The following is a 229224-nucleotide window of genomic DNA, read 5'->3' as shown; positions in this document are numbered from 1 at the left end:
AAACCGTGGCGTGATCGAGCAACTTGCCGGTGGAGTCGACCACGGCAACCTTGCAACCAGTGCGCAGGCCCGGGTCGAGGCCCAGGGTTGCACGCGGGCCGGCCGGTGCGGCCAGCAGCAAGTCGTGCAGGTTGTGGGCGAACACGTTGATCGCTTCGGTTTCGGCGCCGTCACGCAGTTCGCCGAGCAGGTCGGTTTCCAGGTGCGTGTAGAGCTTGACCTTCCACGTCCAGCGCACCACTTCGCCGAGCCATTTGTCGGCCGGGCGGTTCTGGTTCTGGATGTTGAATTGCTGGCCGATCATGCCTTCGCACGGGTGCATGGTGCCCGGCAGCTCGTCGCCGACTTTCAAAGCAGAGCTGAGGATGCCTTCGTTGCGGCCACGGAAAATCGCCAGTGCCCGGTGCGATGGCATGCTTTTCAGCGGTTCGTCGTGTTCGAAGTAGTCGCGGAACTTGGCGCCTTCCTCTTCTTTGCCGGCGATAACGCGGGCACTGAGGGTCGCTTCCTGCTTGAGGTAGTTGCGCAATTTTTCCAGCAGGCTGGCGTCTTCGGCGAAGCGCTCCATGAGGATGTACTTGGCGCCTTCCAGTGCGGCCTTCACATCGGCCACGCCTTTTTCGGCATCGACGAAGCGTGCGGCTTCGGTTTCCGGGGTCAGGTTCGGATCGTTGAACAGGCCGTCGGCCAGGTCGCCGAGGCCGGCTTCCAGGGCAATCTGGCCCTTGGTGCGGCGCTTCTGCTTGTACGGCAGGTACAAGTCTTCGAGGCGGGTCTTGGTGTCGGCGAGTTTGATGTCGCGTTCGAGGGCTGGGGTGAGTTTGCCTTGCTCTTCGATGCTGGCGAGGATGCTGATGCGCCGTTCGTCGAGTTCTCGCAGGTAGCGCAGACGCTCTTCCAGATGACGCAACTGGGTGTCATCGAGGCTGCCGGTGACTTCTTTCCGGTAACGGGCGATGAAGGGAACGGTAGAGCCTTCATCGAGTAGCGCGACGGCCGCTTCGACCTGTTGTGGGCGTACGCCGAGTTCCTCGGCAATGCGGCTGTTGATGCTGTCCATAAAACCACCTGACATAGTGTGAAATCAGGCTCGCAGGCACGGAAATAAAGGCCCGGAGTCTGGTTGAGCGGCTAGAAAATTGCCGCTGCCTGGGTCAAAAGGCAGCCCATTGACCCGTGAAATCGAACAATTACTGCGCTCGGCAGGAAAAAAAGCCTGCCACCTGCGGTAACGATTCAGACGTTGCCTGGCACAAAACGCCGCGCATTATAACCAGCGTTCTGTCATTCGGGGGCGTTGCAGTCTGTAGGCATAAACCCCGGTTTTCTGGCAGTGAAGGAAAAATCTGCTAACAATGCACACGGTGCGTATAACGGCAGCTACGCCATAATGCGCGCCGAGCTAAAAGGAGCATCTAATGAGCAGCACTGCACAAACTGCTGAAGGCGAAAAAATTCTCATCGTTGACGACGATCCGGGGCTGAGCAGCCTGCTGGAACGTTTTTTCGTCAGCAAGGGCTACCGTGCCCGCACCGTACCGAACACCGAGCAGATGGATCGTCTGCTGTCGCGTGAGGTCTTCAATCTGGTCGTCCTCGACCTGATGCTGCCCGGCGAAGACGGTCTGACCGCTTGCCGCCGCCTGCGTGGCGCGAACAACCAGATTCCGATCATCATGCTCACCGCCAAGGGCGATGAGTTGAGCCGCATCAAGGGCCTGGAACTGGGCGCCGACGATTATCTGGCCAAGCCGTTCAACCCGGACGAGCTGATGGCCCGGGTCAAAGCCGTCCTGCGTCGTCAGGCCGCTCCGGTACCGGGCGCGCCGGGCAGTGAAGACGAAAACGTCACCTTCGGTGATTACGTGTTGTCGCTGGCCACCCGCGAACTGAAACGCGGCGACGAAGTGCACATGCTCACCACCGGTGAGTTTGCGGTACTCAAGGCGCTGGTGATGAACGCGCGTCAGCCGCTGACCCGCGACAAACTGATGAATCTGGCCCGTGGCCGCGAATGGGATGCACTCGAGCGTTCCATCGATGTGCAGATTTCCCGGCTGCGCCGCATGATCGAGCCTGATCCGTCGAAACCACGTTACATCCAGACTGTCTGGGGCGTGGGCTACGTGTTTGTACCGGATGGCGCCGCCACCAAGTGATCGGCGATTTGTAGGAGCGGGTCTGCAGGTTTTGGTCGAACGGCCATGCCCGCAGACTCGCAATCCGCAATATGCGAGCATTGCTCGCTCCTGCAAGTGTGTAGCGGTTATCGATGAAAACCCCTGTCTGGTTCCCTCAAAGTTTTTTCTCCCGCACCCTTTGGCTGGTGCTTATCGTCGTGCTGTTTTCCAAGGCGCTGACCCTGGTTTATCTGTTGATGAACGAGGACGTGCTGGTGGATCGCCAATACAGCCACGGCGTCGCCCTGACACTGCGAGCCTATTGGGCTGCCGATGAAGAAAATCGCGCGAAGATCGCTGATGCCGCCACCCTGATCCGGGTCGTGGGCGCCGGTGTGCCGGAAGGCGAACAGCACTGGCCGTACAGCGAAATCTATCAGCGGCAGATGCAGGCGGAGTTGGGCGCCGACACCGAAGTACGCTTACGCATGCACTCGCCGCCGGCTTTGTGGGTCCGCGCGCCGAGCCTCGGTGACGGCTGGCTGAAGGTGCCGCTGTATCCGCATCCTTTGCGCGGCCAGAAAATCTGGAACGTGCTCGGCTGGTTCCTCGCCATCGGCTTGTTGTCGACGGCGTCTGCATGGATTTTCGTCAGTCAGCTCAACCAACCCTTGAAGCGTCTGGTCTATGCCGCCCGGCAACTCGGTCAGGGTCGCAGCGTACGTCTGCCGATCAGCGATACGCCGAGCGAAATGACCGAGGTGTATCGCGCTTTTAACCAGATGGCCGAAGACGTCGAGCAGGCCGGACGCGAGCGTGAGTTGATGTTGGCCGGCGTGTCCCACGACTTGCGCACACCGCTGACCCGTTTGCGGCTGTCGCTGGAATTGATGGGCGATCGCAACGACCTGACTGACGACATGGTGCGCGACATTGAAGACATGGACGCGATTCTCGACCAGTTCCTTGCGTTCATCCGCGATGGTCGTGACGAGTCGGTAGAAGAGGTGGATCTGACTGATCTGGTGCGCGAGGTCGCGGCGCCGTACAACCAGAATGAAGAGAAAGTGCGTTTGCGTCTGGAGCCGATCCAGCCGTTTCCGCTGCGTCGGGTATCGATGAAACGCTTGCTGAACAACCTGATCGGCAACGCCTTGAACCATGCTGGCGGTCACGTTGAAGTTGCGGCTTACGTGTCCGGTGACGTCAGTGCGCCGTATGTGGTGCTGAGTGTGATGGACCGTGGTGCGGGGATCGACCCTTCGGAGTTGGAGGCGATCTTCAACCCGTTTACCCGTGGCGATCGTGCCCGCGGCGGCAAGGGTACAGGGTTGGGTTTGGCGATCGTGAAGCGGATTGCTTCGATGCATGGCGGCAATGTTGAACTGCGTAACCGGTCCGGGGGAGGGCTGGAGGCGCGGGTGAGATTGCCGCTGGGGTTGATGTTACCAAGAGACGCCGTCTAACCCCCAAAAACCCCTCACCCCAGCCCTCTCCCGGAGGGAGAGGGAGCTGACCGAGGTGTCTGGGGTCATACGTCGACCTGAAAATCCGAGTCGATTATGGATTCGGCACAGCAAGATCAGGTCGGCGTATCTCTTAATCGTCCCTCAATCTGCTCCCTCTCCCAGAGGGGGCAGACCGAGGTGTCTTGCGTCATACATCGACCTGAAAGACTGGGGCGATTGTGGATTCGGCACAGCAGGATCAGGTCGGCGTAGTTCTCCAATATCCCCCAATCAGTCCCCTCTCCCTTCGGGAGAGGGTTAGGGTGAGGGGCTGTTGCTCTTAGCTCTAGCTCTTCGCTCTAGCCCTTGCCTTTGGTGCGGGTCATATTCGGCCCGCCATTCTTCTCAAGATGCTCAATGATGATCCCCGCCACATTTTTGCCGGTGGTGGTCTCGATCCCTTCCAGCCCTGGCGAGGAGTTCACTTCCATCACCAAGGGCCCGTGATTGGAACGCAGGATATCCACCCCCGCCACCGCCAGGCCCATGACCTTAGCGGCGCGCAACGCGGTCATGCGTTCTTCCGGGGTTATCTTGATCAGGCTGGCGCTGCCGCCGCGATGCAGATTTGAACGGAACTCACCCGGTTTGGCCTGGCGCTTCATTGCCGCGATGACTTTGTCACCGACCACGAAGCAGCGAATATCCGCGCCGCCGGCTTCCTTGATGTATTCCTGAACCATGATGTTCTGCTTCAGGCCCATGAACGCTTCGATCACCGACTCTGCCGCCGTGGCGGTTTCGCACAACACCACGCCGATGCCCTGGGTGCCTTCCAGCACTTTGATCACCAGCGGCGCGCCGTTGACCATGTCGATCAAATCGGGAATGTCGTCCGGCGAGTGAGCAAACCCGGTCACCGGCAAACCGATGCCGCGACGCGACAGCAGTTGCAACGAGCGCAACTTGTCCCGCGAACGGGCGATGGCCACCGATTCGTTGAGCGGAAAAACCCCCATCATTTCGAACTGGCGCAACACGGCACAACCATAAAACGTCACCGACGCGCCGATCCGCGGGATCACCGCATCGAAGCCTTCCAGCGGTTTGCCGCGATAGTGAATCTGCGGCTTGTGGCTGGCGATGTTCATGTAGGCGCGCAAGGTGTCGATCACTACCATTTCATGCCCGCGCTCGGTTCCGGCTTCGACCAGACGACGGGTGGAATACAGACGCGGGTTCCGCGACAGCACAGCGATCTTCATGCAACACCTGTGGAGGAGGTAGATACCGGGAACACCGGCTTGTCTTGTACATATTTGATGCCCGGATTGACCACCAACTGGCCATCGATCAGGGCTTTGGATCCGAGTAACAAGCGATAGCGCATGGACTTGCGGCAGGCGAGGGTGAACTCGACCGGCCACACTCGATCTCCAAGGGCCAGAGTGGTGCTGATCACGTAGCGCACCTGCGCATGGCCGTTGGAGCTTTTGATGGTTTTGCGTGTTACCAGGGGGGCTTCGCAGCGGCGATGACGCAGCTGCACCACCGTGCCCAGGTGCGCGGTGAAACGCACCCACTTTTCACCGTCACGCTCGAACGGTTCGATGTCGGTGGCATGTAGGCTGGAGGTGCTGGCACCGGTGTCGATTTTCGCTCGCAGGCCCGCGACTCCCAAATCCGGAAGCGCCACCCACTCGCGCAGACCGACAACGGTCAAATGGTCAAATGTCTTCAAAAAAATGCTCAACCGTGACAACCGCTTCAGCCCGCACGAGGCCGGATTCGCGGTATTCACGCAGAATAAGGGTTAAAAGGCGACAGATTTCTACAGCCCGGATTTCCGGCCCCTGAAGCAGGCGCCGAAACGCGCGCATTGTAATCCGGGACGCGGTCATTCATGACATGAGTGAAACGGTAGTACAGTTCATCAATATTTCAGAATGAGGAAATGCCATGGCACAAAAAAGCGAAGAGGACGACAAGGTCCGTCTCGACAAGTGGCTGTGGGCCGCGCGTTTTTACAAAACCCGTGCCTTGGCCAAAGCAGCGATCGAGAGTGGCAAGGTGCATTGTCGCGGCGAGCGCTGCAAGCCTGGCAAAGAGCCACGCATTGGCGATGAGTTCGAGATTCGTACCGGGTTTGAAGTGCGTACGGTGAAGGTCGAGGCGTTGTCGATTGTTCGACGGGGCGCTCCCGAAGCGCAGGCGTTGTACGCGGAGACCGAAGTGAGTATTGCCAAACGTGAAGCGGCTGCGGCGATGCGCAAGGCGGGCGCGTTGGGCGTGAGCACCGACGGCAAGCCGAGCAAGAAGCAGCGGCGGGATCTGTTCAAGTTCCGGGGTAGCAGTAACGACGAGTAAGCGCTTTGTTGGTGCTGGCCTCTTCGCGAGCAGGCTCCCACAGGGGATTGCATTCCAATGTGGGAGCGAGCCTGCTCGCGAATCGAGAGCGCAGCCCTCGCTGAAGACAGCTCGGTATCAGGCGCTACGCACCACACTCATCCGCGAAAGCAGCGGCAACTTGCCGAGCAATGCAAAGATCGGCGCCGTTACCCTCAGCCAGAAGTTCGAGGCGTGATAGGCAAACGGCGTGTAGTAACCCCAGCCCAACGCCCATACCGCCAGCAATACACCACCGATGTAATCGTCCTGACCCCAATGCGCACCGGCCACCAGGCGCGGCAGCATGAACAACAGCGCCAGGCCCCAGGTCGTCACGAACTGGCCGGCCGTGCGGCTGAACACGCCCATGAACAGCGCCCAGATCAACAACACCGAAGCGTGGTCACCGGGAAAGCTCTGGCTCGAGCGATCCTTCACTTCCCAGGTTTTTTCCAGATTCGGGAAGTAATCGCTGATGTGCACGGCGCCCTCAAGCATCATCGACGGGCTGCTGTGCTGCCAATCCATATGGTCGGCGAACTTGGAAAACAGTGCGCGAATCACCACCATCAATAGCAGGATCGAAAGAAAACCGAAAAAAGCCCGGCGCACGTCAATCGCCTTGAACACCCAGTCGCCCTTGATCAGCAGCGTCAGCAGGATCAAGCCAACGACGATGTCGAACGGACGCATACTTGCAATTGCCCAGATGTGGAGCCATATGGGGTTGCTGGCCAGCGGTGCATTGAGTGAGCGAAACAGCCACTCGTCGAAAATCACACACAGCGCGTTGCCCGTAGGCCATAACCAGAAAGCCAGTAGCGCCAACGGCACTACGTTGCACAGAACCAGCCGGCCGAGGTTCCACCTAGATTGGAACAAACCCGGATTGTTCATAAAATGCCTCCCATGGCAGAGCAGTCGGCACCAAAAAGAGTGCCAAGAAGTGCAAATTTTCACGTCTTGTAACCATTTTGTCACCACATTCAGATACCCAAAATTATGACCGACCTACCGGATACCGATTTCACCCAACGTTTCATCTTTGATGACAGCGACACACGCGGCGAACTGGTTGCACTTGAGCGCAGCTACGCCGAAGTCCTCGCCAAACATCCGTACCCGGAGCCGGTGGCACAACTGCTCGGCGAATTGATGGCGGCGGCCGCGTTGCTGGTGGGCACCTTGAAGTTCGATGGCTTGCTGATTCTGCAGGCGCGTTCCGAAGGCCCGATCCCGATGCTGATGATCGAGTGCTCCAGCGAGCGTGAGATCCGTGGCCTGGCGCGTTATCACGCCGAGCAGATCGCGGCGGACGCGACCCTCGCCGACCTGATGCCGAACGGCGTTCTGGCCCTGACCGTCGACCCGACTGTCGGCCAGCGTTATCAGGGTATCGTCGACCTCGACGGTGAAACCCTGTCCGACTGTTTCACCAACTATTTCGTCATGTCGCAACAGGTCGGCACTCGCTTCAAGCTATTTGCCGACGGCCGTCGCGCCCGTGGCCTGCTGCTGCAGCAATTGCCGGCTGACCGTCTGAAAGACGAAGAAGATCGCGCCGCCAGCTGGCAGCACATCACCGCGCTGGCCACCACCCTGACCGCCGATGAATTGCTCAGCCTGGACAACGAAACCGTCCTCCATCGCCTCTACCATGAAGAGCAGGTTCGTCTGTTCGATGTGCAGAAACTGCGCTTTCGTTGCAGCTGCTCGCGGGAACGCTCCGGCAATGCGTTGGTCAGTCTCGGTCTGGAAGATGCGCAGCAATTGGTGGTCGAACATGGTGGCAACATCGAGGTTGATTGCCAGTTCTGTAACGAGCGCTACCTGTTCGATGCCACGGATGTTGCTCAATTGTTCGCTGGCGCAGGCGTCGACACGCCGTCAGATACCCGGCACTAAAACGGTTCAGCGCAGGTAAATTCACTGCGTAACGACGGAATATCGCCGTTACGACGGGAGGACCCTACTCTTTTTGGGCTTTTCTGGCATAATCCGGCCCACTTTTTTCGCGGTAGTAGTGCACGACTTTCTACTACAAAACGTTTGGAGCACACTCGGCCACTGGCCGACGGGGAACCTCATGACGCAAGCCAATAACGCCGTGTACACCGATCTGAGTGTTGATGATCTGGTAAAAGAAGCCCTGAACCGCGGTGAGGGCGAGCTTGCCGATACCGGCGCTCTGGTTGTTCGCACTGGTCACCGCACCGGTCGTTCGCCTGTTGACCGTTTCATCGTTGAAGAGCCTTCCACCCAGGCCGCTATTGCCTGGGGCCCGATCAACCGCAAGTTCCCGGCCGACAAGTTCGACGCGCTGTGGGCTCGCGTAGAAGCATTCAACAACGCGCAAGAGCACTTTGTGTCCCACGTGCATGTAGGCGCGGCGGAAGATCACTACCTGGCCGTGAAAATGACCACCCAGACTGCCTGGCAGAATCTCTTCGGTCGTTGCCTGTTCATCAACCCGGCCCAGTACAACCCGGCCGGTCGTGAAGAGTGGCAAGTGCTCAACGTCGCCAACTTCGAGTGCGTGCCTGAGCGTGATGGCACCAACTCCGACGGTTGCGTGATCCTCAACTTCGCACAGAAGAAAGTGCTGATCGCCGGCATGCGTTACGCCGGTGAGATGAAGAAAGCCATGTTCTCCGTGCAGAACTTCCTGCTGCCGGCCGCTGACGTGCTGCCAATGCACTGCGCTGCCAACATCGGCGAAGAAGGCGACGTGACCCTGTTCTTCGGTCTGTCGGGCACCGGTAAAACCACCCTGTCGGCTGATGAAAGCCGTTACCTGATCGGTGACGACGAACACGGCTGGGGTGAAGGCGTGGTGTTCAACATCGAAGGCGGTTGCTATGCCAAGTGCATCGACCTCTCCGAGAAGAACGAGCCGGTTATCTGGAAAGCCATCAAGCACGGCGCTGTGCTGGAAAACGTCGTTATCGACGACGCCAAGCACGCCGACTACGCCGATGTCAGCCTGACCCAGAACAGCCGCGCCGCGTACCCGCTGGAGCACGTTGCCAAGCGCTCCGAGCACAACCTCGGTGGCGAGCCAAACGCGGTGATCTTCCTGACCTGCGACCTGACCGGCGTACTGCCACCAGTGTCGATCCTCAACGAAGAACAAGCGGCCTACCACTTCCTGTCCGGCTACACCGCACTGGTGGGCTCGACTGAAATGGGTTCGGGCAGCGGCATCAAGTCGACCTTCTCCACCTGCTTCGGCGCACCGTTCTTCCCGCGCCCGGCTGGCGAATACGCAGAGCTGCTGATCAAGCGCATCCGCGGTTTCGGTTCCAAGGTTTACCTGGTCAACACCGGCTGGACCGGCGGCGGCTACGGCGTCGGCAAACGCTTCAACATCCCGACCACCCGCGCAGTGATCGCAGCGATCCAGAGCGGCGCACTGATCGGCGCAGCCACCGAACACCTCGACACCATCAACCTCGACGTGCCCCTGGCCGTACCGGGCGTTGAAACCAACCTGCTCAACCCACGCAACACCTGGGCTGACAAGGCTGCGTACGACGAGGCCGCGAAAGCACTGGCCGGTCTGTTCATCGAGAACTTCAAGAAGTTCGAAGTGAGCGACGCGATCAAGGCTGCTGGGCCGAAGTTGTAAGATCTGTCGTCAATGAAGAAGCCGCCCTTTAGGGCGGCTTTTTTTTGGGTGATTAGAAGATACGAAAAGCAGGCGCCATCCTTTCCTGCTCACTTCTGGACATCCCAAGCGCATTAGCGATCTCCGGCCAAAGACGGATCACGTCTTGAATGCGCTCAATGATGTCTGCTGAATCCTCACGGCTAACCCGAAAATAACCAGCGACTTCCCTCGCCAGCTCTAAGTCCAACGCGTTGTCAGAATCAGTGATGTTCAGCTTCAACCCATCCGCATGCGGCACCGGATTCATGTCATACGCTGCCGACAATCGCCATCCCCGACCAGGATCCAGAATAAAACCATGGTTTCGCAGGTGATCGTCGGTGTTGGAAACTAAAATATTGAAGACAATTCGCGACCAAAGCTCACGAAGGTCGGTGTTGGGTTCCGAGCCGTGTTCCATGATTACTTCCGCCAACTCTAGATAGCTGGCGCCGGTTGAGGCGTCGTCGCCGTCGACACGGTTGGTCATGGTCATGGCTGATGCGAAGTGATGTCGGCCGCCGCGTGCGGTTCGGTCGAAACGCTTCACCAGGAAGCAGTGGTGGTCGCTTGCGTAGCGTCGGGTCATGCCGGTCGCAACACGCAGACCACAGTTGACTGCCAAAGCGTTTACTACAAATTCCCAACCACCAACATCGTAGTCATCCCTCGTACTAGGGAATTTAGCGATCCACAGTTGGCCGAACTCGTCGACGACGCTGGCTTTCGGTCTGGCGCCGCCCAGTGAGCCGCCCGGTGCGATGAGCATTCTTAACCATTCGCGGCCCTCGCTGGCTGTGTTGTCCCTATCGTTCTCCAGGGCGAGACTTGCCTGCTCTAAGGCGCGTAGCTCGACAAAGGGTGGGGCGGCAACGCCGTCGCGGTCGTCGAGAAAGTTGCCTTCGTCATTGAGTTTGTAGCGAAGGGCGCCGACACGGAACAGGTCGTGGACGCCAAGCAGGTAATCGGATTCAAACAACTTGCTGTTGCTGGCAACCAAGCCGTCGCGAATGTCCCTTTCCAAGCGGCGTTTCATCAGCAGTTGGCCCCAACGATCAGGGCTTGAGTCTGCAAAGACGCCAAAGCGGCTCTGATGTTCGCCGGGGAATTGGCGGCCTTCGAAGGGGCCGATGCGCGGGTCTAGAGTTATGAAACTCAACTCGGGATCGGCCAGCGCCTTAGGATCGTATTCAAATTCGAACACGTTGGTGTTGCGTGTTTTCCTTGCGTGTAGAAACCCGAGGCGTCTGGCGCCTTTCAAGGATTCCCAGTCTGCATAAACAGCAATCAGCGTCATTCTTCACCTGTCGGGGGGCCGGCCTTTTTCTTCTTGTTCAAAAGGCTGGAGAGTGAGTGTGTGTTGAATGGGAAGTCAGCCGGAATTTTCGTGGTAGTGGCGGCATCGATAACGTTTGAAGTCCCGGCGTGTTTGGATGTGCCCTTTTTTGCCGCAGTGACTGCTCGTACTCGCTGGGGCTTTTTCGCTGCGGATCGTGTTGCAGGCATTAACTGCGCATCCTGCAATTGGCGACCCATTTCATCGGCTGCAGCCAGTTTGTTCAGATCCTTTTCCAGCCCCAGCACTTGCATGACCGACAGGTAGGCCCCGATGGTTACGCCTGATCCACCTGACTCCAGATGGCGCAAGGTTGTTAGCGACATGCCTGACCTTTCGGCGACCTGCTTGGCCGTCAATTTGCGGCGCAGGCGAGCCAGCTTCAGGCGTTCGCCAAAGTCCACCAGAAGTCGAGCAGTGGAGGGCAAAAGCGGTGCTGTTTTCTTGGCCATGATGGCAGTATTCCTTCATTTTTTAACCTTAACTGCCAGAATAATAGCACTTAAGTTGAAGGGTGCAGGGTAGAGCGGATCTGCAGTGTTCAAGTTTTTAACTGGCATTATTCCAACTGTTTTTAGGGTATACAGCCAGAATAATGCCACTTATGGTGGTTGTGATTTCCATTCAGTTTCTGTTTCTACGGTGCTTTTCGAGGGCTGACTCACGTGAAGGAAGTGGCTTGTCATAGCAGGCTTGCTTTTGCTCAAACGACAACGCGGTCTTGTCGTCTGTTTTCGGTGTAGAGGTCGGACTGGAAGAGCCACGCTCCCTGCGTAAGATCTCGTCCATTTCCTGGACGCTTTCCATCAGCTCATCAAAAAATTTGCTCATGGTTACTCCGATGGTTAATTGCCTTATTTACCGCTCTCGACGGTTAGGTGAGAGCGGTGTGATCACTCAAGCTCCGGTCGGAGCTTTCCAATTGAGCATTCGCTGCTGCGCAACCTGCAGCAGATCACAGCCATCCTGCGTCAGCAGATAGAGGGCGTGGGTGATGTGGGGGATGTCTTCGACGTCGGCTTGTTTGAAGTTCAGGCAGTAGAGGGTGCGTAGCAGATCGGCGGAGGCGCGCAGGCGCTGGACGGCGCATTCGAGGATGTCTTGTGGGTTGGCCGTTGTGTCGATGATCAGGGGCTTGGTGTCGGTGAGGTTGGATTCGAGTGGGCGGTAGCGATCGGTGGTGAATTGATTCCATGTCTTCATTATTTTTGCCTCGTTTTTTGCGTCATGAGAATCCGCACCCACCGTGACCAAGCGATAGGTGGCGGACTGCGTTCGGGTTGGTCAACCGATGAGGCATTCACAACCGGCACGCCCGAAGGCGTCCCGAACACAGCCGCCATAAAGCGTGCTGACACAAAAAAGCGCCAGCAGCATACAACGACTGTGAATGCACATCTAATACGGGTGACCAAGCCCGATCCGCTGAATTGGCAGCGACAGCCACGACTATAGAGATCAGCTACACGAAGCCGATAGAAGACAAGGAGTCTGTCTTTGTAGGAACGGGACGTAGATTTGATAGGTCATCGCCGCTGATCGACCTTCTGTTTTAAACGCGCGCGTTTATCAGCCATCAATGCTCTGGATACCTCATCGGGAATGCTGGGGCGAGGATCATCAAGGCTGGCTTGAACCTGTCGGATTAACCAAGCCGTGTAGGCATCCTCGTCACTCGGTGGATCGAACTCATCGTTCGTAACATTCATTGTTGGATTCCTGCCCAAGGAGATATAGCGCTGACCTGGAGTGATCTAGTTGTACGCCGACTGCGCTGGCCTCTGCTTGGCCACTTCCAGCAAGTCGCAGCCATCCTGTATCAGCAAATAAAGCGCATTAACGATGTTGGGGATATCTTTCACATCAGCCTGTTTGAAACATAAGCAGTAGAGCGTTTCCAGCAAATCACCGGCTGCACGCAGACGCTGATCGGCGGCATTGATCAGGTCAGTCTGGCTGGAGTGGCTGTCGATAAGCAGTACCGGGTTTTCGCTGTAGCAAGTCTTGAGTGGGCGATAGCGGTTGATCATGGTGGGGCGAGTCCTGTTCGAAGGCGCTGGGGCGGGCCGGTGCAGTGTATGCAGCCGCGGCGGCCACTATAGAAGGGCGTTTCTCTGTGGGACAAGACAGCCGCAATGGACAGTATTCGTAGGGGTTTTTCCGTGGTTTGAGGAAATGCCCTACGTGTTTTCGCAGCTTTTTCAGGCCAAAACCCTTAGGCGTAATAATTCCTACGTGATTGTCAGGTGATTCGCGGTAAACCGCTGTATCGTGCGCGCCAGAATCTGTAGGGCGTTTCCAAACGTCTGACACGCGCTTAAAGGGAATTAGGTATGCACTGGCTACGAATGGCCGCGATTTTATTGCTCGGGCTGGGCACTTGCCGTTTAACGATGGCCTCAGACGTTGGCAATGCGTGGGTGCTGGATCGTCTTGTTCGCACCGATTGGCCGGAGGCACTCATCAGCCAGGCGAGCATGGACACGGCGTCGCGCGGTGAAGTGTTGATGTTCGCCAAAGCACTTTTGGCCAGTGAAGCGCTGGATGAAGAGGGGCTTGAGCAGCGACTCGGGGTGCCGCACGTGCAACTGAAGTCGATTCGCCATGTACGCGACGGTCTCTGGGAGGGGTTGCTGAGCACCTATCGCAACGCCAGTCAGAACTGTGATGAGCAACTGTTCTGTCCGCGTGTGCGCAGCGTCGCTGATCTGCGTCAGTTGGCGGCGGCATTCACCGGCGATATCAGCCCGGCCCATGCGTTGTGGGCGAGCAAGAGTCAGGGCGTGCATGAGCAGATGCTGAATGAGCAGTTGCGGGTGGCGGTGTTGCGCCCCTGACTTTTTAAATTTTGTGGTGTGGCGGCTGGCCTCTTCGCGAGCAGGCTCGCTCCCACAGGGACCGTGGTGTTCAAGTAATCGCTGTATCATTCCGAATCGATTTGGCCCCGACCTTTTCTCGACTCGCTGCGATCGCCCGCTAGGCTGTTGGCATGGCAGCAGTCAATGGAGTGACAGCGAATGCACAACACCCTGGAACAGGTTTTTGGTTTTCCACAGTTTCGACCCGGGCAAGAAGCCGCGATCAGTGCGGTGCTGGCCGGGCGCTCGGCGGCGGCGATTTTTCCTACCGGTTCCGGCAAGTCGATTTGTTATCAATTGCCGGCGCTGATGCTGCCGCACCTGACGTTGGTGGTGTCACCATTATTGGCGCTGATGCAGGATCAACTGGCCTTTCTGCAACGTCACGGGATCTCGGCCGGCAGCATCGATTCGGCGCAGAGTCGCGATGATGCCAATGACGTGATGGCCCGCGCCCGTTCGGGTGAATTGAAGATTTTGATGATCTCGGTGGAGCGCTTGAAGAACGAGCGTTTCCGCAACTTTCTGCAGCAGGTGCCGATCTCGCTGCTGGTGGTGGACGAGGCGCATTGCATCTCGGAATGGGGCCACAACTTCCGCCCCGATTATCTCAAGCTGCCGGACTATCAGCGCCAGTTCAACATCCCGCAAACCTTGCTGCTGACCGCTACGGCAACACCGCAGGTCATCGCTGACATGCAGGCCAAATTTTCTATTGCTGCCGACGATGTGGTGACTACCGGTTTCTACCGGCCTAACCTCAATCTGTTAGTCGAACCGGTGCGCGGCCAGGACAAGCGTCGGCGTCTGGTGGAGTGGATGGCCGAGCGGCCGGGGCAACCGAGCATCGTCTACGTGACCTTGCAAAAGACCGCTGAGCACATCGCTGAACACCTTGAGCGCAACGGCATTCAGGCCGAGGCGTATCACGCGGGTTTAGCCCACGACAAACGCGAAGCGATCCAGAAACGCTTCATGGTCGGGCAGTCCAATTGCATCGTCGCGACCATCGCGTTCGGCATGGGCATCGACAAGAGTGACATCCGCAATGTCGTGCACTTCGACCTGCCCAAATCCATCGAAAACTACAGTCAGGAAATCGGCCGCGCCGGCCGTGACGGGCAGCCGTCGGACTGCCTGGTATTGGCCAATCGCGACAGCCTCAATGTGCTGGAAAACTTTGTATACGGTGATACGCCGGAGCGTGATGGCATTCGCTATGTACTCGACGAACTGAAGGCCTCGGTGCCGGAAGGGCAGTGGGAGTTTCTGCTCGGGCCATTGGCGGATCAGAGCAATATTCGCTCACTGCCGCTGAAAACATTGCTGGTGCAACTGGAGCTGCGCGGGTTGATCGCGCCGCGCTATGCCTACTACGCCGAATACCGTTTCAAATACCTGCTGGAACCGGAAGCGCTGCTTGAGCGTTTCGACGGTGAGCGCAGGGATTTCGTTGCAGCGATCATTCAGACCTCGGCGCGCGCGCGCACCTGGGCCACGGTGAATTTCGAGGCGATGTATTCGCAATATTCCGCCGAACGCAATCGAGTGGTGAAGGCGCTGGATTACTTTCAGGAAAAGGGCTGGGTCGAGCTGGAAAGCAAGCAGATGACCGAGGTCTACAGCCTGCTGAATAGTGACTTTGACAGTGATGCCCTGAGCGTCGAGTTGCATGAATATTTCACCCGGCATGAGCAGGCCGAAGTGGCGCGCATCCACGCGATGCTTGAGGTTTTTGCCACCGAGCGTTGTCTGGGTTATCGCCTGGCCGAGTATTTCGGGGATCGCAATGCGCCTGAGCGGTGTGGGCATTGCTCGGTGTGTCATGGCCAGGTTGCACGGTTGCCGGCACCACCGGAGTTGCCAGCGCTTGTGGATAAAAACTTCGCGGCGCTGTGTGGTGATTTTATCCACAGGCATGAGCAGCACACCGGGGTGATTCCGTCGGCGGAGCGGGTGACGCGTTTCCTGTGCGGGATCAGCGTGCCGTTGTTCACCAAGCTCAAGGCGCGCGCTATTCCCGGGTTTGCTGCGTTGGAGGAATATCCCTACGCCGAAGTCCGCAGCTGGGCTGATGATCATTTGCTCGGTTGAGCAAGAGCCCTTGTGGGAGCGAGCAGGCTCGCTCCCACAAAAGCAGGGCTGTATCCATCCGCTGAATGTCGATCATCACGGTAATAAACTTCAAAAACCGTCGTTGGCTGACTATGGTTGAGGTCTGTCTTTGGATCGCCAACAAGAGAACAACATGAGCCAGACATCCTTCGATATTCAGCAGGCTGCGGTGATCGGCGCGGGCACCATGGGGCGGGGCATTGTCATGTGCCTGGCCAATGCCGGCGTGACGGTGCAATGGGTGGATAACAATCCACAGATGCTTGAACAGGCACTTACCACCGTGGCCGAGACTTATGCACATAACGTGCGCCAAGGCCGGATTGATCAGGCCGAGGCCGATGCGCGCACCGCTCGAGTCAGTGCGGCGGCGGATTACGCGGCGATTCGCAATGTCGATCTGGTGATCGAGGCGGTGTACGAAAATCTTGAGCTGAAGCAGAAGATCTTTCGTGAACTCGATGGTTTGCTCAAGCCTGAGGCATTGTTGGCGAGCAATACGTCGGCGCTGGATATCGATGCGATTGCCGCTGCGACCCGGCGCCCGGAGCAAGTGCTGGGCCTGCATTTCTTCAGTCCGGCGCACATCATGAAACTGCTGGAAATCGTGCGCGGTGCGCAGACTTCGCCGGCCGTTCTGGAAGCAGCGCTGGCGCTGGGCAAGCGTATGGGCAAGGTCAGTGTGGTGTCGGGCAATTGCCACGGCTTTATCGGCAATCGCATGTTGCACCCGTATGTGCTGGAGGCGCGCAAGATGTTGCTTGAAGGCGCTTATCCACAGCAGGTCGACGCGGCGCTGCAAGGTTTCGGTTTTGCCATGGGGCCGTTTCGCATGTATGACGTGGTCGGCATCGATCTGGAATGGCGTGCGCGCGAACTGGCCGGCAAGGGCCAGGATGCGCCAGAGGTTCAGGTGGACAACCGCTTGTGCGAGCTGGGCCGGTTCGGCCAGAAGTCTGGCAACGGTTATTACCATTACGAGCCGGGCAGTCGTCAGGCTGAGCACGATCCTGAGGTCGATGCGCTGGTATTGCAGGTCAGCGAAGGTCTGGGCTTCCAGCGCCGTGAGATTGGTCCGGAGGAGATTCTGGAGCGCAGTTTGCTGGCGTTGGTCAATGAAGGCGCGAAGATTTTGCAGGAAGGCATTGCCGAGTCTGCGCATGACATCGATCTGGTGTATCTGAATGGCTACGGCTTCCCGGCGGACAAGGGCGGGCCGATGGCCTGGGCGGATCAGCAAGGGCTCGCGGTTATTCATCAGCGTTTACTGGCGCTGGAGACGCGGCAGGGCGATCAGTGGAAACCGGCGCGGTTGATTGGTGAGTTGGCGGCGCAAGGGCAGGGGTTTGCTGATCGTTAAGTCTGGCGGCGGTGCTGACGCCTTCGCGAGCAGGCTCGCTCCCACAGGAGAGCGCATTTCAATTTGGGAGCGACCCTGCTCGCGAAGGGTGCGGCGCGATTTTGAATTAGACTCGCCCATTAACTTCAGGGATTGTTGAGCAATGTCCAACCCGATGCCACAACGCACCGACTACCCCCACTTCCAGCCCATCACCACACGCTGGCACGACAACGACGCCTACGGTCACGTCAACAACGTCACTTACTACAGCTTCTTCGATACGGCGGTGAATACCTACCTGATACAGGTCGGTGGTCTGGATATCCATGACGGTGAGGTGGTGGGATTCGTAGTCAGTTCGGCGTGTGATTACTTTGCCTCGATCGCCTTTCCGGATCTGATCGAGATCGGTCTGCGGGTCGGCAAGTTGGGCAACAGTTCAGTGCAATACGAGCTGGCGGTGTTCAAGGTCGGTGAAAGCGAGGCGCGTGCGGCCGGGCGCTTCGTTCACGTATTCGTCGATCGGGCGAGTAATCAGCCGGTGCCGATTCCTGCCGAACTGCGCCAGGCCTTGGAATACCTAGTGGTGTAAACGGCAAAAAAAATCGCAGCCCTTGGGCTGCGATTTTGCTTTACCGGCCAGCGAGGTGTTTGAGACCTCAGTCGCGATAGTGCTTGTGATGTTTGCGATGGCCGTAAGCGTGGCCGCGGCCCGGGTGACGGTCGCGGTAATAACCACGGTCACGGTCACGACCGCGATCGTAATGACGATCATCGTCATCACTCTTGTTACCCATGTAGTTGCCCAGCGCGCCACCGGCGCCGCCACCTGCTGCGGAGCCGATCAGGCTGCCGGTGGTGCCGCCCATGCTGCGGCCGACCACGTTACCGCCGGCTGCGCCCAGCGCACCACCGATGGCGGCTTCGCCACGGCTGCGTTTGTCGGCGCCGACCGCACTACCACCCGCGCCGCCCAAGGCTGCGCCGATAGTGGAACCTGTATTGCCGCCTAAGGACTGACCGACGACCGAGCCAAGAACCCCGCCCAATGCGCCGCCCACACCTGCTTCGGTGGTGCCGCCTGCGGAAGCAAAACCACTGACCAGGCCAAGGGACAACAAGAGAATCGAGGAGAACTTCATAGATGAGCCTCAAAGGGATGACGGCGCCGATCCTGAGGCTGTGTGACAAGCGTGACAATCGAAATCCGACGAATAACACGACTTGTATACAATTTTGCAAGTTGCTGTTTTTTCACCGGAACTTAACCGTTTTTCGCCGGTCTTTAGCTACTTCGGACAGGCCGTTTTTGTGAAAAAACGGCCTTTTTTGTGGCCGTTTGAAAAGCAGAAGCGAAAAGATCGCAGCCTTCGGCAGCTCCTACAGGAATCGGTGTAGGAGCTGCCGAAGGCTGCGATCTTTTGATTTTGGATTAAGCAGACTTGGCCATGATCAACCCGGTCTCACTCGCCGCTTCCAGCCGAATTGCAATGAACTTCGACGTCGGCGTATGGCTGCCATCCCCAGTGCTCTCCAGCGGCACGAGCGGATTCACTTCCGGGTAATAAGCCGCCGCTTGCCCGGCCGGAATATCAAACGCCAGCAAGGTGAAGCCCTTCACCCGACGCTCACGACCGTCGTCCCATATCGAAACAATGTCAGCCTTCTGCCCCGGACGGAAGCCAAGTCGAATGATGTCCGCCTCATTGGCGAACAACACATCGCGCTGACCTTTCACCCCGCGATAACGGTCGTCGAGACCATAAATCGTCGTGTTGTACTGATCGTGGGAGCGCATCGATTGCAGGATCAGATCCGGCAGTTGTCCGGTGGCGCGGGTGCGCTCGTGCACCAGATCTTTCGGCAGCATGTTGGCGCGGAAGTTGGCGCGGCCCGACGGCGTGTTCCACTTGCGTGCGCCGGCGCTGTTGCCGAGGTAGAAACCGCCCGGGTTCTTGATCTTCTCGTTGAACGCTTTGAAGTTGGGAATGGTGTCGGCGATCAGTTCGCGGATGCGCCCGTAATCGGCCACCAGCCAGTTCCAGTCCACCGGTTTGCTGCCCAGTGTGGCAGCAGCGATACCGGCAATGATCGACGGCTCCGAACGCATCTGGTTCGACAGCGGCTGCAACTGACCGTTGGAGGCGTGAACCATGCTGAACGAGTCTTCCACGGTGACCGCTTGCGGGCCTTCGGTCTGGATGTCGATGTCGGTACGACCAAGGCACGGCAGGATCAGCGCGTCCTTGCCGTGAGCCAGATGGCTGCGGTTGAGCTTGGTGCTGATCTGCACGGTCAGGTCGCAATTGCTCAGTGCGGCGAACGTGCGCGGGCTGTCTGGCGTGGCTTGGGCGAAGTTGCCGCCCAGACCGATAAAGACTTTGGCGCGACCTTCGGCCATCGCGTGGATCGCTTCGACCACGTTGTGGCCGTTGTGGCGTGGCACCTTGAACTGGAAGCGACGTTCCAGCGAATCGAGGAACGCCACCGGCGGACGCTCGTTGATGCCCATCGTGCGGTCGCCCTGCACGTTACTGTGGCCGCGCACCGGGCACAGACCCGCACCCGGTTTGCCGATGTTGCCGCGCAGCAGCATCAGGTTGGCGATTTCCTGGATGGTCGGCACCGAATGGCGGTGCTGGGTGATGCCCATCGCCCAGCACATGATCACGTTCTTGCCTTTGGCATACATGCGCGCGGCTTGTTCGATTTCCACCAACGTCAGGCCGGATTGCTCGACGATCTGCTCCCACGGCGTGTCATCGACCACGCCGAGATACTCGAGGACATTGGCGCTGTGGGCATTGAGGAAGTCGTGATCGAACACGGCAGGTTCGCCAGCCTTCTGCGCGTCGCGCTCCCATTGCAGAAGGAACTTGGCCATGCCGCGCAGCAGCGCCATGTCGCCACCGAGGGCCGGACGGAAATAGGCGGTGTTGGTCGGTTTATCGCCGTTGGTGAGCATTTCGATCGGGTGTTGCGGGTGCTGGAAACGTTCCAGACCGCGTTCCTTCAACGGGTTGATACACACCACTTGCGCACCGCGCTTCACCGCTTCACGCAGCGGTTCGAGCATCCGTGGGTGATTGGTGCCGGGGTTCTGGCCCCAGACGAAAATCGCGTCGGCGTGTTCGAAATCGTCGAAGGTCACGGTGCCTTTACCGACGCCAACGCTTTGCGCCAACGCCACACCGCTGGCCTCGTGGCACATGTTCGAGCAGTCAGGGAAGTTGTTGGTGCCGTAGGCGCGCACGAACAGCTGATACAGATACGCCGCCTCGTTGCTGGCGCGACCCGAGGTGTAGAACTCGGCCAGATCCGGGCTCGGCAGACTCTGCAGGTGCTTGGCGATCAGGGTGTAGGCGTCGTCCCAGCTGATCGGCTTGTAGCGATCGGTTTCGGCGTCGTAGACCATCGGCTCGGTCAGACGGCCCTGATATTCCAGCCAGTAATCGCTCTGCTCCAGCAGCGAAGTGACGCTGTGTTTGGCGAAGAACCTGGCATCGACGCGGCGCTTGGTGGCTTCCCAGTTAACCGCTTTCGCGCCGTTCTCGCAGAACTTGACCATGCCGCTTTCCGGCGAATCGCCCCAGGCGCAACCCGGGCAGTCGAAGCCGCCGTTCTGGTTGGTCTTGAGCATCATGCGCAGGTTTTTCAGGGCGTTGTCGCTGGTCAACCAGGCCTGAGCCACACTGATCAGGGCACCCCAGCCGCCGGCGGCACCTTTGTAAGGCTTGTAGCGCGGGACAGGTTTCTGGTCGGCTTGATGATGTTGGCTCACGCTTGATTCTCCATCGCGGGGCTATACACCCGCGGCGCACTTTTCTGCGGCAGGTGGATGAGATTGAGGTTGTGTCGACGGGCCCATTGCACGGCAAGGCCGGTGGGTGCGGACAGGCTGACCAGGGTCTGGATGCCGGCACGCAAGACTTTCTGGATCAATTCGAGACTGCAACGACTGGTGACAATCGCCAGGCCGCCTGCTGTGGATATCTTCTGGCGGATCAGTCCGCCGATCAGCTTGTCGAGGGCGTTGTGCCGGCCGATGTCTTCGCGCCCGAGCAGCAATTCACCGCTGGCGTTCATGAACACCGCCGCATGCACTGCGCCGCAATGCTGACCCAAAGGCTGAAACGCGCCGATGCGCTGGCGCAAGCCGTCGAGCCATTCGATCGGCGGTAACGCTGCGCCGGCCAGGACTTTGAGATCGGGCAACGCCTGCTCCACCGCTTCCACACCGCACAATCCGCAACCACTGGTACCCGCCATTTGCCGGCGCTGTTGCTTGAGGTTCCAGAACGCGCGATTGGCGATGGTCACTTGCGCGTATTGCGCGGAGCCGGCACCGGTCAGTTGCAGGTCATAGATATCGGTGGCGTCCTCGATGATGCCGCTGCCTAGACTGAAGCCGACGATGAAGTCTTCCAGGTCGGTCGGTGTCACCAGCATCACCGCCTGACTGATGCCGTTGTAGGCGATCGCCAACGCGACTTCCTCAGCCAGCGCAGTGCTGGCCGATGCCTCGCGGGGTAAATCGCTGTAACTGTAGGTCTGGCTGGCGGCAGGCGCGGGCGTTTCAATTGCAGGCGCCGCGCAGGCTGGGCGCTTGGCGTTCATGGCATCACCGACGGTTTGATCAACGTTAAGACTAGGCGCGGCAAGTTGTCGCGTCTAATCGCTAGTGTCGATCTATCGATAGATGCCGTCGATCATGAGGCAATTGGCGATTGCTGATACAGCGCGAAACAGGCCTCGGCCAGCGCGGAACGTGGGGCGCCACGGCGCATGATCAAGCCAAGCGGGGCGAGGGTCTGGGCGTCTTCGATCGATTGCAGGCGCAGGTGGTCGGTGAGTTTTTCCAGGCCGCCGTCGAGCGGCATGATCGCGCAGCAAAAACCGCCGTGTACCGCTTGTAACAATTGATGGACGGCATCGGTTTGCAGCAACGGTTGCGGAGTCAGGCCACGGCTGTGGAAGTTGTGGTCGATGGACTGACGGAAATGCATGCCGCTGGTGAGCATGCCCAGCGGCAGTTTGATCAGCGATTCCCAGCTCAGCGGAGCTTCACCGAAGGTAAAAGTGCGCTGGTCGTACAGCAGGCCCATGCGGGTTTCGTCGAATGCCAGTGATTCGAAACGTTCGTGATCCAGGCGGTCGAGATAAGAAACACCGATGTCGATTCGGTTGTTCGCCAGATGCTCGAGGATCTGCTCAGAACTCAGTGCCGACATTTCAAAGCGCAGATTCGGGTGGGCGCTGTGCAGGCGTTGCATCAACGGCAGTGGATCGAAACTCGACAGCGGCACCACGCCCAGCCGCAACGTGCCGATCAGGTTGCCGCGACACGCCGCTGCTTCCGCGTGCAAACCGTCATAAGCCGCCATCACCGAGCGCGCCCACGCCAGCACCCGCTCGCCCGGCGCGGTGAAACCTTCGAAACGCTGGCCACGGTTGACCAGCGGCAGGTCGAGTTCTTCTTCGAGGCTGCGCAGACGCATCGACAGGGTTGGCTGGGTAATGTGGCAACGCGCGGCGGCCTGGCCGAAGTGGCGGGTTTCGTCGAGGGCGATGAGGAATTTCAGCTGCTTGATGTCCATCTTCGCTCCAGGCGCTGGCAGGGGTGGGGGATTCTACCGCTTGCGCGGCGGCAGGGTCATTGGTCGGCTTGGAACCGGGTTTGTCCGCGGTGGTCTAGGCTTGGACGACTGAACCTTTATTCCATGGAGAGAACCACGATGAGTCTTTTAAGTTTTGTAAAAGAAGCCGGTGAAAAGCTGATCGATCTGCTGACCCCGGGCAACGCCAATGCCAGTGAGCAGTTGAAGGAACACATCAGCAAGGTCGGCCTGGGCAATCCGAATGTGCAGGCGACGGTGGATGGCGACAAAGTGACCGTCACCGGAGAAGTCGCGAGTCAGGAAGAGAAAGAGAAGATTCTGCTGGCGGTGGGCAATATTGCCGGGGTTGGCAGCGTGGATGACCAGATTACTGTGAGTGGCCCGGTTGTCACTGCCGCACAATTTGTCGTGGTCAAGTCGGGTGACACCCTCAGCGCTATTTCTCTGCGTGTGTACGGGGATGCCAACAAGTATCAGAAAATTTTCGATGCCAACAAACCGATGCTCAAGGATGTGAACAAAATCTATCCGGGGCAGACTCTGCGTATTCCTGAGTAACACAAAACACCTGTAGGAGCTGCCTCAGGCTGCGATTTTTTGACTTTGTTTTTTAGAAACCAGATCAAAAGATCGCAGCCTTCGGCAGCTCCTACAAAGATCAAAGCCCTGCGATCAAACTGCGGTAATCCTCAACCGCCGCAAACTCAGCCGTGTCCTTCGGCCCCTTGCGGCTGTCCGGCTCTTTCACCGCCAGCAAATGCGCGACACCAAAGTCCCGCGCACTGCGCAGAATCGGCAAGGTATCGTCGATAAACAGACTGCGCGACGGATCAAAGCCGATGTCTGCCTGCAAGGCATCCCAGAACTGCGGGTTTTCCTTGGGAAAACCGTAATCGTGGGAGCTGATCAGCCGTTCGAAATACGGCGCCAGCTCAATCCGTTCCAGCTTCAGCGACAGTGAATCGCGGTGCGCGTTGGTGATCATGATCACCCGTTTACCGGCACGTTTGATTGCTTCCAGAAAGGTATCGGCATCCGGCCGCAAGGCAATCAGGTGCGCGGTTTCCTGCTTCAATTCCCGCACCGACAACTTCAGTTCGGCACTCCAGAAATCCAGGCAATACCACTGCAACTGGCCAGCGTGGCGTTCGAACAACGGCTGCAATTCCATCTCGGCCATGGCCCGGCTGACCCCGTGCAGTTCGGCGTAGCGCTGCGGCAGGTGTTCCAGCCAGAAGTGATTGTCGAAGTGCAGATCCAGCAGCGTGCCGTCCATGTCGAGCAGAACGGTATCGATGTCGGACCACGGTAATGAAGGCATGGCAACGTCTCGAGCGGTAGAAAGATATCCGACGTAAACAATCGGGAAAGCCGCGTTATAGTAGCGCGTTCACGCCAAGGAGCTTTGCATGCGCCAGAAACCCACCGTACTTGCCCGCGAGATCGTCGCCACCAGTCGTCTGTTTTGCGTCGAAGAACTCAAGCTGCGCTTTTCCAACGGCGTTGAACGCACTTACGAGCGTCTGGTCGGCAAAGGTGCGGGCTACGGCGCGGTGATGATCGTGGCGATGCTGGATGCCGAACATGCAGTGCTGGTCGAGGAATACTGCGGCGGTACCGATGAGTACGAACTGTCCTTGCCTAAAGGTTTGATCGAACCGGGCGAAGACGTATTGGCGGCAGCCGAGCGGGAACTCAAGGAAGAAGCCGGATTTGGCGCGCGACAACTGGAGCATCTGACCGAGCTGTCGTTATCGCCCGGTTACATGAGCCAGAAGATCCAGGTCGTTCTGGCTACCGATTTGTACGAAGAGCGGCTGGAAGGCGACGAGCCCGAACCGATGCGCGTCGATAAGGTGAACCTGCGCGAATTGTCGTCGCTGGCGCTCAATCCGCAATTTTCCGAAGGCCGTGCGTTGGCTGCACTGTATCTGACCCGCGATCTGCTGACCGAGCGCGGGTTCTTTCCAGCATGAGTGAGATATCGATGACGTTTCCCCACCCGTTGATGGCGCCGGTCGTTGAGCTGGCATTGCAGGCCGGCGAGGCGATTTTGCCGTTCTGGCGCTCCGGCGTTGAAGTCACGGCCAAGTCCGATGACTCGCCGGTGACGGCGGCTGATCTGGCCGCGCACCATCTGATCCTTGCCGGGCTGACGGCGCTGGATCCGAGCATTCCGGTGTTGTCGGAAGAAGACGCCAACATCGCCCAGAGCGTACGCGCCGGCTGGCAGCGCTGGTGGTTAGTGGATCCGCTGGATGGCACCAAGGAGTTCATCAGCGGCAGCGAAGAGTTCACTGTGAATATTGCACTGATCGAAAACGGTCGCGTGGTATTTGGCGTGGTGTCGATGCCGACCAACGGTCGCTTTTATGTCGGCGGCGCCGGGCTTGGTGCGTGGCGCTGCGACAAGGGCGGCACGCCGGTTGCGATTCAGGTGCGTGATGTGCCGGGGCCGGGAGAGGCGTTTACCGTGGTGGCCAGCCGTCGGCATTCCAGTCCTGAGCAGGAGCGCTTGCTGGCGGGGTTGAGTGCGAGTCTGGGCGAGTTGCAATTGGCCAATATCGGCAGCTCGCTGAAATTTTGCCTGCTGGCCGAAGGTGCGGCGGATTGCTATCCGCGCCTGGCACCGACTTCGCAGTGGGACACGGCGGCGGCGCAAGGTGTGCTGGAAGGGGCGGGCGGTGAGGTGTTGGATCTGCGCGGGGAAGCGTTCTGTTATCCGGCGCGGGAATCGCTGTTGAACGAGTTCTTTTTGGCGCTGCCGGCGAAGGCGGCGTGGCGTTCCAGGTTGTTGGAGTTGGCTCGGTGTTAAGTGGGCTGATCCGCAATCCCCCTCACCCCAGCCCTCTCCCCTAGGAGAGGGAGCCGACCGAGGGATATTGGAAAGCAGCGCTGACCTGGTCGAGGATTTGCTGAATCCATAATCGCTGCGATCTTCCAGGTCGATGTACAACGCAAGACATCTCGGTCAGTCCCCTCTCCCTTTGGGAGAGGGCTAGGGTGAGGGGCTTTTGATCTTCAGCGGTGCAAAACGTACTGGCCGGTAAACCTCACCGCATCCTCATCGCTACCCGCATTGACGATCCGCGTATCGAGCGCCAACCGCGCCCGCCCATAACGCCGATACATCGCCAGAAACCTCTTCCACGCCTTCGCATCAGGCGCCGGGCAAATTGCTACCGCATCGCCGGTCACGGGCAGTGGATAACGGATCTGTCCCTCCTGAATCACAATGTGCCCGTCGGTGATTCCTTCTTCTTTCAGACGCAAATGCAACCAGCCCCAACCGGCCAGCACCGCGCCGCAGTAAAGGCTGCCGCCGAACATGGTGCTCTTGTGATTGACGTTCGGATCCAGCGGTAAATGCAGACTCAATTGCTGCTCGCGCCAGTCGAGCACTTTGAGGCCCATGTCGCGGGTCAGTGGAATATCGTGATGGAGCACGGACTCCAGATAGTGACTGTCGGTGCTCATTCGTTCTCGTCCCCATGGCTGCTGTCGCCGAAGTTGAGACCATGCTTGCGCAACTTGTCATGCAGAGTCTTGCGCGGAATACCCAAGGCCTCGGCGAGGCTGCGCACCGAACTGTGGGAGCGTGCCAGTTCAGCGGCGATCAGCGACTTCTCGAAATTTTCCACCTGCTCGCTGAGACCCCCATTGATGACCTCGATCGTGGTGCTGCCACCGCCTTCGGCGCCAGCGTTATCCAGCGCCAGTTCCAGGCCGAGGGCGAAACGTTCGGCGGCATTCTGCAGTTCGCGCACGTTGCCCGGCCAGGTGTGGCGCAGCAGCAAGGCGCGTTGTGCCGGCTGCAGTTCATGTGGCGGCAAACCGTGGCGGGTGCTGGCTTCATCGGCGTAATGCTGGAACAGCACCAACGCATCTTCTCCACGTTCGCGTAGCGGTGGAATGCGCAGTGGCGCGACATTGAGCCGGTAATACAAGTCGGCGCGGAAGCGGCCCTGATCAGCGGCCTGACGCAGGTCTTCCTTGGTCGCGGCGATCACGCGGATGTCCAGCGGGATCAGTTGATTGCCGCCCAGACGCTCGACCACGCGCTCCTGCAACATGCGCAGCAACTTGACCTGCACATCCATGCTCATGCTTTCGATTTCATCGAGAAACAGCGTGCCGCCATTGGCAAATTCGAATTTACCGATCCGACGTTTCTGCGCGCCAGTGAAGGCGCCGGGTTCGTGGCCAAACAGTTCGCTTTCCACCACGGACTCGGCCAGTGCGCCAGCGTTGATCGCCACGAACGGGCCATTTCGGCGGCTGGATAAATCGTGCAGCGCACGGGCGACGACTTCCTTGCCGGCGCCGGTTTCGCCGAGGATCAGCACGTCAGCCTTGGTCGCGGCCAGCGCACCGATCTGCTCCCGCAAGCGCAGCATGGGCGTCGAGTGGCCGACCAGTCGCGCGCTCAGTTCGTTGCGGTCGCTGAGGGCCAGGCGCAGGCTACGGTTGTCCAGCACTAGGCGGCGCAGAGCGAGGGCGCGGCGCACGCTGTCGAGCAGCGCATCGCTGGCGAAGGGTTTCTCGAGAAAATCATAAGCGCCGGCACGCATGGCTTGTACCGCCAGCGGCACGTCGCCGTGGCCGGTGATCAACAGCACGGGGAGTTCCGGATCTTGTGCGTGCAGTTCGCTGAGCAATTCCAGGCCATCCATGCCCGGCATGCGGATGTCGCTGACCACCACGCCCGGCCAGTCACGCTCAAGCTGTGCGGCCAGGCCCTTGGCTTCGGACAGTGGCAGAATTTTCAGGCCGGCCAGATCCAGGGTCTGGCCGAGGGCCTGACGCAGGTGCGGATCGTCGTCGATCAACACCACCTGAATGCGATTGTCGATGGTCATGCACTTCGATCCTCGGACGGTTGCAGGCTGACCCCGGGCGCACCGGCGCGCAGCCGCAGGGTAATCAAGGCGCCACCTTGCTTGTGGTTGGCGAACGACAGTTCACCGCCGAAGGCGCGCATCAGCGTTTCACAAATGGCCAGCCCCAGACCAAGGCCCTGAGTGCGGGTCTTGGTGGTGTAAAAGGGTTCGCTGGCGCGGCCAAGGGCTTCCATGCAAAAGCCCGGGCCGTTGTCGCGAATGTACAGATTGACGCCCTCGGCGGTGGATTCGGCACTCAGCCAGAGTTTGCGCGGCGGGCCTTTTTCGGTAAGGGCATCGAGAGCGTTGGCGAGCAGGTTGCCGAGCACTTGGCGCAGACGCGTTTCCCCGGCCTCGACCCATAGGGTGGCGGCGGGCAGGTCGCGGATCAGCTCGACTTCCATGCTCCGGCGCCGTTTGGCCAGCAGCGCCAAGGCATCGTCGAGCGCCGGTTGCAGGGCAACGCTCTCCGGCGCGTGGCGATCACGACGGGCGAAGGCGCGCAGGTGGGCGATGATCGAGGCCATGCGCCCGGTCAGTTCGCTGATCAGTTTGAGGTTGCCGCGAGCGTCGTCGGTGCGCTGATGATCGAGCAACACCTCGGCGTTTTCCGCGTAGCTGCGGATCGCCGCCAGCGGCTGATTGAGTTCGTGGCTGATGCTCGCTGACATGGTCCCCAGCGCCGACAGCTTGCCGGCCTGGACCAGATCATCTTGGGCGCGCACCAGCTCCTGCTGAGCCTGTTCACGCTCCAGCACCTCTTCTTTCAAACGTCGGTTGAGGCCTTCGAGGTCGCTGGTGCGTTCCGCCACACGGCCTTCCAGTTCACGGCGTGCCTTGGCCTCGAACGCGATGCGTTCCAGATAATGCCGACGGCGCTGCATCATCAGACCGAGCAACAGCATCACTACCAGCAGCGTGGCGCCGCCGATTGCAACCACGGTGCGCACCGGACGGTCGATCAGCGTGCGCGGCGCGAGGATGCTCACGCTCCAGCCGGTTTCGGCGATGTCGTGGGTCTGAATCAGCCACGCGCTGGGGCTGAGGTTCAATGGACGTGGCTCGCGGGTCGGGTAGGGCTGGATGGCGGTGATCGCTGAGCGTTCGCCATCGCTCAATTTACGGGTCGAGCGAAAGCGCCATTCCGGACGCGAGGTGAGGATGACCACGCCGTTGTGGTCGGTCACCAGCAGTTGTTCCGGAGTTTTACCCCACAGGCTTTCGGTGTGGTCGAGGTCGACCTTGATCACCAGCACGCCGATGATTTTTTCGCCGTTGCGCACGGCGGCGGCGAAGAAGTAACCGCGCTTGGCCGAGGTGGTACCGAGACCGAAAAAGCGACCGAGGCGTCCGGCCATGGCTTCACTGAAATACGGCCGGAACGAAAAGTTGCGGCCGACAAAGCTGTCGTGCTTGTCCCAGTTCGATGCGGCCAGTGTTTGCCCGCTGGTGTCCATCAGGTACATGACTTCGGCGCCGGTCTGCGCGGCGATGTTCTTCAGCAGGCGATTGGCATTGCCTTGGGTAACGCCGTCGTCCGGCGCGCCGAGGACCGAGCGAAGGGCCGGCAGGTCGCCGAGAATCTGTGGCAACACTTCGTAGCGGTGCAGGGTGCCCAGCAGGTTGGCGACGTACAGGTCGAGGGTCTGACGGTTCTGTCCGGCCAGTTCGCTGCGGTAATAGCGCTCGGCCAGATGTTCCAGCGGCCACAACAGCGGCGCCAGACACAGGGCCAGCAGGGCGAGGCTGCGCCAGCGAGGTCTGCGGGGAAGGGTTGGTTTCATGAGCCAGATGCGCCTGTAGGGACAGGCGCATTATGCCCGGCCTCAGGCGAAGACGTCAGCGTCCTTGAGCAACGCTGCGACCTGATCCTTGGCGGACAGCTTAGGCGCTTCGTCCAACTGCCAGTCGATGCCCAGAGCGGGGTCATCCCAGCGAATGCTGCGCTCGGACGACGGGTCGTAGTAGTTGGTGGTCTTGTAGAGGAATTCGGCGAACTCGCTCAGCACCACGAAACCATGGGCAAAACCTTCCGGCACCCACAGTTGACGATGGTTTTCCGCAGAAAGACGCACCGCTACGGATTTGCCGAAGTGCGGCGAGCTGCGGCGAATATCCACGGCGACATCCAGTACTTCACCAACGGTCACGCGGACCAGTTTGCCCTGAGTGTTTTGCAGTTGGTAATGCAGGCCACGCAATACGCCTTTTTGCGAGCGCGAGTGGTTGTCCTGAACAAATTGCGTGTCCAGACCGGTAGCGTCCTGGAACGCCTTGGCGTTGAAACTCTCGTAGAAGAAACCGCGCTCGTCACCGAACACCTTCGGTTCGATGATCAAGACACCGGGCAGGTCGGTGGTGATTACATTCATGGGGGCTTCCTAGGCAGGTGTGAATGGCCGTCATTCTTGCGCAAAGTGCCGAAGGGTGCGAGTGCTGGAAGACAAATAGCCCGGATGCCTTTACACGGTTGGGGGTTGCGGATAGCGCGCAGCAATGGCGATATAGGCGCCTAATAAAATTTCAGGGGTCGTTTCATGCCGCTCGCCACGTTGATTCATCGCGCCAGTTTGCCCAGCCCGCAGGTTTCTGCAGAGCAGGCCCGGCAATGGCTGGCGGAACATTACGGACTCAGCGGCACGTTGCAGGCCCTTGGCAGCCAGCAGGATCTCAATTTCCGCGTCGACAGCCCGCGCGGTCGGTTCGTGCTGAAAATCTGCCGTGGCGATTACGCCCTGGTGGAGCTGCAAGCCCAGCACGCTGGGCTCAAGTACCTGGCCGAGCAGGCGGCGGTGACGGTGCCGCGGGTGATCGCGGCCAATAACGGCGAGGATCTGCTGTCACTGGAGGTTGGGGGCGAAGCGGTGCACGTGCGTCTGCTCGATTACATCGACGGCCAACCGCTGACACATCTCGATCACCTGGGCCAGGAAGTGGTGGCGGGTTTTGGCCGGCTCTGCGGTGAGATGGATCTGGCGCTGGCCGGGTTCGACCATCCGGGCCTTGAGCGCACATTGCAGTGGGATGCCCGCCACGCCAGTGCACTGATCAGCCATCTGCTGCCGGTGATCAAGGATGAGCAGCAACGCGCATTGATTGCCGATGCGGCAGAACAGGCCGAGCGCCGCTTGCAACCGTTGCAGGGCAAACTGCCGGTGCAGGCGATCCACATGGACATCACCGATGACAACGCTGTCTGGGCGCGCGATGCCCTGCGTCACTGGCAGTTGCAGGGCGTGATCGACTTTGGCGATCTGGTGCGCACCTGGCGCATCAGCGATCTGTCGGTGACCTGTGCGGCGTTGTTGCATCACGCCGATGGTGATCCGTTTATCATCCTGCCGGCGGTGCAGGCCTACCACGCGGTCAACCCGCTGCAACACGAAGAGTTGCAAGCGCTGTGGCCATTGATCGTCGCGCGCGCGGCGGTGCTGGTACTCAGTGGCGAGCAACAGGTCAGCATCGACCCCGCGAATACCTACAGCCGTGACAACCTCAGCCATGAGTGGGAAATCTTCAGGGTGGCGATATCGGTGCCACAGGCGCTGATGGAAGCGGCGATCCTCACTGCCGTCGGTCACGCATTGCCGGTGATCGATAGCGAAGGTTTTGCGCCCTTGCTGCCCGGCCTGGTCGGACGTGAATTTGCCCTGATCGATCTCGGTGTCCTGAGTCCGCATTTCGAGGCAGGCAACTGGGAGCAGGCGGGCATCGACCAGCGCCTGCTGACTGAAGCGGCTGCAGCGCATGGTTTGGCGGCGAGCCGTTATGGTCAGTACCGGCTGTCGCGTACTCGTCCTGACAGTGCCGTTGAACCGGACACCTTCCCGCTGCACGTGGAATTGCGCGTGCCTGATGGCAGCGCCGTGGAGGCGCCGTTCGCTGGCGTCGTGCATCAGGCAGCTGACGGTGCGCTGCAACTGGATGGCCCGCAACTCAGCCTGCGGCTGTGGGGCGTGACACCGTCGCTGCACAGCGGCGCGGCGCTGGTCAAAGGTCAGGTGCTGGGCGCGGTCAGCGGCCCGTTGCGGGTGCAGTTGTGCCGGGGCGCGCAGCTTGATGCACCGTTGTTTTGCACCCCGGCGCATGCAGCGGCTTGGCAGGCGCTGTGCCCATCGCCAGCGGCATTGTTGGGGCTGGCCTGCGATGCCGAGCCGGAGCTGGACGCGAAAACCCTGCTCGAGCGCCGCGATGCCAGTTTCGCCCGCACGCAAAAGCACTACTACGTCGACCCGCCGCGCATCGAACGAGGCTGGCGCAATCACCTGATCGACATGCAGGGCCGTTCCTACCTCGACATGCTCAACAACGTTGCAGTGCTCGGTCACGGCCACCCGCGCATGGCGGCGGTTGCGGCGCGCCAATGGTCGCTGCTCAACACCAACTCGCGATTCAACTATGCGGCGGTTGCCGAATTCTCCGAGCGTCTGCTGAAATTGGCGCCGGAAGGCATGGACCGGGTGTTTCTGGTCAACAGCGGCAGCGAGGCCAATGACCTGGCGATTCGTCTGGCGTGGGCCTACAGCGGCGGGCGCGACATGATCAGCGTGCTTGAGGCCTATCACGGCTGGACGGTCGGCGCCGATGCGGTATCGACGTCAATCGCCGACAACCCGAAAGCGTTGGAAAGCCGCCCGGACTGGGTGCATCCGGTACCTGCGCCAAACACGTATCGCGGTGAATTCCGCGGTCTCGACTCGGCGCCGGATTATGTGCGCAGCGTTGAGCATCACCTGGAAAAGCTCGCCGAGCAGAAGCGCCAATTGGCCGGGTTTATCTGCGAGCCGGTGTATGGCAATGCCGGCGGTATCTCGCTGCCGCCGGGATATTTGAAACAGGTGTACGGGTTGGTACGCGCGCAGGGCGGCGTGTGCATCGCCGACGAAGTGCAGGTCGGGTACGGGCGCATGGGCCATTTCTTCTGGGGCTTCGAAGAGCAGGGCGTGGTGCCGGACATCATCTGCATGGCCAAGGGCATGGGCAACGGTCAACCGCTGGGTGCGGTCATCACGCGGCGGGAAATTGCCGAGGCGCTGGAGGCCGAGGGTTATTTCTTTTCGTCGGCGGGCGGCAGTCCGGTCAGTTGCCAGATTGGCATGGCGGTGCTCGATGTCATGGAAGAAGAAAAGCTCTGGGAGAACGCGCAGGTGGTCGGTGGCCACTTCAAGGCGCGGCTCGAAGCGCTGATCGATAAACATCCGCTGGTGGGCGCGGTGCACGGTTCCGGGTTCTATCTCGGGCTTGAGCTGATCCGCAATCGCGAGACGCTGGAAGCGGCGACCGAGGAGACGGCGTTACTGTGTGATCGCCTGCGTGAGTTGGGGATTTTCATGCAGCCGACCGGTGATGATCTGAACATTCTGAAGATCAAACCGCCGATGGTGACGTCGCGCCAGAGCGTGGATTTCTTTGTCGATATGCTTGATCGAGTCCTCAGCGAAGGTCTGTAAGCACGCACACTGACCCCTGTGGGAGCGAGCCTGCTCGCGAAAGCGGTTTCTCATTCAACCACTGTGTTGATTGATCAATCGCCTTCGCGAGCAGGCTCGCTCCCACATTTGTTTTGGGTTGCTAATTCGATTTTTATCGGCTTTTGTTGGGTATATTTAGACGAAAGGCTATTAATCAGCTTCTAAAGCCGATATTTATCGGCTATAAAGTCGCCATTGCTCCGGCATGGCGATTTCATGTCCGGTGCGCGCGTTTTTCTTTTCGGTCGAATTGTCGACCGTCGAAGCACTTGCCCGGAGATGATTCATGAGCCGTATCGTTACCGTCGCCGCCACTCAGATGGCCTGTTCCTGGGATCTGCAAGCCAACCTCGAAATCGCTGAAAGGCTGGTGCGCGAAGCCGCCGCCAAAGGCGCGCAGATCATCCTGATCCAGGAGCTGTTCGAGGCGCCGTACTTCTGCCAGAAGCCAAACCCGGACTACCTGCAACTGGCGACGACGGTGGAAGAAAACCTCGCGATCAAACATTTCCAGAAGATCGCCAAAGAGCTACAAGTGGTGCTGCCGATCAGCTTCTACGAGCTGGCCGGCCGCGCGCGTTTCAACAGCATCGCGATCATCGATGCCGACGGCAGCAACCTCGGGATTTATCGTAAAAGCCACATCCCGGATGGCCCGGGTTATCACGAGAAGTATTACTTCAACCCGGGCGACACCGGTTTCAAAGTGTGGAGCACCCGTTACGCGAAAATCGGCGTGGGCATCTGCTGGGATCAGTGGTTCCCTGAAGCTGCACGCAGCATGGCGCTGCAAGGTGCAGAAATCCTTTTCTACCCAACCGCCATCGGCAGCGAGCCGCACGACAAGACCATCTCGTCCCGCGATCACTGGCAGCGCGTACAACAGGGCCACGCCGGCGCCAACCTGATGCCGCTGATCGCCAGCAACCGCATCGGCAACGAAGAACAGGACGGCTATGACATCACGTTCTACGGCTCGTCGTTCATCGCCAACCAGTTCGGCGAAAAAGTGCAGGAGCTGAATAAAACCGAAGAAGGTATTCTTGTGCACACTTTCAACCTCGACGAGCTCGAACACATTCGCAGCGCGTGGGGTTCATTCCGTGACCGCCGTCCGAACCTGTACGGTGCGTTGAAAACCCTCGACGGTTCCCTGGAGTCCTGATCCCGATGACCACCTTGAAAAGTACCCCGCGTGCCGACGGCTTTCACATGCCGGCCGAGTGGGCGCCGCAAACGCAGACCTGGATGATCTGGCCCGAGCGCCCGGACAACTGGCGTCTGGGCGGCAAACCGGCGCAAGCCGCACACGCCGCGGTGGCCAAAGCCATCGCGCGTTTTGAACCGGTAACCGTGGCCGTGTCCGCCGGCCAATATGAAAACGCCCGTGCACGCCTCGACGTGCCGAATATCCGCGTGGTCGAAATGTCCAGCGATGACGCCTGGGTACGTGACAGCGGCCCGACCTTCGTCATCAACAACAGCGGCGAAGTGCGCGGTGTGAACTGGGACTTCAACGCCTGGGGCGGTTTCGACGGCGGTCTGTACTCGCCGTGGAACCGTGATTCGCAGGTCGGCGGCAAGATCCTCGAGATCGAGCGCAGCTCGCGTTATCGCACTGAAGGTTTTGTGCTTGAAGGCGGTTCGATTCACGTCGATGGCGAAGGCACGCTGATCACCACCGACGAGTGTTTGCTGAACCGCAATCGCAACCCGCATCTGGGCCGCGAAGAAATCGAAGCGGTGCTCAGCGCCAATCTGGCTGTGGATAAAATCATCTGGCTGCCGGATGGTTTGTTCAACGACGAAACCGACGGCCATGTGGATAACTTCTGCTGCTACGTGCGTCCGGGCGAAGTGTTGTTGGCGTGGACTGACGATCCGCAGGATCCGAACTACCCGCGCTGCCAGGCGGCGATGAAAGTCCTGCAAAGCAGCACCGACGCCAAGGGTCGCCCGTTCACGGTGCACAAAATGCCGATTCCGGGTCCGCTCTACGCGACCGAAGAAGAGTGCGCCGGTGTCGATCCGGTAGACGGCACGCAAGAACGCAATCCGTCTGTGCGCCTGGCCGGTTCCTACGTGAACTTCCTGATCGTCAATGGCGGCATCATCGCGCCGAGCTTCGACGATCCAATGGATGCGCCGGCCAAGGAAATCCTGCAGAAGCTGTTCCCGCAGCACGAAGTGGTGATGGTGCCAGGTCGTGAACTGTTACTGGGTGGCGGCAATATCCACTGCCTTACCCAACAGCAACCCGCGCCGCACAAAGATTGAGTTGAGTCGTAACAGCTTGAGTTGATTAATAAATCAGCCGGGCAATGATTAGCTCACTATGCATGCACAGAAGCCCGCAGCCCGGTTGGACTGCGGGCTTCTTTGTATCCGCTTGTCGACAAATCAGAAACCTTGGCATAGCTCTTGTATTCATCACCCGTGCACTAGGGGGCGTTCTCAATTAGTTTTCACACCGCGCCGGGTCTGCTGTTGTGCAGGGCAAGGCGCGAGAAGCGTGGTTTGGTCATTCCAAATAAGCTTCGAGCAACGCAGCCCTGCACAACAGCAGGCCCGGCCCTTCGGGTTGTGCCTTAAAGCCGGCCAGTCTGCGTTGCAGGCCTTGGAAAGGGAACAACCATTCCCAGCGGCCTGCGCCTTGCCTGGCTGGCTTTAAGGCGACAACGCGGTGTGAAAACTAATTGAGAACGCCCCCTAGGGAGGGGGGAGAACTTCAACAGTTCTGTCATAAACCTTGGATAACTTAGCCGCTCATGAACGGGGAGAGAGCGCTGAAATGAACGCCGAAGTGAACGTAGTCAGCGAGCGGACGTTGCATCCCATGGCCGTAAACGGCGAATCGCTCCAGATTGTCGCGCACTGGTTGAAGTCCAATGGAACGCGTCAGATCAGGCAACCTGATCCGCGCCGGATGATGATCGAGCGTTACCCCGCTGACCTGTTCAGCGAGGCCGAACTGGATGCGTTGTGGGCTGTGATGGAAGGATAAGAAAAACAACAGGGATTGGTAAAAGCGCTGCCGGGATGGCGGCGCTTTTTTATGCACCATACAAAAACCAATGTAGGAGTGAGCCTGCTCGCGATAGCGGTTTGTCAGTTGATATTGATGTCGACTGACACACCGCTATCGCGAGCAGGCTCACTCCTACAGGTTTTGCGTTGAATCAGAAAGAATAGGTGCCGGTCATCACGACGCTACGTGGCGCTCCCGGCTGGATCTGATACTGGCTGGTCGCCGACGCGTAGTACTCACGATCAGTGATGTTGTTCAGCGCTGTGCGCAAATCCCAATCCTTGAAGCGGTAACCGACCAGCGCATCCCAACGGCCATAACCCGGCAACACGGTGGTGTTGGCGTTGTCGGCATAGCGCTGGCCAACCAGGGTCAGACCGGTTTCGCCATACCAGCCCATCTCCGGTTTCCAGGTCAGGAACAGGCTGCCGTTGTGCTTGGCGACGTTGTTGATGCGTTTGCCTTCCAGGCCGTTGTTGTCCTTCTCGATCTTCGCGTCCTGCATACCAACGCCACCGCGCATGTACCAGTTGCCGACAATGTTGCCAGTGGCCGTCAATTCGATCCCGCGCGAACGTTGCAGACCGGACATCACGGTCAAGGTCGGATCGTTTGGATCGGTGGTACGGCGGTTATAGAGTTCCAGGTCATAGATCGCCAGCGTGGTGCTCAAGCGGTCATCGAACCAGTCGCTCTTCACGCCGATCTCTTTCTGCTTGGTCAATTCGGGGCTGAGGTCGTTGGTGTTGCCGGCCGCGCCTGGGGTGATGCCGATCAAGCCGCCGCCCACTGGCGAAAACGTTTTCGACCACGACGCGTAGAACGAATGGTTCTGCAACGGCGTCCAGACCAGGCCGACGCGCGGGCTGGTGCTGTGGCTGTCGCGATCTTCAGAAATGTTGCGCAGCTTGTTGGTCGACTCGATATCGAAGGTGTCGTAGCGCAGACCGGCGAGCACTTGCCATTGATCGTTCAGACGCAACTGATCCTGCACGTACACCGCGCGGCTTTCGACTTCGGTGTGGCTGCTGCTGGAAACCTGCATGGCCCCGGTGTGGCGCAGATCGCGGTTCGGGTTGTACAGGTCGAGCGACGGCACCGGCTGCGCGCCGGGCGTTCTGCCGGTTGCAGCGTTATACAGCTTTGGATCGCGGTGCTGGCTGCCGATCTCGATGCCGGTCAGCAGGCGATGTTCAAGGCCAAAAGTGTCGAATCCGCCCTCAAGTTCAACGTTGTTGTAGACGTTGCGGGTGGTCAGATCCTGCTGCCAGTGCTGACGCGTGACCTTGTTGGTCGCCGGGGTGTAACCGGTGAGGTAGGTGTTGTCGAAATCGCTGTCGAGCTTGAACACGCCGAGGGTCTGGCGCAGTTGCCAGTTGTCGTTGATTTCGTAGCTGAGTTTTGAGCGCAAGGACTGCGACTTGTCATCGATGAAATCGTGATCGTTGCCGTAGGTGGTGTCACGACCGACATCGGCCGGGCGCCCGTTGACGCCGGGGATGCCGCGATCCGGGGTGCGGTTGTAGCGGCTGTATTCGTATTGCACCAGCCAGTGCAGATCCGGCGTCAGTTGCCAGCTCATCGACGGCGCGAACAGTTGGCGATTGCCACTGACGCCATCGCGGAAACTGTTTTCATCCATGTTGCCCATGTTCAGGCGCAGGCTGATGTTTTCGCTCGGGTCGGTGCTGAGATCAGCGTAAAGACTGCGCAAATCTTCGCTGCCACCCTGTGCTTCGATGGTCGAGCGGCGACCGAACTCGGGCATTTTGCTCACGCGGTTGACGATCCCGCCCTGACTGCCTCGGCCGTACAGCACGGCGGCCGGGCCTTTGAGCACTTCGACGCGTTCGATGTTGTGCAGGTCGCGCTTGTATTGGCTGTCGTCGCGGATGCCGTCGAGATAGAAATCGTTGCTGGCATCAAAGCCGCGAATGCGCAGGCTGTCGAAGCGAGTATCGGCGCTGCTGCTGACGTTGGGCATGCCGCTCAAGGCGTCGGCGATGTCATTGGTGCCGTAGTTGGCGACGTTCGAGGTCTTGATCGAATCGATCGCCTGCGGCACATAGCGCACGGGTGTCGAGGTGCGGGTCGCGGTGCTGCTGAGCTTCACGCGCGGGTCATCGACTTGCGCTTCGGCACTGATCGCGGTGGCGGGTAGTTCGGTCGCCGAATAGGCAAAACCACTGGACAGAAAAGCAGAAAGCCCAAGGGTGACGGGCGTAAGACGGAACGGGGCAGACATTGAACAGCGCATCCGAAAGGGTAGAAGAATTCGATCGCGCGAATGGTAATGCTTTGCATTTACTTCCGTTAATTATTCCTTATAAGTTCCCTTGTCTGATTGTTTCAATTTGTGTCCTGTTCCACACAGTCTGACCGGTCGGCCAATTCGACCGATTCGTGAAACAGACTGAAAGCCATTCCAGCGTTTTTCCGCATGAGTGCGGGGACTAACCTGCCGCCATCGATTTTCCTCACTTTTTTGCTGGAGCTTTCCCCATGATTGTTCATTACGTCTACGATCCGTTGTGCGGCTGGTGCTATGGCGCCAAGCCGCTGATTGAAGCCGCACAACAGGTGCTGCCAGTGCTCGCCCATGCCGGGGGCATGATGAGTGGAGCCAACCGCCAGCCGGTTTCCTCGCAGCTGCGCAATTACGTCATGCCCCACGACCGACGCATTGCCGAGTACACCGGCCAGCCTTTCGGCGAGGCGTATTTCGACGGTTTACTGCGCGATCACTCGGCCGTGTTCGATTCAACGCCACCGATTGCGGCGGTCATGGCGGCCGAAGCCATCGACCGAGGCGGTCTGCGCATGTTGGGGCGGTTGCAGACCGCGCACTATGTGGAAGGGCGACGCATTGCCGATTCAGCCGTGCTGTTGGAATTGGCCATGCAGATCGGCTACGCGCAGGAAGATTTCCACCTTGCGTTTGAGTCCGTTGATAGCGAGGGGCATATAAAAGCCAGTCGCCAGTTTTTGGCTCAATTGGGCGGTCAGGGTTTTCCAACGATTGCTCTGGAGCAGAACGGCACGTTCCAGTTGATCGACATCAGCCCCTGGCTGGGCAAGCCGCAGGCATTTGCCGATTGGTTGCAACAGGCAATCGTCCTCGATGAAACCGGTAAAACTTCTGCATTTTGTTCTATCGATGGTTGCGCCTGATACGCGCTGGATTCACTGGCTGTTTGCATTTCCCAGCAAGGAGTCAGCGCAAAATTTACGTTTCTTAGACGATTTTTACCTATTTAAAGACGATTCTTGAAATTGACACATTGTTGAAGGCGCGGCTACGATTCGGCCCAACGCCTGTGGCCAACCGCCATGACTCAAAACAAGGAGCAGGCCCGCCATCACGTTATCGTGGGCGGGCCTTTTTGTTTCGGGGTGAATAAAAGAGTGCAAAAGCGCCGTTTCCGCCGTTCGACACAGCGCGTTTCAACCCGTAATAAGGAAAACAAAATGTTGAACAAGCGAATCAGTCTGATCGCACTGGGGATGTTGAGCGCCACTCAGGCCATGGCTAATGACCAGGCCGAGTCCAAGGGTTTTGTTGAAGACAGCAGCCTCAAAGTGCTGCTGCGCAATGCCTACATCAATCGTGATTATAAAGACGGCAACAAAGACAAGGCCGAGTGGGGCCAAGCGGCCATCGGTACGTTCTCGTCCGGCTTCACCCAAGGCACCGTGGGTGTCGGTGTCGACGCTTTCGGTCTGTACGCACTGCGTCTGGACGGCGGCAAGGGCCGCAGCGGCGCCGGTGGTATCGATTTCTTCAAGCAGGAAAATGACGGCCGCGCGAACCATGACATAGCGAAGGGCGGTGCCGCGGTGAAGTTCCGCTTCTCCAACACCGTGTTGACCTACGGCGACCAGATGCCGGCCCTGCCGGTGCTGAGCTACGACAATGTGCGTCTGCTGCCGGAAAGCTACACCGGTACCCTGATCACTTCCAAAGAGATCAAAGGCCTGGAACTGAACGCCGGTCGTTTCACCGCCGAATCGCGCAAGAGCGATGAAGGCCGTGATAGTGGTGGTCTGAAGTCGATCAACGTTTTGGGCGGTAGCTACCAGTTCACCGAGAACTTCAAAGGTGCGTTGTACGCTTCCGACGTCGAAGACGTATTGAAGAAACAATACGTGAACGCCAACTACGTGTTGCCGTTCAACAAGGATCAGTCGTTGACCCTGGACTTCAACGGCTATCGCACCAAGCTGGACAGCTCGTACGTTCGCGAAAACACCGTTCCGGGCGAAAGCATCGTGACCGGTCGCGACAACAAAATCTGGAGCCTGGCCGCAACATTCGCAACGGGCCCGCACTCGTTCACCGTGGCGCACCAGCGTTCCACCGGCGACAGCAACCTGGGTTACGCCTACGGCGGTTACCAGAAAGATCAAGGTCGTGTCGGTGACGGCGGTAACTCCATCTACCTGGCCAACTCCTACTGGTCCGACTTCAACGCTGAAGACGAACGTAGCTGGCAATTGGGCTACGGCCTCGACTTCGGCGCATTCGGCGTACCGGGCCTGAGCTACAACTTTGCTTACGTGCGTGGCGACAACATCACCACTTCCACCAGCGAAGGCGGCACCGAGCGAGAGATCTTCAACCAGTTCAAATACGTCGTGCAGTCTGGCCCGGCCAAAGACCTGAGCGTGAAACTGCGCAGCTCGATCCTGCGTGTTTCGCAGAAATCCAGCGAGTACAACGTCAGCGGTAACGAACTGCGCGTATTCGTGGATTACCCGATCAACATCTTCTGATGCCTGATCAAGTGTAAGAAACATGAGAAAAACCCCGACTGGTTCGGGGTTTTTTTTCGACGGTTTTTCGATGAAAACCAGAAAAAACCCGTGTTTTTGTCATGTGAAAGTTGTTTTTGAGGCGCTGCAAACTCCGTTTCAAACAGGGCTTTAAATGCCTGAAATTCTTTCTCATGGACGCAAATTCTCCACCTAATAGATTAGGCCGCTCAACGCAGCGGAGAATTTGGTAATGATCGTTTTGAACAGAGAAGTGGGCGAATCGCTACGGCGCGACAAATATGTCAACGTCCAGGGTGGTGACTTCAATCTCTACGGTCATTTTGCCGACTTCGTCAGACTGACCAAAAGTTGGGAAAACATGGAGCCTGACAGCTACTACGGTCAGGCCGAAGCCGGCATGCGTTACCGTCGTTACAGCGACTTTGAGTACAACCCCAAGACGCGTGAGTTGAAGCAGCTCGAGCATCGCGCCTACGTGCAGTCGAAAGAGCACAACGCCTATGTTGGCGGCCTGGTGCGGCACTTTCAGGACTTCTCCGATGAAGTGATTACTTCGCCGGTGATGCGCAGCCTGATCGACACCGATTTCGAAGTGTACAAAAGCGTACTGCCGGAAGAGCTGCACGATGAAATCTGGCAGTGCCAGATCCATCAGATCCGCATCGAGATAAAACCCGGCAAACAACTGGAAATCACCCCTGAAGGCATTCACTGCGACGGTTATCCGTTCAGCGGTGTGCACTTCTGGGGCCGCAATAACGTCGAGGGTGCGGAAAGTCGTTTGTATGACACCCACGAGCATCAACTGGCATCGACCACTTACGAGGAAATTCTCGACACCACCTACTTCCTCGATCGCGACATGCGCCACTACGTAACCCCGGCCCGCAACCCGCACACGCATGCGATGGCGTACCGGCAGATTCTGGCGATTTCCTTCTCGCGGCCCGGGACCGCTTTCGACATTGTTCGCTAATCAGATCACCCCAATCGACGGCGTCGAGTGCTCGACGCCGGTGGTGCTGCGACGCGCCACGGCCAAGGATGCGCAGCGCATGGAGCGCTTCTTCCGCCAGTTCGACGAAGTGTCCTTCTGTGAATGGCAGGACGCCAAGTGCCTGCGCGGCGTGCTGATCCAGAAAACCACCACGGCCTATCTCGCCTTCGACGTCGCCGGCGAAATCGTCGGTGCGGTGCTCGGCGGCATGCTCGGCAGTCGCGGCACCATCAACCATTTGGCCGTGAGCCCGCGCTATCGCAGCCAAGGCGTCGGTCAACGACTGGTTGAAGCGGCGTCGTCCGATATGAAACGGGTCGGGGTGTTACGGATGTTTCTGTTCGTCGACGATGCTAACCTCGCGGGCAAGCGTTTTTGGACTGCCCAGGGTTTTTGCGAGCCCCACGGCGAACGGACATTTGAGAGGGATCTATGAATGAAACGTCCGGCAGTGCGCCGCTGATGGTCAACCATCAGCCGTCGCGCACGTTTGCCGAAGCCAGTCCGGTAATAGCTGGCTACTTCACGGTGTCATTCGTATTCGGACTGATGGCCGTCAACGCCGGCCTGCCGATGTGGCTGCCGGTGGCAATGTGTTTGTTCGTTTACGCCGGCGCTTCGCAATTCGCCGCGCTGGCACTGATCTCCAGCGGCGCCTCGCTGACTACCATTGTGTTGACCACGTTTCTAATCAACGCGCGGCACATGCTGATGTCGGTGTATATGGCCAAGGCCCTGCGCGCCCTCGGCTTGAGCCGCATGGAGCGCTGGGCTTACGCCGGTGGCCTGACGGATGAATCCTTCGCGTTCCACAGCGTTAAACTCGGCACTGGCGCACCGGTTAACGTGCGTTATCTGATCGGCTTCAATCTGTTCTGCCACACCTCGTGGGTGCTTGGCGGTTTGCTCGGCGCAGTGTGCGCGCAGTACGCGGCGCACCTGATCAAATATCAGCTCGACTACGCCCTGACGGCGATGATGCTCTACGTGCTGGTGTCGCTGTGCAACACCCGCAACAAACTCATCGCGGCCGCCGCTGCGGTGTTGTGCATGGGCGCACTGAGCCTGGTCGGCAGTTCGCCATTCAACGTGTTTATCGCCACGTTTGTGGGCTGCGGAGTGGGTGTATGCCTGACCAAACGTTCCTGATTCTGGTGGTCGCGCTGATGATGGCCGTGACCTTTCTGCCGCGCGCCTTGCCCCTGCAAGTGAATACCGAGCACTGGCCGCCGTTTGTCGCGCGGGCGCTGGAGTACTTGCCGGTGGCGATCGTCGCTGCGATCAGTCTGACCCCCTTGTTGATCAAGGATCAGCACATACAGCTCGATCGCCCGGAATTCTATGCCGCGATTCCGACGTTGCTATGTGCGTATTTCAGCAAAAACCTCTTTCTCAGTGTGGCGGTTGGGACGGCTGCGTACATTGCGCTCGGCTCTTTCATGTAGCGGCAGATCGACGACATCATTCAACGCCTGGTTCGACAACTCCGGATTGTTCACCGCCAGGCGCACTTCGAGGAAATCCTCGAACCCGGGGAAAATCGTCAGGCCGTTTTTCTGCGCGGCCTCACGGGAGACCATGCCGACCGCATCCATCTGCGTGATCAGCGACAGCGTCAGGGTCTCGCTGCACGAATAGACCATGCGCTGGCCGTTCTCGTGATTGCCCAGCCCGGCGTCGAGAAAACGCAAAAAGCTGTGGGAATACGGACAATCTTCCGCAGGACGCACCTGAAACTTGTTGCCCAGCAACGTCAGCGGATCGTTCTCCTGCCCGCAATGCGCACCGACGACTTGTACCTGCACATCCGGCAAGACAATGCTCGGCAGACCCGGCCGCTGCGGACCGATCAGTACCGCCAGGTCGAAGTCTTCATTCTTCAGCTTGCTGAGGTTTTCCATCGACTCGGCGTAGCTGAATTCCATCTGATAATCGGGAAACACCTCGATCAGGCGCCCGATCATTCGCCGGTTGAAGTCAGCCGCCAAGGTGTTGTTCAACGCAACCTTCAACGTACGCTGCCCCGGCACTTTCAGTGCCTCGACCTTCTCTTCCATCTGTCGCGTGGCAATCAGCACTTTGTCCATATAAGGCGTCAGCTCAGTGCCTTGCGGCGTCAGCGTCAGGCCTTTGTTGGAACGTCGAAACAAGCGGAAACCGAACTGCTCTTCGACCTTGTTCAACTGCGCTGCCAAGGCCTGCACAGTCAGGCACGAATGCTCGGCTGCGGCCGACAACGAGCCGGTCTGCACGATGCGCATGAGGTTGCGTAAGGTTCTGCTATCCATGGGTAATGCCCTCTGAAGTGGGCTGGGTATTGTTGTTTACGAGACTGCCGGTCAGGCGCCATATGCTGGCTATATTCCTGTACCTGAGCATAGTTGTCGCGGGTTTAGTAGCGAATTGATGTCCTCGCCGATGGCTGGAGGCTGACACAGGATCGGGGTTTTTGGTGACGTGGGGGTGATGGGGGTCAAAAAAAGTGCGTGGTTTTGGTGCGTGAGATGGGTTTTTGTCGACGGTTTCTGGCGAAACTCTCATTCGTTTATGTATTAAAGATTAATTTGTATCCGTATCTGTACTAGGCTCATATTCAGGTACCTAATCAAGGAGGCGGCTAAATGCCCACCTCATCCCCAGCCCTCACCTCACGCGAACAACTCGACGCCCCCGAAGCCGGTCGCGTCGCGCTGAAGTTCTTCTTTAACCTCATGGAGCGTTGGGGCTGCAGCGCTGAGCAGCAACGCACATTGCTGGGCGGTGTCGGTAACACCACGTTCTATAAATACAAACACCTGCCGAACATACGTCTGCCTAACGATACCCTTGAGCGCATCTCTTATCTGATGGGCATTCACAAGGCGTTGAGCATCATCTTCAGCAACAGCCGTGAGCGCGCGTACACATGGGTCAGTAGTCCGAACACGGCGGCGCCGTTCAATGGGCAAACGGCGCTGGATTACATGCTCGCCGGACGCGTGGTCGATATCGCCGATGTGCGTCGTTACCTCGATGGGGTGCGCGGTTGAAGGCGCCAGAGATGGCTGATGTGGCTTGGCCGAGAGCCTATCGGATCGTCAACAGCAGCTTCCCGCCGATTGCGCTGTTCGAAGACGTGCTCGATCCCGAAGACCTGGAAGTTGCCTACGCAATTGAAGCGCTGACCAATGATCGTCTGATCGAGCAGGCCGGGGTTCTCGCCCGCGTGAGACCCGAAGATCGACTTTCCGGTCCCGGCTCGACTCCGGTGATGGCTGCGTTTACCCACATCGGCAAACGCAGTCGTTTCTGCGACGGCACCTTCGGCGTTTACTACGCCGCGAGCAGTCAGGCTGCTGCCATCGCCGAGACCTGTTATCACCAGGAACGATTTCTTGCGGCGACTCAGGAAGCGGATATTGAGTTGACCATGCGGACTTACGTTAATCGGGTGGTTAAACCGCTGCACGATATCCGCCACGATCACCCCGAACTGCACAATCCGGATCCGGAGGCTTACGGGCCGTCTCAGCAATTCGCCCGGCAACTGCGCGAAACCGAGTCGTGGGGGCTGCTTTACAACAGCGTTCGCCTGCCGGGCCATGAATGCATCGCGGCGTTTCGACCACCGGCAGTGTCGATCCCGAAGCAGGGTAAGCATTTGCGCTATGTGTGGAGTGCGAGTCAGCAGAAGATTTCGTTTGTGCTTGAGATCAGTCAGGTCTGAAACGCAAAAGCCCTCGCATCGGCGAGGGCCTGACACCGGTGTTTACATCAACGGCTTGTCCGGCGGCGCATCCATCACTTTCACTACATCATCGATCAGCGCTTTGCTCAATTCCTGCAAATACTGCGAGGCATAAGCGTGAAGATCAGGATCGCGCGAGATTGACGTGTCCGCAGTGAGCAGTCGTGAAATGTGAAGCAAGTGCGAGGCGTGGGAAAGGGCGGCGATTACGGGCACACCACGATTGGTGCGGAACATCGCTTGATTGGAGTGGAAGGAAAAGTGGGTGAGGCCGAGGGTTTTCAGATCTTGAGAATGGGTCATTTCGCTTCACCTTCCGTTCGAGATGGACGGGCGTGAAGTGACCGGTGTGCTGACGGATCAATGCTTTTCATTTGTTAACTCCCTGTATCAAATGAGAGCTGCCATTTCGTTCTCAGGCGAAAAGGTGGCAGCTATGCGCAGGCTGAGAAACCGGAGATACAGGAACCCGGCAGACCCGAAGGTCTCCCACGCACAGCCGCCATTACACGTGGATGCGGGCACAAAAAAGCGCCGGCAATCGTGATTTGGGGCGCTGGTGCGCCTGTATCTTACGCGGGTTCTCAGGCCCGGTCGCTGAATTGGCAGCGACGAACTGAACGGTAGCTTTGCGAGGGGCGAATGAGCAACGGTGGCTAGTAGTGGCTTGTCGTTACAACAGATTTCACAAGGCTTCGCGCCATGCATTTCGTCGATCTGTCCCTATAAACGTTTATGGTATGTTTGTACGGCGTAGCCGTATAGTCAGGTTCATGTATACAATCATCGAAACGGAAATGTTCAAGCGCTATGCAGACGCCATATGGGTCGATGGTGAGCGCCATGAATTCATAAATTGGCTTGCTGCAAATCCTCTGGCTGGTGATGTCGTGCCTGGCAGTGGAGGTTTGCGCAAGGTGCGGTGGACTCGCACCGGCATGGGTAAGCGAGGCGGTACACGTGTCATTTATTACAACACGCTTTCTGAAGGCTCGATTTGGTTGCTCATTGCCTACACCAAGGCAAAGCTCGACAACTTGCCCGTAGCCTTCCTTAAGCAACTGAAGGAGGAAATCAGCGATGGTCGATGAACTGGAGCAATTCCAGCAGGACTTGCTGGAATCTGTACGTCAGATGAAGGCTGGAAAGGCTGCGCGCGTGACTCAAGTGCCGCTCTCTGCGGCAGCAGAAGCGCGTGCCAAAGTGGGCGTTTCTCAAAGTGCGTTTGCCAAACTGATCGGTGTGAGTCTGCGGACTTTGCAGGATTGGGAGCAGGGTCGCCGGCAGCCGACGGGTGCGGCTCAAACTCTCCTTAGGGTCGCCCGCCAGCATCCGGAAGCTTTGCGGGATCTGCATCCTGCTTGATACCACTTAAAACCTTTGGGCAGACTTCTGCTACAGAAAACAACGAAGCCCCTGCATTTCTGCAGAGGCTTCGTTTTGTATGGCGTCGGCACCAAAATCGTAAAAAAGAATTCAGGTTACAACTCTCTATTAATTGAAAAACGTGGTCTGTCTCCAATTCTCCTCAGATGTACCCCATGAGAGGAATCGTGATGTTCGAATATGCGTTGGAAGTTCACGAAGAGCCGGACAGTGTCTGGTTGTCCTGCGCAGAAATTCCAGAGATGCACGCCGTTGGCGACACCCTTGAACAGGCGCTCGACAGTGCTATCGATGCCATCGAGACCGCCCTGTCGATCTACGTCGATGATCGTCGATTGATTCCGACGGGGCAGGCGGGAGAACAGAAAAGTGACGTCGTGTTGCGTCTGCCTGCGCTGACCGCGGCGAAGGTTGCGCTTTGGAATACGCTCTTGGAGTCCGGTGTGAGCAAAGCCGAACTGGCGCGTCGTCTCGGCGTGCAACGGCCGCAGGTAGATCGACTGGTGGATTTTTTGCACCACTCCAAGATCGAGAATGTTGAACGTGCGTTGCAGCAGCTTGGGCGAAGGATTTCGCTTTCGGTTGAAGCAGCGTAGGTTCCGCATTTAACGTTGGGAAACGCCGCAATAGCCTCAGCTTCAGAGAATCTGTTCGGAAAACGAGGTGTCCGGTGTTTTTTACAGCAGACTCATTAATGTTCAATTTGGTAGCTGACCGCTTTTACTTAGGCAAAGTCAGCAACCTGTCCGTAGTCTTCCTTAAGCAATTGAAGGAGGAAATCAGCGATGGTCAATGAAGTCGTCTCGTGTCTCGTCTAGGCTTCGCAGCCCGCTTTCGGCGTCTTCAAAGCTCTTCATGCAGGTTTTGCCATAGGCCGACAAGGCCAATTTGCTGCGTTGGGTGAGTTGAACGTCGGATGTACACAAGTCGATGAATAACGAGAGTGAGTGCCCTGCCTCCTCAAATGCTTCGCGGATTTCCATGGCGTTTTTTCGTTTTGACATCACTTGCTCCGTGGGCGACGTTGTCCGTGGCGAGTTTATGCGTAAATTTCCGCGTCAAAACCAACTTCGCGTATCAACTTGTAACGGATCAGCAAGCTTGAATACTGGCGGTGGGACAGTTCGAGATCTCAACGGCTGACAAGGGACTGAGTGGAGTTTCTTCAGGATTTCGTTGTTGCTCTATGGGCGAGGATTTTTGCAGGATGATGAAGTCAGGCGGTCTTGTGGTGGATTGCCGATCTATTCAAAAGATCTTTTTAGATCTTGAGAGGGGGCACCGCTCACAGGCTGAGGGACAAAGCAGTGACTGCTCGGCTATTGCGCTTCCCTATTCAAACGCCACAAACAACAAAGCCCCTGCATTTCTGCAGGGGCTTCGTTTTGCATGGTGCCGGCACCAGGAGTCGAACCCGGGACCTACTGATTACAAGTCAGTTGCTCTACCAACTGAGCTATACCGGCGTGTGGGCGACGATTATAGCGATTGGATAATTTCTGTAAACCCCTGAATTCAGACTATTTTTGCATCCGGCTGAATCAAGCCCTGCGCAGCACATTTCGCAGCGTTTGCACCGCCTTCAATGTGCGGCTGTTTTGCAGGGCTGCCAGTTGCGCTTCGGCCTGTTCGGCGCGTTGCAGAGCGTTGGTCAGTTGTTGGGCTGTGTCGACTTCGCTGGCGCTGATCGGGTGGGCGAAGGCGTGGCCTTTGCACAGTTGGAAGTTGTCGAGGTTGCACGGTGGAATGTCGAAAGCCGGTTTGAGTTGCATGTATTCGTCGGCGAGGAACCAGGTGTTGAGGCCGTCGAAGAGGATCGCTTGGTAACCGGCGTCGGTGACCAGCGGTTCCCAGGTGTGGTCGCGCTCCCATGGGGTTTCGATGACTATGATCCAAGGACGGAAACGAGTGAAGTCCATGCCGCGCAGGACGCTTTCTTCGTGGCCTTCGACGTCGATTTTCAGAAAGTGGATCGGCCGATCGGCGGCATATTGTTCGCAGATCGACGTCAGCGTACGGGCCTTCACGGTGAGGCTGCGCACGTCCATGCCTTGATCTTTGTGGAACTGGGCGATCGCCGGATCGGCTGTGGACAGGCCTGTGTCGGGGATGGCGTAGAAGGTCATTTCGCCAGGCTGGTCGCTGGCGATGCATTGCCCGGTGGCGTCGCGCGGGCGTTGCTGACAGAGGGCGTCGTGGTAGTTCTGCATCGGTTCGACGTTCACGCCTTGCCAGCCGTGGTCATAAAAGGCTTTGGTGACCGAGTCGTGATGTGGATCGTTGGCACCGACATCGATGTAGAAGCCGTGTTCGACTTGCTTGAGGGCACGCCACAAGCGGACGTCTTCAAAATTCTGCGCATAAGAAATGAACGTCACGGTCGCTTCCTGTCGGTCTGATTGTTCTTGTTTGGAGGTGCGCTAGCGGCACGCTGTGGACTTGTATAGCAAGGCTGGCGATGCGCCGCAATTATTCGCTTCGAACTGGTGAATTTCGGCGGTTATGTCGTTTTGATTGGCGGCTTATGCACAACCGGCTGGCACGAAACCGTGCTTAGGCGGTTATTTGTGGACTCGTTCTCATTTTGTTCGCAAATCGCTGTTTTATTGGTTTTTTATCAATATGAACAAAAAATGACCAGCGCTGTGAAAGGCTCGAAACAGGCATGGATATTGGATCCACGAAGAATTCATCAACAGAGTTATCCACAGGGAGTCGATGATTTATTCGTGTTCGGCCAACAGCAGCAGATTACGTGGTGTGAGGGCTGTTTCGCAGAAGGTGCCGAGGCGTACGACGTAGCCTTGTTCGACGAGGAAAAGCGCTCGATCCAGATTCAGCCAAAGCTCCAGCGGCCGTCGGAACAATCCGCGAAGCAATTCCAGATTGCGAACTTCGGCCAATCGCTGCCAACCGGCTGCTTCGAGTGCGGGCCAATCTGGCGCACCGATTGTGGATAACTCTTTGAGCGTAGCCAGATCTCGACAGTAATCAGCGAACCGTTTTTCCAGCCAGGCGCTGGGTAGGGAGGGCGTCGGCAGGTATTCGTCGACGCCGCGCACTTGCCGTTGCAGTAGGTCAAAGGCCAGACGACGGGCCATCGAAGTGTCGCGCTGACGTCGGACGCGAGCACCGGCGGTGACGGTTTCGCTCATCGGCAGTGCCAGATCTTCCAGCGAGAGTTGTAGGAGCGATGCCAGTCCGGCGTGGGACAACGGCTGATATTCGCTGCGACTGATGCGGTTGTAGCAGCAGGGCGCAATCGCCATTCGTTGGCAACCGGCAGCACTGGCCAGTTGCATCAAGCGCACATGCAGATCGCCACACGCATGCAGGGCGACGGGCGTGTGAGTCGCACTCAATACGGCTGAGGCGTCCGCCGCCAGTACGTCTTGCTCCACATGCAAAGCGTGCAACTGATGACGCTGACTCAACGCCTGCCCGCTGGCGACCAATAAAGGATCAAATTCAACGCAAGTCAGTTGCTGCCCCGAACCCAACAAGCGCCGCCCCAAGTGTCCCTTGCCCGAGCACCAGTCCAGCCAGTGCGTCGGCTGCGAGGCGAAAGACAAACGACTGGCAAACGCCTGGATCTGCTGCCACTTGCGTCCCGGCACATCGACATTCAGTCGATGGCCCGCAACTTCCAGTGCATGCCCCGGCAACTCACCAATAGCACTCAGCTCAGCCGACAACGTCGCCAATGAAGCAAACGGCTCCGGCGCATCGACAAGTTCGGCAGGTTGATTGTGAGCGTTTTCCGCGTCTTCCAGCGACCGTCCGCGTAGCCACAAGGCCAGCTCCGGGTAGGACGCTTCCCAATCAAGCGAAAGATGAGTGAACGGTCGAGGTTTCCATAGCGCCTGATGCTCAATCAAAAAAGCATCAAGCGCCGTGAAGCGGGCGAGTAAGTCCTCACCCGTCAGCACGTAGGAAGTATCAGCGCCCTTGGCAGGCATCGACGCGCAGCCAGCGCTCCAGCAGCTTGAAGCCGCGTACCAGCACGTAAGCCATCAGCAGATAGAACACGCCAGCAGCGAAGAAGATCTCCACCGGCAAGTAGGTGCGGGCAATGATCGTGCGCGCCATGCCGGTCAGTTCCAGCAGAGTCACGGTGCTGGCCAGCGCACTGGCCTTGAGCATCAGGATCACTTCGTTGCTGTAGGCCGGCAGGCCGATGCGCGCGGCACGCGGGAGGATGATGTAGAACATCGCTTTCGGCTTGGACATGCCCAAGGCCCGCGCCGCTTCGATCTCACCCGGCGGAATCGCCTGAATTGCCCCGCGCAGAATCTCGGCGATGTACGCCGCCGTGTGCAGTGTCATGGTCACTGTCGCGCACCAGAACGGATCGCGCAGGTACGGCCACAACGCGCTTTCACGCACCGCGTCGAACTGCGCCAGTCCGTAATAAACCAGGAACAGTTGAACCAGCAACGGCGTGCCACGGAAAAAGAAGATGTAGGCGTAAGGCAGCGAGCGCACGTACCACAGCTTCGAAGAGCGGGCGATGCCCAGCGGAATCGCCAGCAGCAGACCGGCAATCACGGCGATGGCGACCAGTTCCAGCGTGAGGGTCGCGCCCTGCGCCAGTTTCGGCAACCATTTGATAATGACTTCCCAGTTCATTTAAGCGCTCCTCGCAAAGCCGCGAGCGGCGCGTTTTTCCAGGAAGTGCATGCCGGTCATCGCCAGCACGGTCAGGCCCAGGTACATGATCGCGGCGACCATATAGAAGGTGAACGGTTGTTTCGACACGGTTACGCCGATTTGCGCGTGACGCATGATTTCTTCCAGACCGATCACCGAAACCAGCGCTGTGTCTTTCATCAGGATCATGAACAGATTGCCCAGGCCGGGCAGGGCAATGCGCCACATCTGCGGCATGATCAACCGGGTGAAAATCCGCCATTTCGACAGGCCCAGGGCCTGGCCGGCCTCACGGTGGCCTTTGGGAATGGCGAGAATCGCGCCGCGAAACACTTCGGTGGCGTAGGCGCCGAAGCACAGGCCGAGGGCGATCACACCGGCGGCGAAGGCGTTGAGCTGCAGGTCGGGGTTGCCGAAGAACTCACCGAGGGCGCGCATCAGGTTGACCGTACCGAAGTAGATCAACAGCACCCAGAGCAATTCCGGAACGCCACGCACCAAGGTCGAATAAGTGCCGCCAAGCCATTGCAGCGGCTTGTACGGGGAAGTCTTGGCCAAGGCGCCGAGCAGGCCGAGCACCAGTCCCAGGCACAGGGCGGTGAGAGCCAGTTGGACGGTCATCAGCGCGCCGGCAGCGAGGGCCGGGCCGAATCCGTAGAGGTCGATAATCATGGGTTTCTGTTCAAATTGCGGCAGGCAAAGTCGGGAGCCGGCGCCGTTGCATCACGGCGCCAGTCCCACAGGTCAGGATCAGTAGATGCTGAACGGGAAGTACTTGTCGTTGATCTTCTTGTAGGTACCGTCGGCGACGATTTCCTTCAGGGCAGCGTTCAGCTTCTCACGCAGAGGGTCGCCCTTACGCACAGCGATGCCGATCTTGTCGCTTTCTACGACCGGGTCACCTTTGAACTCGTAGTTCTTGCCAGCGTCGCTTTTCAGCCAGTCATAGTTGGCGTACTTGTCGGCGAGAATCGCGTCGACACGACCGGAAGTCAGGTCGAGGTAAGCGTTTTCCTGGGTGTCGTAGAGGCTGACCTTGATGTCATCGGCGTAGGTGTCTTCCAGCCAGGTACCGGCCAGGGTCGCACGCTGGGTACCGATGGTCTTGCCTTTCAGCGAGTCCTTGTCGGTTTTGAAGTCGACGTTTTTCGGGGCGATGAACTGCAGCTTGTTCGAGTAGTACGGGTCGGTGAAATCGACCGCGCCTTTACGCTCGTCGGTGATCGACAGCGAGGAGATCAGGAAGTCGAACTTTTTCGCGTTCAGGGCCGGGATGATGCCGTCCCAGTCGGAAGTGACCACGGTGCACTCGACTTTCATCTTTGCGCACAGAGCGTCGCCGATGTCTTTGTCGAAGCCGACCACGTTGCCGCTGGCGTCTTTGTTGTTGAACGGCGGGTAGGCCGCTTCGATGCCCATCTTCAGGGTTTCAGCCATGGCCCCGGCGCTGAACGCGAGGGTGACGGCGGCGGCCAGGAAGACCTTCTTGAAATTCTGCATGCATGTTGCTCCGTTAGCGGTTGCTGGACATGAATTGTTTGCAGCGCGCCGAAAGCGGGTTTTCGAACACCTGCTGAGGCGATCCTTGCTCTTCTATAAGGCCTTGGTGAAGGAACACCACTTCGCTGGAAACCTGACGGGCAAAGCCCATTTCGTGGGTCACGAGCAGCATGGTGCGGCCTTCTTCGGCCAGTGCGCGGATGACACTAAGTACTTCCTGAACCATTTCCGGGTCAAGCGCCGAGGTCGGTTCGTCGAACAGGATAACCTTCGGTTGCATCGCCAGCGTACGGGCGATTGCCGCTCGCTGTTGCTGGCCGCCGGACAGTTGCGCCGGGTAGGCGTGGCGCTTGTCGGCGATGCCGACCTTGGCCAGGAGCGCTTCGGCGACTTCGATTGCCTCGGCTTTGCTCTGGCCGAGCACGCGCCGCGGTGCCTCGATGATGTTGTCGAGGATGCTCATGTGCGGCCACAGATTAAAGTTTTGAAACACAAAACCAATCTCGGAGCGCAGGCGGTTGATCTGTTTGCCATCGGCGGCAACCAGTTCGCCATTTTTGGCGGCCTTGAGCTTGAGTTCTTCACCGGCCACCAGAATCTGGCCCTGATGCGGGTTTTCCAACAGGTTGATGCAACGCAGGAACGTGGACTTGCCGGAACCGGAGGAACCGAGGATCGAGATCACATCGCCGTCGCGGGCGGTCAGCGAGATGCCTTTGAGCACCTCAAGCTGTCCGTAGCGTTTGTGCAAGTTGCGGATTTCAAGCGCGGGCGTGGCCTCAGCCATGTGCGTTCCTCATATATGTTGCGCTCCAGCTGTTGGATGGCCGTCCTGGCGAGGCGGCCAAGCTAGCATAGCGTTTCAATGGCAGCCAACAGCGCTACGAGCGGTTAACGGGTGGCATGTGGCAGGTTGTCGCATCGGCACAGCAGACTGTCGCCCCATCAACAACCGAACGGGTGTTTGATCGTGCAGACCCGTGGGTGTCGCGTAAAAAAAGGCGCGATGTTGCCAGCTTTGGCGGGGTGTTGGAAGCGCTATCCGGCCGAACGTTCCTGATTCGCCCTTTTATTGTGCATCCCACACTTTTTCAGTGTGTTTCTGGTGCGCGAATTCGTCTTGAAAGTGAGTCGCAGGGTAACGTTCTGGCGAATAGCCATTAATCTCAAGGACTTGCGATGACTGTCCGGTCGCGCGCAAAGCCGCAGTTCAGAAGAGTTTGAAACATTTTGGCGCATTTATTGCGTGCAGAATCCGGAACGCCCTGTTGGTTTCTTTTTACGAGAGAGAAAACACCAGGCAGGACGGACTGGATCGCTTTCCTTGCAAAGGTAGTTTCGATGAGCAGTACTCCAAGCTCCAATGGCCTCGAACAGGGGCTCAAACCGCGTCATGTGACCATGTTGTCGATCGCCGGTGTGATCGGCGCCGGTCTGTTCGTTGGCTCCGGCCACGCCATCGCGGCCGCCGGCCCCGCCGTGCTGCTGGCTTACGCCGCCGCCGGCACGCTGGTGGTGTTGGTGATGCGCATGCTCGGCGAAATGGCTGTTGCCTCGCCGGACACCGGTTCGTTTTCGACTTACGCCGACCGTGCCATCGGGCACTGGGCCGGTTTCACCATCGGCTGGTTGTACTGGTGGTTCTGGGTCTTGGTGATTCCACTGGAAGCCAACGCCGCCGCAACCATCCTCCATGCATGGTTCCCTGATGTCGGCATCTGGGCGTTCGCGCTGGTCATCACCCTGCTGCTGACCGTCACTAATCTGTTCAGCGTGAAGAATTACGGCGAGTTCGAATTCTGGTTCGCGCTGATCAAAGTGCTGGCGATCATCGGCTTCATCATCCTCGGCCTTGCGGCGATCTTCGGTTTCCTGCCGAACAGCCAGGTCAGCGGCGTTTCGCACCTGTTCGACAGCGGCGGCTTCCTGCCTAACGGCATGGGCGCGGTATTGGGCGCGATCCTGACCACCATGTTCTCCTTCATGGGGACCGAAATCGTGACCATCGCGGCCGCGGAATCGAAGAACCCGGGCAAGCAGATCTCCAAGGCCACCAATTCGGTGATCTGGCGGATCGGTCTGTTCTACCTCGTATCGATCTTCATCGTTGTGGCCCTGGTGCCATGGAATGATCCTACGCTGGCGAACCTCGGTTCCTACCAGACTGTGCTCGAGCGCATGGGCATCCCGAACGCCAAGATGATCGTCGACATCGTGGTACTGGTCGCGGTGACCAGTTGCCTGAACTCGGCGCTGTACACCTCGTCGCGCATGCTCTTCTCCCTCGGCAAGCGTGGTGATGCACCGGCCATGTCGACCCGTACCAACAAGAGCGGCACGCCTTACTGGGCGGTCATGCTGTCGACTGGCGCAGCATTCCTGTGCACCTTCGCCAACTACGTGGCCCCGGCGGCGGTGTTCGAATTCCTGCTGGCCAGCTCCGGCGCCATCGCACTGTTGGTGTATCTGGTGATCGCCTTCTCGCAACTGCGTATGCGTAAACAACGCATGGCGCGCGGCGAGAAAATCGTCTTCAGCATGTGGCTGTTCCCGGGCCTGACCTACGCGGTGATCATCTTCATCGTCGCGGCCCTGACCATCATGCTGTTCCAGGAAGCGCACCGCGTGGAGATTCTTGCAACCGGTCTGCTGAGCCTGATGGTGGTGGCTGCCGGTTTGCTGGTGGCGCGTCGTCGCAAGCTGGAAAAACGTGGCGCGGTGGTATTGAACTGATCCGTAACGCGTAATGCAAAACGGCCGCTGTCAGTGATGACTAGCGGCCGTTTTTGTTTACGAGCGTTGTTTATTCGCTCTTGTCTTCCTGGGTGTCCACCGACTTGCCATAAGCATCCAGCGCCACCCCGAAATCGGTGATGAACTGTGGCTCGCTCAGCCAGGCCTGGGCCTCTTCGATCGTTACGCCTTCGGCCCACATGCGGTAGTCGATCAGCATGTCGGCGGCCAGGTGGGTGGCGGCCATGCCTTCGTTGTCGGCGTTTTCCATGTCCAGCAGCTCTGGATGGTCAACGATGACGAACGCCAGTTCGCGCAGCAGGGTCAGCAGCATCTCGTTGCGACTGATGGCTTCGGCGTCGCGCATTTTGCTGAACATCGCCAGGGTGTATTCCGGGATCGGCTCGGCGAGGTGGTCGAGATCTTCGTCCTGCTCCAGCGGCTTGCGGCCGACCATACGGATTTGCTTGGCTTTGGCCTTGGCGCGTTTGGCGCGTTTCTGTTGTTTGTTCAGGGATGCCATGGGAGCTCAGTTCTTCTGTTGGGTTTGCGCGGCGATCGCGTCGGACGCCGCCACATAGTCGGCCTGGAAGGCCGGGGACTCGATCCACGCCAGCGCGCCGGCTTCGTCGGTTTCCTGCGACCACTGGCGATACTCGATCAACGCAGCGAGGATGAAATCCATCGCGCCTTCTTCGCCCTCCTGTTCGTAAACCAGTTCCAGCAACGGGTCTTCGAGGAACGCGCTGCACAGCGCTTGCTGGCTGATCTTCTCGGCGTCGATCATTTTCTTGAACAGCTCGGTCAGGTCCACCGATTCGAAGTCGATGCGATCATCGTTCGGGTCTAGCTCGACCGGCGCTTCGGCGCGTTTGGTGCGGTTCTGCTTGGCCTTGGCTTTGGCTCGGGTGGCGCGTTTCTGCTGCTTGTTGGCGGAGGCCATGATGTGTTCCGTCGTGCGTTGAGAGGGCTCAGCTGCGCGGGACTTGCCGCCCGGGTGTGTCGGGGGCCAGTGCGCCGGTTTGCAGCCAGGTCAGAGCGATGGGCCATAGTGTGGCTTGGTATGCGCTGCGAAAAAAGGCGAAATGTCCGACTTGTTGTTCGCCGATGTCCTGCGGCTCGATGCGCAGGTGGGTTTTTCGGGCATTGCTGAAGTAATCGAGCAGGCGTTCGATGGCCGCAATTGTGCCGTAAGGGTCGTCGCTGATGCTGATGGCTAAGGTCTGCGCGCGAACATTGGAAAAGGGCAGGGTGCCGTTCTTTTTCATCAACGCGCGACCACTGGGGCGCTCTTCGTAACGCGCAGCAGGCGTGCTCCAGTCGCATACAACGCCGGTCGGCGTATCTTCCAGCCAGCCGAGTCGCTTGCCGGGGAAGAAGCCGCAGAACAGCGCCAGTAACGGCATCACCACATGCCATTTGCCGAGCATGCGCCAGCGATGCTCGGGGGCGTAATCGCGCCAGTAGGCGAACTGCGCACCAACGGTGACCAGCCGTCGGATAACCTGCCCGGACTCGCCCAGACCTGCCGCACAACCGCCAAAACTGTGGCCGACCACATCGATGGGTTGGCTGGGAAACTCTCGTTGCGCGCGTTTGAGCATCGCTTCGAAATCCAGTGCGCCCCAATCTGTCCACGAGGCGTTCAAGCCTTTGATCGAAGTGGACCGCGATTCGCCGATGCCGCGGTAGTCGTAGGTCATAACGTCAAAGCCGTTTGCGAACAGATAAGCCGCGAAACGCGAGTAGTGGCGGCAACGTACCGACGTGGCGGCGCTGATGATCACTACTGGGCGTTGGCTATCAGGCAAGAACTGACGCCAGGTGAAACCGCCAAGTGCAAAGCCGTCGGCGGCAGCTTCTTTGAAAGGCTCACCTTGCTCAGCAGTCAAGGTTGGCGACCCTGACTGCATGTCTTGCCTTGCGGGCGTGTCCTGACAGCTCATGACGCTCGACCTGGAAGAATAAGCTGACAACGATAGTCTCAGCGCCGCCCGGCAACAATCCGCACGTTTTACTCGGAGGATTGAGTGAGCATGCGCTCCTCGATCAACGCCTGTTCGCGATTGAGCTCTGCGCGTAACTCGTCTTCACTCGGCAGTATCGTTTTGTAACTGCTGGCGAACAGTTGCTCATTACCCTTGAGCATTGAGTAGCGCGCCACCGAGTCGTTGCTCTCGGCAGACAGGATAATCCCGACTGTCGGCTTGTCGCCCTCGCTGCGCATGAGTTCGTCGTACATGCGCACATACATGTCCATCTGTCCGACATCGCGGGCGCTGAGCTTGCCGCGCTTGAGATCAATGATCACAAAGCATTTGAGCAGGTAGTTGTAGAACACCAGATCGATGTACAGATCGACGCCGTCGGTACTGATGCGTTGTTGGCGGGCGACAAAGGAAAAGCCTTTGCCCAGCTCAAGCAGAAAGCCCTGCAGATGGTCGATCAGAGCTTGTTCGAGACCGCTTTCCCTGACCTTGCCGGCTGAGGGCAGACCGAGAAATTCGAGCATGACGGGATCGCGAATGAATTCACGCGGATTGCATTTCAGCGCTTCGATATTGGTGGTGGCTTCTTCGATGACATCGGCTTTGTCGCGACTCATGAGAAGCCGTTCGTAGTAGAGCGTAAGGATCTGGCGATCGAGGGCGCGGCTCGACCAGTTCAGGTTGGCGCATTCGTCCATGTACCAATGGCGTGCTTTTTCATTGGTCACGCCCAGAAGCCGACGATAGTGGGTCCAGCTCAATTCGGAACGCACTGCGTTCCAAATTGGAAACAACTGATAAAAGCTGCGCATGTATCGCAGATTACGATCATCAAACCCTTTACCAAACTGCGCCGTCAGATCTTTCGCCAACAACCCCAACAACTGTTTTCCATAGCCCGCACGCTGGGCTCCCTCTTGTTCAAACTCGACAATATGCCTGCCGATCTGCCAGCAGGTTTGCACTTGAATCGTGTCCACCGCACGCAGCACTTTTTGCCGCGCCTGGCGAATCAGTTCGCCCAACTCCCCCAGCAACGAATCGATTTTCGGGTCTTGCGTGTCAGCAGGTTTTAGCGGGCTCATCGGCTCTTCCACATCGTTGGAAACAGGCGTCAAAGCATGCCAAGAGTCGTCGCGCGGGTATGTCGGGCGAGACGGTGATGTGGGACGGAAGAAGGGATTGATGTTGCAGGACGTTGCCGCTGAAAGAGGCGTCAGAGGGTAATGGCCTGTAGTCCATTTCGTACATGCGCCAAGTTCCAAACAATCTAAAACCCACCCCGATACGCAAAATCTAAAAGGAGTAACGGTTGGGTTCTACACGAACCCGGGAGTCGTGATCATGAAACGCGTTCTTTCATTCATGCTGCCCATCGCCGCCGTCGCTGCACTGTTGTTTCCGGTGATGTTGCAGGCAGCCAGTCTTGAGCCCATCGACAGTGCCGGGGTGCAAGTTCAGCAGCAACAACAGAACGGCATCGCTTATCTGGCCGGCGGGATTGGTGAGGATGAGGCGAAGGCCATTCAACAGACCGGCGGTTACAACCTGCACATGACGTTCGCTGTGGGCGCACAAGATGAGTACACCGCTGATGTTGATGTGATGATTGAAAAGTCGCCGGGGCAAACCGTACTGACGCTCAACCAGACAGGACCGCTGGTGTATGTGCAATTGCCGCCCGGCAAGTACACGGTGGTGGCCACGCGTAAAGGCGAAACGCGGCATGATGTGACCGACGTTGGCAGCGGCACGGCGCGCAATCTGGTGTTCCACTGGAATGACGCAGGTTAGCGATGGATGTGATTGCAAAGCCAAGGCGCGCGTACAATCCCGCGCCTCATCTTTGTGACGTAAGGAAACGCTGGTTTGAAAGGGATTTTGCGTACGGTTTGTGTTGCTGGCCTCGGGTTGCTGTTGGTCGGCTGCGGAACTTTTATCGGGCGATTGAATGACGGTTTGTCCGATGCCCAGTATTACCGTGGGCTGGATGGCAACCTTCATCTGTTGGGTGTGCGTGGTGGGGGCAGCGATGGCATGCCGGCAGCGATCGTCTGTTACATGATGATTGTCTGCCCGGTCATCACCGTCGTATCTCTGCCAGTGGATGCTGCGCTGGATACGGTTCTGCTGCCGATCGATTACATCAATACGCTTTAGGTTTTCTTTGCGCGGCGCTTGCTTTTCGGCGTGTGCACGGGCTCTTGAACCTTGCGATAGATCCACACGCCGAACACACCCACTGCCAGCAGAAACACTGTGCCAACGCTCTGCCAGACAAATTCGAACCAGAACTGCCGCGGTTGCAGGGCCAGGGTGTAAGTGCTGCGCGGGCCGCGATTATTGGTGGTGATAGAGCCGGTGATCCAACTGTCGACCAGCATCCAGATCGACAACCCGATGGCTAAAGTAATCAGCAGAGCAACGAGAACAGTCACCCAGTAAGTCGCACGACTTGGGCGATAGGGTGGCGGATGGGGCAGAGGGACGCGGGTTTTCCTTTGGTTCATGACACTTGGAACCTGTTTCCGGCATTGATGAACTGCGTTATCTCGTTCGCCAACTCTGCGGCGCGTAGCGGGTTTTCCCTGAGCCATGTCGATACGGCATGGTCGCAGTCTGGCAGGACGATTTTTTTCAACTGATGAGGGGCCAGACTCTTTTCAATGGCCTCGATGACCTCGTGGGGAATGGCGCTATTGATCATGCGCGCGCCCAGTTGCTGCGTCCCGGCAGATGTACCGGCGATCCCGCCAAACGCGGTTGCCCGAAGGCCGTCGTATTCGCCGATCACCAGCAAGACCTCCCCTTCGAACGTGCGCAAGAAATCCAGCGATGGCGAATCGAGAAAACTGTAAGGCACCGAAATGGCGCTTTTGAAGGGTGGCTCGAACGGTTGCTGCCAAGCAGCCTCCGCGTACAGGGCGGGACAGAACAGCACAATGCGTCTGACTGAAGCGCGATGCGCTTGCGCCACCTTGAGCGCCAGTGCACCGCCCAGACTGTGACCGATCACGGTGTTGAGTTCGGCGCCAAGATGACCGGCAAACTGCAAAGCCTCCTGAAGGTTGTGCGTCAGTGAAGTCTTTTCAAGAGCGATGTCGGCGCAGGGGTTGTGACCTGAAAGATTGACACTCAGGCTGGCAACACCCAGCGCCTGCAAGGGATGCAGGATGGCGTTGAGTCGCGAATAGTCAGAGCGGGCGCCGTGGATCGCCAGCACCTTTGGCATTGACACTTCGCCGTCGGAGCCGCTCAGTACTCGAGCTTCCAGTTGGTAGCCCGCAAAGTTCTGCGAAAAGAAAAACTCGGGACCTGGTGGCGCCTCGTCGAACTGCAATCGAGACCGAAGTCGAGACGCGCCGGTCAACGCCAGCCGACTGATCACAGGGCTGCCAGGGTGTGCAGGACAGCAACACGCAATGGATTGGTCTCCACGCTCAGCAGCTTGATCGCCAAGGCACAGCAGACCACGATCAACATGGGTTTGATCAAGCGTGGGCCGACCCGCACGGCGGCTCTGGCGCCGAGTTGTGCGCCAAGAAAGGCTGCCAGCGCCATGGCAATCGCGATCGGCCAGATGATCACGCCTTTGGTGATGAAAACTGACAGCGAACCCAGGTTGCACGAAGCGTTGGCCAGTTTGGTGAAGCTCATGGCCCGCATCATGCCAAGCCCGCAGAGCAGCACGAAACCGACGATAAAGAACGAGCCTACACCCGGACCGAAGATGCCGTCGTAGAAGCCCAGGATCGGCGCCACGGTGAACGAGAACAGTAGAATGCCGATTCTCTTGCGCCGATCCTCATTGGCCAGTTTCGGCGAGAGCGCAAAGTAGATCGCTACCAGAATAAGCATGACGGGCACGCACACTTCCAGATAGCGCTTATCAATAGAACTGACCAAGAGTGCTCCGCTGGCGCCGCCGAGAAATGCGCAGATAACCAGGAAACGTCCTTCGCGCCATTCAATCATGCCTTTGCGAGCGAAAGTGACCGTGGCCGAAATAGTCGCCGACGCGGCCTGGAACTTGTTGGTGGCAATCGCACTGATCGGGTCGACACCGGCTAGAAACAAGGCAGGCAAAGTAATCAATCCACCCCCCCCGGCAATCGCATCAAAAAAACCGGCGCAAAAAGCCACGAGCGCCAACATGCCAATTACATCCCAAGCCATTACATTTTCCCTTTTATAGTTATTGGCCAGTCATCCACATGACTGGCCATTCTGCAGCTTTGACGTGCGGTAAATATCAGCCCTGAATCAGCAGCGGATCGTCTGAAATGACGATCGGCGACGAGAACTTCGACAAGCCGAAGATGCGCACCAGTACACGTCGATTGTCTTTGATGACATCACGACAGTGCAGGGCCCGGACGTTATTGATCACCATGGCCGATTCTTGCGTCAGTGTGTATTGCACCGGTGTTGCTTTACCCACGCTTTGACAAAGCGCGGAATAAGCCTCTTTTACAAAGTCCGAGGCGTTTTCGTTGACCGAAAAACGGTAAGAGTTGAATCGCGCGGCGAATCCGACGTTGTCATCGAACTCCAGAATCGAAACATTACGGCCGTCTTCGCCCTTGCCATTGACGAAAGAGTCGCTGCGGGTGAACTGGAAGCTACCTGTCGTCAGTGCGAGGCATCCAGTGACGCCGATTTCGTCCAGCAGAGGTGGCAGCGGAATCACCGAGGTAGGTTCCAGGCCTGGATTCCACAGCGCCGATAGAATCAACGACGAAGGCGAGGGCGAGTGCCCGTCCTGCGCGTTGACGGCGCACCAGTACGGCGCTTCGGTGTGCGGGCCGAGCGCGAGACCGGAGTGGGAACTCAGCTCTTTGATTTCCGGTTCATCATTGATTTTGGTCAGTCCGCCGCCCTTGAAGTTGGCGACGAGTCGGACCAGTTTGCCTTCGTTGTCCATGTCGTAGGCAAAGGAGCTGTTATCTACCAGTTTCAACAGAATCTGATTACGTGCCGCCAGACACAGTACGTCGTGACGATTCTCCAGAGCGGCCAGCTCGGGAAGTTCATCCGGTGGGCTGGTCTCGGTGAATGTTTGCATCCCCTCAAAAATCAGCAGGGAAACCAGGCCGTCTGAGTACGCGCCAAGCAGTTCGCATTGATCCTTGGAAAACGAAAACTTCAACTCGGTCGCTGCCAGTGAGGCTTTGGACTTGGCGCCGGCGGCTTGTGGCCCGCCCATGGTTGCCAACTCTGCAGAGAATTTATGCAGCAGCTTTGCTTGTTGCGTATCAAAACTGAAAGTTCTGACTTCCTGTTCAACTAAAGACTCAACGGTTTTATTAGTGTGTTGTAGGACTTCGGTCATTGTTTACATCCCTGTCGTATCGGCTCCCTTTGTATTTTTTTGTGGGAGCTGTTGGCTGTTTCGATGATGCAATGCGTGTGGCGCACGCACAGATCCGGACGTGGGCGAGTTGATACAGGTCTGGTTTTTTCGGGAGGGCACAGGGCGCTGTGACGCGACAGTTCAAACAAGTGTTGAATGCCGGGTCAATGTTTGCTGTCGCTTGCCTGACAGTTGAAACAACAGCAGATGACCTGCGCTGAGGTCTTGTCCTCCATGACAACTTTATGAGGGGGCTTGGTTCTGCGAGCGATCCTGCTCGCAGACGCAACTCTCCTGCTGCCTGCTATAACCTCGATAGGTTTCGAGGGTTCGAGGGTTCGAGGGCGCGGAGTGCGTTATTCGGGTAATGCATTAAATGCCGGTCATCAGGACTGAAGTACTCGGCGATTATTTTCGACAGTCAGCAATGACCTGCCGGAAAAAGCTGACGGAGCCTAACATCAAAATAATGGCCAGCAAAAGCACTGGAAGAGGGGATGAAGCGCGGCCTGTTAAATCGCAGGCATAAAAAAACCCTGAATCTTGCGATTCAGGGTTTTCGGTATTTGGTGCCCAGAGACGGAATCGAACCGCCGACACGGGGATTTTCAATCCCCTGCTCTACCGACTGAGCTATCTGGGCAACGGGGCGCATTAAAAGGGTTTTTCGGATTTACGTCAACGACTTTTTTAAAATTTCTTAAATTAATTCCGTCGCTTACGATCCGACCCCCGATTTTGCAGGGTTTACTCTGCAGGCGGAACGTAGCCTTCGGCCTTGGCGTATTCCTCGCCGGAGAAGTACTTGTCCATTTCGCCCTGAAGATATTTGCGGTCTTCGGCGTTCATCATGTTCAGACGCTTTTCGTTGATCAGCAGGGTCTGGTGTTTCTGCCAGTCAGCCCAAGCCTTGGCGGAGACGTGGTCAAAAATATCCTGACCTTTGGCGCCCGGGAAAGGAGCACGTTCCAGCGCGGGCAATTCTTCTTTGTACTTACGGCACATGATAGTGCGGGTCATGGCGACTCTCCTGCATTCAAGACGGCGGCCGCGCGTTCGAGCAAGGTTTTGACCGGGGCGGCGAGGCCCAGGCGCGGCGGGGTGGCAAGGTTATACCAGAGCCAGTCGGCCTCGGCCACGTGATGGGCGGCCTCCTGCACCTGAACCAGCCAGGGTTCGATGGACAGCTGGAAATGGCTGAACGTATGGACAAGGCTCGGCAGCGCCTGCTGCTCGCCCATGGTCAGCGAGTGCTGATCGGCGAGATGTTGCAGGTCGTCGAGGTCATCGAGTTCCGGCAGGCTCCACAGGCCGCCCCACAAACCTGTTGAGGGGCGGCGGTAAAGCAGAATCGCGCCGTCGCCATTGGCGAGCATCGGCATCAGCGTGCGCTTCTGCGGGATGGCTTTGCGCGGCTTGGGAATCGGGTAGCGGGTTTCGAGGCCGAGCATGTGCGCCTCGCAGCCACGCTCCAGTGGACACAGCAGGCAACTCGGCTTGCTGCGCGTACACAGTGTGGCGCCGAGATCCATCATCGCCTGGGTGTAAGCGTTGACCCGATCGTGCGGCGTAAAGCGCTCAGCGTTGGCCCAGAGCTGTTTGGCGACCTTCGGCTCCCCGGGATAGCCCTCTTGCGCGGTAAAGCGTGCCAGCACGCGTTTGACGTTGCCGTCGAGAATCGGCGCGCGCAGGCCCATGCTGATGCTGGCGATGGCACCAGCGGTGGACAGGCCAATGCCCGGCAGATCCGTAAGCTTTTCAACGTCACGCGGAAATTCGCCGCCGTACTGGCTGACGACAATCTTTGCGGTCTTCTGCAAATTGCGTGCGCGGGTGTAGTAACCCAGCCCCGTCCACAGATGCAGCACTTCGTCTTCGGGGGCTTCGGCCAGCGCTTCGACCGTCGGCAGCGCGGCCATGAAACGGTCGAAATAGTTGAGCACCGTGCTGACCTGGGTCTGCTGCAACATGATCTCCGACACCCATACCCGATACGGGTTGATGTCCTGCTGCCAAGGCAGATCGTGGCGGCCGTGGCGGTCGAACCAATCCAGCACCGCCGTGGAAAATTGCTCCGCTCTCATCGCTTGAACAGCCCCTTCAATGCGTTTTTCAATTCCGGGCTGACCTTGTCACCGAGTTTCTCGTCGATCTTCTCGCTTAGCTTGTCGCCGGCCAGCTTGGTTGCGACCTGACCGAGGCGATCGTTGTCGACGCGGCAGGCCTTGGCGCCCAATTCGAGCGGGCCACGGCAGCGCAGCGGCCATTCGACACCGACGAATTTTTCGCCGACCTGGCACGCCGGATCCGGCATGGCGCTGGTGTCGCCTTCGACGATGATGCCGACGCGATAGTCCATGCCAAGTACGCGCAGGTCGATGTCGCCGTCACCGTTGACGGTCATGCCGGGGATGCGCACCTTCAGATCCGGGTTGCTGGCAATGCCATTGCGGAAGGTCAGGTTGCCTTTCAGCTCCTGGAACGGTGTGTCCTTGCCGCGTGGCTCGCCGCTGAGGGTTTTGCGGTTAAGCGTGGCGATGCCTTTGCACAGTTGCTGTTCAAGGTTGGCGTTGAGCAGCACGCCGTTGTTGATCACGAAACTGGCGTTGCCGTTAAGCGTATCGATCAGTGCCTGCTGGCTGTTACCGCTGCCGGTGACGTTGCTGGTGAGGGTTACCAGACCTTTTACCGGCGGGTTCTTGCCTTGGCTTTCGAGGATTTTTTCTACGGGGACGCGGTTGAGTCTGGTCTGCAGGTTCAGCACTGGCGCGCTCGGACGCACATCAAGTGTGCCGTTGGCTGCGAAGCCGCCGTTGTACAGCTCGCCGCTCAGGTTGGTCAGGGTCAGCAGGCCGCCCTGGCCGGTGGCTTTCAGTGCGGCGTTCTGGATCGGCAATTTGTCGAGAGTCAGCTGGCCGAAGGTCAGGTCGGCGTCCACATCGAGTTTGGCTAAACGTTCAACCGGTAACAAGCGCTCGGTGCTCCAGGCGGTTTTGCTCGGTTTGTCCGGCAGAGGCGTGGAGCCGGCACCGGCCATGGCATCGGCTTCAGTGCTGGCAACTTCGGCCTGGCGCGTTTGTGTGGCGTTGGCGGCTTTTTCCGATTTTGGTGGCAGGTAACGGTCAGCGTTGAACGTGTCAGCCTTGAGGATCGCCCGCAACGATTGCTTGGCGAAGTCTTCGACGGCGATGCGGCCGCTGAAGCTGCTGTCGTCGAGTTTCAGGTTGATGTTGTCGAAGGCGATGCTGGTTGGCGTGGCAGCAACGCGGCTGACCAGTTCGACCTTGCTCAGACTGCCTTCGGCCATGGCCGGAAGTTTCTGGCCAACGCTGTCGACGAATTTCGCCAGATCGAACTGGGCGATGGAGATGCCGCCGCTGATCTGCGGGGTCTTGTCGAGGTCGTTGGCTTTCAGTTCGCCCAAGGCGCGCAACTGGTTGGCGGAGATCTTGATGCCAGTCCATTCGGCGACGTTCGCGGCTTTGTCCAGCGATAACTGGCCCTGAGCTGCGAATGTCATGGTTTTGCCCTGCAACGGATCACCGGCCAGTTCGCCGGACAGCTTCATGTCTTCGAACCTGTAGCGTTGCAGCGCGCGCTCGATGCGCAGCTCGCCGGTGAGTTCGGTACGCACGCGCAGAACCGGCTGATTAGTACCGAGGAATGCAGTGGCTTTCACCGGGATATTGGTCGAGTCGTGTACCGGGCCGGTGCTCAGCTGGATACTTTCGGCGCTGAATTGCTTGCCGGTCTTCTCGTCGTTGTATTCAACGCGGGCGTTGTTGACGGTCAGGCTGTCGATGTCGAGGCGGATCGGCTGCGGCGGTTTTTCCACTGCAACAGGGGCTTCGCTGGCCTGCTGGCCCGGGGTAGCGGCTGGCGGCGTTGCTCCGGCAGGGGCGGGCACCTTGCCGATGTCTTCCCAATTGCCGTGGCCGTCCTTGTCGCGGTTCAGGCGCAGGTTCAGGCCTTCGACGCGCACGTCGCTCATCTGCACTTCACGGCGCAGCAGCGGCAGCACGCGCACGGACAGACCGAGCATCTGCAAATCGGCAAACGGTTCGGCAGGTTTGACCAGGGTGGCGACGCTGGCCTCGTGCAATTCCAGGCCAAGCCATGGGAACAGGCTCCAGCCGATATCGCCATTGAGCGTCAGCTCGATGTGGGCCTTGTCGCGGGCTATCTGGCGGATCTCGTCTTTGTAATCGTTGGGATCGAAGAGGTGGGTCAGGGCAAAACCTGCCGCCACGATGATCAGCAACAGCCCGAGAAGTACCAGACCCAGGATTTTGCCGAACGCTTTCATGGGCGAGTCCTTGTAGTTAGTCGAATTCGTAATTTAGCCGGGGAGTATAGCGCTGCAACCACCCGGTTCGCTGTGACGTCATGTTGCCAGGACCTCCAGCGGTACCTGCAACTTGGCGGCCAGTGCCTGAGCCTCAAGATGCTCCGCAGGGGCCAGCAGGCGCAGTTCGGCCCCCGCTTGCGACGCCATTTTCTGCGCTTGGTTCACCAGCCGTTCGGCAACCCCACGGCGGCGGGTAACTTTTCTTACGCATAAATGGGACAAGTACCAGACGTCGTGGTGCCTTTGCAGAATGGCTGCACCGAGCAAGCGGTCGTTGAAGCGGCCAGCAATAAAAGAGCCGTCTGCGAGGGCGCCTTCGATCAGGTCAGCCTCCCCGGAAAACGGCGTGAACAGCCATTCTGGCGCGTCGCGATAGATCTTCTGCAGATCCTGTTGATCCTGATAGCTGGCGTCTTTCAAGGCTTGGACAATGATCGGCATGACGTTTTCCTGGTGGTACGAGAACAGATGACAGAAAAAAGGTGATATCAGTTTGGTTTTTCTGTCACGTGCAAATGGTAACCTTCGCCCGTTCGTCCGTCCTTCTGCGACTTAACGTCGCGCCTTCAAGGAGCTTCACCCAAAAAAACGGTCATGCCTGCGTGCATAAAGGCCGGGGGTGAACAGTGGCTGGCGAACCATACTAATAATTGGGGGATACACAATGAGCACGAGCATCACGGCGGACGGCCTCAAAGCCGATCAGCCCGCGTTCCTGTCCAAGGAACGCATCATCGCCAAGCCCGGTTTCAACCGTTGGCTGGTTCCACCGGCCGCTCTGGCCATCCACCTGTGCATCGGCATGGCCTACGGCTTCTCGGTGTTCTGGTTGCCGCTGTCCAAGGCATTGGGCGTGACTGCTCCGGTGGCTTGCGCACCGGACATGAGCTTCATCGCACAAGTGTTCTCGTCGCAATGCGACTGGCCGATCTCCATGCTCGGCTGGATCTACACGCTGTTCTTCATCTTCCTCGGCTGCTCGGCAGCGATCTGGGGTGGCTGGCTGGAACACGCAGGCCCGCGTAAGGCCGGTGTGGTATCGGCACTGTGCTGGTGCGGCGGTCTGCTGATTTCGGCGCTGGGTATCTATACCCACCAGATTTGGCTGATGTGGATCGGCTCCGGCGTGATCGGTGGTATCGGTCTGGGTCTGGGCTATATCTCGCCGGTTTCGACCCTGATCAAGTGGTTCCCGGACAAGCGCGGCATGGCCACTGGCATGGCGATCATGGGCTTCGGTGGCGGCGCGATGGTCGGCGCACCGCTGGCAACCGCGCTGATGAGCCACTTTGGCTCGGCTGAAGGTGTTGGCGTCTGGCAGAGCTTCGTGGCCATGGCTGCTATCTACTTTGTGTTCATGATCGGTGGCGCGCTGGCTTACCGCGTGCCGCCAACCGGCTGGAAACCTGAAGGCTGGACCGCTCCGGCGAAAAAGGCTTCCAATTCGATGATCACGCATCGCCACGTGCACGTGAATGTGGCGTGGAAAACCCCGCAATTCCGTCTGGTCTGGCTGGTGCTGTGCCTGAACGTATCCGCCGGTATCGGTATCCTCGGCATGGCTTCGCCACTGCTGCAGGAAGTGTTCGGCGGCAAGTTGCTGGGTGTTGATGTGCCATTTGGCCAGCTCGACGCTGGGCAACTGGCCTCGATCGCTGCGATTGCTGCCGGTTTCACCGGTCTGCTGAGCCTGTTCAACATCGGTGGTCGTTTCTTCTGGGCTTCGTTCTCCGACTACCTGGGCCGCAAAAACACCTATTTCGTGTTCTTTGCCCTGGGTTTTGCCCTGTACGCGCTGATCCCGAACATGGGCCATTTGGGCAACGTTGCGCTGTTCGTGGCGGCGTTCTGCATCATTCTGTCGATGTACGGCGGTGGTTTCGCCACTGTTCCGGCGTATCTGGCCGACCTGTTCGGTACGCAGATGGTTGGTGCGATCCACGGTCGTTTGCTGACGGCTTGGGCTGCAGCTGGCGTGCTCGGTCCGGTGTTGGTGAACTACCTGCGTGAATATCAGCTGAGCATCGGCGTTGAACGTGCTGCCGCTTACGACATCACCCTGTACATCCTCGCCGGCCTGCTGGTGCTGGGCTTCCTGTGCAACCTGCTGGTGCGTCCGGTGGCCGACAAGTACTTCATGACCGACGCGGAGCTGGCGGCCGAACAGGCGCTGGGCCATGACAAGGGTGCTGATGCCAGCACGGTTCTGGAGTGGAAAGCCGCGCCGGGCAGCAAGCCTCTGGCAATCGCTGCGTGGTTGGTGGTGGGTATTCCGTTGGCGTGGGGTGTGTGGGTGACCCTGCAGAAGACGGCGGTACTGTTTCACTAAGGTGTTAGCTGAATAAACACCGAACCTGTGGGAGCGAGCCTGCTCGCGAAGACGGAATGTCAGTCAACTTAATTGTTGGCTGACCCACCGCATTCGTGAGCAGGCTCGCTCCCACATTTGTTTTTGCGCTGCCTGTAATGGCTTGTATGGACATGTCTACCCGCGACAGCCGGGCGTTCTATCCGTCAGCCATCTCACCTCTCGTGTTTCTGTTTACGCCCCGCGTGCCTATAATGGCTGCCTTTTTCGCCCAATGATTTTGCGGAGCTGGTGATGGCCGAACGTAAGGCTTCTGTCGAGCGCGACACTCTGGAAACCCAGATCAAAGCCTCGATCAACCTTGATGGCACCGGAAAGGCCCGATTCGATATCGGTGTTCCTTTTCTTGAGCACATGCTGGATCAGATCGCCCGTCACGGGTTGATCGACCTGGATATTGAATGCAAGGGCGATCTGCATATCGACGACCACCATACGGTGGAAGACGTTGGTATCACCCTCGGCCAGGCGTTTGCCAAAGCCATCGGCGATAAAAAAGGCATCCGTCGCTACGGCCACGCCTATGTGCCGCTCGATGAAGCGCTGTCGCGCGTGGTGATCGACTTCTCCGGTCGTCCAGGCCTGCAGATGCACGTGCCGTACACCCGCGCCACCGTCGGTGGCTTCGACGTTGACCTGTTCCAGGAATTCTTCCAGGGCTTCGTCAACCACGCACTGGTCAGCCTGCACATCGACAACCTGCGTGGCACCAACACCCACCACCAGATCGAAACCGTGTTCAAGGCTTTCGGCCGCGCGCTGCGCATGGCCGTCGAGCTGGATGAGCGCATGGCCGGGCAAATGCCATCGACCAAAGGCGTTCTGTAATGCAGACGGTTGCAGTTATCGATTACGGCATGGGTAACCTGCACTCGGTGGCCAAGGCCCTCGAGCACGTCGGCGCCGGCAAGGTGTTGATCACCAGCGATGCCAACGTGATTCGCGAAGCTGACCGCGTGGTGTTCCCGGGCGTTGGTGCGATTCGCGATTGCATGGCGGAGATCCGTCGCCTCGGTTTCGATTCGTTGGTGCGCGAAGTCAGTCAGGATCGTCCGTTTCTCGGTATCTGTGTCGGCATGCAAGCGTTGCTCGACACCAGCGAAGAGAACGACGGCGTCGACTGCATCGGCCTGTTTCCGGGCGCGGTGAAGTTCTTCGGCAAAGACCTGCATGAAGACGGCGAACACCTGAAAGTCCCGCACATGGGCTGGAACGAAGTGCAGCAGAAGGTCAGCCACCCGCTGTGGCATGACATTCCGGACATGGCGCGTTTCTACTTCGTGCACAGCTACTACATCGCTGCCGCTAACGCGCGGCAAGTGGTCGGTGGCGGTCATTACGGTGTCGATTTCGCTGCGGCGCTGGCCGACGGCTCGCGTTTCGCTGTGCAGTTCCACCCGGAGAAGAGCCATACCCATGGCCTGCAATTGCTGCAGAACTTCGCCGCGTGGGACGGTCGCTGGTAAATGGCTGCCAAGAAGTCCAAACCGCCGATCCTGACCCTCACTCCCGAACAGGAGAACGAGGCCAATCGCAAGATTCAGCGGTTCATGGAAGACCGTTTCGAACTCGATCTGGGTTCGTTCGAAGCGGCGGAAATTCTTGAGCTGTTTACCCGCGAAATTGCTCCGCACTATTACAACAGGGCGATTTTCGATGTGCAGACCCACCTCAAAGAGCGGTTTGAAAGCATCGAAAGCGACCTGTGGGCGCTCGAAAAAAATTAGGAGCAGCTGCAAGCCGCAAGCTTCAAGCTGCAAGAACTGGTACACCGCATGCTCGCAGCTAGTCGCTTGCAGCTTGCCGCTCTTTTGACGAAGGAAAAAGCATGCTGATTATTCCCGCTATCGATCTTAAAGACGGTGCCTGCGTACGTCTGCGCCAGGGCCGCATGGAAGATTCCACGGTGTTCTCCGATGACCCGGTGAGCATGGCTGCCAAGTGGGTGGAGGGCGGTTGCCGCCGTCTGCATCTAGTCGATCTGAACGGTGCTTTCGAAGGTCAGCCAGTCAATGGCGAAGTGGTCACCGCAATCGCCAAACGCTACCCGACCCTGCCGATCCAGATCGGTGGCGGCATCCGTTCGCTGGAAACCATCGAGCACTACGTCAAGGCTGGCGTCAGCTACGTGATCATCGGCACCAAAGCCGTTAAAGATCCGGCGTTCGTCGCTGAAGCGTGCCGTGCGTTCCCGGGCAAGATCATCGTCGGTCTGGATGCCAAAGACGGTTTCGTCGCCACCGATGGCTGGGCTGAAATCAGCACCGTGCAGGTCATCGATCTGGCCAAGCAGTTTGAAGCCGACGGCGTCTCCTCGATCGTTTATACCGACATCGCCAAAGACGGCATGATGCAGGGCTGCAACGTACCGTTCACCGCTGCGCTGGCCGCTGCCACGAAGATCCCGGTGATCGCTTCCGGCGGTATCCACAATCTGGGTGACATCAAGTCGCTGCTCGACGCCAAGGCGCCGGGCATCATCGGCGCCATCACGGGCCGGGCGATCTACGAAGGCACCCTCGACGTCGCCGAAGCGCAAGCTTTCTGCGATTCGTACCAAGGCTGAGGACTGACCATGGCGCTGGCCAAACGTATCATCCCTTGCCTGGACGTGGACAACGGCCGGGTCGTCAAAGGTGTGAAGTTCGAAAACATCCGCGACGCCGGTGACCCGGTGGAAATCGCCCGTCGCTACGACGAGCAGGGTGCCGACGAGATTACCTTTCTCGACATCACCGCCAGCGTCGATGGCCGTGACACCACGCTACACACCGTCGAGCGCATGGCCAGTCAGGTGTTCATTCCGCTGACCGTCGGCGGTGGTGTGCGTACCGTGCAGGACATTCGCAATCTGCTGAATGCCGGCGCGGACAAGGTATCGATCAACACCGCTGCCGTGTTCAACCCGGAATTCGTCGGTGAAGCGGCGCAGCATTTCGGTTCGCAGTGCATCGTCGTCGCCATCGACGCCAAGAAGGTTTCCGGCCCGGGCGAAACCCCGCGCTGGGAAATCTTCACCCATGGCGGGCGCAAGCCAACCGGCCTCGACGCGGTCGAGTGGGCGAAGAAAATGGAAGGCCTCGGTGCCGGTGAAATCCTGCTGACCAGCATGGATCAGGACGGCATGAAAAACGGTTTCGACCTCGGTGTCACCCGCGCTATCAGCGATGCGCTGGGCATTCCGGTGATCGCTTCCGGCGGTGTCGGTAACCTGCAGCATCTGGCCGACGGCATCCTCGAAGGCCACGCCAGCGCAGTCTTGGCGGCGAGTATTTTCCACTTCGGCGAATACACCGTTCAGGAAGCCAAGGCCTACATGGCCAAACGCGGCATCGTGATGCGCTAAGCTCAAAATCGATACAGGCCAGTGGACACCATGGCGCACCCAAGGCACTCTTGGGCACGCCATGGATTTCGGTAGCCCGACATGATCAAACGCCTGCTTCTTGTTCTCGCCAGCACATCAATGTTGCTCATCAACACTGTCCGGGCCGAAAACAGTCCCGACACCGATCTGGTGCTTCTCACCGAAAACTTCCCGCCGTACAACATGGCGAAAGATGGCAAGAACTTCGCCAAAGGCGAGAACATCAATGGCATCGCCACTGACATCGTCCGTGAAGTGTTCCAGCGTGCCGGCATCACCTATAGCCTGACCCTGCGTTTTCCATGGGAGCGTGTCTATAAACTGGCTTTGGAAAATCCCGGTTACGGCGCCTTTGTGATGGCGCGTCTGCCAGACCGCGAAAAACTCTTCAAATGGGTTGGTCCCATCGGTCCCGATGACTGGATCATGCTGGCCAAGGCTGACAGCAAGATCACCCTCGAAACCCTCAATGATGCGCGTAGATACAAGATCGGCGCCTACAAGGGCGATGCGATTGCCGAGACATTGACCAAACAAGGCCTGAAGCCGATCGTGGTACTGCGCGATCAGGACAACGCGAAGAAACTCGTCAATGGCCAGATTGATCTGTGGGCCACTGGTGATCCTGCCGGCCGTTATCTGGCACGGCAGGATGGGGTCACCGGCCTGAAAACCGTGCTGCGCTTCAACAGTGCCGAGTTGTACCTGGCGCTGAACAAGGACGTCTCCGATGAAGTCGTCGCCAGGCTTCAGGCTGCGCTGGATCAGCTGCGCAAGGAAGGTGTGGTCGACGAAATCATGGCGCGCTATCTATAGCAACCTCCAGGTCCGGTTGTGGTTGCGCGCTAACGTTGGTGCCATCGATGTCCGGATCTGCCGGGGTGTCTGTCTTCAGTGGCGGACATGCGCTGACGACCGCGACGGACTCCGGCGGATATTGCGTCAACAGCACGCTTGAATCGTCGGTATAACCAAAGTCGACCGCTACTTGAGTGCCGTCTTCCCGTACCAACTCGTAATGGCTTTGCAGCTGATAAACCGCGACGGCTGTTTGCTTCGGCGCCATGCCAATCACCACTTGAGGTCGTAGCTCGTTCCAGCCGCTGGAAGACGTCTCGGTGTGGGTCAAACTCTTCGGCAGGCAGGCTGAGAACTTTGTCAGGCGGATATCGCTGAGAGGCATGGTCGGCCAGGCTTTGACGATTTCCATGGCGGTAAAACCCTGGAACATGCGCATCGTCACCGCGTTTTGCGCACGCGGCGCCGTCCATTTAACGGCCCGATACTTGTCCGACTCATTGCGTTCGTGACCAATGAGCAAGTATTCGTCAGTTCTTTTCAGTGCGTAGTAGGGCGAATTGCGAAATTGTTCGCCGGGATGAGCATGGTCTCGCACTACAAACCAAGGCAGGTGGGCAATCTGGGTGACAGTGGCAGGTTCGTTTACTGCGGGCTTCGCGTACCCGGTCAGAATCGGAATTGGCGGCGGTGCGCTGACTTGTAGCGGGATTTGCATGCGCAGGCTGTACGCCGTCGAGGGTGCTACAGGCTTGCTATAACCCTGGATGCCCACGAAGGTGCAGGGCGCAAAATGGATGTCGCCTGCGGCGGCAGTCGGCGGTTCGATGCCAAAGGCGCTGAAACTGAGTTTGGCGCCGCTGCCCTTGTCATTCCAGATCAACTCGCCGACGTTCGCTGCGATCACCAGGTCGAGCCTGACGCAGCGCACCGAGTTCAACGAAGGTTTGCAGTGATCGTTGGAGCACACGAGCCCCAGAGCGACGTAGCCTACAGGGGCCAAAGGTCGCCAGATCGACATGGGTGTGACACTGGGCGCCCCGGTTTCTTTCCAGACAAGTTCAAAGTCGACAGGGCGGGCCAGTGCCTTCCCTTTAGTGCTCTGGGCCCCTTCCATATCTTTCTCGCAGACCACCGCTGCGACCATTTCGCCATTGATATTGGTGCCGCCGGGAATGAGCACGTCGCCCAGCGGAAAGTAGCCCGGCAATGCATCCGGAGCAGGGGTGGGGCGCCAGAACGTGGCGGGTTTTGCTTTGGAACCGTTGGTGCTCCAGACCCGGTGAAACTCCGTGGTGAAGTTGATCAGCAGATTGTCCTGCGTGATCGGTTCCATCTGCTTGGGATGGGCTGCGGTGTTGTCTTCGATAGTCATGATGATTCCTGATAGTTGAAAGCGACGCGAGGGCGTCACGACCTGTTGCAGGTCGCACTATCGGGAACGGAGATGGTTATCGGGTGGTAACTATGTATGTGTCAGCGTCACAAAGTGCTACCGATACACGCCGTCCTTGCCATGGCCAGCCATGGCGCGATTGCTGCGTACGCTGATCATCTGTTTGATATCGATCCACTCGATGCCCTGAGCCTTCAACTTCGGCAATTCGCGCTCCAGCACCGCCAGCGTTTGCGGATACGGATGGCCGATCATCACCGCCGAACCCTGTTTGCGCGCCAGGTTGATCGCAGTCTGCAGTTGCGTGTAAATCGCGGTTTCAGTGCGCTCGTCATCAAGGAACACATCCCGCGACACGCTGGCCAGATCGATCTTCTGCGCCTGCTGCGCGGCGACGGTCTGGGCGCTGGTGCGGCTATCGACGAAGAACTTGTGCCGGCGCTGCAATTCGCCCATCAACCATGCCATCGCCACTGGCTGCGCGGTCATGCGGCTGCCCATGTGGTTATTGATGCCGGCGGTGTACGGGACCATTTTGAACGCGGCGTTCAGGCGTTTTTCCAGTTCTTCGATGGGCAGTTCGGGGTGCCAGGCGAACGGCCCGGTGGCCGGATCCATTGGCATATGCAGAATGACAATCTTGCCGGCGCGATGGGCTTCGCGGGCAAATTCGGTGGCGTGCGGGGTATCAGGCATGATCGCCGTGGTCACCGGGCCGGGCAGGGCCAGCACGCGGCGATCCCGGGGCAGGTTCTGCCCCAGGTCATCGATGATCAGTGTCAGGTAGGCTTTGTGCGGCGTTGAGCTGGCGGGCTCCGCATGAGCAGCACCCGCCAGACAGCACAACAGAATGAAGACGAAACGCAAAGACATCCTCAGCGGCCGGATGTGATGCTCAGCCCTTTGAGCAGGCTCAGGGCCTGGGCCAATTGGTAATCGTCATCCTGCGGCATGGCTTTGGGCTTGGCGCCGGAGCCGGTCGGTTTGTCCGCGCCGCCGTTGCCGTTGCCCAAGTGACCTTGCAGGTCGGCTTCCTTGAAGTAATCGCCGTCCGCCTCGTTGGTGATCTTGGCTTTGCGCACTTCGATGTCCGGGACGATGCCCTGCGCCTGAATCGAGCGGCCGTTCGGCGTGAAGTACAGCGCCGTGGTGATCTTCAGTGCACGGTCGTTGTTCAGCGGCAGCACGGTTTGTACCGAGCCTTTGCCGAAACTGGTGGTGCCCATGACCACCGCGCGTTTTTGATCCTGCAGGGCACCGGCGACGATTTCCGAGGCCGAGGCACTGCCACCGTTGATCAACACAACCATCGGCACCGCTTCGCTTTCGTCTTTGCCGGTGGCCGAGAAGCGCAGTTCGGAATTGGCGATCCGGCCTTTGGTGTAGACGATCAGACCTTTGGTGATGAAGTGGTCGACCACTTCCACCGCCGCCTGCAACACGCCGCCCGGGTTGTTGCGCAGGTCGAGAATGATGCCGTTGAGCTTCTTGCCGTTGTCCTTGCGCAGCTTGGCCAGGGCCTTGGAGACCTCTTCGCCGGTCTTGACCTGGAACTGGGTGATGCGGATGTACGCGTAGCCGGTTTCCAGCAGCTGCGCCTTGACGCTCTTCACCTGAATCACCGCACGGGCCAGAGTCACGTCGAATGGCGTGCCGCCGTCGCGTACCAAGGTCAGGGTGATTTTCTGGCCGATCTTGCCGCGCATCTTGTCCACGGCTTCGGTCATGGTCTGGCCGCGCGTTGGCGCACCATTGATCTTGACGATGAAGTCGCCGGCCTGAATACCGGCCTTCGACGCCGGGGTGTCATCGATTGGCGAGACCACTTTGATGAAACCGTCTTCGGCGCCGACTTCGATGCCCAGGCCGCCGAATTCACCGCTGGTGCTTTCCTGCAGCTCGGTGAAATCTTCAGGGCCAAGGTAGGCCGAGTGCGGATCAAGGTTGCTGAGCATGCCCTTGATCGCGTTTTCCAGCAGGGTCTTGTCGTCCACCGGCTCGACGTAAGCGGCTTTGATCCGGTCCATGACCTCGGCAAAGGTGCGCAACTCTTCCAGCGGCAACGGCGCCTTGGAGGTCGCGGCAGTGCCTGCCGGAGCGACGGCCGGGGCCGGTTGCGCGGCGAACGCCAGAGGCGCGCCGATCACCAGGGCGATCGTCAGGGCCAGCGAGGTAAGGCGGGACAAATGCAGCATGTCGAACGAACTCCTAATGTAGGTGACTCAACGCCTATCCTTGCGCGCGGCACCATTGCGCCGGATCACTCGGGTGACCCTGCTGACGAATTGCGAAATACAGTGCTGATGTGTCCTGACCGCCACTATTACCGACAGTGGAGATGGACTCACCGGCTTTAACCACATCACCGGCCGACTTGAGCAGCGTCTGGTTGTGACCGTAAAGACTCAGAAAACCGTTGCCGTGATCGAGGATCACCAGCAGACCGGCGCCACGCAACCAGTCGGCAAACACCACACGACCACCGTGTACGGCATGCACCTGGCTGCCGGCGGAGGCGCTGATCATCACGCCGTCCCACTTGGTCCGGGCATCGTCGCCACGGCTTTCGCCGAAGCGTGCCAGCAGTCGACCATCAACCGGCCAAGGAAGTTTTCCCCGGGTTGCAGCAAAAGGGCCGCCGAAGGTCTCGCCGCTGCTGGAGACCAGCGCGCCTGGAGTGGATCTGGCGGGTTTTCGTGGGGCGTCGCTGTTTTCAGCCTGCGCCTCACGCAAACGCTTTTTTTCCGCTTCCTGCTGGGCGATCAGCGCTTTCTGCCGCGCTTCTTCTGCCTCACGTGCCTGGCGGGCCAGGGTTTCTTCAATGGTTTTAAGGACTTTAGACAGGTCTGCCTGATCCTGCTCGCGGGCGGCGAGTTTCTGGTCGCGGGCTTTCACGTCATCGTTGAGCTTGGCGAGGACCTGCTGACGTTCCTTGCGAACATTTTCCAGTTCGTCGCGCTGGGTATCGAGGCTGCTTTTCTGCACCAGCAACTGTGCCTGCTGGGCAGCAATGTCTTTTTCGACATTGGCCAGCTGGCGCAGGGTTTCGTTGAAGTTCTTCAACTGCTCCAGGCGGGCCTGGCTCAGGTAATCGTAATAGGTGAGGGTGCGGGCGAATTTCTCGGGGTTCTGCTGGTTGAGCAGCAGCTTGAGGTATTCCTGGCGACCGTTCTGATAAGCCGCACGGGCCTGAATGGCGATCAGTCGCTGCTGTTCAGTGCGCGCGCTCTGGAGTTTTTTTTTCTCTGCATCGAGACGCTGCAGCTCGGATTCGCTTTTCTGCAGTTCTTTCTGCAGTGCGTCGACCTGCTTCTGCAGTTTACCCAGCTCGGTTTCAGTGCCCTTGAGCTCTTTCTGAACGCCGGACTTTTCTTCCTGGACTTTGCCCAGCAGCTTTTTCAGCTCGGCAATGTCCTGACGCGTGGCGTCCAACTGCTGTTGGGTTTGCGCGCGCTCGTCAGCGAAGGCCGGTTGGAGCAGGCATGTCAGAGCAAGGGCGATCAGGACGCGAAGCATAGGGGCGGGCGGCACCAGGGTAATGGACGGCCTAGTATGCCCGCCCGAGGCTGCAAAAAAAACGCCCAATTGGGGCTGTGTGATAACTGGCCTGAAAAACACCACAAACCAATGCAGGAGTGAGCCTGCTCGCGATGGCTTACTGATATTCAACAGAGTAGTTGACTGTCAGATGGCTATCGCGAGCAGGCTCACTCCTACAGGGTTTTGTGATGTTTTCTGGACTCGGGTCAGACCAGAATCGAGGTGCCGGTCATTTCCGCCGGTTTTTCCAGACCCAGCAGCTTCAGCATCGTCGGGGCCACGTCCGCCAGCACGCCGCCTTCACGCACTTTCAGGTCACGCTTGCCGACGTAAATGAACGGCACCGGCTCAGTGGTGTGCGCGGTGTGCGCCTGGCCAGTGGATTCGTCAGCCATTTGCTCAACGTTACCGTGGTCAGCAGTGATCAGCGCTTCGCCACCGACTTTTTCCAGTGCTTCAACAATGCGCCCCACGCAAGTGTCGAGGCATTCAACGGCCTTCACGGCTGCGTCAAACACGCCACTATGGCCAACCATGTCACCGTTGGCGTAGTTGACCACGATCACGTCGTAACGCTGGTTTTCGATGGCGTCGACGATGCGATCGGTAACCTCGGGTGCGCTCATTTCCGGCTGCAAGTCGTAAGTGGCGACTTTCGGCGACGGGATCAGGATGCGTTCTTCGCCCGGGAACGGTTCTTCACGACCGCCGGAGAAGAAGAAGGTCACGTGTGCGTACTTCTCGGTTTCAGCGATGCGCAGCTGGGTTTTGCCGTTCTTCGCCAGATAGTCGCCAAGGACGTTTTCCAGGCTGCCCGCCGCGAATGCCGACGGTGCCGGAATACTTGCCGCGTATTGGGTCAGCATGACGAAGCCAGCCAGTTTCGGCTGGCGTGCGCGTTCGAAATCCTTGAAGTCGTCTTCGACGAATACGCGAGTCAGCTCGCGGGCACGGTCGGCGCGGAAGTTCATGAACACCACTGCGTCGCCATCTTCGACTTTTACCGGCTCACCGATGGTAGTGGCTTTAACGAATTCGTCGCTCTCGCCGCGAGCGTAAGCAGCGTCCAGGCCTTCCTGCGCAGTGGCCGCGTTGAACTCGCTGTTGCCGTCGACGATCAGGTTGTACGCCTGAGCGACACGATCCCAGCGATTGTCGCGGTCCATGGCGAAGTAGCGGCCGACAATGCTGGCAATGCGGCCCTTGCCGAGTGCCTGGAAGGTCGCGTCGAGCAACTCGATCGACGACGCAGCGCTTTTCGGCGGCGTATCGCGGCCATCAAGGAAAGCGTGCAGATAGATTTTTTCAGCGCCACGCTTGAAGGCCAGTTCGGCCATGGCGATCAAGTGATCCTGGTGGCTGTGCACGCCGCCATCGGACAACAGGCCCATGAAGTGCACGGCTTTACCGGCGGCCACGGCTTTATCCACAGCGGCGCAGATGGTCGGGTTCTCGAAGAATTCGCCGTCGCGGATCGACTTGGTCACGCGGGTGAAGTCCTGATACACCACGCGGCCGGCGCCGAGGTTCATGTGGCCGACTTCGGAGTTGCCCATCTGGCCGTCCGGCAGACCGACGTCCATGCCGCTGCCCGAGATCAAGCCGTTGGGCACGGTGGCCCACAGGCGATCAAGGACGGGCTTCTTCGCCGCAAAAACGGCATTGGATTCAGGGCTGTCGCTGTGACCGAAGCCGTCGAGAATCATCAGGACCAAAGGTTTAGGCGTAGTCGTCATGGAATCCACTCGTGGCTAATAAAGAAGAGGGCGATGGAAAAGGGAGTTGGAGTTTAAAGCTAAGTTCCGACCGCGTCACCGCCGGACGGGGTTTGGCCGACCATAGTGGCTGTGTATACTGGCCGACATTTTAACGCCCTGGAACCTCCTTCGATGGTTGCTCACCTGATTGAATTTGCCACTAACCACTACATTCTTGTCGGTATCTTCGTCGTACTGCTGGCTCTGCTGCTGGCGCACACGATGCAGGGCGGCGGTAAAAGCCTGAGCACCGGCGAGCTGACCGCGTTGGTCAACAAAGACGCAGGCGTGGTGGTGGACATCCGTCCGGCCAAGGATTTCGCTGCCGGCCACATCGTTGGCGCGATCAACATTCCCCAGGACAAACTGGCTGCGCGCGTCGCCGAGCTGGAAAAACACAAGGCCAAGACCATTATTCTGGTCGACGCCCTGGGCCAGACCGCCGGCACCCACGCTCGCGAGCTGATGAAATCCGGCTTCACCGCCGCCAAGCTGTCCGGCGGGATTTCCAGCTGGAAAGGCGACAACCTGCCGTTGGTGAAGTGATATGAGCGACGTCATCGTCTACTCCAGCGATTACTGCCCTTACTGCATGCGAGCCAAGCAATTGCTCGCGAACAAAGGTGTGGCCTTCGAAGAGATCAAGGTCGATGGCAAGCCGCAGATTCGTGCTGCCATGAGCCAGAAGGCCGGACGCACCTCCGTGCCGCAGATCTGGATCGGCGACAAGCACATCGGCGGTTGTGATGATTTGTATGCCCTGGAGCGCGCGGGCAAACTCGACGCGCTGCTCAAGGCCTGAACGGCTGCACCCACGTACAGCACTCCCTAAAAGACCCAAGATCGATAAGGATCTGAGATGACTGACCAACAGAACACTGCAGCCAGCGAAGAAGAAACCGCACCGCAATTCTCCTTGCAGCGCATCTACGTACGCGACCTGTCCTTCGAAGCCCCGAAAAGCCCGGCGATCTTCCGCCAGCAGTGGGATCCGGCAGTCGCGCTGGATCTGAACACTCGCCAGAAAGCGCTGGAAGGTGATTTCTACGAAGTCGTGCTGACCCTGTCCGTCACCGTGAAAAACGGTGAAGAAGTCGCCTTCATCGCTGAAGTGCAACAGGCCGGTATCTTCCTGATCAAGAACCTCGACGCGGCTTCGATGAGCCACACCCTGGGTGCGTTCTGCCCGAACATCCTGTTCCCGTACGCGCGCGAAACCCTGGACAGCCTGGTGACCCGCGGTTCGTTCCCGGCACTGATGCTGGCTCCGGTGAATTTCGATGCCCTGTACGCGCAAGAGCTGCAGCGCATGCAGGAAAGCGGCGAGACGCCAACCGTTCAGTAAGACGGTTTAGCAACACCCCATGTGGGAGCGAGCCTGCTCGCGATAGCGGTCTGTCAGACACATCAATGTTGACTGACACTCCGTAATCGCGAGCAGGCTCGCTCCCACATTTGTTTTGTAGTGTTATTTAAAGTCGTTCTGGCGCCAGGCTTCGTACACAGCGACGGCCACGGTGTTGGACAGGTTCAGGCTGCGGCAGCCTTCGCGCATCGGCAGGCGCAAGCGCTGGTCGGCAGGCAGGGCGTCGAGCACGTCCGCCGGCAGCCCACGGCTTTCCGGGCCGAACAGAAACGCATCCCCGGGTACGAATGCGGCATCATGGAACGGCCGCGAGCCCTTGGTGGTAAACGCGAACAGTCGCGGGTTGCCGAGGCTTTCCAGGCAACTGGCCAGGTCCGCATGACGTTGCAGCGTGGCATATTCGTGGTAGTCGAGACCGGCACGGCGCAAGCGCTTGTCGTCCATCTCGAAGCCCAACGGTTCGATCAAATGCAGGTGGCAGCCGCTGTTGGCGCACAGCCTGATAACGTTGCCGGTATTCGGCGGAATTTCTGGTTGAAAAAGGATGACGTGAAACATGCACGGCTCCGAAGGTAAAGATGAGCGGCATTCTACGCCGCCTGTGGACAACCGTTCGAAACTATTCCCGCGAGTCATCGGTTCGCTGGCGATTGTCGGCGTGATGATTGGCTTGATGATTGGTCGCCTGACCACGCCGGATCCGACGGTGTTGCAGCAGGTTGACGTGACTGACGGCGGGTTGGTGGTGTGGTTCAACAATGAGCCCAAGCTGCACGGCGAGATCATCGACGGCACGGTGGCGCTGTTGTTCCAGGCTGAAGGCCCTGCGCAGAAGGGCCAGTTCAAACTCAACGGCAAGGACGTGAACTGGCGTACGCGCAAAAGTGACGGTGGCTTGCTGCTGACGGTGCTGGCTGCGCGGCCGCTGCAGGGTGAGTGGACAGGCAGCGAGGCCGAGGACCGCTGGCGGCTGGAGATTCGACTGCAAACGGACTGATTGTAAAATTCCCGTCCTTCTCGTGCTCTCCTACATTTCGTGGCGTTGTTTCTCACTGCGCCAGTCTGCCTTTCCTATCTCCTTCAACACCTGCGCACGCTATCGTACGCTCCTCTTTCAGATCGGCAGGATGCCGATCCCTTCGTCCCTTAGGCAAATGCGAAGGGCGACTTTTTCAAGGATGAAAAAACATGCCAGTAAAACCACCGCGCGGTGGCGGTACCCACGTGGATGTTCCCGGCAGCTCGAATCGATCGGTGGAAGTGGACACTTCGCTCCCCGGTCCCTCAGGCCGCAGAGGCGTCGACTCAGGTATTACTCTCGACAATCCGCATTCGCGCGCCGGCGCTACAGACATTGATGTCATCCATCCGGCTCCGGCCGTCGTCGTTCAGACGATTCCCGCTGAAACTCGTCTGCCAGCATCTCAGCCTTCGCTGGATCATTACGTAGTCAATGCCCGGGCGATACTTCCAGAAATCAACAGTGAAGGTTTAAGGGTTTTTAACAAGCGAACTTACGCTGATGTGGCCGGTGGCGACCTTGTTCTTGTCGCCGTGGATCCGCAAACGGGATTGCATCGAGCCCGACGCACAAGCGAGTTGCTTTTGGGGCCGGTGATGCTGCGCGATGCCGACAGCGGCATCTGGTACCAGCGTGAGGTCGTTGAGCCAGCCACTCGAGCGCAGATCAAACAGTATTTTCCGGATTCGACCGATCAACACGCAGATGACTTTATCGCCCGGTTCAGTGACAAGGATGTGGCGGATGTGGAGCTTAAACGTATTCAGCTCGGGCTACCGCAACTGGGCAGCGAACACGTCAGCATCCCGAACCACCAAAATCACGTACCCGAGTCCCATGAGATATCTGAGGCGTTTGGCATGTGGACCAGGCTACGCCAATTGTACAAGTGGCAAGGTGAGCCTGATCAGCGGGTCTATAACGATGGGCGGCTGTCGGGTTTCAAGCTGGATATCAATCTCACGCTATGGCCAGTCGATAAGTTGCTTTCATTGAAGTTCAACTCAGTCGTTTCTCTTACGTTAAGAGGTCATGCACCGCTGAACCCTGAGGTGTTTTTTGCGCAGTTTCCAAACATTGAAAGTCTGACGGTAACAAGCCAGTTAATCACCAGAAGATCCTTCGGCGCCTCTATATATGAGCGTGCTTACTCAAGATTCAATATGGATTCGCGCTTTACCGAGCAATTAGTGAAGCTCCCCCGTTTAAGAGAATTGAGCCTGCAGGATTGTGACTTACAGGATGATTTTTCGCTGAGGGGCATGACCAGATTGCAGGTGTTGAGGCTTGGTAGAATACAGGCGGCAAGGCTGAGTTATTATCCCGACGACTTGCGCGCTCAGTTGTTTCTTCAACACCCGAGCGTTGTTTTGCTAACGGATCCTGACATCTCCGGGATGACCGAGTTGCGCGTGTTGGACCTGACAGGAGCCGGAATACACCGAATCCCTATCGGGCTTGATGCCGACAGCGGGCCGTCAAGCCTGGAAATATTGAGGCTAGGCGACAATGCGCTTTCTGTCGCACCTTCACTCAAAGCAATGACTGCGTTGCAGGAGCTGGATCTTTCCAACATGGGATTGGATAGATTTCCGGAGGGCATCACCAATGAGATTCCCGGGAAAGTGTTGAACCTTGCGAACAATCGAATTACCTCGGTTCCGGAATCCGTTGAGCTCAGACGGGGCTTCAATCTTATCGGCAATCCAATAACGGATCCGGCCTCACTCCGGCGATTGATACGCGCACGGATAAAAACCGACTCCGATATCTGGTTGGGAGCAGAAAGCAATGATTTGTCGGCAAATCTTTGGCTGCAGCATGTGCCGGCAGGAGAAATGCCTAAAAAACTGGAACTCTGGGACAGCGTTGGCCATCTTTCGAGCAGGCTCCGCAAACTGAGCCGCACGCCTGAGTTTCACGTTGAGTATCCGCTTCTGCAGCGGCGGGTCTGGTGGTTTCTCGAGGTCTACGTCAAAGCTGACGCCAGCGAAAAGGCACGGATGACAGACATTCTGATCAATGAACCCAGCCCCGGAAAGATGCTGGACAGACTGGAAGCGGCAATACGGGAATATGATGCAGGGCGGCAAAACCAGCCCCAGCACCATCTACCCAAACGTCCGAGGCTTGATTAACGCCGGGCTGAACGCCTCGGCGAGCGGTGTAAAAGCGGGAATCCCTGACCTGCCTGTATCAGGGTTCCCAAAACGGCTGGACTTCGCTGCGAGCGTCGGTCCGGTGTAAAGAGGGAACCCCCGGCCTGCCTGTACCAAGGATCCCAAAAGGGTGGGCTCGTCGCGTTGCGGTATGAGCCCGGTATAAAGAGGGGAATCCCCGGCCTGCCTGTACCAAGGTCCCCGAAACGGGTGGTGAAACTAATCACCTGTAAGAGGTGTTGCAGGGGGCGTGCCAGGTTTTAATCTGCTGAAACAAAAAAGCTGGTCAGAAACGCGAAAGCCCCGTACATCGGGGCTTTTGTGTTGATGAAAAAAGGGTTTTCAGTGTTATTAGGGGGAAGTGTGGCGATGCGGCTGTGCGCGATCACGGGTCATTGTGCATTGATGCGGTGCACGGCGGCCCCTCACCCTAACCCTCTCCCTGAGGGAGAGGGGACTGACCGAGTTGCCCGGTCAAGTTACGTCGACCTGAAATACCGAGCCGAGCTCAGGCCTTTTACATCACACAAATCGGCTCCCATTCCCCCTCTCCCCCATGGGGGAGAGGGCTGGGGTGAGGGGGATGGATCCTGAGTACACAACCACTCTCAAGCGAACAAGGTTTAACCCTCATCCCCCTCATCATCATCCCCACCATCCACCTTCATTCCCAGTTCCTTGATTTTGCGCGTCAGGGTATTACGCCCCCAACCCAGCAAAACCGCCGCATCACGCCGACGCCCGGCGGTGTGTTTCAGCGCCGTCTCGATCATGATCCGCTCAAATGCCGGCACCGCACTGTCGAGCAAACTCGACTGGCCACGCGCCAAGGCCTGATCGGCCCATTGACGCAACGCCTGCTCCCAGTTGGTCACCGGCGCCGAATCCTGCGGCAGGTTCAGCAGTTCTGGCGGCAGGTCGCTGATATGCACTTCGCGCCCGGACGCCATCACGGTGATCCAGCGGCACGTGTTTTCCAGCTGACGCACGTTGCCGCCCCACGGCAGGTTCTTCAGATATTCCTCGGTCTCGCTTTTCAGCAGTTTCGGCTCGACCGCCAGCTCCTGCGCGGCGCGGCTGAGGAAGTGCTTGGCCAGGGTCGGAATGTCCTCGCGACGGTCCGACAAGCGCGGAATGTGGATGCGGATCACGTTGAGGCGATGGAACAAGTCCTCACGGAATTTGCCGGCATGGACGAGGGTTTCCAGATTCTGGTGCGTCGCCGCAATGATGCGCACGTCGACCTTGACCGGGACATGGCCGCCAACACGATAGAACTCGCCGTCGGCCAAGACCCGCAGCAGGCGCGTCTGGGTGTCGGCCGGCATGTCGCCGATTTCATCGAGGAACAGCGTGCCGCCGTCAGCCTGTTCAAAGCGCCCGCGACGCAGGTTCGCCGCACCGGTGAACGCGCCTTTTTCGTGGCCGAACAGCTCGGATTCCATCAGATCCTTGGGGATCGCCGCCATGTTCAGCGCGATGAACGGCGAGGCCGCGCGCGGGCTGTGGCGGTGCAGGGCATGGGCGACCAGTTCTTTACCGGTGCCGGATTCGCCGTTGATCAGCACGGTGATGTTGGAGTGGCTCAAGCGGCCGATGGCGCGAAACACTTCCTGCATCGCCGGCGCTTCACCGATGATTTCCGGGGTGCGGGTCAGTGCCGGCACGACTTCCAGGCCTTGCTGTTCTTGCGCGTGCTGATTGGCACGCTTGACCAGCGACACCGCTTCATCAACGTCGAACGGCTTCGGCAGGTACTCGAACGCGCCGCCCTGATACGAGGCGACAGCGCTGTCCAGATCGGAGTGAGCGGTCATGATGATGACCGGCAACCGTGGATGCTGCTCGCGAATCCGCGCCAGAAGGTCCAGACCACTGGCACCCGGCATGCGGATATCGGAAATGATCACGTCAGGCTGCTGACGGGCCAGGCGACTCATCACGCCATCAGCGCTGTCGAAGCTCTGGGTGGTCATGCCTTCCTGCTGCAAGGCTTTTTCCAGAACCCAACGGATAGAACGGTCGTCATCGACGATCCACACGGTTTCACTACGGCTCATGTCGATGTGGCTCCTTGTTCCAGTGGCAGAAAGATCGAGAAGGTGGTGTGGCCTGGATGGCTGTCACACTCGATCAGGCCCTGGTGCTGGCTGATGATGTTCTGGGTAATGGCCAGGCCGAGTCCGGTACCGTCCGGGCGTCCGCTGACCATGGGAAAGAAAATGGTTTCCTGAAGTTCCGCCGGGATCCCGGGGCCGTTGTCGATGATCTCGATCTTGGTCACCAGGCGATGGCGGATGTGGCCGATGGTGAACTGGCGCATGGCGCGGGTGCGCAGGCTGATGCGGCCAAGACGCAGCTCGTTCTGGCTGCTGATCGCCTGCATCGCGTTGCGCACGATGTTCAACACCGCCTGAATCATTTGCTCGCGGTCGATCAAGACGTCGGGAATACTTGGGTCGTAATCGCGCACCAAGGTGATGCAGCCCTGGCTTTCGGCTTCGACCAGTTGGCAGACGCGCTCGAGCACTTCGTGGACGTTGCACATGGCCAGCGACGGCAGCTTGTTCGAGCCGAGCATGCGGTCGACCAGATTGCGCAGGCGGTCGGCCTCTTCAATGATCACGTTGGTGTAATCGCGCAGGCTGTCTTCCGGCAGCTCGCGGGCCAGCAATTGCGCGGCGCCACGGATGCCTCCGAGCGGGTTCTTGATCTCGTGGGCAAGGCCGCGCACCAGCATCTTGCTGGTTTCCTGCTTGGACAGCTGCGCCTCTTCCTTGGTGATCCGCAGCAGGCGGTCACGCGGATGGACTTCCAGCAGGAGCATGGTCGCGCCGTTACTGAGGATCGGCGTCACCGCGTAATCAACGGTCAAGGTCTGGCCGGTGAGCGCGGTGAGCATGGCTTCGCGTTTGGTAAACGGATGCGCCTGTTCCACCGCCTGGCGCAGGGAATTCAGCGCCTCGGTGGATTCAGTGAACAGCTCGCTGATGAACTGGCCATGGCTGCGCTGCCCGCTGATGGCGAGCAGCATCTCCGCCGCCGGGTTCATGTACTCGAGGCGCAATTCGGCGTCGAGCAGGATAGTGGCGGTGGTCAGGTTGTCGAGCAGCAAACGGTGGATTGCGTCGCTAATGGTCATCGGAGCCTCTTTTGGGGGCGGAGCGTGCGCAACAAGCAAGCGTCGGTATCGGGAAAATGCAAAAACCAAACCAAGGCTCCGAAAAGAAGCGTTTAACCCTTGAAACAGCCGTTTGACGCTCGTTTGCGTGGCACAGGGCCAGCTCTCACGGGTAGTTTCGAACCAAAATGGGTTGGAATGTGAGTACGGTGCAGCCTATTGCACCAATATAGTGCGCAAAGCTGAGCGGCGTTAGAAGAAACGCAGGAAGGGGTTTTTCGGCTCGGGCGGTTTGTCTTTCAGCGGGCATTCCGGGCGTACGCCATAATCCTCCTTGGTGCAGGGTTTGACCTGACGCTTCTGCGCAAGCGAGATGCGCAGCATATGGAAGGGCTGGTTGGCCGTGCGTTCGACGGTACGGCCTTCGGTGTCAAGGATTTCCACGGAAAGGTTGTGGCTGCCACGATCGATATTGGTCAGCGGGAACACAGGACTGAGGCCGGGTTCGCCGGTGGCTTGGCCATCCAGCAGCAGGCGATAGCGGTGACCGCGTTGCAGGCCGGGTTCGCTGGTAACGCTGACGATGATTTCGCCAGCGCTGCTGCGAATGGTTGCATCGGGTTCAGGCACCAGAATGCGCAGCATGTCGTAGTGGAAGGGCGGTTGCTCCGGGGATTTTTTCGCGGTGGTGATCGGCGCGGCGGCGGTGGGGTTGGCCGGCATGCGGTTACTGGTGGCGATCGGCACTCGCTTGGCATTGCCGCGCGGTTGGTCGGTGTAGACGCGATTGCCTTGCGCGTCGGTATAAGTGAAGACCTCGGCTGAGGCTTGCAGCGGCATCAGCGCCGACAGGACGAACAACCACGCGCGGATCATGGCTTGTGCACCCGCTGCACGCTAAGGGCGACGGGTGGGCTCTGCTGGATGATCGTCTGGCCGTCGATCACTTGCACCGCGAGCCGGTGTTCGCCGCGATCGACGTTCACCAGTTGCAGGATCGGCACGTTGCTCGGCTGACCGTAAGGCTCATCGTCCAATACCAGCCTTAATTGATGCGGCGCTTGCAGGCGCGGCTTGATCAGCACGTTGACGGTGAAGGTGCCGTTGTTAGCGCGCAGGGCCTCTTCGGTGGGCAGACCAGCGAGTTCAAGAATGTCGTAGGCGTTGCGCGCAGGCTCACGGTTGTCAGCTTCAGTCGCGGGTACTGTGCTAGGCGTTTGCGGTTCGACCCGGTTGAGCGGCGGCAACTCCATCGGCTTCGCTTGCACGCCGTCCGGCGAATGATCGCTGTACACCGTGTTGCCGTTGGCATCGGTGTATTTGTAGATCTGCGCGTCGGCGGGCAGGGCGATCAGCAGCAGAATGTAGAGAAAGGTGCGACCCATGAAATCGACCGGGATTGAAAGCGATGGGGTGCAGCATAGGCCAGACGCGGCGGTTGGCCCAACCCGGTAAACATCTGGTAACGCCCTCACCCTAACCCTCTCCCAGAGGGAGAGGGGATTGACCGTGTTTCTCTGACAAATTTCATCGACCTGAAATTGCCATGTGAACTCAGGTTCGGAAAAGCATGGAGATAAGTCCCCTCTCCCTCTGGGAGAGGGTTAGGGTGAGGGTTTTTTGATCTGCAATAAAAAAGGCCTCCCGAAGGAGGCCTCTTTCACTCACGCCACGTAACGCGGCGCTACCGGATCAGCAGCTGTAGTACAGCTCATATTCCAGTGGGTGCACGAAGGTGCGAACCTTGATTTCTTCTTCCGATTTCAGCGCGATGTAAGCGTCGATGAAGTCGTCGGAGAACACGCCGCCCTTGGTCAGGAACGCACGGCCTTTATCCAGCTCTTCCAGAGCTTCTTTCAGGCTGCCGCAAACTTGTGGGATCTCTTTCGCCTCTTCAGGCGGCAGGTCGTACAGGTTTTTGTCGGCAGCGTCGCCTGGGTGGATCTTGTTCTGGATACCGTCCAGACCAGCCATCAGCAGTGCTGCGAAGGCCAGGTACGGGTTGGCAGCCGGATCCGGGAAGCGGGCTTCGATACGGCGGGCTTTCGGGCTCGACACGTAAGGAATACGGATCGAAGCGGAGCGGTTGCGAGCCGAGTAGGCCAGCATCACTGGAGCTTCGAAGCCTGGCACCAGACGCTTGTAGGAGTTGGTCGCCGGGTTGGTGAAGCCGTTCAGGGCCTTACCGTGTTTGATGATGCCGCCGATGAAGTACAGAGCGGTATCGGACAGGCCGGCATAGCCTTCACCTGCGAAGGTGTTCTTGCCGTCTTTCCAGATCGACATGTGTACGTGCATGCCCGAACCGTTGTCGCCGTACAGTGGCTTCGGCATGAAGGTCGCGGTGCGGCCGTAAGCGTCAGCAACGTTGTGCACAACGTACTTCAGGGTTTGGGTTTCGTCGGCTTTCTTCACCAGGGTGTTGAACTTGACGCCGATTTCGTTCTGGCCGGCAGTCGCCACTTCGTGGTGGTGAACTTCGACGGTCAGGCCCATTTCTTCCAGTGCGTTGCACATGGAGGTACGGATTTCGTGGTCGTGATCGAACGGCGGAACCGGGAAGTAGCCACCTTTGACGCCTGGACGGTGACCCTTGTTGCCGCCTTCGATGTCCTGGTCGGACATCCACGAACCTTGCTCGGAGTAGATCTTGAACATCGAGCCGGAGATGTCCGACTTGAATTTCACCGAGTCAAAGATGAAGAACTCAGGCTCTGGACCAGCGAACACGGTGTCACCGATACCGGTGGCTTTCAGGTGTTCTTCGGCGCGCTTGGCGATCGCACGTGGGTCGCGGTCGTAGCCTTGCATGCTCGAAGGTTCGATGATGTCGCACACCAGGATCAGGGTGGCGTCTTCGGTGAACGGGTCGAGAACGGCCGTTTCGTCAACCGGCATCAGGATCATGTCGGAGGCTTCGATGCCTTTCCAGCCAGCGATGGAGGAACCGTCGAACATCTTGCCGACTTCGAAGAAGTCTTCGTCCAAAGCATCGCGAGCCGGCATGGTCACGTGGTGCTGAGTACCTTTGGTGTCCGTGAAGCGCAGATCAATCCACTTGACGTCATGATCTTTGATGAGTTGAACCGTCTTCGACATATGTCCTCCGGGTGGCTTCGGGCTTGGTAGTGGATGCCCTTGAATTTGGTTGATGCCGGCGCGAATACTCTGCCAAGGCAACCTGCCTCACAAGGGAGCAAATTGCATGCCAGTGCCCCAGCATGGGTTTTTCGCCCCAAATTCACGCTTATTAAGGCTTCAAACGCCTGAATGATGAAAATATCGCCCTCTAATGTAGCGTCTTGATTCGAAAATGACCCGTTTTGGTGCGCACAAAACCTTCTGCACATTAACTGGTTAAACCTTGAGCAATTTCCGCTATAATCCGCGCCCCCCTTTTTCGGCTGGCCGTTCGCGCGCTGTTTTCATGAAACTAATCGTAAAAGTCTTCCCCGAGATCACCATCAAAAGCCGACCTGTCCGGACGAAATTCATCCGCCAGCTGGCCAAGAACATCCGCACCGTGCTCCGTGACCTGGACCCGGCCGTGGTGGTGAACGGTGTGTGGGACAATCTCGAGTTGGAAACCCGCGTTACCGACCCCAAAGCCTTGAAAGAGATGGGTGAGCGCCTGACCTGCATGCCGGGGATCGCGCATTTTCTGCAGATCGACGAGTACCCGCTGGGCGACTTCGACGACATCACCGAGAAGTGCAAACAGCACTACGGCGCTGCACTGGCCGGGAAGATTTTCTCGGTGCGCTGCAAGCGCGCGGGCAAGCACAGCTTCAGCTCGATGGACGTCGAAAAATACGTCGGCAGCAAACTGCGCCGGGAGTGTGGTGCTGCCGGTATTGACCTGAAAGCGCCGGAAATCGAAGTCCGTATCGAAGTTCGCGACAAACGGTTGTTTGTGATCCACAGCCAGCACAACGGCATCGGTGGCTACCCGCTGGGTGCGTTGGAGCAGACGCTGGTATTGATGTCCGGCGGCTTTGACTCGACCGTTGCGGCCTACCAGATCATTCGTCGCGGCCTGATGACGCACTTCTGCTTCTTCAATCTGGGCGGTCGTGCCCATGAATTGGGCGTGATGGAAGTCGCGCATTTCATCTGGAAGAAGTACGGCAGCTCGCAACGCGTGCTATTTGTCAGTGTTCCGTTCGAAGAAGTGTTGGGCGAAATTCTCGGCAAAGTCGATAACAGTCATATGGGCGTCGTATTGAAGCGTATGATGTTGCGCGCGGCGTCCAACATCGCCGACCGTCTGCACATCGAGGCGCTGGTCACCGGCGAGGCGATTTCCCAGGTGTCGAGCCAGACACTGCCGAACCTGTCGGTGATCGACTGTGTGACCGACAAACTGGTCCTGCGTCCGCTGATTGTGGCGCACAAGCAGGACATCATCGACACCGCCAACGAGATCGGTACTGCCGATTTCGCCCGGCACATGCCGGAATATTGCGGGGTCATTTCGGTCAACCCGAAGACCGCTGCCAAACGCGGTCGTGTTGAGCACGAAGAGAAAGAATTCGACATGGCGGTCCTCGAGCGTGCGCTCGAAAACGCCAAACTGGTGCCGATCGATCGCGTGATCGACGAATTGGGCCAGGACGTACAGATAGAAGAAGTCAGCGAAGCACTGGCCGGCCAGATCGTGATCGACATCCGTCACCCGGATGCCGCCGAGGATGAGCCGCTGGAACTCGCTGGCGTAGAAGTACAGACGATGCCGTTCTACGCAGTGAACGCTCGTTTCAAGGAGCTGGATCCGACTCGCCAGTACCTGCTGTATTGCGACAAAGGCGTGATGAGTCGCCTGCATGCTCACCATTTGCTCAGTGAGGGGCATGCCAATGTGCGCGTTTATCGACCGAGCTAAGTGCCCGGGGCTGTTTGCCTGTGGCCTGCGTCACCGGCCCCCCGACACCGCCGTCAAGCTGTAACGGCCATGCCGGACACTACTGCTAATCGCTGCCAAGACTTGTCAGCAAACCGAATCCTCTGATCGAGATACACAAGTGATCGAAAATCTACGCAACATCGCCATCATTGCCCACGTTGACCATGGTAAAACCACCCTGGTAGACAAACTCCTGCGTCAATCCGGCACTCTGGAGCGCAACGAGCTCAACGACGAGCGCGTGATGGACTCCAACGACCAGGAAAAAGAGCGCGGTATTACCATTCTGGCGAAAAACACCGCCATCAACTGGAACGGCTACCACATCAACATCGTGGACACCCCGGGCCACGCCGACTTCGGCGGCGAAGTTGAACGTGTAATGTCGATGGTTGACTCCGTTCTGCTGCTGGTTGACGCTCAAGACGGCCCTATGCCGCAAACCCGTTTCGTGACCAAGAAGGCTTTCGAAGCCGGCCTGCGTCCAATCGTGGTGATCAACAAGGTTGACCGTCCAGGCGCGCGTCCGGACTGGGTTCTGGACCAGATCTTCGACCTGTTCGACAACCTCGGTGCTACCGAAGAACAACTGGACTTCCAGGTTGTCTACGCCTCGGCCCTGAACGGCATCGCCGGTCTGGATCACACCGCCATGGCTGAAGACATGACCCCGCTGTACCAAGCGGTAGTCGACCACGTTCCGCCTCCGGCTGTTGACCGTGACGGCGCGTTCCAGATGCAGATCTCCGCTCTGGACTACAACAGCTTCCTGGGTGTTATCGGCGTTGGCCGTATCGCTCGTGGCCGCGTCAAGCCGAACACCCCGGTTGTTGCGATCGGTGCCGACGGCAAGCGCCGTAACGGCCGTATCCTGAAACTGATGGGTCACCACGGTCTGCACCGCGTTGACGTTGAAGAAGCTGCAGCAGGCGATATCGTTTGCATCAGCGGTATGGACTCGCTGTTCATCTCCGACACCCTGTGCCACCCGGATACTGTCGAGGCGATGAAGCCTCTGACCGTTGACGAGCCAACCGTTTCGATGACCTTCCAGGTAAACGACTCGCCATTCTGCGGTAAAGAAGGCAAGTTCGTGACGTCCCGTAACATCAAGGACCGTCTGGACAAAGAGCTGCTGTACAACGTTGCCCTGCGCGTTGAAGAAGGCGACACCGCTGACAAGTTCAAGGTTTCCGGCCGTGGTGAGCTGCACCTCTCGGTACTGATCGAAACCATGCGTCGCGAAGGCTTCGAGCTGGCCCTGGGCCGTCCTGAAGTGATCATTCGTGAAGTTGACGGCGTCAAGCAAGAACCGTTTGAAAACGTAACCATCGACATCCCTGAAGAAGCTCAGGGCAAGGTCATGGAAGAGATGGGTCTGCGTAAAGGCGACCTGAGCAACATGGTTCCTGATGGCAAGGGCCGTGTTCGTCTGGAATACAACATCCCTGCTCGCGGTCTGATCGGTTTCCGTAACCAGTTCCTGACCCTGACCAACGGTGCTGGCATCCTGACCTCGATCTTCGATCGCTACGACACCGTCAAGTCGGGCCACATGTCCGGCCGTCAGAACGGCGTTCTGGTTTCGGTTGAAACCGGCAAGGCACTGACCTACTCGCTGGAAACCCTGCAGGCTCGTGGCAAGCTGTTCGTAGAACACGGCCAGGAGATCTACAACGGTCAAATCGTTGGTCAGAACAGCCGCGACAACGACCTGGGTGTAAACCCGACCAAAGGCAAGAAGCTCGACAACATGCGTGCTTCGGGTAAAGACGAAACCATCGCTCTGGTACCACCTGTTCGCTTCACCCTGGAACAGGCTCTGGAATACATCCAGGAAGACGAGCTGTGCGAAGTCACTCCTAAGTCCATCCGTCTTCGCAAGAAGATCCTGGACGAAAGCGAGCGTACCCGCGCTGCCAAGAAAGCCAAGAACTGAGTCATTAGTTCAGGCTGAATGAAAACGCCCCCGGTCGAGAGACCGGGGGCGTTTTTGTTTGTCTGGAGGAAATGCAGTTGGGTCTTGAAGATCAAGAGCCCCTCACCCTAGCCCTCTCCCAGAGGGAGAGGGGACTGACCGAGTTGTTCTTTGGCTTTGCATCGATCTGAGTAATCGAGTCGACCTCAGGTTTGGAAGCGACAGAGATCGGCTCCCTCTCCCTCGGGAGAGGGCTGGGGTGAGGGGCTGGGGGTTAACGGCTACCGAAGAACTCAGCGTCGTTCAGAAGCGCTCGATCGCGCGGAAATTCTGCTCGCGCACCACTTCCTTCGGCTTGTACGCGCAATACCCAGGACGCGGTCCGATCTTCGGGTGATTGCGGCAGGTATCCGGGCGCTTGTCATAAATGGTGCACAGGCGGCTCTTACGATCCAGGTAGTAGCAATCGTTGTTGCTCATGCGCTGGAGGGTAAAGATGCCGGACTTCTGATTGAAGCGTTCAACCAGGCCTTCCTTTTGCAGACGCTTGGCGATGTTTTTTGGCGGATCGCCGAGTTCGAACTCGTCGACCACACCGATGCGCACCAGATCCTTGATCTTCACCTCAACCGGCAGCGTGCAGCAGCTGGACACGCAGGAACCGCACATCGGGGCTGAGTATTTTGCCCACGTATCGAGACGATCGATCTCGGCGGCGGCAATCAGGTTGGGCTTCATCATCGGGAGTTACCAGGCGTGTGTGCATCAGGGCGCGCGATCATACCGGGACTGGTGGATTTTTGAACAACCTTTCGCCAGATTTTTTCTGCATACAGGCACATTGCCGGACAATTCGGCACGGCCCCTGCATTCATTAGCTCATCCGCCAAGGTAATGCCGGGCCATCTCACCGTCTCAGGAAATACTGCCGAACCAGAGCCTTCACCGTCGGTCAGACCGTCTAGGCTCAGACAATTCCCGCTCGCTCGAGGTCCTATCGATGACTCAAGAACCACTAGTTCGCGAAGCAGAGGTGGCCGCATTCCGCGACGCCGTCCTGACCAAGCTCACCTATGCGGTGGGCAAAGACCCCGATCACGCCTTCGACCATGACTGGTTCGAAGCCATCGCTTTGGCTGCGCGCGATCACATGGTCGAACACTGGATGGACCACACCCGGCAGATTTATCGCAAAGGCCAGAAGCGGGTGTATTACCTCTCGCTGGAGTTCCTCATCGGCCGCTTGCTCTACGACAGTCTGAGCAACCTTGGCCTGCTCGACGTCGCCCGTGAAGCGCTGACTGAACTCGGTGTCGATCTGGAGCGCATCCGCTTGCTGGAACCCGATGCGGCGCTCGGCAACGGCGGCCTCGGTCGTCTGGCCGCATGCTTTATGGAAAGCATGTCGACCCTCGGCATCGCTGGTCACGGCTACGGCATCCGTTATGAACACGGCTTGTTCCGCCAGGCCATCGTCGATGGTTGGCAGCAGGAGCAGACCGAGCACTGGCTGGATTTCGGCAACCCGTGGGAGTTTGAACGGCCGGAAGTCGTCTACTCCATCGGCTTCGGCGGCAGCGTTGAAACCGTCACCGACGTTTCCGGCAAATCCAAACAGGTCTGGTCGCCAGCAGAAACTGTTCGCGCCATTGCTTACGACACGCCGGTGGTTGGCTGGCGCGGGGCAAGCGTCAACACCTTGCGCCTGTGGCGTGCCCGCGCCATGGAAGATTTGCACCTGGAACGCTTCAACGCCGGTGACCACTTGGGCGCCGTCGCCGAGGTTGCTCGCGCCGAAAGTATCTCCCGCGTGCTTTACCCGGCGGACAGCACTGAAGCGGGGCAAGAGCTGCGCCTGCGCCAGGAATATTTCTTTGTCGCCGCGTCGCTGCAAGATCTGCTGCGCCGCCATCGCAACATGCACACCTCTGTGCTGACCCTGGGCGATCACGCGGCGATCCAGCTCAACGACACGCACCCTTCAATTGCTGTTGCCGAACTGATGCGCCAACTGGTCGACGTCTACGACGTGGCGTGGGACGCGGCGTGGCAAGTCACTGTCGACACGCTGTCGTACACCAACCACACGCTGCTGCCGGAAGCACTGGAAACCTGGCCGGTGGGTTTGATGGAACGCATGCTGCCACGGCACATGCAGATCATTTACCTGATCAACGCCCAGCACATCGATTCGCTGCGAGCCAAAGGCATTCACGATTTCGACGTGCTGCGCGCGGTGTCGCTGATCGAAGAAGACAACGGTCGCCGCGTGCGCATGGGTAACCTCGCGTTCCTCGGTTCGCACAGCGTTAACGGTGTGTCCGGACTGCACACGCAGTTGATGCGTAAAACCGTGTTCGCCGAACTGCACAAGCTCTATCCCGAGCGGATCAACAACAAAACCAACGGCATTACCTTCCGCCGCTGGTTGTATCAGGCCAACTCCGAACTGACTTCGATGCTGGTCGATGCGCTCGGCCCGGATTTGCTCGATAACCCTGAAGAGCGCCTGCTCGATCTAGAACCGTTCGCTGAAAAAGCCGCATTCCGCAAGGCCTTCGCCGAGCAACGCCTGCACAGCAAAAAAGCTTTGGCCTATCTGATTCACGAACGGCTGGGCATCGCGGTCAATCCGGCGGCGATGTTCGATGTGCAGGTCAAGCGGATCCATGAATACAAACGTCAGTTGCTCAACCTGCTGCACACCGTGGCGCTGTATCAGGCGATTCGCGCCGAGCCGGAAGTCGACTGGGTGCCACGGGTGAAGATCTTCGCCGGTAAAGCGGCGGCGAGTTATCACCAGGCCAAACTGATCATCAAGCTGACCAACGACATCGCCCGGGTGGTGAACAACGATCCGACGGTGCGCGGCTTGCTGAAAGTGGTGTTTCTGCCTAACTACAATGTCAGCCTGGCGGAAAGCATCATTCCGGCGGCGGACTTGTCCGAGCAGATTTCCACTGCCGGCTTCGAAGCGTCGGGCACCAGTAACATGAAGTTCGGCCTCAACGGCGCACTGACCATCGGCACGCTGGATGGCGCCAACGTGGAAATGTGCGAACGCATCGGTGCCGAGCACATGTTCATTTTCGGCCTCAGCGCTCAGCAGGTGGAGGCGCGCAAACAGAACCACGAGTTCAGCGCGTTGCCGGACATCGCCGCGTCGCATCGTTTGAACGATGTGCTGCAAGCGATTCGCAGCGGGGTGTTCTCGCCGGATGACACTTCGCGCTATACCGGGCTGATCGATTCGCTGGTGGATTACGACCGCTTCCTGGTCTGCGCCGACTTCGATTCCTATTGGGAAGCACAGAAACGCGTTGAGGCGCATTGGCACGATTCCAACAACTGGTGGCGTTCGGCGGTCCTCAATACGGCGCGGATGGGCTGGTTCTCCTCGGACCGGACGATTCGCGAGTACGCCACGGATATCTGGAAAGCACTGGAGTAACTTTCCACTCGGCTCGATATAATCGCGCGCCGGAAAAGATCGCAGCCTGCGGCAGCTCCTACAGAGGTGTTCACATAACCCTGTAGGAGCTTCCGCAGGCTGCGATCTTTTTGGGTCAGGCTGCGCTAATCTTCCCGGATTAGCCTTCGCGCTTAGGGATATCGACCATGCAATGGATGTTCATGTTGATCGGGCTGGTGCTCGGCTGGCTGCTCGACGAGTCGTTCAGTGATGCGCTATTAGGCGCGTTGCTGGGGCTGGCATTCGGGCAGACGATCCGCATCGCGCGGCTAGGCTCGCAGGCTATGGAGCAGCAACGTCAACTTGAGCAGGCGAAGGTCGCTTTGCAGGGCGTCGAACAGCGTCTGTTTCTGCTCGAAGGTGCACCGGTTCGTGCCGCGTCATCACCGAGTACGCCGCCCGTTACCGAGCCAATCGTAGAAACGGTCAAAGCCGCCGAACAAGCCCCGGCCCCTGAACTGGTCTGGGAGCTACCGCCCGAACTCGAACCGATTTCCGCCGTCGCCAGCGAGACCAGCCAACCGCTGCCCGCTGATGTGTGGCGCCTCGACGCCGTCACGCCCGAACCGTCAAAACCCGCCGAACCTCGTGGTCCGAACCTGATCGAACGCGGCATCAGTGCTGCGCGTAACTGGCTGTTCGGTGGCAACACCGTGCTGCGAGTCGGCGTGGTGTTGCTGTTCTTCGGTCTGGCGTTCCTGCTGCGCTACGCCACCGAAGGCATGGTCGTGCCGATCGAGTTGCGTTACGCCGGCGTCGCGGCGGCGGCGTTGGGCTTGCTCGCGCTGGGCTGGTGGCTGCGCCGGCGCAACAGTAATTACGCGTTGATGCTGCAAGGTACCGGGATCGCGGTGCTGTACCTGACGGTGTTTGCGGCGATGCGTCTGCATCCGTTGCTTGATCCATCGGCCGCGCTCGGCCTGCTGGTGGCGGTCACCGTTTTCTCGGCGATCCTCGCCATCACTCAGGATGCTTTAGGGTTGGCGGCTGCGGCGGCATTGGGCGGTTTCGCCGCGCCGATCCTGACCTCGACCGGCGCCGGCAACCACGTCGCGCTATTCAGTTATTTCGCGTTGCTCAACGCTGGCATTCTCGCCATCGCCTGGTTCAAGGCCTGGCGTCTGCTCAACCTGATCGGCTTCGTCGGCACCTTCGGCATCGGTTTCGCCTGGGGCTTGCGCTCTTATGCGCCGGAGCTGTTGTGGAGTACCGAGCCGTTCCTGATTCTGTTTTTCCTGATGTACCTCGCCATCGGTCTGTTGTTCGCGCGGCGCAAGTTGCTCGATATGCCAGATGCGCCGGCGGAAAGCGATCGCGAGGCGCTGCTGCACTGGTCGGCGCGCAAGGGCGATTATGTCGATGGGACGATGCTGTTCGGTCCGCCGATCATTGGCTTCGGTTTGCAGTTTGCGCTGGTGCAGCATCTGGAGTTTGCTGCGGCGTTCAGTGCGCTGGCGTTGGGCATGATCTACATGGCGCTCGCCAAGGTGTTGATGGGCGGGCGCGCGGTGCTGCTGGGTGAAACCTGTCTGGCGCTCGGAGTGATTTTTGCCAGTCTGGCGATCCCGCTGGGGCTGGATGCGCGCTGGACCTCGGCGGCATGGGCGGTGGAAGGTGCGGGGATTTTCTGGCTCGGCTTGCGTCAGCATCGGCCGTTTGCCCGGGCCTTTGCCTTGTTGCTGCAATTGGGTTCCGCGTTAGCCTTCCTCAGTCAGTTGCGGGTTGGCGAAAGCAGTCTGCTTGACGGTGCACCGTTGGGTGCGTTGATGCTCGGGATTGCTTTGTTGTTCAGCTTCCATCAACTGCGTAAGGCCGCGCCGGAACAGGCATCACCTTGGGAACGCCAAGGTCTGCCGGTGCTGGCGTGTCTGGGTTTGACGTTCCTCTATCTGCTCGCGCCACTGTTCTTCTTCGTCCAGGCCACGGCGATCAGTTGGGCGTTGGCCGGTTTGGTGACGCTGTTTGTCGGTCTGCGGATTCAGTCGCGTACGTTCCTGTTCAGCGCATTTGCCGTGCAGCTACTCGGTGGCGCGTTGTTCCTGCTGCGTCTGCAAGGTGCAGGGGAAGATTCCGCCGCAGTGTTCAGCGCCGGTTGGAGCGGCTTGCTCAGTGCGTCGTTGATTGGTCTGGCGTTGATCGCTGGCATGCTGTTGGCGGCTCGCGATGAAATGGTGCGCGGTGATGTGCGTCTGCTGCGCGGTTTGTCGGTGGTGCTGTTGGCCGGTCTGGTGCTGATCAATCTGGCAGTGCTGTTTGTGCTGCCGTGGCAGACTGCGAGTGCGGTGTGGGCAGCGAGTGGTTTGCTGATTATCTGGTTGAGCCTGTACCTCAAGCAACGCGTAAGTTTTGTCTTTGGTCTGCTGTTGCAGGTGATTGGCGGTGCGGCGTTTTTGCTGGCCGGCCCCAAGTTGCTTGGACCGTTGTCCAGCGAAGGTCTGAAGCCTTTGGCCGATGGCGGATTCTGGACGCCGCTGGTGTTGGGCCTGGCCGCGATGATCGGTGCGTGGCGCCTGCAACTGGGCAATCACGCCTCGGCATTCGATGCGTTGAGTTTGCAGCGGTTGTCCGAAGTATTGCTGGTGTGGGGCGCCGGCTGGTGGGCGTTGGCGTGGGTCAGCGAGGTGCTGCGTTTTGCTGCTCCGAATCTGCAAGGCACGTTGCTGCTGTTGGTTGCAGCCGTCAGCGTGGCGGTGTGGACGCTGCTGTCGTTGCGGTTGAAATGGCCGGCGCTGGGCTTGCTCTGTACCTTGCTGATTCCGGCAGCAGGTCTGGTGTTGCTCGCTGCCTGGCATTCGCGTTATCACCCAGCGGCCGATTTCGGTTGGCTGGCGTGGGCGGCGGTGTTTGCCGTGCACTTCTTCAGTCTGCGACGCTTGGCGCCGATGCTGCCGGCGCGCGCCTTGAGTGCGGCACATGTACTCGGCTGCTGGCTGCTGATCGGCGTGCTGGCGCTGGAGTTGCGCTACGGCCTGCTGCTGTTGTCCGAGCAATACAACGCTTGGCGCTGGCTCGGTTGGGCGATTCTGCCGAGCCTTTATCTGCTGCTGGCGGCAGTACCGCGCAGTTGGCCGTGGCCGGTGGCGGCATTCCCTCGCGAGTACCGTTTGTACGCCGCTGCGCCGCTGGCGGTGTTGATGCTCGCATGGTTCTGGCTGGCCAATGGTGTCAGCGATGGCAATGCCGAGCCGTTGCCGTACGTGCCGCTGCTCAATCCGCTGGAGTTGGGTCTGCTGTTCGCGCTGTTCGGTGTTTATGTCTGGTCGCGCAGTGCGGTTTCGCAGCTGTCGATTCGTCAGGACTACGCCGAATACGCGACGCAATTGATCGCCGGGGTTTCGCTGTTCGCCTTCTGCACGGCGCTGGTCACCCGCGCCGCGCACCATTGGGCGGGCATCCCGTTTGAGCTGGATACGCTGCTCGCCTCAATGTTGGTGCAGGCCGGATTGTCGATCGTCTGGACGCTGATGGCGCTCGGGCTGATGATCGGCGGGCATCTGCGTCATCGTCGCGAAGTGTGGCTGATCGGCGCGGCGTTGATTGCGCTGGTGGTGGCCAAACTGATTTTTGTCGAATTGAGCAACCGTGGTGGCCTCGCCCGGATCGTCTCGTTTATCGGCGTTGGCGTGTTACTGCTGGTGGTCGGTTATTTCGCACCGCTGCCGCCCAAACGCGCTGAAGCTGAGCCGGCGGCGGACAAACCGATCCCGGACACCGAAGGAGTTTCATCTTGAGTCGCATGCTGAATCTGGGTTGGTTGGCGTTGGGCGTGGTGATGGTGGCCGGTGCCCAGGAAAAACCGGCGGACTTCGCCACGCAGGTGCCGCTGTCAGTCACAGGCAATGGCCCTTGGTATCGCCTCGAGTTGCCGTTGAGCGTGCAATTGCAGGCACGCCAGACCGATCTCAGTGATCTGCGTGTGTTCAACGCCGCCGGCGAACCGCAGGCTTACGCCTTGGCACGCGAATCGGCACAGACCCGCGACGACGGTCAGTTGCACGAGGTGAAGTGGTTCCCGCTGTACAACGCCGCCGACGCCAGCGAGCGCGCGCCGAATGTGCGCGTGCAATCGACGACCAGCGGCACGCTGGTCGAAGTGCAACCGTCCAGCCAGTTGGAGGCGGGTGAAGAAGTGCTGCGTGGCTGGCTGCTCGATGCCAGCGCGATCAAGGCGCCGTTGCAGCAGTTGATCCTCGACTGGACCAGCGAGCGCGACGGCTTCCAGCGCTTCAGCATCGAAGCCAGCGACGACCTGCAACATTGGCAAGCCTGGGGCGAAGGGCAGGTGGCACGGCTGACCTTTTCCGATGAGCGCATCGAGCAGCATGAGGTGACGTTGCCGGGGCAATCGGCGCGCTATGTGCGGTTGCTGTGGGAATCGCCGAACTCGGCGCCGATCCTGACGGCGGCACAATTGAAAAGCAGTGATCCGCGCAATGTTCCGCTGCCGTTGGTCTGGTCGCAGGCATTGGCCGGCAGCAGTGCCAAGGTCGGCGAGTACACCTGGCAATTGCCGATGGGGCTGAATGTCGAGCGGGTGCAGGTCGAAATCAAACAACCGAACAGTCTGGCGCCGGTGACATTGGCGGGACGCCGCGAAAGCAGCTTGCCTTGGCAGGAGCTGAGCAGCGGGTTGCTCTATCGCCTGACCCAGAATGGTCAGGACGTGGTGCAGAACGAATTGCAGCTTTACGGGCAAACCGTGCAGCAGTTGAAGCTGACGGTGGATGAGCGTGGCGGTGGTCTGGGTGAGCAGGCGCCAAGCGTGAAGTACGCGGTGCGAGCGACGCAGGTGATTTTCCTCGCGCGCGGGGAGGGGCCGTACAGTCTGGCGTTGGGCAATCCGAGTGTGAAGACAGCGAATCTGCCGTTGGCGACGCTGATTCCGGATTTCAAACCGGAGAAACTGGCGGCGTTGAGTAAGGCTGCGGTTCAGGGAGAGGTGGTGGCTACGCAGACTTCCACGGCGACCACGGCGGCGGTGGCTGAGACCAACTGGAAAAAGATCGGGTTGTGGGCGGTGTTGTTATTGAGCGTGGTTTTCCTTGGGGCGATGGCGTTTAGCTTGTTGCGCAAGCCTCCAACTAACACCTGAGAATGGCTGGCGCTGCTCGCGAAAGCGGCGTTTCAGCCAATACATATTCCGAACTGATCAATTAACCCCCAGCCACACCCGTCCGATTTCGGACTACGCTAAACCCGCTACCTGAACTCTCCACCGACAATCACGTCTCATGCAGGCAATTACACCCCAACGCACGTTACCGGGCGTCTTCGCTCGCTACGTTTTCAGACTCCCTGTAAACTGCGCGGGTTTTTAGCCCCCCATTCCACCGGAGCCGTCCATGTCCCGCGTTACCCTGAGTCGCTATTTGATTGAGCAGACCCGCAGCAATAACACTCCTGCCGATCTGCGTTTCCTGATCGAAGTGGTGGCGCGTGCTTGCAAAGAAATCAGCCACGCCGTGTCCAAAGGCGCCCTGGGTGGTGTTCTGGGCAGCATGGGCACTGAAAACGTCCAAGGCGAAGTGCAAAAGAAGCTCGACGTGATCTCCAACGAGATCCTGCTCGAAGCCAACGAATGGGGCGGTCACCTGGCCGGCATGGCGTCCGAAGAAATGGACAATGCCTACCAGATCCCGGGCAAATACCCGAAAGGCGCGTACCTGCTGGTATTCGACCCACTGGACGGCTCGTCGAACATCGACATCAACGCTCCGGTCGGCACCATCTTCTCGGTACTGCGTTGCCCGAACGAATACCTGAGCCAGAACGAGCCGCTGAACGAGAAAGCGTTCCTGCAGCCAGGCACTCAGCAAGTTGCCGCCGGTTACGCGATCTACGGCCCGCAAACCATGCTGGTACTGACCTTGGGCGACGGCGTGAAGGGCTTCACCCTCGATCGTGAAATGGGCAGCTTCGTGCTGACCCACGAAGACATCACCATTCCTGAGTCGACCCAGGAATTCGCCATCAACATGTCCAACCAGCGTCACTGGGAAGCCCCGGTACAACGCTACGTCGGCGAGCTGCTGGCCGGTGAAGAAGGTCCGCTGAAAAAGAACTACAACATGCGTTGGGTCGCGGCGATGGTTGCCGACGTACACCGCATCCTGACCCGCGGCGGTCTGTTCATGTACCCGCGCGACAGCCGTGAGCCTTCCAAGCCAGGCAAACTGCGTCTGATGTACGAAGCCAACCCGATGTCGTTCCTGGTGGAACAAGCGGGCGGCGCGTCCACCGACGGTCACCAGCGCATCCTCGACATTCAACCAGAAGGCCTGCACCAGCGCGTAGCGGTGTTCCTCGGCTCGAAAGAAGAAGTCGCACGCGCTACGGCCTACCACAAGGAATAAACCATGACCGCGCCCTGGCAGCCGTTGCTCGATTGGTGGTTCGGACAAGCCGAATCCCCGGATGAGATAGCGGCTGACAAGGGCAAGTTGTGGTTCGGTAAACGAGACAGCCAAGACCTCGAAGCGCAGACGCGTTTCGGGGTCTTTGTCGATCAGGCCCTGGCCGGCGAATTGACCGAGTGGCCGCAACGTCCCGAGGGTTGGCTGGCGGTGGTGCTCCTGCTCGATCAACTGCCGCGAATGATCTTTCGCGATACCCCCAAAGCATTCTCCGGCGATCTGCGCGCGCAGAAACTCGTCGCCCAAGGCATTGCCGCGGATTTCGATCGGCAGTTGAAACCGATTCAGCGTGTGTTTATTTATCTGGTGTTCGAACACTGCGAAAACCTCGCGGTGCAGAACGAAGCCGTTTCCCGATTTATTGAACTGGTGGCTGAACAGCCGGAAGCGGAGCGGGCGGTGTTTGCCGACAACCTGGATTATGCCGAGCGGCATCAGAAAGTGATCGCGCGGTTTGGCCGGTTTCCGCATCGCAATGCGGTGTTGGGGCGGGAGTCTACGGCTGAGGAGTTGGTATTTCTCGATCAGCCTGGATCACGGTTCTAAATCAAGGATTGCCTCGTAGAAGCCGTTTCATCAACAGTGCCGGTAGGCTTTTTCGCGTATCGACAATGATATGGATGAAAACCGTTTTTTCTCGCACCTCATAAATAATCCGGTTCCTTCCCAAAACAATCTGGCGGTATTGGCCGAGATTGAGCTTCTCGATTTCTTCGGGGATTGATCCTGAATAAGGCAGATCTGCGAGGCCGAGAATCGCAGTCTTGAGATCGGCATAAGTGCTTTGCCAAATTTGAAATGAGAACTGTCTGACGAGGTAGGAGCGAAGTTCTTTGAGATCTGCTTGTGCGGACTGGAGAATAACGACCTTTAAACTCATTGATGATCGGCCTTGTCCAAATCGGCAAAGACATCTTCAGCATCACTGAACTTGCCTTCCTCAATCTCCCGATTACCCATCGCCAACAGTTTCAACAAGGCCATCGTGCCTTCTTGCTCTTCAAAGCTTTTCACATCCATCACCACTAGCTTGGCTTCACCGTTTTGAGTGATTACCAGAGGCTCGCGGCTTTCTGTGATTGATTTGACGATTTCGGCTGTGTGACTTTTCAGGTAACTGATGGGTTTGATTTGCGATGAAAGCTTCATGGTTGAGCCCCGCTAAATTGAATGGGACTGAGTTTAGTCTTAATTCAGTCCAGCGTCAGTTCGAGCAGACGAGCGTGTTTCAATTCCAAATTCTTTCGTTGCTGATGCCGCCATCGCAGGCAAGTCCGCTCCCCCAGGATATCTGTGAACCATACAGAACCATTGTAGGGCCGAGCTTGCTCGCGAAGGCGCCAAAAGCAGCGCCGCTTAAATGCGGAAACTACCCACCAGTTGCTTCAACCGCGCCGCCTGCTGCTCCAGATCCGAGCACGCGCGCAACGTCGCCTGCAAGTTCTCCACACCTTCCTGGTTCAGCGTGTTGATCTCGTTGATATCGACATTGATCGACTCAACCACTGCCGTCTGCTCTTCAGTCGCAGTGGCCACCGACTGGTTCATCCCGTCGATCTCGCCGATACGCTGAGTCACGCTGCCCAGACGCTCGCCGGCCTGATTGGCGATGCCGACGCTGCTTTCGCTCTCGCGCTGGCTCTCGGTCATGATGCTGACCGCCTGACGCGCGCCGACTTGCAGCTCTTCGATCATCTTCTGCACTTGCTGCGCCGAATCCTGAGTGCGGTGCGCGAGGTTACGCACTTCATCGGCGACCACAGCGAAACCACGACCGGCTTCACCGGCTCGTGCCGCTTCGATCGCGGCGTTGAGCGCGAGCAGGTTGGTCTGCTGGGAAATGCTGGTGATCACTTCGAGAATCTGGCCGATGTTCACCGTGTTGCTGTTCAGGGTCTCGATGTTGCCGCAGGAATCGCTGATCTTCGCCGACAGCTGCTGCATGGCCTGGATGGTTTTATCCACCACCTGCTGACCGTCGACCGCAAGGCTGCGCGCGTCGCTGGAATGCTGCGAGGCGAGGGCGGCGTTCTGGGCGATTTCCTGCGCGGCGGCACCGAGTTGGTTGATCGCGGCGGCGACGCTGTTGGTGCGGCTGGCTTGCTGGTCGGAGTTGTACATCGACGAGTTCGATGCCGCGACCACGCGCAGGGCGACTTCGTTGACCTGGCCGGTGGCCGAAGACACTTCGCGGATCGAGGTGTGGATACGTTCGACGAAGCGGTTGAACGAGGTGCCCAGTGCGCCGAACTCGTCGTTGCCATGGATCACCAGACGTTTGGTCAAGTCGCCTTCACCTTCGGCGATGTCGTGCATCGCGCGGCCCATGGTCAGTAGCGGTTGCATCAGCACGCGGATGAGCATGCCGAGCAGGGCGATGATGATCACCACCGCGATGATCATGGCGATCAGTGCCGAGGTGCGGAATTCGCTGAGCATGGCGAACGCGGTGTCTTTATCGAGCACCAGCGCCACGTACCAGTCGGCCGACGGCACGCCGTTGACGCGGGTGAAGGAGATCAACTGAGTCTTGCCGTCGAACTCGACTTCTTTCAAGCCCGGGCTGACTTTCGGCGCGCCGTTCGGGTAGGCCTCGGCGAGAGTCTTGAGTACCAGTTTGCTGTCCGGGTGGATCAGGATCTTGCCCTCGCTGCTGACGATGAACGCGTGGCCGTGGCCGCCGAAGTTCAGCGAGTTGATGATCGCGCTGACGCTGGTCAGGTCGATGTCGGCACCGGCGACGCCAAGCATCTGGCCTTGGCGCTGCACTGGCGTGGCAACGGTGATCACCAGTTTGCCCGAGGACGCGGCGATGTACGGTTCGGTGACGATGGTCTGCTGTGCGCTGTTGGCCGCTTTGTACCAACCGCGTGCGCGCGGGTCGTAGTCCGGGGCGCGGTTGCCGGCTGGCACCGAAAACATCACGCCGTCGGCGCCACCGAAGTAGCTGAGCTGGAAATTGCCGGTATAGGCGGGCAGGTCGATGATGCGTTTCAGGCTGGCGGGAGCGTTACCGTCGACGGCGACTTGCTGCGACAACGATTGCAGCAACTGAATGCGGCTTTCCAGCCAGGTCTTGATGTTGCTGGTGGTCAGGCTGCCCAGCTCTTGCATCGAGGCTTCGGTGCTTGTGCTCAGGGCTTCGCGCTGTCGATAGTCGTTGAAGAAAATGAAACAGGCGAATGCAACGGCCACCACAAGGGCGGCAGCCAACAAGATCTTATGGCTGAATTTCATGTTTCTGGTCATCGAATGAACTACCGCGAAGGGGCTGGTCAAGAAAGGGCGGCAATTTGCCACACTCGGGGGCTTTGCGCTGCTCTTATTTCGACCGCGGCGCGCCAAAGATTAGGCGTCTTTGGCGAAAGGCGACGAAATGCTCAATAGCCCTACAAAGTGTCTGATTTATCGGCAAATGCCAGACGGGCGGGCTAATAAATAGCCGTTCGCCCACGGAACCAGATGAGGGTTTTCTCTTCTAAGCTTCTGGTTGGCACCATGCCATCCCCCCTCGTTCCAGGAGTTACACCATGTCGCTGCGATCTATCGCCCTTCTGACGTTTTGCGTGCTGCTGGCCGCATGCAGCAAGGTCAATCAGGAAAACTATTCGAAGCTCTCGGCCGGTATGGCCAAGGCCGAAGTCGAGACGCTGCTCGGCAAGCCCACCGATTGCTCGGGCGCGCTCGGCATGTCCAGTTGCACCTGGGGCGACAAGAACAGCTTTATCAGCGTGCAGTACGCCGGTGACAAAGTGCTGATGTTTTCCGGCCAAGGCCTGAAGTAAACCGGGGCTTCGCGCCCACGGAGAAGAAAAATGAAGCGGTTATTGCTGATCCTTTTTGCCGGCCTGGTACTGGCCGGCTGCGCCACTTCCGGCGTCGACCCGTTGGCGCCGAAAACCGTCAACAGCGTCAATCTCAAGCGCTATCAGGGCACCTGGTATGAACTGGCGCGCTTGCCGATGTATTTCCAGCGCAATTGCGCGCAGTCCGAAGCGCATTACACCCTCAAGCCTGACGGCAATGTCGCGGTGCTCAATCGCTGCCTGACGCCGGACTGGCAGTGGGAAGAGGCCAAGGGCACGGCCTATCCACAGGTGCCGGGCAAGACCGACAAGCTCTGGGTCGAATTCGATACCTGGTTCTCGCGCCTGATTCCGGGTGTGGCGAAAGGCGAATACTGGGTGCTGTACGTCAGCGATGACTACAAGACCGCCATCGTCGGCGACCCGAGTCGCAAGTACATGTGGCTGCTGTCACGCACGCCGACCGTCAACGGTGTGGTGCGTGAAGAACTGCTGAGCAAGGCGCGTCAGCAGGGCTATGACACCACGCGCTTGATCTGGCGGGCGTCGGATCGGCAGATGGCCAAGACTTCAAACTAAAGAACACCACAAAACCAATGTAGGAGTGAGCCTGCTCGCGATAGCGTTGTGTCAGAGCACAAATAAGTGACTGACACGCTGCTATCGCGAGCAGGCTCACTCCTACATTGGGTTATGCGTCAGCCTAGGAGGTCACGCAGGACCTGGGTGAAGGCGCGAGCACTGTCCTCTTCGCCAGCATGCCGCCCATCACGCACAACCCACTGGCCGTTGACCAGCACATCGCGCACCTGACGATCGCCACCGGCAAACAACCAGCGATTCAAAATCCCGTCACCCGTGGCCGTCGCCAGATACGGATCGTTGCCATCGAGCACGATCCAGTCCGCCCGCTTGCCCACTTCCAGCGCCCCGATCGGCTGCCCCAATGCCTGCGCACCGCCATCCAGCGCCGCGTCATACAGCGTGCGCCCGACCATCGGCTGATCTGCACCGTACAAACGGTTACGCCGCTGATCACGCAGGCGCTGACCATATTCCAGCCAACGCAATTCCTCCACCACGCTCAGCGACACATGGCTGTCGGAACCGATGCCCATGCGTCCGCTCTGGGCGAGGAAATCCACCGCCGGGAAAATCCCGTCGCCCAGGTTCGCTTCGGTGGTAAGGCACAGGCCGGCGATGGCGCGACTTTTGGCCATCAGCGTGACTTCTTCAGGGTTGGCGTGAGTGGCGTGGACCAGGCACCAGCGCTGATCGACTTCGGCATTTTCATACAGCCATTGCAGCGGACGCCGACCGCTCCAGCTCAGGCAGTCGTCGACTTCCTTCTGCTGTTCGGCGATGTGGATGTGCACCGGACATTGTTTGTCGCTGGCGGCCAATACTTCGCTGATCTGCTGTGGCGTCACCGCGCGCAAGGAGTGGAAGCACAGGCCCAGCGATTGCGCCTTTTGCTGCGCCAGCATTGGCTGCAAGCGCGATTGCAGATTCAGGTAATTTTCGGTGCTGTTGATGAAGCGGCGCTGGCCGTCATTCGGCGTCTGCCCGCCAAAACCAGAGTGGCTGTAGAGCACCGGCAGCAGGGTCAGACCGATGCCGCTTTCACTCGCCGCCTGACTGATGCGCAACGCCAGCTCAGCGGGATCGGCATAAGGCTGACCATTGCTGTCGTGATGCACGTAATGAAATTCGGCCACCGATGTGTAACCGGCCTTGAGCATTTCGATGTACAGCTGCCGGGCAATCACGCCGAGCTGATCCGGGCTGATTTTTCCGACGAGCCGATACATCAGATCACGCCACGTCCAGAAACTGTCGTTCGGATTACCGGCCACTTCGGCCAGTCCCGCCATCGCGCGCTGGAAGGCGTGGGAGTGCAGATTGGGCATGCCCGGCAGCAATGGGCCGCTCAGCCGTTCGGCGCCATCTGCGGTGGAATCGGCCTGGATTTGGGTGAGCAGGCCATCGGCGCTGACTTCAAGACGTACATTGTTGGCCCATCCGTTAGGCAGCAGTGCGCGTTCGGCAAAGAAGGCGGACATGGTTCAGCACCCCATCGTGTGTTATTTGTATATACATATACAGACGTTTGCCTGCCCGGTAAACTCCGGCAAGCTAGCAACCTTCATCCAATGAACAGGGATCAACCGTGCCGACTCCGCCTCCAGTCTCCCCGTTGGCCGCGAACATGGGCGACAGTCCGGCGCCCTTGTACGCCCGCGTCAAACAGATGATTACCCAGCAGATCGACAGCGGAAACTGGCCGCCGCACTACCGTGTGCCGTCCGAGAGCGAGCTGGTCAATCAACTCGGCTTCAGCCGCATGACCATCAACCGCGCGCTGCGCGAGATGACTGCCGATGGCCTGTTGGTGCGCATGCAAGGTGTCGGCACGTTCGTCGCCGAACCGAAGAGCCAGTCTGCGTTGTTCGAAGTGCACAACATCGCCGACGAAATCGCCTCCCGTGGCCATCGCCACACCTGCCAGGTCATTACCCTCGAAGAAGAGGCCGCCGGTTCCGAGCGCGCACTGGCGCTGGACATGCGTGAAGGGCAAAAGGTGTTTCACTCGCTGATCGTGCATTACGAAAACGACATTCCGGTGCAAATCGAAGACCGTTTCGTCAACGCGCTGGTCGCCCCGGAATACCTCAAGCAGGACTTCACCCTGCAAACGCCTTACGCGTATCTCAATCAGGTGGCGCCGCTGACTGAGGGCGAGCACGTGGTTGAAGCGATCCTCGCCGAGTCTTCCGAGTGCAAGTTGCTGCAGATTGAAAAAGGCGAGCCGTGCTTGTTGATTCGTCGCCGCACGTGGTCGGGGCGTCAGCCGGTGACGGCTGCACGTTTGATTCATCCGGGTTCTCGTCATCGTCTGGAAGGGCGCTTTCATAAATGAGTCAGGTGAAGGTTTTACGCGCTGAAGGCTACCCGCGCATGCCGTGGAAAAACGGCGGCGGCAGCACTGAAGAAATCACCCGTGATGCCGGTGCAGGGTTGGATGGTTTCGGCTGGCGCCTGTCGATTGCCGACATCGCCGAGTCCGGCGGCTTCTCGACCTTCGCCGGTTACCAGCGAGTGATTACGGTATTGCAGGGTGACGGCATGACCCTATGCGTTGATGGCGACGATACGCGGCCGCTGTTACCGCTCGACCCGTTTGCCTTCAGCGGGGAAAGCCAGGTCTCGTGCACTTTACTTGGTGGCGCGATTCGCGACTTCAACCTTATCTACGCGCCGCAGCGGTACAGCGCGCGGTTGCAGTGGCTTGAAGGTGAACAGCGGCTTTTCAGCTCGGCGGGGACGGTGCTGGTGTTCAGTGTCAGTGAGTTGCTGGAAGTGCAGGTTGGTGACGCCGTTTCGCAACTCGGTCGCCATGATTGCCTGCAACTGGACGGTAACAAGGGCTTGGTTGAAGTGTCCGTTGATGCGGGTTGCTGTGTCATTGAGCTGACTGCCCGCTGATTGAAAAATCTTAAAAGATCGCAGCCTTCGGCAGCTCCTACAATGGGATTGATGTACGCCCTGTAGGAGCTGCCGAAGGCTGCGATCTTTGTTTTTTGGGTGTTCCCAACCCACGCACCAACTTGTTACCGAACGCCCCAGCGTGGCGCAAAACCTCGCTTTAGTAACAGTCCCTGACGCTCTCAATCAATATCCTCGAAAAATTTCATCAACGCCAGAACCCTTGATTCAGGCGCTCTCCAGCCCTGCCCGCGATTTTTCTTGAACACCCCTCCAACGAGTTGGCCGCTTGATTGCATATGCTTGTATGTACAAGTAAAGACGTATGCGTATGAGTCGCTCGAGACTCTCCGCAGCGTCCACTGATTCGCTTGTCGCGCATCGAAGCGCACAGGCTGCTTGCCCACTGCCAGGGTTGGTTTGAATTGATCGCTGAGGAGTCTTTTTCGTGACTGACAATAAGCCTACTAAGGTTCGTAACGTCGAAATCCGTGCATCGCGCGGCAACAAGCTGACCGCCAAGAGCTGGCTGACCGAAGCGCCGCTGCGCATGCTGATGAACAACCTCGACCCGGAAGTCGCCGAGAACCCGAAAGAACTGGTGGTTTACGGTGGTATCGGTCGCGCCGCGCGTAACTGGGAGTGCTACGACAAAATCGTCGAAAGCCTGACCAACCTGAATGACGACGAGACCCTGCTGGTGCAATCCGGCAAGCCGGTCGGCGTGTTCAAGACCCACAGCAACGCCCCGCGCGTACTGATCGCCAACTCCAACCTCGTTCCACACTGGGCGAGCTGGGAGCACTTCAACGAACTCGACGCCAAAGGCCTGGCCATGTACGGCCAGATGACCGCCGGCAGCTGGATCTACATCGGCAGCCAGGGCATCGTCCAAGGCACCTACGAAACCTTCGTCGAAGCGGGTCGCCAGCACTACAACGACAACCTCACCGGCAAGTGGGTCCTGACCGCCGGCCTCGGTGGCATGGGCGGCGCACAACCGCTGGCGGCAACCTTGGCCGGCGCCTGCTCGCTGAACATCGAATGCCAGCAAGTGAGCATCGATTTCCGCCTGAAAAGCCGTTACGTCGACGAGCAAGCCAAAGACCTCGACGACGCCCTGGCGCGCATCGACAAATACACCAAGGAAGGCAAGGCGATCTCCATCGCACTGCTGGGTAACGCCGCAGAAATCCTCCCGGAACTGATCAAGCGTGGTGTGCGCCCGGACATGGTCACCGACCAGACCAGCGCCCACGACCCGCTCAACGGCTACCTGCCCGCCGGCTGGACCTGGGACGAATACCGCGCCCGCGCCAAGACCGAACCGGCCGCTGTGATCAAAGCCGCCAAGCAGTCGATGGCCGTGCACGTCAAAGCCATGCTGGAATTCCAGAAGCAAGGCATTCCGACCTTCGACTACGGCAACAACATCCGTCAGATGGCCCAGGAAGAAGGCGTCGAAAACGCCTTCGACTTCCCGGGTTTCGTACCGGCTTACATCCGTCCGCTGTTCTGCCGTGGCATCGGCCCGTTCCGTTGGGCGGCACTGTCGGGCGATCCGCAAGACATCTACAAAACCGACGCCAAAGTCAAAGAGCTGATCCCGGACGACGCGCACCTGCACAACTGGCTGGACATGGCCCGCGAGCGCATCAGCTTCCAGGGTCTGCCGGCACGGATCTGCTGGGTCGGCCTGGGCCTGCGCGCCAAGCTCGGCCTGGCCTTCAACGAAATGGTCCGCAGCGGCGAGCTGTCGGCGCCAATCGTGATCGGTCGCGACCACCTCGACTCCGGCTCGGTCGCCAGCCCGAACCGTGAAACCGAATCGATGCAGGATGGCTCCGACGCCGTGTCCGACTGGCCACTGCTCAACGCACTGCTCAACACCGCGAGCGGCGCGACCTGGGTTTCCCTGCACCACGGCGGCGGCGTTGGCATGGGCTTCTCGCAGCACTCGGGCATGGTGATTGTCTGCGACGGTACTGACGAAGCGGCCGAGCGCATCGCGCGGGTGCTGCACAACGACCCGGCCACCGGTGTCATGCGTCACGCCGATGCCGGTTACCAGATCGCCATCGACTGCGCCAAGGAGCAGGGCCTGAACCTGCCGATGATTACCGGAAAGTAATGCTTTCCCCTGTAGGAGTGAGCCTGCTCGCGATAAGGCCGGCACATTCAGCAAATGTGCTGACTGACCCACCGCAATCGCGAGCAGGCTCACTCCTACAAAAGCAAAAGCCAAAAAAGAACAAAACCCGGAACAATCCACAGAGGTTGAATCATGGCTGTCAACACCGATCGTGCAGGCAACAAACCGTTGATCGAAAGGCGTTCGATCGACTACATCCCGGAAGCGGAAAGACACGGTCGTCTGTTTAGCCAGTTCACCCTGTGGATGGGGGCCAACCTGCAAATCACCGCAATCGTCACCGGGGCCTTGGCCGTGGTGCTGGGCGGTGATGTGTTCTGGTCATTGATTGGTCTGTTGATCGGTCAATTGCTCGGCGGTGGCGTGATGGCGCTGCATGCCGCGCAAGGGCCGAAACTCGGTCTGCCGCAGATGATCTCCAGCCGCGTGCAGTTTGGCGTCTATGGTGCGGCGATCCCTATCGTCTTGGTGTGCCTGATGTACCTGGGTTTTACCGCGACAGGCACGGTGCTTTCCGGTCAGGCGTTAGGCCAGCTATTCAATGTCAGCGACAGCGTCGGCATCTTGATTTTCGCCAGCGTTATCGTGGTGGTCACGGTGCTCGGTTATCGAGTGATCCACTGGATTGGTCGTGTCGCCAGCGTCATTGGCGTGATCGCTTTCGTCTTCCTGTTCTGGCGTCTGATGAGCCAGACCGATGTCGGCGCACTTCTGCAAATCCGTCATTTCAGCTGGAGCAGTTTCCTCCTCGCAGTGTCGCTCGCGGCCTCCTGGCAGATCGCATTCGGTCCTTACGTGGCTGACTATTCCCGTTACCTGCCGAGCAATACTTCGGCGGTAAAAACCTTCTTCGCCGCCGGTGCCGGTTCAGTGGTTGGCGCGCAAGTGGCGATGATCCTCGGCGTCTTTGCTGCGGCTTCGGCCAACGGCCAGTTCGCCGGTCATGAGGTGGCTTACATCGTCGGTCTGGGCGGCACCGGTGCCACCGCCGCGCTGCTGTACTTCAGCATTGCGTTCGGCAAGGTGACCATCTCGACGCTGAACTCCTACGGCAGCTTCATGTGCATCGCGACCATCATCAGTGGTTTCAAAGGCCATCTGACGGTGACCCGGATGCAGCGTCTGGTGTTTGTGCTGGTGATCGTTGGCGCAGCGACCCTGATTGCGCTGCTTGGTCAGCACTCGTTCCTCGGTGCGTTCAAGTCTTTCATCCTGTTCCTGCTCGCGTTCTTCACACCGTGGAGTGCGATCAACCTGGTGGATTACTACTGCATCACCCGTGAGCGTTACGACGTGCCGGCACTGGCCGATCCGAACGGACGCTACGGTCGCTGGAACCTGCTCGGTATCAGCGTCTATGTGTTCGGTGTGCTGGTGCAGCTGCCGTTCATCTCCACCAAGTTCTACACCGGCCCGCTGGTGGCTGCCCTCGGTGACGTGGATATTTCCTGGATCATCGGCCTGGTGCTGCCGGCCGTCGTCTACTACGTGTGCGCAAAAAAATGGCACAGCGCGGTGCCCGATCAACTGATTCTGCCGGTCGAGCAGAACAGCGTTGTACAACCTAAAACAAGCGGGGCCGGTCGCGCTGCGGCGCAGGCCTGATTTGGACGTGGACAGGGCTGGATGCCTCTTGACTGCCGTAAGCCAATTCATGATTAGGAGCGTCACAACAATGAAATCGAACAAGACCCTGCTGACCACATTGCTGTCCATGGGCCTGCTGGCCAGTGCCGGTGCGACCCAAGCTGCTGGCTGGTGCGAATCGGGCAAACCGGTGAAGTTCGCCGGGCTGAACTGGGAAAGCGGCATGCTGCTGACCGACGTGCTGCAAGTGGTGCTGGAGAAAGGTTACGACTGCAAGACCGACAGTCTGCCGGGCAACTCCATCACCATGGAAAACGCCCTGAGCAGCAACGATATTCAAGTGTTCGCCGAAGAGTGGGTGGGTCGCAGCGAGGTCTGGAACAAGGCCGAGAAGGCCGGCAAGGTTGTCGGTGTCGGCGCTCCGGTCGTCGGCGCGGTGGAAGGCTGGTACGTGCCGCGTTACGTGATCGAAGGCGACGCCAAGCGCAAGCTCGAACCCAAAGCTCCTGACCTGAAAAACATCGCGGATCTGGGCAAATACGCCGCGGTGTTCAAGGACGCCGAAGAGCCATCCAAGGGCCGTTTCTACAATTGCCCGGCGGGCTGGACTTGTGAACTCGACAACAGCGAAATGCTGAAAAGCTACGGTCTCGAAAGCAGCTACACCAACTTCCGTCCGGGGACAGGCCCGGCGCTGGATGCAGCGGTGCTGTCGAGCTACAAGCGCGGCGAGCCGATCCTGTTCTACTACTGGTCGCCAACCCCGCTGATGGGGCAGGTGGATCTGGTCAAACTCGAAGAAAAACCGGGCGTCGACAAGACCGTGAGCATCAAGGTCGGCCTGTCGAAAACCTTCCACGAACAAGCCCCGGAACTGGTCGCCGTGCTGGAAAAGGTCAACCTGCCGATCGACCTGCTGAACCAGAACCTGGGCCGCATGGCCAAGGAACGTATCGAGTCGCCAAAACTGGCGAAAATCTTCCTCAAGGAACATCCTGAGGTCTGGCATGCGTGGGTCAGTGCAGACGCAGCCAAGAAAATCGACGCGGCGCTGTAGGTCGATACCTCCCGGTCAACCGTGAGGCTGGCCGGGAGATATGCCGTAAACGCTTGATTGAGATTTCTGATTGAGAGCCGCTTATGTTTCCCGAAAGCTTTACCTTTTCCATCGCCGACTGGGTCAACGGTTGGGTCGATTCGCTGGTCACCAACTACGGTGATGTGTTCCGCCATATCTCCGACACCCTGCTCTGGGCCATCGTCAACCTTGAAGGCCTGCTGCGTGCGGCGCCGTGGTGGTTGATGCTGGCGATCGTCGGTGTAGTTGCCTGGCACGCCACGCGCAAAGTGGTGACCACGGCGGTCATCGTCGGTCTGTTGTTCCTCGTCGGCGCTGTTGGCCTGTGGGACAAGCTCATGCAGACCCTGGCGTTGATGATGGTCGCGACGATCATTTCGGTGCTGATCGGCATTCCGCTGGGGATTCTCTCGGCGCGCAGCAATCGCCTGCGTTCGGTGCTGATGCCGCTGCTCGACATCATGCAGACCATGCCGAGTTTCGTGTACCTGATCCCGGTGCTGATGCTGTTCGGTCTGGGCAAGGTCCCGGCGATTTTCGCCACGGTGATCTACGCCGCGCCGCCGCTGATTCGCCTGACTGATCTGGGCATTCGCCAGGTCGACGGCGAGGTGATGGAAGCGATCAATGCTTTCGGCGCCAACCGCTGGCAGCAACTGTTCGGCGTGCAACTGCCACTGGCCCTGCCGAGCATCATGGCCGGGATCAACCAGACCACCATGATGGCCCTGTCGATGGTAGTGATCGCCTCGATGATCGGCGCCCGTGGCCTGGGTGAAGATGTGCTGGTGGGGATTCAGACCCTCAACGTTGGACGTGGTCTCGAGGCCGGTCTGGCGATCGTGATTCTCGCAGTGGTCATCGACCGCATTACTCAGGCGTACGGTCGGCCACGGCATGAGGTGAGCAAATGAGCAACGCAACCGTGAGCAAGATCGAAGTCAAAAACGTCTTCAAGATTTTCGGCAACCGCGCCAAGGATGCGCTGGCCATGGTCGGCCAGGGCAAGACCAAGGATCAGGTGCTGAGCGAGACCGGTTGCGTGGTCGGCGTGAACGATCTGTCGCTGAGCATCGGCACCGGCGAGATCTTCGTGATCATGGGCCTGTCGGGCTCGGGCAAGTCGACGCTGGTACGCCACTTCAATCGGCTGATCGATCCAACCAGCGGCGCGATCCTCGTCGACGGCGTGGACATCCTGCAATACGACATGGACGCCCTGCGCGAATTTCGCCGGCACAAGATCAGCATGGTGTTCCAGAGCTTCGGCCTGCTGCCGCACAAGACCGTGCTAGACAACGTCGCCTACGGCCTGAAGGTGCGTGGCGAGAGCAAGCAGATTTGCTCGGAACGTGCGCTGCACTGGATCAACACCGTGGGCCTCAAAGGCTACGAAAACAAATACCCGCACCAGCTCTCCGGTGGCATGCGCCAGCGTGTCGGTTTGGCGCGCGCTTTGGCGGCAGACACTGACATCATCCTCATGGATGAGGCGTTCAGTGCGCTGGATCCGCTGATTCGTGCGGAGATGCAGGATCAGTTGCTGGAGCTGCAAAAGACCCTGCACAAGACCATCGTGTTTATCACTCACGACCTGGATGAGGCGGTGCGCATCGGCAATCGCATTGCGATTCTCAAGGACGGGAAGTTGATACAGGTCGGCACGCCGAGAGAGATCCTGCATTCGCCGGCGGATGAGTACGTTGACCGGTTCGTGCAGCGGCGTGCGGCGGTGGTTTAAGCAGTTTTGTGTTGGCTGTGCTGGCCTCTTCGCGAGCAAGCTCGCTCCCACAGGGAACTGCATTCCAATGTGGGAGCGAGCTTGCTCGCGAAGGGGCCGGCACAGCTGCATCAATATTACGGTTGAGGTTTTAGATGTCCCAGGCTGAAAAAATCGTTATCACCGGCGCCCCTCTGCGTTGGCAGGACGTGGTCGCCGTCGCCCGTCACGGCGCTCAACTCGAGCTGTCCAGCGACACCTGGGCGCGCATCGAAAACGCCCAAGCCATCGTCCAGCGCATCGTCGAAAGCGGCGAGCGCGCCTATGGCGTAAACACCGGCCTGGGCGGTTTGTCCAACGTTTCCCTGAAAGACGAACAACTCAGCCAGCTCTCGCGCAACACCCTGCTCAGCCATGCCTGCGGTGTCGGCCCGGTGCTTGCCGACGAGCAGACCCGCGCGATCATCTGCGCGGCGATTCACAACTACAGCCACGGCAAGTCCGGCATTCATCGCCGTGTTGTCGAAGCGCTCCTGGCACTGCTCAATCGCGGCATCACCCCACAAGTGCCGTCGCAAGGTTCAGTAGGCTACCTGACGCACATGGCGCACATCGGCATCGCGTTGCTCGGCGTCGGTAATGTCAGCTATCGCGGGCAGATCATCTCGGCGCAACAGGCGTTGGCCGAAGAAGGTTTGCAAGCGGTGCAGCTCGGTGCGAAGGACGGTTTGTGCCTGGTCAACGGTACGCCGTGCATGACCGGCCTCAGCTGTCTGGCGATTGCCGACGCCACGCGGCTGGTGCAGTGGGCCGACGTTATCGGCGCGATGAGTTTCGAAGCCCAGCGCGGTCAGATCGATGCGTTCGATGCCGAGATCATCGCGCTGAAACCACATCCGGGCATGCAGCAAGTCGGCACAAATCTGCGCGCCTTGCTCGATGGCAGTGAAGTGATTGCGTCGAGCAAAGGCATCCGCACTCAGGATGCGCTGAGCATCCGCTCGATCCCGCAAGTGCACGGCGCCGCGCGTGATCAACTCGACCATGCGATCAAGCAGGTCGAAGCGGAACTCAACGGCTGCACCGACAACCCGCTGTTGCTCGGCACACCGGACAATTTCCGGGTGATGTCACAGGCCAACCCCCACGGCCAATCGGTGGCGATGGCGGCGGATTTGCTGGCAATTGCCATGGCCGAAATCGGTTCGATTGCCGAGCGTCGCCTCGATCGTCTGGTCAACCCGCACGTCAGCGGTCTGCCGGCGTTTCTGGTGGCCAATCCGGGGGTGAACTCGGGGATGATGATCGTTCAGTACGTCGCCGCATCGCTGTGTGCGGAAAACCGCCAATTGGCGCAACCGGCGGTGCTCGACAATTACATCACCTCGGGCCTGCAGGAGGACCATTTGAGCATGGGCACCAATGCCGCGCTGAAGCTGCATCGCGCGTTGGAAAACTGCACGCAGATCCTCGCCATCGAATACCTGCTGGCGGCGCAGGCGTTTGAATTTCTCAAGGAACAGCGCTTTGGCGCTGGCACCGATGTCGCTTGGCGACTGCTGCGCGAAAAAGTCCCGGCCTACGATCAGGATCGCTGGCTGGCGCCGGACATCGCTGCCGCTGCGAGCGTGTTGAAAAACCCGAATCTGCCGCACAACGTTTTACCGAATTTGCACTGACCAATACTCACGCCAGCGTGCCAAGGCGCGACTCCCCAAAAGGCGAGACGCGACGGACAACGGACATCTCCGGAGCGTCTGGCGAGTTAATAACAAACTCTCAAAAGGAGCACAAAATGACTGCGCTGAACCTGATTCCCGGCCAACTGAGCCTGGCCCAACTGCGTGACGTCTACCAGAACCCGGTCAAGCTGACTCTCGACAACAGCGCCTCGGCACAGATCGAAGCCAGCGTCGCTTGCGTCGAGCAGATCCTCGCCGAGAATCGCACCGCTTACGGCATCAACACCGGTTTCGGCCTGCTGGCCTCGACGCGCATTGCCAGCGAAGACCTGGAAAATCTGCAGCGCTCGCTGGTGTTGTCCCACGCCGCCGGTGTTGGCGTGCCGATCAGCGACGAGCTGGTGCGGCTGATCATGGTGCTCAAGGTCAACAGCCTCAGCCGTGGTTTCTCCGGCATTCGCCGTGTGGTGATTGATGCGCTGATCGCGCTGATCAATGCCGAGGTTTACCCGCACATTCCGCTGAAAGGTTCGGTGGGCGCGTCGGGCGACCTGGCGCCGTTGGCGCATATGTCGCTGGTGCTGCTGGGCGAGGGCAAGGCGCGCTACAAGGGTGAGTGGATGGAAGCTGTCGAGGCGCTGAAAGTGGCCGGCCTGACGCCGCTGACACTGGCGGCGAAAGAAGGTCTCGCGCTGCTCAACGGCACTCAGGTGTCCACCGCGTTCGCGCTGCGTGGTCTGTTTGAAGGTGAAGACTTGTTTGCCGGTGCGTTGGCGCTGGGCGGTCTGACGGTTGAAGCGGTATTGGGTTCGCGTTCGCCGTTCGATGCACGTATTCACGCCGCGCGTGGCCAGAAAGGTCAGATCGACGCCGCTGCGGCTTACCGCGATCTGCTCGGTGAGCGCAGCGAAGTCTCCGACTCGCACCAGAACTGCGAGAAGGTTCAGGACCCGTACTCGCTGCGCTGCCAGCCGCAAGTCATGGGCGCTTGCCTGACCCAGTTCCGTCAGGCCGCTGAGGTCTTGGCTGTCGAAGCCAATGCCGTTTCCGATAACCCGCTGGTCTTCGCTGCTGAAGGCGATGTGATTTCCGGCGGTAACTTCCACGCCGAACCGGTGGCCATGGCTGCTGACAACATGGCCCTGGCCATCGCTGAAATCGGCTCGCTGAGCGAACGCCGAATCTCTCTGATGATGGACAAGCACATGTCGCAGCTGCCGCCGTTCCTGGTGGCCAATGGCGGGGTGAACTCCGGTTTCATGATTGCTCAAGTGACGGCAGCGGCATTGGCTAGCGAGAACAAGGCGTTGTCGCATCCGCATTCGGTGGACAGCCTGCCGACTTCAGCCAACCAGGAAGACCACGTTTCCATGGCGCCTGCGGCTGGCAAGCGTTTGTGGGAAATGGCCGAAAACACGCGCGGGATTCTTGCGGTGGAGTGGCTGGCGGCGGTGCAAGGGCTGGATCTGCGTAACGGCCTGAAGACCTCGGCGAAGCTGGAGCAGGCGCGGGCTATTCTGCGTAAGGAAGTGCCGTTTTATGAGAAGGATCGGTTCTTTGCGCCGGACATTAACGCGGCGACTGAGCTGTTGGCTTCGCGGTGTTTGACTGGGTTGGTTTCGGCGAAGCTTTTGCCTAGTTTGTAAGTGTGTTTTCAGGGGGATGTTTGCAGTTGCTGAAATCGATCCCCCTCACCCCAACCCTCTCCCCCAGGGGCGAGAGGGGGAAGGGAGTATATCTTCATCGTTTTCGAAGCCTGAGGTCGGCTCAAGACGTTCAGGTCGATGTATCTCGACAGAACAACCCGGTCAGTCCCCTCTCCCTCCGGGAGAGGGCTAGGGTGAGGGGCTTTTCAGAGGCCACCCACCAAACCAACCCCAAACGGAGGCCAACAGTGAAAACCCTCTGGCAACACTGCCACGTGGCAACCATGGCGCAGGGCGTCTACTCGATCATCGAGGATGCGGCTATCGTAACGTCCGGTGCGCTCATTGAGTGGATCGGCCCGCGTAATCAACTGCCATCTGGCGAATACCCGGCGGTCAATGATCTGCAAGGCGCGTGGGTCACGCCCGGCCTGATCGACTGCCACACCCACACCGTGTTCGGTGGCAATCGCAGCGGCGAATTCGAAAAACGTCTGCAAGGCGTTAGCTATGCCGAAATCGCAGCCTCCGGCGGCGGCATCGCCAGCACCGTGCGTGCGACTCGCGAAGCTACCGAAGACGAGCTGTTCGCCAGCGCCGCGAAACGCCTGAAAAGCCTGATGCGCGACGGCGTGACCACGGTCGAAATGAAATCCGGCTACGGCCTCGATCTGGGCAACGAACGCAAAATCCTCCGCGTCATCCGTCGCCTGGAAAAAGAGCTGCCGATCAGCGTGCGCAGTACCTGTCTGGCTGCCCACGCGTTGCCGCCCGAATACAAGGATCGCGCCGACGACTACATCGATCTGGTCTGCGACGTGATGCTGCCGGCATTGGCAGCGGAAGATCTGATCGATGCCGTGGATGCCTTCTGCGAATACCTGGCGTTCTCGCCAGAACAGGTCGAGCGTGTCTTCATCGCCGCGCAAAACCTCGGTCTGCCGGTGAAACTGCATGCCGAACAACTGTCGTCGCTGCACGGCTCCAGCCTCGCCGCGCGCTATAAGGCGCTGTCCGCCGATCACCTGGAATTCATGGACGAAGCCGACGCCATCGCCATGGCCGAAGCAGACACCGTCGCGGTGCTGCTGCCGGGCGCGTTCTACTTTCTGCGCGAAACCCAGTTGCCGCCTATGGACGCCCTGCGCAAGCACAAGGTGAAGATCGCCATCGCCAGCGACCTCAACCCCGGCACTTCGCCGGCGCTGTCGTTGCGGCTGATGCTGAACATGGCCTGCACCTGTTTCCGCATGACCCCGGAAGAAGCCTTGGCCGGCGCGACCATTCACGCCGCGCAGGCCCTGGGCATGGCCGACACCCACGGATCGCTGGAAGTCGGCAAGGTCGCGGATTTCGTTGCCTGGCACATCGATCGTCCGGCGGATCTGGCCTATTGGCTCGGCGGTGATCTGGACAAACGCGTCGTGCGTCACGGCGTCGAATCAAATCTGTAGGAGAGCGGTTGTGGATAAGGTTCTGAACTTCAAACAAGGCCGCGTGCCGTTGTTGGTCAGCATGCCGCATGCCGGGGTGCGGTTGACCCCAGCGGTGGAAGCCGGGTTGATCGCGGACGCGAAAAGCCTGCCGGACACCGACTGGCACATTCCGCAGTTGTACGACTTCGCCGAAGAACTGGGCGCGAGCACTCTGGCTGCCGAGTACTCGCGGTTCGTCATCGACCTGAATCGTCCGTCCGACGACAAACCGCTGTACGCCGGCGCCACCACCGGACTGTATCCGGCGACGCTGTTCGATGGCATTCCGTTGTTCCGCGAAGGGCACGAGCCATCGAAAGAAGAGCGCGCAACCTATCTGGAGCAGATCTGGACGCCGTATCACCGCACGCTGCAGGAAGAGCTGGTACGACTGAAAGCCGAGTTCGGTTACGCGCTGCTGTTCGATGCGCACTCGATCCGCTCGATCATCCCGCACCTGTTCGACGGCAAACTGCCGGACTTCAACCTCGGCACCTTCAACGGCGCCAGTTGCGATCCGCAACTCGCTACGCAGCTGGAAGCGATCTGCGCGCGCCACGGCGATTACAGCCATGTGCTCAACGGCCGCTTCAAGGGTGGCCACATCACCCGCCAGTACGGCAACCCGGCCGAGAACATCCACGCGGTGCAACTGGAGTTGTGCCAGAGCACCTACATGGAAGAGTTCGAACCGTTCCGCTATCGCGCCGATCTGGCCGAGCCGACGCAAGTAGTGCTCAAGCAACTGCTGCAGGGCTATCTGGCGTGGGCAAAGTCTCACTACAGCGCATAACCCCTGTGGGAGCGAGCCTGCTCGCGAAGGCGTCCGGTCAGCCAACATCTACGTTGAATGACACACCGCATTCGCGAGCAGGCTCGCTCCCACAGGATCGTGTACACCCTGCGAAGTTTACGGCTGACAAACGGTGACTGCTCTAGAGCATGCTCATTGACGTAAATCGGGTTTATGATGCCCAACGGCAGAATAATAGAAGTCCCCCCAGGGATGACCTCGACCCCTTACGGAGCGCGCAATGCAGACTTTGTTTCCGCAGATCAAACCTCACGCCCGGCACGATCTGGCTGTCGATGACACCCATACGCTATACGTCGACGAAAGCGGTTCGCCGGAGGGTTTGCCGGTTGTGTTCATCCACGGCGGCCCCGGCGCCGGTTGCGACGCGCAGAGCCGTCGCTATTTCGATCCGAACCTGTACCGCATTGTCACCTTCGACCAGCGCGGCTGCGGACGCTCCACGCCGCACGCGAGCCTGGAAAACAACACCACCTGGGATCTGGTCGCTGACCTTGAGCGCATCCGCAAACACCTGGGCATCGACAAATGGGTGCTGTTCGGCGGCTCGTGGGGTTCGACCCTGGCGCTGGCTTACGCACAAACCCACCCGGAGCGTGTTCACGGTCTGATCCTGCGCGGGATCTTTCTCTGCCGTCCGCAGGAAATCGAGTGGTTCTATCAGGCCGGTGCCAGCCGTCTGTTCCCTGATTACTGGCAGGACTACATCGCGCCGATTCCGCTGGACGAACGCGACGACCTGCTCAGCGCTTTCCACAAGCGTCTGACCGGTAACGACCAGATCGCCCAGATGCACGCGGCCAAAGCCTGGTCGACCTGGGAAGGGCGCACCGCGACCCTGCGGCCGAACCCGCTGGTGGTCGATAGGTTCTCCGAGCCGCAACGCGCGCTGTCGATTGCGCGGATCGAATGCCACTATTTCACCAACAATGCTTTCCTTGAGCCGAACCAGCTGATTCGCGACATGGGCAAGATTGCCCATCTGCCGGGCGTGATCATTCACGGCCGCTATGACGTGATCTGCCCGCTCGACAACGCCTGGGAACTGCATCAAGCCTGGCCGAACAGCGAACTGCAGGTAATCCGTGATGCCGGCCACGCAGCCTCGGAACCGGGCATCACCGATGCACTGGTGCGTGCTGCGGGCAACATGGCCCGGCGCCTGCTCGACCTGCCGCCCGAAGAAGCATGAAGGGCCTTTTACAGCGCGTTCGCGGTGCGCGCGTCGAGGTAGATGGAGAGGTAGTGGGCGCCGTTGATCACGGTTTGCTGGTGCTGGTGGCGGTCGAACCCGACGACACGCGTACCAGCGCCGACAAACTTCTGCATAAACTGCTTAACTATCGGGTATTCAGTGATGCGGAGGGCAAGATGAACTTGTCCCTCGCCGATGTCGGTGGCGGGTTGCTGCTGGTCTCGCAGTTCACCCTCGCGGCCGACACCAAAAGCGGGTTGCGCCCGAGCTTTTCGACGGCCGCGCCTCCAGCCTTGGGCGAGGAATTGTTCGACTATCTATTGAGCAGTGCGAAACAGGTGCATGGCACTGTGGCATCAGGTAGATTCGGCGCCGATATGCAGGTGCATTTGGTCAACGATGGCCCGGTTACCTTTTTGTTACAGACCTGAATGCGCTTGAAACACCTTTTTGGGAAGTTTCGACTGTTTTTAGGGTGTTTTCGCGATAAATACTTTGTTACCCCTGATGCGTTGTCATGCGGGCTACTAGATAATCGCGCGCACTGGGATCAGCGTTCGCTGATCCATTTTCACTTAGGTAGAGACTTGTCCGGATCCGATTGGGGAATCATTTTGCCCCTGCGGAGTCGGAACAATGCTCGCCAACCTGGCATATAGATAGCTAGCCGTTGGTTTTTTGATCTGTTTTCGGCGAGGGTTGCTCGTGATTGTTAGTCCCTGTAATGCAGCAAAAATGTCTGCCAAACGCATGCGAAGTGCCCTGGTAGCGGGTTCGGCGCTCCTGTGCCTGCTCAGCGCCGGTCAGCTTTGGGCGTTCAATCTTGACGATGTATCGGCGAAAGCTAAAGAACTGGCCGGGCAGAAGTTCGAAGCCCCGCGCAGCAATTTGCCGAACGAATTCCGCGACATGAAGTTCGCGGACTATCAGAAAATCCGCTTCCTCACCGAAAAGGCTGAGTGGGCTGATCAGAAGACTCCGTTCAAACTCTCTTTCTATCACCAGGGTATGCACTTCGATACACCGGTGAAAATCAACGAAATCACGGCGAACACCGTCGAAGAGATCAAATACGATCCGACGCGCTTCGATTTCGGCGACCTGAAATTCGATCCGAAAGCCACCGAACAACTGGGCTACGCCGGTTTCCGTGTGCTGTACCCGATCAACAAGGCTGACAAGCAAGACGAAATCATGACCATGCTCGGCGCGAGTTACTTCCGCGTTGTCGGCAAGGGCCACACCTACGGCCTCTCGGCGCGTGGTCTGGCGATTGATACCGCGCTGCCGTCGGGTGAAGAATTCCCGCGTTTCCGCGAGTTCTGGATTCAACAGCCGAAGCCGGGCGACAAGCACCTGGTGATCTTCGCCCTGCTGGATTCGCCGCGTGCCACCGGTGCCTATCGTCTGATCCTGCGTCCGGGCAGCGACACCATCGTCGACGTCAAGGCGCAGATGTTCCTTCGTGACAAGGTCGGCAAACTGGGCATCGCGCCACTGACCAGCATGTTCCTGTTCGGCGCCAACCAGCCGTCGAAGGTCCTCAACTACCGTCGTGAACTGCACGACTCCAGCGGCCTGTCGATTCATGCCGGCAACGGCGAGTGGATCTGGCGCCCGCTGAACAACCCGAAACACCTGGCCGTGAGCAACTTCAGTGTCGAGAACCTGCGTGGTTTCGGTCTGCTGCAGCGTGGCCGCGACTTCAGCCACTACGAAGACCTCGACGATCGCTACGACAAGCGCCCAAGCGCCTGGATCGAGCCGAAGGGCGAGTGGGGCAAGGGCACCGTTGATCTGGTAGAAATCCCGACCGCCGACGAAACCAACGACAACATCGTTGCGTTCTGGAGCCCGGAAAAAATGCCGGAGCCGGGCCAACCACTGGACTTCGCGTACCGCATGCACTGGACCATGGACGAGGCGGCGATTCACGCGCCTGACAGCGCCTGGGTATCGCAGACTCTGCGTTCGACCGGTGACGTCAAGCAATCGAACCTGATTCGTCAGCCGGACGGCAGCGTTGCCTACCTGGTCGACTTCGAAGGTCCGTCGCTGGCCGCGCTGACCCCGGATGCCGATGTGCGCAGTCAGGTCAGTGTTGGTGACAACGCCGAACTGGTTGAGAACAGCGTGCGCTACAACCCGGAAACCAAAGGCTGGCGCTTGACCCTGCGGATGAAAATCAAGGACGCGAGCAAGTCGACCGAGATGCGTGCCGCTCTGGTGCAGCCGGTCGTGACCGCTGATCTGGCGAAATCGGTACCGGCGTCCAACTCGTCCGTCGCCAAGGCCGACAAGGTTGCCGCCAAGCAACAAGAGAAAATCGACAAGGAAGCCAAGGCCGCCGAGGCCAAACAGGCCGACGCCAAGCCAGCCGCGGATGCCAAGGACAAGGCCAACAAAGACGCCAAGCAGCCAGTTGCTGCGGACGCGGCCCCAGCCACACCGGAATCGGCACCGACTGAAGAAGTCCTGACCGAGACCTGGAGCTATCAGTTGCCTGCCGATGAGTAACTCTCAAGTACAGCCAGAGACTCTGTCCGAGTATCTGGCGCATCTGCCGATGACCGACGAGCAGCGCGCGGAACTCGCGGGCTGCCAGTCGTTCAGCGAGTTGCATGAACGCCTGTCGTCCTCGACATTCGACGCCCCTGCCGAAGCCGCCCAGGCTTCGGTGGGCAAGCGCCTGACGCTGAGCACGGCTGAAGAGCTGGAAGAAGCGGAAATGCTGGTGCTCGACGCCAGCGGTCGGGTCAGCCTCAAGGCCACCCCACCGATCCGCCGTACCAAGGTGGTTCCGGAGCCGTGGCGCACCAATATTCTGGTGCGTGGCTGGCGCCGTATGACCGGTCGCACCAACCCGCCGCAGCCGCCGAAGGACGAAAACGTCCTGCCGGCCGCGCGCTGGCGCACCGTCGGTTCGATCCGTCGCTACATTCTGTTGCTGCTGATGCTCGGTCAGACCATCGTCGCCGGCTGGTACATGAAAGGCATCATGCCGTACCAGGGCTGGTCCTTCGTCGATCTGGAAGAAGTCCTGCATCAACCGTTGTTGCAAACCGCCACGCAAGTGCTGCCATATGCGCTGCAAACCAGCATCCTGATTCTGTTCGGGATTCTGTTCTGCTGGGTATCCGCCGGTTTCTGGACCGCATTGATGGGCTTCCTCGAGTTGCTCACCGGTCACGATAAATACCGTATCTCCGGCAAAAGCGCCGGCAACGAGCCGATTGCCAAAGACGCCCGTACCGCGCTGGTGATGCCGATCTGCAACGAAGACGTACCGCGCGTGTTCGCCGGTCTGCGCGCAACGTTCGAATCGGTCGCCGCCACCGGTGATCTGGATCGTTTCGACTTCTTCGTGCTCAGCGACAGTAACGACACCGATATCTGTGTCGCCGAGCAACAGGCCTGGCTGGATGTCTGCCGCGAAGCCAAAGGCTTCGGCAAGATCTTCTATCGTCGCCGTCGCCGTCGTGTGAAACGCAAGAGCGGCAATCTCGACGACTTCTGCCGTCGTTGGGGCGGTGACTATAAGTACATGGTCGTGCTCGACGCTGACTCGGTGATGAGCGGCGAGTGCCTGACCAGTCTGGTGCGCTTGATGGAAGCCACGCCGGACGCCGGGATCATCCAGACCGCGCCGCGTGCGTCGGGCATGGACACCCTGTATGCGCGCATGCAGCAATTTGCGACCCGCGTGTACGGCCCGCTGTTTACCGCCGGTCTGCACTTCTGGCAGCTGGGTGAATCCCACTATTGGGGTCACAACGCGATCATTCGCATGAAGCCGTTTATCGACCACTGCGCCTTGGCGCCGTTGCCGGGTAAAGGTGCGTTCTCCGGTGCGATTCTGTCTCACGACTTCGTTGAAGCCGCGTTGATGCGCCGTGCCGGTTGGGGCGTGTGGATTGCCTACGACTTGCCGGGCAGCTACGAAGAACTGCCGCCGAACCTGCTCGACGAACTCAAGCGTGACCGTCGCTGGTGCCACGGCAACCTGATGAACTTCCGCCTGTTCCTGGTCAAAGGCATGCACCCGGTGCACCGCGCGGTGTTCCTCACCGGCGTGATGTCGTACCTGTCGGCGCCGTTGTGGTTCTTCTTCCTGGTGCTGTCGACCGCGCTGCTGGCGGTGAACACGCTGATGGAGCCGCAGTACTTCCTTGAACCGCGTCAGCTCTATCCGCTGTGGCCACAATGGCACCCGGACAAGGCGATCGCGCTGTTCTCGACGACCATCGTGCTGCTGTTCCTGCCGAAACTGTTGAGCATCATCCTGATCTGGGCCAAGGGCGCGAAAGAGTTCGGCGGCAAGTTCAAGGTGACCCTGTCGATGCTGCTGGAGATGCTGTTCTCCATGCTGCTGGCGCCGGTGCGGATGATTTTCCACACCCGTTTCGTCCTTGCCGCGTTCCTCGGCTGGGCGGCGACCTGGAATTCCCCGCAGCGTGACGACGACTCGACGCCATGGAGCGAAGCGGTCAAACGCCACGGCCCGCAGACCCTGCTGGGCTTCTGCTGGGCGCTGCTGGTGATCTGGCTGAACCCGAGCTTCCTTTGGTGGCTGGTGCCGATCGTCGGTTCGCTGATGCTGTCGATCCCGGTATCGGTGATCTCCAGCCGTGTCGGTCTGGGCCTGAAGTCCCGTGACGAGAGCCTGTTCCTCATCCCTGAGGAATACAATCCGCCACAGGCGCTGCTGGCGACTGATCAGTACACCCACGAAAATCGTTACCACGCCCTCAACGACGGCTTCGTCCGCGCGGTGGTCGACCCACAGCAGAACGCTTTGGCGTGCTCGCTGGCGACCTCGCGTCACGGTCAGGCCGAGCCGATCGAGTGGCTGCGTCAGGAACGTGTGCGTCACGCGATCAAGGTCGGCCCGGCCGGGCTGAACAACCATGATCGGTTGCAATTACTGAGCGACCCTGTGGCGCTGGCGCGTCTTCATGAGCTGGTCTGGGCCGAAGGTCACGCTGAGTGGCTGGATGCCTGGCGGGCTTCGGTGAAAGCCGATCCGCATGCGCCGTTGTTGCCGTTGCGACCGGTGAGCTTGCAGGCTCAGCCGGCCTGATGAGAGAACCCCGCTGATTCAGCGGGGTTTTTTTGTGGCGCCGAAAAGCCCCTCACCCTAGCCCTCTCCCAGAGGGAGAGGGGACTGACCGAGTTGGATGTTCGAGTTACACCGACCTGATCTTGCTTTACCGAATCCATAATCGACTCGATCTTTCAGGTCCGCGTATAGCTTGAGACACCTCGGTCGGCTCCCTCTCCCTCCGGGAGAGGGCTGGGGTGAGGGTCAGCTCGTGATTGTTAAACAAATCGTCCATTAAACCTTGTGCAAAAAAACGAGTGCGTTAGCATCCGTCCCCGAATTGGCGCACCCGGGCTTTTTTGCCCGTCACTGTTGGTTTTCGCGCCGCACACGCAATGGTTTTGGGGACTTGAAGATGAAGAAGTATCTGTCGATGCTGCTGGTCGGCGTCACGGCACTGGTTGCAGTCAATGCGGCGCAAGCCGGTGCAATCGATGACGCGGTCAAGCGCGGCACGTTGAAAGTCGGTATGGATCCGACCTACATGCCGTTCGAAATGACCAACAAGCGCGGCGAAATCATCGGCTTTGAAGTCGACATCCTCAAGGCCATGTCCAAGGCCATGGGCGTCAAGCTGGAGCTGGTTTCCACGGGTTACGACGGCATCATCCCGGCGCTGATGACCGACAAGTTCGACATGATCGGCAGCGGCATGACCCTGACTCAGGAACGCAACCTGCGCCTGAACTTCAGCGAACCGTTCATCGTTGTCGGCCAGACCCTGCTGATCCGCAAGGAGCTGGAAGGCACCATCAAGTCGTACAAAGACCTGAACACTGCCGACTACCGTATCACCTCCAAACTCGGCACCACCGGCGAAATGGTCGCCAAGAAGCTGATCTCCAAAGCCAAATACCACGGCTACGACAACGAGCAGGAAGCCGTGCTCGACGTGGTCAACGGCAAGGCTGACGCCTTCATCTACGATGCCCCGTACAACGTGGTTGCGGTGACCAAGGTCGGCGCCGGCAAACTGGTGTTCCTCGACAAGCCGTTCACCTACGAGCCTTTGGCCTTCGGTCTGAAGAAGGGCGACTACGACAGCCTCAACTTCATCAACAACTTCCTGCACCAGATCCACGAAGACGGCACCTACGATCGCATCCATGACAAGTGGTTCAAGAGCACCGAGTGGCTCAAGGACATGGAATAACGCTGGTCTGCCAGACCGCGTCGCCCCTTTCGCGAGCAGGCTCGCTCCCACATTGGAATGCATTTCAAATGTGGGAGCGAGCCTGCTCGCGAAGAGGGCCTTGTAAGCAACACCAATTCCGGAACCTGCAATGAAACAGAAAAAAGCCCAATGGCCCTGGCACGTCCTCACCGTGCTGGTGCTGGTCGGCCTCGCGGGCGCGTTGTATTACGCGACGTCGCTGATGTCCTACGAATGGCGCTGGAATCGCGTGCCGCAGTACTTCGCCTATCAGGCTGAAGAAACCCAGCGTGCCACGGACATTTCCACCGTCACCGAACTGGTGCGCAAGGGCAGCAGCGCGCAAGTCACTCTGCGCAATGACGCCGGTGACGAGCAGCACCTGACCGTCGACGAGAACAGCCTGCAATTCGCTCAGGGCGACGATGTGGCCGAAGGCGACGTCGTGGGCGTGACCCGGCATTGGGCGGCAGGACCGTTGTTGTGGGGCCTTTGGACCACGCTTTGGCTGTCAGTCGTTTCCGGTGTCCTGGGTTTGCTGATCGGTCTGGTCACTGGCCTGTGCCGGCTGTCGAACAACCCGACCCTGCGCGACCTCTCGACCATTTACGTCGAGCTGGTACGCGGCACGCCGCTGCTGGTGCAGATTTTCATTTTCTATTTCTTCATCGGCACGGTGATGAACCTGTCCCGCGAATTCGCCGGGATCGCCGCGCTGTCGCTGTTCACCGGTGCCTACGTGGCCGAGATCATCCGTTCCGGGGTGCAATCGATTGCCCGTGGCCAGAACGAAGCGGCGCGTTCGCTCGGTCTGAGTGCCGGTCAGTCGATGCGCCACGTGGTGCTGCCGCAAGCGCTGAAACGCGTGCTGCCGCCGCTGGCCGGGCAGTTCATCAGCCTGGTCAAGGACACCTCGCTGGTGTCGGTGATCGCCATCACCGAGCTGCTGAAAAGCGGCCGTGAAGTCATCACCACCTCGTTCTCGCCGTTCGAGATTCTGTTCTGCGTCGCCGGTCTGTACCTGTTGATCAACCTGCCGCTGTCGAAAATCGCCAGCCGACTTGAGCGGAGGCTCGCGCAAAGTGATTGAAGTCCGCGATCTGGTAAAAGTCTTCGACACCCGTGGGCAAGTGGTGCGCGCGGTGGATAACGTCAGTACCACGGTGGCCAAGGGCGAAGTGCTGGTGGTCATCGGCCCGTCCGGTTCCGGAAAGTCGACTTTCCTGCGTTGCCTCAATGGCCTGGAGGAATTCGATTCCGGCTCGGTGAGCATCGACGGTCTGCAACTGGCCGACCCGACAACCGACGTCAACGCCTACCGCCGCGAAGTCGGCATGGTCTTTCAGCACTTCAACCTGTTCCCGCACATGACCGTGCTGGAAAACCTCTGTCTGGCGCAGAAAGTCGTGCGCAAGCGCGGCAAGAAAGAGCGCGAGGCCAAGGCGATGGAGTTGCTGCAGAAGGTCGGTATTGCACAGAAGGCCAATGAGTTTCCGTCACGCCTGTCCGGCGGTCAGCAACAGCGCGTGGCGATCGCCCGGGCGCTGGCGATGGAGCCGAAGGTCATGTTGTTCGATGAGCCAACCTCGGCGCTCGACCCGGAAATGGTCGGCGAGGTGCTGGACGTGATGAAGAACCTGGCCGTGGAAGGCATGACCATGGTCTGCGTGACCCATGAGATGGGCTTTGCCCGGGAAGTGGCGGATCGGGTGTTATTTTTCGATCACGGCAAGCTGCTGGAAGATGCGGCGCCGGCGGAATTCTTTGATGCGCCGAAGGATCCGCGCGCGAAGGCTTTCTTACGTCAGGTCTTGTAATTTCAGCGTCTCTCAGGACGCCTTCGCGAGCAGGCTCGCTCCCACAGTTGACCGAGTAGTCCAGGCGGACGCGGTCCAATGTGGGAGCGAGCCTGCTCGCGAATGGCATCACCCCGGTCCACAGTGAACCGAGGCCGATGAATCACTTCAAACCTTGAATCGACCGACCAGCATCTGTAGATGCGTGCCCAAGCGCGCCAGCTCAACGCTGGAAGCCGCCGTCTCTTCGCTCGCCGCCGACGTCTGATCCGACACATCCCGCACATTCAGCACGCTACGGTTGATCTCTTCAGCCACCGCGCTCTGCTGCTCGGCCGCTGCCGCAATCTGTTGGTTCATCGCCTGAATCGCCGAAACTGTGCGGGTGATGCTTTCCAGCGAACCGCCCGCGCGACGGGTCAGCTCAACGCTGCTGTCAGTGAGGGTGCGGCTGTTGTCCATGATCGTTGCCACTTGCTGGGTGCCGTTTTGCAGACCGACGATCAGCTCTTCGATCTCTTCGGTGGACTTCTGCGTGCGCTGGGCGAGGCTGCGTACTTCATCGGCAACCACGGCAAACCCACGCCCGGCTTCACCGGCACGCGCAGCCTCGATGGCGGCGTTGAGGGCCAGCAGGTTGGTTTGCTGGGCCACGGATTTGATCACGTCGAGGACGCTGCCGATCTTGTCGCTTTCGCGTTTCAGTTCGCCCATGGCCTCGGTGGAGTGGCCGACTTCAACCGCCAGACGCTCGATCTGTGCGATCGCTTCGCCCACCACTTTGTCGCCTTCGCGAGCCTGTTGGTCAGCGGCGACGGCGGCTTCGGAAGCTTCTTCGGCGTTGCGCGCAACTTCCTGCACGGTGGCGGCCATTTCGTTCATGGCGGTGGCGACTTGATCGGTCTCGATTTTCTGATTATTGACCCCGGCACTGGTTTGTTCGGTCACCGCCGACAGCTCTTCAGCGGCGCTGGCGATCTGGGTGACGCCATCGCTGATCCCGCCCACCAGTTCACGCAAGCCTTGAGTCATGCTCTGCATCGAGCGTTGCAATTGGCCCAGTTCATCGCGACGCAGGGACACCAGATTGTGGGTCAGGTCGCCAGCGGCCACGCGCTCGGCGACTTTCAGGGTCTGGTTCAGCGGGATGATGATCTGGCGGGTGATCGCCCAAGCGGCCAGCAGGCCGAACGCCACGGCCAGTAGAGTGGCGATGATCAGCATGTTTTTGGCGTGAGCGGCATCGGTGTCACGTACGACCGTTTGCGATTCAGTGAGTTTCTTGCTGACGTCGATGAGGATGTCGCCCTGAGTCGACATGCGCACAGCGGCCTTGGCGTTGTTGACCTGGGAGTCGCGGAACTGTGCAACCGCGGCACGATAGGCTTTGATCGAATCAGTGGCCTGTTGCAGGTTGGCAATGTGCTGTTCCGGCAGCTTGGCTGGCAGGCTGTCGAGATTCTTCAGCGCATTGTCGATGGCGTCGAGCGCCGGTTGCTCAGCTTCGGCCTTACCGCTGTAGGTGTAGCCGCGCACTTGATAGCGCGCCTGTTGCAGCAGTTTGCTCAGATCGATCACGCTGTTGAATTGCGCGACGCTGTCACCCGCCAGCATGGATTTTTCCACTTCCGCGACTTTCGCCACGGCGTTGTCGGCACTCGCGCCGAGCTTGCTGCGGGCGTCTTCGCGCTGCACGGTGGCTTGGGTCATGTCGGCAAAGGCACGTTTGTACTCGGCGACGGCGGCCAGTTGTTGATCGACCATCGCCGCGTCGGACGGCTGTTCAATCAGGCTGTGCGCGGTTTGCAGGCCGCTGTCGAGCTTGTTGAGCAGATCGGTGACCGCGCCAGGACCTTGTTCGCCGCGGCGTGCTTCGTAGTCCAGGCGCGCAAGGCGCAGGTCCTTGGTCAGCTCATTGAGGCTGGAGATAAAGCCGAGTTTGTCACCACGGCTGATGATGCCGCTCATGCCGGTCCAGCCGGTGAAGGTGATCAACAGTGTCAGCAACAGCACCAGGCCGAAACCGATTCCCAGCTTGCGTTTGACGCTGACGTTTCCAAGACTCTCGGCTAACCAACGGTACATGCGACGACTCCCCGACCACTAATTGGACTTATGGAGAGGGTATCGGCCGAATGATGGCAATCTGTAACGCCATTTATCCGCCGGACCCGCACGGTATCAATGTAGGAGCTGCCGTAGGCTGCGATCTTTTGATCTTGCTTCTAAAAACAACATCAAAAGATCGCAGCCTGCGGCAGCTCCTACAGGGGAGCGGTGTTTGGTTAGAAGAGGCGGGCGAGGAGGGCGGTGACGGCGGTTTCGACGCGCAGGATGCGTTCGCCGAGTTGCACCGGTTGCAGGCCGGACTTGGCCAGCAGATCGATTTCGTAGGGAATCCAGCCGCCTTCAGGGCCGATGGCCAGCGTCACTGGTTCGCTGAGCGCGCGTGGGCACGGTGGATAGTTACCGGGATGGCCGACCAAACCGAGGGTGCCTTCGGTAATCGCCGGCAGCCGATCTTCAACGAACGGCTTGAAGCGCTTCTCGATGATGATTTCCGGCAGCACGGTATCGCGGGCCTGTTCGAGGCCGAGGATCAAATTTTCGCGAATCGCTGCAGGTTCAAGAAACGGCGTCTGCCAAAAGCTCTTCTCGACCCGATAGCTGTTGACCAGAATCACCTTGGACACGCCCATGGTCGCCACGGTCTGAAACACCCGGCGAAGCATCTTCGGCCGCGGCAGGGCGAGCACCAGGGTCAACGGCAGCTTGGCAGGTGGCGGCTGATCGAGGTTGACGCGCAGTTCGGCTTCACCCGCTTCCAGGCGCAGCAACTCGGCCGAACCCATCAACCCATCGATGCGCCCGACGCGCAGACTGTCACCGACTTCCGAACGATGAACTTCCTGCATGTGCGTCAGACGTCGATCACGCAGGACCACGCGGTCAGCCGCAATGAAATCGGCCTCTTCGAGCAACAGCAGGTTCATGCCTGGGTCGCTGGCGGCTGGTCGTTGTGGTCGTCGGCCGGGTTCTCGTCCGGACGTTCGCGCTTGCTGATCAAACCACCGAACAGAATGCCGATTTCAAACAGCATCCACATCGGCACGGCCAGCAGGGTTTGCGAGAAGATGTCCGGCGGCGTCAGGATCATGCCGACCACGAAGCAGCCGATGATCACGTACGGGCGGATCTTTTTCAGGTAGGCCACGTCGACCACGCCGATCCACACCAGCAGCACCACGGCCACCGGGATCTCGAACGCCACGCCGAAGGCGAAAAACAGCGTCATGACGAAGTCGAGGTAACTGGCGATGTCGGTCATCATTTCCACGCCGGCCGGGGTGGCAGCGGCGAAGAATTTGAAGATCAGCGGGAACACGAAGTAATAGGCGAACGCCATGCCGGTGTAGAACAACAGAATGCTCGACACCAGCAGCGGCACCGCGATGCGCTTCTCATGCTTGTACAGGCCCGGCGCGATAAAGCCCCAGATCTGATGCAGGATCACCGGGATCGCGAGGAACAGCGAGACCATCATCGTCAGCTTCAGCGGCGTCAGGAACGGCGACGACACGTCGGTAGCGATCATCGTCGCGCCGACCGGCAGGTATTGGCGCAGCGGCGTCGAGACGAAGGTGTAGATCTGCTGGGTGAACGCAAACAGCCCGGCGAAGATGATGAAGATCGCCGCCACACAACGCAGCAGGCGGGTGCGCAACTCGGTGAGGTGCGAAACCAGCGGCATGTGCTGGTCGTTTTCGGGGAGATCGCTCATGGGGCTCGCGGCGGCAGAGTAGGGTCTTGAGGCGCTGGTGTGATCGGCGCGGCGGTTGGCGCAACGTGTTCAACAGATTGTTCCACAGCGGCTGGCGCCGGCTCTGTCGGTGCTACAACGGCAGCGGGTGCCGGTGCTGGCGTAACAGGCGCGGTCGGCGCATGAATTGTCTGCTGACCTACATGCTCAACCGGCGTCGGCTCTTGCTGAACCGGCGTGAAAATCTTCCGCGCCTCCTGCTCCAGCGACAGAATGTGCTCGTTGTGCAGTTGCCGACGGATCTCGTCGGCGCCGATTTCACGTTCAACTTCCTGTTTGATCGCGTTGAAGCTGCGCTTCAGCCGGCCGACCCACAGGCCTGCGGTGCGTGCAGCGCCCGGCAGACGCTCGGGGCCCAGCACCAGCAGGGCGACGAGGCCGACGAGCAGCAGTTCAGAGAAGCTGATACCAAACATTAGTCAGTGCTCACACGTCTTTGCGGATCGGCTCTTCGACTTTCTGCGCCTGCACGTCAATGGTGTGCGGCGGGTTGGCCTGAGCGGTGGCTTGCGGCTGCACCGGTGGCACTGGCTGCGCAGGCGTCACGGTTGGATCAGCGGCCGGTTTTTCATCGTCGTTCATGGCTTTGCGGAAGCCCTTGATCGATTCGCCAACGTCGGTGCCGAGGTTTTTCAGTTTCTTGGTGCCGAACACCAGCACCACGACAACCAGAATGACGATCCAGTGTTTCCAGTCAAAAATGCCCATGTTGCTGTTCCTCTCTAAAAATTGTTCAGGCGGACGGACGCGAGGCTTTCTCGACGTGTCCGGACAGGCCGAAGCGACGATCCAGTTCATCCAGCACGGCCTGCGGATGCTGCCCCAGTTGAGCAAGCATGACCATGCTGTGGAACCACAGGTCGGCGGTCTCGTAGATCACGTCACTGCAGTCGCCGCTGATCGCAGCGTCCTTGGCGGCAATAATGGTTTCGACCGACTCTTCGCCGACTTTCTCCAGAATCTTGTTCAAACCCTTGTGATACAGACTAGCCACATACGAGCTGTCGGCGGCTGCGCCTTTGCGCTCTTCAAGTACCTGAGCGAGGCGGGTCAGGGTGTCACTCATGTTTGTGTCCTGCGGAATAGATAGCGTGCGGATCTTTCAGAACCGGGTCGACGGTTTTCCAGTCGCCGTTTTCGAAGACACGGTAAAAGCAGCTTTGACGGCCGGTATGGCAAGCGATGTCGCCGATCTGTTCAACCATCAGGATGATCACGTCGGCGTCACAGTCCAGACGCATTTCATGCAGCGTCTGTACATGGCCGGACTCTTCGCCCTTGCGCCACAGCTTGCCACGGGAACGTGACCAGTAGATGGCACGGTTTTCCGCAGCGGTCAGTTCGAGCGCTTCGCGGTTCATCCAAGCCATCATCAGTACGCGTCCGGTCTTGTGATCCTGGGCAATCGCCGGCACCAGGCCATCAGCGTCCCATTTGATCTCGTCCAGCCAGTTTTTCATCTTCAATTCCCGAAACGCAGCTACAAGCTTTGAGCTCCAAGCTGCAAGTAAGAGCAGATTGCGGTGTTCCAGTATCGTCAGGCTTGCAGCTCGCAGCTTATAACTTGCAGCTGATTCGTGCTATCGGCGAACGACCAGATACAAGCCGACGGCCACCATGATTCCGGCCGGCCAATGCCCCAATTCGTGCAGCGGGCCACCGATGGCGAGGATTACCCCGCCGGCCAGATGCGCGCAACCGAGCAGGCGCAGGAACCAGTCGTCCTTGCGTTTATGCCATGGCGGCGGTGGGTCGTAGGCGTGCGGTTGCGACATGCGTTCGAGCAGATCACGAGCCATGTTGGCCAAATGCGGCAGCTGTTCAAACTGGCTCTGCACGTTGCCCAGCAAGGCTTTCGGGCTGACGCGCTCGCGCATCCAGCGTTCGAGGAATGGCTGCGCGGTGTTCCACAGGTCCAGATCCGGATACAGCTGACGGCCAAGACCTTCGATGTTCAGCAGGGTCTTTTGCAGCAGCACCAGTTGCGGCTGCACTTCCATGTTGAAGCGCCGCGCGGTCTGGAACAGGCGCATCAGCACCTGGCCAAATGAAATATCTTTTAACGGTTTTTCGAAGATCGGTTCGCACACGGTACGGATCGCCGCTTCGAATTCGTTGAGTTTGGTTTCCGCCGGCACCCAGCCCGAATCAATGTGCAGTTGCGCCACGCGACGGTAGTCACGCTTGAAGAAGGCGAACAGATTGCGCGCCAGATAATCCTGGTCTTCCGGGGTCAGGCTGCCGACGATGCCGCAGTCGATCGCGATGTACTGCGGGCTCCACGGATTGACGGTGCTGACGAAGATGTTGCCTGGGTGCATGTCGGCATGGAAAAAGCTGTCGCGGAATACTTGGGTGAAGAAGATCTCCACGCCACGTTCGGCGAGCATTTTCATGTCGGTGCGCTGGTCGGCGAGGGTTGCCAGATCGGTGACCTGAATGCCGTAGATGCGTTCCATCACCAGCACTTTCGGCCGGCACCAGTCCCAATAGACTTGCGGTACATACAGCAGCGGCGAGCCTTCGAAGTTGCGCTTCAACTGGCTGGCGTTGGCCGCCTCGCGAAGCAGATCGAGTTCGTCGTAGATGGTTTTTTCGTAGTCCTGCACGACGTCGACCGGGTGCAGCAGACGCGCGTCGGCAGACAGTTTTTCAGCCGCGCGGGCAAGGATGAACAGCCACGCCAGATCCTGCGCAATGATCGGCTTCAGACCCGGGCGGATCACCTTCACCACGACTTCTTCGCCGGTTTTCAGCTGCGCGGCATGCACCTGCGCCACCGAAGCCGAAGCCAACGGTTCGACGTCAAAACGGCTGAACACGTCGCTGATCTTCTTGCCCAGTTGCTCCTCGATCAGCTTGATCGACAGCTGCGAATCGAACGGCGGCACGCGATCCTGCAAGCGCATCAGCTCATCGGCGATGTCTTCCGGCAGCAGGTCGCGGCGGGTCGAAAGAATCTGCCCGAACTTGATGAAAATCGGCCCGAGGTCCTGCAGCGCCAGGCGCAAACGCGCGCCCCGGCTCAGGTCCAGCGGCTTGCGCGGGAACCAGCGCCACGGCAGCACATAGCGCAGCGCCAGGAGAAACCAGGGCAGCGGCAGATCGAACAGCAGGTCATCGAGGCGGTAGCGGATCACGACAGACTGGATGCGCAGCAGACGGCGGACGGCGAGCAGCTTCATGCGTTATCGCTTGGGTCGAGGGATCGGGAAAGGCGCTCGAAACGCGCCTCGAGACGTTCCAGATCAAGTTTGATCCGGTCCAGTTCGCTAAACCGCGCTTCGGCTTCGCGCTGCCCGACGAGGGTGCGCGATTCTTCGGCAAGGTATTCGGCGAGGTTCTGGTTAAGGCTGGCAAATCCTTGTTGATACCAGCGCGCGCGGCTGCGCAGATGGCCACCGACCAGTTGCGTGGCGACCGGGCCGAGCCAGCGCGAGAGTTCGTACTCCCAGTCCAGCTCAAGATCCTGCAGCACACCGGCCAGTTCCAGCAGCACGCCGCTGTCGCCATCGAGTTCGACTTCCGGGGCGTGCAGCACCGCAGTCTTGTCTTTGCTCACGGCCAGTTTGATCAGGCTCGAGGCCGGCGCACGCAGGGTGCAGTCGACAGCGGTTTCCCAATGGGACGCCAGCATCAAACCTTCGTCGCTCGGCAGAATGAACAGTTGCAGCGCCGGGCTGCGGCAGTCGACGGCAATCACCTTGCCGGTCAAATGCGCCAGCCGTGGCAACGCCGTGCTGTCGAGACGCAGCACCCGGTTGAGGCCGAGTTCAACGCTGGCGAGCAGCCCGGTGAGCAACATCAGGGCTTGATGCCACGGTGCAGGGCGACGATGCCTGCGGTCATGTTGTGATAGGTCACGCGGTCGAAACCGGCGTCGACCATCATCGACTTCAGGGTTTCCTGATTCGGGTGCATGCGGATCGATTCGGCCAGATAGCGATAGCTTTCCGAGTCGTTGGTGATCAGCTTGCCCATCAGCGGCATGAAGGCGAACGAATAGGCATCGTAGGCTTTCGACATCAGCGCGTTGGTCGGCTTGGAGAATTCCAGCACCAACAAACGACCGCCGGGCTTGAGCACGCGCAGCATTGAGCGCAGGGCGTCTTCTTTGTGCGTCACGTTGCGCAGGCCGAAGGCGATGGTCACGCAATCGAAATGGTTGTCCGGGAACGGCAGTTTTTCTGCGTCCGCCTGAACGAATTCGACGTTGCCGGCAACACCCAGATCGAGCAGACGGTCACGACCGACCTTGAGCATCGATTCGTTGATGTCAGCCAATACCACCTGACCGGTCGGGCCGACCAGGTGCGAGAATTTTTTGGTCAGATCACCGGTACCGCCGGCGATGTCCAGCACGCGGTTACCGCTGCGCACGCCCGACAGTTCGATCGCAAAACGCTTCCACAGACGGTGCATGCCGCCCGACAGAAGGTCGTTCATCAGGTCGTACTTGGCGGCTACCGAGTGGAAAACCTCAGCGACTTTTTCCGCTTTCTGGCTTTCCGGAACGTTTTTGAAGCCGAAGTGAGTGGTGGGTTCGGCATCGCTGCCTTTGCGCTGATCAGTCATATCGCTGTCACCAAAAGAGAATGCGCGACATTCTAATCCCCAAGCCATGCTTTGTCTTGGAATGGCTAAAGGTAAGATGGGCAACCCTCGGGACGATTTGCCGCAGCGGCGGTCAAGATTTACCGACACATCTTTTTCGCCCCATTCAAAAAGCAGGAGTCAATCAATGGCCAAAATCACTGTTGAGCGTGCCCACAATCTGGGTAAGGAAGCTGCCCGCGAGAAGGCCGACAAGCTGGCGCAAAAACTCTCCGAGCAATATGGCCTGGAGCCGCAATGGTCCGGCGACACCCTGAACCTCAAGCGCTCGGGCGTGAAAGGCGCGGTGCATGTGGCGGACGATTCGATCAAGGTCGACGTTGAGCTGGGCCTGATGATGTCGGCCATGAGCGGCATGATCAAAGCCGAAATCGAAAAAGCCCTCGACAAAGCTTTGGTTTGAACATCAAAAGATCGCAACCTTCGGCAGCTCCTACAGACGTACACATTCCCCTGTAGGAGCTGCCGAAGGCTGCGATCTTTTCATTCAGGCACCACCGATTCATGTCAGTTGTTAGGGTGCCGTTTCTAATTTTTCTGCCTACTTTGTGCCTGAGCCCGACACTTTCCCGGGCAGTTCCTCAAACCTTCTGCGCGTGGGGTGCACCATGGCCAAAGTTATTTTGAAGAAAAAAATCGACGTTTCGACTTCTGCTCTGAGCGACGTCAAATCCTATGCCCGCAAGATCTGGCTGGCAGGCCTGGGTGCCTACGCCAAGGTCGGCCAAGAGGGCAGCGACTACTTTCAAGAGTTGATCAAAGCTGGTCAAACTGTTGAAAAGAAAGGCAAAAAAGCCGTCACCGAAAAACTCGAAGCGGCCAACGCCGAGATCGATGAAGCCAAGAGCGAAGTGAGTTCTTTCAAAGGTCGTGTCGAAGTTCAGCTCGACAAGGTCGAGAAGGCGTTCGACTCCCGCGTAGCAAGCGCCTTGAATCGTATCGGCATTCCGTCTAAACATGACGTTGAGACACTCTCTGCTAAGCTCGATGAGCTGACGGCATTGCTCGAACGCGTCGCGCGTAAATCTTAAGGAGAACGGGATGGCTGGTAAAAAGAACACCGATAAAGAAGGCAGCTCGTGGATCGGGAAAGTCGAAGACTACTCCCGCAAAATCTGGCTGGCTGGTTTAGGCGTGTACTCGAAGATCGACACTGACGGCAGCAAGCTCTTCGATACATTGGTCAAAGACGGCGAGAAAGCCGAGAAGCTCACCAAGTCCGCAGTCGGCAAAAAAGTCGATGCCGCCAAGGACTCCGCTTCTTCGGCCAAGTCGCGCATCAGCGGCGTGAAAGATCGCGCACTGGGCAAGTGGGACGAGCTGGAAGGGGCTTTCGACAAGCGCCTGAACAGCGCGATTTCGCGCCTCGGTGTACCGAGCCGCAATGAAGTCAAAGCACTCAACAGCAAGGTCGACACACTGACCAAACAGATCGAGAAACTCACCGGTCTGAAAGCCCAGCCTGTGGCGGCGAAAACCGCTGCGGCAAAACCGGCAGCGAAAACGGCTGCGGCCAAACCAGCGGCCAAGTCTGCTGCCAAGCCACTGGCCAAAGCGGCAGCTAAACCCGCGGCAAAAGCCGCGGCTAAACCGGCTGCGAAAACCGCTGCCGCCAAGCCCGCAGCCAAAGCTGCAGCCAAACCGGTTGCCGCCAAAGCCGCTGCCAAAACTGCAGCAAAACCTGCGGCCAAAACTGCAGCGAAACCAGCCGCCAAGCCAGCAGCGAAAACCGCTGCGGCCAAACCAGCTGCCAAGCCTGCGGCCAAACCGGCAGCAGCGAAGAAACCGGCAGTGAAAAAACCGGCCGCGCCGAAAGCCGCAGCGCCGAAGCCAGCAGCACCTGCTGCAGCCAGGCCGGCCACTCCGGCAGCCCCGGTGAGCGCGTCGAACTCCGCCGCGGCACCGACTCCGGCGGCTACCCCGACTGTTGCATCGACCCCGTCGACGCCAACCAGTCAGTCCTGATTCTTCAGGGCAAAACAAAACGCCCGGCCTGTGAAGGTCGGGCGTTTTTGTTTGTGCTTTTTAAAAGCTTACCCTCACCCCAGCCCTCTCCCGGAGGGAGAGGGAGCCGACCGCAATGTCTTGCGTCATGCATCGACCTGAAAAACCGAGTCGATTATGGATTCAACAGAGAAATTTCAGGTCGGCGTAGCTCATCAGCATCCCCGGATCAGTCCCCTCTCCCTCCGGGCGGTCCGACGTTTCGGGAGGGTTAGGGGGAGGGGTTTTTGATTCAGTCGTGATCTTCAAGGTACTGCAGGGCCATGCGTTCGGTGGCGACCTTAACCGGCGGCAGCAAGTGCGGCGCTACCAGCATCATGATCTGGTACACGACCAATCTCACCTCACCCTCCCGATCCAGAATCCGCTGATAATCCAGCGAAAACAGCAGCGTCATGGTGATCTGCTCCACCAACTGCCCCAACGCCTGCGTATCACTGACCAACTGCCCCCCAGCCTTCAACCGCGCCAGCAACGACGCTAGGGTGCGCTTCAACGCATTGAGCAGATGTCGAATGCCCTTGGCCAGTTTTGGCAGTCGTCCGGCGAGGTTCGACAGGTCCTGAAACAGAAAGCGATACTGCGCCAGCCGCTCGACGATCAAATGCAGAAACAGCCAGTAATCCTCAGGTGCCAGTTCCACATCCGCTGGCGGATCGAGCAGTGGCGCCAGTTCATTCTGGAAGCGTTCGAACAACCCGAGAATCAGCGGTTCCTTGCCGTGGAAGTGGTAGTAGAGATTGCCCGGGCTGATCCCCATTTCGTTGGCCACCTCCATGGTGGAAACGTTCGGCTCGCCCTTTTCGTTGAACAGTTGCAAAGCACATTCGAGAATCCGGTCGCGGGTTTTCATCCAGTCTTCTTAGAAAAGTTCGGTTAAGCGTCAGCGCACACGCACGTAAGTACCGGGCGCTGCCTCCATCGGTGGATAGTTCGGATTGCCGAGGGTGAACGAGGTTTCGTGCTGGGCGCCGGAGCGCTGTTGAATCCATTCCAGCCACTGCGGCCACCAACTGCCGTCGACGTGCTTGCCGTCGTAGTACCAGGCGCGCGGGTCGCTGCTCATCTTGCCGTTCTCGACGTACGCGGCTTTCGGGTTGCTTGGCGGGTTGAGAATGCTCTGCACATGGCCGCTGTTGGACAGCAAGAAACGCCGCTCGCCACCGAGCAGCAGGGTCGAGCGATACACCGCATCCCACGGTGTGATGTGGTCGTTCATGCCGGCGACGCTGAAGCTGTCGACGGTGACTTTCTGCAGATCGATCGGCGTGCCACAGACCTCAAGTCCACCCGGATGGGTCAGCGGGTTGTGCTTGAAGAAGTCCAGCAAGTCGCCGTGAAACGCGGCGGGCAGACGGGTGTTGTCGTTGTTCCAGTAGAGGATGTCGAAGGCCGGCGGCTCTTTGCCCAGCAGGTAGTTGTTGACGAAGTAGCTCCAGATCAGATCGTTGGGGCGCATCCAAGCGAAGACCTTGGCCATGTCGCGACCTTCGAGCACGCCTTTCTGATAGGAGCGACGCTTGGCCGCTTCGAGGGTTTGCTCATCGGCAAACAGCGTAGCCGAGGTTTCGATTTCGCTGTCGAGCAGGCTGACCAGATACGTCGCGCTGGAAACCCTTCGCAGCTGCCGCTTGGCCTGCAAATGCCCTTGCAGCGCGGCGATGGTCAGCCCGCCAGCGCAGGCGCCCATCAGGTTGACCTCGCGGGCGCCGGTGATCGCCCGGCAGATGTTCATCGCTTCTTCCACAGCCTCGACGTAGGTCGACAGGCCCCATTCGCGATGGCGCACATCCGGGTTGCGCCAACTGATCATGAACGTCTGCAAACCGTTTTTCAGGGCGTACTGGACGAAGCTGTTGTGCGGGCTCAGGTCGAAAATGTAGTACTTGTTGATTTGCGGCGGCACCACCAGCAGCGGCTTGGCGTACTGCTTTTCGCTCATCGGTTTGTACTGGATCAGTTCCAGCATCTCGTTGCGAAACACCACCGAGCCGGTGGTGGTGGCGACGGTTTTGCCGACCTCGAAAGCCTGTTTGGTCACCTGACGTGGCAAGCCGTCGTTGTGCAGCAGGTCATCGAACAAATGACTGAGACCGCGCACCAGGCTGTGCCCACCGGAGTTGAACAGCTCCTTGACCGCCAGTGGATTGAGCAGGGTGTTCGACGGCGCCACGGCGTCGTTGAGCAGGGTGAAGGCGAAGTGCGCACGAGCGCGATCGTCCGGGCTCATGTTGCTTTCATCGATCCAGCTTTTGACCTGCTTCTGCCAGGCCAGATAGGCCTGCAGGCTACGCCGGTAAAACGGGTTGAGGCTCCACGCCGGATCGGCGAAGCGGCTGTCGTTCGGATTGGTCGGGTGCAGAGTTTCGCCGAGCAGCACGCGGCCCAATTGGCCGCCGAGTTTCAAGGCATGCTTCGCACTGTGGATCGGGTTACGCAGGCCATGGGCTGCCACATTGCGCAAGGTCGAAATCAAATCCCGCCCACGCAGGCCGGTGATCGCACTTTGTGCGTTGATGAACACGGCGGGGCTGGGCACTACGCCCGTCGCTGGTTTGTCGCGCATGACTCAACACTCCTTCGTCTTCAGGCCAAAAACAAACTCACCGAACCAGAACACCATAGACGCTGTTGCGGGTTGTTGCCTGCGCGGCGTCCTGCCGCGCACTCTTTGCCAAAGGCCTGCATAAAGCCTGCCGCCGGGTTTAACCGCCGAGCGGTGTCGGATGCGGATGCATCACCGCGCGCTGACGTTCCTCCTGGAGGAATTTCATGATGATCGGCGCCACCGCTTCGGCGCGGGTAATCAGGAACAGATGACCGTCGTCGATGATGTGCAGTTGGGCGTTGGGAATGCGCCAGGCGAGCATGCGCATGTTGATCAGCGGGATCAGCGGATCGTCATCGCCGGCCAGCACCAGCGTCGGCTGATGGATCTTGTGCAGCCAGTGAATGCTGGTCCAGCCCAAGCCGGCGAACAGTTGCCAGTAGTAACCGAGCTTGCCCGCCGAACGCACTTTCGCGGCGTGGCTGGCCGCCAGCGTCGGGTCGCGACGGAACGAGCCGCCGTAGATCAGCGGGGCGATGCGGATCACATGGGACGGCTGGATGTAGCGCCGGGGACTGGCCATCATCCACAGCACTTTCGGTTTGCCCGGCACCATCACCGCACCGGCAGCGGTCGCCGCCAGCACCAGTTTCTTGCAGCGCTCGGGGTAGTCGTAGGCGAACTGCTGCGCGAGCGCGCCGCCCCACGACACGCCAATGACGTTGACCTGACCGTAGTCGAGGTAATCGAGCATGCGCGAGGTCAGCTTGGCCAGACCGGGAAAGCGATACGGCCGGTTCGGCGTCGAGGAACCGCCGACACCGGGCACGTCGAAGGCGATCACTTCCAGATCTGGATCCAGTGCCGCGACAAACGGAAACACCAGCTCCAGGTTGGCGCCGATGCCGTTGAAAATCAGCAAGGGCGTCAAGTGAGGCTTGCCGGGGCGTACCGCCGTGCGGAGGGTCTGGCCATCCAGATCGACGGTACGGAATATGAACGGTTGCGGCATGCGTCAGGCCCTGTGGATTTCAAGTACACCCCGCCCCCTGTGTAGTAGCTGCCGAAGGCTGCGATCTGTTGATCTTGATTTTAAAAACAGAATCAAAAGATCGCAGCCTGCGGCAGCTCCTACATTGGGCCGGGTGTGTCAGTTACCGCTCGTGAACGTAAGTGCCCGGCGAGGCTTCACCCGCCGGATACGCTTTATTGCCCAGTTTCAGCGGGGCCTTTTTCAGGTTGCCCGAGCGCTCGGCCTGCCACGTCTGCCAGTACAGCCACCAGGAGTCGGTGTGCTTGGTCGAGTTCTCTTGCCATTCATCGGCATTGGCAGCCACTTCTTCGCTGGTCATGTAGCGCGATTTCGGGTTGCCCGGCGGGTTCAGAATGCTCTGGATATGCCCACTGCTCGACAGCACGAATTCCACTTTGCCGCCGAACAACTGCGCCGACTTGTAGCAGGACTTCCACGGCGTGATGTGGTCGTTGGTGCCGGCCAGCGAGAAGATATCGGCCGTGACCTGCTTGAGGTCGATCGGCGTGCCGCACACTTCCAGTGCATTCGGGCGGATCAGTGGGTTGTTTTTGAACATCTCGATCAGGTCGCCGTGGAACGCAGCGGGCAACCGGGTGGTGTCGTTGTTCCAGAACAGGATGTCGAACACCGGCGGCTCATTGCCGAGCAGGTAGTTGTTGACCCAGTAGTTCCAGATAAGGTCGTTGGGACGCATCCAGGCGAAGACCTTGGCCATGTCTTTGCCTTCGAGCACGCCGGCCTGGTACGAATGGCGCTTGGCGGTCTCCAGAGTCTGCTCGTCGACGAACAGGGCGACGTCGCTGTCCAGCGTCGTGTCGAGCACGCTGACCAGCAGCGTGAGGGCATTGACCTTCTTCTCGCCGATCGCCGCGTAATGGCCGAGCAGGGCGGTGCAGGTGATGCCGCCGGAGCAGGCGCCGAGCATGTTCACGTCTTTGCTGCCGGTAATCGCGGTGACCACGTCGACGGCTTCTTTCAGCGCGTCGATATAGGTCGACAGGCCCCACTCGCGCTGTGCTTTGGTCGGGTTGCGCCAGCTGACGATAAACGTCTGCACGTTATTGCGCAGGCAGAAGCGCGCCAGACTCTTGTCCGGGCTCAAATCGAATACGTAGAACTTGTTGATCTGCGGCGGCACCACCAGCAAAGGGCGCTCGTGGACTTGCTCGGTGATCGGCTTGTACTGGATCAGCTCCAGCACGTCGTTGCGAAACACCACCGCGCCTTCGGTGACGCCGAGGCTCTTGCCGACTTCGAACGCGCCCATGTTGACCTGGCTCGGCATACCGCCGTTGTGCACCAGATCCTTGGCCAGATGCGAGAGACCGTCGAGCAGGCTTTTGCCGCCGGTTTCGAAGAAGCGTTTCACGGCGGCCGGGTTGGCGGCGGTGTTGGTCGGGGCCATGGCTTCGGTCATCAGGTTGATGACAAAGTGGCCGCGGGCAATGTCTTTGGGTGACAGGCTGCTGTCATCGATCCAAGCATGGAGTTCCTTGCGCCACGCCAGGTAAGTTTGCAGATAACGTTTGTAGAGCGGGTTCTGGCTCCACGCAGGATCAGCGAAGCGACGGTCATCGCCAGCCGGTTGCAGTTCGGATTTTCCAAACAACACGTTCTTCAGTTCGAGGCCGAAATGGGTGACGTGCTTGACGCTATGGATCGGTTGTCTGATGGCCTGTTTCAGCACCATACGAGCAGAGGCCAGCAGATCCTTTCCGCGTAGCCCAACGACGGGATTAAGCCCCAGGGTGTTTTCCGAGGCTTGGTACTTCAGGTCATCGTTATTCTTGTTACTCATCTACGACGCTCCATTGTCCTGAGACGAGTACCCGGTTTTCTGTGCAGTTCCACAGCCAATGCCAGGTACTACTGCTCGGGTGACCGTTAATTCTGCATAGCTGCTTTACAGTCGTAGAGCACTGCAGGGAACTTGCCAGCTCCATTGGTTACCCGAGTTTAATTTTTTTCGCAAGCGGGCCGATCCTCGGCCACACAGCGGAGCATTCAAACAGATGAATTTAGAAAATGCCCTCTAATGAGCGCAAGGCTCGGGCTAGAGCATCAGCTTGACGATCGACTCGTTCGGGTCGCGGGTTTTTCCGGCGGCTTTGAGCTCGGCCAGATAATCGGCCCAGAGTGCGTCATAACGTCGCCCCAGCTCGTAGAGATAATCCCAGGTGAACAAGCCGCTGTCGTGACCGTCGTCGAAGGTCAGTTTCAGTGCGTAGTGACCGGCCGGTTCCAGCTTGCTCAGACCGACGTTGATCTTGCCGAATTGCAGGATCGGTTTGCCGTGGCCCTGGACCTCGGCGGAGGGCGAATGCACGCGCAGGAATTCGGCGGGCAGGGTGTATTCCTCGCCGGACGCGTAGGTGAGCGTCAGGGTTTTCGAGGCTTTGTGCAGTTTGATGTCGGTAGGAATCATAAAAACAGCCTTGAGCTGCAAGCAACAAGCTGCAAGCTTAACTCAGCTTGCCGCTTGTAGCTCGGAGCTTGCCGCTTTACAGAATATAACGGGACAGGTCTTCGTTCTTCGCCAATTCGCCGAGGTGGCTGTTGACGTATTCGGCGTCGATCAGAATCGGCTTCTCATCGTGGGTGCTGGCCAGATCGCCGGCACTGAACGACACCTCTTCGAGCAAACGCTCAAGCAGCGTGTGCAGACGACGGGCACCGATGTTCTCGGTCTTCTCGTTGACCTGCCAGGCGATCTCCGCCAGACGCTTGATGCCTTCCGGCTGGAACTGGATGTTCAGGCCTTCGGTTTTCAGCAGCGCGCAGTATTGCTCGGTGAGCGAAGCGTGCGGTTCGCTGAGGATGCGCTCGAAGTCCGACGGGCTCAGGGCTTTGAGTTCGACGCGGATCGGCAGGCGACCTTGCAGCTCAGGCACCAGATCGCTCGGCTTGCTCAGGTGGAACGCACCGGACGCGATGAACAGGATGTGGTCAGTCTTGACCATGCCCAGTTTGGTGTTGACGGTGCAGCCTTCGATCAGCGGTAGCAGGTCGCGCTGTACGCCTTCACGGGAGACATCGGCGCCGCCGACATTGCCACGTTTGGCGACTTTGTCGATCTCGTCGATGAACACGATGCCGTGCTGCTCAACCGCTTCCAGCGCTTTGGCCTTCAGCTCTTCTTCATTGACCAGACGCCCGGCTTCTTCGTCGCGCACCAGTTTCAGCGCTTCTTTGACCTTGAGCTTGCGCGCCTTCTTCTTGCCCTTGCCCATGTTGGCGAACAGCGACTGCAACTGGTTGGTCATCTCTTCCATGCCAGGCGGCGTGGCGATTTCGATGCCGGCAACTTCGGCGACTTCGATCTCGATTTCCTTGTCGTCCAGCTGACCTTCGCGCAGACGCTTGCGGAACAGCTGGCGGGTGTTGGAATCGCTGCTCGGCGCTTCTTCATTGCTGAAGCCCATGCGCGCCGGCGGCAGCAGTGCGTCGAGGATACGATCCTCGGCAGCGTCTTCAGCGCGATGGCGAACGCGGGTCATTTCCTGCTCACGGAGCATCTTGATCGCAGCGTCGGCCAGATCACGGATGATCGATTCGACGTCACGGCCAACGTAGCCGACTTCGGTGAACTTGGTCGCTTCGACCTTGATGAACGGCGCGTTGGCCAGTTTCGCCAGACGACGGGCGATTTCGGTTTTACCGACACCGGTCGGGCCGATCATCAGGATGTTCTTCGGGGTCACTTCAACGCGCAGCTCTTCAGGCAGCTGCATGCGGCGCCAGCGGTTGCGCAGGGCAATCGCGACGGCGCGCTTGGCATCGTCCTGGCCGATGATGTGGCGGTTGAGTTCGTGGACGATTTCGCGGGGAGTCATGGACATAGTAGTTGACGGTCCTCAAGCAGAAACAAGCCGTGGCACAGGGCCGCGTCAGGCTTATTCAGCGAGATCCTGCTCCTCAATGGTCTGAGTGTGGTTGGTGAATACACAGATGTCGCCGGCGATGCCAAGGGCGGTTTCGACGATTTCGCGGGCCGACAGGTCGGTCTTTTTCAGCAGCGCGCTGGCGGCGGCTTGCGCATAGCCGCCGCCGGAACCCATGGCGATCAGGCCATCTTCAGGTTCGACCACGTCACCGTTGCCAGTGATGATCAGCGAGGCGTCTTTGTTGGCCACCGCGAGCATGGCTTCGAGGCGGCTCAGGGAGCGGTCGGTGCGCCATTCTTTGGCGAGTTCGACAGCGGCGCGCACCAGGTGGCCCTGATGTTTTTCAAGCTGGCCTTCGAAACGTTCGAAGAGGGTAAAGGCGTCAGCGGTGGCACCGGCAAAACCGGCGATGACCTGGCCGTGGTACAGGCGACGGACTTTTTTCGCGTTGCCTTTCATCACGGTATTGCCGAGAGAAACCTGGCCGTCGCCGCCCATGACGACTTTGCCGTGACGGCGGACTGAAACGATGGTGGTCAAGGGAAGAGTCTCCACACAGCGGGGCGAAAGTGCCTTATGCCCATTCATATGGGGGTGCTGGAGAGGATTTCAACCGGGGAGGGTGCGGAGGGACGAACGGCGGGGACTGATCAGGGATATGTGGTGTTGCAAACATTGCCTTCGCGAGCAGGCTCGCTCCCACAGGGACAGCGTAATTCCTGTGGGAGCGAGCCTGCTCGCGAAGAACGATGACGCGGTGACTCTGACGAAATCAGCGGCTCTGGCGTTGTTGTAACAACAGGTTGCTGAAGCCGGCACCGGCCAGTTGTTTCTGCGCGGTGGTCAGTTGTTCGCGGTTGCTGAATGGGCCGACCAGTACGCGATACCAGGTTTCATCTTTCACTGTGCCGGACTCAACCGCGACCGCCTGACCGAGCAGAATGATCTGCGCGCGGACCTTGTCGGCATCGGTTTCCTTGCGGAACGAGCCGGCCTGCAGGAAGAACTTGGTCACCGGTGCCGCTTTGCTTACCGGTGGCGCTGGCGGCGGGGTAATCCCGGCCAGTGCTGCCTGAGCGCGCGCGGTGTCGATCTTCGCCGCTTCTGCCGGTGTCACTGGCGTGGTCGGGATGGCCGGCACTTGTGGCGTCGGCAAGGTCTTCTCCGGCACGGCGTCCGGCGGCACGATCACCTCCGATTCCGGCAGCAGGGTGTAGAAGTCGTACTTCGGCTTGACCGGTTGCGTCGGGCTCGGCGGGGTCTTGTTGGCCTCGGCAATCTTCGACGCTTTCTGCTGTTGTGCCTGCTCGACCTTCTCACGCTTGACCGTGTCGCTGCCCTTGCCCGGCTCCAGCTTCATCAGGAACACGATGAACGCGCCGACTGTCAGGCCGATGGCCATCCACAGCCAGCCCGGAATCGGTTGCTTCGCAGGAGCTTGGTAACGGCTGGCGCCACGTTTGGGTGCAGGTTTTTTCTTGGCAGCCAACTTACATACGCTCCAGAGTTTCCAGACCCAACAGCTCCAGGCCTTGCTTGAGGGTGCGACCGGTCAGCGCGGCCAGACGCAGACGGCTCTGCATCTGGGCCGGGGTGTCGGCGGCGAGGATCGGGCAGTTCTCATAGAAGCTGGAGAACAGACCGGCAACGTCGTACAGATAAGTACAGAGAATGTGCGGCGTGCCTTTGTCGGACACGTTATTCAGCACTTCACCGAACTGCGCCAGTTTTGCCGCCAGCTCTTGTTCGTGCGCCGCTTCCAATACTATCTGGCCATCGACTTCGCTGAAGTCCTTGCCGAGTTTGCGGAACACACCCGCGACGCGGGTGTAGGCGTACAGCAGGTAAGGCGCAGTGTTGCCTTCGAAATTCAGCATCAGGTCGAAGTTGAAGCTGTAGTCGCTGGTGCGGTGCTTCGACAGGTCGGCGTATTTCACCGCGCCGATGCCGACGACTTTGGCGATGTTGCGTAGTTCGTCTTCGGCCAGCTCCAGGTTCTTCTCTTTCACCAGGCTGTAGGCGCGTTCCTGCGCTTCGGTCAGCAGATCGATCAGCTTCACGGTGCCGCCGTCACGGGTCTTGAACGGACGGCCGTCGGCGCCGTTCATGGTGCCGAAGCCCATGTGCTCCATTTCCATCGGATGGGTGACGAAACCGGCCTTGCGCGCCACGGCAAACACTTGCTGGAAGTGCAGGGCCTGACGCTGATCGACAAAGTACAGCGCGCGATCGGCTTTCAGTTTGCCGCTGCGATAGCGCACGGCTGCCAGGTCAGTGGTGGCGTACAGGTAACCGCCATCAGCCTTGACGATGATCACCGGCAGCGGGTCGCCGTCGGCGTTCTTGAACTCGTCGAGGAACACGCATTGGGCGCCGTTGCTCTCGACCAGCATGCCTGCGGCTTTCAGATCGTTGACCACGTTGATCAGGTCGTCGTTGTAGGCGCTTTCGCCCATCACGTCGGCCATGGTCAGTTTGACGTTGAGCAGTTCGTAGATCTTCTGGCAGTGCGACAGCGAGATGTCCTTGAACTTGGTCCACAGCGCCAGGCACTCGGCATCACCGGCCTGCAGCTTGACCACCAGGCCACGGGCGCGGTCGGCGAATTCTTCGGATTCATCGAAACGTTGTTTGGCGGCGCGGTAGAAGTTTTCCAGATCCGACAGCTCGTCGCTGGTGATCGGGTTTTCCTGCAGATACGCCATCAGCATGCCGAACTGGGTGCCCCAGTCGCCGACGTGGTTCTGACGGATCACTTCGTCGCCAAGGAACTCAAGGACGCGGGCCACGCCGTCGCCGATGATCGTCGAGCGCAAATGGCCGACGTGCATTTCTTTCGCCAGGTTCGGTGCCGACAGGTCGACCACGGTGCGCTGCGCAGGGCCGGCCTTGCGTACGCCAACATGGGCATCAGCCAAGGCAGCGTCGAGACGCGAGGCCAAAGCCTGGGTGTTCTGGAAGAAGTTGATGAAGCCCGGGCCAGCGATTTCGGCTTTGGTGACGTTCTCGTCAGCCGGCAGTGCGGCGATGATTTTTTCCGCCAGATCGCGCGGTTTCATGCCCGCAGGCTTGGCCAGCATCATGGCAATGTTGCTGGCGAAATCACCGTGGGTCTTGTCCCGGGCGTTCTCCACCTGAATCGCCGGCGACAGGCCTTCAGGCAACACACCTTCGTTGACGAGTTGGGTGAGGGCTTGTTGGATCAGCTGGCGAATGGTGTCTTTCATGGTCTTCTCTTTCGACCGCAAGCGCGGCGGGCGCATCGATGCGCGGGTGGAAAAACTGGGCATTATCCGTTGCGAAGACGGGCTTGCCAACCTTAGCAGGCAGGTTATGGATATGTGGTGACATTCAGATCAAAAGATCGCAGCCTTCGGCAGTTCCTACACGGTGATACGCATTTTCCTGTAGGAGCTGCCGAAGGCTGCGATCTTTTGAATTTCAATACAAATCGACGGGATCGACATCCAGCGACCAGCGCACCGCGCGCCCACTCGGCATCTGCTCCAGCACCAGCAACCAACTCGCCAGCAACCGATGCAGCGGCGCCCGCGCCGTCGCCTGCAACAACAACTGCGCGCGATAACGGCCAGCACGGCGCTCCATCGGCGCAGGCACTGGCCCGAGCAATTCGATCCCGCTCAGATTCTGCTCAGCCAGCAAGCGCTCGGCTTCGCTGCACGCCTCATCGAGAAAGCCTTCTGCTTGCCCCGGCTTGTGCGCTTCGGCACGCAACAATGCCAGATGCGCAAACGGCGGCAACCCGGCAGCCCGGCGCTCGCTCAAGGCCTGTTCGGCAAAGGCGAAATAGCCCTGTTCGGTGAGCTGCACCAATAATGGATGGTCGGCGAGGTGCGTCTGAATGATCACCTTGCCCGGTTCTTCTGCTCGCCCGGCACGCCCGGCCACCTGCACGATCAGCTGCGCCATGCGCTCGCTGGCGCGGAAGTCGCCGGAGAACAAACCGCCGTCGGCATCGAGGATCGACACCAGCGTCACTCGTGGAAAGTGGTGCCCTTTCGCCAACATTTGCGTTCCGACCAGAATGCACGGCTGCCCCTTCTGAATCGTCGCGAACAATTGATTCATCGCGTCCTTGCGCGATGTGCTGTCGCGGTCAACGCGCAGCACCGGATAGTCCGGAAAAAGAATCGCCAGGCGTTCTTCGGCGCGCTCGGTGCCGGCGCCCACGGGCCGCAAATCAACCTTGTTGCACTTCGGGCACTGGCGCGGCGTGCGCTCGACATAGCCACAATGGTGGCAACGTAATTCGCCGTAGCGCTGGTGCACGGTCATCCGCGCATCGCAGCGCGAACACTCGGACATCCAGCCGCAATCGTGGCACAGCAACGTCGGTGCAAAACCGCGACGGTTGAGGAACACCAAAACCTGTTGCCCGTTTGCCAGTGTCTGACCGATAGCTTGCTGCATCGGCCCGGAAATGCCGCTGTCCAGTGGGCGGCTTTTTACATCCAGGCGCAGGAAGCGCGGCTGCTTGGCGCCGCCGGCACGTTCATTCAGGCGTAGGAGACCGTAACGGCCGGTGTAGGCGTTGTGCAGACTTTCCAGCGACGGGGTGGCTGAACCCAGCACGATCGGGATGTTTTCCTGCCGTGCACGTACCAACGCCAGATCGCGGGCGTGGTAACGCAAACCTTCCTGCTGTTTATAAGAGCCGTCGTGCTCCTCGTCGATGATGATCAGCCCGGGATTCTTCATCGGCGTAAACAGCGCCGATCGGGTACCGATAATAATGTCGGCCTCGCCATCCCGGGCGGCGAGCCAGGCGTCGAGGCGCTCGCGGTCATTGACTGCCGAGTGCAGCAGGGCGATCCGCGCGTTGAAACGCTGCTCGAAGCGCGCCAGGGTCTGCGGGCCGAGGTTGATCTCCGGGATCAGCACCAGCGCCTGCTTGCCGGCTTCGAGGGTTTCGCGGATCAGTTGCAAATAGACTTCGGTCTTGCCGCTGCCGGTAACCCCGGCCAGCAGGAACGCGTGATAACTGTCGAAACCGGCGCGGATCGCCTCATAGGCAGCGCGCTGTTCGGCGTTGAGCGGCAATTCCGGCTGAGCGAGCCAGTGTTCGTGACGCGCGCCCGGGGCATGGCGGCGTATTTCCACTTGCACCAGATTTTTCGCCAGCAACAGATCGAGGCTGTCCTTGCTCAGCATCAGTTTGCTCAGCAACTGATGGGCGACGCCGTGTGGGTGCTGGGCCAGCGTCGCCAGTGCTTCACGCTGACGCGGCGCGCGGGCAACGCGCGGATCATCAAGGCTGGCGCCGGGGGTGATCGACCAGAAACGCTCCTGGCGGGCTTCGGCCAGCTCACCCTGACGCAGCAGGACTGGCAGTGCCCAGTTCAGGGTGTCACCTAGGCTGTGCTGATAATACTGCGAGGTCCACAGGCACAACTTGAAGAGTGCCGGTGGCAGCGGCGGTGTCGCATCGAGCAGGGCCAGCGCCGGCTTGAGTTTCTCCACCGGCACTTCGCTGGTGTCCGTGACCTCGACCAGAATCCCGATCATCTCGCGCCGACCGAACGGCACCCGCAGGCGCATGCCCGGCTGCAATTGCTCGCGCAGTACGCCGGCCGGGGCTCGATAGTCGAACAAGCGGCGCAAGGGCGAAGGCAAGGCGAGGCGCAAGATGGCGTCGGGCACGCGGGGGGATCTCTATCAACAGGCGATTAAAAGGACTGCGTACATAACCTGTGGGAGCGAGCCTGCTCGCGAAAGCGGTGTGTCAGGCGGCTAATATGCTGGCTGATAGATCGTCTTCGCGAGCAGGCTCGCTCCCACAGGGACAGCGCAATGGGCCGGGAGCCTAGCAGACGGTCGGTCTCGGTGACAGCTTGCGTGTTTGAAAAGGTCTGGTAGAATCCGCGGCCTAATTACGTGCGGTATTCAACAATAGTGTTGGATGGCGGCACGCTAGCTGAGGAAGACACCATGAAAGCTGATATCCACCCGAATTACCCAGTCATCGCTGTTACCTGCAGCTGTGGCAACAAGTTCGAAACCCGTTCGACTTTCGGCAAAGCTCTGCCAATCGACGTGTGCAACGAATGCCACCCGTTCTACACCGGTAAGCAGAAGACTCTGGACACCGGTGGTCGCGTTCAGAAGTTCGCAGACCGTTTCGGTGCTTTCGGCAAGAAACCTGCTGCTGCAGAGTAAGGTTGAAGGGCCCGGTGGGCTTTTCCTCATTGCTGAAAAAGGCGTCCCTTGCGGGCGCCTTTTTTGTGTCCGCGTTTTGGCTGTCCGGCGCGCACGCTTTCTGTCCGACGCCTGCGCAGCTGACCAGCGTCACGGTGCAGCGCGTGGTCGATGGTGACACGCTGCGCCTGAGCGACGGTCGCAGCGTGCGGATGATCGGCCTCAACACGCCTGAGCTGGGCAAACAGGGCCGCGGCGATGAACCCTTCGCGGTGGCGGCACGCAAACGCCTGCAAGCGCTGGTCGATGCCAGCGGCGGACGTGTCGGTTTGCGCCCCGGCAAGCAAGCCAAAGACCATTACGGGCGTACGCTTGCGCATATTTACAGCGCCAGCGGCGCCAATCTCGAAGCGCAGATGCTCGCCGATGGCCTCGGTTTCCAGGTCGCCGTTGCGCCGAATGTCGATCTTGTTACCTGTCAGCAAGCCGCCGAACGCAGTGCGCGAAAGGCCGGGCTGGGCCTCTGGCGGCAGTCTCCTGTACTGAAAGCGGAGCAGATCCAGCGCTCGGGTTTTGCTGTGGTCAGTGGGCGTGTGAGCAAGGTTCAGCGCAATCGCGGGGGAATCTGGATCGAGTTGCAGGACGCGCTTGTATTGCGCGTTGCACCCAATCTGGTCGGACAATTCGACAATACCCGGTTGCAGGCGCTGAAAGGCAAGCAGATCGAGGCTCGCGGCTGGATCGTTGATCGCTCGCGGCGCGGCGGATTGCAATCCGGTCAGTCGCGTTGGCTACTTCCGCTGACCGATCCATCGATGTTGCAAACGCCGCGCTGAAGAAAAAATTGTAGACATTTTTTATGTCGATTGTGAACAGTCTAGCCCTTGTGCGCCGTGGCTCTTGGCCCAAAGTCGTAGGGCAGGGCGCTTGACAGGGGTGACCGCTCAGTCTTGTGGGGACTTTGCGAGGCGCGTATCCTCGCTGACCAGTCTGTCCAACAGTAAAAAGCGGAATGCCAAAATGTCTGATCTGAAAACTGCCGCTCTCGAATATCATGCCAATCCTCGTCCAGGGAAGCTGAGTGTCGAGCTCACCAAGGCCACTGCTACCGCTCGCGACTTGTCGCTGGCGTACAGCCCCGGCGTAGCTGAACCAGTGCGTGAGATCGCCCGCGATCCCGAACTGGCCTACAAATACACCGGCAAGGGCAACCTGGTTGCAGTCATTTCCGATGGCACCGCGATTCTCGGTCTGGGCAACCTCGGCCCATTGGCTTCCAAGCCAGTGATGGAAGGTAAAGGCGTACTGTTCAAGCGCTTCGCCGGCATCGACGTTTTCGACATCGAAGTCGACTCCGAAAGCCCGCAAGCCTTCATCGACACGGTAAAACGCATCTCCATCACCTTCGGTGGCATCAACCTGGAAGACATCAAGGCGCCAGAGTGCTTTGAGATCGAACGTGCTCTGATCGAGCAGTGCGACATTCCGGTATTCCACGATGACCAGCACGGCACCGCGATCGTGACCGCTGCGGGCATGATCAACGCCCTGGAAATCGCCGGCAAAACCCTGCCAGACGCCAAGATCGTCTGCCTGGGCGCCGGCGCTGCCGCCATCTCCTGCATGAAACTGCTGGTGAGCATGGGCGCTCGCATCGAAAACATCTTCATGGTTGACCGTACCGGCGTGATCCACTCCGGCCGTGACGACCTGAACCAGTACAAAGCAGTATTCGCTCACGCCACCGACAAGCGCAGCCTGGCTGACGCACTGGCAGGCGCTGACGTGTTCGTCGGTCTGTCCGGTCCGAACCTGCTGAGCGCTGAAGGCCTGCTGTCGATGGCGGCCAACCCGATCGTGTTCGCTTGCTCGAACCCGGATCCGGAAATCTCCCCGGAACTGGCGCACGCCACCCGTAGCGACGTGATCATGGCGACCGGCCGTTCGGACTACCCGAACCAGGTCAACAACGTACTGGGCTTCCCGTTCATCTTCCGTGGTGCCCTGGACGTTCGCGCCAAGCGCATCAACGAAGAAATGAAAGTGGCTGCTGCCAACGCCCTGCGTGAACTGGCCAAGCTGCCGGTTCCACAGGACGTGTGCGATGCCTACGGCGGTGCTCCGCTGGAATTCGGCCGTGAGTACATCATTCCGAAGCCAATGGACAAGCGCCTGATCACCCTGATCTCCGACGCTGTAGCCAAGGCCGCGATCGAGACTGGTGTGGCGACCCTGCCGTATCCGAAGAACTACCCGCTGAAAAGCGTGGATGACGTGTTCAACGGCTAAGTCGTTGTAGCGCTTCAACCTAAAGCCCCGGCTCGTGAGAGTCGGGGCTTTTTATTGCCTGAAGATCAAGAGCCCCCTCACCCTAACCCTCTCCCGGAGGGAGAGGGGACTAACCGAGTCGTCTGGGGTTATATGCCGACCTGAAAGAGTGGTGTCGATTATGGATTCGGCACAGCACGTTCAGGTCGGCATCCCTCACCAGCATCCCCCAATCAGTTCCCTCTCCCTCCGGGAGAGGGCTAGGGTGAGGGGCTGTTGATCTTCAGCCATAAAAAAGCCCCGCACTTCAATCGAAGGCGGGGCTTTTCAATGCCGCTGGATCAGAACAAATCGATCGGCGCCTGCTCATCCGCCGGCAACGGGCTGCCCGGCGCCGTACCATTGCCCAGTTCATTCACCGACGGCGGCGTGTCTTCGGACTTGAATAGCTCGAAGTACGCGCCCGGCGTGCTCGGCGTCGCCGCACGGCCACTGACCGGATCCACACGCAAGCTCAGCAAACCTTCCGGCTCAGGCTGCACGTGCGGCGGCTTGTCCTTGAGCGCAGCCGACATGTAGTTCATCCAGATCGGCAGCGCCACGGTGCCGCCGAACTCACGACGGCCGAGGCTTTCCGGCTGGTCGAAACCGGTCCAGACCGTGGTCACGTAATCGGCGTTGTAACCAGAGAACCAGGCATCTTTCGATTCGTTGGTGGTACCGGTTTTACCGGCGATATCGCTGCGGCCCATGGCCAATGCGCGACGGCCGGTGCCGAGCTTGATCACGTCCTGCAACATGCTGTTGAGGATATACGTGGTGCGGCCGTCGACAATTCGTTCAGCCACGGCCGGCGCTTGCGGTACCGCTGCGTTGCCTGGCGCTTCACCCGCAACCGGTGCGGCGTTGACCGTAAAGGATTCGGTATTCGGTGCCGCGATACCGTCCGTCGCCGAACCACCCTGAGGCACAGTCGGCGGGTTGGCGACGAACAGCGTGTCGCCGTTACGGCTTTCGATCTTGTCGATGATGTACGGGGTGATCTTGTAGCCGCCGTTGGCGAACGTACTCCAACCGGTGGCAATCTCCATCGGTGTCAGCGTTGCGGTGCCCAGCGCCAGCGACAGGTTTGGCGGCAGGTCCTGCTTGTTGAAGCCGAAGCGGGTGATGTAGTCGATGGTCTTGCCCACGCCCATCGCCTGCAGCAAGCGGATCGATACGAGGTTACGCGACTTGTAAAGCGCTTCACGCAAGCGGATCGGGCCGAGGAAGGTGTTGGTGTCGTTCTTCGGACGCCAGACCTTGTCCAGGTACTCGTCGACGAACACGATCGGTGCGTCGTTGACCAGCGTGGCAGCGGTGTAGCCGCTGTCCAGCGCAGCGCTGTAGACGAACGGCTTGAAGCTCGAACCCGGCTGACGCTTGGCCTGCATCGCGCGGTTATAGTTGCTCTGTTCGAAGGCGAAACCGCCGACCAGCGAGCGAATCGCACCGTTCTGCGGATCCAGCGACACCAGCGCACCTTGCGCTTGTGGAATCTGGCTGAATTTCAGCGAATTGTCTTTCTGACGCTGCACGCGAACCAGATCACCGACCGCCGCGACATCCGACGGCTGGCGCGGATTGGCGCCCATGCTGTTGGTGTTGAGGAACGGTCGTGCCCATTTCATGGTGTCCCAGGCGACGTGTTCTTCGCCGGTGCGGGTCAGCACTTGCAGGCCGTTCTTGTCGACCTGAGTAACGATGGCCGGTTCGAGGCTGCTGATGGTGCGTTGTTTGGTCAGCTCACTGGCCCAGGCTTCGCGCGTCTTGCCTGGCAGGCGCGACTCGGGGCCGCGGTAGCCGTGACGCTGGTCGTAGGTCATCAAACCTTCGTGCAGCGCGGTGTTGGCCATTTCCTGCAGGTTGCTCGGCACCGTGGTGGTGACGCGGAAACCTTCGGTGTAAGCGTCGCTGCCATAACGGCCGACCATTTCGGCACGGGCCATTTCGGCAATGTACGGCGCGTTCACTTCCGGGGTCGGCACGTGATAGCTGGCGTTCAGCGGTTCGTTGATCGCGGCGGTGTAATCCGCTTCGGTGATCTTGCCGAGCTTGTACATGCGCCCGAGGATCCAGTCGCGACGCTCTTTACTGCGCGCCGGGTTGGCCAACGGGTTGAAGCGCGACGGCGCTTTCGGCAGGCCGGCGATCATTGCCATCTGCGCCAGGCTGACATCACGGATCGACTTGCCGTAATACACCTGCGCCGCCGCCTCGATGCCATAGGCACGGTTACCCAGATAGATCTTGTTGACGTACAGCTCAAGGATCTCGTCCTTGGTCAGTTGTCGTTCGATCTGCAGGGCCAGCAGAATTTCGGTGGTTTTGCGCGAGAAGCTGCGTTCGCTGGTCAGGAAGAAGTTCTTCGCCACCTGCATGGTGATCGTGCTGCCGCCGGACTGAATGTGCCCGCTTTTGACCAGTTGGGTCGCCGCACGCATCAGGCTGCTCGGATCGACGCCATAGTGGTTGGCGAAATTGTCGTCTTCAGCACTTAGTAACGCATTAATGAAATTGGGCGGAATGTCGGCGAAACGGATCGGTGTGCGGCGCATTTCGCCAAATTCGGCGATCAACTTGTTGTCGCTACTGTAGACCCGCAATGGAATCTGCAACTGAATGCTTCGCAGAGCCTCCACAGAAGGCAAACCCGGACTAAGGTAAAGAAACGCGCCGCTGAGACCTAAAAGCAGTCCGCAGAAAACGGCGACGATGGACCAACCGAAAAATTTCAGCAGACGAATCAAGGCTTTTGGACATCCAGTGCAAAGAATGAATTTGGCGACGGGGTTCCGGCTACACACAGAACCATCCGCGCAGGCAGTAAAAAGCGGAAAAAACGCTGGGCATTATAAGCACTTTTCTGCTGGGGGCGTCATTTGCGCTTCTGTCAAGACGGGGTGAAGGAACGCAATGCGTATTACAGAGTCCGTAACTCACGGAAAGTCATAGGGAATTGGTAGTGCTGGGACTCTTCAATAAAAAGACCAATACGTTACTGGGGATCGACATCAGCTCTACGTCAGTGAAGCTGCTGGAACTGAGCCGTCAGGGTGATCGCTACCGGGTCGAGGCGTACGCGGTAGAGCCATTGCCGGTCAACGCCGTGGTCGAAAAGAACATCGCCGAGCTTGAAGGCGTCGGCCAGGCCCTGAGCCGGGTGCTGGTCAAGGCGCGCACCGGGCTCAAAAGCGTGGCGGTCGCGGTGGCCGGTTCCGCCGTGATCACCAAAGTCATCGAAATGGACGCCGGGCTGACCGACGACGAACTGGAAAACCAGCTCAAGATCGAAGCCGACCAATACATTCCCTATCCGCTGGACGAAGTCGCCATCGATTTCGAAGTCCAGGGCGTTTCGCCGCGCAACCCTGAACGAGTCAACGTGCTGCTGGCAGCTTGTCGCAAGGAAAACGTCGAAGTCCGTGAAGCGGCGCTGGCACTCGCCGGGCTGACTGCGCGGGTCGTTGATGTCGAAGCCTATGCGCTGGAGCGCTCTTTCGGGTTGCTCGCCACGCAACTGGCGGCCACGCAAGAGCGGCTCACTGTCGCCGTCGTCGATATCGGCGCGACCATGACCACCCTTAGCGTCTTGCACAACGGCAAGATCATCTACACCCGCGAACAATTGTTTGGCGGTCGGCAATTGACCGAGGAGATCCAGCGGCGTTATGGCCTCACCCTCGAGCAGGCGGGGCTGGCGAAAAAACAGGGCGGCCTGCCCGATGATTACATCAGCGAGGTCTTGCAGCCGTTTCGAGAGGCGCTGGTCCAGCAGGTGTCGCGCTCGCTGCAGTTCTTCTTCGCTTCCGGGCAATACAACGCGGTCGACCACATTCTGCTGGCTGGCGGCACGGCGTCGGTATCCGGGCTGGATCGGCTGATCGAGCAGCGCCTGAACACGCCAACGCAAGTGGCCAACCCGTTTGCCAACATGGCCTTGAGCAGCAAGGTCAACGCCGGAGCGCTGGCCAGTGACGCGCCGGCCCTGATGATCGCCTGCGGGCTCGCGCTCAGGAGTTTCGACTGATGGCGCGGATCAACCTCCTGCCCTGGCGCGAAGAGCGCCGTGAAGAACGGCGCAAACACTTCCTGCTGGCCTTGATCGGTGTTGTCGTCGGCTCGGTCGGTGCGGTGCTGATTGCCGATCAGGTCATCAGTGCGGCCATTGAGCGGCAAGTGGCGCGCAACGACTACATCGGCAAGCAGATCGCCGTGGTCGACGAACGGATCAGACAGATCAGCGATCTCAAGGCGCGCCGTCAGCAACTGGTCGAACGCATGCGCATCATCCAGGACTTGCAGGGCAACCGGCAGATCAGCGGGCGGATCTTCGATCAACTGGCACGTTCGCTGCCGGACGGGGTGTATTTCACCGACGTGAAGATGGTTGGCAAGACTCTGTCGATCAGTGGTGCTGCAGAATCGAACAACCGGGTCTCCGAGCTGATGCGTAATCTGGATGCCTCCGACTGGTTCGACGCGCCGAGCCTCAATGAGGTGAAAGCGACGACCGCAGGCCAGGTGGATGAGGCCAACACCTTTGAACTGACCGTTCGGCAGACCCAGCCCAAGACCTTGGAGGACGAGCAATGAAGCCGTCCGAATGGCTGGAAAGTCTGCGCGATATCGATTTCAACGACCTCGATACGAGCAACATCGGCTCGTGGCCGGCGGCAGTGAAAGCCATCGCCGGGGCGCTGTTGATGGTGCTGGTATTGGCGTTTGGCTATAACTTTTTCATCAGTGATATGGAGAACCAGCTGGAGGCCAAGCGCGAGGAAGAGGCCGCGCTCAAGGAGCAGTTCGCCAGCAAGGCTCGCCTGTCAGCCAATCTTGAGTTGTACACCCAGCAAATGAAGGAGATGGAAAACACCTTCGGCGTGTTGTTGCGGCAATTGCCCAGTGACACCGAAGTGCCGGGTTTGCTCGAGGACATCACCCGCACTGGCCTGGGCAGTGGTCTGGAGTTTGAAGAGATCAAACTGCTGCCGGAGGTCACTCAGCAGTTCTACATAGAGCTGCCGATTCAGATCACCGTCACCGGCGCCTATCACGACCTCGCGACCTTCGTCAGCGGCGTGGCCGGCCTGCCGCGCATCGTTACCCTGCATGACTTCGAACTGGCGCCTGCAGATAAAGAAGGCGGGCCGAAGTTACGCATGAGCATCCTTGCCAAGACCTACCGGTACAACGACAAGGGGCTGCAGAAATGAGCCCGATTCGTTGTATCGCGTTGTCGATGACGCTGCTTGCGTTGAACGGTTGTGGTGGCAGCGATGACTTCAGTGACCTCGACGCCTACCTGAATGAAGTGCGCCTGCGCCAGGCAGGCAAGATTGAACCAACCCCGACATTCCGGTCTTACCCAACATTCACTTACAGCGCGGCCAACCTGCGCAGTCCGTTCTCGCGACAGGTGCGCGTTGATCTGGCCGGGCAGAAACACGGGTCACGCAACGTCAAACCCGACCCCAACCGGGTCAAGCAATACCTCGAAGGTTTCAACATCGAGCAGTTCGAGATGGTCGGCACGATTGCCAATGCTTCCGGCTCCTTCGCGCTGCTGCGCGGTGCTGGCGGCGTGCATCGGTTGAAAGTCGGCGATTACCTGGGGCGCAACGACGGACGTATCGTCGCCATCAGTGCCACCCAGGTCGATGTGGTCGAAATCGTTCCCGACGGCGAAGGCGCCTGGCTGGAGCGTCCGCGCACCATTCCTTTGAAAGAGCACTCATAGTGGAAGTCGAACAATGAACAGGATTTTCTCCACCCTCGGTTTTTCGCTATGGATAGCGCTGATGTCGCCGATGGTACTCGCGGCCAATCTGAAGACGCTGGATGTGGCAGCGTTGCCGGGTGATCGCGTCGAGCTGAAGTTGTCGTTCGACGGCCCGCCGCCGCAACCCAAGGGCTACACCACTGAATCGCCGGCGCGGATCGCCCTGGATCTGCCCGGTGTCGCCAGTCAGTTGGCCAGCAAGAATCTTGATCTGGGCAGTGGCAATGCGCGCACGGCCACGGTGGTCGAGGCCAAGGATCGGACTCGGTTGATCGTCAGCCTCACGCAACTGGCGCCTTACAACACGCGGGTCGAAGGCAATAACCTGTTCGTGGTGGTCGGTCAGGGCGCACCGGCAGCGGCGCCGCGTCCTGCTGCCGTTGCACCTCGTGCTACTGCTAAAGCGGTTGCGCCCGCCAAGGCCTTTGTGCCGAAAAACCGGGCGATTCGCGGTGTGGACTTCCAGCGCGGTACGGCAGGTGAAGGCAATGTCGTCATCGACCTGTCCGACCCGACCATTGCCCCGGATATCCAGGAGCATGACGGCAAGATCATCCTCAGCTTTGCCCGCACGCAGTTGCCGGACAAGCTGCGGGTGCGCCTTGACGTCAAGGATTTCGCCACCCCGGTGCAGTTCGTCAATGCCGGAGTGACCGCTGATCGCACGGTTATTACCGTTGAACCCAGTGGTACTTACGAGTACTCGACCTTCCAGACCGACAACAAACTGACCGTCAGCGTCCGCCCTATGACGGTCGATGACCTGCAAAAGCGCAACGCCGATCGTCAGGCTTACGTCGGCGAAAAGCTTTCGCTGAATTTCCAGGACATTGATGTGCGCTCGGTGCTGCAACTGATCGCCGACTTCACCAACCTCAACCTTGTCGCCAGCGACACGGTGCAGGGTGGCATCACTTTGCGCCTGCAAAACGTGCCGTGGGATCAGGCGCTGGATCTGGTGCTGAAAACCAAAGGTCTGGATAAACGCAAGATCGGCAACGTGCTGCTGGTGGCTCCCGCCGATGAAATCGCTGCCCGCGAGCGCCAGGAACTGGAGTCGCAGAAACAGATCGCCGAGCTGGCGCCGTTGCGCCGTGAGCTGCTGCAAGTGAACTACGCGAAGGCGGCGGACATCGCCAAGCTGTTTCAGTCGGTGACAAGCGCCGAAGCAAAAATCGATGAACGTGGTTCGATCACCGTCGATGAGCGAACCAACAACATCATTGCCTATCAGACTCAGGATCGACTCGATGAGCTGCGGCGGATCGTGGCGCAACTGGATATTCCGGTGCGTCAGGTGATGATCGAAGCGCGAATTGTCGAAGCCAACGTCGATTACGACAAAAGCCTCGGCGTGCGCTGGGGCGGGTCGATCCAGAACAAGGGTAACTGGAACACTTCGGGCGTCAGTAATGGCTCATCGACCACCATCGGCACACCAGGCAGCACCAGCACCAACTCGCCGTTCGTCGATATGGGGACCGTGGGTAATACCTCGGGGATCGGCATTGCCTTCATCACTGACAATGTCTTGCTCGATCTCGAGCTGACAGCGATGGAGAAAACCGGCAACGGTGAAATCGTCTCGCAGCCGAAAGTGGTCACCTCCGACAAGGAAACCGCAAAAATCCTCAAAGGCACCGAGATTCCTTATCAGGAAGCCAGCTCAAGCGGCGCGACGTCGGTGTCGTTCAAGGAGGCCTCGCTGTCACTGGAAGTCACCCCGCAGATCACCCCCGACAACCGCATCATCATGGAGGTCAAGGTCACCAAGGACGAACCGGATTACCTGAACAAAGTGCAGGATGTGCCGCCGATCAAGAAAAACGAGGTCAACGCCAAGGTGCTGGTCAACGACGGCGAAACCATCGTGATTGGCGGTGTTTTCTCAAATACTCAAAGCAAGGTCGTAGATAAGGTGCCATTTCTTGGCGATGTGCCGTATCTTGGCCGCCTTTTCCGGCGTGATGTGGTTTCGGAGAAAAAATCCGAGCTGCTGGTATTTCTCACACCACGTATCATGAATAACCAGGCGATTGCTGTGAGTCGTTGATTCTGTGCGAAATTTGATTCTTGTAGGACCGATGGGTGCTGGTAAAAGCACCATCGGCCGGTTACTGGCCAAAGAGCTGCGCCTGCCGTTCAAAGATTCCGACAAGGAAATTGAGCTGCGCACGGGCGCCAATATCCCGTGGATCTTCGACAAGGAAGGCGAACCCGGCTTTCGTGACCGTGAGCAGGCGATGATCGCCGAACTGTGCGCGTTCGATGGCGTGGTGTTGGCGACCGGCGGTGGTGCAGTCATGCGCGATGCCAATCGCAAAGCCCTGCATGAGGGCGGGCGAGTGGTGTATCTGCACGCCTCCGTCGAGCAGCAGGTCGGCCGCACTTCGCGTGACCGCAATCGACCGTTGCTGCGCACTGCCAATCCGGAGAAAACCCTGCGCGACCTGCTGGCGATTCGTGATCCGCTCTATCGGGAAATCGCCGATCTGGTGGTGGAAACCGACGAACGGCCGCCACGCATGGTCGTACTCGATATTCTCGATCGTCTGGCGCAGTTGCCTCCCCGTTAAAGCATCGCTCGAAATGCGCTATCCTCGGCGTCCTGTCACAGCCCGCCGAGGTTGTGGCGGATGGCGTGCGAGCGGCGTCATACCCGCTATAGGCCGCAGATAACCAATAATTCAGGGCAGGACGCCTGCTTCCATCTTCACTGTGGGGACACATGCAGACACTCAAGGTCGATCTAGGCGAGCGCAGCTACCCGATTCATATTGGCGAAGGTTTGTTGGATCAGCCCGAGTTGCTGGCACCGCATATTCATGGGCGGCAGGTGGCAATCATCTCCAACGAGACCGTTGCGCCGCTCTATCTCGAACGTCTGACTCGCAGCCTGGCGCAGTACTCGGTGATCTCCGTGGTGCTGCCGGACGGCGAAGCCTTCAAGAACTGGGAAACCCTGCAACTGATCTTCGACGGTCTGCTGACCGCCCGTCATGATCGCCGCACCACAGTGATCGCCCTCGGCGGCGGTGTGATCGGCGACATGGCCGGTTTCGCCGCTGCCTGTTACCAGCGCGGCGTCGACTTCATCCAGATTCCCACCACATTGCTGTCCCAGGTCGATTCGTCGGTGGGCGGCAAGACCGGCATCAACCATCCGCTGGGCAAGAACATGGTCGGCGCGTTCTATCAGCCGAACGTGGTGCTGATCGATACGGCGTCCCTGAAAACCCTGCCAGAGCGCGAGCTGTCCGCCGGTCTGGCCGAAGTCATCAAGTACGGTCTGATCTGCGATGAGCCGTTCCTGACCTGGCTCGAAGACAACGTCGATGCCCTGCGGGCGCTGGATCAGAAAGCCCTGACTTACGCCATCGAGCGCTCTTGCGCAGCCAAGGCTGCGGTGGTCGGTGCCGATGAGAAGGAAACCGGGGTGCGCGCCACGCTCAACCTCGGCCACACCTTCGGCCACGCCATCGAGACCCACATGGGCTATGGTGTCTGGTTGCACGGGGAAGCGGTCGCGGCTGGCACCGTGATGGCGCTGGAGATGTCCGCGCGGCTCGGCTGGATCAGCGAGCAGGAGCGTGATCGCGGTATTCGTCTGTTCCAGCGCGCTGGCCTGCCGGTGGTGCCGCCAACTGAAATGTCCGAAGCCGATTTTCTTCAACACATGGCAATCGACAAAAAAGTGATCGACGGTCGTCTGCGCCTGGTGCTGCTGCGCCGGATGGGCGAAGCGGTAGTGACCGACGATTATCCGAAAGAGGTTCTACAGGCCACGCTGGGAGCGGATTACCGCGCCCTGGCTCAGCTTAAAGGTTAATAAGATTCCGATGACTAGTTTGCATGCCGACGAGGCGTTTCTCGGCCATTTCCAGTTAAGTCACGACCCGTTCGCGCCACGCGTTCCGGGTTTCAAGTTCTTCCCGGCCCAGCGCAAGCCGGTGCTGGGTCAACTGCATCACTTGGCGCGTTACAGCCAGTTGTTGTTGGTGGTCACTGGTCCTCAGGGTAGCGGCAAGACTTTGCTGCGTCAGGCCTTGGTCGCCAGCACCAACAAGCAATCGGTGCAGAGCGTGGTGGTTTCCGCCCGTGGCGCCGGCGATGCAGCCGGTGTGCTGCGCCAAGTGGCGCAGGCGCTGAACGTTGCTCAGGCCGAAGTGGGCGCGATTCTGGATCAGGTGGTGCAACTTGCGCTGACCGGCCAGGAAGTCTATCTACTGGTAGATGACGCCGAGCAGCTCGACGAATCCGCTCTGGAAGCGCTGATGGCGTTGGGTGCCGGCGCACCGGAAGGTCGCCCGCACGTGTTCCTGTTCGGCGAGTCGTCGCTGATCGCTCAGCTCGAGGCTTTGCACCTTGAGGAAGAGCGGTTCCACGTCATCGAATTGCAGCCGTACACCGAAGAAGAGACCCGCGAGTATCTCGACCAACGGCTCGAAGGTGCAGGCCGGGGTGTCGAACTTTTCACCGCGGATCAGATCTCTGATATTCACGAAAGTGCCGAGGGTTGGCCGGGCAATATCAACCAGGTCGCTCGCGATGCTCTGATCGAAGTCATGATTGCCAGCCGCTCAGCGGTCAAGCGTCCAAGTATGGGGTTCAACATGCCGAAGAAACACGTATTGGCGATTTCCGCCGTCGTTGTGGTCGCGGTCGCCGCCGCCTGGCTGATGCCGGGTCGCAACAAGGCGCCGACCACCGGTGCACCGGCCAATGAACAGGCACAGTTGCCATTGGGCCAGGGCGCAGCCAATGGCGGCGCGCCGAACGTCGAGTTCGCCGGTAATACACAGCCGATGCCGTTGCCGCTGGTCGGCAACTCTCAGCCAGTGATGCGCGGCCCGCTGGCCGAAGCGGCCGGTGGCATTACCGAAGGCGACGATGGTGTGCCGCTGGAAGGTTCCAGCGATACCCCGCCGACCGTCACCACTTCCGCACCGCCTGCGGGCGTTCCGGCCGGTCCTGCACCGACTCCGGTTCCATTGCCAGCCGCCAAGCCGACGCCGGCGCCGACGCAAGTTGCCACCGCCAAGCCTGCTCCGGCCGCGCCAGTCGCCAAACCTGCTCCAGCGCCAGCCAAGCCAGCCGCTGCTGCCAAACCGGCCGAGAAGCCGGTGACCGTCGCCAAGGCTGCCGGTGGCAGCTGGTACGCGGGTCAGCCGACCGGCAACTACGTGGTACAGATCCTCGGCACCAGCTCTGAAGCCACTGCGCAAAACTTCGTCAAAGAGCAGGGCGGCGAGTACCGTTATTTCAAGAAAGTGCTCAACGGCAAACCTCTCTATGTGATCACCTACGGCAACTTTGCCAATCGTGATGCAGCCGTTTCTGCCATCAAGGCCTTGCCAGCGAAGGTTCAGGCTGGTAAACCTTGGCCTCGCACTGTCGCCAGCGTCCAACAGGAACTGGCAACAACTCGCTGAAGATTCGGCGGCCTTACCCAGGCCGCCTCTCCAAGCACCTCAAAATTTCTACGAGTGCGCGCTTCCTTCCAGGTCGCGTGCCTTGTGGTGTCTGCGTCACAGTAGTCTTTGAGTCGTTGCGGTCAAAATTAAAAAAGTTTTGACTAGCACAGCAGATCGCTTTAAACCTTTCACAAATGCGACATGAATTTGCGACATTTCGTCGTCAAATTTGTGAGCCTCTGTGTCGCTGTGTACAATGACCACCCTTTTGCCCCTGCTAAGCTGGCGTACGTTCGGCGCGGGATGCAAGTGGTTGAATTGAAAAGAAATTTGCCTCGAAAAGAGGCAGCCTGGTGAGAAAGTGTCTATGAAAGCAGGTCTGTACCAACCAGATGAATTCAAGGATAACTGCGGTTTCGGCCTGATAGCCCATATGCAGGGCGAGCCCAGTCATACCCTTTTGCAAACGGCCATCGAGGCCCTGACCTGCATGACCCACCGCGGTGGGATTAATGCCGACGGCAAGACCGGTGACGGTTGCGGTCTGCTGATTCAAAAACCTGACGCGTTCCTGCGAGCCATTGCCCAGGAAACCTTCAGCGTCGAACTGCCCAAGCAATATGCAGTGGGCATGGTCTTCTTCAACCAGGATCCGGCCAAGGCCGAAGCCGCTCGCGAAAACATGAACCGCGAGATCCTCGCTGAAGGCCTGCAACTGATCGGCTGGCGCAAAGTGCCAATCGACACCAGCGTCCTCGGCCGCCTCGCTCTTGAGCGCCTGCCGCAGATCGAGCAGGTGTACATCGGCGGTGAAGGCCTGAGCGATCAGGACATGGCCGTGAAGCTGTTCAGTGCACGTCGTCGTTCGTCGGTGGCCAACGCCGTCGACTCCGACCACTACATCTGCAGCTTTTCGCACAAGACCATCATCTATAAAGGCCTGATGATGCCGGCCGACCTGGCTGCGTTTTATCCGGACCTGAGCGACGAGCGCCTGCAAACCGCGATCTGCGTGTTCCACCAGCGCTTCTCCACCAACACCCTGCCGAAATGGCCGCTGGCCCAGCCGTTCCGCTTCCTCGCCCACAACGGCGAGATCAACACCATCACCGGTAACCGTAACTGGGCGCAGGCCCGTCGGACCAAGTTCACCAATGATCTGATGGATCTGGAAGAGCTCGGCCCGCTGGTCAACCGTGTCGGTTCCGACTCTTCGAGCATGGACAACATGCTCGAGCTGATGGTCACCGGTGGCATCGACCTGTTCCGTGGCGTGCGGATGATCATTCCGCCGGCGTGGCAGAACGTCGAAACCATGGACCCGGATCTGCGTGCGTTCTACGAGTACAACTCGATGCACATGGAGCCGTGGGACGGCCCGGCCGGCGTGGTCATGACCGACGGTCGTTACGCGGTGTGCCTGCTCGACCGTAACGGTCTGCGCCCGGCGCGCTGGGTCACCACCACCAACGGTTTCATCACCCTCGCCTCGGAAATCGGCGTGTGGGATTACAAGCCGGAAGACGTGATTGCCAAAGGTCGTGTCGGCCCTGGCCAGATCTTCGCCGTGGACACCGAAACCGGGCAGATCCTCGACACCGATGCGATCGACAACCGTCTGAAGTCCCGTCATCCGTACAAGCAATGGCTGCGCAAGAACGCCCTGCGCATTCAGGCGACCATGGAAGACAACGACCACGGTTCGGCTTTTTACGACGTCGATCAGCTCAAGCAATACATGAAGATGTATCAGGTCACGTTCGAAGAGCGCGATCAGGTCCTGCGTCCACTCGGCGAGCAAGGCTACGAAGCCGTGGGCTCGATGGGCGACGACACGCCGATGGCCGTGCTGTCGCAACGTGTGCGCACACCGTACGACTATTTCCGCCAGCAGTTCGCGCAGGTCACCAACCCGCCGATCGACCCGCTGCGTGAAGCGATCGTGATGTCGCTGGAAATCTGCCTCGGTGCCGAGCGCAACATTTTCCAGGAATCGCCGGAACACGCTTCGCGCGTGATCCTTAGCTCGCCAGTGATCTCGCCGGCCAAGTGGCGTTCGCTGATGAACCTCGACCGCCCGGGCTTCGAGCGGCAGATCATCGACCTCAACTACGATGAAAGCGTTGGCCTTGAAGCGGCGATCCGCAATGTCGCCGATCAGGCTGAAGAAGCCGTGCGCGCCGGTCGTACTCAGATCGTCCTGAGCGACCGTCATATCGCCCCGGGCAAACTGCCGATCCACGCATCCCTGGCGACCGGTGCCGTGCACCACCGCCTGACCGAAAAAGGCCTGCGTTGCGATTCCAACATCCTCGTTGAAACCGCGACCGCCCGTGACCCGCATCACTTCGCGGTGCTGATCGGTTTCGGCGCCTCGGCGGTTTATCCGTTCCTGGCCTACGAAGTGCTGGGCGACCTGATCCGTACCGGTGAAGTGCTGGGCGACCTCTATGAGGTGTTCAAGAACTACCGCAAAGGCATCACCAAAGGTCTGCTGAAGATCCTGTCGAAGATGGGTATCTCGACCATTGCTTCGTATCGTGGTGCGCAGCTGTTCGAGGCCATCGGCCTGTCCGAAGAAGTTTGCGACCTGAGCTTCCGTGGCGTGCCGAGCCGCATCAAGGGTGCGCGTTTCGTCGACATCGAAGCCGAGCAGAAAGCACTGGCCAGCGAAGCCTGGAGTCCGCGCAAGCCGATCCAGCAGGGCGGTCTGCTGAAGTTCGTCCACGGTGGCGAATATCACGCCTACAACCCGGACGTGGTCAACACCCTGCAAGCCGCTGTGCAGCAGGGCGACTACGCCAAGTTCAAGGAATACACCTCGCTGGTGGACAACCGTCCGGTGTCGATGATCCGCGACCTGTTCAAGGTCAAGACCCTCGACACGCCGCTGGACATCAGTGAAATCGAGCCGCTGGAATCGGTGCTCAAGCGCTTCGACTCCGCCGGTATCTCGCTGGGCGCACTGTCGCCGGAAGCTCACGAAGCCCTGGCCGAAGCCATGAACCGCCTCGGTGCGCGTTCGAACTCCGGCGAAGGTGGTGAAGATCCGGCGCGTTACGGCACCATCAAGAGCTCGAAAATCAAGCAGGTTGCGACTGGCCGTTTCGGGGTAACTCCGGAATACCTGGTCAACGCCGAAGTGCTGCAGATCAAGGTCGCCCAAGGCGCCAAACCGGGCGAGGGCGGGCAACTGCCGGGCGGTAAGGTCAACGGTTTGATCGCCAAGCTGCGTTACGCAGTGCCAGGCGTGACCCTGATTTCGCCACCGCCGCACCACGATATCTATTCGATCGAAGACTTGTCGCAGCTGATTTTTGACTTGAAACAGGTCAACCCGAAAGCGCTGGTTTCGGTGAAGCTGGTGGCTGAAGCGGGCGTCGGCACCATCGCCGCCGGTGTGGCCAAGGCCTATGCGGACTTGATCACCATCTCCGGCTACGACGGTGGCACCGGTGCTTCGCCACTGACTTCGATCAAATACGCGGGCGCACCGTGGGAACTCGGCCTCGCCGAAACCCACCAGACCCTGCGCGGTAACGACCTGCGTGGCAAAGTCCGGGTGCAGACCGACGGCGGCCTGAAAACCGGCCTCGACGTGATCAAGGCTGCAATTCTTGGCGCTGAAAGCTTCGGCTTCGGTACCGCGCCGATGATCGCGCTGGGCTGCAAATACCTGCGTATCTGCCACCTGAACAACTGCGCCACCGGCGTTGCGACTCAGAACGAGAAGCTGCGCAAGGATCACTACATCGGTACCGTCGACATGGTGGTGAACTTCTTCACCTACGTCGCCGAAGAAACCCGTGAGTGGTTGGCCAAGCTCGGCGTACGCTCCCTCGAAGAGCTGATCGGTCGTACCGATCTGCTGGAAATCCTCGAAGGCCAGACCGCCAAGCAAAATCACCTGGACCTGACGCCGCTGTTGGGCAGCGATCACATCCCGGCGGACAAACCACAGTTCTGTGGCGTTGAGCGCAACCCGCCGTTCGACCAGGGCCTGCTGGCCGAGAAAATGGTCGAGATGGCCTCGTCGGCGATCAACGACATGAGCGGCGCCGAGTTCGATCTGGACATCTGCAACTGCGACCGTTCGATCGGCGCGCGGATCTCCGGCGAAATCGCGCGCAAGCACGGCAACCAGGGCATGGCGAAAGCGCCGATCACCTTCCGCTTCAAGGGCACTGCCGGTCAGAGCTTCGGTGTGTGGAACGCCGGCGGTCTGAACATGTACCTCGAAGGCGACGCCAACGACTACGTCGGCAAAGGCATGACCGGTGGCAAGCTGACCATCGTGCCGCCGAAGGGCAGCGTTTACAAAACTCAGGAAAGCGCCATCATCGGCAACACCTGCCTGTACGGCGCCACGGGCGGCAAGCTGTTCGCCGCCGGCACCGCAGGCGAGCGTTTCGCCGTGCGTAACTCCGGTGCCCACACGGTTGTGGAAGGCACTGGCGATCACTGCTGTGAGTACATGACCGGTGGTTTCGTCTGCGTTCTGGGCAAGACCGGTTACAACTTCGGCTCTGGCATGACCGGTGGTTTCGCCTACGTGCTCGATCAGGACAACACCTTCGTTGACCGGGTCAACCACGAACTGGTGGAAATCCAGCGGATCAGCGGCGAGGCGATGGAAGCCTATCGCAGCCACCTGCAAAACGTGCTGAACGAGTACGTCGCGGAAACCGACAGCGAGTGGGGTCGTGAACTCGCCGAAAACCTCGATGACTACTTGCGCCGTTTCTGGCTGGTCAAACCGAAGGCGGCGAGTTTGAAATCTCTGCTCTCCAGTACTCGTGCGAGTCCGCAATAACGGCGCAGCTGCAAGCCACTGGCTTCAAGCAGCAAGCTGGAGCCAGTGCGCGCTGTAACGGACTAATGTGATTTTCTTGCAGCTTGAAGCTTGTAGCTTGGAGCTGTCGTGTAAGAGGTTTTGAAGATGGCCGAACGTCTCAGTAACGACTTTCAATTCATCGATGTCGGGCGCAAAGATCCGAAGAAGAAACTGTTGCGTCAACGCAAGAAAGAGTTCGTCGAAATCTACGAACCGTTCAAACCCCAGCAGTCGGCCGATCAGGCCCACCGCTGTCTGGGTTGCGGCAACCCGTATTGCGAATGGAAGTGCCCGGTGCACAACTTCATTCCCAACTGGTTGAAGCTGGTGGCCGAGGGCAACATCCTCCAGGCCGCCGAACTGTCGCACCAGACCAACACCCTGCCTGAAGTCTGCGGTCGGGTCTGTCCGCAGGATCGTCTGTGCGAGGGTGCCTGCACCCTTAACGACGGTTTCGGCGCGGTGACCATCGGTTCGGTCGAGAAGTACATCACCGACACCGCGTTCGCCATGGGCTGGCGCCCGGACATGTCCAAGGTCAAACCGACCGGCAAGCGTGTCGCGATCATCGGCGCGGGCCCGGCGGGCCTGGGTTGTGCCGACGTGCTGGTACGCGGCGGCGTGACCCCGGTGGTGTTCGACAAGAACCCGGAAATCGGTGGCTTGCTGACCTTCGGCATCCCCGAGTTCAAGCTTGAGAAGACCGTGCTGAGCAATCGCCGCGAAGTCTTCACCGGCATGGGCATCGAGTTCCGTCTGAATACCGAAGTCGGCAAAGACGTGACCATGGAACAACTGCTCGCCGAATACGATGCGGTGTTCATGGGCATGGGCACCTACACCTACATGAAGGGCGGTTTTGCCGGTGAGGATCTGCCGGGCGTGTATGACGCGCTGGACTTCCTGATCGCCAACGTCAATCGCAACCTGGGCTTTGAAAAGTCGCCGGAAGATTTCGTCGACATGAAAGGCAAGAAGGTTGTGGTGCTGGGCGGCGGCGACACGGCGATGGACTGCAACCGTACCTCGATCCGTCAGGGGGCCAAATCGGTGACCTGCGCTTATCGTCGTGACGAAGCGAACATGCCCGGCTCGCGCAAAGAGGTGAAGAACGCCAAGGAAGAAGGCGTGAAATTCCTCTACAACCGCCAGCCGATCGCCATCGTCGGTGAAGACAAGGTTGAAGGTGTGAAAGTGGTCGAGACCCGTCTCGGCGAACCGGACGCCCGTGGCCGTCGCAGCCCTGAGCCGATCCCGGGCTCCGAAGAGATCATCCCGGCCGACGCCGTGGTCATCGCTTTCGGCTTCCGCCCGAGCCCGGCGCCGTGGTTCGAACAGTTCGAAATCCAGACCGACAGCCAGGGCCGCGTTGTCGCGCCTGAGCAAGGTCAGTACAAGCACCAGACCAGCAACCCGAAAATCTTCGCCGGTGGCGACATGGTGCGCGGTTCCGACCTGGTGGTGACGGCGATCTTCGAAGGCCGCAACGCCGCCGAAGGGATCCTCGATTACCTGGGCGTCTGATTACATTTCAATCTGAAATGCGATCAAAAATGTGGGAGCGAGCTTGCTCGCGAAAGCGGTCTATCAGCCAACTGCAATGTTGGATGTGCCGGCCCTTTCGCGAGCAAGCTCGCTCCCACAGTTGTTTCCTGGTGCTGCAAAATCAGCATTCCAACGCAATAAATTGACCCGATAGACAAAAGGCTGACCTGCATCCGTGCCTTTTGCGTCGCGCTCTGAGAAAATGCCCGCACTTTTTTTCCGGATGCCGACATGACTGCCCTGAAGAACGACCGTTTCCTCCGCGCCCTGCTCAAGCAACCCGTAGACGTCACCCCGGTGTGGATGATGCGCCAGGCCGGCCGCTACCTGCCGGAATACCGCGCCAGCCGCGCCCAGGCCGGTGATTTCATGAGCCTGTGCATGAATCCGGAATTCGCCTGCGAAGTCACGATGCAACCGCTCGACCGTTATCCACAACTGGACGCGGCGATTCTGTTTTCCGACATCCTCACCATCCCCGATGCCATGGGCCAAGGCTTGTATTTCGAGACCGGTGAAGGTCCCCGCTTCAAGAAAGTCGTCAGCACCCTCGCTGATATCGAAGCCTTGCCGATCCCGGATCCGCACAAAGACCTCGGCTATGTGATGGACGCGGTCAGCACCATCCGTCGCGAGCTGAACGGCCGTGTGCCGTTGATCGGTTTCTCCGGCAGCCCGTGGACCTTGGCGACCTACATGGTTGAAGGCGGCTCGTCGAAAGACTTCCGCAAGACCAAAGCGATGCTCTACGACAACCCGCAAGCCATGCACCTGCTGCTGGATAAACTGGCGCAGTCGGTGACCTCGTACCTCAACGGCCAGATCATGGCCGGCGCGCAAGCGGTGCAGATCTTCGACACCTGGGGCGGCAACCTGTCGGCGGCGGCGTATCAGGAGTTCTCGCTGGCCTACATGAAGAAAATCGTCAGCGGCCTGATCCGCGAAAACGACGGACGCAAAGTGCCGGTGATCCTCTTCACCAAAAACGGTGGCCTGTGGCTGGAAAGCATCGCCGACGCCGGCGCCGACGCACTGGGCCTCGACTGGACTTGCGACATCGGTAACGCCCGCGCCCGCGTTGGCGACAAGGTTGCCCTGCAAGGCAACATGGACCCGACCGTGCTCTACGCCAAACCGGAAGCGATCCGCACTGAAGTCGGACGCATTCTGGCCAGCTACGGCAAGGGCAGTGGTCACGTGTTCAATCTGGGTCATGGCATCACGCCAGAGGTTGATCCGGAGCATGCCGGTGCGTTCCTGCGCGCGGTGCATGAGCTGTCGGCGCAGTATCACGAGTGATCGCCACACCATAAAAAACGCCCGGCTAGATGTCGGGCGTTTTTGTTGGCACGATTCAATGTCGGACACAGATCCACTGTGGGAGCGAGCCTGCTCGCGAAAGCGGTGGATCAGCAAACTTTGCATCAACTGACAAAACGCCTTCGCGAGCAGGCTCGCTCCCACCTGGGTCCTGTGTCAGGCTTTGACGCCCTGCAGCGGCGGCAACTTCGCCAGCTTCAATGCGACCAGCAGCGCGATCAGCAACAGCGCACCAATAAACAGGCCTATGCCATTCCACCCGCCCAAATGCCAGAACACCCCACCCGCCGTGCCGGCAATGCTCGACCCGGCGTAATAACTGAACAGGTACAACGATGACGCCTGCCCCTTGGCCTTGGTCGCCCGCCGACCAATCCAGCTGCTCGCCACCGAGTGCGCGCCAAAGAAGCCAAAGGTGAAAATCAACATGCCGACAATCACCAGCGGCAGCGGCGTAAACATTGTCAACGCAAGACCCGCAAACATCAGCGCAATGGTCGCCCACAGCACTTTGCGTCGCCCCAGTTTGTCCGCCAGCGAACCAATCTTCGCCGAGCTGTAGATCCCCGACAGATACACCACCGACAACAATCCAACAAACACCTGATCAAGGTTGTACGGCGCGGCCAGCAAGTGATAACCGATGTAGTTGAACAGCGTGACAAACGCGCCCATCAACACGAATGCCTCCAGAAACAGCAACGGCAGACCGGCATCGCGAAAGTGCATGGTGAAGCCGTCAAGCAAGCTGCGCGGATGCAGCGAACGTGAGCGGAAGTTGCGCGATTCGGGCAGGATCTTCCAGAAAACCGCTGCGGCAATCATCGCCAGACCACCGATCACCAGCATCGCCGTGTGCCAGCTGACGAAGTCGATCAACACGCCGGTGATCAAACGTCCGCTCATCCCGCCAATCGCATTTCCGCCAATGTACAAACCCATCGCCAGACCAATGTGTTGCGGATGGATCTCTTCGCTCAGATAAGTCATCGCTACCGCCGCCAGCCCGCTCAGCGACAGCCCGATCAGCGCACGCATGATCAGCACGCCTTCCCAGCTCGGCATCATTGCACTGGCCATGGTGCACAGCGCTGCCGCGAACAGCGCGGTCACCATCACCGGTTTGCGCCCGACCCGATCAGAAATCGGCCCGGTGATCAGCAGGCCGATGGCGAGCATGCCGGTGGCCACCGAGAGAATCAGGCTGCTCTGCGCCGCGTTGATTCCATACTCGTGGGACAGCAGCGGCATCATCGGCTGCACGCAATACAGCAGGGCAAACGTCGCGAAGCCGCCGCTGAACAGCGCCAGCACCGTGCGCATGAACATCGGCGTGCCTTTTTCGATGTAGATCTCTTGCAGCTCGGCGACGACATCGTCCGCCGCAGCAGGCGGGACTTCATGGGCTAGGGGCGCGACAGCAGTTTTCACTTCAGACCTCGGAGGGCACGGCCAGGCAGGCAATGAAAAAATCATATAGCTGGCTAATGTTTCTATCCAATATATTGTTCGACCTGTTTGATAGCTTTAACGACCTAATGGGGTTTCCATGGAATTGCGTCATCTGCGCTACTTCATCGCCGTTGCCGAAGAGCTGCATTTTGGCCGTGCCGCACAAGTGCTGGGGATTTCTCAGCCGCCACTGAGTCAGCAGATTCAGGCGCTGGAGCAAGAGGTTGGCGCGCGGTTGTTCGAACGGACCAATCGTCGGGTTGAGTTGAGTGAGGCGGGGCGATTGTTTCTGGAAGAGGCGCGGCTGGTGCTGGCGCAGGTTGATAAAGCGGCGGACGTCGCCCGACGTGCGCAACTCGGTGAACTGGGCGAGTTGAAGATTGGTTTCACCTCGTCGGCACCGTTCAACTCGACCATTCCCCAAGCGATCTTTGCCTTTCGCCAGCGTTTTCCGGCGGTGCACCTCAACCTTCGTGAGATGAGCAGCACGCAGGTCGCCGAGGGCCTGGTGGATGAGTCGATCGAGGTCGGCATCATGCGCCCGCTTGGGTTGCCGGATTCGCTCAGCGTGGTGGAGTTGATGCGTGAGCCGCTGGTCGCCGTGCTCGGTTCCAAGCATCCACTGGCCCAGGGATCGGAGGAGGGCTTGTTCCTCTCGGCGCTGGCGCTGGAGCCGTTCGTGTTCTTTCCGCGCAGCTACGGCAGCGGGCTGTATGCGCAATTGCTGAGCTTGGCGCGCGATGCCGGGTTCAGCCCGCACTTCGCCCAAGAGGCGGGGGAGGCGATGACCATCATCGGTCTGGTCGCAGCGGGGTTGGGGGTTTCGGTACTGCCGGCGTCCTATCAGCGGATGCGCATCGATGGCGTGGTCTACCGACCGTTGCTCGATCCGGAAGCGGTGTCGGCGGTGTGGCTGGTGCAGCGTAAGGATCAGAAATCGCCGATGGCCAAGGCGTTCGTAGATTTGCTCACGCGCAAAGTCGAGTCCGCTTAAAAGATCGCAGCCTTCGGCAACTCCTACAGGGAAACGCGAATTCCATTGTAGGAGCTGCCGAAGGCTGCGATCTTTTGATCTTGCCGTTAGGGCAACCGCACCAAATCCCCCTTCAACGCCACCCGCGTGACAAAAATCCCTGCCCGGCATTCATACGTATTCAAATCCTTGCGCACATGCTGGTCGTAATAGCTGACGATATTGACCACCGCATTCGCCCCGACCCGTTTGGCATCGGCCTGCAACTTGATCAGATTCGACTGCAACACCCACTCGCAGGAGTTGTGGTCACTCTTGTTGAAGCCATTGGTCTTCAAATCACTGACCACCCCGCTGCGCAATAACTGCTGAGTCCCCTGCGGTCCATTGCCGAGCAGATAGAACTTCACACTGCCATCCAGCCGTCCGGCGCGAATCGCGTCCGACAGCACGGTTTCGAAGGGCATGTACATCAAGTTGGTGGCGTGGCTGGCGCTGGGCAGTAGCGCGAAAAGCGCAGCGGCGATCAGGGCTTTCACTTGCATGGTCATCTCCTTGACGGTGAAAGAGAACCGCGAGTGCAGGGCTGATAGGCTCGCCGTTCCATCAGGCGCGGTGCGACGGCCTGTCCGGACGAGTGTAGAGCTGAAATGAGCAGGGCGCCGAATGGCGCCCTTTGTCGTTTCTGCAATCCCATCAATCCACGTGCGCCAAGTCCCCGCGCAGCGCCACGCTCGACACCACCAGCCCGGCACGGCACTGGAATTTCTCAGTGTCCTTGTACAGATCACGCTGGTCGACGCTGGCGATGTTGATCACCGCGTTGGCGTCGGCTTTTTTTGCGGCGTTCTGCAGAGTCGCCAGGGCCGATTGCAGGGCCCAGAAGCAGGCGTCTTCGTTGGATTTGTTCGAGCCGTTGGTTTTGCGGCTGCTGCTCACGGTGTCGAGTTTGCGCACTTGCTTGGGCAGGGTTTCGCCAGCCAGGTAGAACTTCACGCTGCCGTCGAGCAGGCCGGCGTCGGTGGCGCGTTTGACGCCTTCACGGAAGCTCAGGTAGGTCGGCTCGTCGGCGCCTTGTTTGACGATGCCCAGGTCGTTGACGAACTCGATGTCCGGGTTGATCGACAGCTCTTTGAGCACGTTGTCGCGCAGGCGGTTGACCCAGCGGTTGTAGTTGCCGTGGATCTTGCCGTCCTTGGCATCAAGGCCGTAGCTGCTGCGGTAGTCGATTTCGAACGAAGTCGGCGTGAACGGAATATCGACTTCGGCGTGATGGCGACCGCGTACGGTGATCGCCGCTTTGATCATGCCCGGACGTACCGATTGCACGACCCACTGGCGGTCGTTGAGCGCAGTGACGATCGCGCGGCTCATCTGTTGCTGGGTGAAACCGAGGTTGGGCGAGAACTCTTCCTTGGCGTTGTAAACCGGTTTGCTGGTGCAGCCGCCGAGCACAAAAAACAGTGCCAACAGAGCGGCGATGCGGTGAAACTGAGTCATTCCCTTCACTCCAAAGGTGTTGCGGTCAGTGCCAGCGGCGGAAAATCAACGAGGTGTTGACGCCACCAAAAGCGAAATTGTTGTTCATCACGTAGTCGTGATGCATCTGGCGGAACTCACCGCGCAGGTAATCGAGTTTGCCGCAGTGCGGATCGACCTCGTCGAGGTTGAAGGTGTGCACGTACAGGTCGCGATTCATCATCTCGATGCTGAACCACGACTCCAGCGCGCCGCAGGCGCCGAGGGTGTGGCCGAGGAAGCTCTTCTGCGAGCTGATCGGCATGCGTTCGCCAAACAAACTGCTGGTCGCCAGTGTTTCGGCAATGTCGCCCTGTTCTGTAGCCGTGCCGTGGCCATTTACATAACCGATGGCGTCCGGCGTGAGGCCGGCGTCTTCCAGCGCCAGTTCCATTGCACGACGCATGGTCACTTGTTCCGGGCGCGTGGTGTGTTGGCCGTCGGCGTTGCTGCCGAAGCCGACGATCTCGGCGTGGATGTGCGCACCGCGAGCGAGGGCGTGTTCCAGCTCTTCGAGCACGAGCATGCCGCCACCTTCACCGATCACCAGGCCATCGCGGCCCTTGTCATATGGGCGTGGGCTGGTCTGCGGCGCATCGTTTTTCAGGCTGGTGGCGTAGAGTGCGTCGAAGACCATGGCTTCGGTCGGGCACAGCTCTTCGGCGCCGCCGGCGAGCATCAACGGCAGACGCCCGAACTTGATCGCCTCGTAGGCGTAACCGATGCCTTGACTGCCGCTGGTGCAAGCGCTGGACGTCGGGATCAAACGACCGGTGAGGCCAAAGAAGATGCTGATGTTGGCGGCGGTGGTGTGCGGCATCATCCGCACGTAGGAGTTGGCGTTTAGGCCTTCGGCGACCGAGTTGAGCAGCATGTTGCCGAATGCTTTGATCTCGTCGGTGCTGCCGGTGGACGAGCCGCAGGCCACACCCATGCGCCCGTCCTGGATCGAAGGATCACCGAGCAGTCCAGCGTCGGTGAGTGCCTGTTCTGCCGCGCCCACCGCGAGACGCGACACCCGGCCCATGCTGCGCAGTTGCTTGCGGGTCCAGTGCGCAGGCACTGCAAAATCATCGATCGGCCCGGCCAGGCGCGTGTTGAGTTCGCTGAAACGATCCCACTCGTCCATCCGGCGAATGCCGCTGCGGTTAGCCGCGAAGTTGCCGGCGATGGTCTGCCAGTCGCTGCCCAGCGAGGTAATGCCGGCCATGCCGGTGACGACGACGCGCTTCATCAGCACAAGCCTCCGTTGACCGCCAGAACCTGACGGGTGATGTACGAGGCTTCCGCCGACATCAGGAAATTCACCGCACTGGCGACCTCTTCCGGGGTACCCATGCGTTGCGCGGGGATCATTTTCATCAATTCTTCCACCGGCACGTTTTCGTCGAGCATCGCCGTGTCGATCAGGCCCGGCGCGACGCAGTTAACCGTGATTTTGCGCTTGCCCAGCTCGATCGCCAACGCCTTTGCCGCGCCGATCACCCCGGCCTTGGAGGCGCTGTAGTTGACTTGGCCACGGTTGCCGATCAGCCCCGACACCGAGGTGATGCAGACAATGCGACCGGCGGCGCGGCGGCGGATCATCGGCATCATCACCGGGTGCAGAACGTTGTAGAAACCGTCGAGGTTGGTGCGTAAAACTACGTCCCAATCGTCGTCGCTCAGCGCTGGGAACGCACCGTCACGGGTCAGGCCGGCATTCAACACAACACCGTAATAGGCGCCATGGGTTTCGACGTCGGTTTCCAGAATGGTTTTGCAGGTCTCGCGGTCGGCGACGTCGAATTGCAGGATCCGCGCCTTGCGGCCCAGCGCTTCGACTTCAGCCTGAACGGCTTGTGCTTCGGCCATGCCGCTGCGGCAATGCAGGACGATATCGTGCCCGGCCTGCGCCAGACGCAAGGCAATGGCGCGGCCGATGCCACGGCTGGAGCCGGTGACCAGTACGGATTCAGTCATGGTTCGACTCCTGTGTCTGTTGCAGATATTGAGTGACCTGAGGCGGACGGAACACGTTCAGGCGTGCGCTGGCGTGAATGCCGGCGCCGTGTATATGACATTCGAATACGCCCATGCCGTTGTCGTCTTCCAGCGAGCGCAGACCATGAATGGTCAGATCGCTACCGGCGGGAAAGGCTTCGACGTTGCATTCGAACCTGCGCGTGCCGAGCAGGAAACCCAGCTCCACCGGATTGCCTTTGAGTCGCGCGTGGCAACCGGCAAACGCGGCGACGCTCTGTGCCATCAGTTCGACGCCGACCCACGCCGGCAGGCTGCCGTCGGGCAGGCTGAACAAGCCTTCGGGCTTGACCGTGAGGCGGGTGAAGATCTGCTCCTCGTCAAAGCTGAGGATGCTGTCGATCAGAATCATGTCGCCCGCATGGGGCAGCAGTTCGGCGAGCGGCCAGGCCGTCATGGGGCGTCTCCGATAATCAGGCTGACGTTATTGCCGCCGAAGGCAAACGAGTTGCTCATCAGGTAGCGGGGTGCAATGGACGTCAGGCGTTCGCTCGCGGTCACCCAGTTCAGCAGTGGCAACGCGGGATCGGCCTGAGCATCCCAGACGTGTGGCGGCAAGGCGTGGTCGGGGTTTTCGGCGCTCAGGCTCAGCCAGCAGAACGCTGCTTCCAGCGCACCGGCCGCACCGAGGGTGTGGCCGGTCATCGGTTTGGTCGAGGAACAGGCGACGCCTTCGGGAAACAGGATGGCAACCGCCAGGCTTTCCATGGCGTCGTTGTGCTGGGTGGCGGTGCCGTGCAGGTTCAGGTAGTTGATCTGCGTTGCCTGCAGGTGCGCGCGGTTCAAGGCCTTCTGCATCGCTTGCAGGGCGCCGCGCCCGGTCGGTTCAGGGGCGGAAATGTGATGGGCGTCGGAACTGGCGCCGGCGCCGAGCAAGGCAATGGCCGGGCCGTCGCCCTGTTGTTTGCTCATCACGAACAGCACCGCCGCTTCGCCGATGTTGATGCCGCTACGGTTGGCCGAGAACGGATTGCAGCGCTCGTCGGATATCGCTTCGAGTGACGAGAAACCGTTGAGGGTCAGTTTGCACAAACTGTCGACGCCGCCGCACAGCACCGCGTCGCACAAGCCCAGGTCGAGCAGACGCTGAGCGCTCATCAATGCGCGGGCGCTGGAGGTGCACGCCGTGGAAATCACATAGGCCGGGCCGCTCAGTTGCAGCCAGTCGGCGAGAAAATTGGCCGGGGCGCCGAGTTCCTGTTGCCGATAATCGTATTCTGCCGGGAACTGCTGTTCGCGAATGTAGTGCGCCAGACCACGGCTGGCCTCGTCGATGCCCGAAGTGCTGGTGCCGAGCACCACGCCAATGCGCTCGCGGCCAAAGGTCTGGATCGCTTGATCGATGTCATCGCGAATCTGCAATGCCGCTTCCAGCAACAGCTGATTATTGCGACTGCGCTGATCGGCGAGTTCTGCCGGGATCGGCGCCAGTTCGCCGTGGACGGCGGCCACCGGCAACTCACGCTCCGCCACCCAGCCGGACTCTCGGCGCATGCCCGAGCAGTCGCCGGCGAACAGGTTGCGGGCGATTTCCGACTTGTCGCGACCGAGGGCGCAGATCACGCCGAGGGCATTCAGGTAAGCGGTCATGGCGTCGGTTCACCCAGCGGAGAAACGCGATAGTGCGGGCCTTGAGGCAGGTTCAATTCGAAGCTCAACGGTTGTGCATAACGGATGTCCCAGCGCGCCGGCAGGGCGCGTTGCTGGCCCTGCTGCAGTGCGGCGGGGTAATTGCGCAGCAGCTCGCCGGACGGGGTCAGGGCGAACAACAGCGCGGCAAACAGCTCTCGGGCTTCGGGGTTCGGCGGCAGCAGCCCATCGGCCTGCCAATGGCCGTCGATCAGTTGCTGCCGCGCTTGGGGAATGCCCAGCGGGTCCATCATCGACCAGCGAATGCCCGGGCCTTCGCGCTGGATCACCAGCAGCCAGTCCTGGCGTTGTTCGGCTTGTTGGCGTTCGATGTGCAGTTGCAAGGGCAGCGGTAAAGTCGGGTTGCTCGCCGGTAGCGGCGCCTGGCTGGCGCAGGCACTCAACAGAAGCATCACGCCGACCACAAAAAGTCGCCACACCGCGGACACTGTGGGAGCGAGCCTGCTCGCGAAGACGCCGGCACATTCAACAAAGAGGCTGGCTGACACACCGCTTTCGCGAGCAGGCTCGCTCCCACAGGTTATGTGTCGCATCAACGATCACCTTCAAGCGGCTTGCGCGCGACAACGTTCACCAACGTCTCTTCGCGCTCACCAAACGGCTTCGGCTTGCGCAACCCAAACCGTTCCAGCAAGCCAAAATCCTTCGACCGGCTCCACCACAGATACGGGTAGGAAACATTGCCCTCGCCAAATTCGAAACCCTGCCCGCGAATCATCTCCAAATACTGCGCCGCACTCTTCTGCACGTGCATCGGATGGCGGAACAGCCAGCGGATCACCCACGTATCAATGTATGCCTCGGTGGACTCGGCGAACAGCAGATAGCCACCCGGTTTCAGCACCCGATAAAACTCGGCCAGGGCCTTTTCCTGCTCGACCAGATGATGAAAAGTCTGGTGGCAGAACAGCAGGTCAACGCTGGCGTCTGCCACATTGAGTGTCGCGCAATCGCTGCCGATCAGTTCCACGTCCAGATCCAGACGCGTCGCTTCTGCGCCGCTCAATTCAAGGCTGTGCGGGTCAGCATCTACGCCGATCAAACGCTGTGGCGCAAAGGTCTGGCGCAGATGACCGAACGACTTGCCCTGACCACAACCGGCATCCAGCAACACCGGATGTTCCGGCGGCACTTCACTGAACAAGCCGCGTAAATCATTGATCGCCACCCGCAACACGTGGTGCTGCCAGGTGTGGCTGCGCAGAAACCAGAAACCGAAGCGGGTTTCCTCGACGTAGCTGTCGCTCAAGTAGTTCATGTGGCGTCCTTTGCACAGAGTTCGGAAATCATCTTCAAGCGGCGGCGCGCTTCGCTGACGAACGGGTTGCGTTCGTCCCAGGCGTACCCGGCGAGGATCGAGCAGATCATCCGGCGAATTTCCGCCTGGCTGTCTTCATAGAAAATCACGTCCTGAAAGGTGCCGGCGTACCAACCCTCGACGTAGCAGCGAAAGGTGTCGACGCCGCGCATGAGCGGTTCGGCGAATTCGCTTTGCCAGTCGACGGTTTCGCCCTGCAACTGACGGTGCAAAACCGCTGCCGCCATGCTCGCCGAGCGCATGGCGATGGTCACGCCGGAGGAGAACACCGGGTCGAGAAATTCTGCCGCGTTGCCGAGCAAGGCAAAACCAGGCCCGTGCAGGGTCTTCACATTGGCGGCGTAACCGCCGAGGGTGCGTGCCGGGGTGTCCCAGACAGCGTTGTTCAATACGCCGGCAAGACTTGGCGTCTCGGCAATGAAACTGCGCAGGCAGGCATCCAGATCGCTGTCGCGGTCGTTGAAGTGTTCCTCGGCCGCGACAACGCCCACCGAGCAGCGGCCGTTGCTGAACGGGATCGTCCAGAACCAGATATCGCGGTGCTCTGGATGAGTGGTGACGAGAATTTTTTCGCGATCAAATGCCGGGTTGTCGATGTGATCTTCGACGTGGGTGAACACCGCCTGACGCACCGGGAAATTCGACGGTGCTTCCAGGTCCAGCAGTCGCGACAACACGCGGCCGTAGCCGCTGGCATCGAGGACGAAATCCGCTTCAACGCGGTACTCACTGCCGTCCTCGCGGCGCACATCCAGCTGCGGTTTCGTCAGCTCGAAATCGACGCTGACGATGGCATCGCCGTAGCGGATTTCCGAGCCCTGCAATGCCGCTTGATCAGCCAGCAGTTTGTCGAAGTCGGCACGCTGCACCTGGAACGTGGTCGGTTTGCCGCCGGAAAAGGTCTCGCTGAAATCGAAGGCGCTGTAACGCTCACCCCAAGCGAATGCGGCGCCGGTCTTGCGCTGGAAGCCGGCGGCATTGACGGCGTCGAGCATGCCGGCCTCTTCGACGAAATCCAGGCAATGGCTGAGCAGACTTTCGCCGATGGAAAAGCGTGGGAAGTGCTGGCGCTCGAGCACCAGCACATCGTGGCCCTTGCGCTTGAGCAGCGCGGCGGCGATGGCGCCTGAAGGGCCGGCGCCGATGATCACGACCTGACGGGATTCCATTTCAACGATTGGCACGTGAACTCCGGGGCAGAGGATGTTGCAGATTCAAAGGCGCGCGATGCAGGCCGATCAGGGCCGGTAGCAGCGTCGCGATCAGGCCCATCAGCATCAGCGCGAAGTACAGCGCCGGGGTGATGAGCTGTTGTTGCAAGAGCAGATTGAGAAAGACGATTTCGCTGAGGCCACGAATGTTCAGCAGCACGCTTTCGCGCCAGCGGCTGGCGCCTTCGAACGAAGCGCCGGCCCAGCCGAGACCGAGCCAGTTGCCGAGCAGTTTACTGGCAATCGGCAACAGCAGCAGCGCCGCCCATTGCACCACGCCGAGGCTGGCGAGGGCGCTGTGCACGTCGATCTGGACGATGCCGAACGTGAGGATCAGCGGGATTGCCAGCCACGTCTGCAAACGGCTCATCCAGCGCGCCGGGAACGGTAGCACCAGCGGCACTTTCAGCGCGGCCATGCACAGCAGGTAGCCGATACCGAAGATCAACGCGTTGAGTTTGTAATGCTCGGCCATCACCAGCAGCGCAAAGAAACCGAGGCTGTAAGTCAGCGGCCGACGCACACGCAACAGATTTAATAGCAGTGGCACACAGGCGAAACCCAGCGGCAGCAACAGACTGCTCAGATGCAGACTGCCCTGGGCGAGGCCGAACAGCGTCCAGCAGGTCAGATCAATGAGGATCGCGGTTTGCACCAGACGCCGGGTGGCGGCGGGCGGGTAATCGATGTGTCGCAGATACAGGTACAGCACCGGGATCGCAGTGATCGCGAATACTAGTCCTAAGGCCAGCGAGTTGAGCCACGGTTGCGTTGGCAGTAGCCAGTAAGCCGCCGCCAAGCCGCAAGTGAACGGCACGGCAAAACTCGGCACGGCGATTTTCACGCTCTGCCGATCGAGTTTCAGATCAATCACATCACTGAGGATATGCCCGAGCAGCAGGGCAAAGCTCAGGCTGTAGAGGTTTTTCAGCCAGTCTGGAGCGATCAGTTCGGCGCCGCTGAGCTGCCAGCCCGGTTCGATCCAGAAGTACATCAGCAGCGGCAAGCCGAAGCTGGCCAGGAGCAACTGACTGACAATCGGAATCAGGCCAAAGTGGCGGCCAACACGAGTGGCCACGGCGAACAAGGCCATGGCCAGCAGCCAGAAAACGACGATCATCATGCCGCTGGCTCCGCGACTGTCGCGGTGTGTTCGTGGCGTCCGGCCCACGGCGCCAGCATGAAGCTGAAGGCCAGACCGAGGCTCACCGACAGGCCGAAATTGCTCACCGCCGGCGTGCTGGAAACCGCCAGCAAACCAAACGATAGCCACGTCGTCACAGCGGCCAGCAAGGTGCCGAGCAGGCTCACCGCTGCGCCACCGACTTGTTCACGCATGAGAATCGCGTAGTCGACGCTGATTGCGGTCACCAGCAGCAGGCCGAACAGGCTGAACAGGGTCAGTGGCTGACCAAGCCAGCCAAGACTGGCGAGGCTGCACAGCGCGGCGAGCAACGGCAGGGCGACGATGCGCAGCGCACCGCCGAGACCGAACGGCAACATCAGCACCAGCACGATCAACGCGCAGGAAGCGAGTTTCAGTTCAGCGGCGCTGATCTGCGTCGCGGCGAAAACCTCGTTCAACTCACCGAGGCGATTGACCAGCATTACCCCCGGCAAGTCCAGCGCTTGCACGCGCAGCAGCGCCGGGTTGTTAAAACCTTGCAGGCTGGTCATCGCCGCCACGCCGTCTTCGCTCGGGCCGAGCCAAAGCATGCGATAAGGCTCGCCAAGTGGACCGGCCAATGCCGCGTCGATGTCTTCAGCGGGCACGGTCTGCAGCTGTTGCAGTTCTGCTTGCAGGGCGGCGAGCGGTACACCGAGGTCGAGCAATGGCTGCCAGTATTGCGGCAGTTTGTTCAACGCCTCGCGCACCTGTTCTTGCTGGTTCGGTGGGCTGACCAGTTGATCGAGGGCCAGATAGCCTTGCAGCTTGTCGAGGTTGACCAGTTGCTGCAGACGCTCGCTCAGTGCGGCCTGCCGTTCGAGCAATTGCTGCTGATTGTCGGCGCGCACGAGGAAGAACTGGCTGGTGGGCTGATAGCCGGTGATGCGCGCGATGGCCTGCGCTTCGTCGGTCAGATGTTGCGGAGCGCCGACCCATTGGCGGATGTCATTCTTGCTTTGCAACTGAACCAGACCGCCCACGCAGAAGGCGATCAGCAGCGCCAGCAACACCGGTGTGCGCACGCGTTCGAGAAGTTTTTCGCGCAGATTGACCAGGCGCTGGGCCAGATGCAACGGCCATTGTGCGGGCCGCAGTTCGACGTTGCTCAGTAGCGCTGGCAGCAGGCAGACGGCCGACAAATACGCACCGAGCAATCCTGCGGCAGAGAACACGGCGATTTGCGTCAGCGCCGGGAACGGCGTCCATGCCAGCGCCAGATAACCGATGGCGCTGGTGATCAGGCTCAGGGTCAGCCCCGACAAGGTCAAGCGCAAGGCTGGCCAACTGCGCCACGGCTTCAGGCTCCAGCTCTTCGAGAGATAATGCAGCGGATAATCCACGGCCACGCCGATCAGGCTGGAACCTAGCACCAGTGTCATCACATGCATATGGCCAAACAGCGCCACACACGCCACCGCACCGAACAACATGCCGACCAGCACTGGCACAAATGCCAGCAACACGCGCCAGCGACGGAAAGCGAGCAACAGCAGCAACAGAATGCCGACAGTGGCGCCGCCGCCAACCCAGGTCATTTCACGAGTCGCTTGCTGCTGACCGTTGGCCGCGTACAGCAAGCCGCTGGCGGCGAGCAGTTGCACATCGGATTTCGCGGCCTGCTCGCGACTGTGTTGCAGCAGTGCGGCGACTTGCAGCGGCAAGTTCATGTCGAAGGCGTTGCCGGTGGTGCGCGCTCGCAGCAGCACCCAGCTCTTGCCGTCGGCATCGGCAATCAACGCGCCGCTGCCGATGTCCAGTTGCACCGAACCGTGCTGCGGCTGGCTGTTCTGAATGCGCCCGGTCAGGCCCAGCCAGTCGTCCTGACTTGGCACCAGACTGAAACCACTGAACGGATCGAACAGGGCCTGCACGCGTTGCTGAATGAAGGCGTCGGGGTGTTCGATCAGCAGTTGCCGGTCATCCGCCGAGAGCATCGCCAGCCGCCCTTGCAGCAGTTGCGTGCGCAGGGCCGGCAGATCCGCTTGCAGGTTCCACTGCACTTTTTCGAACAACCCGCTGGCTTGCCATTGCTCACCCAGGGTCTGCGCCATGGTGACGGCTTGCTGGCGATCGGTGTGGCCGACCAGAACCAGCATTTCGCGGTTGAGCGGTTCCTGCATGCGTTGTTCGGCGCGCAGTTCGAGAGCGTCAGGGTCAGTGCCGGGTACCAGCTCCATCAAATTCGCCGACAGCGGCGCACCGTCACGCCACTGCCAACCGGCCAGCGCGACGACGGCCAGCAGCAGGATCAGAAACAGCCAGGGCAGCCTGCGTTCACTCGGCAAAGTCATGTTGCTCCGCGTCGCTCAACGGTTGACTGGCGATGCTGTCCTGCATGCGCAGCACAGTGCTGTCGCCTTGGGTTTCCAGCAGTTCGATGGTCTGCACCAGCGCGCCGCCGTCGATGTTGATCTGGTTGAACACTTGCTTGAGCAGCAGCGAGCGCGGCGTCAGGGTGAGTTTCCACTGTTGTGCATCACCGCTCAGGGCCAGTTCGAAGTCGCGTTGCAGGCCACTGCTGTCGCCTTGCAGCACGGCGAGGAACAAGCGGTTCTGTTCAGCCCCTGCGCTCTTGTTCGGCAGCAATTGCCAGCCGTTATCGTCGCGGCGGGCGATGCCTTTGGCGCTGATGCGGTAATCCTGCTGCAGCGGGGTTTTCAGCAGCCAGAGCAGGCCGTGGTTTTTCGCCAGAACGAAATGGCCCTTGCTGATCAGCGGCTGCGGTAATGCACGCAGGTGTTTTTCCTGGATGAACTGGCCGTGGATCACGTCCGGTTTCGCCAGTTGTTCGCTGAGCTGTTGCAGATCGAAGGCGTTGGCCAGCGCCGACAGCGTCAGCAGCGCCAACACGCTCAGGCTTTTAACAAATACATTCATCGCAGCATCCTTTCCACGGCATTGGTGAAGACCCTCGGCGAAGCCAGCTGCATCTCGCGACTGCTCACCTCAACGGCGACCTGCACCGAGCTGGCGCGGGTCAGGCGTTCGCCGCTGTGCAGGTCGGTGATCAGGTAATTGATCTTCAGCCGGTTTTCCCACTCGACCAGACTGGCGCGTACGTTCAGGCGTTGACCGAACACTGCACCGCGCACGTAGCGCAATTGCAGGTCGATGATCGGCCAGGCGTAACCCGACTCGAGCATCTGCGTGTAGTTGTGGCCGATCTTGTCCAGCAGTGCGCAACGCGCGACTTCCAGATACTTGACGTAATGGCCGTGCCAGACGACGTGCATGGTGTCGACGTCGAAAAACGGCACGAGGATTTCGGTGTCGGCGTGAAGCACTCCGGCGCTACGCATGCAGCCTCCAGTGTTGCGCGGCGATGTGTTGCAGGCAGAGGCGCAATTCGCCTTCCAGTGCGCGGTCTTCGATAACTGGCGGGAAGTCCTTGGCGAGTTCTTCGTGCATTGCCGCCAGTGACGGTGGCAGCGGTCGGGCATCCTCCGCTTGAGCACGCAGCCACACGCCTTGGTTGGCGGCGAGCAATGTCGCGGCGGCGACCTGTTCGGTCAGTTCCAGCACACGGATCGCATCGCGGGCGGCGATGGTGCCCATGCTCACTTTGTCCTGGTTGTGGCACTCGGTGGAGCGCGAGAACACGCTGGCCGGCATGGTGTTTTTCAATGCTTCGGCGGTCCAGGCGCTGGTGCCGATCTGCACGGCTTTGAAGCCATGGTTGATCATCGCGCGATCCGCCGGGGCGCCGGAGAGGTTGCTCGGCAGACCGTGGTTGTAGCGCTCATCCACCAGCAAGGCGAGCTGCCGATCGAGCAGGTCAGCAACGTTGGCCACGAGGTTTTTCAGGCTGTCCATGGCGAACGCGATATGGCCGCCGTAGAAGTGCCCGCCGTGCAACACGCGCTCGGCTTCGGCGTCGATGATCGGGTTGTCATTGGCGCTGTTCAGTTCGGTTTCGATGAACGAACGCAGCCAGTTCAGGCTGTCGGCCAACACGCCAAGCACATGCGGGGCGCAACGCAGCGAATAGCGATCCTGCAATCGATGCAGTGGCGCGGTCGGTGCGTCGATCGCCAGATCCTTGCGCAGCCACGCGGCGACCTGCATTTGCCCCGGATGCGGTTTGGCGGCGAACAGGCGTTCGTCGAAGTGCTCCGGGTTGCCTTGCAGCGCGACCACATTGAGCGCGGTGATGCGCGTGGCCAGTTGCAGCAGATAGTCGGCGCGGGCGAAAGCCAGGCAGGCGAGGCCGGTCATCACCGCAGTGCCGTTCATCAGCGCCAAGGCTTCTTTCGGGCGCAGCACCAAAGGCGTCCAGCCCAGTTCGCGATGCACGTCGGCCGCCTGACGGCGTTCGCCACGGAACATCACTTCACGCTCGCCGGACAGTGTTGCGGCGACGTAAGACAACGGCGTCAGATCGCCGCTGGCGCCCACCGAGCCTTCTTCAGGAATCAGCGGCAGGATGTCGTATTCGAGAAACGCGTGCAGACGCTCCAGCAGTTCCACGCGTACCCCGGAAACGCCGTGGCACAACGACTGCAAACGTGCCGCGAGCACCGCGCGAGTGGCTTGCGCATCAAGCAGCTTGCCCAACCCGCAACCGTGGAAGGTGTAGAGATGACGCGGCAACGCTTCGACGTGATGCAACGGCACCGCGACCACGCAGGAATCGCCGTAACCGGTGGTGACGCCGTAGATCACGCCTTCCTTGTCCAGCAGCGAATCAAGGAACCGCGCGCCCTTGGCGATGCGCTCGCGATACTCGGCGTCGCTCTGCAACTGCACGGGCGCCTGACGATTGGCCAGGGCCAGCACGTCTTCGATGCGCAATGGGCGTTCGCCGAAGGTTACCGGCTCATGGGTTGGCGTCGTCATCGGTCTTCCAGAAAGGGTAAAAGTTGAACCATTGTTGCGGCGCTTCGAGGCAATAGTGACTCAGGCGCTGCGCATAGCGGGTGGCCCACTGATGAATGACCTGCTCGCGCTCACTGCGCTTCCATACCACGGCGTCGGCGAAGGGCTCGAGGGTCAATCGATAGTGGCCGTCCGGTTGCTTGAGGCACATCAGCAGATTGACCGGGCATTTCAGCAAACCGGCGAGCAGCCACGGGCCTTGCGGGAACGGCGCCGGGTGGCCGAGAAAGTCTACGGTGACACTGCGCCCGCCGTGCAGCGGCACGCGGTCGCCGGCAATCGCCAGCCACTCGCCGCGCTCCAGCCGTTCGTGCAGTTGCAGCATGATCACCGGGTCGAGCTCGCTGACCTGAATCAGGCGCAGATTGGTCGCCCCGGCTTCACCGAGCAGGCGGTTGAATTGCTCGGCGTGTTTGGTGTGCACCAGCACGTTCATAGTGACCTTTTCGCCGATCTCCGCCAGTGCGCGACAGACTTCGAGATTGCCCAGGTGAGCGCCGACCAGCAGTTGCCCGCGACTGCCGCGCAACTGGTTGCGCAGCAGCGCCGGGTCGATGATTTCGATCTGTTCGATACGGAGCTTGCCATTCCATACGTCGAGCTTGTCGAGCATGGAATCGGCGAAGGCCATGAACTGGCCGAACACTCGCCAATGCGTCGGGCGCAACGCGTCGCGCTGGCTCCATGCGGCCAGGCGCTGCTGGTATTGCCAGGCACTGCGCCGTGCGGTGCGGCCGAACAGGAAAAAGTACAGGACGATGCCGTAGAGCAACGGGCTGAGCAGGCGTCGACCAAGGACCTTGGCGGCGAACGCGGTGAATTTCATCAGCAGGAAACTGCCGCGTTCTTCGCGGTCGGCCCAGTGCTTCTTGTCGGTCTCGCTGGTCATGTTCGCCACCGCCGCCAGAGGATCACCGGGAAGCGCAGCAACATGCCAAGAAACAGCCGTGTGTGCATGCTGGAAATCAGTGCGTTGTCGTGGAACAGACGGAAGTGCGACACACCGTCCAGCGGGTAGTGCACGCTGGTTTGCAGCCAGCGCATCGGCTGATTGCGCCACGACAGGCGTACAAGAATGTCCGAATCGAAATCCATGCGCTTGCCGACTTTCGCCGAATCGATCACCGCCAGCGTCGGGGCCAGCGGATAGACGCGAAACCCGCACATCGAATCGCGGATCTGCAGTGACAGCGTGTTGATCCAGACCATCACGTGGGTCAGGTAGCGCGCGTACAAACGGCCTTTCGGCACACTCTCGTCGAACAGCGGATAACCGCAGATCATCGCCTCGGGATGGGCACGGGATTCCTCGACGAAACGCGCCACGTCGTGCAAGTCGTGCTGACCGTCGGCATCGACCTGCAGCGCATGGCTGAAACCCAATAGTGAGGCTTCGCGCAAACCGGTCATCACCGCACCGCCCTTGCCCTGATTCGCGGTCAGGCGCACCAGATGCACGTTGTCGCGCTCGGCCAGTGCGTCGAGAACCCTGGCACAGGATGGCGTGCTGGCGTCGTCCACCAGAATGCACGGCAGGCCTTGCGCGAGCAGGGCGTCGACCACCGTGGTGATCGCGGTTTCGTGGTTATAAACCGGGATCACCGCGCAAGGGTTATGCATAGCAGTTCTCCATTGGAAAACCGCGATCCCTGTAGGAGTGAGCCTGCTCGCGATTGAGTGCGCAGCACTCACCAAGGTCAATCATGCTCTACACCCAAAAGAATCCGCCCACTGGAGCAGGTTGCCGTGTCATTACGGTAAGCGAAATACAATTTGCGGCGCTCAGGATCAAAGCGCAGGTGCAACTGGATTTCATCACCGGGGCGCACCAGTTGCTGGAACTTCAGCACTTCCATCCCGGCAAACGGGCCGGTCAGATTCAGCAACTGCCGCCCAAGGTTCAGCGCCCATTCCACCTGCACCACACCGGGCAATACTGGAGCTTTGGGAAAGTGACCACTGAAATAAGCCAGATCCGGCGGCACGCTCAGTTGCAGACTCCATTCACCCTCGGTCTCGACCTGCGACAGCACTTCCGGCGATTTCGGTCGCGGCGCCATCAACAGCGCTTCAACGTCGGCCTGCGGCAGCTTGCCTTGGCTGTTCAACGGCAATTGCCGCACCAGTCGCCAGCGGCGGGGCAGGGCCAGGGCTTCGCAGTGTTGGCGCAAATGCTGGCGCAGGGTTTCAGTCAGGCTGCGACGGCCGTGCTCACGCAAGGCAAACAGGCCATCCTCGCTAAGCACCAGCAACGCACCGAGGGAAGCACGGTTTTCCTGGACCACGCCCAAGCGCGCTTCGGCGACCCATTCGTGGGCAACCAAGGCTTGTTCGAGCATGGGCAGAGAGATGCGTTTTTCTTCCAGTTTGACGATCCGGTCCAGCCGCCCGAGCAGTTCGAAGCGGCCATCGGCGGCGATGCGCGCAGCGTCAGCGGTGTGTTCGACGTGCCCGGCGGGCAGGTAAGGTGAAGCGATCAGCAGGGCGCCTTCGCTGTCTTGGCTCAATTCAACACCGGCAAACGGTTGCCACAGTTGTTCGCCCTGACGCCAGGCAATGCCACCGGTTTCCGAGCTACCGAGGATTTCCGTCGGCCATTGTTGCAAGCGTTGTTGCAGACTCTGCGCGGCTTCAAAGGGCAACGCGCCGCCGGAGGAAAACACCCGGCGCACGGCGCTCAGGGCCGGCCAGTCAAGGTTGTCGCCCATGCGTTTGAGCAGCGCCGGACTGGCAATCCAGGCGAAGGCCGGATGTTCGCGGCTGGCACGCTGCAAGTCTTCGGGAAACGCCAGTTGTTTACGCGCAAACGGGCGCCCGGCACACAGCGGCGACAGCACGCGAAACAGCAAACCGTAAATATGCTGGGTGGCGACGCTGCCGATGATGCAGGCCTCACCGAGATCGGCGCCCCACAGTTGCTCCAGCGCTTCGACTTCATTGGCCAGTTGGCGCAGGGTTTTGTCGATGCGCTTGGGCTCGCCGCTGGAGCCGGACGTGCACAGGCTCAGACGGCACTGGTCGAGATCCAGCTCGGCGCCGGGCAACGGCGGCTGATGAAAGTCGCTCAGCTGCGCGTCATCGGCGTGATCCGTCAGCCACTGATCGACTTCAGCCGACCAGCGCTGGCGGGTTTGTGCTTGCAGATCCGAGGGCAGCAGCACACTGACGCCGGCACGCCATGCGCCCAGCAAAGCGATGGCCAGTTCTGCGGCATCTTCCAGGTGCACAGCCAGGCGCTTCACGCCTTGCGCTTGCAGACCGGCGGCAACGCTCAGCGCCTGCTCGCACAGTTGCGCGTGATCGAGGGCCGGTGCGTGGCTGACAGCCCGCGCCGGCGCAGCCTTGAGCAACAGCTGCTCAAGCTTTATCCAGTTCATGTACGGCCTCTTACCCGTTGTCGTATCAGCCATTCAATGGCAAACATCAGGCCGATCAATCCATAGGAGATCAGGCCGGTGTACAACATCCACCAATTCAGCGGCGCCCACAGTGTCAGCAGGGCGGCGCACAAACCGTTGCAGAAGAAAAACACGCTCCAGGCCACCGTGACCTTGCGCGTATAGTGGATCGCGATGTCCGGCAGCTCTGGTTCACGCAAGCGCGCCAGCCGCTCGACCATCGGCGGGCCGTATTTCAGGCTAAGGCTGAACAGCACCAGCATGAAGCCGCTGATCAGCACCGGGTACCAGCGCAGCAACAGCGGACTGTCGAACAGCGCCAGCAACAGGCAGAAGACGATCGCCACACAGGCCATCCACAGGCTGCCGGGCTTGCGCTCGCCGGTCAGCGCCCGCGCCAGCCACAGGCTGCCCAGCAGCAGGCCGAACTGCCATGGAGCAAAGTGCTCCATGCCGAAATACACCGCAAAGGGGTACAGCAGACCGGCCAGCAGCAGGCCGAGGCCGATCAGTCGGCTCATGCGGCCGGTTGAACCAGGCGGTAGACCGCCTCGACCACGTCACCGACAGTGCGCACCGATTTGAACTCTTCGGCGGCGATTTTCTTGCCGGTCTGGCGCTTGATGTGATCGATCAGATCGACCGCATCGATGCTGTCGATTTCCAGATCCTGATACAGGTTGGACTCCAGGCTCACACGGGCCGGATCCAGTTCGAACAGCTCGACCAAGGCATCGCGCAGGGTGTTGAAAATATCGTCACGAGTTTGCATGGTCCGGTCTCAAGCTGCCTGTTTTGCCGTGACGAATGCCGCAAGGCTGGCCACGTTGGTGAAATGGTTACGGGTGTCTTTGGCGTCGGCGTCGATCTTGATGCCGTATTTTTTCTGGATCGCCAGACCCAGTTCCAGCGCGTCGACGGAATCCAGGCCCAGGCCTTCGCCGAACAGCGTCTGCTCGTCGCCGATGTCGTCGACACTGATGTCTTCGAGGCCGAGAGCATCGATGATCAGTAGTTTGATATCACGATTCAGATCGCTCATCTTCGGCGAGCTCCTTAATAAAGTAGGTGTGCAAATAATCGTTGAGCTTGCGCGAGGCTTGCGGGGCTGGCCCTTGCGCGGCGAAAGTCTGTGGGTCTATATCGGCCCCGACGCGAAAACTGAAGTGCACGCGGCGGCTGGGGATCCGATACCAGGGTTCGGCTTTGGTCAGCGTGGTCGGGTTGACCTTGATGATCACCGGCGTGACTATTTTCGCACCGCGCAGGGCAATCGCTGCCGCCCCGCGATGAAAGGCCGGCGCCTGACCTGGCTGGGTGCGCGTGCCTTCCGGAAAGATGATCAGGGTCTGGCCGTTTTGCAGGGACTGGGCAGCGGCATCGAGCATGTCCATGCTGCCGTCGTTACTGATGTATTCGGTGCTGCGCAGCGGGCCACGGGTGAAGGGGTTTTCCCACAGGGTTTTCTTGACCACGCAATTGGCTTGGCGCACCAGTCCGATCAGGAACACTACGTCGATCAACGACGGGTGGTTGGCGATGATCATCTGCCCGGGACGGCCAAGACGTTCGGCCCCTTGAATGTCATACGTCAACACGCCGGTACGGGCCATGAAGCGCACGAAAAACCAGAACAGCCGACTGACGGTCTGCCGCGCGCGCTGCCGATGTTTCAGCGCATCACCCGGCAGGCATCCGAGTAACGGAAACACCAGTACGCGCAGGCACAGTCCCCCCAGCCCGAACAGGGCGAAGCTTGCGGCGGTAGCCAGCAGGCGCCAGTAATAGGCGTCGCGGTTTTTTTCGGTCACGGGTTGCGTTGCCAGGTCCATACACGATTTTTCCAGGCATGTTGGCAAAGGGGTTGCTGGCCAAGCAGGGTTCGCAGCAGAGTGAGCGCGTGGGGCCAGTGCGCTTTTGACCGTGTTTCTGTGGTGCTGTTCAGGGTCAGCCGCCAGTCGGTACCGGGGGTGAGCAAAAGGCCGAGCGCGTACGGAAACGGCACGTCGTCGATCCACGCTGAATACGCTTCGGGCGGTTGTTCTTCTGTGATCACCAGCAGCACCGCCGGGGCGCCCTCATTGAGCAGGGCTGCGGCTTCGAGCATGCCGTGTTCGAGGCCGTCGCCGGCAGCGGCGAGGGCGGTCATTTCGCTGGTCTCGCCGCGCATGATCGACCACAGGCCGATAATCGCGTTGTGCACCGACAAGCTGAACTGCGTCGGCGACAGGGGCTGTTCGTTGGCCAGATCGGTGAGGATCTCGTAGGTACGCGGGGTTTCGCCGTGACGCGAAACGAACACCAGCGGCAGATCCTCCCGTCCGTCGGCGAGGGGCCAGCCAACGCTGAACGCCATGCGTGCCAGTCGGCTGAGGCGGCGGCGTTGCATGGCCAGCAAAAACGACACATCGGGCGCGGCATCGCTGCTCTGGAGTACCACCGGTTGTCGGCTCCAGGCCTGCCAGGCGTCCACGCTGTCGAGCCCGGGAGCCCACGCGCGCCATTGGGCGATGTTGAAGTTGATCACGGACATTCATCCCGCCCCTGCGGGCATTCGTTGACGCGTTGAGTGGCCAGAGCCGCAGCAGGCTTGACGTGGCGCATGGCGCCGGGTGGCGCGCATTATCCCGGTGCGACGGGTGTGTAGCAAATGCTGGTTACATTTTGCGCAACGAAATGTACCGAGTGGTTCGCAAGAAAACTGTCACTTGGCCATTATCCAGATCGTGAGCGGCTTGTCTGTCGGGCATCTCGGCGATCAATGGCGGCGATTGCCCTATCTGTCCGCGGATATTTGCACCTGACTTTGTAGTCCGTGTCCGTGAAGGTAGCGAAGCGAGGTCGAGCGCATCTACACTCGGTCATTCTTTGATACACGGAGGTTTGGTCATGCGGCGCGTGGTGTTCAATCAGAAAGGTGGCGTAGGCAAGTCCAGCATTGCCTGCAATCTGGCGGCGGTCAGCGCCAGCGAGGGTTATCGCACGCTGTTGGTGGACCTTGATGCCCAGGCCAACTCCACTCAATATCTGACCGGGCTGACTGGCAACGACATCCCGATGGGCATTGCCGACTTCTTCAAGCAGACGCTGTCCTCGGGGCCGTTCTCGAAGAAGAATCAGGCGGATATTTACGAAACGCCGTTCGACAACCTGCACATCATCACCGCGACGGCCGAGCTGGCCGATTTGCAGCCCAAACTTGAGGCCAAGCACAAGATCAACAAGCTGCGTAAGTTGCTCGATGAGTTGTCTGAAGATTACGACCGCATCTACCTCGATACGCCGCCAGCGCTGAATTTCTATGCGGTTTCGGCGCTGATTGCCGCTGATCGTGTGCTGATTCCCTTCGATTGCGACAGTTTCTCCCGTCAGGCCTTGTACGGCCTGATCGCGGAAATCGAAGAGCTGAAAGATGACCATAACGAAGGACTGGAAGTCGAAGGCATCGTAGTCAACCAGTTCCAGGCCCGGGCGAGCCTGCCACAGCAGATTCTTGATGAGTTGATTGCCGAAGGCTTGCCGGTTCTGCCGGTGTATCTGACCAGTTCGGTGCGCATGCGCGAATCGCACCAGGCCAGCATGCCGCTGATCCACCTCGACCCGCGACACAAGCTGACCCAGCAGTTCGTCGAACTGCACAATTTGCTCGAAGATCACTGATCTCCTGAGCTACGCAGATCCCCTGTAGGAGTGAGCCTGCTCGCGATAGCTTCCTTTCAGTCACTCAAGTGTTGGCTGACAGGACGCTATCGCGAGCAGGCTCACTCCTACATTGTTTGGCGGTGTGTCAGATCCCTTGGCTACGCAGCCACGCCATCAATTGCGGCAACGGCAACGCGCCACTCTGCCGCGCCACTTCCTTTCCGTTCTTGAAAAGAATCAGACTCGGAATCGAGCGAATCCCCAACTGCGCCGACAACTGCTGATTCGCTTCACTATCAAGCTTGGCCAAGCGGCACTTGCCCGCCAACTGCGCCGCCGCTTGCTCGAACACCGGCGCAAATGACTTGCACGGCCCACACCATTCCGCCCAGACATCAACCAACAGCGGTAAATCCCCCTTGATCTGGCTGGCGTAATCGCCTTGCTTGAGTTCGAAGGGTTTGTTCCGCAGCACGGCGGATTTGCAGCGTCCGCACTTGGGCTGATCCGCGAGGCGCTCGGCAGGGATGCGGTTGAGGCCGTTGCAGGAGGGGCAGGGGATGAGGAGTGGGGTGGTCATGAGCGAAATCCGGAATTGAGCTGATAACACCTAGTTGGAGACGTTTGCTCATATTTTCAATCGTGCAGGCTCTCGCGTTGTGCCTAGGCTGAAGACGCAGCAGGCCAATCCATTGGTCTGCCTAGTGTTATCGCAACTTGCGATATTTTTGGTTTGTGATTAACTCCCCATAGCAGAATGCGATAAGGATGTTGCATGCATGTGTTCAGTGAAAAACCCATTCGACAGGCCAAGGAGCAATGGCCACAAGCAGCAAGTGCTCTGGCGCAGTGGTTTCGTTTGGCGAGCAGAATTTATCCAAAGGATTTTTCAGCGATGAAATCGATATTTCCTGCGACCGACAAGGTTGGCGAGTTTCATGTCTTCGATATCGGTGGCAATAAATTGAGACTGATTGCTTTTGTCAGTTATCGCTCTCAGAGACCTCTACATAAAGCATGTGATGGATCACCGCGAATATGACCGCGGTAAATGGAAGGAGGGTAGGGTATGAATGTTTTGATTAAAACGGTTGTCGAGCACTGGGAATTTGTCTCTCCAGTGGTTCGGAAACCGAAAAACGAAGACGACTACGATGCTTTGGTATTGGCAGTCGACGAACTGGTGGAAATTACCGGCGATGATGAGTCGCACCCGTTGATGAGCTTGGTCGACATCATCGGTGACTGGATCGAAGAATGGGATCACACCCATCACCCCATGGCCCAGGCAAGTGGCGAAGAGGTTCTCGGTTACATGATGCGTGAGCACGGCCTGACTCAGAGCGACTTGCCGGGTGTTGGTACTCAGTCGGTTGTTTCGGAGATTTTGAACGGCAAGCGCAAGCTTAACTTGCGCCAGATTCGTTGGTTGGCAGAGCGCTTCAATGTGCCAATCGATGTGTTTACCTGATGCTGGTTCAAGACGAACAACTGATCTCCAAATGCTTGCCCCACTCCGGCGGCCGCTCGGCATAACCGTCCATCCCCGGCTGCTCTTCAAACGGTTTGCTCAGCACCGCGTGCAGCCGGCGTACTTCTGAGTAATCCCCTTGCTCAGCCGCATCGATGGCTTTTTGCGCCAGGTAATTGCGCAGGATGTATAGCGGATTGACCGCATGCATCCGCGCTTGGCGCTGCGTTTGATCAGCATCGCCATCGCGGGCAACCCGGGCGACGTAGCGTTCACCCCAGGCATCAAAACCCTTGATGTTGACGAAGTCATCACGCAACCGGGCGACGGCCTGTTCGGCCGACTCTTCACCGAGTCGGCGGAAGAACAGCGTGTAGTCGACGCCGCTGTTCTGCATCAGTTGCAGTAGGTCTTCCAGCAGCTTCTGGTCTTCGTCTTCAGCGGTAGTGAAGCCGAGGCGGCGGCGCATCAGGTCGAGGTAGTGCGCCTGGAACAATGGCAAATACAAGCCGAGGGTTTCGCGCAGGGCTTCAACACTGATGAACGGCGTCAACGCTTGAGCCAATGCACTGAGGTTCCACTGGCCAACCGGCACCTGATTGCTGAACGAGTAGCGGCCCTGATCATCGGAGTGGTTGCAGATGAAGTTGGTGTCGAAATCATCGAGGAAGGCAAACGGGCCGAAGTCGAAGGTGATGCCAAGGATCGACATGTTGTCGGTGTTCATCACGCCGTGACAGAAGCCATAGGCCTGCCACTTGGCAATCAGTTCGGCGTTGCGTTCGACGATTTCGCGGAACATCGCCAGATACGGTTCCGGCTGTTCCAGACATTCGGGAAAGTGCATCGCCAATACGTGTTCGCCCAGCTGCTTTTGCTGCTCGGGACGCTTGGTGTAATAGAAGTATTCGAAGTGGCCGAAGCGGATGTGGCTCGGCGCCAGACGCAGCACCATCGCTGCGCGTTCCTGCTTTTCACGCCAGACCGGGGTGTCGGAGCCGATCACACAAGCCGCGCGCGACGAAGGAATGTTCAACGCGTACAACGCTTCGGAAGCAAGGAATTCACGGATCGACGAACGCAGCACCGCACGGCCATCACCCATACGCGAAAACGGCGTCTGCCCGGCGCCCTTGAGGTGCAAGTCCCAATGCTCGCCGGCAGTGTTGTAGACCTCGCCGAGCAGCAAGCCCCGACCGTCACCAAGTTGCGGCGTGTAGCCACCGAACTGATGCCCGGAGTAGACCATCGCCCGTGGTTCGGCATCGGCCCACAGCTTGTGGCCGCCGAACAGTTCAGCAAACTCTTGGGTTTCGGCGGTCGCCGGGTCGAGATCAAGCAGGGCCAGCGCCGCCGGGCTCGCGACGACCAGACGCGGATGGTCGATCGGCTCGGGCAGCACATGGGCGGAGAACGCATCGCCCAGGCGGGCGAAGCGATTATCGAAGGTCAGTTCGTCGAGGGCTTTCAAGGGCCGGCTCCAGCAGAATGTCCGAGCATTCTGCTGGGTATAGGCCGGTTAGTCGAGTTTGGCCGGCGGCGGCTCTTGCAGCGGTTTCTGATCGTCGGCGACCGGCACGATGGTTTTCGTTTCCGGTTCGATCGGCACCATCTTGTATTCCTGACCGTGCAGGTTCTTCAGGTAAACCTCCATCTGGCGGAACGAGATGTTGATGTGCTGCTTCTTGAACTCGCGGTTGATGAAGCGGTTGACCTCATCGAGCACCGGGTTGCGGTCGCCGAGGTCGCGCACGTGCATGCGCAACTCGTGGTCGAGGGTGCTTTCGCCGAAGTTGAGGAAGTACACGTGCGGCTCGGGTTCCTTGAGCACGCGCGGGTTCTCGCGCGCAGCCTTGAGCAGCAGTTCTTTGACCAGATCCAGATCCGAGCCGTAATCGACGCCGAGCTTCAGTGTGACGCGGGTGATGGTGTCGGTCAGCGACCAGTTGATCAGTTGCCCGGTAATGAACGTCTTGTTCGGGACAATGATGTCCTTGCGGTCGAAATCGGTGATGGTCGTGGCGCGGATGCGGATCTTGCTCACCGTGCCCGACAGGTTGCCGATGGTGATGGTGTCACCGATCCGTACCGGGCGTTCGAAGAGGATCATGATGCCGGAGATGAAGTTCGCAAAGATCTCCTGCATGCCGAAACCGAGGCCGACCGACAGCGCCGCCACCAGCCATTGCAACTTGTCCCAACTCACGCCGAGGGTCGACAGGGTCGAGACGAAGCCGACGCCAGCGATCACGTACGACAGCAACGTCGTGGTCGCGTAGGCACTGCCCTGAGCCAGATTGAGCTTGGACAGCACAAACACTTCGAGCAGGCCGGGCAAGTTGCGCGCGAGGGCGAAGGTGATGCCGATGATGATCAGCGCGCCGAGCATGTCGCCGATGCTGATCGGCACCATGCTCATGTTGGCGCCGGTGCCGCTGGTGTATTCGTAGAGGGTGATGTTGTCGAGGTAGGAGAACACCGAAATCAGGTCCGACCAGACCCAGTAAAGCGCGGCAATGAAACCGCCGAGCAGGGCCAGACGGATCAGGCGCAGGGACTGCTCGTTGACCTTTTCGATGTCCAGCGTCGGCTCTTCGATCACCGCTTCGCCGTCGCCAGCCTCTTTTGCGGCCTGACGTTTGGCCAGGGCGCGTTGATAGGCCAGGCGTCGCGCGGCAACGCTCAGGCCACGGACGAAAGTCGCTTCGATCACCAGCCAGAACATCAGCAGGTACAGGGTGTTGATCAAGCGGTCGCTGAGTTTCAGCGCGGTGTAGTAGTAGCCGAAGCACACCGCCACGAACAAGGCGATCGGCAGCAGGGTGAACATCACACCGACGGCCTTGCGGAACAACGAGGTGTTCTCGTGGGCCGGGCTGCTGATCAGTAGACGGCTGAGCAGCCATGCCATCAAGGCGTAGCAAGTCAGCACCACCGGCATGCCGAGCACATCATCGGCCAGGGCCGCCGGTTGCAATTCGGCGACGGCAACAATGGTCACCAGCGCCATGACCACCAGACCCAGTCGACGGATCCAGCCTTGCAGGAATTCAACCTGAGGTTTCTCCCAACGGAAGTGCAGTTCCGCCACGCCGCCCGGCGCCAGAATCCGGTAAGCGGTGTAGAACACCAGCCACGCCTGACCCATCTGCAGCAAAGCCGCGCCCATGTTGGCGTTCTGTCCGCGCGCGTCGATCTGCAACGCCAGACCACACAAGGCCAGGCCCAACGCGACCGGCATCGCCAACAGAATATTGATCAGAATCGCCTGCGGCGTGTGCCACTGGCTGTCACGCTTGAAGTGGCCGATGTCCTGGTGAACCTTGTTCAGCCGCGCGTACAGATTTTTGCGCCGCCACAGCAGTGCACCGATTAGCAGCGCCAGCGGCAGGAACAGCAACGGGCGCTGGGTCAGACCGTCGGTCAGCTCGCTGAGGCTGGACGCCCATGGCAGGGTGTCGACCTGACGCTTCAGGCGCTCCGGCACCGCGCGCATCCATTCCAGATCCAGCGGCTTGTTGCTCGGAATCCAGAACATCTGCTCATCGAGCGTCGCACGCAGCCCCTGCGCGGTGCTCAGCAGTTGTTTCTGATTGAGTTGCAGGGTGATCGACTCGTTGAGCATGGCGCTCAGTTCGCGATTCAGTCGCTCCAGCAGGTCGGCGCGGGTGTTGGCCAGCTCCAGCAGGTTTTTGCGCAATTGCGGGGTGACCTGCTCCGGCGGCTGAGTGGCCAGCAAATTGTCGACATAGGCGGCGGGATTGCTCAGTTGCTCACGCTGCTGGCTGACGTCGAATTGCCACAAGCGAATGTCGGCGATCTGATCCGCCAGGTCGCGGTCGACCTTGAGTCGCGGCAGGGCTTGTTTCTGTTTGTAGAGAATCTTCGACAGCAGCAGGCTGCCCTTGAGCACGCTGATCTGCTCGTCCAGCGCTGAATCGCTTTGGGTCAGGCTGTCGAGCTGTTGTTTGGTCTGCAGATTCTGCTGGGTGACTCCGTTGAGGCGGTCAGTGCTTTTCAGCAGGTAGTCGGAGAGTTTGAGGTTGGCCGTGCTTTCGATGGCCAGCAGACTGCTGCTACCGGCCTTCTGCGCTTCGATCGACTGCTGGGTCACGGTTTCCTGCGACTGCGCCAGACGCTTCTGGTTGATCAGGGTTTGCAGTTCCTGGATCTCGCGGTCGAGGCGGTCGGACTTCTCCGAGAGCAAGTCATGCTGAGCGTTGCCCAGATCCTGCAACTGGCTGTTGCCGGCCAGCTCCTGACGGCGCAACGGAATCAGCGCATTCAGCGCCGCCAGTTCGGCGTTCAACTGGTCGCGCTGCTCGGCGGTGACGGTTTTACCCGCGTCCTTGCCGGACTTGAGGATGTTGTTGATCTGCTGGATGCGCGTCTGGCTGGCGGAAATCTCTGCCTGAGCACGCTCGGGGCGCGTCTGTGCGGTGATGATCAGGCTGTTGGCGTCGGCGAGGGCTTTTTGCAGGTCACTTTGCTGAGTCGAGCGATCGGTGAGGATTTGCTCCAGTTGCTGAATCGACTCTTTGGGAAAACGCTGTGCCACCGGCACCACGGCCGTAGCCTTGAGGCGCGTCAGTTCGCGGGTGCTTTCAATCGTCTGCTTGGGCGCGCTCGCCAGTTGCTGCTTGAGATCGATCAGTTTCTGCTCGTAATCACGCTGGTTGTTCAGCTGATTGAGCGTGTTCTGCAGGACGGTCTGCAGGGTCTTCTTATCGGCATCTGGCAGTTTGCTGTCGGCCAGCTTGTCGAGACTGGCCTGCACGGCGTCGCTGGACGGTGGTTCGGCGGCGTACAGCGGGCCGACAGTGAGACTCAGGCCCAGCAGGGCCGCGGCGAAAAAGGAGCGCAGGGTAGGCATAGAGACCGGTCAAGCAAGTGAGAGTGGACGCAGTTTAGAGGAAGAGCCCGGGGCCCGGGCGACTTCCTTCGGGGAATCTGACGCCCACTTTGCCGATCTTGTTCCCGTCCATGACCGCAACCGTCCAGTGGGTGTTGTTCCACTCCACCTGGTCGCCGACGATGGGTGCGCCACCGACTTTGTGGGCGATGAAGGCGCCCAGGGTCATGTCCGGATCAATACCCTCGGCCGGCAGGCCATAGAGTGCGGCAACCGCTTTAAGCTGGGCGTCTCCTTCAAGCACGAAATCACCGAAGAAGCGCAGATCGAGACCGCGCTGCGGCGCTTGGCTGAACAGTTTTCCGAGCGCGCCGAGGTTGTGTTCATGGCCGATAACACACAGTAAATCATCGACTTCCAACACCGTACTACCCGACGGATGGAGCAGTTGCTGGCCACGAAACAAGGCGGCGATACGTGTGCCTTCGGGCATTTTCAGTTCGCGCAGGGGCGAACCGATGCACCATTTCTCCGCACCGAGCTTGTAAACGAACAGCTCCCATTCGCTGGTGACGTGGACTTCCAGCGCCGCCCGGGAAATCGGCGCAGGCTCCGGCGGTACCGTGACTTTCAGCAGCTTGGCGACCCACGGCAGGCTCGTGCCCTGCACCAGCAGCGACACCAGCACGATAAAGAACGCGAGGTTGAAGTACAGCTGCGCATTCGGCAGCCCGGCCATCAGCGGGAACACCGCGAGAATGATCGGTACCGCGCCGCGCAGGCCAACCCAGGAAATAAAGGCTTTTTCGCGACCGTGGAAGGCCTTGAACGGTAGCAGGCCGACCATCACCGACAGCGGCCGCGCAAACAGAATCATCCACAGCGCCAGACCGAGAGCGGGCAGGGCTATCGGCAGCAAGTCGTGCGGGGTCACGAGCAGCCCCAAGACCAGGAACATGCCGATCTGCGCCAGCCATGCCATGCCGTCGAGCATGTGCAGAATGCCGTGGCGGCTGCGCACCGGGCGGTTGCCGATGACCAGACCGCACAGATAAACGGCGAGGAAGCCGCTGCCGTGCAGGGCGTTGGTCAGGGCGAACACCACCAGACCGCCAGCGATCACCAGAATCGGATACAGGCCGGCGGCCAGATTGATCCGGTTGACCAGTTGCAGCATCAGCCAGCCGCCACCGAGACCGATCACGCCGCCGATGCCGAACTCGCGGATCAGATGGGTCAACAGGCTCCAGTGCAGGCCGGTCTGGCCGCTGGCGAGCATGTCGATCAGAGTGACAGTGAGAAACACCGCCATCGGGTCGTTGCTGCCGGATTCGATTTCCAGACTGGCGGTGACCCGTTCGTTCAGGCCTTTGCCGCCGAGCAGCGAGAACACCGCCGCGGCGTCGGTTGAGCCAACGATGGCGCCGATCAACAGACCTTGAATCAGATTGAGGTCGAACAACCAGGCGGCGGCCATGCCGGTCAGCCCGGTGGTGATCAACACCCCGACCGTGGCCAGCGACAACGCCGGCCACAAGGCCACGCGGAAACTCGACACCCGCGTACGCAGGCCTCCGTCGAGGAGGATCACCGCCAGCGCAAGGTTGCCGACCAGATAGGCCGTCGGGTAGTTATCGAAAATGATCCCGCCGCCATCGACCCCGGCGGCCATGCCGACCGCAAGAATAATGACCAGAATCGGAATGCCGAGACGGGAAGAAAGCGAACTGACAAGAATGCTTGCGCCTACCAGCAACGCGCCGATCAAGAACAGGCTGTTGATGGTCGTCGCATTCAAAGGCAGTACTCCAGAAGCGTAAAGACGGGCACAAACTGACCATGCAGTCTGCGTGCCAGCGATTCTAACCTGTTGAAATGTGATGCTGTCAAAAAGGTTTTTCAGTGTGGCATCAGGTTTTGTGTTCGGCGGGCGATTGCTGCCCTCACCCTAGCCCTCTCCCGGAGGGAGAGGGGACTGATTGAGGTGTTTGGGCGAGGTACATCGACCTGAAATATCGCGCCGAACTGAAAATCTGAAAGACCCCCGATCTGCTCCCTTTCCCCCTCTCCCTTTGGGAGAGGGCTGGGGTGAGGGCGCTTTTGATCTTGATCTTGATCTACAGAATTACAGGCTAAACCGCCCAACCATGTTGTTCAGATCCAGCGCCAACCGCGACAGTTCATTGCTCGCCGCACTCGTCTGATTCGCCCCAGTCGCCGATTGCACTGACAGGTCGCGGATGTTCACCAGGTTGCGATCCACTTCCCGCGCCACTTGCGCCTGTTCTTCGGCGGCGCTGGCGATCACCAGATTGCGCTCGTTGATCTCGACGATGGCGGTGTTGATGGTGTCCAGCGACATGCCGGCACCACGGGCGATGTTCAGGGTCGACTCGGCGCGCTCGGTGCTGTTGCGCATCGAATCCACGGCGTGTTCGGTACCGCTCTGAATGCTGCCGATCATCCGCTCGATTTCGCTGGTCGACTGCTGTGTGCGGTGCGCGAGGGCACGTACTTCATCGGCCACTACCGCAAAACCACGACCGGCCTCACCGGCACGCGCTGCTTCAATTGCCGCGTTCAGCGCCAGCAGGTTGGTTTGATCAGCCAGGCCACGAATCACATCCAGCACCTTGCCGATGTCACGGGATTCATTGGCCAGATCACCGATCAACGACGCAGTGCTCTGCACATCGGCGCTCATGCGTTCGATGGCGCTCACGGTTTCTTGCACCAGGTCCCGACCGTCGCCGGCGGAGGTGGTGGCGTTTTTCGAGGCTTCCGAAGTACTCACCGCGTTGCGTGCGACTTCTTCCACAGCGCTGGTCATCTCATTGACGGCGGTGGCCGCCTGTTCGATTTCGTTGTTCTGCTGAGTCAGGCCACGGGCGCTTTCGTCGGTGACGCTGTTCAGTTCTTCAGCCGCCGAAGCCAACTGAGTCGCCGAGCCGGAAATACGCTGCAGGGTGTCACGCAGCTTCGATTGCATCTTCGCCATGGCCGCGAGCAGACGGCCTGCCTCGTCTTCACCGTCAACGTGGATCGGCTGGGTCAGGTTGCCTTCGGCGATGGTTTCCGCAGCTTCCAATGCTTTGGAGATCGGCTTGGTAATGCTGACGGTCAGCAGCCAGGCGAAGAGGAACGTCAGGCCAGTGGCGATCACCAACAACGTGACCACAAGGTTGAAAGACATCGAAAACTGCTCGCTTGCGCCTTTATCCGTGTCGGCGATTTGCTGGGTGTTGATCTCCAACAGCCGCGCCAGGGCGGTGTTCACCGCTTCCGAGTTGCTCAGCAAGTCCGAGTTGAGCATCTGCCGCAGTTCATCGATCTGATTGTTGCGCGACAGGGTTTTCATCCGGTCTTCAAGCTGGCGGTACTGCGCGAGCAACTGCACGTATTGATCGTAAGCCGCACGTTCTTGCGGGCCGTCGATCAACGGTTCGTAGGCGCGCTGGGCGTCGGCGATCTGCTTGTTGCGCAGCGCGAACAGCTCGACAGTCTTTTGTTGAACGTCCGGTTCACGATTGATCAGCAACCGATACGACAAAACGCGCAGGCGCAGGGTCAGTTGGGTGAATTCGTCGAGGGCCTTGATCGAAGGCACGCTGGCGGTGGCGATGTCTTCGCCTGCTGCGCGGATTTTGCTCATCTGATTCAGCGCGAACACACCGAGAATCAGCATCAGGCCGCCGATCAGGGCGAAGCCGGTAAACGCCCGTGGGGCGATATTCATATTGCGGAGGGACATGGGCGGATACCAAGAGAGGGCCGCTTCCATGCGGGCTGAGACTGCGATATGGATGACTTATCGGTCATACGACTAAAGTCTTGAGGCACTGTGCGTATTTGTCGCAGAAGGGCTGGGGCGACGAAGTGCAGGAACCAGATCGGCAGATCACAGTCTTTAAAACTCGCAGGAACGATCCGCCACCAGGAAAATCAAGGCCTTGCGCCGGTTTAACCCTGGCATCCGTGGTGACTTTTCTTTATCGTACGCGCCCTTTGAAAAACGCTTGGAAGATCAAAATGTTGGAAGCATCCCTCAGCCAATTGGAACAGCTCGTCAGCGACCTGGTGCAACAGAACCAGAGCCTTGCGCAGACCAACCAGACCTTGTCCACGGAACTGGCCCAGGCCAAGGATGAAAACGAAAGCCTGCAACTGAACCTGATGGAGCAGGAAGAAAAGCACGGCGCCACCGCAGCCCGCATTCAAGCCCTGGTTGATCGCGTCAACGCAGGTCCTGTCAGCGCATGAACCACCACACAGCAGGGGTAAAAGTCGTCTCCATTCTCGGGGAGGACTATTCGATCAAGGCACCGGCCGGGGAAGAACAGACCCTGCTGGACGCGGCCATGATGCTCAAGGCAGCGCTGGATGACACCAAGCGCAAATACCCGACATTGATCGGTGACCGCTTGCTGGTGCTCGCGGCGATGAATCTGTGCTCGCAGCAGATTGAAATGAAGAAGCAGCACAAAGAAGAACTCGACCGTTACCAAGAGCAAGTCAGCGCCACGGTCGACACTATCGCCAAGACCATCAATCAGGGTTGATCGGGTTGCGCACAACCAAAGAATAGATTGTCGATCGGGTTGTATACAATCGGCACGGCTGTTGCATTGTTTCGGCCACTTATTCTTTGGGGGTGCTCCATGCAGTTGTGGCGACGCAGTATTCAATGGCAACTGATTCTCAGCATGGGCACCGCCCTGCTGGTCAGTATCCTGATCGTGGTTGGCATTTATACCCTGGTGGTCAACCGCCTCGCCCAGAGCTATCTGGTCGAGCAAGCGCTGCCATCGAGCATCGAAGCGACGCGCAACGATATCGAACGCATCCTTGTGCAACCGCTGACGGCGGCCAAAGATATCGCCAGCAATACGATGGTCCGCGACTGGCTCGCCTCAGGCGAAGACAGCAGCAAAACGGCGGGCTTCGCGCAGTATCTGGAAGGCATCCGCGCCGAACATAAAGCCTTTACCGCTTTGATCATCGGCACCGAATCCAATCATTACATCACCGAAAAAGGCCTGGATCGCACCCTCAGTCGTTCCAAACCGGCCGACGCGTGGTTCTATTCCTTCCTCGACAGCAATCAGCCGCGCACCCTCAATATCGACAACGACGGCGCCACCGGAGAATTGGCGCTGTTCATCGATCTGAAAGTCGAGCAGGCCGGTAAAGTGGTCGGCGTAGCCGGGCTTGGTTTGAGCATGAAAGAGCTGTCGGAGCTGATTCACAACTTCAGCTTTGGTCAGCGCGGCAAGGTCTATCTCGTGCGCTCCGACGGTTTGATCCAAGTGCATCCCGAAGCGCAGTTCAGCGGCAAACGCACCTTGAGCGAGCAGATTGGCGCCAATGCGGCGCAGTCCGTCATGGGCCAGAAAAAGGCGATCAGCAGCAGCTTCCAAAGAGATGGCGAAGACTTCCTCGCCTTCAGCCTTCCTCTGCGTGATCTGGGCTGGACCTTGGTGGCCGAAGTGCCGCAGTTGCAGATCTATGCCGAGGCCCGCAAGGCGATGTGGATGAGTGGCGGCATCGGTCTGGCGGTAGCGCTGGTGTGTCTCGCGTTGGTGGTGTGGCTGGCGCAAGGGCTGGTGCGGCCGATTCGTCAGGTAACAGCCGCGCTCGTAGCAATCGGTAGCGGCGGTGGAGATTTGACCCGCCGGTTAGATTCCAGCCGCGCCGATGAGCTGGGCGACCTCGCCCGCGGCTTCAACCGTTTCCTCGATAGCCAGCGCGGCATGATCGGCGAAGTGCTGACCACCAGCGAACGTCTGCGCACGGCTGTGGGGCAAGTGGCGAAAGTGGTGGAGAACACCGCTGAGCGTTCCGGCCGCCAGCAGGAAATGACCGACATGGTCGCAACTGCGGTTCACGAGATGGGCCTGACCGTGCAGGAGATTGCGCAGAACGCTGGTAACGCGGCACTCGCTTCGCAAACCGCGCGGGATGAAGCGATGCAGGCGCGGGAAGTGGTTGGCGGCTCGATCAAGCATATTGAAAGCATGTCGGATGAGATTGGCGTAGCGGCGGGTGCGGTCGGTGAGCTGGCACATCAAGTGGCCTCGATCGACTCTGTATTAGCAGTGATTCGTGGCGTGTCCGAGCAGACCAACCTGCTGGCACTTAATGCCGCCATCGAAGCGGCGCGCGCCGGGGACATGGGGCGCGGCTTTGCAGTTGTTGCCGATGAAGTACGCACCTTGGCGCGCCGCACTCAGGCATCCACCGATGAAATCCAGCAGATGATCGGCAGCCTCAAGCAAGGCGCGGAAAACGCCGTGTCGTCGATGCGCACCGGCCAGGCGGCAACCGGCACCGGGGTTGAGTCGAGCCAGCGCACTGGGGCTTCGTTGACGGCGATTACCGGTCAGGTCGAGCGCATCAGTGACATGAACCATCAAGTGGCTACGGCGACGGAAGAGCAGTCGGCGGTGACGGAAGAGATCAATCGCAATGTGCAGGGGATTTCCGATCTGGCGCGGGCGACGGCGGGGGAGGTCAGGGCTTGTCGTGAGGATTGTCAGATGTTGCAGAGGTTGGCGGATGATCTGGCGCGGCAGATGGGTGGGTTTCGCTTAAGTTAAACATATGGTTGTCCTATGCCGACGCACTGCAAAAGCGCGTCGGCTCTGGCTTGAGCAATGTGTTCAAAACAGCAGAATTTCCCGCCCATAAAAATCGATTTTGCCGATTGTCGTTAAATAAAACACTCGTTTCTCCTGGACAGTCCACACCTGCGAGCCTTCGTGATACTTGTCCCCAGTCGCGATCGTTCTGAACATATCGTAACTATCGAAATCCCTGACAGTGGCATAGATGTACTCGGAAGTAATTACCATGGCCTGGTAGAGGTCCTTGCCCTTTTTGATATAACGCTTTTCTGATACACGCGCTGCATTCGGTTCTTTCACCACGTCATTGAATCGTGCCGAGAAAATAAACTGTTCTTCGTTAAGAATGATGTAGGGATCAATCTCCAATGGTGCTGACTGGTCGCTCAAATCAGCCCCGCCATACACTACCGAGCGCCAATCACTGCCGACCTGGCGTGAAAACTCTTTGTAGGCAACACGATTATTTGTGTCATATCGGTCTTCTGCCGAAATGACCTGGAACATTTCTGCCGCTGTCGTTTCGAAGCCGGGCACAGCTTTATCAGGTGACGTTGTGATGCTGACAATTGATCTCTCATTAGAGAGATGCTGGTGATTCTTGCTGATGACGATGGACTCTTCTGAGTCCGTGTGCGTCCATTCAGTGCCGTTTCGCGTGCCAAACTGCGAAATTGAGGCGAGAACGCAATCGTCCCGCGTTACCAGTCCGGCAAGTTTGATGGTTTTTGCGGCCGCTTTGCTGTTCATGGCGTTCGCTCTTTTGTAGGGTAAGAAGAGGACGTTAAGTCCGAACTTGCCGGGCAAACTGCAAACTACATGTCAGGCGAATACAGCCTATCGCGCAGGGCTCATTTCCACACCTGTCAAACATGATAGGTGTGGAGCGCGTGATAATGTGTTTTGTCTGGGTAATGGCGCTGAAATCAGAACCATGCATCCTGCATTGCCAGGCACGTATCATCCCGCACCTCCAGCAATGCCAGTTCATGGTGGCAGCCCGGCACTTCCCACGTCAGGAAATACCGCGCCGCCTGCAGCTTGCCTTTATAGAAGTCAGCATCCACCACATTCCCCTTCGCTAACCCTTCTTCTGCACGAATCGCCTGTTCCAGCCAACGCCAGCCAATCATCGTGTGGCCGAACACCTTCAGGTACAACGCCGAGTTAGCCAGGCTGCTGTTGACCTTGCCCTGTGCCAGATCAGTCAATAAACCGATGGTCACCGTTTGCAGGCGTGCCACCAGTTTTTCCAGTGGTTCACGCAGTGCGGTCAGCGATTCATACGCCGTCGCGCGTTCAGCGGTGTTGGCGATCAGTCGAATCAGTTGCTTGAGCCCCGCGCCACCATTCTGTGCCAGTTTGCGTCCGAGCAAGTCCAGCGACTGAATGCCGTGGGTGCCTTCGTGAATTGGATTCAAGCGGTTGTCGCGGTAATACTGCTCGACCGGGTACTCGCGGGTGTAACCGTGGCCGCCAAGAATCTGGATCGCCAGTTCGTTGGCCTTGAGGCAGAACTCCGATGGCCAGGATTTGACGATCGGCGTTAGCAGATCCAGCAACTCATGGGCCTGTTTACGCTCGGTTTCAGACTCAAGCGTCGTGGTGTCATCGAAAAGCCGCGCTGCATACAGGCCAAGGTCAAACGCCCCTTCGACGTAGGATTTCTGCGTCAAGAGCATGCGTCTGACGTCCGCGTGCTGAATGATCGCCACCGGCGCGGTGGTCGGGTCCTTGCTATCCGCTACCCGGCCTTGCGGACGTTCGCGAGCGTATTCCAGCGAATACAGATACCCGGCATAACCGAGCATCACTGCGCCCATGCCGACGCCGATCCGCGCTTCGTTCATCATCTGGAACATGTAGCTCAGACCGCGATGCGGCTCGCCTACCAGATAGCCGACGCACTCACCGTTATCGCCGAAATTCAGCGCCGTCGAGGTGGTGCCGCGCCAGCCCATCTTGTGGAACAGCCCCGCCAGCAGCACGTCATTGCGTGGGCCGAGGCTGCCGTCATCGTTGACCAGAAACTTCGGCACGATAAACAGCGAAATGCCTTTGACGCCCGCAGGCGCGTCGGGCAGCTTGGCCAGGACCATGTGCACGATGTTTTCCGACAGCGAGTGATCGCCGCCGGAGATGAAGATCTTGTTGCCCTTGAGGCGATAAGTGCCGTCGGACGCCGGCTCGGCGCGCGTACGAATATCCGACAGGGACGAACCGGCATGGGGTTCGGTCAAGGCCATGGTGCCGAAAAAGCGGCCATCGATCATTGGCTGCAGGAAGCGCTGTTTCTGCTCGTCGGTGCCAAAGCTCTCGATCAGATTTGCCGCGCCCATGGTCAGGAACGGGTAGGACGTCGAAGCCGCGTTGGCCGACTGGAAATGCGCGAAGCAGGCTTGCGAAAGTAATGTAGGAAGTTGCATGCCGCCGGCGTCGAAACTTCTCGCGGCGTTGAGGAATCCAGCCTCGAGGAAGGCATCCACAGCCGGTTTCACCTCAGGAATCAGAATCGCCTGACCGTCTTCGTAGCGCGGTTCGTTCTCGTCGCCCTTGCGGTTGTGCGGCGCGAAGTACTTCTCGGCGATGTTGCGCGCGGTGCCGATGGCGGCGTCGAAGGTCTCGCGGTTGTGCTCGGCAAAGCGCTCACGCCGGGTCAGGCCCTCGGCATCAAGGACCTCGTACAGCTCGAAAGCCAGATTGCGGGAACTGAGCAGCGTCTCGGACATGGCGGCTTACCTGAAATTGGGGTTGGGCCGAGTCTAAGGCGGGGGAATAGTGGCTGAACAGGATGATTGATAAGCGTGATGTTGGAGCCGCGCGCCGACTTAACAGGCGCTCGAGAACAACTGTGGGAGCGAGCCTGCTCGCGAAAGCGGTGGGTCAGGCAACATTGATGTCGACTGACACTCCGTCTTCGCGAGCAGGCTCGCTCCCACAGGGGAAATGCATTCCAGGCGACCATTGCCGTCGCCTGGACTTACAGCGGTTTAGCCGATTGTCATCAAGCTGGCATTACCACCCGCCGCAGCAGTGTTAACGCTCAACGCGCGCTCGATCACCAGACGCTCCAGCGCAATGTTGGTCTCGCCCTGGGACAAGCCCTGAACCCCAACGATCGCGCCGGCACGCTTGGCAATCTGCTGGCAAACGCCGCGCAACTGGTCGGAATGGCCGTGATGCAGAACCGCATCGAACACCACCTCATCCTTGTTCCAGTCAGCAACCAGCTTGATCCGCGCCTGAATCTCCTTTGGCAGACGTGCGAACAATGCTTTGCTGATGTCGGACTCTGGCCATACCGCCGAACCGCCTACCGCGAGCACCGCCGCCAGTTGCGTCAGCAGATCACCTTCAACCTCCGCCAGGCACAGGACGTGCTCGCGCGGCAGAATCGCATAGCTGTTCTTCTCGCCAGTCGGGCCGGCCAGTACGCGGGTGATGCCGCTCTGCGATTGCGCAGCGTACTGCACGCACAGAGTGCTCAGGTCGGCGTATTTGTTGCTTTCAGCCCAGGCTTTCAGCGCGTTCAGTGGTTTGCTCATGGCATCGCGCAGACGAACATCCGGGGCCACGGCAGCATCACCGCGAGCGAAGGATTGTTCGATGGCGTCAGTAGGACGGGTCGCCAGCAAACGGTACAGATACAGCGGGCCACCGGCTTTCGGGCCAGTGCCCGAGAGGCCTTCGCCGCCGAATGGCTGCACGCCAACCACGGCACCAACGATGTTGCGGTTAACGTAGACGTTGCCGGCGTTGACGTTGTCGATCACCTTGGCGATGGTCTCGTCGATACGCGTGTGCACGCCCAGCGTCAGGCCATAACCGGAAGCGTTGATCTGAGCGATCAGTTGATCGATCTCTTTACGCTTGTAGCGCACCACGTGCAGCACCGGGCCGAAGATCTCGCGTTGCAGCTCGTCGAAGCTTTCCAGCTCGATCAGGGTCGGCATGACGAAGGTGCCGCGTTTGACTTCTTCGGTGTCAGCGATCGCCACTTGGTAGACGTTGCGACCTTTGTCGCGCATGCCTTGGATGTGCTTGTCGATGCCAGCTTTGGCTTCGGCGTCGATCACCGGGCCGATGTCCACGGACAGACGCTCCGGGTTGCCGAGACGGCTTTCGGCCATGGCACCTTTGAGCATTTCGATGACGCGATCGGCGGAATCTTCCTGCAGGCACAATACGCGCAGCGCCGAGCAACGCTGACCGGCGCTGTCGAAAGCTGAGGACACCACGTCGATGACGACTTGCTCGGTTAGAGCCGAGGAGTCGACGATCATCGCGTTCTGGCCACCGGTTTCGGCGATCAGCGGAATCGGACGGCCCTGGCTGTCGAGACGGCCAGCGATGTTGCGTTGCAGCAGACGGGCGACTTCGGTAGAGCCGGTGAACATCACGCCTTTGACGCGCTCATCGCCGACCAGACCGGCGCCGACGGTTTCACCGCGACCCGGTAGCAGTTGCAGCACGCCTTCCGGGATCCCGGCTTCAAGCAGCAAACGCACGGCTTGAGCCGCCACCAGCGGAGTTTGCTCGGCAGGCTTGGCCAATACCGGGTTACCGGCAGCCAATGCCGCAGCGACTTGACCGCTGAAGATCGCCAGCGGGAAGTTCCACGGGCTGATGCACACCACCGGACCCAGTGGGCGGTGGGCGTCGTTACTGAAATCGTTGCGCGCCTGCACTGCGTAGTAACGCAGGAAATCGACTGCTTCGCGGACTTCGGCGATGGCGTTGGCGTAGGTCTTGCCGGCTTCGCGAGCCAGCAGGCCCATCAGCGGCTGGATCTCGCCTTCCATCAAATCAGCGGCACGTTCCAGAATCGCTGCGCGTTCGGCGGGCGGGGTGGCCTGCCAGATCGGCGCAGCGTTCAGCGCGCATTGAATGGCGTTGTCGACGTCTTCGACGGTAGCTTCCTGAACATGACCGACCACATCGCGGTGATCCGACGGGTTCAGCACCGCTGCCGGCGTTTCAGTGCTGGAAGCGCAACCGAGCATCGGCGCGGCTTTCCAGTCGTTGTGGGCAGTGGCCAGCAAAGCGCAGGACAGCGAAGCCAGACGATGTTCGTTGGCCATGTCGATGCCGCTGGAGTTGGCTCGCTCGGCGCCGTACAGGTCACGCGGCAGCGGAATGCGCGGGTGCGGCAGGCCGAATCCACCTTCCACGGTCGCCATCTGCTCGATCTGCGCCACCGGATCGGCCACCAGTTCCTGAATCGAAATCGACTGGTCGGCGATGCGGTTGACGAATGAGGTGTTCGCACCGTTTTCCAGCAAGCGACGTACGAGGTACGCCAGCAGCGTTTCGTGGGTACCGACCGGTGCGTACACGCGGCACGGACGGTTTAGCTTGCCTTCGGAAACTTTGCCTACAACTTGTTCGTAAAGCGGTTCGCCCATGCCGTGCAGGCACTGGAATTCGTACTGGCCGGGGTAATAGTTCTGACCGGCAATGTGGTAAATCGCCGACAGGGTGTGGGCGTTGTGCGTGGCGAACTGCGGGTAGATGACTTCCGGAACCGACAGCAGTTTGCGTGCGCAAGCGATGTAGGAAACATCGGTGTACACCTTGCGGGTGTAGACCGGATAGCCTTCCAGGCCTTCGACCTGGGCGCGCTTGATTTCGCTGTCCCAGTACGCGCCTTTCACCAGGCGGATCATCAGGCGATGACGGCTGCGGCGAGCTAGATCGATCACGTAGTCGATCACGTACGGGCAACGCTTCTGGTAAGCCTGGATCACGAAACCGATGCCGTTCCAGCCGGTCAGCTGCGGCTCGAAGCACAGGCGCTCAAGCAGATCCAGCGACAGTTCGAGACGGTCGGCTTCTTCGGCGTCGATGTTCAGGCCGATGTCGTATTGCTTGGCCAGCAGGGTCAGCGACAGCAGGCGCGGGTACAGCTCGTCCATCACACGCTCGTACTGTGCACGGCTGTAACGCGGGTGCAGCGCCGACAGCTTGATCGAGATGCCCGGGCCTTCATAAATCCCACGACCGTGCGAGGCTTTGCCGATCGAGTGGATGGCTTGTTCGTACGACGCCAAGTACTTCTGCGCGTCGTGTTCGGTCAGTGCCGCTTCACCGAGCATGTCGTAGGAGTAACGGAAGCCCTTGGCTTCGAACTTGCTCGCGTTGGCCAGCGCTTCGGCGATGGTTTCGCCGGTGACGAACTGCTCGCCCATCAGGCGCATGGCCATGTCGACGCCCTTACGGATCATCGGCTCGCCGCTCTTGCCGATGATGCGGCTCAGCGACGACGTCAGGCCGGCTTCGTTGTGGGTCGAGACCAGTTTGCCGGTCAGCAGCAGACCCCAAGTGGCCGCGTTGACGAACAGCGACGGGCTATTGCCCAGGTGCGGATGCCAGTTGCCGGTGCTGATCTTGTCGCGGATCAGTGCATCGCGAGTGCCTTTGTCCGGGATACGCAGCAGCGCTTCGGCGAGGCACATCAGGGCTACGCCTTCCTGGGACGACAGGGAAAATTCCTGCAGCAGACCCTGAACAATGCCTGCACGACCGCCGGCACTTTTCTGGTTACGCAGTTTTTCCGCGATGGAAGCGGCGAGCTTGTTGGTGGCTTCAGCCATGGCGACCGGCAGGCGAGCCTGCTCGATCAGCATCGGCACGACTTCCGGCTCGGGGCGACGGTAAGCAGCGGTGATCGAGGCGCGCAAAACGGACTGCGGCAGGATGCTTTCGGCGAATTCGAGGAAGCATTGGTGCGCGTGATCGGTGTGGACTTCGCCCGCCTCATCGGCGTCCTTGGCGGTCAAACCGTTCAGCTCGGTCAGGGTTGCACCACCCTCGAGTTTTTCCAGGTAATTGAAAATTGCCTGCTTGATCAGCCAGTGCGGTGTGCGATCAATCGAGGTCGCGGCGGCCTTCAGGCGCTCGCGGGTCGGGTCATCGAGTTTGACCCCAAGGGTGGTGGTAGCCATATTTTTATCCTCATGGTTGCCACAGTTGCGTGGCATCAGCTGGCGGCAAGATTAGCCGTGCGCCGAAAGAGGTGCAACCGGGTGCAACCCTTTTTTTGTCGGAAAAATAAACGCTTCGTCAGGAATTATTTTCTGGTACTGAAGTGCAGCACTTGCTTGGTGCTTTTGCTTCTAGCAACGCGGTCTGACTGCGCTAAAAGGGAGCAAAAACCGCGTGTTTCTCGGAATATCCGACTAGGTGCAACTAATTCTCGCGAAACTGGTTGCACCTTTTTTACTTTGTTGCATAGCATTCGCGCCCTAGGTGCAACCGGGATAACCCGGTGTATCGGCTGGTGGCTTTCCTGGGGAAACATCAGTCCTAAATGCGCGGGATCCCGAATCGTCTGCCAAACGTCGTTGTTTGCGCGCGGTTCATCACCGCTGCTACATAAAAACAAAGCCAGGGCGTAACTTAATGAGCGTAAGCAATCCAACACTGATCACGTTCGTGATCTACATCGCAGCAATGGTGCTGATCGGCTTCATGGCCTATCGCTCCACCAATAACCTTTCTGACTATATTCTTGGCGGCCGTAGCCTGGGCAGCGTCGTGACGGCTCTGTCTGCCGGTGCTTCCGACATGAGCGGGTGGTTGTTGATGGGCCTGCCGGGCGCCATCTACATGTCCGGTCTGTCCGAAAGCTGGATCGCCATCGGCCTGATCGTCGGTGCCTACCTGAACTGGCTGTTCGTTGCCGGCCGTCTGCGCGTGCAGACCGAGCACAACGGCGATGCTCTGACCCTGCCGGACTACTTCTCCAGCCGTTTCGAAGACAAAAGCGGTTTGCTGCGCATTATTTCGGCAATCGTGATTCTGGTGTTCTTCACCATTTACTGCGCTTCCGGCATCGTCGCTGGCGCCCGTCTGTTTGAAAGCACCTTCGGCATGTCCTACGAGACTGCGCTGTGGGCCGGTGCTGCGGCGACGATTGCCTACACCTTCGTCGGCGGTTTCCTCGCCGTGAGCTGGACCGACACCGTACAAGCCACGCTGATGATTTTTGCGCTGATCCTTACGCCGATCATTGTTCTGCTGGCCACCGGCGGCGTCGACACCACGTTCCTGGCCATCGAAGCGCAAGATCCAAGCAACTTCGACATGCTTAAAGGCACCACTTTTATCGGCATTATCTCGCTGATGGGCTGGGGTCTGGGCTACTTCGGTCAGCCGCACATCCTCGCGCGTTTCATGGCCGCGGATTCGGTGAAATCGATCGCCAAGGCGCGTCGCATTTCCATGACCTGGATGATCCTGTGCCTGGGCGGCACCGTGGCCGTGGGCTTCTTCGGCATCGCCTACTTCTCGGCACACCCGGAAGTGGCCGGTCCCGTGACCGAGAACCACGAGCGTGTGTTCATCGAACTGGCCAAGATCCTCTTCAACCCTTGGATTGCCGGTGTTTTGCTGTCGGCCATTCTGGCTGCGGTGATGAGCACCCTGAGCTGCCAGTTGCTGGTGTGCTCAAGCGCCCTGACCGAAGACTTCTACAAAACCTTCCTGCGTAAATCCGCCTCCCAGGTTGAACTGGTCTGGGTCGGCCGCGCCATGGTGCTGTTGGTTGCACTGATCGCGATCGCCTTGGCCGCCAACCCGGAAAACCGCGTACTGGGCCTGGTGTCCTACGCTTGGGCCGGCTTTGGTGCTGCGTTCGGTCCGGTTGTACTGATCTCGGTGATCTGGAAAGGTATGACCCGCGACGGCGCACTGGCCGGTATTCTGGTCGGCGCGATCACCGTGGTGGTCTGGAAGCATTTCGAACTGCTGGGTCTTTACGAAATCATCCCGGGCTTCATCTTCGCAAGCATCGCCATCTACATCGTCAGCAAGCTCGGCGCGCCGACCACTGGCATGGTGCAGCGCTTTGAAGCGGCAGAAAAAGATTTCAATCTGAACAAGTGATTGTTCTGAGCTGAGGCTCACCCGAAAACGGCCCGTTTCCTACAGGAGGCAGGCCGTTTTTTTGTGCCTGCGATTTCTCGAATACTGTGGAGATCCAATGTGGGAGCGAGCCTGCTCGCGAATGCGATTGATCACTCAATGAGTGTGTCGACTGACATGCCGCCTTCGCGAACAGGCTCGCTCCCACAGGGTTCAGGGGTGGTTTTGGAGGATTTGTCTGTAGTTGAAGGCGCCGCTTTTTGCAGGGACTTTCAGCAATGAAAGTAGGGGAAATCTGATTTTCCCGTCACCCATTCATCACCCCTTGCCCCTCATGCAGAATCGCCCGCCCTCACACTGCAGAGAGACATCGGATGTTCGCGCCTGCCAATCAACCGCGTTTCACGTTGACCCTCGAAGGCGCCCAGCATGACCTCAAGGTCCTTGAGTTCACGGGCAAGGAAGCCATCAGCCAACCCTTTCGTTTCGAGCTGGAACTGGTCAGTGAGCGGGCGGATCTGGATCTCGAGAGCCTGCTGCACTGTCAGGCGTTTCTGAGTCTGGATGCTCAGGGTTCCGGTATCCATGGTCAGATTTATCAGGTCGGGCAGGGCGATTCCGGGAAACGTCTGACGCGCTATCACTTAAGCCTCGTCCCGCGTCTGACCTACCTCGGGCAGCGGATCAATCAGCGGATCTTCCAGCATCTGACGGTTCCACAAATTATCGCGCGAGTGCTCAAGGATCATTCGATCCTGCGTGATGCCTTTGAATTTCGCCTCGGCAGCGATTACCCGCTGCGCGAATATTGCGTGCAGTACGCCGAGAGCGATCTGGCGTTTATTCAGCGCCTGTGTGCCGAGGTCGGCATTCATTACCACTTTCAGCACAGTCCCGAAGGTCACCTGCTGGTGTTCGGCGATGACCAGACCGTGTTTCCGCGTCTGGCTGAGCCGACGGTTTATCTGCCGGGCAGCGGCATGTCCGCTGGTGCGCCGGCGATTCAGCGTTTCAATGTTCGCGTGGAAACCCGCACCAGCGTGGTCACACGGCGTGATTACAATTTCATCAAGCCGCGACTGCAGTTGCAAAGTCGTGTCGACGCTGAGCAGCGCCCGGTGCTGGAGGACTATCGCTTCCCTGGCCAATTCAACGATCGTGAAACCGGCAAGCACCTCGCCCAGCGTGCACTTGAGCGACATGTCGCCGATTACCGTCAGGCCGAAGGCATCAGCGACGAATCCACACTGGTTTGCGGACATTTCCTGCAACTGACCGAGCATCCGCGCCACGACTGGAATGACCTGTGGCTGCTGACTGCCGTTGAGCATCATGGTCGTCAGCCGCAAGTGCTGGAGGAGTCGGTAACCAGCGATGGTGAGGGATTTCAGGGATACCGTAATACCTTTCTCGCCACGCCGTGGGACGTGTTCTTTCGCCCGGCGCTGGGGCCGGAAAAACCACGCATGCTCGGCTATCAACCGGCGGTTGTGACCGGGCCGAAAGACACCGAAATCCACTGTGACGAATACGGTCGGGTCAAGGTGCAGTTGGCTTGGGATCGCGACGGTGAATTGAACGAACACTCGAGCTGCTGGCTGCGCGTTGCCACTAACTGGGCGCACGACCGTTACGGCAGCGTGTTGATCCCGCGAGTCGGCATGGAAGTGCTGGTCGGCTTCATCGATGCCGACGCCGACAAACCTTTGGTCGTGGGCTGCCTGCCCAACGCCGCGACACCGATCCCGCTGGATCTGCCCGCGGACAAGACCCGCAGCATTTTCCGCAGCCAGAGCAGCCCCGGCGGTGGCGGCTACAACGAACTGCGCATCGAGGATAAGAAAGGCGCTGAGGAAATCTATCTGCGCGCCCAGCGTAACTGGACGCAGCATGTGTTGAACGATCAACAAGTCCAGGTCGATAACCAGCGCAGCATCGTCGTCACCGGCACCGCGCGGCATGAGTTGAAGGCTGATGAACAGCGCATCACCCACGGTCAGCGCCAGACCGAAGTGAAGCAGGACGATCATCTGAGCGTGACCGGCGACCGTCATGTTCGCGTGAGTAATCAGGCGATCAGCGCCAGTGGGCAATTCCACGTCAGCGCTGGTCAGCAAGTGGTCATCGACGGTGGCGCGAGTGCGACGATTCAGGCTGGGGGGCAATGGATCAACATCGGTCCGGGCGGCATTTTCAGCAGCGTGCCGATTGTTGTAGGTGGGGCGCCGATGGCAGCGATGAGTGCAGCGCCGGTTGTACCGGGATTGCCGGAGAAACTCGCCGCCGCGCCGGCTGCCATGCTGACCGCCGCACAAATCATGAGCTTCAAGGGTGATGCGCCATTCTGCGAAGAGTGTGAACGTTGCAAGGATGGTCTCTGTGCAGCCTGATTTTCTTTTGCCTGCCGAATGGTTGGCGCGTGAACCGTTGAAAACTTCCGAGCAGTTGTTTGCGGTTTTCAGTAATGCCAGTGAGGCAAAACCGCCTGCCGCTTGGCGAGAAACGGCGAGCCCGATCTGGGCCGAGACGATCTATGCCGAGTGGGATGCGGTGATGCCTTACGTGGGAATTGTCGCCACCGACAGTGAGTTTCTGCATTGGGTTGCAACCAACGAGTCGCAGGATTGGGGGTGGCTGGCGGTGTCTGCGGCGAGTCTTGAAGAGGTGGTGGCGCACTTTCGCAGCCTCACCCAAGTGCTGATGCCGGACGGCAAAACAGTGTTTTTTCGTTTCTGGGACGGGCGGTTTCTGTTGCCGATTCTTCAGGCGGATGAGGTGGATGCGGCACAACTGTTTCCGCTGATCATGCGTTGTTTGATCAATGGGCAGTCGCTGGAAATTGGCGGCAGGGCGCTGGTGACGGTGCGGGCATTCCCGTGGTGGCAGGTGCCGGAGTCGGTGCTGGCGCAGCAGGGTAATGACGTTCAAACGGCCAACGCGTTGCAGTGGTTGAACGAGGAATATCCGGCACTTTTCGAGGCCTTCCCCGAGGCGGTTTTGCGTTGCAAGATCAGGCGGTTTTTTCAGGTTTCAATGTCGGAAGATTCGTCACAATCGGCGTTGCTGGCGTTTTTGCTGGCAGAGTCAGAGTGAGTTTTCGGGGCGAAGGTCTCGGACGATTCCTTCGAGTTGCGGCGGTTTTCATGAACTGGTGGGCGGTGGGTTGCAGGGATAGTCTTTTCGTTGTCACTGCGAGAGTGGTGACAGGGTGTAGGAGCCCTCTACCTGTGGTGCATCAGCGCTGTTGTTTGAATTGCGGCACGTAACTTGTGTGAGCAATGTCGTCAGCGGCGGCTGTGTGCGGGACACGCTTCGGCGTGGCCGAATTCCATGGGTCGGTTTCCTACTCCCGCGCACGGCTGCCACCCAATCCCGTAGGAAGGAATGCGGCAGTTCACTTTTACACTCTATGGAAGATAGAAATGACGACAATACGAACGGCTCCACCCTACGAAAAAATCATTCCCCATCCCGACAACCGCTTCATGGCCCTGACCGGCAATTGCAGCGACATGCCCACCCTGTTCATCGACACCCACGTGCCCCTCGACATCCTCATGGACGCCGCCAACCATCGCCTGCGCGCCGTGATCCAGGTGCTGGAAAACATGTGCATGCGCGGCTCGGTCGAATGCGACTCCGTCATCCTCAGCGATTTCGCCCAGCTCTGCGTGATTCCTCTGCGTGACGGCTGCGATGTGCTCGATGTCATCGGCAGGCGCCTGCGCGCCGCGCCATAAAAGCAAAGCCCCTCACCCTAACCCTCTCCCAGAGGGAGAGGGGACTGACCGAGTTGTCTGGGTGATGTACGCCGACCTGCGACTTCAGTGGTGAATTTGGCTTGGCCAAGCCTGGATGGAGTTGTTGTTTCAGGGGGCGGACCGAGTTGTCTGGGCGATGTGCGCCGACTTCCGCGCTGATCTTCGCTTGGCCAAGCCTGAGATCCCGCTGATCTTTCAGGTCGATGTAACTCGCAAGATCACTCGGTCAGTCCCCTCTCCCTCCGGGAGAGGGCTAGGGTGAGGGCAGGCTTTTGTCCGCTCGGCTGCGAACCCCTGACTTGCCGCCCGGTAAAAGGTAAACTTTGCGCCCTTCGCAGGAGCAGCCATGAATTATCGTCACGCCTTCCATGCCGGCAATCATGCCGATGTGTTCAAACACCTGACCTTGACCCGCCTCATCGCCCTGATGTCGCGCAAGGAGCAGCCGTTTGCCTATCTCGACACGCACGCCGGCATCGGCCTGTATGACTTGCAGGGCGATCAGGCCAACCGTACCGGTGAGTACCTGGAAGGCATCGCGCGCTTGTGGGATCAGCCGGATCTGCCGGCGCTGACCGCCGACTACATGAAGGTGTTGCACGAGATGAACCCGGATGGCCAGCTGCGCTACTACCCGGGTTCGCCGGAGCTGGCGCGGCGCCTGACCCGCCCGCAGGATCGGGTGATGCTCAACGAGAAGCACCCGGAAGACGGCGTGCTGCTCAAGGACAACATGGCCGGTGATCGTCGGGTCAAAGTTCATCTCGGCGAGGGCTGGCACGTTGCACGAGCGATGCTGCCGGTGCAGGAGAAACGCGCAGTGATGTTGATTGATCCGCCGTTCGAGCAGCTCGACGAGATGCAGCGTTGCGCGGCGTCGTTGAAAGAGGCGATTGGCCGGATGCGTCAAACCGTGGCGGCGATCTGGTATCCGGTGAAGGACCAGCGTGCGCTGCGCCGTTTCTATCAGGATCTGGCTGGCACCGGTGCGCCGAAGTTGTTGCGCGTGGAATTGCTGGTGCACCCGCTGGATACGCCGAACAGCCTGAACGGCTCGGGCATGGCGATTGCCAATCCGCCGTGGGGGCTGGAGGAAGAATTGCGTGAGTTGTTGCCGTGGTTATCGAAGAAGCTTGGGCAGACTCAGGGCGGGTGGCAGA

General features: G+C 59.5%; 207 protein-coding genes, 2 tRNA genes and 4 pseudogenes (2 of these 213 only partly in view). 100 read left to right on the top strand and 113 right to left on the bottom strand.

Annotation, left to right across the window (positions count from 1 at the left end):
• Window positions 1-1060: the beginning of a Tex family protein gene (locus ACI514_RS24075; protein ID WP_160054750.1), read on the bottom strand. 1265 nt of this gene lie to the left of the window's left edge; the window shows 1060 of its 2325 coding nt (coding positions 1-1060); its start codon is at window positions 1058-1060; its stop codon lies off the left edge, out of view.
• Between the two features lie 358 nt (window positions 1061-1418).
• Here ACI514_RS24075 and ompR point away from each other — a divergent pair, with 358 nt between their 5' ends.
• Window positions 1419-2159, top strand: a complete 741-nt coding sequence (gene ompR / locus ACI514_RS24070) for a two-component system response regulator OmpR (RefSeq protein WP_064388985.1) — start codon at window positions 1419-1421, stop codon at window positions 2157-2159.
• A gap of 113 nt (window positions 2160-2272) precedes the next feature.
• Window positions 2273-3586, top strand: a complete 1314-nt coding sequence (locus tag ACI514_RS24065; protein ID WP_007917930.1) for an ATP-binding protein — start codon at window positions 2273-2275, stop codon at window positions 3584-3586.
• Between the two features lie 341 nt (window positions 3587-3927).
• Here the strand turns inward: ACI514_RS24065 and rimK are convergent, their stop codons facing one another.
• A complete protein-coding gene (gene rimK, locus ACI514_RS24060; protein ID WP_007949201.1) occupies window positions 3928-4833 on the bottom strand; it encodes a 30S ribosomal protein S6--L-glutamate ligase in 906 nt (301 codons plus the stop codon).
• Window positions 4830-5291, bottom strand: coding sequence for an ATP-dependent zinc protease (locus ACI514_RS24055; RefSeq protein WP_171057267.1), 462 nt, complete (start codon window positions 5289-5291; stop codon window positions 4830-4832). The genes rimK and ACI514_RS24055 overlap by 4 nt, the downstream gene beginning before the upstream one ends.
• A 236-nt stretch (window positions 5292-5527) precedes the next feature.
• Between ACI514_RS24055 and ACI514_RS24050 the strand changes: the two genes are divergently transcribed.
• Window positions 5528-5935 carry an RNA-binding S4 domain-containing protein gene (locus ACI514_RS24050; RefSeq protein ID WP_405122512.1) on the top strand — a complete coding sequence of 136 codons (408 nt, stop codon included), beginning with the start codon at window positions 5528-5530 and terminating at the stop codon, window positions 5933-5935.
• Window positions 5936-6052: 117 nt separating this feature from the next.
• Here the strand turns inward: ACI514_RS24050 and ACI514_RS24045 are convergent, their stop codons facing one another.
• A complete protein-coding gene (locus ACI514_RS24045; protein ID WP_405122511.1) occupies window positions 6053-6853 on the bottom strand; it encodes a phosphatase PAP2 family protein in 801 nt (266 codons plus the stop codon).
• A 105-nt stretch (window positions 6854-6958) separates the two neighbouring features.
• Here ACI514_RS24045 and hslO point away from each other — a divergent pair, with 105 nt between their 5' ends.
• Together hslO and ACI514_RS24035 are read left to right on the top strand one after the other, a co-directional pair.
• The gene (gene hslO / locus ACI514_RS24040; RefSeq protein ID WP_160054753.1) at window positions 6959-7861 is read left to right on the top strand and encodes an Hsp33 family molecular chaperone HslO; all 903 of its coding nucleotides are present in this window, start codon (window positions 6959-6961) and stop codon (window positions 7859-7861) included.
• A 181-nt stretch (window positions 7862-8042) separates the two neighbouring features.
• Window positions 8043-9584: a phosphoenolpyruvate carboxykinase gene (locus ACI514_RS24035; RefSeq protein ID WP_007917942.1), complete on the top strand. Its 1542-nt coding sequence runs from the start codon at window positions 8043-8045 to the stop codon at window positions 9582-9584.
• A 52-nt stretch (window positions 9585-9636) separates the two neighbouring features.
• Here the strand turns inward: ACI514_RS24035 and ACI514_RS24030 are convergent, their stop codons facing one another.
• The 6 genes from ACI514_RS24030 to ACI514_RS24005 form a co-directional block, all read right to left on the bottom strand.
• On the bottom strand, window positions 9637-10902 hold the full coding sequence (locus tag ACI514_RS24030; protein WP_405122510.1) for a type II toxin-antitoxin system HipA family toxin: 1266 nt from the start codon (window positions 10900-10902) through the stop codon (window positions 9637-9639).
• A complete protein-coding gene (locus ACI514_RS24025) occupies window positions 10899-11393 on the bottom strand; it encodes a helix-turn-helix domain-containing protein (protein WP_405122509.1) in 495 nt (164 codons plus the stop codon). The genes ACI514_RS24030 and ACI514_RS24025 overlap by 4 nt, the downstream gene beginning before the upstream one ends.
• Before the next feature lie 172 nt (window positions 11394-11565).
• Entirely contained in the window at window positions 11566-11772 is a 207-nt protein-coding gene (locus ACI514_RS24020; protein ID WP_160054758.1) for a hypothetical protein, read from the bottom strand.
• A 66-nt stretch (window positions 11773-11838) separates the two neighbouring features.
• On the bottom strand, window positions 11839-12144 hold the full coding sequence (locus tag ACI514_RS24015; protein ID WP_160054760.1) for a hypothetical protein: 306 nt from the start codon (window positions 12142-12144) through the stop codon (window positions 11839-11841).
• 323 nt (window positions 12145-12467) lie between these two features.
• A complete protein-coding gene (locus tag ACI514_RS24010; RefSeq protein WP_099757719.1) occupies window positions 12468-12650 on the bottom strand; it encodes a hypothetical protein in 183 nt (60 codons plus the stop codon).
• A 45-nt stretch (window positions 12651-12695) separates the two neighbouring features.
• Window positions 12696-12971: a hypothetical protein gene (locus ACI514_RS24005; protein WP_160054762.1), complete on the bottom strand. Its 276-nt coding sequence runs from the start codon at window positions 12969-12971 to the stop codon at window positions 12696-12698.
• Window positions 12972-13274: 303 nt separating this feature from the next.
• On the opposite strand from ACI514_RS24005, the gene ACI514_RS24000 reads away from it, so the two are divergent.
• From ACI514_RS24000 to ACI514_RS23985, 4 genes are all read left to right on the top strand, one after another.
• Window positions 13275-13778, top strand: a complete 504-nt coding sequence (locus ACI514_RS24000) for a polysaccharide deacetylase (protein WP_405122508.1) — start codon at window positions 13275-13277, stop codon at window positions 13776-13778.
• Window positions 13779-13958: 180 nt separating this feature from the next.
• Window positions 13959-15893, top strand: a complete 1935-nt coding sequence (locus ACI514_RS23995) for an ATP-dependent DNA helicase RecQ (RefSeq protein ID WP_405122507.1) — start codon at window positions 13959-13961, stop codon at window positions 15891-15893.
• Between the two features lie 154 nt (window positions 15894-16047).
• Window positions 16048-17274 (top strand): 3-hydroxyacyl-CoA dehydrogenase NAD-binding domain-containing protein, encoded by a 1227-nt coding sequence (locus ACI514_RS23990; RefSeq protein ID WP_405122506.1) that lies wholly within the window; start codon window positions 16048-16050, stop codon window positions 17272-17274.
• 142 nt (window positions 17275-17416) lie between these two features.
• Window positions 17417-17848 carry an acyl-CoA thioesterase gene (locus tag ACI514_RS23985; protein ID WP_405122505.1) on the top strand — a complete coding sequence of 144 codons (432 nt, stop codon included), beginning with the start codon at window positions 17417-17419 and terminating at the stop codon, window positions 17846-17848.
• A 67-nt stretch (window positions 17849-17915) separates the two neighbouring features.
• Here the strand turns inward: ACI514_RS23985 and ACI514_RS23980 are convergent, their stop codons facing one another.
• From ACI514_RS23980 to ACI514_RS23965, 4 genes are all read right to left on the bottom strand, one after another.
• Window positions 17916-18398 carry a glycine zipper domain-containing protein gene (locus ACI514_RS23980; protein WP_160054770.1) on the bottom strand — a complete coding sequence of 161 codons (483 nt, stop codon included), beginning with the start codon at window positions 18396-18398 and terminating at the stop codon, window positions 17916-17918.
• A 290-nt stretch (window positions 18399-18688) separates the two neighbouring features.
• On the bottom strand, window positions 18689-21037 hold the full coding sequence (locus tag ACI514_RS23975; RefSeq protein WP_160054772.1) for an FdhF/YdeP family oxidoreductase: 2349 nt from the start codon (window positions 21035-21037) through the stop codon (window positions 18689-18691).
• A complete protein-coding gene (gene fdhD, locus ACI514_RS23970; protein WP_160054774.1) occupies window positions 21034-21873 on the bottom strand; it encodes a formate dehydrogenase accessory sulfurtransferase FdhD in 840 nt (279 codons plus the stop codon). The genes ACI514_RS23975 and fdhD overlap by 4 nt, the downstream gene beginning before the upstream one ends.
• Window positions 21874-21965: 92 nt before the next feature.
• A complete protein-coding gene (locus tag ACI514_RS23965) occupies window positions 21966-22853 on the bottom strand; it encodes a LysR family transcriptional regulator (RefSeq protein ID WP_405122504.1) in 888 nt (295 codons plus the stop codon).
• A gap of 138 nt (window positions 22854-22991) precedes the next feature.
• Between ACI514_RS23965 and lysM the strand changes: the two genes are divergently transcribed.
• Window positions 22992-23432, top strand: a complete 441-nt coding sequence (gene lysM / locus ACI514_RS23960) for a peptidoglycan-binding protein LysM (protein WP_016986405.1) — start codon at window positions 22992-22994, stop codon at window positions 23430-23432.
• A gap of 100 nt (window positions 23433-23532) precedes the next feature.
• Here the strand turns inward: lysM and yrfG are convergent, their stop codons facing one another.
• Window positions 23533-24195, bottom strand: a complete 663-nt coding sequence (yrfG, locus tag ACI514_RS23955; protein ID WP_405122503.1) for a GMP/IMP nucleotidase — start codon at window positions 24193-24195, stop codon at window positions 23533-23535.
• 88 nt (window positions 24196-24283) lie between these two features.
• Here yrfG and nudE point away from each other — a divergent pair, with 88 nt between their 5' ends.
• Together nudE and cysQ are read left to right on the top strand one after the other, a co-directional pair.
• Window positions 24284-24850: an ADP compounds hydrolase NudE gene (gene nudE, locus ACI514_RS23950; protein ID WP_034151897.1), complete on the top strand. Its 567-nt coding sequence runs from the start codon at window positions 24284-24286 to the stop codon at window positions 24848-24850.
• A gap of 11 nt (window positions 24851-24861) precedes the next feature.
• Complete coding sequence (gene cysQ / locus ACI514_RS23945; RefSeq protein ID WP_405122502.1) at window positions 24862-25689, top strand: 3'(2'),5'-bisphosphate nucleotidase CysQ; 828 nt, start codon at window positions 24862-24864, stop codon at window positions 25687-25689.
• A gap of 206 nt (window positions 25690-25895) precedes the next feature.
• Here the strand turns inward: cysQ and ACI514_RS23940 are convergent, their stop codons facing one another.
• The 4 genes from ACI514_RS23940 to rfbC are packed head-to-tail and all read right to left on the bottom strand — an operon-like array spanning window position 25896 to window position 30126.
• Window positions 25896-26351 carry a YiiD C-terminal domain-containing protein gene (locus ACI514_RS23940; RefSeq protein WP_160054784.1) on the bottom strand — a complete coding sequence of 152 codons (456 nt, stop codon included), beginning with the start codon at window positions 26349-26351 and terminating at the stop codon, window positions 25896-25898.
• Window positions 26348-27733 (bottom strand): sigma-54-dependent transcriptional regulator, encoded by a 1386-nt coding sequence (locus ACI514_RS23935; RefSeq protein ID WP_405122501.1) that lies wholly within the window; start codon window positions 27731-27733, stop codon window positions 26348-26350. Before ACI514_RS23935 ends, ACI514_RS23940 begins: the two co-directional genes overlap by 4 nt.
• Window positions 27730-29538 carry an ATP-binding protein gene (locus tag ACI514_RS23930; RefSeq protein WP_134176222.1) on the bottom strand — a complete coding sequence of 603 codons (1809 nt, stop codon included), beginning with the start codon at window positions 29536-29538 and terminating at the stop codon, window positions 27730-27732. The genes ACI514_RS23935 and ACI514_RS23930 overlap by 4 nt, the downstream gene beginning before the upstream one ends.
• A 42-nt stretch (window positions 29539-29580) precedes the next feature.
• Window positions 29581-30126: a dTDP-4-dehydrorhamnose 3,5-epimerase gene (gene rfbC, locus ACI514_RS23925; protein WP_160054788.1), complete on the bottom strand. Its 546-nt coding sequence runs from the start codon at window positions 30124-30126 to the stop codon at window positions 29581-29583.
• Between the two features lie 165 nt (window positions 30127-30291).
• Here rfbC and ACI514_RS23920 point away from each other — a divergent pair, with 165 nt between their 5' ends.
• The 4 genes from ACI514_RS23920 (at window position 30292) to ACI514_RS23905 (ending at window position 36229) form a co-directional block, all read left to right on the top strand.
• Window positions 30292-33204, top strand: a complete 2913-nt coding sequence (locus ACI514_RS23920) for an aminotransferase (protein WP_160054790.1) — start codon at window positions 30292-30294, stop codon at window positions 33202-33204.
• A gap of 307 nt (window positions 33205-33511) precedes the next feature.
• Window positions 33512-34390, top strand: a complete 879-nt coding sequence (aguB, locus tag ACI514_RS23915) for an N-carbamoylputrescine amidase (protein ID WP_405122500.1) — start codon at window positions 33512-33514, stop codon at window positions 34388-34390.
• Between the two features lie 5 nt (window positions 34391-34395).
• Window positions 34396-35502 carry an agmatine deiminase gene (gene aguA, locus ACI514_RS23910; RefSeq protein ID WP_405122499.1) on the top strand — a complete coding sequence of 369 codons (1107 nt, stop codon included), beginning with the start codon at window positions 34396-34398 and terminating at the stop codon, window positions 35500-35502.
• A 514-nt stretch (window positions 35503-36016) separates the two neighbouring features.
• Window positions 36017-36229 (top strand): hypothetical protein, encoded by a 213-nt coding sequence (locus ACI514_RS23905; RefSeq protein WP_016986304.1) that lies wholly within the window; start codon window positions 36017-36019, stop codon window positions 36227-36229.
• Between the two features lie 175 nt (window positions 36230-36404).
• On the opposite strand, the gene ACI514_RS23900 is transcribed toward ACI514_RS23905, so the two are convergent.
• The gene (locus tag ACI514_RS23900; RefSeq protein WP_160054796.1) at window positions 36405-38498 is read right to left on the bottom strand and encodes a TonB-dependent siderophore receptor; all 2094 of its coding nucleotides are present in this window, start codon (window positions 38496-38498) and stop codon (window positions 36405-36407) included.
• A 257-nt stretch (window positions 38499-38755) separates the two neighbouring features.
• Between ACI514_RS23900 and ACI514_RS23895 the strand changes: the two genes are divergently transcribed.
• The 6 genes from ACI514_RS23895 (at window position 38756) to ACI514_RS23870 (ending at window position 43471) form a co-directional block, all read left to right on the top strand.
• Window positions 38756-39424 carry a DsbA family protein gene (locus ACI514_RS23895; RefSeq protein ID WP_405122498.1) on the top strand — a complete coding sequence of 223 codons (669 nt, stop codon included), beginning with the start codon at window positions 38756-38758 and terminating at the stop codon, window positions 39422-39424.
• Between the two features lie 297 nt (window positions 39425-39721).
• Window positions 39722-41026, top strand: coding sequence for an OprD family porin (locus ACI514_RS23890; RefSeq protein ID WP_405122497.1), 1305 nt, complete (start codon window positions 39722-39724; stop codon window positions 41024-41026).
• A gap of 232 nt (window positions 41027-41258) precedes the next feature.
• On the top strand, window positions 41259-42005 hold the full coding sequence (locus tag ACI514_RS23885; RefSeq protein WP_405122496.1) for a 2OG-Fe dioxygenase family protein: 747 nt from the start codon (window positions 41259-41261) through the stop codon (window positions 42003-42005).
• A 79-nt stretch (window positions 42006-42084) separates the two neighbouring features.
• Window positions 42085-42462 (top strand): GNAT family N-acetyltransferase, encoded by a 378-nt coding sequence (locus tag ACI514_RS23880; protein ID WP_008080517.1) that lies wholly within the window; start codon window positions 42085-42087, stop codon window positions 42460-42462.
• The gene (locus tag ACI514_RS23875) at window positions 42459-43175 is read left to right on the top strand and encodes an AzlC family ABC transporter permease (protein WP_160054804.1); all 717 of its coding nucleotides are present in this window, start codon (window positions 42459-42461) and stop codon (window positions 43173-43175) included. Before ACI514_RS23880 ends, ACI514_RS23875 begins: the two co-directional genes overlap by 4 nt.
• Entirely contained in the window at window positions 43154-43471 is a 318-nt protein-coding gene (locus ACI514_RS23870; protein WP_007952614.1) for an AzlD domain-containing protein, read from the top strand. Before ACI514_RS23875 ends, ACI514_RS23870 begins: the two co-directional genes overlap by 22 nt.
• Here ACI514_RS23870 and ACI514_RS23865 read toward each other — a convergent pair.
• On the bottom strand, window positions 43388-44314 hold the full coding sequence (locus tag ACI514_RS23865; RefSeq protein WP_093430009.1) for a LysR family transcriptional regulator: 927 nt from the start codon (window positions 44312-44314) through the stop codon (window positions 43388-43390). The two genes, ACI514_RS23870 and ACI514_RS23865, sit on opposite strands and share 84 nt — an antisense overlap.
• Window positions 44315-44647: 333 nt before the next feature.
• Here ACI514_RS23865 and ACI514_RS23860 point away from each other — a divergent pair, with 333 nt between their 5' ends.
• Entirely contained in the window at window positions 44648-45055 is a 408-nt protein-coding gene (locus tag ACI514_RS23860) for an MbcA/ParS/Xre antitoxin family protein (RefSeq protein WP_134176230.1), read from the top strand.
• An 11-nt stretch (window positions 45056-45066) separates the two neighbouring features.
• Complete coding sequence (locus tag ACI514_RS23855; RefSeq protein ID WP_405122495.1) at window positions 45067-45732, top strand: RES family NAD+ phosphorylase; 666 nt, start codon at window positions 45067-45069, stop codon at window positions 45730-45732.
• A gap of 42 nt (window positions 45733-45774) precedes the next feature.
• Here ACI514_RS23855 and ACI514_RS23850 read toward each other — a convergent pair whose 3' ends face one another.
• Window positions 45775-46056, bottom strand: a complete 282-nt coding sequence (locus ACI514_RS23850) for a DUF3077 domain-containing protein (protein WP_102899568.1) — start codon at window positions 46054-46056, stop codon at window positions 45775-45777.
• Between the two features lie 470 nt (window positions 46057-46526).
• Between ACI514_RS23850 and ACI514_RS23845 the strand changes: the two genes are divergently transcribed.
• The 3 genes from ACI514_RS23845 to ACI514_RS23835 all read left to right on the top strand — a co-directional run bounded on the left by ACI514_RS23845 (window position 46527) and on the right by ACI514_RS23835 (window position 47735).
• A complete protein-coding gene (locus ACI514_RS23845; RefSeq protein ID WP_007909143.1) occupies window positions 46527-46844 on the top strand; it encodes a hypothetical protein in 318 nt (105 codons plus the stop codon).
• On the top strand, window positions 46834-47118 hold the full coding sequence (locus ACI514_RS23840; protein ID WP_186620725.1) for a DNA-binding transcriptional regulator: 285 nt from the start codon (window positions 46834-46836) through the stop codon (window positions 47116-47118). The genes ACI514_RS23845 and ACI514_RS23840 overlap by 11 nt, the downstream gene beginning before the upstream one ends.
• Before the next feature lie 191 nt (window positions 47119-47309).
• Window positions 47310-47735 (top strand): type II toxin-antitoxin system HicB family antitoxin, encoded by a 426-nt coding sequence (locus ACI514_RS23835; RefSeq protein WP_186620723.1) that lies wholly within the window; start codon window positions 47310-47312, stop codon window positions 47733-47735.
• 183 nt (window positions 47736-47918) lie between these two features.
• On the opposite strand, the gene ACI514_RS23830 is transcribed toward ACI514_RS23835, so the two are convergent.
• The 8 genes from ACI514_RS23830 to ACI514_RS23795 form a co-directional block, all read right to left on the bottom strand.
• Window positions 47919-48143 carry a hypothetical protein gene (locus ACI514_RS23830; RefSeq protein WP_095113953.1) on the bottom strand — a complete coding sequence of 75 codons (225 nt, stop codon included), beginning with the start codon at window positions 48141-48143 and terminating at the stop codon, window positions 47919-47921.
• Between the two features lie 386 nt (window positions 48144-48529).
• Window positions 48530-48605, bottom strand: a tRNA-Thr gene (locus tag ACI514_RS23825).
• A gap of 75 nt (window positions 48606-48680) precedes the next feature.
• Entirely contained in the window at window positions 48681-49517 is an 837-nt protein-coding gene (locus ACI514_RS23820) for an FkbM family methyltransferase (protein WP_405122494.1), read from the bottom strand.
• Between the two features lie 345 nt (window positions 49518-49862).
• Complete coding sequence (locus ACI514_RS23815; RefSeq protein WP_405122493.1) at window positions 49863-51098, bottom strand: methyltransferase; 1236 nt, start codon at window positions 51096-51098, stop codon at window positions 49863-49865.
• Window positions 51079-51768, bottom strand: a complete 690-nt coding sequence (locus ACI514_RS23810; protein WP_007909164.1) for an ABC transporter permease — start codon at window positions 51766-51768, stop codon at window positions 51079-51081. The genes ACI514_RS23815 and ACI514_RS23810 overlap by 20 nt, the downstream gene beginning before the upstream one ends.
• Window positions 51769-52461, bottom strand: coding sequence for an ABC transporter permease (locus ACI514_RS23805; protein ID WP_007909165.1), 693 nt, complete (start codon window positions 52459-52461; stop codon window positions 51769-51771).
• Window positions 52462-52539: 78 nt separating this feature from the next.
• Window positions 52540-53289 carry an ABC transporter substrate-binding protein gene (locus ACI514_RS23800; protein WP_008080539.1) on the bottom strand — a complete coding sequence of 250 codons (750 nt, stop codon included), beginning with the start codon at window positions 53287-53289 and terminating at the stop codon, window positions 52540-52542.
• 13 nt (window positions 53290-53302) lie between these two features.
• Entirely contained in the window at window positions 53303-54076 is a 774-nt protein-coding gene (locus tag ACI514_RS23795; protein WP_007909167.1) for an ABC transporter ATP-binding protein, read from the bottom strand.
• Window positions 54077-54630: 554 nt separating this feature from the next.
• Between ACI514_RS23795 and gabP the strand changes: the two genes are divergently transcribed.
• A complete protein-coding gene (gene gabP / locus ACI514_RS23790; protein WP_160054943.1) occupies window positions 54631-56022 on the top strand; it encodes a GABA permease in 1392 nt (463 codons plus the stop codon).
• Between the two features lie 70 nt (window positions 56023-56092).
• Here the strand turns inward: gabP and ACI514_RS23785 are convergent, their stop codons facing one another.
• From ACI514_RS23785 to ACI514_RS23770, 4 genes are all read right to left on the bottom strand, one after another.
• A complete protein-coding gene (locus ACI514_RS23785; RefSeq protein WP_405122492.1) occupies window positions 56093-56545 on the bottom strand; it encodes a hypothetical protein in 453 nt (150 codons plus the stop codon).
• Between the two features lie 6 nt (window positions 56546-56551).
• Entirely contained in the window at window positions 56552-56965 is a 414-nt protein-coding gene (locus ACI514_RS23780) for a hypothetical protein (protein ID WP_016986326.1), read from the bottom strand.
• Between the two features lie 28 nt (window positions 56966-56993).
• Window positions 56994-57968 carry an alpha/beta fold hydrolase gene (locus ACI514_RS23775; protein WP_405122491.1) on the bottom strand — a complete coding sequence of 325 codons (975 nt, stop codon included), beginning with the start codon at window positions 57966-57968 and terminating at the stop codon, window positions 56994-56996.
• Between the two features lie 68 nt (window positions 57969-58036).
• Complete coding sequence (locus tag ACI514_RS23770; RefSeq protein ID WP_405122490.1) at window positions 58037-59095, bottom strand: YhcG family protein; 1059 nt, start codon at window positions 59093-59095, stop codon at window positions 58037-58039.
• A gap of 259 nt (window positions 59096-59354) precedes the next feature.
• Here ACI514_RS23770 and ACI514_RS23765 point away from each other — a divergent pair, with 259 nt between their 5' ends.
• The gene (locus tag ACI514_RS23765) at window positions 59355-59804 is read left to right on the top strand and encodes a carboxypeptidase regulatory-like domain-containing protein (protein ID WP_405122489.1); all 450 of its coding nucleotides are present in this window, start codon (window positions 59355-59357) and stop codon (window positions 59802-59804) included.
• A 75-nt stretch (window positions 59805-59879) separates the two neighbouring features.
• Window positions 59880-60170 carry a YceK/YidQ family lipoprotein gene (locus tag ACI514_RS23760; RefSeq protein ID WP_405122488.1) on the top strand — a complete coding sequence of 97 codons (291 nt, stop codon included), beginning with the start codon at window positions 59880-59882 and terminating at the stop codon, window positions 60168-60170.
• Here the strand turns inward: ACI514_RS23760 and ACI514_RS23755 are convergent.
• The 9 genes from ACI514_RS23755 to ACI514_RS23715 all read right to left on the bottom strand — a co-directional run bounded on the left by ACI514_RS23755 (window position 60167) and on the right by ACI514_RS23715 (window position 68152).
• A complete protein-coding gene (locus tag ACI514_RS23755) occupies window positions 60167-60520 on the bottom strand; it encodes a hypothetical protein (protein ID WP_405122487.1) in 354 nt (117 codons plus the stop codon). The two genes, ACI514_RS23760 and ACI514_RS23755, sit on opposite strands and share 4 nt — an antisense overlap.
• Entirely contained in the window at window positions 60517-61350 is an 834-nt protein-coding gene (locus ACI514_RS23750) for an alpha/beta hydrolase (protein WP_405122486.1), read from the bottom strand. The genes ACI514_RS23755 and ACI514_RS23750 overlap by 4 nt, the downstream gene beginning before the upstream one ends.
• Before the next feature lie 44 nt (window positions 61351-61394).
• Complete coding sequence (locus tag ACI514_RS23745) at window positions 61395-62186, bottom strand: TSUP family transporter (RefSeq protein ID WP_007909181.1); 792 nt, start codon at window positions 62184-62186, stop codon at window positions 61395-61397.
• A 76-nt stretch (window positions 62187-62262) separates the two neighbouring features.
• Window positions 62263-63342 carry a hypothetical protein gene (locus tag ACI514_RS23740; protein ID WP_405122485.1) on the bottom strand — a complete coding sequence of 360 codons (1080 nt, stop codon included), beginning with the start codon at window positions 63340-63342 and terminating at the stop codon, window positions 62263-62265.
• Window positions 63343-63930: 588 nt separating this feature from the next.
• Window positions 63931-64006, bottom strand: a tRNA-Phe gene (locus ACI514_RS23735).
• 104 nt (window positions 64007-64110) lie between these two features.
• Window positions 64111-64383, bottom strand: coding sequence for an oxidative damage protection protein (locus ACI514_RS23730; protein WP_008024947.1), 273 nt, complete (start codon window positions 64381-64383; stop codon window positions 64111-64113).
• Complete coding sequence (mutY, locus tag ACI514_RS23725) at window positions 64380-65447, bottom strand: A/G-specific adenine glycosylase (RefSeq protein WP_160054970.1); 1068 nt, start codon at window positions 65445-65447, stop codon at window positions 64380-64382. The genes ACI514_RS23730 and mutY overlap by 4 nt, the downstream gene beginning before the upstream one ends.
• Entirely contained in the window at window positions 65444-67669 is a 2226-nt protein-coding gene (locus ACI514_RS23720) for an AsmA family protein (RefSeq protein ID WP_405122484.1), read from the bottom strand. Before ACI514_RS23720 ends, mutY begins: the two co-directional genes overlap by 4 nt.
• 78 nt (window positions 67670-67747) lie before the next feature.
• A complete protein-coding gene (locus ACI514_RS23715; protein ID WP_160054976.1) occupies window positions 67748-68152 on the bottom strand; it encodes an acetyl-CoA sensor PanZ family protein in 405 nt (134 codons plus the stop codon).
• A 223-nt stretch (window positions 68153-68375) separates the two neighbouring features.
• Here ACI514_RS23715 and ACI514_RS23710 point away from each other — a divergent pair, with 223 nt between their 5' ends.
• The 7 genes from ACI514_RS23710 to ACI514_RS23680 all read left to right on the top strand — a co-directional run bounded on the left by ACI514_RS23710 (window position 68376) and on the right by ACI514_RS23680 (window position 74262).
• Entirely contained in the window at window positions 68376-70040 is a 1665-nt protein-coding gene (locus tag ACI514_RS23710) for an OFA family MFS transporter (protein ID WP_405122483.1), read from the top strand.
• Between the two features lie 273 nt (window positions 70041-70313).
• Window positions 70314-70907, top strand: coding sequence for an imidazoleglycerol-phosphate dehydratase HisB (hisB, locus tag ACI514_RS23705; protein ID WP_007909204.1), 594 nt, complete (start codon window positions 70314-70316; stop codon window positions 70905-70907).
• Complete coding sequence (gene hisH / locus ACI514_RS23700; RefSeq protein WP_075947168.1) at window positions 70907-71545, top strand: imidazole glycerol phosphate synthase subunit HisH; 639 nt, start codon at window positions 70907-70909, stop codon at window positions 71543-71545. Before hisB ends, hisH begins: the two co-directional genes overlap by 1 nt.
• Complete coding sequence (locus ACI514_RS23695; RefSeq protein WP_003220751.1) at window positions 71546-71806, top strand: DUF2164 domain-containing protein; 261 nt, start codon at window positions 71546-71548, stop codon at window positions 71804-71806.
• Between the two features lie 101 nt (window positions 71807-71907).
• Window positions 71908-72645: a 1-(5-phosphoribosyl)-5-[(5-phosphoribosylamino)methylideneamino]imidazole-4-carboxamide isomerase gene (gene hisA, locus ACI514_RS23690; protein WP_003220753.1), complete on the top strand. Its 738-nt coding sequence runs from the start codon at window positions 71908-71910 to the stop codon at window positions 72643-72645.
• A 9-nt stretch (window positions 72646-72654) separates the two neighbouring features.
• Window positions 72655-73425, top strand: a complete 771-nt coding sequence (hisF, locus tag ACI514_RS23685) for an imidazole glycerol phosphate synthase subunit HisF (RefSeq protein WP_007909211.1) — start codon at window positions 72655-72657, stop codon at window positions 73423-73425.
• Window positions 73426-73506: 81 nt separating this feature from the next.
• Window positions 73507-74262, top strand: a complete 756-nt coding sequence (locus ACI514_RS23680; RefSeq protein ID WP_405122482.1) for a substrate-binding periplasmic protein — start codon at window positions 73507-73509, stop codon at window positions 74260-74262.
• Here ACI514_RS23680 and ACI514_RS23675 read toward each other — a convergent pair.
• The 5 genes from ACI514_RS23675 to gpmI form a co-directional block, all read right to left on the bottom strand.
• Window positions 74243-75619, bottom strand: a complete 1377-nt coding sequence (locus ACI514_RS23675; RefSeq protein ID WP_160054994.1) for a Vps62-related protein — start codon at window positions 75617-75619, stop codon at window positions 74243-74245. The genes ACI514_RS23680 and ACI514_RS23675 overlap by 20 nt on opposite strands.
• Before the next feature lie 117 nt (window positions 75620-75736).
• Window positions 75737-76513: a divergent polysaccharide deacetylase family protein gene (locus tag ACI514_RS23670; RefSeq protein WP_405122481.1), complete on the bottom strand. Its 777-nt coding sequence runs from the start codon at window positions 76511-76513 to the stop codon at window positions 75737-75739.
• 2 nt (window positions 76514-76515) lie between these two features.
• A complete protein-coding gene (locus ACI514_RS23665) occupies window positions 76516-77835 on the bottom strand; it encodes a S41 family peptidase (protein WP_016986344.1) in 1320 nt (439 codons plus the stop codon).
• Window positions 77836-77869: 34 nt separating this feature from the next.
• On the bottom strand, window positions 77870-79156 hold the full coding sequence (locus ACI514_RS23660) for a murein hydrolase activator EnvC (protein ID WP_116029274.1): 1287 nt from the start codon (window positions 79154-79156) through the stop codon (window positions 77870-77872).
• Between the two features lie 230 nt (window positions 79157-79386).
• Window positions 79387-80916 carry a 2,3-bisphosphoglycerate-independent phosphoglycerate mutase gene (gpmI, locus tag ACI514_RS23655; protein WP_405122480.1) on the bottom strand — a complete coding sequence of 510 codons (1530 nt, stop codon included), beginning with the start codon at window positions 80914-80916 and terminating at the stop codon, window positions 79387-79389.
• A 153-nt stretch (window positions 80917-81069) separates the two neighbouring features.
• Between gpmI and ACI514_RS23650 the strand changes: the two genes are divergently transcribed.
• Genes ACI514_RS23650 through secB form a run of 3 tightly spaced genes read left to right on the top strand, consistent with a single transcriptional unit; the run spans window position 81070 to window position 82282 of the window.
• On the top strand, window positions 81070-81483 hold the full coding sequence (locus tag ACI514_RS23650) for a rhodanese-like domain-containing protein (RefSeq protein WP_077570333.1): 414 nt from the start codon (window positions 81070-81072) through the stop codon (window positions 81481-81483).
• Window position 81484: 1 nt separating this feature from the next.
• Window positions 81485-81739 carry a glutaredoxin 3 gene (gene grxC, locus ACI514_RS23645; RefSeq protein ID WP_160055005.1) on the top strand — a complete coding sequence of 85 codons (255 nt, stop codon included), beginning with the start codon at window positions 81485-81487 and terminating at the stop codon, window positions 81737-81739.
• Window positions 81740-81796: 57 nt separating this feature from the next.
• Window positions 81797-82282, top strand: coding sequence for a protein-export chaperone SecB (gene secB / locus ACI514_RS23640; RefSeq protein ID WP_007909233.1), 486 nt, complete (start codon window positions 81797-81799; stop codon window positions 82280-82282).
• 123 nt (window positions 82283-82405) lie between these two features.
• Here secB and trmL read toward each other — a convergent pair whose 3' ends face one another.
• Window positions 82406-82861, bottom strand: coding sequence for a tRNA (uridine(34)/cytosine(34)/5-carboxymethylaminomethyluridine(34)-2'-O)-methyltransferase TrmL (gene trmL / locus ACI514_RS23635; RefSeq protein WP_065615411.1), 456 nt, complete (start codon window positions 82859-82861; stop codon window positions 82406-82408).
• Here trmL and ACI514_RS23630 point away from each other — a divergent pair.
• On the top strand, window positions 82860-83300 hold the full coding sequence (locus ACI514_RS23630; RefSeq protein ID WP_160055008.1) for a hypothetical protein: 441 nt from the start codon (window positions 82860-82862) through the stop codon (window positions 83298-83300). The genes trmL and ACI514_RS23630 overlap by 2 nt on opposite strands.
• A 191-nt stretch (window positions 83301-83491) precedes the next feature.
• Window positions 83492-85462 (top strand): leucine-rich repeat domain-containing protein, encoded by a 1971-nt coding sequence (locus ACI514_RS23625; RefSeq protein ID WP_405122479.1) that lies wholly within the window; start codon window positions 83492-83494, stop codon window positions 85460-85462.
• Between the two features lie 644 nt (window positions 85463-86106).
• Here the strand turns inward: ACI514_RS23625 and ntrC are convergent.
• The 5 genes from ntrC to glnA form a co-directional block, all read right to left on the bottom strand.
• The gene (ntrC, locus tag ACI514_RS23620; RefSeq protein ID WP_007909238.1) at window positions 86107-87543 is read right to left on the bottom strand and encodes a nitrogen regulation protein NR(I); all 1437 of its coding nucleotides are present in this window, start codon (window positions 87541-87543) and stop codon (window positions 86107-86109) included.
• On the bottom strand, window positions 87540-88625 hold the full coding sequence (gene glnL, locus ACI514_RS23615; RefSeq protein WP_064117045.1) for a nitrogen regulation protein NR(II): 1086 nt from the start codon (window positions 88623-88625) through the stop codon (window positions 87540-87542). The genes ntrC and glnL overlap by 4 nt, the downstream gene beginning before the upstream one ends.
• A 231-nt stretch (window positions 88626-88856) precedes the next feature.
• Window positions 88857-89480, bottom strand: coding sequence for a DUF4124 domain-containing protein (locus ACI514_RS23610; protein ID WP_405122478.1), 624 nt, complete (start codon window positions 89478-89480; stop codon window positions 88857-88859).
• Window positions 89477-89989 (bottom strand): DUF4124 domain-containing protein, encoded by a 513-nt coding sequence (locus ACI514_RS23605; protein WP_160055012.1) that lies wholly within the window; start codon window positions 89987-89989, stop codon window positions 89477-89479. Before ACI514_RS23605 ends, ACI514_RS23610 begins: the two co-directional genes overlap by 4 nt.
• A gap of 307 nt (window positions 89990-90296) precedes the next feature.
• Window positions 90297-91703, bottom strand: coding sequence for a type I glutamate--ammonia ligase (gene glnA / locus ACI514_RS23600; protein ID WP_007909254.1), 1407 nt, complete (start codon window positions 91701-91703; stop codon window positions 90297-90299).
• Window positions 91704-92031: 328 nt separating this feature from the next.
• Here glnA and thiI point away from each other — a divergent pair, with 328 nt between their 5' ends.
• Both thiI and typA read left to right on the top strand, forming a co-directional pair.
• Window positions 92032-93486, top strand: a complete 1455-nt coding sequence (gene thiI, locus ACI514_RS23595; protein ID WP_405122477.1) for a tRNA uracil 4-sulfurtransferase ThiI — start codon at window positions 92032-92034, stop codon at window positions 93484-93486.
• 139 nt (window positions 93487-93625) lie between these two features.
• Window positions 93626-95446: a translational GTPase TypA gene (typA, locus tag ACI514_RS23590; protein WP_160055017.1), complete on the top strand. Its 1821-nt coding sequence runs from the start codon at window positions 93626-93628 to the stop codon at window positions 95444-95446.
• Window positions 95447-95728: 282 nt separating this feature from the next.
• Here typA and ACI514_RS23585 read toward each other — a convergent pair whose 3' ends face one another.
• On the bottom strand, window positions 95729-96166 hold the full coding sequence (locus ACI514_RS23585) for a YkgJ family cysteine cluster protein (RefSeq protein WP_007909261.1): 438 nt from the start codon (window positions 96164-96166) through the stop codon (window positions 95729-95731).
• Between the two features lie 259 nt (window positions 96167-96425).
• Between ACI514_RS23585 and ACI514_RS23580 the strand changes: the two genes are divergently transcribed.
• The 5 genes from ACI514_RS23580 to ACI514_RS23560 all read left to right on the top strand — a co-directional run bounded on the left by ACI514_RS23580 (window position 96426) and on the right by ACI514_RS23560 (window position 105856).
• Window positions 96426-98876 (top strand): glycogen/starch/alpha-glucan phosphorylase, encoded by a 2451-nt coding sequence (locus ACI514_RS23580; RefSeq protein WP_160055020.1) that lies wholly within the window; start codon window positions 96426-96428, stop codon window positions 98874-98876.
• 167 nt (window positions 98877-99043) lie between these two features.
• Complete coding sequence (locus ACI514_RS23575) at window positions 99044-102628, top strand: DUF2339 domain-containing protein (protein ID WP_405122476.1); 3585 nt, start codon at window positions 99044-99046, stop codon at window positions 102626-102628.
• Entirely contained in the window at window positions 102625-103989 is a 1365-nt protein-coding gene (locus ACI514_RS23570) for a DUF3999 domain-containing protein (RefSeq protein WP_405122475.1), read from the top strand. Before ACI514_RS23575 ends, ACI514_RS23570 begins: the two co-directional genes overlap by 4 nt.
• Before the next feature lie 250 nt (window positions 103990-104239).
• Window positions 104240-105250 (top strand): class 1 fructose-bisphosphatase, encoded by a 1011-nt coding sequence (locus tag ACI514_RS23565; RefSeq protein ID WP_007909265.1) that lies wholly within the window; start codon window positions 104240-104242, stop codon window positions 105248-105250.
• A gap of 3 nt (window positions 105251-105253) precedes the next feature.
• On the top strand, window positions 105254-105856 hold the full coding sequence (locus ACI514_RS23560) for a DUF924 family protein (RefSeq protein ID WP_405122474.1): 603 nt from the start codon (window positions 105254-105256) through the stop codon (window positions 105854-105856).
• Between the two features lies 1 nt (window position 105857).
• Here the strand turns inward: ACI514_RS23560 and ACI514_RS23555 are convergent, their stop codons facing one another.
• The 4 genes and pseudogenes from ACI514_RS23555 to ACI514_RS23540 form a co-directional block, all read right to left on the bottom strand.
• Window positions 105858-106190: a type II toxin-antitoxin system RelE/ParE family toxin gene (locus ACI514_RS23555; RefSeq protein ID WP_127925504.1), complete on the bottom strand. Its 333-nt coding sequence runs from the start codon at window positions 106188-106190 to the stop codon at window positions 105858-105860.
• Window positions 106187-106459, bottom strand: coding sequence for a type II toxin-antitoxin system Phd/YefM family antitoxin (locus tag ACI514_RS23550; protein WP_127925505.1), 273 nt, complete (start codon window positions 106457-106459; stop codon window positions 106187-106189). Before ACI514_RS23550 ends, ACI514_RS23555 begins: the two co-directional genes overlap by 4 nt.
• Before the next feature lie 207 nt (window positions 106460-106666).
• Window positions 106667-107431, bottom strand: coding sequence for a methyl-accepting chemotaxis protein (locus ACI514_RS23545; RefSeq protein ID WP_371920137.1), 765 nt, complete (start codon window positions 107429-107431; stop codon window positions 106667-106669).
• Window positions 107432-107524: 93 nt separating this feature from the next.
• Window positions 107525-108547, bottom strand: a pseudogene (locus ACI514_RS23540) (cache domain-containing protein); the annotation flags it as partial.
• Window positions 108548-108840: 293 nt separating this feature from the next.
• On the opposite strand from ACI514_RS23540, the gene ACI514_RS23535 reads away from it, so the two are divergent.
• Window positions 108841-109095: a hypothetical protein gene (locus ACI514_RS23535; RefSeq protein ID WP_003220802.1), complete on the top strand. Its 255-nt coding sequence runs from the start codon at window positions 108841-108843 to the stop codon at window positions 109093-109095.
• Between the two features lie 30 nt (window positions 109096-109125).
• Window positions 109126-109695 carry a lipocalin family protein gene (locus tag ACI514_RS23530; protein ID WP_093430049.1) on the top strand — a complete coding sequence of 190 codons (570 nt, stop codon included), beginning with the start codon at window positions 109126-109128 and terminating at the stop codon, window positions 109693-109695.
• A 119-nt stretch (window positions 109696-109814) separates the two neighbouring features.
• Here the strand turns inward: ACI514_RS23530 and ACI514_RS23525 are convergent, their stop codons facing one another.
• A complete protein-coding gene (locus ACI514_RS23525) occupies window positions 109815-111179 on the bottom strand; it encodes a formimidoylglutamate deiminase (protein WP_405122473.1) in 1365 nt (454 codons plus the stop codon).
• A gap of 146 nt (window positions 111180-111325) precedes the next feature.
• On the opposite strand from ACI514_RS23525, the gene hutC reads away from it, so the two are divergent.
• From hutC to ACI514_RS23435, 18 genes are all read left to right on the top strand, one after another.
• Entirely contained in the window at window positions 111326-112036 is a 711-nt protein-coding gene (gene hutC / locus ACI514_RS23520; protein WP_162130175.1) for a histidine utilization repressor, read from the top strand.
• Window positions 112033-112602 carry a HutD family protein gene (locus ACI514_RS23515; RefSeq protein WP_160055037.1) on the top strand — a complete coding sequence of 190 codons (570 nt, stop codon included), beginning with the start codon at window positions 112033-112035 and terminating at the stop codon, window positions 112600-112602. The genes hutC and ACI514_RS23515 overlap by 4 nt, the downstream gene beginning before the upstream one ends.
• Window positions 112603-113050: 448 nt before the next feature.
• A complete protein-coding gene (gene hutU, locus ACI514_RS23510; RefSeq protein WP_160055040.1) occupies window positions 113051-114733 on the top strand; it encodes a urocanate hydratase in 1683 nt (560 codons plus the stop codon).
• 153 nt (window positions 114734-114886) lie between these two features.
• Window positions 114887-116359 (top strand): cytosine permease, encoded by a 1473-nt coding sequence (locus ACI514_RS23505; RefSeq protein ID WP_095120749.1) that lies wholly within the window; start codon window positions 114887-114889, stop codon window positions 116357-116359.
• 70 nt (window positions 116360-116429) lie between these two features.
• The gene (locus ACI514_RS23500) at window positions 116430-117398 is read left to right on the top strand and encodes an ABC transporter substrate-binding protein (protein WP_405122472.1); all 969 of its coding nucleotides are present in this window, start codon (window positions 116430-116432) and stop codon (window positions 117396-117398) included.
• 83 nt (window positions 117399-117481) lie between these two features.
• Window positions 117482-118333, top strand: coding sequence for a proline/glycine betaine ABC transporter permease (locus ACI514_RS23495; protein ID WP_007949591.1), 852 nt, complete (start codon window positions 117482-117484; stop codon window positions 118331-118333).
• Entirely contained in the window at window positions 118330-119160 is an 831-nt protein-coding gene (locus ACI514_RS23490; RefSeq protein WP_405122471.1) for a glycine betaine/L-proline ABC transporter ATP-binding protein, read from the top strand. Before ACI514_RS23495 ends, ACI514_RS23490 begins: the two co-directional genes overlap by 4 nt.
• Before the next feature lie 134 nt (window positions 119161-119294).
• Window positions 119295-120818 carry a histidine ammonia-lyase gene (gene hutH / locus ACI514_RS23485; protein ID WP_405122470.1) on the top strand — a complete coding sequence of 508 codons (1524 nt, stop codon included), beginning with the start codon at window positions 119295-119297 and terminating at the stop codon, window positions 120816-120818.
• A 116-nt stretch (window positions 120819-120934) separates the two neighbouring features.
• Window positions 120935-122467: a histidine ammonia-lyase gene (gene hutH / locus ACI514_RS23480; protein WP_160055052.1), complete on the top strand. Its 1533-nt coding sequence runs from the start codon at window positions 120935-120937 to the stop codon at window positions 122465-122467.
• A gap of 248 nt (window positions 122468-122715) precedes the next feature.
• Entirely contained in the window at window positions 122716-123921 is a 1206-nt protein-coding gene (hutI, locus tag ACI514_RS23475) for an imidazolonepropionase (RefSeq protein WP_160055055.1), read from the top strand.
• Between the two features lie 10 nt (window positions 123922-123931).
• Window positions 123932-124735, top strand: a complete 804-nt coding sequence (gene hutG / locus ACI514_RS23470; protein WP_405122469.1) for an N-formylglutamate deformylase — start codon at window positions 123932-123934, stop codon at window positions 124733-124735.
• Between the two features lie 241 nt (window positions 124736-124976).
• Window positions 124977-125948, top strand: a complete 972-nt coding sequence (gene pip / locus ACI514_RS23465) for a prolyl aminopeptidase (protein ID WP_008080611.1) — start codon at window positions 124977-124979, stop codon at window positions 125946-125948.
• Window positions 125945-126382, top strand: coding sequence for a D-aminoacyl-tRNA deacylase (gene dtd, locus ACI514_RS23460; protein WP_077570377.1), 438 nt, complete (start codon window positions 125945-125947; stop codon window positions 126380-126382). Before pip ends, dtd begins: the two co-directional genes overlap by 4 nt.
• 304 nt (window positions 126383-126686) lie before the next feature.
• Window positions 126687-128468 carry a glucan biosynthesis protein G gene (locus ACI514_RS23455; protein ID WP_405122468.1) on the top strand — a complete coding sequence of 594 codons (1782 nt, stop codon included), beginning with the start codon at window positions 126687-126689 and terminating at the stop codon, window positions 128466-128468.
• Entirely contained in the window at window positions 128461-131031 is a 2571-nt protein-coding gene (gene mdoH / locus ACI514_RS23450) for a glucans biosynthesis glucosyltransferase MdoH (RefSeq protein ID WP_160055061.1), read from the top strand. Before ACI514_RS23455 ends, mdoH begins: the two co-directional genes overlap by 8 nt.
• A gap of 376 nt (window positions 131032-131407) precedes the next feature.
• Window positions 131408-132205 carry a transporter substrate-binding domain-containing protein gene (locus ACI514_RS23445; RefSeq protein ID WP_034152980.1) on the top strand — a complete coding sequence of 266 codons (798 nt, stop codon included), beginning with the start codon at window positions 131408-131410 and terminating at the stop codon, window positions 132203-132205.
• A gap of 130 nt (window positions 132206-132335) precedes the next feature.
• Window positions 132336-133295: an amino acid ABC transporter permease gene (locus ACI514_RS23440; RefSeq protein ID WP_150794142.1), complete on the top strand. Its 960-nt coding sequence runs from the start codon at window positions 132336-132338 to the stop codon at window positions 133293-133295.
• Window positions 133288-134022 carry an amino acid ABC transporter ATP-binding protein gene (locus ACI514_RS23435; protein WP_405122467.1) on the top strand — a complete coding sequence of 245 codons (735 nt, stop codon included), beginning with the start codon at window positions 133288-133290 and terminating at the stop codon, window positions 134020-134022. Before ACI514_RS23440 ends, ACI514_RS23435 begins: the two co-directional genes overlap by 8 nt.
• 147 nt (window positions 134023-134169) lie before the next feature.
• Here the strand turns inward: ACI514_RS23435 and ACI514_RS23430 are convergent, their stop codons facing one another.
• The 11 genes and pseudogenes from ACI514_RS23430 to ubiE all read right to left on the bottom strand — a co-directional run bounded on the left by ACI514_RS23430 (window position 134170) and on the right by ubiE (window position 142396).
• Window positions 134170-134883: a methyl-accepting chemotaxis protein gene (locus tag ACI514_RS23430; protein WP_371850961.1), complete on the bottom strand. Its 714-nt coding sequence runs from the start codon at window positions 134881-134883 to the stop codon at window positions 134170-134172.
• A 141-nt stretch (window positions 134884-135024) separates the two neighbouring features.
• Window positions 135025-135969: pseudogene (locus ACI514_RS23425) on the bottom strand (methyl-accepting chemotaxis protein); the annotation flags it as partial.
• A 317-nt stretch (window positions 135970-136286) separates the two neighbouring features.
• Complete coding sequence (locus ACI514_RS23420) at window positions 136287-136994, bottom strand: 16S rRNA (uracil(1498)-N(3))-methyltransferase (protein ID WP_405122466.1); 708 nt, start codon at window positions 136992-136994, stop codon at window positions 136287-136289.
• Window positions 136991-137782: a twin-arginine translocase subunit TatC gene (tatC, locus tag ACI514_RS23415; protein ID WP_007909342.1), complete on the bottom strand. Its 792-nt coding sequence runs from the start codon at window positions 137780-137782 to the stop codon at window positions 136991-136993. Before tatC ends, ACI514_RS23420 begins: the two co-directional genes overlap by 4 nt.
• Entirely contained in the window at window positions 137779-138237 is a 459-nt protein-coding gene (gene tatB / locus ACI514_RS23410) for a Sec-independent protein translocase protein TatB (protein WP_160055071.1), read from the bottom strand. The genes tatC and tatB overlap by 4 nt, the downstream gene beginning before the upstream one ends.
• Before the next feature lie 10 nt (window positions 138238-138247).
• The gene (locus ACI514_RS23405; RefSeq protein WP_003220847.1) at window positions 138248-138529 is read right to left on the bottom strand and encodes a twin-arginine translocase TatA/TatE family subunit; all 282 of its coding nucleotides are present in this window, start codon (window positions 138527-138529) and stop codon (window positions 138248-138250) included.
• A 25-nt stretch (window positions 138530-138554) separates the two neighbouring features.
• Complete coding sequence (locus ACI514_RS23400; RefSeq protein WP_003220849.1) at window positions 138555-138887, bottom strand: phosphoribosyl-ATP diphosphatase; 333 nt, start codon at window positions 138885-138887, stop codon at window positions 138555-138557.
• Window positions 138880-139281: a phosphoribosyl-AMP cyclohydrolase gene (gene hisI / locus ACI514_RS23395; RefSeq protein WP_007909357.1), complete on the bottom strand. Its 402-nt coding sequence runs from the start codon at window positions 139279-139281 to the stop codon at window positions 138880-138882. The genes ACI514_RS23400 and hisI overlap by 8 nt, the downstream gene beginning before the upstream one ends.
• Before the next feature lie 120 nt (window positions 139282-139401).
• A complete protein-coding gene (ubiB, locus tag ACI514_RS23390; RefSeq protein ID WP_150707963.1) occupies window positions 139402-141006 on the bottom strand; it encodes a ubiquinone biosynthesis regulatory protein kinase UbiB in 1605 nt (534 codons plus the stop codon).
• Window positions 141003-141626, bottom strand: coding sequence for an SCP2 domain-containing protein (locus ACI514_RS23385; RefSeq protein WP_034152973.1), 624 nt, complete (start codon window positions 141624-141626; stop codon window positions 141003-141005). Before ACI514_RS23385 ends, ubiB begins: the two co-directional genes overlap by 4 nt.
• The gene (ubiE, locus tag ACI514_RS23380; RefSeq protein ID WP_008080626.1) at window positions 141626-142396 is read right to left on the bottom strand and encodes a bifunctional demethylmenaquinone methyltransferase/2-methoxy-6-polyprenyl-1,4-benzoquinol methylase UbiE; all 771 of its coding nucleotides are present in this window, start codon (window positions 142394-142396) and stop codon (window positions 141626-141628) included. The genes ACI514_RS23385 and ubiE overlap by 1 nt, the downstream gene beginning before the upstream one ends.
• 166 nt (window positions 142397-142562) lie before the next feature.
• Between ubiE and ACI514_RS23375 the strand changes: the two genes are divergently transcribed.
• From ACI514_RS23375 to ACI514_RS23365, 3 genes are all read left to right on the top strand, one after another.
• On the top strand, window positions 142563-142838 hold the full coding sequence (locus ACI514_RS23375; protein WP_007909364.1) for a polyhydroxyalkanoic acid system family protein: 276 nt from the start codon (window positions 142563-142565) through the stop codon (window positions 142836-142838).
• 205 nt (window positions 142839-143043) lie between these two features.
• The gene (locus ACI514_RS23370) at window positions 143044-143466 is read left to right on the top strand and encodes a phasin family protein (RefSeq protein ID WP_095113427.1); all 423 of its coding nucleotides are present in this window, start codon (window positions 143044-143046) and stop codon (window positions 143464-143466) included.
• Window positions 143467-143476: 10 nt separating this feature from the next.
• The gene (locus ACI514_RS23365) at window positions 143477-144400 is read left to right on the top strand and encodes a phasin family protein (RefSeq protein ID WP_160055077.1); all 924 of its coding nucleotides are present in this window, start codon (window positions 143477-143479) and stop codon (window positions 144398-144400) included.
• 271 nt (window positions 144401-144671) lie between these two features.
• Here ACI514_RS23365 and ACI514_RS23360 read toward each other — a convergent pair whose 3' ends face one another.
• The 9 genes from ACI514_RS23360 to argS form a co-directional block, all read right to left on the bottom strand.
• Window positions 144672-145292 (bottom strand): TetR/AcrR family transcriptional regulator, encoded by a 621-nt coding sequence (locus ACI514_RS23360; protein ID WP_122855557.1) that lies wholly within the window; start codon window positions 145290-145292, stop codon window positions 144672-144674.
• 30 nt (window positions 145293-145322) lie between these two features.
• The gene (gene phaC, locus ACI514_RS23355) at window positions 145323-147005 is read right to left on the bottom strand and encodes a class II poly(R)-hydroxyalkanoic acid synthase (RefSeq protein ID WP_160055080.1); all 1683 of its coding nucleotides are present in this window, start codon (window positions 147003-147005) and stop codon (window positions 145323-145325) included.
• A gap of 139 nt (window positions 147006-147144) precedes the next feature.
• Entirely contained in the window at window positions 147145-147999 is an 855-nt protein-coding gene (gene phaZ / locus ACI514_RS23350) for a poly(3-hydroxyalkanoate) depolymerase (protein WP_034152967.1), read from the bottom strand.
• Window positions 148000-148141: 142 nt separating this feature from the next.
• Window positions 148142-149821: a class II poly(R)-hydroxyalkanoic acid synthase gene (phaC, locus tag ACI514_RS23345; protein WP_077570403.1), complete on the bottom strand. Its 1680-nt coding sequence runs from the start codon at window positions 149819-149821 to the stop codon at window positions 148142-148144.
• Between the two features lie 255 nt (window positions 149822-150076).
• Window positions 150077-150448 carry a gamma-butyrobetaine hydroxylase-like domain-containing protein gene (locus ACI514_RS23340; RefSeq protein WP_141127262.1) on the bottom strand — a complete coding sequence of 124 codons (372 nt, stop codon included), beginning with the start codon at window positions 150446-150448 and terminating at the stop codon, window positions 150077-150079.
• Window positions 150449-150524: 76 nt separating this feature from the next.
• A complete protein-coding gene (gene hslU, locus ACI514_RS23335) occupies window positions 150525-151862 on the bottom strand; it encodes an ATP-dependent protease ATPase subunit HslU (RefSeq protein WP_160055086.1) in 1338 nt (445 codons plus the stop codon).
• Between the two features lie 54 nt (window positions 151863-151916).
• Window positions 151917-152447, bottom strand: coding sequence for an ATP-dependent protease subunit HslV (hslV, locus tag ACI514_RS23330; RefSeq protein WP_016984593.1), 531 nt, complete (start codon window positions 152445-152447; stop codon window positions 151917-151919).
• Window positions 152448-152679: 232 nt separating this feature from the next.
• On the bottom strand, window positions 152680-153396 hold the full coding sequence (locus ACI514_RS23325) for an SPOR domain-containing protein (protein WP_007909385.1): 717 nt from the start codon (window positions 153394-153396) through the stop codon (window positions 152680-152682).
• 1 nt (window position 153397) lies between these two features.
• Complete coding sequence (argS, locus tag ACI514_RS23320) at window positions 153398-155134, bottom strand: arginine--tRNA ligase (RefSeq protein WP_405122465.1); 1737 nt, start codon at window positions 155132-155134, stop codon at window positions 153398-153400.
• Between argS and ACI514_RS23315 the strand changes: the two genes are divergently transcribed.
• On the top strand, window positions 155133-155255 hold the full coding sequence (locus tag ACI514_RS23315; protein ID WP_256677627.1) for a hypothetical protein: 123 nt from the start codon (window positions 155133-155135) through the stop codon (window positions 155253-155255). The genes argS and ACI514_RS23315 overlap by 2 nt on opposite strands.
• A 93-nt stretch (window positions 155256-155348) precedes the next feature.
• Here ACI514_RS23315 and ACI514_RS23310 read toward each other — a convergent pair whose 3' ends face one another.
• Window positions 155349-157568, bottom strand: coding sequence for a primosomal protein N' (locus ACI514_RS23310; RefSeq protein ID WP_160055092.1), 2220 nt, complete (start codon window positions 157566-157568; stop codon window positions 155349-155351).
• 288 nt (window positions 157569-157856) lie between these two features.
• On the opposite strand from ACI514_RS23310, the gene rpmE reads away from it, so the two are divergent.
• The 3 genes from rpmE to ACI514_RS23295 all read left to right on the top strand — a co-directional run bounded on the left by rpmE (window position 157857) and on the right by ACI514_RS23295 (window position 160352).
• Window positions 157857-158084, top strand: coding sequence for a 50S ribosomal protein L31 (gene rpmE / locus ACI514_RS23305; protein WP_007909403.1), 228 nt, complete (start codon window positions 157857-157859; stop codon window positions 158082-158084).
• A 14-nt stretch (window positions 158085-158098) separates the two neighbouring features.
• Window positions 158099-158899: a thermonuclease family protein gene (locus ACI514_RS23300; RefSeq protein ID WP_160055095.1), complete on the top strand. Its 801-nt coding sequence runs from the start codon at window positions 158099-158101 to the stop codon at window positions 158897-158899.
• A 184-nt stretch (window positions 158900-159083) separates the two neighbouring features.
• On the top strand, window positions 159084-160352 hold the full coding sequence (locus tag ACI514_RS23295; RefSeq protein ID WP_038360054.1) for a malic enzyme-like NAD(P)-binding protein: 1269 nt from the start codon (window positions 159084-159086) through the stop codon (window positions 160350-160352).
• A 320-nt stretch (window positions 160353-160672) separates the two neighbouring features.
• Here ACI514_RS23295 and ACI514_RS23290 read toward each other — a convergent pair whose 3' ends face one another.
• Window positions 160673-163117, bottom strand: coding sequence for a penicillin-binding protein 1A (locus ACI514_RS23290; RefSeq protein WP_405124243.1), 2445 nt, complete (start codon window positions 163115-163117; stop codon window positions 160673-160675).
• 218 nt (window positions 163118-163335) lie between these two features.
• On the opposite strand from ACI514_RS23290, the gene ACI514_RS23285 reads away from it, so the two are divergent.
• The 11 genes from ACI514_RS23285 (at window position 163336) to hemE (ending at window position 179244) form a co-directional block, all read left to right on the top strand.
• Window positions 163336-164400: a pilus assembly protein PilM gene (locus tag ACI514_RS23285; protein WP_160055101.1), complete on the top strand. Its 1065-nt coding sequence runs from the start codon at window positions 163336-163338 to the stop codon at window positions 164398-164400.
• The gene (locus tag ACI514_RS23280; RefSeq protein ID WP_160055104.1) at window positions 164400-164966 is read left to right on the top strand and encodes a PilN domain-containing protein; all 567 of its coding nucleotides are present in this window, start codon (window positions 164400-164402) and stop codon (window positions 164964-164966) included. Before ACI514_RS23285 ends, ACI514_RS23280 begins: the two co-directional genes overlap by 1 nt.
• Window positions 164963-165586 (top strand): type 4a pilus biogenesis protein PilO, encoded by a 624-nt coding sequence (pilO, locus tag ACI514_RS23275; protein WP_160055107.1) that lies wholly within the window; start codon window positions 164963-164965, stop codon window positions 165584-165586. The genes ACI514_RS23280 and pilO overlap by 4 nt, the downstream gene beginning before the upstream one ends.
• Window positions 165583-166110, top strand: a complete 528-nt coding sequence (locus ACI514_RS23270; RefSeq protein WP_405122464.1) for a pilus assembly protein PilP — start codon at window positions 165583-165585, stop codon at window positions 166108-166110. Before pilO ends, ACI514_RS23270 begins: the two co-directional genes overlap by 4 nt.
• Before the next feature lie 13 nt (window positions 166111-166123).
• Window positions 166124-168205, top strand: coding sequence for a type IV pilus secretin PilQ (gene pilQ, locus ACI514_RS23265; RefSeq protein ID WP_160055111.1), 2082 nt, complete (start codon window positions 166124-166126; stop codon window positions 168203-168205).
• Between the two features lie 4 nt (window positions 168206-168209).
• Window positions 168210-168728 (top strand): shikimate kinase AroK, encoded by a 519-nt coding sequence (gene aroK, locus ACI514_RS23260; protein ID WP_011332081.1) that lies wholly within the window; start codon window positions 168210-168212, stop codon window positions 168726-168728.
• A gap of 152 nt (window positions 168729-168880) precedes the next feature.
• Entirely contained in the window at window positions 168881-169981 is a 1101-nt protein-coding gene (aroB, locus tag ACI514_RS23255; RefSeq protein ID WP_405122463.1) for a 3-dehydroquinate synthase, read from the top strand.
• Window positions 169982-169991: 10 nt separating this feature from the next.
• Window positions 169992-171584, top strand: a complete 1593-nt coding sequence (locus ACI514_RS23250; protein ID WP_160055117.1) for an AAA family ATPase — start codon at window positions 169992-169994, stop codon at window positions 171582-171584.
• Between the two features lie 349 nt (window positions 171585-171933).
• Window positions 171934-176379, top strand: a complete 4446-nt coding sequence (gltB, locus tag ACI514_RS23245; protein WP_405122462.1) for a glutamate synthase large subunit — start codon at window positions 171934-171936, stop codon at window positions 176377-176379.
• Window positions 176380-176505: 126 nt separating this feature from the next.
• Entirely contained in the window at window positions 176506-177924 is a 1419-nt protein-coding gene (locus tag ACI514_RS23240; RefSeq protein ID WP_039757038.1) for an FAD-dependent oxidoreductase, read from the top strand.
• A 252-nt stretch (window positions 177925-178176) separates the two neighbouring features.
• Window positions 178177-179244, top strand: coding sequence for a uroporphyrinogen decarboxylase (hemE, locus tag ACI514_RS23235; protein ID WP_053116656.1), 1068 nt, complete (start codon window positions 178177-178179; stop codon window positions 179242-179244).
• Window positions 179245-179421: 177 nt separating this feature from the next.
• On the opposite strand, the gene ACI514_RS23230 is transcribed toward hemE, so the two are convergent.
• A complete protein-coding gene (locus ACI514_RS23230; RefSeq protein WP_405122461.1) occupies window positions 179422-180696 on the bottom strand; it encodes an MFS transporter in 1275 nt (424 codons plus the stop codon).
• 118 nt (window positions 180697-180814) lie between these two features.
• Here ACI514_RS23230 and ACI514_RS23225 point away from each other — a divergent pair, with 118 nt between their 5' ends.
• A complete protein-coding gene (locus ACI514_RS23225; RefSeq protein ID WP_116255738.1) occupies window positions 180815-181711 on the top strand; it encodes a LysR family transcriptional regulator in 897 nt (298 codons plus the stop codon).
• Between the two features lie 86 nt (window positions 181712-181797).
• Here the strand turns inward: ACI514_RS23225 and ACI514_RS23220 are convergent, their stop codons facing one another.
• The 22 genes from ACI514_RS23220 to ACI514_RS23115 form a co-directional block, all read right to left on the bottom strand.
• Window positions 181798-182235, bottom strand: coding sequence for an excinuclease (locus ACI514_RS23220; RefSeq protein WP_116029238.1), 438 nt, complete (start codon window positions 182233-182235; stop codon window positions 181798-181800).
• Between the two features lie 151 nt (window positions 182236-182386).
• Window positions 182387-183190 (bottom strand): hypothetical protein, encoded by an 804-nt coding sequence (locus ACI514_RS23215; RefSeq protein ID WP_160055126.1) that lies wholly within the window; start codon window positions 183188-183190, stop codon window positions 182387-182389.
• 25 nt (window positions 183191-183215) lie between these two features.
• On the bottom strand, window positions 183216-184442 hold the full coding sequence (locus ACI514_RS23210; protein ID WP_405122460.1) for a beta-ketoacyl-ACP synthase: 1227 nt from the start codon (window positions 184440-184442) through the stop codon (window positions 183216-183218).
• Window positions 184442-185170, bottom strand: coding sequence for a 3-oxoacyl-ACP reductase FabG (fabG, locus tag ACI514_RS23205; protein WP_160055131.1), 729 nt, complete (start codon window positions 185168-185170; stop codon window positions 184442-184444). Before fabG ends, ACI514_RS23210 begins: the two co-directional genes overlap by 1 nt.
• Window positions 185163-185627 (bottom strand): hotdog family protein, encoded by a 465-nt coding sequence (locus tag ACI514_RS23200; RefSeq protein ID WP_160055133.1) that lies wholly within the window; start codon window positions 185625-185627, stop codon window positions 185163-185165. Before ACI514_RS23200 ends, fabG begins: the two co-directional genes overlap by 8 nt.
• Complete coding sequence (locus ACI514_RS23195; RefSeq protein ID WP_405122459.1) at window positions 185624-186820, bottom strand: beta-ketoacyl-[acyl-carrier-protein] synthase family protein; 1197 nt, start codon at window positions 186818-186820, stop codon at window positions 185624-185626. Before ACI514_RS23195 ends, ACI514_RS23200 begins: the two co-directional genes overlap by 4 nt.
• Window positions 186817-187272, bottom strand: coding sequence for a hypothetical protein (locus ACI514_RS23190; protein WP_405122458.1), 456 nt, complete (start codon window positions 187270-187272; stop codon window positions 186817-186819). The genes ACI514_RS23195 and ACI514_RS23190 overlap by 4 nt, the downstream gene beginning before the upstream one ends.
• 140 nt (window positions 187273-187412) lie before the next feature.
• Window positions 187413-188138 (bottom strand): class I SAM-dependent methyltransferase, encoded by a 726-nt coding sequence (locus tag ACI514_RS23185; RefSeq protein ID WP_405122457.1) that lies wholly within the window; start codon window positions 188136-188138, stop codon window positions 187413-187415.
• The gene (locus ACI514_RS23180; RefSeq protein ID WP_405122456.1) at window positions 188135-189382 is read right to left on the bottom strand and encodes an NAD(P)/FAD-dependent oxidoreductase; all 1248 of its coding nucleotides are present in this window, start codon (window positions 189380-189382) and stop codon (window positions 188135-188137) included. The genes ACI514_RS23185 and ACI514_RS23180 overlap by 4 nt, the downstream gene beginning before the upstream one ends.
• Complete coding sequence (locus ACI514_RS23175; RefSeq protein ID WP_405122455.1) at window positions 189369-190532, bottom strand: sodium:proton antiporter; 1164 nt, start codon at window positions 190530-190532, stop codon at window positions 189369-189371. Before ACI514_RS23175 ends, ACI514_RS23180 begins: the two co-directional genes overlap by 14 nt.
• The gene (locus tag ACI514_RS23170) at window positions 190529-192868 is read right to left on the bottom strand and encodes an MMPL family transporter (RefSeq protein ID WP_160055151.1); all 2340 of its coding nucleotides are present in this window, start codon (window positions 192866-192868) and stop codon (window positions 190529-190531) included. Before ACI514_RS23170 ends, ACI514_RS23175 begins: the two co-directional genes overlap by 4 nt.
• A complete protein-coding gene (locus ACI514_RS23165; protein WP_405122454.1) occupies window positions 192852-193454 on the bottom strand; it encodes an outer membrane lipoprotein carrier protein LolA in 603 nt (200 codons plus the stop codon). The genes ACI514_RS23170 and ACI514_RS23165 overlap by 17 nt, the downstream gene beginning before the upstream one ends.
• Window positions 193451-193876 carry a thioesterase family protein gene (locus ACI514_RS23160; RefSeq protein ID WP_160055157.1) on the bottom strand — a complete coding sequence of 142 codons (426 nt, stop codon included), beginning with the start codon at window positions 193874-193876 and terminating at the stop codon, window positions 193451-193453. Before ACI514_RS23160 ends, ACI514_RS23165 begins: the two co-directional genes overlap by 4 nt.
• Window positions 193869-195413, bottom strand: coding sequence for a histidine ammonia-lyase (hutH, locus tag ACI514_RS23155; protein ID WP_405122453.1), 1545 nt, complete (start codon window positions 195411-195413; stop codon window positions 193869-193871). The genes ACI514_RS23160 and hutH (ACI514_RS23155) overlap by 8 nt, the downstream gene beginning before the upstream one ends.
• Entirely contained in the window at window positions 195394-196341 is a 948-nt protein-coding gene (locus ACI514_RS23150; protein ID WP_150794116.1) for a glycosyl transferase, read from the bottom strand. The genes hutH (ACI514_RS23155) and ACI514_RS23150 overlap by 20 nt, the downstream gene beginning before the upstream one ends.
• Complete coding sequence (locus ACI514_RS23145) at window positions 196338-197072, bottom strand: glycosyltransferase family 2 protein (protein WP_160055163.1); 735 nt, start codon at window positions 197070-197072, stop codon at window positions 196338-196340. The genes ACI514_RS23150 and ACI514_RS23145 overlap by 4 nt, the downstream gene beginning before the upstream one ends.
• Window positions 197073-197149: 77 nt before the next feature.
• The gene (locus ACI514_RS23140) at window positions 197150-198829 is read right to left on the bottom strand and encodes an AMP-binding protein (protein ID WP_405122452.1); all 1680 of its coding nucleotides are present in this window, start codon (window positions 198827-198829) and stop codon (window positions 197150-197152) included.
• Complete coding sequence (locus ACI514_RS23135) at window positions 198826-199371, bottom strand: hypothetical protein (protein WP_160055169.1); 546 nt, start codon at window positions 199369-199371, stop codon at window positions 198826-198828. The genes ACI514_RS23140 and ACI514_RS23135 overlap by 4 nt, the downstream gene beginning before the upstream one ends.
• Entirely contained in the window at window positions 199368-199622 is a 255-nt protein-coding gene (locus ACI514_RS23130) for an acyl carrier protein (RefSeq protein ID WP_007909503.1), read from the bottom strand. The genes ACI514_RS23135 and ACI514_RS23130 overlap by 4 nt, the downstream gene beginning before the upstream one ends.
• A 9-nt stretch (window positions 199623-199631) precedes the next feature.
• Window positions 199632-199892 (bottom strand): phosphopantetheine-binding protein, encoded by a 261-nt coding sequence (locus tag ACI514_RS23125; RefSeq protein WP_016983882.1) that lies wholly within the window; start codon window positions 199890-199892, stop codon window positions 199632-199634.
• Window positions 199873-200682, bottom strand: a complete 810-nt coding sequence (locus ACI514_RS23120; protein WP_134175903.1) for a 1-acyl-sn-glycerol-3-phosphate acyltransferase — start codon at window positions 200680-200682, stop codon at window positions 199873-199875. The genes ACI514_RS23125 and ACI514_RS23120 overlap by 20 nt, the downstream gene beginning before the upstream one ends.
• The gene (locus ACI514_RS23115; RefSeq protein WP_405122451.1) at window positions 200658-201383 is read right to left on the bottom strand and encodes a beta-ketoacyl synthase chain length factor; all 726 of its coding nucleotides are present in this window, start codon (window positions 201381-201383) and stop codon (window positions 200658-200660) included. Before ACI514_RS23115 ends, ACI514_RS23120 begins: the two co-directional genes overlap by 25 nt.
• Before the next feature lie 356 nt (window positions 201384-201739).
• On the opposite strand from ACI514_RS23115, the gene ACI514_RS23110 reads away from it, so the two are divergent.
• Window positions 201740-202510 (top strand): ParA family protein, encoded by a 771-nt coding sequence (locus ACI514_RS23110; RefSeq protein WP_038360142.1) that lies wholly within the window; start codon window positions 201740-201742, stop codon window positions 202508-202510.
• 127 nt (window positions 202511-202637) lie between these two features.
• Here ACI514_RS23110 and trxC read toward each other — a convergent pair whose 3' ends face one another.
• Window positions 202638-203072, bottom strand: a complete 435-nt coding sequence (trxC, locus tag ACI514_RS23105) for a thioredoxin TrxC (RefSeq protein ID WP_405122450.1) — start codon at window positions 203070-203072, stop codon at window positions 202638-202640.
• Window positions 203073-203267: 195 nt separating this feature from the next.
• Between trxC and ACI514_RS23100 the strand changes: the two are divergent.
• Window positions 203268-203565, top strand: a pseudogene (locus tag ACI514_RS23100) (type II toxin-antitoxin system HigB family toxin).
• The gene (locus tag ACI514_RS23095; protein WP_405122449.1) at window positions 203562-203963 is read left to right on the top strand and encodes a type II toxin-antitoxin system HigA family antitoxin; all 402 of its coding nucleotides are present in this window, start codon (window positions 203562-203564) and stop codon (window positions 203961-203963) included. The pseudogene ACI514_RS23100 and the gene ACI514_RS23095 overlap by 4 nt, the downstream one beginning before the upstream one ends.
• A 7-nt stretch (window positions 203964-203970) precedes the next feature.
• On the opposite strand, the gene selO is transcribed toward ACI514_RS23095, so the two are convergent.
• The 4 genes from selO to ACI514_RS23075 form a co-directional block, all read right to left on the bottom strand.
• Window positions 203971-205434 (bottom strand): protein adenylyltransferase SelO, encoded by a 1464-nt coding sequence (gene selO / locus ACI514_RS23090; protein ID WP_405122448.1) that lies wholly within the window; start codon window positions 205432-205434, stop codon window positions 203971-203973.
• 48 nt (window positions 205435-205482) lie between these two features.
• Complete coding sequence (gene mscK, locus ACI514_RS23085) at window positions 205483-208836, bottom strand: mechanosensitive channel MscK (RefSeq protein ID WP_405122447.1); 3354 nt, start codon at window positions 208834-208836, stop codon at window positions 205483-205485.
• Window positions 208837-208870: 34 nt separating this feature from the next.
• Window positions 208871-210613, bottom strand: coding sequence for a potassium/proton antiporter (locus ACI514_RS23080; RefSeq protein ID WP_007909521.1), 1743 nt, complete (start codon window positions 210611-210613; stop codon window positions 208871-208873).
• A gap of 327 nt (window positions 210614-210940) precedes the next feature.
• Window positions 210941-212566, bottom strand: a complete 1626-nt coding sequence (locus tag ACI514_RS23075; protein ID WP_175552975.1) for a methyl-accepting chemotaxis protein — start codon at window positions 212564-212566, stop codon at window positions 210941-210943.
• Window positions 212567-212844: 278 nt separating this feature from the next.
• On the opposite strand from ACI514_RS23075, the gene ACI514_RS23070 reads away from it, so the two are divergent.
• From ACI514_RS23070 to ACI514_RS23055, 4 genes and pseudogenes are all read left to right on the top strand, one after another.
• Entirely contained in the window at window positions 212845-213075 is a 231-nt protein-coding gene (locus ACI514_RS23070) for a hypothetical protein (protein ID WP_016987570.1), read from the top strand.
• Window positions 213072-213374 (top strand): cell division protein ZapA, encoded by a 303-nt coding sequence (locus ACI514_RS23065; RefSeq protein ID WP_064117128.1) that lies wholly within the window; start codon window positions 213072-213074, stop codon window positions 213372-213374. Before ACI514_RS23070 ends, ACI514_RS23065 begins: the two co-directional genes overlap by 4 nt.
• Before the next feature lie 99 nt (window positions 213375-213473).
• Window positions 213474-214544, top strand: a pseudogene (locus ACI514_RS23060) (cache domain-containing protein); the annotation flags it as partial.
• A 21-nt stretch (window positions 214545-214565) separates the two neighbouring features.
• Window positions 214566-215411 (top strand): methyl-accepting chemotaxis protein, encoded by an 846-nt coding sequence (locus ACI514_RS23055; RefSeq protein ID WP_405124242.1) that lies wholly within the window; start codon window positions 214566-214568, stop codon window positions 215409-215411.
• A gap of 63 nt (window positions 215412-215474) precedes the next feature.
• On the opposite strand, the gene ACI514_RS23050 is transcribed toward ACI514_RS23055, so the two are convergent.
• The 3 genes from ACI514_RS23050 to putA all read right to left on the bottom strand — a co-directional run bounded on the left by ACI514_RS23050 (window position 215475) and on the right by putA (window position 222382).
• Window positions 215475-216188 (bottom strand): hypothetical protein, encoded by a 714-nt coding sequence (locus ACI514_RS23050; RefSeq protein ID WP_160055190.1) that lies wholly within the window; start codon window positions 216186-216188, stop codon window positions 215475-215477.
• A gap of 176 nt (window positions 216189-216364) precedes the next feature.
• Window positions 216365-218167: an acyl-CoA dehydrogenase gene (locus tag ACI514_RS23045; protein WP_160055193.1), complete on the bottom strand. Its 1803-nt coding sequence runs from the start codon at window positions 218165-218167 to the stop codon at window positions 216365-216367.
• A 261-nt stretch (window positions 218168-218428) separates the two neighbouring features.
• A complete protein-coding gene (gene putA / locus ACI514_RS23040; protein ID WP_405122446.1) occupies window positions 218429-222382 on the bottom strand; it encodes a trifunctional transcriptional regulator/proline dehydrogenase/L-glutamate gamma-semialdehyde dehydrogenase in 3954 nt (1317 codons plus the stop codon).
• Window positions 222383-222839: 457 nt separating this feature from the next.
• On the opposite strand from putA, the gene putP reads away from it, so the two are divergent.
• The 5 genes from putP to ACI514_RS23015 form a co-directional block, all read left to right on the top strand.
• On the top strand, window positions 222840-224324 hold the full coding sequence (gene putP, locus ACI514_RS23035; protein WP_405122445.1) for a sodium/proline symporter PutP: 1485 nt from the start codon (window positions 222840-222842) through the stop codon (window positions 224322-224324).
• 353 nt (window positions 224325-224677) lie between these two features.
• The gene (locus tag ACI514_RS23030; protein ID WP_405122444.1) at window positions 224678-226693 is read left to right on the top strand and encodes a type VI secretion system tip protein VgrG; all 2016 of its coding nucleotides are present in this window, start codon (window positions 224678-224680) and stop codon (window positions 226691-226693) included.
• Complete coding sequence (locus tag ACI514_RS23025; protein WP_405122443.1) at window positions 226683-227396, top strand: DUF4123 domain-containing protein; 714 nt, start codon at window positions 226683-226685, stop codon at window positions 227394-227396. The genes ACI514_RS23030 and ACI514_RS23025 overlap by 11 nt, the downstream gene beginning before the upstream one ends.
• 329 nt (window positions 227397-227725) lie before the next feature.
• Window positions 227726-228043, top strand: coding sequence for a hypothetical protein (locus ACI514_RS23020; protein WP_160055208.1), 318 nt, complete (start codon window positions 227726-227728; stop codon window positions 228041-228043).
• A 367-nt stretch (window positions 228044-228410) separates the two neighbouring features.
• Window positions 228411-229224: the 5' portion of a 23S rRNA (adenine(2030)-N(6))-methyltransferase RlmJ gene (locus ACI514_RS23015; protein ID WP_007915674.1), read on the top strand. 26 nt of this gene lie beyond the right edge of the window; only the first 814 of its 840 coding nucleotides appear in the window; the start codon lies at window positions 228411-228413; its stop codon lies off the right edge, out of view.

This window comes from Pseudomonas sp. M20 (assembly GCF_045037865.1).
In the GTDB taxonomy this organism is placed as follows: domain Bacteria; phylum Pseudomonadota; class Gammaproteobacteria; order Pseudomonadales; family Pseudomonadaceae; genus Aquipseudomonas.
Note: the sequence above shows the minus strand (reverse complement) of the source record. Positions and strands in the feature narration are given on the sequence as shown.

Coding starts and splice junctions, on each gene's coding strand:
- ACI514_RS23695 (WP_003220751.1), top strand. CDS start 71,546: ATGGCTGCCAAGAAGTCCAAACCGCCGATCCTGACCCTCACTCCCGAA.
- ACI514_RS23965 (WP_405122504.1), bottom strand. CDS start 22,853: ATGGACATCAAGCAGCTGAAATTCCTCATCGCCCTCGACGAAACCCGC.
- ACI514_RS23785 (WP_405122492.1), bottom strand. CDS start 56,545: ATGGCATCCCTGAACAAACAACAGAAACGCGCCAAACGCGCCAAGGCC.
- cysQ (WP_405122502.1), top strand. CDS start 24,862: ATGACGTTTCCCCACCCGTTGATGGCGCCGGTCGTTGAGCTGGCATTG.
- ACI514_RS23170 (WP_160055151.1), bottom strand. CDS start 192,868: ATGACTTTGCCGAGTGAACGCAGGCTGCCCTGGCTGTTTCTGATCCTG.
- ACI514_RS23535 (WP_003220802.1), top strand. CDS start 108,841: ATGTCGCTGCGATCTATCGCCCTTCTGACGTTTTGCGTGCTGCTGGCC.
- ACI514_RS23605 (WP_160055012.1), bottom strand. CDS start 89,989: ATGGGTCGCACCTTTCTCTACATTCTGCTGCTGATCGCCCTGCCCGCC.
- ACI514_RS23985 (WP_405122505.1), top strand. CDS start 17,417: ATGTCCAACCCGATGCCACAACGCACCGACTACCCCCACTTCCAGCCC.
- ACI514_RS23065 (WP_064117128.1), top strand. CDS start 213,072: ATGAACCACCACACAGCAGGGGTAAAAGTCGTCTCCATTCTCGGGGAG.
- glnL (WP_064117045.1), bottom strand. CDS start 88,625: ATGACCATTAGCGACGCAATCCACCGTTTGCTGCTCGACAACCTGACC.
- hemE (WP_053116656.1), top strand. CDS start 178,177: ATGACTGCCCTGAAGAACGACCGTTTCCTCCGCGCCCTGCTCAAGCAA.
- ACI514_RS23340 (WP_141127262.1), bottom strand. CDS start 150,448: ATGATTCCTACCGACATCAAACTGCACAAAGCCTCGAAAACCCTGACG.
- mscK (WP_405122447.1), bottom strand. CDS start 208,836: ATGCCTACCCTGCGCTCCTTTTTCGCCGCGGCCCTGCTGGGCCTGAGT.
- ACI514_RS23580 (WP_160055020.1), top strand. CDS start 96,426: ATGACTCAAGAACCACTAGTTCGCGAAGCAGAGGTGGCCGCATTCCGC.
- ACI514_RS23875 (WP_160054804.1), top strand. CDS start 42,459: ATGAATGAAACGTCCGGCAGTGCGCCGCTGATGGTCAACCATCAGCCG.
- ACI514_RS23200 (WP_160055133.1), bottom strand. CDS start 185,627: ATGACGGCCTGGCCGCTCGCCGAACTGCTGCCCCATGCGGGCGACATG.
- ACI514_RS23115 (WP_405122451.1), bottom strand. CDS start 201,383: ATGTCCGTGATCAACTTCAACATCGCCCAATGGCGCGCGTGGGCTCCC.
- hisB (WP_007909204.1), top strand. CDS start 70,314: ATGGCCGAACGTAAGGCTTCTGTCGAGCGCGACACTCTGGAAACCCAG.
- argS (WP_405122465.1), bottom strand. CDS start 155,134: ATGAAAGACACCATTCGCCAGCTGATCCAACAAGCCCTCACCCAACTC.
- ACI514_RS23555 (WP_127925504.1), bottom strand. CDS start 106,190: ATGAGTTTAAAGGTCGTTATTCTCCAGTCCGCACAAGCAGATCTCAAA.
- ACI514_RS23940 (WP_160054784.1), bottom strand. CDS start 26,351: ATGAGCACCGACAGTCACTATCTGGAGTCCGTGCTCCATCACGATATT.
- ACI514_RS24015 (WP_160054760.1), bottom strand. CDS start 12,144: ATGAAGACATGGAATCAATTCACCACCGATCGCTACCGCCCACTCGAA.
- rpmE (WP_007909403.1), top strand. CDS start 157,857: ATGAAAGCTGATATCCACCCGAATTACCCAGTCATCGCTGTTACCTGC.
- ACI514_RS24005 (WP_160054762.1), bottom strand. CDS start 12,971: ATGATCAACCGCTATCGCCCACTCAAGACTTGCTACAGCGAAAACCCG.
- gpmI (WP_405122480.1), bottom strand. CDS start 80,916: ATGACGACTACGCCTAAACCTTTGGTCCTGATGATTCTCGACGGCTTC.
- ACI514_RS23730 (WP_008024947.1), bottom strand. CDS start 64,383: ATGACCCGCACTATCATGTGCCGTAAGTACAAAGAAGAATTGCCCGCG.
- ACI514_RS23055 (WP_405124242.1), top strand. CDS start 214,566: ATGATCGGCGAAGTGCTGACCACCAGCGAACGTCTGCGCACGGCTGTG.
- ACI514_RS23220 (WP_116029238.1), bottom strand. CDS start 182,235: ATGCAAGTGAAAGCCCTGATCGCCGCTGCGCTTTTCGCGCTACTGCCC.
- ACI514_RS23175 (WP_405122455.1), bottom strand. CDS start 190,532: ATGATGATCGTCGTTTTCTGGCTGCTGGCCATGGCCTTGTTCGCCGTG.
- ACI514_RS23830 (WP_095113953.1), bottom strand. CDS start 48,143: ATGTCAAAACGAAAAAACGCCATGGAAATCCGCGAAGCATTTGAGGAG.
- ACI514_RS24030 (WP_405122510.1), bottom strand. CDS start 10,902: ATGACGCTGATTGCTGTTTATGCAGACTGGGAATCCTTGAAAGGCGCC.
- gabP (WP_160054943.1), top strand. CDS start 54,631: ATGAGCAGTACTCCAAGCTCCAATGGCCTCGAACAGGGGCTCAAACCG.
- ACI514_RS23295 (WP_038360054.1), top strand. CDS start 159,084: ATGTCTGATCTGAAAACTGCCGCTCTCGAATATCATGCCAATCCTCGT.
- ACI514_RS23770 (WP_405122490.1), bottom strand. CDS start 59,095: ATGAGCCCGCTAAAACCTGCTGACACGCAAGACCCGAAAATCGATTCG.
- ACI514_RS23990 (WP_405122506.1), top strand. CDS start 16,048: ATGAGCCAGACATCCTTCGATATTCAGCAGGCTGCGGTGATCGGCGCG.
- ACI514_RS23890 (WP_405122497.1), top strand. CDS start 39,722: ATGTTGAACAAGCGAATCAGTCTGATCGCACTGGGGATGTTGAGCGCC.
- hutH (WP_160055052.1), top strand. CDS start 120,935: ATGACTGCGCTGAACCTGATTCCCGGCCAACTGAGCCTGGCCCAACTG.
- ACI514_RS23805 (WP_007909165.1), bottom strand. CDS start 52,461: ATGATTATCGACCTCTACGGATTCGGCCCGGCCCTCGCTGCCGGCGCG.
- fabG (WP_160055131.1), bottom strand. CDS start 185,170: ATGACTGAATCCGTACTGGTCACCGGCTCCAGCCGTGGCATCGGCCGC.
- dtd (WP_077570377.1), top strand. CDS start 125,945: ATGAAGGGCCTTTTACAGCGCGTTCGCGGTGCGCGCGTCGAGGTAGAT.
- ACI514_RS23455 (WP_405122468.1), top strand. CDS start 126,687: ATGTCTGCCAAACGCATGCGAAGTGCCCTGGTAGCGGGTTCGGCGCTC.
- ACI514_RS23625 (WP_405122479.1), top strand. CDS start 83,492: ATGCCAGTAAAACCACCGCGCGGTGGCGGTACCCACGTGGATGTTCCC.
- hutH (WP_405122453.1), bottom strand. CDS start 195,413: ATGACGACGCCAACCCATGAGCCGGTAACCTTCGGCGAACGCCCATTG.
- tatB (WP_160055071.1), bottom strand. CDS start 138,237: ATGTTTGGTATCAGCTTCTCTGAACTGCTGCTCGTCGGCCTCGTCGCC.
- ACI514_RS23360 (WP_122855557.1), bottom strand. CDS start 145,292: ATGAAAACCCGCGACCGGATTCTCGAATGTGCTTTGCAACTGTTCAAC.
- ACI514_RS23880 (WP_008080517.1), top strand. CDS start 42,085: ATGGAGCGCTTCTTCCGCCAGTTCGACGAAGTGTCCTTCTGTGAATGG.
- ACI514_RS23720 (WP_405122484.1), bottom strand. CDS start 67,669: ATGAAAGCGTTCGGCAAAATCCTGGGTCTGGTACTTCTCGGGCTGTTG.
- ACI514_RS23665 (WP_016986344.1), bottom strand. CDS start 77,835: ATGCTGCATTTGTCCCGCCTTACCTCGCTGGCCCTGACGATCGCCCTG.
- ACI514_RS23250 (WP_160055117.1), top strand. CDS start 169,992: ATGACTAGTTTGCATGCCGACGAGGCGTTTCTCGGCCATTTCCAGTTA.
- ACI514_RS24045 (WP_405122511.1), bottom strand. CDS start 6,853: ATGAACAATCCGGGTTTGTTCCAATCTAGGTGGAACCTCGGCCGGCTG.
- ACI514_RS23585 (WP_007909261.1), bottom strand. CDS start 96,166: ATGATGAAGCCCAACCTGATTGCCGCCGCCGAGATCGATCGTCTCGAT.
- ACI514_RS23185 (WP_405122457.1), bottom strand. CDS start 188,138: ATGAACTACTTGAGCGACAGCTACGTCGAGGAAACCCGCTTCGGTTTC.
- hisF (WP_007909211.1), top strand. CDS start 72,655: ATGGCGCTGGCCAAACGTATCATCCCTTGCCTGGACGTGGACAACGGC.
- hisI (WP_007909357.1), bottom strand. CDS start 139,281: ATGAAAAACTGGCTGGACGAGATCAAATGGGACGCTGATGGCCTGGTG.
- thiI (WP_405122477.1), top strand. CDS start 92,032: ATGAAACTAATCGTAAAAGTCTTCCCCGAGATCACCATCAAAAGCCGA.
- ACI514_RS23660 (WP_116029274.1), bottom strand. CDS start 79,156: ATGCTTCGCGTCCTGATCGCCCTTGCTCTGACATGCCTGCTCCAACCG.
- ACI514_RS24000 (WP_405122508.1), top strand. CDS start 13,275: ATGCACTGGCTACGAATGGCCGCGATTTTATTGCTCGGGCTGGGCACT.
- grxC (WP_160055005.1), top strand. CDS start 81,485: ATGAGCGACGTCATCGTCTACTCCAGCGATTACTGCCCTTACTGCATG.
- ACI514_RS23110 (WP_038360142.1), top strand. CDS start 201,740: ATGCGGCGCGTGGTGTTCAATCAGAAAGGTGGCGTAGGCAAGTCCAGC.
- ACI514_RS23710 (WP_405122483.1), top strand. CDS start 68,376: ATGAGCACGAGCATCACGGCGGACGGCCTCAAAGCCGATCAGCCCGCG.
- ACI514_RS23670 (WP_405122481.1), bottom strand. CDS start 76,513: ATGTCTTTGCGTTTCGTCTTCATTCTGTTGTGCTGTCTGGCGGGTGCT.
- ACI514_RS23755 (WP_405122487.1), bottom strand. CDS start 60,520: ATGAACCAAAGGAAAACCCGCGTCCCTCTGCCCCATCCGCCACCCTAT.
- ACI514_RS23515 (WP_160055037.1), top strand. CDS start 112,033: ATGAGTCAGGTGAAGGTTTTACGCGCTGAAGGCTACCCGCGCATGCCG.
- ACI514_RS23845 (WP_007909143.1), top strand. CDS start 46,527: ATGTATACAATCATCGAAACGGAAATGTTCAAGCGCTATGCAGACGCC.
- putA (WP_405122446.1), bottom strand. CDS start 222,382: ATGGCTACCACCACCCTTGGGGTCAAACTCGATGACCCGACCCGCGAG.
- ACI514_RS23840 (WP_186620725.1), top strand. CDS start 46,834: ATGGTCGATGAACTGGAGCAATTCCAGCAGGACTTGCTGGAATCTGTA.
- ACI514_RS23130 (WP_007909503.1), bottom strand. CDS start 199,622: ATGCAAACTCGTGACGATATTTTCAACACCCTGCGCGATGCCTTGGTC.
- phaC (WP_077570403.1), bottom strand. CDS start 149,821: ATGAGTAACAAGAATAACGATGACCTGAAGTACCAAGCCTCGGAAAAC.
- ACI514_RS23800 (WP_008080539.1), bottom strand. CDS start 53,289: ATGCAGAATTTCAAGAAGGTCTTCCTGGCCGCCGCCGTCACCCTCGCG.
- ACI514_RS23895 (WP_405122498.1), top strand. CDS start 38,756: ATGATTGTTCATTACGTCTACGATCCGTTGTGCGGCTGGTGCTATGGC.
- ACI514_RS24050 (WP_405122512.1), top strand. CDS start 5,528: ATGGCACAAAAAAGCGAAGAGGACGACAAGGTCCGTCTCGACAAGTGG.
- ACI514_RS23855 (WP_405122495.1), top strand. CDS start 45,067: ATGGCTGATGTGGCTTGGCCGAGAGCCTATCGGATCGTCAACAGCAGC.
- ACI514_RS23125 (WP_016983882.1), bottom strand. CDS start 199,892: ATGAGCGATCTGAATCGTGATATCAAACTACTGATCATCGATGCTCTC.
- ACI514_RS23835 (WP_186620723.1), top strand. CDS start 47,310: ATGTTCGAATATGCGTTGGAAGTTCACGAAGAGCCGGACAGTGTCTGG.
- ACI514_RS23860 (WP_134176230.1), top strand. CDS start 44,648: ATGCCCACCTCATCCCCAGCCCTCACCTCACGCGAACAACTCGACGCC.
- ACI514_RS23815 (WP_405122493.1), bottom strand. CDS start 51,098: ATGCCTGCCAAGGGCGCTGATACTTCCTACGTGCTGACGGGTGAGGAC.
- gltB (WP_405122462.1), top strand. CDS start 171,934: ATGAAAGCAGGTCTGTACCAACCAGATGAATTCAAGGATAACTGCGGT.
- ACI514_RS23740 (WP_405122485.1), bottom strand. CDS start 63,342: ATGACCGAAGTCCTACAACACACTAATAAAACCGTTGAGTCTTTAGTT.
- ACI514_RS23240 (WP_039757038.1), top strand. CDS start 176,506: ATGGCCGAACGTCTCAGTAACGACTTTCAATTCATCGATGTCGGGCGC.
- ACI514_RS23270 (WP_405122464.1), top strand. CDS start 165,583: ATGAGCCCGATTCGTTGTATCGCGTTGTCGATGACGCTGCTTGCGTTG.
- trxC (WP_405122450.1), bottom strand. CDS start 203,072: ATGACCACCCCACTCCTCATCCCCTGCCCCTCCTGCAACGGCCTCAAC.
- ACI514_RS23120 (WP_134175903.1), bottom strand. CDS start 200,682: ATGGACCTGGCAACGCAACCCGTGACCGAAAAAAACCGCGACGCCTAT.
- ACI514_RS23195 (WP_405122459.1), bottom strand. CDS start 186,820: ATGACCGCTTACCTGAATGCCCTCGGCGTGATCTGCGCCCTCGGTCGC.
- ACI514_RS23145 (WP_160055163.1), bottom strand. CDS start 197,072: ATGCATAACCCTTGCGCGGTGATCCCGGTTTATAACCACGAAACCGCG.
- ACI514_RS23715 (WP_160054976.1), bottom strand. CDS start 68,152: ATGCCGATCATTGTCCAAGCCTTGAAAGACGCCAGCTATCAGGATCAA.
- ACI514_RS23405 (WP_003220847.1), bottom strand. CDS start 138,529: ATGGGCATTTTTGACTGGAAACACTGGATCGTCATTCTGGTTGTCGTG.
- phaZ (WP_034152967.1), bottom strand. CDS start 147,999: ATGCCGCAACCGTTCATATTCCGTACCGTCGATCTGGATGGCCAGACC.
- ACI514_RS23190 (WP_405122458.1), bottom strand. CDS start 187,272: ATGCTTCTGTTGAGTGCCTGCGCCAGCCAGGCGCCGCTACCGGCGAGC.
- ACI514_RS23545 (WP_371920137.1), bottom strand. CDS start 107,431: ATGTACAACTCCGACCAGCAAGCCAGCCGCACCAACAGCGTCGCCGCC.
- ACI514_RS23525 (WP_405122473.1), bottom strand. CDS start 111,179: ATGTCCGCCTTCTTTGCCGAACGCGCACTGCTGCCTAACGGATGGGCC.
- ACI514_RS23385 (WP_034152973.1), bottom strand. CDS start 141,626: ATGTTGCTCACCGGGCTGCTCGCCAGCGTTGAACTCGGCCTCAACCGG.
- ACI514_RS23140 (WP_405122452.1), bottom strand. CDS start 198,829: ATGAACTGGATAAAGCTTGAGCAGCTGTTGCTCAAGGCTGCGCCGGCG.
- ACI514_RS23505 (WP_095120749.1), top strand. CDS start 114,887: ATGGCTGTCAACACCGATCGTGCAGGCAACAAACCGTTGATCGAAAGG.
- ACI514_RS23490 (WP_405122471.1), top strand. CDS start 118,330: ATGAGCAACGCAACCGTGAGCAAGATCGAAGTCAAAAACGTCTTCAAG.
- hslO (WP_160054753.1), top strand. CDS start 6,959: ATGACCGACCTACCGGATACCGATTTCACCCAACGTTTCATCTTTGAT.
- ACI514_RS23045 (WP_160055193.1), bottom strand. CDS start 218,167: ATGTCCGAGACGCTGCTCAGTTCCCGCAATCTGGCTTTCGAGCTGTAC.
- ACI514_RS23495 (WP_007949591.1), top strand. CDS start 117,482: ATGTTTCCCGAAAGCTTTACCTTTTCCATCGCCGACTGGGTCAACGGT.
- phaC (WP_160055080.1), bottom strand. CDS start 147,005: ATGCGCGACAAACCAGCGACGGGCGTAGTGCCCAGCCCCGCCGTGTTC.
- pilO (WP_160055107.1), top strand. CDS start 164,963: ATGAAGCCGTCCGAATGGCTGGAAAGTCTGCGCGATATCGATTTCAAC.
- ACI514_RS24035 (WP_007917942.1), top strand. CDS start 8,043: ATGACGCAAGCCAATAACGCCGTGTACACCGATCTGAGTGTTGATGAT.
- ACI514_RS23795 (WP_007909167.1), bottom strand. CDS start 54,076: ATGGCTGAGGCCACGCCCGCGCTTGAAATCCGCAACTTGCACAAACGC.
- glnA (WP_007909254.1), bottom strand. CDS start 91,703: ATGTCGAAGACGGTTCAACTCATCAAAGATCATGACGTCAAGTGGATT.
- hisA (WP_003220753.1), top strand. CDS start 71,908: ATGCTGATTATTCCCGCTATCGATCTTAAAGACGGTGCCTGCGTACGT.
- ubiB (WP_150707963.1), bottom strand. CDS start 141,006: ATGAAGCTGCTCGCCGTCCGCCGTCTGCTGCGCATCCAGTCTGTCGTG.
- ACI514_RS23850 (WP_102899568.1), bottom strand. CDS start 46,056: ATGACCCATTCTCAAGATCTGAAAACCCTCGGCCTCACCCACTTTTCC.
- lysM (WP_016986405.1), top strand. CDS start 22,992: ATGAGTCTTTTAAGTTTTGTAAAAGAAGCCGGTGAAAAGCTGATCGAT.
- aroB (WP_405122463.1), top strand. CDS start 168,881: ATGCAGACACTCAAGGTCGATCTAGGCGAGCGCAGCTACCCGATTCAT.
- ntrC (WP_007909238.1), bottom strand. CDS start 87,543: ATGAGCCGTAGTGAAACCGTGTGGATCGTCGATGACGACCGTTCTATC.
- ACI514_RS23675 (WP_160054994.1), bottom strand. CDS start 75,619: ATGACTATCGAAGACAACACCGCAGCCCATCCCAAGCAGATGGAACCG.
- ACI514_RS23745 (WP_007909181.1), bottom strand. CDS start 62,186: ATGGCTTGGGATGTAATTGGCATGTTGGCGCTCGTGGCTTTTTGCGCC.
- ACI514_RS23430 (WP_371850961.1), bottom strand. CDS start 134,883: ATGAACGAAATGGCCGCCACCGTGCAGGAAGTTGCGCGCAACGCCGAA.
- ACI514_RS24020 (WP_160054758.1), bottom strand. CDS start 11,772: ATGAGCAAATTTTTTGATGAGCTGATGGAAAGCGTCCAGGAAATGGAC.
- ACI514_RS23870 (WP_007952614.1), top strand. CDS start 43,154: ATGCCTGACCAAACGTTCCTGATTCTGGTGGTCGCGCTGATGATGGCC.
- mutY (WP_160054970.1), bottom strand. CDS start 65,447: ATGAGAGCGGAGCAATTTTCCACGGCGGTGCTGGATTGGTTCGACCGC.
- ompR (WP_064388985.1), top strand. CDS start 1,419: ATGAGCAGCACTGCACAAACTGCTGAAGGCGAAAAAATTCTCATCGTT.
- fdhD (WP_160054774.1), bottom strand. CDS start 21,873: ATGAACGCCAAGCGCCCAGCCTGCGCGGCGCCTGCAATTGAAACGCCC.
- ACI514_RS23865 (WP_093430009.1), bottom strand. CDS start 44,314: ATGGATAGCAGAACCTTACGCAACCTCATGCGCATCGTGCAGACCGGC.
- hutH (WP_405122470.1), top strand. CDS start 119,295: ATGTCCCAGGCTGAAAAAATCGTTATCACCGGCGCCCCTCTGCGTTGG.
- ACI514_RS23810 (WP_007909164.1), bottom strand. CDS start 51,768: ATGAACTGGGAAGTCATTATCAAATGGTTGCCGAAACTGGCGCAGGGC.
- yrfG (WP_405122503.1), bottom strand. CDS start 24,195: ATGCCTTCATTACCGTGGTCCGACATCGATACCGTTCTGCTCGACATG.
- rfbC (WP_160054788.1), bottom strand. CDS start 30,126: ATGAATGTAATCACCACCGACCTGCCCGGTGTCTTGATCATCGAACCG.
- ACI514_RS23935 (WP_405122501.1), bottom strand. CDS start 27,733: ATGACCATCGACAATCGCATTCAGGTGGTGTTGATCGACGACGATCCG.
- ACI514_RS23315 (WP_256677627.1), top strand. CDS start 155,133: ATGGTCTTCTCTTTCGACCGCAAGCGCGGCGGGCGCATCGATGCGCGG.
- secB (WP_007909233.1), top strand. CDS start 81,797: ATGACTGACCAACAGAACACTGCAGCCAGCGAAGAAGAAACCGCACCG.
- ACI514_RS23095 (WP_405122449.1), top strand. CDS start 203,562: ATGAATGTTTTGATTAAAACGGTTGTCGAGCACTGGGAATTTGTCTCT.
- ACI514_RS23370 (WP_095113427.1), top strand. CDS start 143,044: ATGGCCAAAGTTATTTTGAAGAAAAAAATCGACGTTTCGACTTCTGCT.
- ACI514_RS23280 (WP_160055104.1), top strand. CDS start 164,400: ATGGCGCGGATCAACCTCCTGCCCTGGCGCGAAGAGCGCCGTGAAGAA.
- aguB (WP_405122500.1), top strand. CDS start 33,512: ATGAGCCGTATCGTTACCGTCGCCGCCACTCAGATGGCCTGTTCCTGG.
- ACI514_RS23215 (WP_160055126.1), bottom strand. CDS start 183,190: ATGACTCAGTTTCACCGCATCGCCGCTCTGTTGGCACTGTTTTTTGTG.
- ACI514_RS23900 (WP_160054796.1), bottom strand. CDS start 38,498: ATGTCTGCCCCGTTCCGTCTTACGCCCGTCACCCTTGGGCTTTCTGCT.
- ACI514_RS24025 (WP_405122509.1), bottom strand. CDS start 11,393: ATGGCCAAGAAAACAGCACCGCTTTTGCCCTCCACTGCTCGACTTCTG.
- hslU (WP_160055086.1), bottom strand. CDS start 151,862: ATGTCCATGACTCCCCGCGAAATCGTCCACGAACTCAACCGCCACATC.
- ACI514_RS23210 (WP_405122460.1), bottom strand. CDS start 184,442: ATGAAGCGCGTCGTCGTCACCGGCATGGCCGGCATTACCTCGCTGGGC.
- ACI514_RS23680 (WP_405122482.1), top strand. CDS start 73,507: ATGATCAAACGCCTGCTTCTTGTTCTCGCCAGCACATCAATGTTGCTC.
- ACI514_RS23530 (WP_093430049.1), top strand. CDS start 109,126: ATGAAGCGGTTATTGCTGATCCTTTTTGCCGGCCTGGTACTGGCCGGC.
- ACI514_RS23930 (WP_134176222.1), bottom strand. CDS start 29,538: ATGAAACCAACCCTTCCCCGCAGACCTCGCTGGCGCAGCCTCGCCCTG.
- ACI514_RS23020 (WP_160055208.1), top strand. CDS start 227,726: ATGACGACAATACGAACGGCTCCACCCTACGAAAAAATCATTCCCCAT.
- ACI514_RS23225 (WP_116255738.1), top strand. CDS start 180,815: ATGGAATTGCGTCATCTGCGCTACTTCATCGCCGTTGCCGAAGAGCTG.
- tatC (WP_007909342.1), bottom strand. CDS start 137,782: ATGAGCGATCTCCCCGAAAACGACCAGCACATGCCGCTGGTTTCGCAC.
- mdoH (WP_160055061.1), top strand. CDS start 128,461: ATGAGTAACTCTCAAGTACAGCCAGAGACTCTGTCCGAGTATCTGGCG.
- ACI514_RS23565 (WP_007909265.1), top strand. CDS start 104,240: ATGTCCCGCGTTACCCTGAGTCGCTATTTGATTGAGCAGACCCGCAGC.
- ubiE (WP_008080626.1), bottom strand. CDS start 142,396: ATGACTGATCAGCGCAAAGGCAGCGATGCCGAACCCACCACTCACTTC.
- nudE (WP_034151897.1), top strand. CDS start 24,284: ATGCGCCAGAAACCCACCGTACTTGCCCGCGAGATCGTCGCCACCAGT.
- ACI514_RS23420 (WP_405122466.1), bottom strand. CDS start 136,994: ATGAACCTGCTGTTGCTCGAAGAGGCCGATTTCATTGCGGCTGACCGC.
- pip (WP_008080611.1), top strand. CDS start 124,977: ATGCAGACTTTGTTTCCGCAGATCAAACCTCACGCCCGGCACGATCTG.
- ACI514_RS23885 (WP_405122496.1), top strand. CDS start 41,259: ATGATCGTTTTGAACAGAGAAGTGGGCGAATCGCTACGGCGCGACAAA.
- ACI514_RS23650 (WP_077570333.1), top strand. CDS start 81,070: ATGGTTGCTCACCTGATTGAATTTGCCACTAACCACTACATTCTTGTC.
- ACI514_RS23400 (WP_003220849.1), bottom strand. CDS start 138,887: ATGAGTGACACCCTGACCCGCCTCGCTCAGGTACTTGAAGAGCGCAAA.
- ACI514_RS24010 (WP_099757719.1), bottom strand. CDS start 12,650: ATGAATGTTACGAACGATGAGTTCGATCCACCGAGTGACGAGGATGCC.
- ACI514_RS23780 (WP_016986326.1), bottom strand. CDS start 56,965: ATGGCCTCCGCCAACAAGCAGCAGAAACGCGCCACCCGAGCCAAAGCC.
- ACI514_RS24065 (WP_007917930.1), top strand. CDS start 2,273: ATGAAAACCCCTGTCTGGTTCCCTCAAAGTTTTTTCTCCCGCACCCTT.
- ACI514_RS23030 (WP_405122444.1), top strand. CDS start 224,678: ATGTTCGCGCCTGCCAATCAACCGCGTTTCACGTTGACCCTCGAAGGC.
- ACI514_RS23365 (WP_160055077.1), top strand. CDS start 143,477: ATGGCTGGTAAAAAGAACACCGATAAAGAAGGCAGCTCGTGGATCGGG.
- ACI514_RS23075 (WP_175552975.1), bottom strand. CDS start 212,566: ATGTCCCTCCGCAATATGAATATCGCCCCACGGGCGTTTACCGGCTTC.
- ACI514_RS23165 (WP_405122454.1), bottom strand. CDS start 193,454: ATGAATGTATTTGTTAAAAGCCTGAGCGTGTTGGCGCTGCTGACGCTG.
- hisH (WP_075947168.1), top strand. CDS start 70,907: ATGCAGACGGTTGCAGTTATCGATTACGGCATGGGTAACCTGCACTCG.
- pilQ (WP_160055111.1), top strand. CDS start 166,124: ATGAACAGGATTTTCTCCACCCTCGGTTTTTCGCTATGGATAGCGCTG.
- ACI514_RS23995 (WP_405122507.1), top strand. CDS start 13,959: ATGCACAACACCCTGGAACAGGTTTTTGGTTTTCCACAGTTTCGACCC.
- ACI514_RS23980 (WP_160054770.1), bottom strand. CDS start 18,398: ATGAAGTTCTCCTCGATTCTCTTGTTGTCCCTTGGCCTGGTCAGTGGT.
- ACI514_RS23630 (WP_160055008.1), top strand. CDS start 82,860: ATGCACGGCTCCGAAGGTAAAGATGAGCGGCATTCTACGCCGCCTGTG.
- ACI514_RS23160 (WP_160055157.1), bottom strand. CDS start 193,876: ATGCGTAGCGCCGGAGTGCTTCACGCCGACACCGAAATCCTCGTGCCG.
- aguA (WP_405122499.1), top strand. CDS start 34,396: ATGACCACCTTGAAAAGTACCCCGCGTGCCGACGGCTTTCACATGCCG.
- ACI514_RS23610 (WP_405122478.1), bottom strand. CDS start 89,480: ATGATCCGCGCGTGGTTGTTCGTCCTGTCGGCGCTGATGCCGCTGCAA.
- ACI514_RS23500 (WP_405122472.1), top strand. CDS start 116,430: ATGAAATCGAACAAGACCCTGCTGACCACATTGCTGTCCATGGGCCTG.
- ACI514_RS23550 (WP_127925505.1), bottom strand. CDS start 106,459: ATGAAGCTTTCATCGCAAATCAAACCCATCAGTTACCTGAAAAGTCAC.
- ACI514_RS23150 (WP_150794116.1), bottom strand. CDS start 196,341: ATGACCAGCGAGACCGACAAGAAGCACTGGGCCGACCGCGAAGAACGC.
- rimK (WP_007949201.1), bottom strand. CDS start 4,833: ATGAAGATCGCTGTGCTGTCGCGGAACCCGCGTCTGTATTCCACCCGT.
- ACI514_RS23920 (WP_160054790.1), top strand. CDS start 30,292: ATGCCGCTCGCCACGTTGATTCATCGCGCCAGTTTGCCCAGCCCGCAG.
- ACI514_RS23775 (WP_405122491.1), bottom strand. CDS start 57,968: ATGAGCTGTCAGGACACGCCCGCAAGGCAAGACATGCAGTCAGGGTCG.
- trmL (WP_065615411.1), bottom strand. CDS start 82,861: ATGTTTCACGTCATCCTTTTTCAACCAGAAATTCCGCCGAATACCGGC.
- ACI514_RS23375 (WP_007909364.1), top strand. CDS start 142,563: ATGGCCAAAATCACTGTTGAGCGTGCCCACAATCTGGGTAAGGAAGCT.
- putP (WP_405122445.1), top strand. CDS start 222,840: ATGAGCGTAAGCAATCCAACACTGATCACGTTCGTGATCTACATCGCA.
- ACI514_RS23070 (WP_016987570.1), top strand. CDS start 212,845: ATGTTGGAAGCATCCCTCAGCCAATTGGAACAGCTCGTCAGCGACCTG.
- ACI514_RS23135 (WP_160055169.1), bottom strand. CDS start 199,371: ATGAGCCGACTGATCGGCCTCGGCCTGCTGCTGGCCGGTCTGCTGTAC.
- ACI514_RS23445 (WP_034152980.1), top strand. CDS start 131,408: ATGAAGAAGTATCTGTCGATGCTGCTGGTCGGCGTCACGGCACTGGTT.
- ACI514_RS23050 (WP_160055190.1), bottom strand. CDS start 216,188: ATGAACAGCAAAGCGGCCGCAAAAACCATCAAACTTGCCGGACTGGTA.
- ACI514_RS23765 (WP_405122489.1), top strand. CDS start 59,355: ATGAAACGCGTTCTTTCATTCATGCTGCCCATCGCCGCCGTCGCTGCA.
- ACI514_RS23905 (WP_016986304.1), top strand. CDS start 36,017: ATGAACGCCGAAGTGAACGTAGTCAGCGAGCGGACGTTGCATCCCATG.
- ACI514_RS23575 (WP_405122476.1), top strand. CDS start 99,044: ATGCAATGGATGTTCATGTTGATCGGGCTGGTGCTCGGCTGGCTGCTC.
- hutC (WP_162130175.1), top strand. CDS start 111,326: ATGGGCGACAGTCCGGCGCCCTTGTACGCCCGCGTCAAACAGATGATT.
- ACI514_RS23560 (WP_405122474.1), top strand. CDS start 105,254: ATGACCGCGCCCTGGCAGCCGTTGCTCGATTGGTGGTTCGGACAAGCC.
- ACI514_RS23440 (WP_150794142.1), top strand. CDS start 132,336: ATGAAACAGAAAAAAGCCCAATGGCCCTGGCACGTCCTCACCGTGCTG.